143 protein-coding genes and 7 pseudogenes are annotated in these 165391 nt (G+C 62.2%); 97 read left to right on the forward strand and 53 right to left on the reverse strand.

Going from position 1 to position 165391, the window contains the following annotated elements:
* Positions 1-74: 74 nt before the first annotated feature.
* The 4 genes from AC0SZ7_RS04615 to AC0SZ7_RS04630 form a co-directional block, all read right to left on the reverse strand.
* Positions 75-1256, reverse strand: coding sequence for an acetyl-CoA C-acetyltransferase (locus AC0SZ7_RS04615; protein WP_475503247.1), 1182 nt, complete (start codon positions 1254-1256; stop codon positions 75-77).
* Between the two features lie 103 nt (positions 1257-1359).
* Positions 1360-2958 carry a GMC family oxidoreductase gene (locus AC0SZ7_RS04620; protein WP_475503248.1) on the reverse strand — a complete coding sequence of 533 codons (1599 nt, stop codon included), beginning with the start codon at positions 2956-2958 and terminating at the stop codon, positions 1360-1362.
* A complete protein-coding gene (locus tag AC0SZ7_RS04625) occupies positions 2951-3442 on the reverse strand; it encodes a sugar dehydrogenase complex small subunit (RefSeq protein WP_475503249.1) in 492 nt (163 codons plus the stop codon). The genes AC0SZ7_RS04620 and AC0SZ7_RS04625 overlap by 8 nt, the downstream gene beginning before the upstream one ends.
* 195 nt (positions 3443-3637) lie before the next feature.
* Positions 3638-5962: an FdhF/YdeP family oxidoreductase gene (locus AC0SZ7_RS04630; RefSeq protein ID WP_475503250.1), complete on the reverse strand. Its 2325-nt coding sequence runs from the start codon at positions 5960-5962 to the stop codon at positions 3638-3640.
* A 208-nt stretch (positions 5963-6170) separates the two neighbouring features.
* Here AC0SZ7_RS04630 and moaA point away from each other — a divergent pair, with 208 nt between their 5' ends.
* The 15 genes from moaA (at position 6171) to AC0SZ7_RS04705 (ending at position 24837) form a co-directional block, all read left to right on the forward strand.
* On the forward strand, positions 6171-7169 hold the full coding sequence (gene moaA / locus AC0SZ7_RS04635; RefSeq protein ID WP_475503251.1) for a GTP 3',8-cyclase MoaA: 999 nt from the start codon (positions 6171-6173) through the stop codon (positions 7167-7169).
* A gap of 64 nt (positions 7170-7233) precedes the next feature.
* Positions 7234-8118, forward strand: coding sequence for a LysR family transcriptional regulator (locus tag AC0SZ7_RS04640; protein WP_475503252.1), 885 nt, complete (start codon positions 7234-7236; stop codon positions 8116-8118).
* A 413-nt stretch (positions 8119-8531) separates the two neighbouring features.
* On the forward strand, positions 8532-9551 hold the full coding sequence (locus AC0SZ7_RS04645; protein WP_475503253.1) for a FecCD family ABC transporter permease: 1020 nt from the start codon (positions 8532-8534) through the stop codon (positions 9549-9551).
* Positions 9548-10333 carry an ABC transporter ATP-binding protein gene (locus tag AC0SZ7_RS04650; protein WP_475503254.1) on the forward strand — a complete coding sequence of 262 codons (786 nt, stop codon included), beginning with the start codon at positions 9548-9550 and terminating at the stop codon, positions 10331-10333. Before AC0SZ7_RS04645 ends, AC0SZ7_RS04650 begins: the two co-directional genes overlap by 4 nt.
* Before the next feature lie 26 nt (positions 10334-10359).
* Complete coding sequence (locus AC0SZ7_RS04655; protein WP_475503255.1) at positions 10360-12483, forward strand: TonB-dependent receptor; 2124 nt, start codon at positions 10360-10362, stop codon at positions 12481-12483.
* Complete coding sequence (locus AC0SZ7_RS04660; protein ID WP_475503256.1) at positions 12480-13460, forward strand: ABC transporter substrate-binding protein; 981 nt, start codon at positions 12480-12482, stop codon at positions 13458-13460. Before AC0SZ7_RS04655 ends, AC0SZ7_RS04660 begins: the two co-directional genes overlap by 4 nt.
* A 204-nt stretch (positions 13461-13664) precedes the next feature.
* On the forward strand, positions 13665-14519 hold the full coding sequence (gene thiM / locus AC0SZ7_RS04665) for a hydroxyethylthiazole kinase (protein WP_475503257.1): 855 nt from the start codon (positions 13665-13667) through the stop codon (positions 14517-14519).
* Between the two features lie 50 nt (positions 14520-14569).
* On the forward strand, positions 14570-15154 hold the full coding sequence (locus AC0SZ7_RS04670; protein ID WP_475503258.1) for an RNA polymerase sigma factor: 585 nt from the start codon (positions 14570-14572) through the stop codon (positions 15152-15154).
* Positions 15151-16158 (forward strand): FecR family protein, encoded by a 1008-nt coding sequence (locus tag AC0SZ7_RS04675; protein ID WP_475503259.1) that lies wholly within the window; start codon positions 15151-15153, stop codon positions 16156-16158. Before AC0SZ7_RS04670 ends, AC0SZ7_RS04675 begins: the two co-directional genes overlap by 4 nt.
* A gap of 67 nt (positions 16159-16225) precedes the next feature.
* On the forward strand, positions 16226-18634 hold the full coding sequence (locus tag AC0SZ7_RS04680; protein WP_475503260.1) for a TonB-dependent siderophore receptor: 2409 nt from the start codon (positions 16226-16228) through the stop codon (positions 18632-18634).
* Positions 18635-18889: 255 nt separating this feature from the next.
* A complete protein-coding gene (locus tag AC0SZ7_RS04685; protein ID WP_475503390.1) occupies positions 18890-20980 on the forward strand; it encodes a TonB-dependent siderophore receptor in 2091 nt (696 codons plus the stop codon).
* Positions 20981-20995: 15 nt separating this feature from the next.
* On the forward strand, positions 20996-22027 hold the full coding sequence (locus AC0SZ7_RS04690; RefSeq protein ID WP_475503261.1) for a PstS family phosphate ABC transporter substrate-binding protein: 1032 nt from the start codon (positions 20996-20998) through the stop codon (positions 22025-22027).
* Positions 22024-23022 (forward strand): PstS family phosphate ABC transporter substrate-binding protein, encoded by a 999-nt coding sequence (locus AC0SZ7_RS04695; protein ID WP_475503262.1) that lies wholly within the window; start codon positions 22024-22026, stop codon positions 23020-23022. The genes AC0SZ7_RS04690 and AC0SZ7_RS04695 overlap by 4 nt, the downstream gene beginning before the upstream one ends.
* 73 nt (positions 23023-23095) lie before the next feature.
* Complete coding sequence (locus AC0SZ7_RS04700; protein WP_475503263.1) at positions 23096-24091, forward strand: nucleoside hydrolase; 996 nt, start codon at positions 23096-23098, stop codon at positions 24089-24091.
* A gap of 176 nt (positions 24092-24267) precedes the next feature.
* Positions 24268-24837: a hypothetical protein gene (locus tag AC0SZ7_RS04705; RefSeq protein WP_475503264.1), complete on the forward strand. Its 570-nt coding sequence runs from the start codon at positions 24268-24270 to the stop codon at positions 24835-24837.
* Between the two features lie 21 nt (positions 24838-24858).
* On the opposite strand, the gene AC0SZ7_RS04710 is transcribed toward AC0SZ7_RS04705, so the two are convergent.
* Positions 24859-25590 (reverse strand): hypothetical protein, encoded by a 732-nt coding sequence (locus tag AC0SZ7_RS04710; RefSeq protein ID WP_475503265.1) that lies wholly within the window; start codon positions 25588-25590, stop codon positions 24859-24861.
* A 213-nt stretch (positions 25591-25803) separates the two neighbouring features.
* Between AC0SZ7_RS04710 and AC0SZ7_RS04715 the strand changes: the two genes are divergently transcribed.
* Positions 25804-26085 (forward strand): YkgJ family cysteine cluster protein, encoded by a 282-nt coding sequence (locus AC0SZ7_RS04715; RefSeq protein WP_475503391.1) that lies wholly within the window; start codon positions 25804-25806, stop codon positions 26083-26085.
* A gap of 14 nt (positions 26086-26099) precedes the next feature.
* On the opposite strand, the gene AC0SZ7_RS04720 is transcribed toward AC0SZ7_RS04715, so the two are convergent.
* The 4 genes from AC0SZ7_RS04720 to AC0SZ7_RS04735 all read right to left on the reverse strand — a co-directional run bounded on the left by AC0SZ7_RS04720 (position 26100) and on the right by AC0SZ7_RS04735 (position 31335).
* The gene (locus tag AC0SZ7_RS04720; RefSeq protein ID WP_475503266.1) at positions 26100-26846 is read right to left on the reverse strand and encodes a hypothetical protein; all 747 of its coding nucleotides are present in this window, start codon (positions 26844-26846) and stop codon (positions 26100-26102) included.
* 552 nt (positions 26847-27398) lie between these two features.
* Positions 27399-28202 (reverse strand): class I SAM-dependent methyltransferase, encoded by an 804-nt coding sequence (locus AC0SZ7_RS04725; protein ID WP_475503267.1) that lies wholly within the window; start codon positions 28200-28202, stop codon positions 27399-27401.
* A gap of 256 nt (positions 28203-28458) precedes the next feature.
* Entirely contained in the window at positions 28459-29640 is a 1182-nt protein-coding gene (locus tag AC0SZ7_RS04730; protein ID WP_475503268.1) for a pyridoxal phosphate-dependent aminotransferase, read from the reverse strand.
* A 69-nt stretch (positions 29641-29709) separates the two neighbouring features.
* Positions 29710-31335 carry a methyl-accepting chemotaxis protein gene (locus tag AC0SZ7_RS04735; protein ID WP_475503269.1) on the reverse strand — a complete coding sequence of 542 codons (1626 nt, stop codon included), beginning with the start codon at positions 31333-31335 and terminating at the stop codon, positions 29710-29712.
* A gap of 390 nt (positions 31336-31725) precedes the next feature.
* Between AC0SZ7_RS04735 and AC0SZ7_RS04740 the strand changes: the two genes are divergently transcribed.
* The gene (locus tag AC0SZ7_RS04740) at positions 31726-31986 is read left to right on the forward strand and encodes a DUF1652 domain-containing protein (RefSeq protein ID WP_455921109.1); all 261 of its coding nucleotides are present in this window, start codon (positions 31726-31728) and stop codon (positions 31984-31986) included.
* Between the two features lie 215 nt (positions 31987-32201).
* Here the strand turns inward: AC0SZ7_RS04740 and AC0SZ7_RS04745 are convergent, their stop codons facing one another.
* Positions 32202-34664, reverse strand: coding sequence for a UvrD-helicase domain-containing protein (locus tag AC0SZ7_RS04745; protein WP_475503270.1), 2463 nt, complete (start codon positions 34662-34664; stop codon positions 32202-32204).
* A 264-nt stretch (positions 34665-34928) separates the two neighbouring features.
* On the opposite strand from AC0SZ7_RS04745, the gene AC0SZ7_RS04750 reads away from it, so the two are divergent.
* Positions 34929-35627 (forward strand): pirin family protein, encoded by a 699-nt coding sequence (locus tag AC0SZ7_RS04750; RefSeq protein ID WP_475503271.1) that lies wholly within the window; start codon positions 34929-34931, stop codon positions 35625-35627.
* Positions 35628-35680: 53 nt separating this feature from the next.
* Here the strand turns inward: AC0SZ7_RS04750 and pgm are convergent, their stop codons facing one another.
* The 6 genes from pgm to AC0SZ7_RS04780 form a co-directional block, all read right to left on the reverse strand.
* A complete protein-coding gene (gene pgm / locus AC0SZ7_RS04755) occupies positions 35681-37321 on the reverse strand; it encodes a phosphoglucomutase (alpha-D-glucose-1,6-bisphosphate-dependent) (RefSeq protein WP_475503272.1) in 1641 nt (546 codons plus the stop codon).
* A gap of 122 nt (positions 37322-37443) precedes the next feature.
* Positions 37444-39699, reverse strand: a complete 2256-nt coding sequence (locus AC0SZ7_RS04760; RefSeq protein ID WP_475503392.1) for an ATP-dependent DNA helicase — start codon at positions 39697-39699, stop codon at positions 37444-37446.
* Positions 39696-41339: a VRR-NUC domain-containing protein gene (locus tag AC0SZ7_RS04765; protein ID WP_475503273.1), complete on the reverse strand. Its 1644-nt coding sequence runs from the start codon at positions 41337-41339 to the stop codon at positions 39696-39698. The genes AC0SZ7_RS04760 and AC0SZ7_RS04765 overlap by 4 nt, the downstream gene beginning before the upstream one ends.
* An 87-nt stretch (positions 41340-41426) precedes the next feature.
* Positions 41427-42821, reverse strand: coding sequence for a GntR family transcriptional regulator (locus AC0SZ7_RS04770; protein WP_475503274.1), 1395 nt, complete (start codon positions 42819-42821; stop codon positions 41427-41429).
* Positions 42821-44326, reverse strand: a complete 1506-nt coding sequence (locus AC0SZ7_RS04775) for a hypothetical protein (RefSeq protein ID WP_475503275.1) — start codon at positions 44324-44326, stop codon at positions 42821-42823. The genes AC0SZ7_RS04770 and AC0SZ7_RS04775 overlap by 1 nt, the downstream gene beginning before the upstream one ends.
* A 551-nt stretch (positions 44327-44877) precedes the next feature.
* Positions 44878-45894: a zinc-dependent alcohol dehydrogenase family protein gene (locus tag AC0SZ7_RS04780; protein WP_475503276.1), complete on the reverse strand. Its 1017-nt coding sequence runs from the start codon at positions 45892-45894 to the stop codon at positions 44878-44880.
* A gap of 214 nt (positions 45895-46108) precedes the next feature.
* On the opposite strand from AC0SZ7_RS04780, the gene AC0SZ7_RS04785 reads away from it, so the two are divergent.
* The 3 genes from AC0SZ7_RS04785 to AC0SZ7_RS04795 all read left to right on the forward strand — a co-directional run bounded on the left by AC0SZ7_RS04785 (position 46109) and on the right by AC0SZ7_RS04795 (position 49765).
* On the forward strand, positions 46109-47023 hold the full coding sequence (locus AC0SZ7_RS04785) for a LysR family transcriptional regulator (protein WP_475503277.1): 915 nt from the start codon (positions 46109-46111) through the stop codon (positions 47021-47023).
* A 153-nt stretch (positions 47024-47176) separates the two neighbouring features.
* The gene (locus tag AC0SZ7_RS04790) at positions 47177-48445 is read left to right on the forward strand and encodes a tyrosine-type recombinase/integrase (RefSeq protein WP_475503278.1); all 1269 of its coding nucleotides are present in this window, start codon (positions 47177-47179) and stop codon (positions 48443-48445) included.
* 1128 nt (positions 48446-49573) lie between these two features.
* A complete protein-coding gene (locus AC0SZ7_RS04795; RefSeq protein WP_475503279.1) occupies positions 49574-49765 on the forward strand; it encodes a hypothetical protein in 192 nt (63 codons plus the stop codon).
* A 118-nt stretch (positions 49766-49883) separates the two neighbouring features.
* Here AC0SZ7_RS04795 and AC0SZ7_RS04800 read toward each other — a convergent pair whose 3' ends face one another.
* A complete protein-coding gene (locus tag AC0SZ7_RS04800) occupies positions 49884-50276 on the reverse strand; it encodes a response regulator (RefSeq protein ID WP_475503280.1) in 393 nt (130 codons plus the stop codon).
* A 28-nt stretch (positions 50277-50304) separates the two neighbouring features.
* Positions 50305-51738 carry an ATPase domain-containing protein gene (locus AC0SZ7_RS04805; RefSeq protein WP_475503281.1) on the reverse strand — a complete coding sequence of 478 codons (1434 nt, stop codon included), beginning with the start codon at positions 51736-51738 and terminating at the stop codon, positions 50305-50307.
* Positions 51739-52094: 356 nt separating this feature from the next.
* Here AC0SZ7_RS04805 and AC0SZ7_RS04810 point away from each other — a divergent pair, with 356 nt between their 5' ends.
* The gene (locus tag AC0SZ7_RS04810) at positions 52095-54305 is read left to right on the forward strand and encodes a putative bifunctional diguanylate cyclase/phosphodiesterase (RefSeq protein ID WP_475503282.1); all 2211 of its coding nucleotides are present in this window, start codon (positions 52095-52097) and stop codon (positions 54303-54305) included.
* A 16-nt stretch (positions 54306-54321) separates the two neighbouring features.
* Here the strand turns inward: AC0SZ7_RS04810 and AC0SZ7_RS04815 are convergent, their stop codons facing one another.
* From AC0SZ7_RS04815 to AC0SZ7_RS04835, 5 genes are all read right to left on the reverse strand, one after another.
* Positions 54322-58452, reverse strand: a complete 4131-nt coding sequence (locus tag AC0SZ7_RS04815) for a CheR family methyltransferase (protein ID WP_475503283.1) — start codon at positions 58450-58452, stop codon at positions 54322-54324.
* 209 nt (positions 58453-58661) lie between these two features.
* A complete protein-coding gene (locus AC0SZ7_RS04820; RefSeq protein ID WP_475503284.1) occupies positions 58662-58832 on the reverse strand; it encodes a DUF6021 family protein in 171 nt (56 codons plus the stop codon).
* Between the two features lie 80 nt (positions 58833-58912).
* Complete coding sequence (locus AC0SZ7_RS04825) at positions 58913-61441, reverse strand: ATP-binding protein (RefSeq protein ID WP_475503285.1); 2529 nt, start codon at positions 61439-61441, stop codon at positions 58913-58915.
* A gap of 130 nt (positions 61442-61571) precedes the next feature.
* A complete protein-coding gene (locus AC0SZ7_RS04830) occupies positions 61572-62711 on the reverse strand; it encodes a glutathione-independent formaldehyde dehydrogenase (RefSeq protein ID WP_475503393.1) in 1140 nt (379 codons plus the stop codon).
* A 142-nt stretch (positions 62712-62853) separates the two neighbouring features.
* Positions 62854-64440: a sensor domain-containing diguanylate cyclase gene (locus AC0SZ7_RS04835; RefSeq protein ID WP_475503394.1), complete on the reverse strand. Its 1587-nt coding sequence runs from the start codon at positions 64438-64440 to the stop codon at positions 62854-62856.
* A 204-nt stretch (positions 64441-64644) separates the two neighbouring features.
* Here AC0SZ7_RS04835 and AC0SZ7_RS04840 point away from each other — a divergent pair, with 204 nt between their 5' ends.
* The 12 genes from AC0SZ7_RS04840 (at position 64645) to AC0SZ7_RS04895 (ending at position 74881) form a co-directional block, all read left to right on the forward strand.
* The gene (locus AC0SZ7_RS04840; RefSeq protein ID WP_475503286.1) at positions 64645-65544 is read left to right on the forward strand and encodes an SDR family oxidoreductase; all 900 of its coding nucleotides are present in this window, start codon (positions 64645-64647) and stop codon (positions 65542-65544) included.
* A 63-nt stretch (positions 65545-65607) separates the two neighbouring features.
* Positions 65608-66405 (forward strand): SDR family NAD(P)-dependent oxidoreductase, encoded by a 798-nt coding sequence (locus tag AC0SZ7_RS04845; protein WP_475503287.1) that lies wholly within the window; start codon positions 65608-65610, stop codon positions 66403-66405.
* 45 nt (positions 66406-66450) lie between these two features.
* The gene (locus AC0SZ7_RS04850; protein ID WP_475503288.1) at positions 66451-66990 is read left to right on the forward strand and encodes a GAF domain-containing protein; all 540 of its coding nucleotides are present in this window, start codon (positions 66451-66453) and stop codon (positions 66988-66990) included.
* Positions 66991-67523: 533 nt separating this feature from the next.
* Positions 67524-68339: a hypothetical protein gene (locus AC0SZ7_RS04855; RefSeq protein ID WP_475503289.1), complete on the forward strand. Its 816-nt coding sequence runs from the start codon at positions 67524-67526 to the stop codon at positions 68337-68339.
* Positions 68340-68458: 119 nt separating this feature from the next.
* The gene (locus AC0SZ7_RS04860; RefSeq protein ID WP_475503290.1) at positions 68459-68671 is read left to right on the forward strand and encodes an AlpA family phage regulatory protein; all 213 of its coding nucleotides are present in this window, start codon (positions 68459-68461) and stop codon (positions 68669-68671) included.
* Positions 68672-68675: 4 nt separating this feature from the next.
* Complete coding sequence (locus AC0SZ7_RS04865) at positions 68676-69530, forward strand: ParA family protein (RefSeq protein ID WP_475503291.1); 855 nt, start codon at positions 68676-68678, stop codon at positions 69528-69530.
* 60 nt (positions 69531-69590) lie between these two features.
* A complete protein-coding gene (locus AC0SZ7_RS04870; protein ID WP_475503292.1) occupies positions 69591-71156 on the forward strand; it encodes a ParB family protein in 1566 nt (521 codons plus the stop codon).
* Between the two features lie 16 nt (positions 71157-71172).
* The gene (locus tag AC0SZ7_RS04875) at positions 71173-71724 is read left to right on the forward strand and encodes a DUF2857 domain-containing protein (RefSeq protein ID WP_268150713.1); all 552 of its coding nucleotides are present in this window, start codon (positions 71173-71175) and stop codon (positions 71722-71724) included.
* Entirely contained in the window at positions 71718-72926 is a 1209-nt protein-coding gene (locus AC0SZ7_RS04880) for an STY4528 family pathogenicity island replication protein (RefSeq protein ID WP_475503293.1), read from the forward strand. The genes AC0SZ7_RS04875 and AC0SZ7_RS04880 overlap by 7 nt, the downstream gene beginning before the upstream one ends.
* Positions 72927-73179: 253 nt before the next feature.
* The gene (locus AC0SZ7_RS04885; RefSeq protein WP_475503294.1) at positions 73180-73941 is read left to right on the forward strand and encodes a PFL_4669 family integrating conjugative element protein; all 762 of its coding nucleotides are present in this window, start codon (positions 73180-73182) and stop codon (positions 73939-73941) included.
* The gene (locus tag AC0SZ7_RS04890; RefSeq protein WP_475503295.1) at positions 73938-74447 is read left to right on the forward strand and encodes a DUF3158 family protein; all 510 of its coding nucleotides are present in this window, start codon (positions 73938-73940) and stop codon (positions 74445-74447) included. Before AC0SZ7_RS04885 ends, AC0SZ7_RS04890 begins: the two co-directional genes overlap by 4 nt.
* Entirely contained in the window at positions 74444-74881 is a 438-nt protein-coding gene (locus AC0SZ7_RS04895; RefSeq protein WP_475503296.1) for a single-stranded DNA-binding protein, read from the forward strand. The genes AC0SZ7_RS04890 and AC0SZ7_RS04895 overlap by 4 nt, the downstream gene beginning before the upstream one ends.
* Before the next feature lie 98 nt (positions 74882-74979).
* Here the strand turns inward: AC0SZ7_RS04895 and AC0SZ7_RS04900 are convergent, their stop codons facing one another.
* Positions 74980-75207 carry a hypothetical protein gene (locus AC0SZ7_RS04900; protein ID WP_475503297.1) on the reverse strand — a complete coding sequence of 76 codons (228 nt, stop codon included), beginning with the start codon at positions 75205-75207 and terminating at the stop codon, positions 74980-74982.
* A gap of 137 nt (positions 75208-75344) precedes the next feature.
* Between AC0SZ7_RS04900 and AC0SZ7_RS04905 the strand changes: the two genes are divergently transcribed.
* Together AC0SZ7_RS04905 and AC0SZ7_RS04910 are read left to right on the forward strand one after the other, a co-directional pair.
* On the forward strand, positions 75345-75686 hold the full coding sequence (locus tag AC0SZ7_RS04905) for a helix-turn-helix domain-containing protein (protein WP_475503298.1): 342 nt from the start codon (positions 75345-75347) through the stop codon (positions 75684-75686).
* 80 nt (positions 75687-75766) lie between these two features.
* Complete coding sequence (locus AC0SZ7_RS04910) at positions 75767-77749, forward strand: DNA topoisomerase III (RefSeq protein WP_475503299.1); 1983 nt, start codon at positions 75767-75769, stop codon at positions 77747-77749.
* A gap of 157 nt (positions 77750-77906) precedes the next feature.
* Here AC0SZ7_RS04910 and AC0SZ7_RS04915 read toward each other — a convergent pair whose 3' ends face one another.
* Positions 77907-78134 carry a hypothetical protein gene (locus AC0SZ7_RS04915; protein ID WP_475503300.1) on the reverse strand — a complete coding sequence of 76 codons (228 nt, stop codon included), beginning with the start codon at positions 78132-78134 and terminating at the stop codon, positions 77907-77909.
* A gap of 372 nt (positions 78135-78506) precedes the next feature.
* On the opposite strand from AC0SZ7_RS04915, the gene AC0SZ7_RS04920 reads away from it, so the two are divergent.
* The 19 genes and pseudogenes from AC0SZ7_RS04920 to AC0SZ7_RS05010 all read left to right on the forward strand — a co-directional run bounded on the left by AC0SZ7_RS04920 (position 78507) and on the right by AC0SZ7_RS05010 (position 96807).
* Positions 78507-79070, forward strand: coding sequence for an STY4534 family ICE replication protein (locus tag AC0SZ7_RS04920; protein ID WP_475503301.1), 564 nt, complete (start codon positions 78507-78509; stop codon positions 79068-79070).
* 68 nt (positions 79071-79138) lie between these two features.
* Positions 79139-79396, forward strand: a complete 258-nt coding sequence (locus tag AC0SZ7_RS04925) for a hypothetical protein (RefSeq protein ID WP_475503302.1) — start codon at positions 79139-79141, stop codon at positions 79394-79396.
* Between the two features lie 66 nt (positions 79397-79462).
* Positions 79463-79957 (forward strand): JAB domain-containing protein, encoded by a 495-nt coding sequence (locus AC0SZ7_RS04930; protein ID WP_475503303.1) that lies wholly within the window; start codon positions 79463-79465, stop codon positions 79955-79957.
* Between the two features lie 60 nt (positions 79958-80017).
* Positions 80018-80734, forward strand: a complete 717-nt coding sequence (locus AC0SZ7_RS04935) for a DUF5983 family protein (protein WP_475503304.1) — start codon at positions 80018-80020, stop codon at positions 80732-80734.
* Positions 80735-80858: 124 nt separating this feature from the next.
* The gene (gene pilL2, locus AC0SZ7_RS04940) at positions 80859-81380 is read left to right on the forward strand and encodes a PFGI-1 class ICE element type IV pilus protein PilL2 (RefSeq protein WP_475503305.1); all 522 of its coding nucleotides are present in this window, start codon (positions 80859-80861) and stop codon (positions 81378-81380) included.
* Positions 81377-82060, forward strand: coding sequence for a hypothetical protein (locus tag AC0SZ7_RS04945; protein ID WP_475503306.1), 684 nt, complete (start codon positions 81377-81379; stop codon positions 82058-82060). The genes pilL2 and AC0SZ7_RS04945 overlap by 4 nt, the downstream gene beginning before the upstream one ends.
* 10 nt (positions 82061-82070) lie before the next feature.
* Complete coding sequence (locus AC0SZ7_RS04950) at positions 82071-82787, forward strand: TIGR03759 family integrating conjugative element protein (protein ID WP_475503307.1); 717 nt, start codon at positions 82071-82073, stop codon at positions 82785-82787.
* Positions 82769-83323 carry a lysozyme family protein gene (locus tag AC0SZ7_RS04955; RefSeq protein ID WP_475503308.1) on the forward strand — a complete coding sequence of 185 codons (555 nt, stop codon included), beginning with the start codon at positions 82769-82771 and terminating at the stop codon, positions 83321-83323. Before AC0SZ7_RS04950 ends, AC0SZ7_RS04955 begins: the two co-directional genes overlap by 19 nt.
* Positions 83320-83751, forward strand: coding sequence for an integrating conjugative element protein (locus tag AC0SZ7_RS04960; RefSeq protein ID WP_475503309.1), 432 nt, complete (start codon positions 83320-83322; stop codon positions 83749-83751). Before AC0SZ7_RS04955 ends, AC0SZ7_RS04960 begins: the two co-directional genes overlap by 4 nt.
* Positions 83752-83760: 9 nt before the next feature.
* The gene (gene traD, locus AC0SZ7_RS04965; protein ID WP_475503310.1) at positions 83761-85887 is read left to right on the forward strand and encodes a type IV conjugative transfer system coupling protein TraD; all 2127 of its coding nucleotides are present in this window, start codon (positions 83761-83763) and stop codon (positions 85885-85887) included.
* 36 nt (positions 85888-85923) lie between these two features.
* The gene (locus AC0SZ7_RS04970) at positions 85924-86652 is read left to right on the forward strand and encodes a TIGR03747 family integrating conjugative element membrane protein (RefSeq protein ID WP_475503311.1); all 729 of its coding nucleotides are present in this window, start codon (positions 85924-85926) and stop codon (positions 86650-86652) included.
* Positions 86653-86785: 133 nt separating this feature from the next.
* A complete protein-coding gene (locus AC0SZ7_RS04975; RefSeq protein WP_475503312.1) occupies positions 86786-88009 on the forward strand; it encodes a zinc-dependent alcohol dehydrogenase in 1224 nt (407 codons plus the stop codon).
* 143 nt (positions 88010-88152) lie between these two features.
* Positions 88153-90430 (forward strand): annotated as a pseudogene (locus AC0SZ7_RS04980) (FdhF/YdeP family oxidoreductase).
* Positions 90423-91808: a cytochrome ubiquinol oxidase subunit I gene (locus tag AC0SZ7_RS04985; protein WP_475503313.1), complete on the forward strand. Its 1386-nt coding sequence runs from the start codon at positions 90423-90425 to the stop codon at positions 91806-91808. Before AC0SZ7_RS04980 ends, AC0SZ7_RS04985 begins: the two are co-directional and overlap by 8 nt.
* Complete coding sequence (cydB, locus tag AC0SZ7_RS04990) at positions 91801-92796, forward strand: cytochrome d ubiquinol oxidase subunit II (RefSeq protein ID WP_475503314.1); 996 nt, start codon at positions 91801-91803, stop codon at positions 92794-92796. The genes AC0SZ7_RS04985 and cydB overlap by 8 nt, the downstream gene beginning before the upstream one ends.
* A gap of 178 nt (positions 92797-92974) precedes the next feature.
* Positions 92975-93862: a manganese catalase family protein gene (locus tag AC0SZ7_RS04995; RefSeq protein ID WP_475503315.1), complete on the forward strand. Its 888-nt coding sequence runs from the start codon at positions 92975-92977 to the stop codon at positions 93860-93862.
* Between the two features lie 115 nt (positions 93863-93977).
* A complete protein-coding gene (locus tag AC0SZ7_RS05000) occupies positions 93978-95336 on the forward strand; it encodes an iron-containing redox enzyme family protein (protein WP_475503316.1) in 1359 nt (452 codons plus the stop codon).
* Positions 95336-96346: a methyltransferase gene (locus AC0SZ7_RS05005; RefSeq protein ID WP_475503317.1), complete on the forward strand. Its 1011-nt coding sequence runs from the start codon at positions 95336-95338 to the stop codon at positions 96344-96346. The genes AC0SZ7_RS05000 and AC0SZ7_RS05005 overlap by 1 nt, the downstream gene beginning before the upstream one ends.
* On the forward strand, positions 96343-96807 hold the full coding sequence (locus AC0SZ7_RS05010) for a short chain dehydrogenase (protein ID WP_475503318.1): 465 nt from the start codon (positions 96343-96345) through the stop codon (positions 96805-96807). The genes AC0SZ7_RS05005 and AC0SZ7_RS05010 overlap by 4 nt, the downstream gene beginning before the upstream one ends.
* 458 nt (positions 96808-97265) lie before the next feature.
* Here the strand turns inward: AC0SZ7_RS05010 and AC0SZ7_RS05015 are convergent, their stop codons facing one another.
* The 4 genes from AC0SZ7_RS05015 to AC0SZ7_RS05030 form a co-directional block, all read right to left on the reverse strand.
* Entirely contained in the window at positions 97266-97874 is a 609-nt protein-coding gene (locus AC0SZ7_RS05015; protein ID WP_475503319.1) for an HhH-GDP family DNA glycosylase, read from the reverse strand.
* The gene (locus AC0SZ7_RS05020) at positions 97871-98929 is read right to left on the reverse strand and encodes a zinc-binding metallopeptidase family protein (RefSeq protein WP_475503320.1); all 1059 of its coding nucleotides are present in this window, start codon (positions 98927-98929) and stop codon (positions 97871-97873) included. Before AC0SZ7_RS05020 ends, AC0SZ7_RS05015 begins: the two co-directional genes overlap by 4 nt.
* 68 nt (positions 98930-98997) lie before the next feature.
* Positions 98998-99990: an SDR family oxidoreductase gene (locus AC0SZ7_RS05025; RefSeq protein ID WP_475503321.1), complete on the reverse strand. Its 993-nt coding sequence runs from the start codon at positions 99988-99990 to the stop codon at positions 98998-99000.
* Between the two features lie 24 nt (positions 99991-100014).
* Positions 100015-100197, reverse strand: a complete 183-nt coding sequence (locus AC0SZ7_RS05030; protein WP_475503322.1) for a hypothetical protein — start codon at positions 100195-100197, stop codon at positions 100015-100017.
* 203 nt (positions 100198-100400) lie between these two features.
* Between AC0SZ7_RS05030 and AC0SZ7_RS05035 the strand changes: the two genes are divergently transcribed.
* Both AC0SZ7_RS05035 and AC0SZ7_RS05040 read left to right on the forward strand, forming a co-directional pair.
* On the forward strand, positions 100401-101258 hold the full coding sequence (locus AC0SZ7_RS05035; RefSeq protein WP_475503323.1) for an SDR family oxidoreductase: 858 nt from the start codon (positions 100401-100403) through the stop codon (positions 101256-101258).
* Positions 101255-101500, forward strand: coding sequence for a hypothetical protein (locus AC0SZ7_RS05040; RefSeq protein WP_475503324.1), 246 nt, complete (start codon positions 101255-101257; stop codon positions 101498-101500). Before AC0SZ7_RS05035 ends, AC0SZ7_RS05040 begins: the two co-directional genes overlap by 4 nt.
* A gap of 249 nt (positions 101501-101749) precedes the next feature.
* Here AC0SZ7_RS05040 and AC0SZ7_RS05045 read toward each other — a convergent pair whose 3' ends face one another.
* A complete protein-coding gene (locus AC0SZ7_RS05045; protein ID WP_475503325.1) occupies positions 101750-102232 on the reverse strand; it encodes an NUDIX domain-containing protein in 483 nt (160 codons plus the stop codon).
* A gap of 607 nt (positions 102233-102839) precedes the next feature.
* Between AC0SZ7_RS05045 and AC0SZ7_RS05050 the strand changes: the two genes are divergently transcribed.
* From AC0SZ7_RS05050 to AC0SZ7_RS05125, 16 genes and pseudogenes are all read left to right on the forward strand, one after another.
* Positions 102840-103172, forward strand: coding sequence for an integrative conjugative element protein, RAQPRD family (locus tag AC0SZ7_RS05050; RefSeq protein ID WP_475503326.1), 333 nt, complete (start codon positions 102840-102842; stop codon positions 103170-103172).
* Positions 103169-103408 (forward strand): TIGR03758 family integrating conjugative element protein, encoded by a 240-nt coding sequence (locus AC0SZ7_RS05055; protein ID WP_475503327.1) that lies wholly within the window; start codon positions 103169-103171, stop codon positions 103406-103408. The genes AC0SZ7_RS05050 and AC0SZ7_RS05055 overlap by 4 nt, the downstream gene beginning before the upstream one ends.
* A gap of 18 nt (positions 103409-103426) precedes the next feature.
* Positions 103427-103804: a TIGR03745 family integrating conjugative element membrane protein gene (locus AC0SZ7_RS05060; RefSeq protein ID WP_475503328.1), complete on the forward strand. Its 378-nt coding sequence runs from the start codon at positions 103427-103429 to the stop codon at positions 103802-103804.
* Positions 103805-103811: 7 nt separating this feature from the next.
* Positions 103812-104213: a TIGR03750 family conjugal transfer protein gene (locus tag AC0SZ7_RS05065; RefSeq protein WP_475503329.1), complete on the forward strand. Its 402-nt coding sequence runs from the start codon at positions 103812-103814 to the stop codon at positions 104211-104213.
* Positions 104210-104851, forward strand: coding sequence for a PFL_4703 family integrating conjugative element protein (locus AC0SZ7_RS05070; RefSeq protein WP_475503330.1), 642 nt, complete (start codon positions 104210-104212; stop codon positions 104849-104851). The genes AC0SZ7_RS05065 and AC0SZ7_RS05070 overlap by 4 nt, the downstream gene beginning before the upstream one ends.
* A complete protein-coding gene (locus tag AC0SZ7_RS05075; RefSeq protein WP_475503331.1) occupies positions 104848-105663 on the forward strand; it encodes a TIGR03749 family integrating conjugative element protein in 816 nt (271 codons plus the stop codon). The genes AC0SZ7_RS05070 and AC0SZ7_RS05075 overlap by 4 nt, the downstream gene beginning before the upstream one ends.
* Positions 105653-107161 (forward strand): TIGR03752 family integrating conjugative element protein, encoded by a 1509-nt coding sequence (locus tag AC0SZ7_RS05080; protein WP_475503332.1) that lies wholly within the window; start codon positions 105653-105655, stop codon positions 107159-107161. The genes AC0SZ7_RS05075 and AC0SZ7_RS05080 overlap by 11 nt, the downstream gene beginning before the upstream one ends.
* A complete protein-coding gene (locus AC0SZ7_RS05085) occupies positions 107124-107540 on the forward strand; it encodes a TIGR03751 family conjugal transfer lipoprotein (protein ID WP_475503333.1) in 417 nt (138 codons plus the stop codon). The genes AC0SZ7_RS05080 and AC0SZ7_RS05085 overlap by 38 nt, the downstream gene beginning before the upstream one ends.
* Positions 107540-110281: a conjugative transfer ATPase gene (locus tag AC0SZ7_RS05090; RefSeq protein ID WP_475503334.1), complete on the forward strand. Its 2742-nt coding sequence runs from the start codon at positions 107540-107542 to the stop codon at positions 110279-110281. The genes AC0SZ7_RS05085 and AC0SZ7_RS05090 overlap by 1 nt, the downstream gene beginning before the upstream one ends.
* Before the next feature lie 784 nt (positions 110282-111065).
* Positions 111066-112190 (forward strand): sensor histidine kinase, encoded by a 1125-nt coding sequence (locus AC0SZ7_RS05095; RefSeq protein ID WP_475503335.1) that lies wholly within the window; start codon positions 111066-111068, stop codon positions 112188-112190.
* A 222-nt stretch (positions 112191-112412) separates the two neighbouring features.
* Positions 112413-113225, forward strand: coding sequence for an alpha/beta fold hydrolase (locus tag AC0SZ7_RS05100; protein ID WP_475503336.1), 813 nt, complete (start codon positions 112413-112415; stop codon positions 113223-113225).
* Complete coding sequence (locus tag AC0SZ7_RS05105) at positions 113218-114411, forward strand: PAS domain-containing sensor histidine kinase (RefSeq protein WP_475503337.1); 1194 nt, start codon at positions 113218-113220, stop codon at positions 114409-114411. The genes AC0SZ7_RS05100 and AC0SZ7_RS05105 overlap by 8 nt, the downstream gene beginning before the upstream one ends.
* A gap of 874 nt (positions 114412-115285) precedes the next feature.
* Positions 115286-115465, forward strand: a pseudogene (locus AC0SZ7_RS05110) (con-10 family general stress protein); the annotation flags it as partial.
* A gap of 76 nt (positions 115466-115541) precedes the next feature.
* Positions 115542-116417, forward strand: a complete 876-nt coding sequence (locus tag AC0SZ7_RS05115; protein WP_475503338.1) for a manganese catalase family protein — start codon at positions 115542-115544, stop codon at positions 116415-116417.
* Positions 116418-116713: 296 nt separating this feature from the next.
* Complete coding sequence (locus AC0SZ7_RS05120) at positions 116714-117211, forward strand: YciE/YciF ferroxidase family protein (protein ID WP_475503339.1); 498 nt, start codon at positions 116714-116716, stop codon at positions 117209-117211.
* Between the two features lie 223 nt (positions 117212-117434).
* Positions 117435-117743, forward strand: coding sequence for a hypothetical protein (locus tag AC0SZ7_RS05125; RefSeq protein WP_475503340.1), 309 nt, complete (start codon positions 117435-117437; stop codon positions 117741-117743).
* Positions 117744-117809: 66 nt separating this feature from the next.
* On the opposite strand, the gene AC0SZ7_RS05130 is transcribed toward AC0SZ7_RS05125, so the two are convergent.
* Entirely contained in the window at positions 117810-118307 is a 498-nt protein-coding gene (locus AC0SZ7_RS05130; protein WP_475503341.1) for a CinA family protein, read from the reverse strand.
* 61 nt (positions 118308-118368) lie between these two features.
* A complete protein-coding gene (locus AC0SZ7_RS05135) occupies positions 118369-119061 on the reverse strand; it encodes a glycosyltransferase family 2 protein (RefSeq protein WP_475503342.1) in 693 nt (230 codons plus the stop codon).
* A 192-nt stretch (positions 119062-119253) separates the two neighbouring features.
* Here AC0SZ7_RS05135 and AC0SZ7_RS05140 point away from each other — a divergent pair, with 192 nt between their 5' ends.
* The 3 genes from AC0SZ7_RS05140 to AC0SZ7_RS05150 all read left to right on the forward strand — a co-directional run bounded on the left by AC0SZ7_RS05140 (position 119254) and on the right by AC0SZ7_RS05150 (position 121693).
* Positions 119254-120477: a zinc-dependent alcohol dehydrogenase gene (locus AC0SZ7_RS05140; RefSeq protein ID WP_475503343.1), complete on the forward strand. Its 1224-nt coding sequence runs from the start codon at positions 119254-119256 to the stop codon at positions 120475-120477.
* A gap of 253 nt (positions 120478-120730) precedes the next feature.
* Positions 120731-121237 carry a hypothetical protein gene (locus AC0SZ7_RS05145; RefSeq protein ID WP_475503344.1) on the forward strand — a complete coding sequence of 169 codons (507 nt, stop codon included), beginning with the start codon at positions 120731-120733 and terminating at the stop codon, positions 121235-121237.
* 12 nt (positions 121238-121249) lie between these two features.
* On the forward strand, positions 121250-121693 hold the full coding sequence (locus tag AC0SZ7_RS05150) for a DUF421 domain-containing protein (protein WP_475503345.1): 444 nt from the start codon (positions 121250-121252) through the stop codon (positions 121691-121693).
* Positions 121694-121762: 69 nt separating this feature from the next.
* Here AC0SZ7_RS05150 and umuC read toward each other — a convergent pair.
* Positions 121763-122929 (reverse strand): annotated as a pseudogene (umuC, locus tag AC0SZ7_RS05155) (translesion error-prone DNA polymerase V subunit UmuC); the annotation flags it as partial.
* A 229-nt stretch (positions 122930-123158) separates the two neighbouring features.
* Between umuC and AC0SZ7_RS05160 the strand changes: the two are divergent.
* From AC0SZ7_RS05160 to AC0SZ7_RS05185, 6 genes are all read left to right on the forward strand, one after another.
* Positions 123159-124103, forward strand: coding sequence for a chromate resistance protein ChrB domain-containing protein (locus AC0SZ7_RS05160; protein WP_475503346.1), 945 nt, complete (start codon positions 123159-123161; stop codon positions 124101-124103).
* On the forward strand, positions 124096-125454 hold the full coding sequence (gene chrA, locus AC0SZ7_RS05165; RefSeq protein WP_475503347.1) for a chromate efflux transporter: 1359 nt from the start codon (positions 124096-124098) through the stop codon (positions 125452-125454). The genes AC0SZ7_RS05160 and chrA overlap by 8 nt, the downstream gene beginning before the upstream one ends.
* A gap of 717 nt (positions 125455-126171) precedes the next feature.
* Entirely contained in the window at positions 126172-127167 is a 996-nt protein-coding gene (locus AC0SZ7_RS05170) for a TIGR03756 family integrating conjugative element protein (RefSeq protein WP_475503348.1), read from the forward strand.
* A 32-nt stretch (positions 127168-127199) separates the two neighbouring features.
* Positions 127200-128546 (forward strand): integrating conjugative element protein, encoded by a 1347-nt coding sequence (locus AC0SZ7_RS05175; RefSeq protein ID WP_475503395.1) that lies wholly within the window; start codon positions 127200-127202, stop codon positions 128544-128546.
* Positions 128543-128848 carry a hypothetical protein gene (locus AC0SZ7_RS05180; protein ID WP_475503349.1) on the forward strand — a complete coding sequence of 102 codons (306 nt, stop codon included), beginning with the start codon at positions 128543-128545 and terminating at the stop codon, positions 128846-128848. Before AC0SZ7_RS05175 ends, AC0SZ7_RS05180 begins: the two co-directional genes overlap by 4 nt.
* An 8-nt stretch (positions 128849-128856) precedes the next feature.
* Entirely contained in the window at positions 128857-130398 is a 1542-nt protein-coding gene (locus tag AC0SZ7_RS05185; protein WP_475503350.1) for a conjugal transfer protein TraG N-terminal domain-containing protein, read from the forward strand.
* Here the strand turns inward: AC0SZ7_RS05185 and AC0SZ7_RS05190 are convergent.
* Positions 130387-130764 carry a DUF3742 family protein gene (locus AC0SZ7_RS05190; RefSeq protein WP_475503351.1) on the reverse strand — a complete coding sequence of 126 codons (378 nt, stop codon included), beginning with the start codon at positions 130762-130764 and terminating at the stop codon, positions 130387-130389. The genes AC0SZ7_RS05185 and AC0SZ7_RS05190 overlap by 12 nt on opposite strands.
* A 427-nt stretch (positions 130765-131191) precedes the next feature.
* On the opposite strand from AC0SZ7_RS05190, the gene AC0SZ7_RS05195 reads away from it, so the two are divergent.
* From AC0SZ7_RS05195 to AC0SZ7_RS05205, 3 genes are all read left to right on the forward strand, one after another.
* Entirely contained in the window at positions 131192-131554 is a 363-nt protein-coding gene (locus tag AC0SZ7_RS05195; RefSeq protein WP_475503352.1) for a DUF3085 domain-containing protein, read from the forward strand.
* 344 nt (positions 131555-131898) lie between these two features.
* Positions 131899-132138 (forward strand): hypothetical protein, encoded by a 240-nt coding sequence (locus AC0SZ7_RS05200; RefSeq protein WP_475503353.1) that lies wholly within the window; start codon positions 131899-131901, stop codon positions 132136-132138.
* 250 nt (positions 132139-132388) lie between these two features.
* Positions 132389-132589 (forward strand): hypothetical protein, encoded by a 201-nt coding sequence (locus AC0SZ7_RS05205; RefSeq protein WP_475503354.1) that lies wholly within the window; start codon positions 132389-132391, stop codon positions 132587-132589.
* Between the two features lie 442 nt (positions 132590-133031).
* On the opposite strand, the gene AC0SZ7_RS05210 is transcribed toward AC0SZ7_RS05205, so the two are convergent.
* Both AC0SZ7_RS05210 and AC0SZ7_RS05215 read right to left on the reverse strand, forming a co-directional pair.
* Entirely contained in the window at positions 133032-134789 is a 1758-nt protein-coding gene (locus AC0SZ7_RS05210; protein WP_475503355.1) for an EAL domain-containing protein, read from the reverse strand.
* A gap of 334 nt (positions 134790-135123) precedes the next feature.
* Entirely contained in the window at positions 135124-135321 is a 198-nt protein-coding gene (locus tag AC0SZ7_RS05215) for a hypothetical protein (protein ID WP_475503356.1), read from the reverse strand.
* Positions 135322-135456: 135 nt separating this feature from the next.
* On the opposite strand from AC0SZ7_RS05215, the gene AC0SZ7_RS05220 reads away from it, so the two are divergent.
* Positions 135457-135669 (forward strand): hypothetical protein, encoded by a 213-nt coding sequence (locus AC0SZ7_RS05220; RefSeq protein WP_475503357.1) that lies wholly within the window; start codon positions 135457-135459, stop codon positions 135667-135669.
* A gap of 393 nt (positions 135670-136062) precedes the next feature.
* On the opposite strand, the pseudogene AC0SZ7_RS05225 reads toward AC0SZ7_RS05220, so the two are convergent.
* From AC0SZ7_RS05225 to AC0SZ7_RS05235, 3 genes and pseudogenes are all read right to left on the reverse strand, one after another.
* A pseudogene (locus AC0SZ7_RS05225) lies at positions 136063-136251 on the reverse strand (hypothetical protein); the annotation flags it as partial.
* Complete coding sequence (locus AC0SZ7_RS05230) at positions 136248-136457, reverse strand: hypothetical protein (protein WP_475503358.1); 210 nt, start codon at positions 136455-136457, stop codon at positions 136248-136250. The gene AC0SZ7_RS05230 and the pseudogene AC0SZ7_RS05225, both read right to left, overlap by 4 nt.
* A gap of 145 nt (positions 136458-136602) precedes the next feature.
* On the reverse strand, positions 136603-137259 hold the full coding sequence (locus AC0SZ7_RS05235) for a DUF2786 domain-containing protein (protein ID WP_475503359.1): 657 nt from the start codon (positions 137257-137259) through the stop codon (positions 136603-136605).
* An 828-nt stretch (positions 137260-138087) separates the two neighbouring features.
* Here AC0SZ7_RS05235 and AC0SZ7_RS05240 point away from each other — a divergent pair.
* Both AC0SZ7_RS05240 and AC0SZ7_RS05245 read left to right on the forward strand, forming a co-directional pair.
* A pseudogene (locus AC0SZ7_RS05240) lies at positions 138088-138860 on the forward strand (DNA cytosine methyltransferase).
* 67 nt (positions 138861-138927) lie between these two features.
* The gene (locus AC0SZ7_RS05245; RefSeq protein WP_475503360.1) at positions 138928-139083 is read left to right on the forward strand and encodes a hypothetical protein; all 156 of its coding nucleotides are present in this window, start codon (positions 138928-138930) and stop codon (positions 139081-139083) included.
* Between the two features lie 2274 nt (positions 139084-141357).
* Here the strand turns inward: AC0SZ7_RS05245 and AC0SZ7_RS05250 are convergent.
* Both AC0SZ7_RS05250 and AC0SZ7_RS05255 read right to left on the reverse strand, forming a co-directional pair.
* The gene (locus tag AC0SZ7_RS05250) at positions 141358-141723 is read right to left on the reverse strand and encodes a histone-like nucleoid-structuring protein, MvaT/MvaU family (protein ID WP_475503361.1); all 366 of its coding nucleotides are present in this window, start codon (positions 141721-141723) and stop codon (positions 141358-141360) included.
* A 165-nt stretch (positions 141724-141888) separates the two neighbouring features.
* Positions 141889-142224, reverse strand: coding sequence for a hypothetical protein (locus AC0SZ7_RS05255; protein ID WP_475503362.1), 336 nt, complete (start codon positions 142222-142224; stop codon positions 141889-141891).
* An 842-nt stretch (positions 142225-143066) separates the two neighbouring features.
* On the opposite strand from AC0SZ7_RS05255, the gene mobH reads away from it, so the two are divergent.
* Positions 143067-144815 (forward strand): MobH family relaxase, encoded by a 1749-nt coding sequence (gene mobH / locus AC0SZ7_RS05260; protein WP_475503363.1) that lies wholly within the window; start codon positions 143067-143069, stop codon positions 144813-144815.
* A 1311-nt stretch (positions 144816-146126) separates the two neighbouring features.
* Positions 146127-146453, forward strand: a pseudogene (locus tag AC0SZ7_RS05265) (LysR substrate-binding domain-containing protein); the annotation flags it as partial.
* A gap of 283 nt (positions 146454-146736) precedes the next feature.
* Here AC0SZ7_RS05265 and AC0SZ7_RS05270 read toward each other — a convergent pair.
* The 6 genes from AC0SZ7_RS05270 to AC0SZ7_RS05295 form a co-directional block, all read right to left on the reverse strand.
* Complete coding sequence (locus AC0SZ7_RS05270; RefSeq protein WP_475503364.1) at positions 146737-149070, reverse strand: TonB-dependent receptor; 2334 nt, start codon at positions 149068-149070, stop codon at positions 146737-146739.
* Positions 149071-149206: 136 nt separating this feature from the next.
* The gene (locus AC0SZ7_RS05275; RefSeq protein ID WP_475503365.1) at positions 149207-150532 is read right to left on the reverse strand and encodes an LLM class flavin-dependent oxidoreductase; all 1326 of its coding nucleotides are present in this window, start codon (positions 150530-150532) and stop codon (positions 149207-149209) included.
* A complete protein-coding gene (locus AC0SZ7_RS05280) occupies positions 150529-151266 on the reverse strand; it encodes an ABC transporter ATP-binding protein (protein WP_475503366.1) in 738 nt (245 codons plus the stop codon). Before AC0SZ7_RS05280 ends, AC0SZ7_RS05275 begins: the two co-directional genes overlap by 4 nt.
* Positions 151263-152072, reverse strand: coding sequence for an ABC transporter permease (locus AC0SZ7_RS05285; protein ID WP_475503367.1), 810 nt, complete (start codon positions 152070-152072; stop codon positions 151263-151265). The genes AC0SZ7_RS05280 and AC0SZ7_RS05285 overlap by 4 nt, the downstream gene beginning before the upstream one ends.
* The gene (locus tag AC0SZ7_RS05290; RefSeq protein WP_475503368.1) at positions 152062-153051 is read right to left on the reverse strand and encodes an ABC transporter substrate-binding protein; all 990 of its coding nucleotides are present in this window, start codon (positions 153049-153051) and stop codon (positions 152062-152064) included. Before AC0SZ7_RS05290 ends, AC0SZ7_RS05285 begins: the two co-directional genes overlap by 11 nt.
* Positions 153052-153247: 196 nt before the next feature.
* Positions 153248-154183 (reverse strand): LysR family transcriptional regulator, encoded by a 936-nt coding sequence (locus AC0SZ7_RS05295; protein ID WP_475503369.1) that lies wholly within the window; start codon positions 154181-154183, stop codon positions 153248-153250.
* A 586-nt stretch (positions 154184-154769) separates the two neighbouring features.
* Between AC0SZ7_RS05295 and AC0SZ7_RS05300 the strand changes: the two are divergent.
* The 3 genes and pseudogenes from AC0SZ7_RS05300 to AC0SZ7_RS05310 form a co-directional block, all read left to right on the forward strand.
* Positions 154770-155723 (forward strand): annotated as a pseudogene (locus AC0SZ7_RS05300) (conjugative transfer ATPase); the annotation flags it as partial.
* Between the two features lie 20 nt (positions 155724-155743).
* A complete protein-coding gene (locus AC0SZ7_RS05305; protein ID WP_475503370.1) occupies positions 155744-156298 on the forward strand; it encodes a LysR family transcriptional regulator in 555 nt (184 codons plus the stop codon).
* Between the two features lie 14 nt (positions 156299-156312).
* Entirely contained in the window at positions 156313-156708 is a 396-nt protein-coding gene (locus AC0SZ7_RS05310; RefSeq protein WP_475503371.1) for a LysR substrate-binding domain-containing protein, read from the forward strand.
* A gap of 157 nt (positions 156709-156865) precedes the next feature.
* On the opposite strand, the gene AC0SZ7_RS05315 is transcribed toward AC0SZ7_RS05310, so the two are convergent.
* The 6 genes from AC0SZ7_RS05315 to AC0SZ7_RS05340 form a co-directional block, all read right to left on the reverse strand.
* Entirely contained in the window at positions 156866-157741 is an 876-nt protein-coding gene (locus AC0SZ7_RS05315) for an ABC transporter permease (RefSeq protein ID WP_475503372.1), read from the reverse strand.
* A 153-nt stretch (positions 157742-157894) separates the two neighbouring features.
* The gene (locus tag AC0SZ7_RS05320; RefSeq protein ID WP_475503373.1) at positions 157895-158200 is read right to left on the reverse strand and encodes an ATP-binding cassette domain-containing protein; all 306 of its coding nucleotides are present in this window, start codon (positions 158198-158200) and stop codon (positions 157895-157897) included.
* Positions 158201-158223: 23 nt separating this feature from the next.
* Positions 158224-159408 carry an ATP-binding cassette domain-containing protein gene (locus AC0SZ7_RS05325; protein WP_475503374.1) on the reverse strand — a complete coding sequence of 395 codons (1185 nt, stop codon included), beginning with the start codon at positions 159406-159408 and terminating at the stop codon, positions 158224-158226.
* A gap of 74 nt (positions 159409-159482) precedes the next feature.
* The gene (locus AC0SZ7_RS05330; RefSeq protein WP_475503375.1) at positions 159483-160571 is read right to left on the reverse strand and encodes a sugar ABC transporter substrate-binding protein; all 1089 of its coding nucleotides are present in this window, start codon (positions 160569-160571) and stop codon (positions 159483-159485) included.
* A 178-nt stretch (positions 160572-160749) separates the two neighbouring features.
* On the reverse strand, positions 160750-161460 hold the full coding sequence (rpiA, locus tag AC0SZ7_RS05335; protein ID WP_475503376.1) for a ribose 5-phosphate isomerase A: 711 nt from the start codon (positions 161458-161460) through the stop codon (positions 160750-160752).
* Between the two features lie 45 nt (positions 161461-161505).
* Positions 161506-162018: a MurR/RpiR family transcriptional regulator gene (locus AC0SZ7_RS05340; RefSeq protein ID WP_475503377.1), complete on the reverse strand. Its 513-nt coding sequence runs from the start codon at positions 162016-162018 to the stop codon at positions 161506-161508.
* A gap of 226 nt (positions 162019-162244) precedes the next feature.
* Here AC0SZ7_RS05340 and AC0SZ7_RS05345 point away from each other — a divergent pair, with 226 nt between their 5' ends.
* The 4 genes from AC0SZ7_RS05345 to AC0SZ7_RS05360 form a co-directional block, all read left to right on the forward strand.
* Positions 162245-162949: a GntR family transcriptional regulator gene (locus AC0SZ7_RS05345; RefSeq protein WP_475503378.1), complete on the forward strand. Its 705-nt coding sequence runs from the start codon at positions 162245-162247 to the stop codon at positions 162947-162949.
* 3 nt (positions 162950-162952) lie between these two features.
* Positions 162953-163843: a methylisocitrate lyase gene (gene prpB / locus AC0SZ7_RS05350; RefSeq protein ID WP_475503379.1), complete on the forward strand. Its 891-nt coding sequence runs from the start codon at positions 162953-162955 to the stop codon at positions 163841-163843.
* 171 nt (positions 163844-164014) lie between these two features.
* Positions 164015-165142 carry a bifunctional 2-methylcitrate synthase/citrate synthase gene (gene prpC / locus AC0SZ7_RS05355; RefSeq protein ID WP_475503380.1) on the forward strand — a complete coding sequence of 376 codons (1128 nt, stop codon included), beginning with the start codon at positions 164015-164017 and terminating at the stop codon, positions 165140-165142.
* A 100-nt stretch (positions 165143-165242) separates the two neighbouring features.
* A partial coding sequence (locus AC0SZ7_RS05360) for a hypothetical protein (protein WP_475503396.1) occupies positions 165243-165391 on the forward strand: 149 nt, incomplete at its 3' end.

Genomic DNA, 165391 nt, shown 5'->3' on the forward strand with positions numbered 1-165391 from the left:
GGGGGGGTGGGGGGGGGGGGGGGCCCCGGTTCTTCCATTCTGTGCCCCCCGCCCCCCCCCCCCGCGTCCGGGCGTTACACCCGCTCCAACGCCAACGCCACCCCCTGCCCGCCGCCAATGCACAAGGTCGCCAGGCCCTTGCGCGCATCGCGCTTGATCATTTCGTGCAGCAAGGTCACCAGCACGCGGCAGCCCGACGCGCCGATCGGGTGGCCCAGGGCGATGGCGCCGCCGTTGACGTTGACCTTGTCGGCGTTCCAACCCAACTCCTGCCCCACCGACAGCGCTTGCGCGGCGAAGGCTTCGTTGGCTTCGATCAGGTCCAGCTGGTCGAGGGTCCAGCCGGCTTTCTGCAGGCAGCGACGGGTGGCGCTGACCGGGCCGATGCCCATGATGGCCGGGTCGACTCCAGCGTTGGCGTAGGCGGCGACGCGGGCCAGCACCGGCAGATGCAGTTCCTGGGCCTTGGCCGCGCTCATCAGCAGCACCGCAGCGGCGCCGTCGTTCAGCGACGAAGCGTTGCCGGCCGTGACGCTGCCGTCTTTCTTGAACGCCGGCTTGAGCTTTGCCAGGCTGTCGGCCGTGGTGCCGGCGCGTGGCTGCTCGTCGGTGGCGAAGGCGATGGGGTCGCCCTTGCGCTGAGGAATCAGGATGGGGGTGATTTCCGCCACGAAGCGCCCGCTCTCGATGGCGGCCGCAGCCTTGGCCTGGGATTGCGCGGCAAAGGCGTCCTGGGCTTCGCGGCTGATGCCGTATTTTTCCACCAGGTTTTCCGCAGTGATGCCCATGTGGTAGTCGTTGAACGCGTCCCACAAGCCGTCGCTGATCATGGTGTCGACCATGCTTGCGTGGCCCATGCGCAGGCCGGTGCGGGCGCCGGGCAGCACGTAGTTGGCGAGGCTCATGTTCTCCTGGCCGCCGGCGATGATTACATCGGCATCGCCGCAGCGGATGGCCTGGGCAGCCAGGTGCAGGGCCTTGAGGCCCGAGCCGCAGACCTTGTTCAGGGTCATGGCCGGCACGGCCACTGGCAGGCCGGCCTTGATGGCAGCCTGGCGGGCCGGGTTCTGGCCGGCGCCGGCGGTGAGCACCTGGCCGAGGATGACTTCGTCCACCAGGCTGCCGTCGAGGCCGGTCTGGGCCAGCAGTTGGCGGATCACCGCAGCGCCCAGGTCGACGGCTGGGATGGTGGCCAGCGAACCCTGGAAACTGCCGACCGCGGTGCGGGTGGCGGCGACGATGACGACGTCTTGCATGGTGTGAACCTCGTTGTTATTGGATGATTCGATACGATACGGGCATCGGTGGATTGTCACGCCATTAGATTATTTTGATAATTTTGTTTTTCAAAGCAGTTCATCAGCTTTGCTTATCAATCAGGTGCTGCGCGCTGCGCAGCGCCAAGGCCACTGCGGTCAGCGTCGAGTTGACCGTGGCCGACGTCGGCATCACCCCGGTTCCGCACAGGTAGAGGTTATCGTGCTGATGGCAACGGCCGAACGCGTCGCACACCGAGGTGCGTGGGTCGTGCCCCATGCCCAGGGTGCCGGTGATGTGCTGGTTGTTGGAGAACGTGCCGTCGGCGCTGTGGCGCAGGTTGGTGCCGCCCATGAGTTTTGCGATGCGCAGGAAATCCCGGCGCGAGGCTTCGGCGCCGCGCCGGGTGTAATCGTCGATGGCGTAGTGCAGGCGTGGCGTGGGCAGGCCCAGTTTGTCACGGCGGTCGCTGAGGGTGACGCGGTTGTCGGGGTGCGGCAGCAGCTCCAGCACGTCTTTTACGCTCATCTCGAACGCGGCGCGGTGGCGCAACTGGGTCTTGAACGCCGCGCCGTAGACCCCGGCCTTGAGCAGTGCCTCGGTGGCGGTGTCGACCCGCGAGACGTTGGTGAAATCCAGCCGGTAGGCGGCGCGATGGCGGCGGAAATCACCGTCGCGCAGGGTGTTGATCGAGCTGGGGCTTTGCGGGCCGCGGCCCAGCCACAGTTCCTCGTCGGCGTCGAAACTCAACGAGGTGCTGGGGTGATCCATGAGGTTGCGGCCCACCTGCCCCGAGCCGTTGGCCAGGCCGTGGGGATAGCGGTCGCTGGCCGACATCAGTAGCAGTTTGGGGCTTTCGATGCCGTTGGCGGCGACGATGAAGGTCTGCCCGGTGACCCGATGGCTCTGCTTGTCCGGGTCATAGTAATGGGCGGCGACGATGCGCCCCTGGGCGTCGTGCTCCAGGCGGTAGACCACCGCCTTGATCTGCAGGCGCACGCCCGCCGCCAGGGCCTGCTGGATGGCAATGCCACCGTGGTACTGGGCGTTGATCGGGCAAATGGGCTGGCAGCTGTTGCTGGCGCAGCACGGCGGGCGGCCATCGTAGACCTGGCTGTTGCGCGCGGCGGTGTTGCCCACCACGCTGTAGGCCGGCGCCAGGCGCTCGCGAATCCGTGCCATGGCGTAGGGCTCGGCCACCGGCGCCATGGGCAGCGGCTGGCTGCGGGGCGAGCCGGTATTGGCGGCGCCGGACACGCCCATCAGCACCTCGGCCTGCTGGTAGAACGGCTCCAGGTCGGCATAGCCCAGCGGCCAGTCGACGCCCACGTCGTACAGGCTCTTCAGGCGAAAATCGTTCGGCAGCAGGCGCCAGGCCTGGGCCGCCCAGTGCCAACTGGTACCGCCCACGCCACGAATGTACTGGGTGTCGTAGGGGTACGGGCCGGCCTGGTCGAGGTAGCCGTTGGGCTCGGGCTGGTAGATGGGGTGCGGCGCCCAGTCGTGGTACGGGTACGGCGCCAGCCAGTCGTGCTTGCGCGGCGCGGCGCGAAAGGCCGCCACCACCTGCGCGTGGTCGATGGCGCCGCCCGCCTCCAGGATCAGCACCGACAGGCCGCGCTCCGCCAGGCGCCTGGCCGCGGTTGAACCGACGATGCCGCTGCCGATGACCACGACATCGGCGCTCAAGGCTTCAGGCATGGGTCGCCACCGGTTTTTGCGCCCAGCTGCCATACGCACCCAAGGCATAACTGGGCGGCTGCAGTACGTCGCTGACCATTTGTGCGTTCAGCGCCTGCTCATAAGCCACGCAGCGCGCCTGGGCGCCGCTGCCGACAATGCCCATGAACCAGCCGCGGGCGATGGCCCGGGGGATTTTTGCCAGCGGCGACTGTTCGCTGTCGAGGGTGTGCTGGAGGGTCTCGGGACCGATGCGCCGGGCCTCGATCAGGCTGAGCAGTTGGCGGGCCTGTTCGGCAAAGCCGGGGTGCAGGTCGCACAGTGCCTGGTACAGTACGGCGGCAAGCCCGGCATCCAGGGCCTGCTGGCCGGCGATCAGCGCCGACAGGGCGAGGAAATCGGCCTGGGCCGGGCTGTCGACCGGTTCAGCCAAGGCAAAGCCGATGTGCGAGGCCGTCCAGGCGCCCAGCATGGCCGTCAACAGGGTTCGGCGGGTGGGGTTCATGGCATCCATTCTCCGGGGCATCGCTGTTGGAACGCGGCGAGCCGGAGAAATTCACGGGATGCGCAATAAACGCCATCGCTGATTTTTGTGGGAGCTGGCTTGCCCGCGAGCTTTTCAGCAGCCAAAAAACTCTGGCAAGGCCGCTCCCCCACGGTGGGCCTCAAAAACTCGCTGGCAAGCCAGCTCCCACAGGGTTTACGCGACCGCGGCGGCGATCAGGGTGCTGGCAGCGGCTTTTTCGACCTTGATGGCAATGAACTTCGAGGTCGGGGTGAAGGTGCGGTCGCCGTAGCTTTCCAGCGGCACCAACGGGTTGGTCTCCGGGTAGTAGGCAGCGGCCTGGCCTTCGGGAATATCGTAGGCGATCAACGTAAAGCCCTTCACCCGGCGCTCGCGGTTGTCGTCCCACAGCGCCACCAGGTCGACCTTCTGCCCCGGCTCCATGCCCAGCTTGCGAATGTCCGCCTCGTTGACGAACACCACGTCGCGCATGCCATACACACCACGGTAACGGTCGTCGAGGCCGTACAGGGTGGTGTTGTACTGGTCGTGGGAGCGCATGGTCTGCAGGATCAGGTCCGGCGCGACGTTCATTTTGCGCACGCCGGCGTTGACCAGGTCTTCAGGCAGCAGCGTGGCGGTGAACTGCGCCTTGCCGCTGGCGGTTTTCCACACGCGCTGGGCGGCGGTGTTGCCCAGGTGGAAGCCGCCCGGGTGCTCCAGGCGCTTGTTGAAGTCGGTGAAGCCCGGCAGCGTGTCGGCGATCAGGTCGCGGATGCGGCTGTAGTCGCCCACCAGCCAGTGCCAGTCAACCGGGTGGTTGCCCAGGGTGGCGGCGGCGATGCCGGCGATGATCGCAGGCTCCGAGCGCAGCGCCGGCGAGCGCGGCTTCAGCTGGCCGTGGGAAATGTGCACCATGCTGAAGGTGTCTTCCACGGTGATGCCCTGCGGGCCGTTGACCTGCACGTCGATCTCGGTGCGGCCCAGGCATGGCAGAATCAGCGCGTCACGGCCGGTGACCAGGTGGCTGCGGTTGAGCTTGGTGGCAATATGGACCGTCAGGTCGCATTTGCGCAGCGCTTCGTGGGTACGCGGGGTGTCCGGCGTGGCTTGGGCGAAGTTGCCGCCCAGGCCGATGAACACCTTGGCCTCGCCGCGCTCCATGGCGCCGATGGCCTGCACGGCGTTGTGCCCCACTTCGCGCGGCACGGTGAAGTTGAAGCGTTTTTCGATGGCGTCCAGCAGGGCTTTCGACGGCTTTTCGTCGATGCCCATGGTGCGGTCGCCCTGCACGTTGCTGTGGCCACGCACCGGCGACAGGCCGGCGCCCGGGCGGCCGACGTTGCCGCGCAGCAGTTGCACGTTGATGACTTCCTGGATGGTCGGCACCGAGTGCTTGTGCTGGGTGAGGCCCATGGCCCAGCACATGATCACCCGCTCGGCCTTGCGGTACATGCTGGCAGCCAGTTCGATGTCGGCCAGGCTCAGGCCCGACTGCTCGACAATGTGGGCCCAGGTGGTGGCGTCCACTTCAGCCAGGTAGGCGTCCATGCCGGTGGTGTGCTCGGCGATGAAGGCGTGGTCGAACACTGCGGGTTCGCCGCTGGCCTGCGCCTCGCGCTCCCACTGCAAGAGGAACTTGGCCATGCCGCGGAACAGCGCCATGTCGCCGCCCAGCGCCGGACGCAGGTACGCCGAGCTGGTCGGCTTGGAGCCGTTGCCCAGCATTTCAAGCGGGTGCTGCGGGTGCTGGAAGCGTTCCAGGCCGCGCTCTTTCAGCGGGTTGATGCAGATTACCTGGGCGCCGCGCTCCACCGCTTCACGCAGCGGTTCGAGCATGCGCGGGTGGTTGGTGCCGGGGTTCTGGCCGATGACGAAAATCGCGTCGGCGTGCTCCAGGTCGTGGAACACCACGGTGCCCTTGCCCACGCCCAGTGTCTCTTTCATGCTTACGCCGCTGGCTTCGTGGCACATGTTCGAGCAGTCGGGGAAGTTGTTGGTGCCGTAGGCCCGCACGAACAGTTGGTACAGGAAGGCGGCCTCGTTGCTGGCGCGGCCCGAAGTGTAGAACTCGGCCATGTCCGGCGACGGCAGCGCCTGCAGGTGCCGGGCGATCAACGCGTAGGCGTCTTCCCAGCTAATTTCCACGTATTTGTCGCTGGCGGCGTCGTAGCGCACCGGGTGGGTCAGGCGGCCCTGGTATTCAAGCCAGTAGTCGCTTTGCGACGCCAGCGCCGACACCGTGTACTTGTTGAAGAACGCCGGGTTCACCAGGCGCCCGGTGGCCTCCCAGTTGACCGCCTTGGCGCCGTTCTCGCAGAACTTGACCATGCCGTTTTCCGGCGACTCGCCCCAGGCGCAACCCGGGCAGTCGAAGCCGCCGTTCTGGTTGGTCTTGAGCATGGCGCGGATGTTGGTGAGCGCCTTCTTGCTGCCCAGCCAACTGCGCGTCACCGCCACTAAAGCGCCCCAACCAGCTGCGGCACCTTTATAGGGTTTATAGCGTTCGTGCGTGGACATGGGGCGCTCCGTTTTCGGCAGTGAATTCAGAATCTCAGGCTATTCCCGGCCCTGCCAGCTGTCCAATTGCTATTAGTGAACGGGTGATCGACGCCATCTATCACACCTTGATAGACGCCATTGATCATGTCTTCACTCGAAGTAATTAGACCTGCCCCCACCACACCCTTATTCTGGACGCACGAATGACCTGTTCAACGAGGTATGCATGTCTGATCGGACCCTGGTAGACGGCTTCGCCCGGCGCGTGGACTACGTGCGCCTGTCGGTGACCGACCGCTGCGATTTCCGCTGCGTGTACTGCATGGCCGAGGACATGACCTTCCTGCCGCGCCAGCGCATTCTCAGCCTGGAAGAGATTGGCGAACTGGCCGAGCGTTTCGTCGCGCTGGGCACCCGCAAAATCCGCCTCACCGGCGGCGAACCGCTGGTGCGCAAGGGTATTGTCGAGCTGTGCCAGCGCATCGGTGCCCTGCCCGGCCTGCGTGAACTGTGCCTGACCACCAACGGTTCGCAGCTTGCGCGCCTGGCCCAGCCGCTCAAGGCCGCAGGCGTCAAGCGCCTGAACATCAGCCTCGACAGCCTGGACCCGGCGCGCTTCAAGGAATTGACCCGCACCGGCGACCTGCAGACGGTGATAGACGGCGTCGATGCTGCCAACGCCTCTGGTTTCACCCACACCAAGCTCAACTGCGTGGTGATGAAGGGCCGCAACGACCACGAAATCAACGACCTGGTGGCGTTCGCCATCGACCGTGGCCTCGATATTTCCTTTATCGAAGAGATGCCGTTGGGCACCATCAGCGAACACAGCCGCGCCGAGGCGTTTTTCTCCAGCGCCCAGGTGCGCGAGGTGATCGCCCAGCGCTACACCCTGCTCGATTCTGCCGAATCCACCCAGGGCCCATCGCGCTACTGGCGGCTGGCCGAGGCGCCACACATCCGCATCGGCTTCATCTCGCCTCACAGCCATAACTTCTGCGCTACCTGCAACCGCGTGCGTGTCACTGTCGAAGGGCGGCTGCTGCTGTGCCTGGGCAACGAGCACGGCATGGACCTCAAGGCCGTGCTGCGCGCCAACCCGGGCCAGCCGCACAAGGTCGAGCAGGCCATTATCGAGGCCATGAAACTCAAACCGTGGCGGCATGATTTCCAGCTCAATGACGATGTGCAGGTGGTGCGGTTCATGAACATGACCGGCGGTTAACGCCCACTGCTTGCCCGTAACCGCTATCATCGAACCTGCTTCCTGCCCAGAACCCGGTGTTGCCTTGGATATCAAACAGCTCAAGTTCCTCATTGCCCTGGACCAGACCCGGCACTTTGGCCAGGCGGCCGCGCGCTGCAACATCACCCAGCCGACCCTGTCCATGCGCCTGCGCAACCTGGAAGATGAACTGAACATCGTGCTGGTCAACCGTGGCCAGCGCTTCGAGGGCTTCACCCCCGCTGGCGAGCGCGTGCTGGCCTGGGCGCGCACGCTGATCGCTGCCCACGACGGCTTGTACGCGGAAGCCGCTGCCTGCCGCGGGCAGTTGATCGGCGACCTGCGCCTGGGCGTAGTGCCACTGAGCAGCTTCAACACCACACAGTTCATCCAGGCCCTGGCCAAGGAGTTCCCCGAGCTGGGGTTCAGCGTTTCCACGCTGACCAGCGACGACATCGTCGCCGGCCTTGCCAACAATCACATCGACCTGGGCATCTGCTACCTGGACCAGGTCAATGCCAGCCATTTCGAGTACTTCGAACTGTCGTCCACGCGCATCGGCGTGCTTTACGACAAGCGCTATTTCAGCTTCGCCGGCGCCAACATCAGCTGGGAAGAAGCCGCCGAACTGCCGCTGGGCATGATTCTCAACGGCATGCACTTCCGCAAATCCGTGGACCTCAGTTTCCGCAGCCGCGGCCTCAGCCCGCGCCCGGTGCTGGAAAGCGACTCCACCTTCCAGCTGATCCAGGCCTTGCAGGCCGGTTTCTGCTGCGCGGTGATGCCGCTGGACGGCGGCTTCGAAGGCTTGAGCGAGCACATTGGCGTGCTGGAGCTGCCCGACGCCGAAGTACTGGCGCCGCTGGGCCTGATCATGCGCCGCACCGAGCCGCGCTCGGCCATCGCCGAGAAGTGCTTCGCACAGGCGCGGCAGTTGCTTACCTCGTAACCCATACGCGGGACGGGGTGGGTGCCCTGTAGCAGCGGCCGAAGGCCGCGTCCGAACGCACCGCGTATCCCAGGCATACCGCGTCGTGGCCGGACGCCGCCTGCGGCAGCTGCTACGCGGGACGGGGGGGGCGGCGCATTGTTGCGCGAACAGGAATACACCCTTTCTTTTTGATAGGTAGCTAACAAACAGACCCGCTGATACATTGCTCGCCGTCGAGAACGCCAACTGCTCGACGCCCCTATTGGGCCATTATCCCTGCTCCCCCCTGGTGGTAATGGCCCTTTTTTCCTTCCCCTTTTCGCCCGGCGCTTCATGAAACTTTGTTCATGAAGGCAACTGTGTACGTTCTGGTTCATTACCGTCTGTCGCTATATACTTTTAGATATACCGACAGCAATCGAACCCCGCCGATGTCACGCGCCGTCCCGCTCTACCCCGCAGCTTTCAGCCTGGTCGCCGTGACCCTCGCAAGCCTGGTGGCCCTGACCATTGGCCGTTACCCGCTGCCCCTGTCACAACTACTGCATTTCATCGCGGCCTGGCTGGGACTGACCACCCTGCCCGCCGACCAATACGCCCTGTTGCACAGCCTGGTGATCGACAGCCGCCTGCCGCGCATCATCGCCGCCGTGCTGGTGGGCGCCGGGCTGTCGGTGTCGGGGGCGGCCTACCAGGCGGTGTTTCGCAACCCGCTCGTATCGCCCGGGCTGCTGGGGGTGTTGAGCGGCTGCGCGTTCGGCGCCGCCATGGGCATCGTCGCCAATTTGCATGGCCTGTGGATTCCGCTGCTGGCGTGCCTCACCGGGCTTGCCGCGGTGGCACTGGGCGTGACCATCGCCAATCTGTTCGGCATGACCTCGATCCTGATGCTAGTGCTCGGCGGCATCGTCGCCAATGCGCTATTCACCTCGCTGCTGTCGATTACCCAGTACCTGGCCGACCCGCTCAACCAGCTGCCCACCATCGTCTACTGGCTGCTGGGCAGCCTCAGCGCCGTCGACCAGCAGGCGCTGAAGCTGACCGCGCCGCTGTTGCTGCTGGCCATCGGCGTGTTGTGCCTGCTGGGGCGCGCCATCGATGCGCTGTCGCTCAGCGATGATGAAGCGCTAAGCCTGGGGGTGCCGGTAAAACGCATACGCTACGGGGTGATTATCCTGGCCACGCTGATCAGCGCGCTTACTGTCAGCATTGCCGGCATGGTCGGTTGGGTGGGCCTGCTGGTGCCGCACCTGGCGCGCCTGCTGGTGGGGCCGGCCAATGCGCGGCTGCTGCCGGTCAGCGCCGGCCTGGGCGCCTGCTTCCTGCTGGCCGCCGATGCCCTGGCGCGCAGCCTGGGCGCCGGCGAGATCCCGCTGGGCATCATTACCGAACTGCTCGGCGCCGTGGCCTTCGTGCTGGTGCTGCACCGCGTGCGCCGGGGCTGGCTATGAGCGCGCCACTGCTGCAGGCCGAAGGGCTGGGCTACCGCATCGGCGAGCGCTGGCTGTTTGAAGAAGTCAACCTGTGCGTGCACGCCGGCGACTGCATCGCCCTGCTGGGGGCCAACGGCGCGGGCAAGAGCACGCTGCTGAAACTGTTGCTGGGGCTCCTCAAGCCCAGCGCCGGCCGCGTGCTGCTCAACGGCCAGCCACTGACGGCGCTGGACCGCCGCAGCATCGCCCGGTTGCTGGCCTACGTGCCGCAGACCCACGTGCCGAGCTTTCCCTATAACGTGCGCCAGATCGTCACCCAAGGGCGCCTGCCGATCACCGGCCTGGGGCGCGCGCCAAGCAGCGCCGATCACGATGCCGTGGCCCGCGCCCTGCACGACGTGGGCATCGACTGCCTGGCCGAGCGCACCTACACCGAGCTGTCCGGCGGCGAGCGCCAGTTGGTGCTGATCGCCCGCGCGCTGGTGCAACAAGCGCGAATGATTTTGCTGGATGAGCCAGTCACCGGCCTGGATTTCGGCCACCAATTGCGCCTGCTTGAACGCCTGCAACAGTTGGCCGCCAGCGGCCTGGCCATCCTCACCACCAGCCACCGCCCCGAACAGGCACTGGCCGGCGCCAACCGCGCCTGGGTGCTGCACCAGCAGCGCCTGATCGCCGACGGCGCGCCCCATGACGTCATCGACGCCGCCTTGATGGAACGCCTGTACGGCGTGCCCGTGCGCCAGATCGACAGCGACCGCCATCGTTTCTTTGCCCCGGTGCAACCCGCCCCCTTGTAAGCCGCCCCTTTCAGAGAGAGTCCTGCATGAAGCACCTCCCCTATGCCCCGCTGCTGCTGGCCGCAGCCGTCAACCTGGCCCACGCCGCCGATAGCGCCCCCGTGCAGCTGGGCGCAGTCACGGTCAACGGTGTCCAGGACACCCAGGCCGAGCAGGACGCACGCGCCGCCCGGGAGAAAAGCGCCAACCTCGGCCCGCTGGGCGAGCGCCGGTTGCTGGACACGCCCTACTCGCTGAACGTGGTGCCACACGACCTGATCCAGGACCAGCAGCTGAAAAGCGTCAAGGACATACTGCGCTACCTGCCCTCGGTGCAAGGCGACGGCGCCCGCCCGCAAAGCCGTGGCCTGCAGGGCAGCGTGGTGCAGAACACGCGCCTCGACGGCCTCAACGTGGTGTCGACCACCGACTACCCCGCCGAGCAGTTCGACAACGTGCAAGTGCTCAACGGCCTGGCCGGCTCGCTGTACGGCCCGGCCAACCCTGCCGGCACCTTCAACTTCATTTCCAAGCGCCCCACCGACGAGCGCCTGAACCGCGTCACCGTGGGCGTGGGCACCGGCCTCAGCTGGTTGAAAGCGGCAGACCTCAGCGGCCCGTTCGACCCTGAAGGCAAGATCAAGTACCGCCTTAACCTGCTCGACGAACAGGGCCACAGCTACGCCCCCGGCAGCACCTTGCGCCGCCAGTTGGTGAGCCTGGCGCTGGACTTCCAGCTGAACGACGACAGCGTCATCGAGACCAATTTCAGCCACTACAACTACCTGGCCAAGGGCCTGCCCGGCAAGTTCGCGCTGGCCTCGGGCGCCAGCTTCCCGCATGCCATGGACCCGACCAAAAGCAACCTGGGCCAGAACTACGCCGGCGACAACGACACCACCGACACCGCCAGCGTGCACTTCAAGCACGACTTCAACGGCAACTGGAAGCTGGACGTGGGCCTGCTGCGGCAGATCGCCGACCGCGAATCCACCGCCGTCACCAACACCCTGGCCGCCACCGGCAGCACCTATACCTCCACCGTCGCCACCGCCACGGCCAGCCGCTTCACCATCAACAGCTACCTGGCCAACCTCAACGGCAGCGAATGGACCGGCTCGGTGCGCCACGACCTGACCTTCGGCCTGAGCGGCTTCGACTGGAAGAACTTCAACCCGCTAAGCGGCGCCACCACCACCCTGGGCACCGCCAGCCTCAGCGACCCGCAGAACTTTGCCGAGCCCAACTACCCGGACTTCACCGACCGCTACCATTCGGCCACGGCCACCCAGCAGTCGCTGATATTCGGCGATACCCTGACCTTCACGCCGCAGTGGAGCCTGATGCTTACCGGCAGCCAGAGCCAGATGTCGGTGCACAACTACAGCCTGGCCGGGGCCACCACCAGCGGTTCCAACGACCACGGCCTGAGTGGCGCCAGCAGCCTGATGTACAAGCCGGTCGACAACCTGACCCTGTACGTCACCTACGCCGACAGCCTGCAGCAGGGCGACACCGCGCCAAGCGGCACCACCAACGCCAACACCATCCTGGCGCCGTACCGCAGCAAGCAGTGGGAAATCGGCGGCAAGCTGGCCGTGGGCGGCGTCAACCTGTCGCTGGCAGCGTTCCAGATCAAGCGGCCGTACGCCTTCACCCAGAGCAACGGCACCTACGCGGTGGCCGGCGAGCAGCGCAACCGCGGCCTGGAGTTCATGGCCGACGGCAAGGTCAGCAGCAACGTGCGGATGTTCGGCGGCATCACCTGGCTGGACCCCAAATTGCTGGACACCGGCAGCGCCAGCACCGACGACACGCGCATCGTCGGCCTGTCGCGCTACACCGCCAGCCTGTTGACCGAATACCAGGTGCCGCAGGTCAACGGCCTGGCGCTGAACCTCAACGCCCGCTATGTCGGCGCGCGCCCCACCGACAACACCGACACCCACTGGGTCAGCAGCTACGAGACGTTCGACCTCGGCGCCAGCTTCACCACCCGCCTGATGCAGCGCAACACCGTGTACCGCCTGGAAGTCACCAACCTGACCAACGAACGCTACTGGACCAACATCGTCCCCGGCGGCCTCAATGGCTACAGTGCGGCCGGCAACGCCAGCGCCAGCCTGGGCGCGCCGCGCATGCTGCAGGCGTCGATCCAGGTGGACCTGTGAGGCGCCTGGCAGCCCTGGCGCTGGCCTTGCTGAGCGGCGCCGCCGTGGCCGGCACGGTGATCGACGACAGTGGCCAGCACGTCGAGGTGCCTGCCCAGCCCCGGCGCATCGCCGATGGCTGGTTCGCCCACCACGCGCTGATGCTGACCCTGGGCGCGGGCGACCGCATCGTCGCCACGGTCAACCACGCCGACCGCCAGCCTTGGATGTTCAAGGTGCAGCCGGCGCTGAACCAGGCGCAGGCGGTCACCGGCACGGCGTTCAATGTCGAAAGCCTGCTGGCCGACAAGGTCGACCTGGTGTTCACCAGCACCGGCGACCGCCAGGCCCTGGCTTACCAGCAGGCCGGCATCCCGGTGGTGCACATGGGTTTCAATGACCTGCCAGGGCTTGAGCACAGCCTCGACATCACCGCCCAGGCGCTGGGCACCGACACCGCGCGCCAGCGGGCCCGTGACTACAACGGCTGGCTCGAGCAGCAGGTGGCGCTGCTGCGCCAGCGCAACGCCGGTCTCAGCGACGCGCAGCGCCCGCGGGTGCTGCACATCGCGTCGCTGGCGCCTCTCAAGGTTGATGGCGATGGCACCCTGATCGACACCTGGATCAACCTGGCGGGCGGCCGCAACGCCGCCACCGGGCTGCACGGCAACCTGCAGGTGGTGAACGCCGAGCAGGTGCTGGCCTGGCACCCCGACGTGATCGTATTGGCGGCGGACGCCGGCGACATCAGCCAGGTGCCGTTGCTGGCACAGCTGCGTGGGGCGAAGGTGCTGCGCAACCCGGCCGGGGTGTTCCCGTGGGACCGCTACGGCACCGAAGTGGGCCTGCAATTGTTGTGGGCGGCGCAGCAGCTGCACCCCGAGCGGTTCCAGGACATCGACCTGCAGCAGCAGACCATGGCCTTCTACCGGCGTTTCTTCGATTACCCCCTGACCGCGGCCGAAGCCACCCGCATCCTCACCGCGCAACGCCCCTAATCTCGGATCCGCGCCGTACGCCTCTGTAGCAGCGGCCGCAGGCCGCGTCCCGGTGCACCTCGGACACGCGTCGTATGCGGACGCAGCCTTCGGCAGCTGCTACGGGGGACACGCCGCGTCCCGGCGTACCTCGGACACGCTGCGCGACAGGATGGCTGCAAACAGGTATTTTGGCGTTTTCCCGCCTTACCGGAACTGCCCACCATGCTGCCCATCGCCCGCCAGGCCCCCACCGTCGAAACCATCATCAGCGCCCACGCCGCCCTGCGCGCCCAGGGGCCGCTGGTGCAGTGCCTGACCAACGTGGTGTCGGCCAACTTCATGGCCAACGTGCTGCTGGCGGCCGGGGCATCGCCTGCGATGGTCGACAACCCCGAGGAAGCCGCCGGTTTCGCCAGCATCGCCGGCGCGGTATTGGTCAACCTGGGCACGCCCACCGCTGCCCAGGTCGAAGGCATGCGCCTGGCCGTGCAGGCCGCCTATGACATCGGCAAGCCCTGGGTGCTCGACCCCATCGGCGCCGGCGCCTTGCCGTGGCGCGGCGGCGTGGCCGCCGAACTGCTGGCTTTCCACCCCACGGTAATCCGCGGCAACGCTTCGGAGATCATCGGCCTGGCCGGCCTGGGCGCCAGCCACGCCAAGGGCTTCGACAGCTCCAGCGACCCGGCTGACGCGGTGGCCGCCGCCACCAGCCTGCTGCAGCACGCCAGCTGCGTGTCTGCCTCCGGGCCTATAGACCATGTGGTCGGAAAGGTGCAGGACGACAAGGGCGACATCAGCCACTACCTGCTGCGCATCGCCGGCGGCAGCGCCCTGCTGCCCCGGGTCACGGCGTCCGGTTGCGCGCTGGGGGCCTTGGTGGCCGCCTATGCCGCCGCCACCCAGGATGGCTTCTGCGCGGTGGCCGCCGCCCACGTGCACTTCGCCCTGGCCGCCGAGTACGCCGAACGCCAGGCGCGCGGGCCGGGCTCCTTCGTGCCGGCATTCCTCGACGGCCTGGACCTGGTGGACGCCCGGCTGATCCGCGCCAAGGCGCAGGTCGAGGGCGTTCGGCTCTAGAAAAGCCTCGTCATCGCGTGCCATGGCCTTTGCCAGCGCAAGCGCTTATCATGCGCGTTTCCCCGGCCACCCCCATTCCCATGCGCAAACCCACGCCCCCCGAGCCCAGCGCCGACGACACGTCGGGCGCGCAGGACATGCTGCAGGTTTTCCTGCAGCAACAGGGTCGCATGGAAAAACAGCTGAGCCGCTGGGTGGCCTGCCGCGCCACGGCCGCAGACCTGTGCCAGGAGCTGTTCATCCGCCTGTGGCGGCGCAAGGACGTGCAGGTGCAGGACATGAGCCAGTACATGATGCGCAGCGCGCGCAACCTGGCCATCGACCACATCCGCAGCCAACGCAGCCGCCAGCGCAGCGAGACCGCGCTGCTGCCCGAACAACTGGTCGGCGCGCCCACGCCCCTGGAGGATGGCCACCAGGCCAACCACGAGTTGCAGCAGGTGGACGCCGCCCTGCGCGCGCTGCCCGAGCGCACCCGCCATGTGTTCCTGCTCAACCGCATTCATGGCCAGAGCTACAGCGAAATAGCCCGCGCGCTGGACATCTCCGCCAGCGCCGTGGAAAAACATATGATGCGCGCCTTGCAGGCCTGCAAGAGTAGCGTCGACGCCCCTACCGTGAAGGCCAGACAATGAACGTGGTCAGCCCCCCACCCCGCCATGGCGGCGAGGACGTGGCCCTGCTGTGGGTCACCCGCCTGGCGGCCGAACCCGACAACCCGGGCCTGGACGAAACCCGCCTGCCGCTCCTGGACCAGCAGGAACTGCAACGCTGGCTGGGCCACGACCCGGCCAACGCCGAGGCCTACCGCGAGGCGCGTCGCCTGTGGCGCCTGACGGGCCCTGGCGCGGCGCAACTGGCCCGTGAGGAAGCCGCGGCGCTGCAGGCTCTGCTGCGCCGCGCCAAGGCACCGCGCCGCCGTGGCCGTGTTGCGTCGCTGGCCATGGCTGCCAGCGTCGTGCTGGCCGGCGTGCTGGCCATGGCCTGGCAGCCAGAACGCTGGCTCGACGACCTGCAGGCCGATTACCACAGCGCTCCCGGGCAGCTGCGCCAGTTCACCCTGGCCGACGGCAGCGACGTGCAACTGGACGGCAACAGCGCCATCGACGTGAAACTCACCGAACAGGGCCGCGACGTGACCCTGCGCCGTGGCGCGGCGTTCTTTCACGTCAGCCACAACGGCCAGCCGTTCGTGGTGCACACCGCCGACGGCGAGGTGCGCGTGGTGGGCACCCGCTTCGAGGTGCGCCGCGAGGCCGCCGCCACCCAGGTCACCGTGGAAGAAGGCAAGGTGGCGGTGCAGCCGCAGCACGATGCCGCCCCGGTCATGCTCACCGCCGCCCAGCGCGTGGACTATCAGCAGGGCCACGCCGGCGCGCTGCAAAGCATCAACCCGCAGCAGGCGTTCGGCTGGCGTGACGGCCACATCAGCTTCCGCCGCCAACCCCTGGCCGACGCGCTGGCCGTGGTGCAGCGTTATTACCCGGGGCGCATCGTGCTGCTCGACGCCGAACTGGGCGCGCGCCCGGTCAGCGGTGATTTCGCCAGCAACGACCCGCAGGTCATGCTCGCCGCCTTCCAGGGCTTGCTGGGTTACCGCCAGCAGCAACTGCCGGGCGGTACGCTGATCATTCGCTGAGGGGTGCAATATTAAAGATAATGAGATATATTCGCATCTTTAACCCCTAAGCCCGAGCCTTGATCCGATGCGCTGCCGGTTGCGACTTTCCTTGCTGGCAGCAGCGCTGACAACGCCCTTGGGCCTGCCCCTGGCTGCTTGCGCCGCAGGCAGCGCCACACAGGCCAGCGAGGCGCCGCGTTACAGCTTCGCCCTGAAGGCGCAGCCACTGCCCGACGCCCTGGCGGCGCTGAGCCGCCTGACCGGGCAGAACATCGTCTATGCCGATGATGCCCCCTACCAGCTGCAAGCTCCGGCGCTGAATGGCCAACTGACCGTGGAACAGGCCCTGGCCCGCTTGCTGGCCAGCAGCGGCCTGGGCTACCAGCGCACCGACGCGCACACGCTTGCGCTCAGCGCCCTGCCCGGCAACGACCCGCAAATACTGTTGCAACCGCTGAACATCGACAGCCAGCGCCTGGGCCGCTACCAGCCTGCTGCCGTAGTGCGCGGCACCCGCAGCGGCGCGCCGTGGCTGGAGCAGGCGCAGGCCATCAGCCGGGTGAACAACGACGTGCTGCGCGACCAGCAACCGCGCAACCTCGATGATGCGCTGCGCAATGTCAGCGGCCTGACCCAGGGCAACACCCTGGGCAGCACCCAGGACACGCTGATCAAGCGCGGCTTCGGCGACAACCGCGACGGTTCGATTTTGCGCGACGGCATGCCCGTGGTGCAGGGCCGCAACTTCAACGCCACCACCGACAGCGTCGAGGTGCTCAAGGGCCCCGCCGCCTTGCTGTACGGCATCCAGGACCCGGGCGGGGTGATCAACGTGGTCAGCAAGACCCCGCAGCTCACCGCCCACAACGAACTGCAGGCCAAGGCCTCAGGCTTTGCCCACGGCCGCGACGGCAGCGCCGTGACCCTCGACAGCACCGGCCCGCTGGGCGACAACGGCCTGGCCTACCGCCTGATCATCGACCACCAGGACGAGGACTACTGGCGCAACTACGGCGTGCACCGCGAAACCCTGGTGGCGCCGTCGCTGGCCTGGTACGGCGAGCAGGACGAGGTGATCCTGGCGTACGAGCAGCGCAGCTTTGTCACGCCATTCGACCGCGGCACCGCCATCGACCCCAGCACCGGCCATGTGCTGAACATCCCCTACACCCGGCGGCTGGACGAGCCGTTCAACGACATGACCGGCCGCTCGCAACTGGCGCGGCTGAGCTACAAGCACTCGTTGAGCGACGGTTGGGAACTGCGCGGCGCCTACAGCTACAACGAGGAAACCTACGACGCCTACCAGGTGCGCATCACGGCGGTGAACCCCAGCGCCGGCACCCTCACCCGCAGCATGGACGGCACCCTGGATTCGGTCAGCCGTGCCCAGCAGGGCGAGCTGGAGCTGGCGGGCAACCCGACCTGGCTGGGGCTTGAACATGAGCTGCTGGCAGGCCTGAGCGAGGAACACCGGCTGTACTTCCGCGGCGACCTGCTGCGCCAGGCCAGCCAGACGACCTTTAGCTATACCCAGCCGGTGTACGGCCAGGAAGTGGCGCCCACCAGCGTCTCGGCCAGCGCCAGCGACCAGCTGGACCGCCTGCGTACCACGGCGCTGTACCTGCGCGACTCGATTCACCTCAACGACCAGTGGATAGCGATTCTGGGCGCGCGCCTGCTGGCCTACGACCAGTACGCCGGGCGCGGCCGGCCGTTCCACGCCAACACCGACATCAACGGCACCGCCTGGGTGCCCAGCGCCGGCCTGGTGTACCGTTTCGCGCCGAACTGGTCGTGGTACGCCAGCTACAGCGAGTCGTTCAAGCCCAACTCCAGCATTGCCCCGCTGAATGCCGCCAGCGAGCAGATCATTGATTCCAGCATCAAGCCCGAGCAGGCCAGGGCCTGGGAAACCGGGCTGAAATTCGAGCAGGCCGATGGCCTGTCGGCCAGCGTCGCGCTGTACGACATCCGCAAGCGCAACGTGCTGGTGAGCGAGACCGTCGGCGAGCTGCCGGTGAGCCGCAATGCCGGCGCGGTGCGCTCGCGCGGCATTGAGCTGGAGGCCAGCGGCACGCTGGTGCCCGGCTGGGAGCTGATGGGCGCCTACGCCTACACCGACGCCTGGGTTACCCGCGACCCCGAGCTGCAAGGCCTGCCGCTGCAGAACGTGCCGCGCCAGAGCGCCTCGCTGTACCTGAGCCACGACCTGGGCGCCCTGCTGGGCGGCGACCGTTTGCACATCGGTGGCGGCCCGCGCTATGTGGGCGAACGCGCCGGTGACCCGCAGGACAGCTTCAAGCTGCCGGCCTACACCGTCGCCGACGCCTTCGCCCGCTACGACACGCGCCTGGGCGAACACACGGTGCGCGTGCAGCTCAACGTCAACAACCTGTTCGACCGCCACTACTACCCTTCGGCCGTCAGCCAGTACGTGGTCGCCGTGGGCGACCCGCGGCAGGTGGTGCTGAGCACCAGCTTGTCGTTTTAGTTTTTGTGGGAGCTGGCTTGCCAGCGAGCTTCAAGGCCTCAACAGCTCGCTGGCAAGCCAGCTCCCACAGGGATTTGAAAAAATATTCAAATTTTCACTGAGGTGTTTCCCGTCGAGCTCCGTGTTGTAAATGAAAGGCAATCCCATTTTCATTCACACCACTTCACGCAGAGCATCAGCATGACCGCCTCCTTTACCCCCAGCGGCTCCATCCCTACCCTTCGTTACCGCAGCGCCTGCGCCAGCGGCGTGCTGATGCTGAGCCTGGCGCAGCCCCTGTGGGCCGCCGACACCCTGCAGTTGGGCGCCACCAATATCGACAGCACCGCCGTGGCCCCCACCACCACCGAGAAAAGCCAGGTCAGCTACCAGGCCGTGGCCGCAACCGTGGCCACCCGCACCGAAACCCCGCTGATCGAGGTGCCTGCCTCGGTCAACGTGGTGACCCACCGCGTCATCGAAGACCGTGCCCCGCAAAGCCTCGACGAAGCCATCAATGCCGTCAGCGGCGTCAAGCAGGGCAACACCCTGGGCGGCACCCAGGACGCCATCATCAAGCGCGGCTTCGGCACCAACCGCGACAACTCGATCATGCGCGACGGCATGCAATCGGTGCAGGCACGCAACTTCACCCCCACCACCGAGCGCGTCGAAGTGCTCAAGGGCCCGGCGTCCATGCTCTACGGCGTGCAGGACCCGGGCGGGGTGATCAACGTGGTCACCAAGAAGCCGCAGCTTACCCAGGCCACCAGCGTATCCGGCTGGGGCACCAGCTTCGGCGGCGGTGGCGGCCAGCTCGATACCACCGGCCCCGTGGGCGACACCGGCCTGGCCTACCGCTTGATCTACGACAAGCAGCAGACCGACTACTGGCGCAACTTCGGCAGCACCGACCAGGAAGTGATCGCGCCGTCGCTGTCCTGGTTCGGCGACGACACCACCATCACCGCTGCCTACGAGCACATGGAGTACAGCGTGCCGTTCGACCGCGGCACGCAGATCAACACCACCACCGGCAAGGTCCTCGACATTCCGCGCAGCCGCCGCCTCGATGAGCACTTCAACATCACCACCGGCCGCTCCGACGCGTTCAACCTGACCGCCGAGCACCGCCTCAACGACGACTGGACCCTGAAGGCCGGCTACGGCTACAGCCGCAACTACTACAACGACCACCAGTCGCGCTACATCTCGGCCAACTTCACCACCGGCCAGGTCACCCGCCGCGGCGACGCCACCCGTGACGCCCTGCAAGTGGCCCACACCGCCACCGTCAGCGCCCTGGGCGATTTGCAGTTCGCTGGCATGCGCCACGAGCTGCTGGTAGGCGTGGACTACATGCACAACGACCGCACCCTGGGCGACTTGATCCGCAACGTCAACGACACCGGCTTCAACTACAACGACCCGGTCTACGGCCAGGTGCCGGTGCCCAGCCGCGTCAGCGCCGCCAACAGCGACCAGACCGACCTGCTGCACACCCACGCGCTGTTCGTGCAGGACGCCATTCACCTGACCGACAAGTGGATTCTGCAGGCCGGCCTGCGCTATGAGTCGTTCACCGAGCTGACCGGCAAGGGCCGCCCGTTCGTGGTGGGCGCCGACGTCGACCGCAGCAAGGCCGTGCCGCGCCTGGGCCTGGTGTACATGATTCAGCCGGACTGGTCGGTGTACGGCAGCTACACCGAGTCGTTCCGCCCCAACACCTCCATCGCCACCGTCATCGGTGACCTGGCGCCGGAGGAAGCCAAGGCCTACGAGATCGGTACCAAGTTCCAGAACGATTACCTCACCGCCAGCCTGGCGGCCTTCACCATCACCAAGAAGAACGTGCAGACCAGCGCCACCTGCGGCACCGAGACCTGCACCCGGCTGGGCGGTGAAGCCCGTTCGCGCGGTGTGGAACTGGACGTCAGCGGCCAGCTCAACGAGTTCTGGAGCGTGACCGGCAGCTACGCCTACACCGACACCGAATGGACCAAGGACCCGATCCTGCAGGGCACGCCCCTGGACGGCGTGTCGAAGAACACCGCCGCGCTGTACCTGACCCGCGACTTCGGCCACGTCGGCATCGGCGACCTGCGTGCAGGCTTTGGTGGCCGCTACATGAGCAAGTGGGGCGCCAACGACGGTACCGGCACCGAATACTGGCTGCCCTCGGCCAAGGTTGCCGACGCGTTCGTGGCCTACAAGATGAAGCTCGACCACAAGGACCTGACCCTGCAGCTGAACGTCAAGAACCTGTTCGACGAGACCTACTACGTCTCCAGCAGCGGCCTGGGCTCGCCGGCCATCGTCATCGGCGAACCGCGCCAGGTCATCGCCAAGGCCACCCTGGCCTTCTAACCCAAAGGACTGACCATGAACCTGATCACCCGCGCGCTGGCCCTCGCCAGCGCCGCGTGGCTGGCGCTGCCCGCCCACGCCGCCGTCGACCCGCAACTGCCGCCCTATACCGCCCAGCCGGTGCAACCGCCCGCCCACGCCTCTTACCTGGCCGCCGACGGTGCCATCCGCATCGGCGGCGCCGAGCACGTGCGCTATATCGTCGAACGCTTCAACGCAGCCCTGGTGCAGCAGCACCCCGGCTGGCGCTTCCAGGACGAGTCCAAGGGCACCACCAGCGCCGTGCCGCTGCTGACCCATGGCGTCACCCTGTTCGGCGCCATGGGCCGGGAAATCAACCCGCTGGAGATCAAGGCGTACCGCAAGATCGTCGGCACCGCGCCGCTGGAGATCCGTATCGCCCTGGCTGCCAACGACACCGCGCAGCACCTGGCCACCTCGCTGGCGGTGTACGTCAACCGCGCCAACCCCCTGGCCCAGGTCAGCGCCGGTGACGTCGACCGCGCCCTGAGCATCGGCAACCCTGCGGGCGACCTGTCCACGTGGGGGCAACTGGGGCTCAAGGGCGAGTGGCGCGAACGGCGCATCCACCCCTACGGCACCCCGGAGTTCACCGGTTTCGGCACCTACATGCAGAGCAACCACCTGCAGGGCCGCGCGCTTGCGCCCAGCTATGAAGCCTACGGCAACACCGAAGCCATCCTCGCCCGCCTGGCCGCTGACCCGGCCGGCCTGGCAGTGGCTGCCATTGGCCTGGACAACGCGCAAATCAAGGCGCTGCCGATTCGCGACGCCGCAGGCCAGTTGACCACCGGCACCGAGGCCCAGGTGCGCGACGGCCGCTACCCGTACGGCCGCTTCCTGTACCTGTACCTGCGCCGCGAGCCCGGCAAGGCGTTGGACCCGGTGGTGCGCGAGTACCTGCGCTTCGTGCTATCGCGCCAGGGCCAGCAGATCATCGCCGACCAGCCCAAGGGCTACTTCCCCTTGAGCGCCGCCCAAGCCCAGGCCGAACTGGCCAAACTCGACGAGGTTGCCCCGCTATGATCGCCCTACTGAAACGCGCGGCCTGCCTGGGCCTGGGCCTGCACCTGGGCTGGGCCCAGGCCGACACCCTGCAACCGCCCGCCAGCGCCAGCTACCTGACCACCGACGGCGCCATCGCCATTATCGGTAACGACGGCATGCAGCCGCTGATCGAGCAGTTGAACGCGCTGTTCATTCGCCAGCACCCCGGCTTTCGTTTCGCCGTCACCGCCAAGGGCTCCTCGGTGGGCCTGCCCGCGCTGACGGCTGGCGCCACCGCCATTGCGCCGCTGTCCCGCGAGCCGTGGCTGGGCGACCTGCACGGCTATGAACAGGTGTTTGGCCAGGCGCCGTTGGACATTCGCATCGGCTATTCGGGCCATGGCCCGCGCACCAACGGCAAGACTCCGCCGGCGGTGTACGTGCACCCCGACAACCCGCTCAAGCAGCTGACCCTGCAGCAACTGGCGCAGCTGGCCACCGCCGGCCAGCCCGGTGGCGACATCAACACCTGGGGGCAGCTGGGCCTGACCGGCGATTGGGCGCTGCGGCGCATCCACGTGTACGGGCTGCGTGACGACGGCGGCTTCGCCACCAACCAGCGCATGGACCGCTTCGGCGGGCGGCCTTTCAGCCCCCATTACGAGGCGCTGGACAGCGTCGCTGCGGTGCTCAGGGCAGTGGCCACGGACAGCCACGGTATCGGCCTGACCGGTTGGGCCAACGGCGCCAAACTCGCCCCCGGCCTGCGCATCATGCCGCTGGCGGCCAAGGCCGGCGAAGCAGCCCATGGCCCGGCGCTGGCGGACGTGGCGGCAGGGGCGTACCCGCTGTCATCCTACCTGCACCTGTTCGTCGGCAACGCCCCGGCGCCGTTCATCAAGGCCTACCTGCAAATGGCCCTGAGTGACGAAGGCCAGGCCCTGGTGCGCGCGCAAACGGCCAGCGCCGAAGGCTACGTGCCGCTGAGCGCCGCGGACCTTGCGCATGAACGCGCGAAGCTGCGGGCGCTGTAACCGCAGCCTCCGCCGTGGGGGTGGTATGGGTATACACTGGAAAACCTGCCCCCCACCATCAAGGAAGAACAGCATGAAAAAAGTCATCATCGATTCGGACATGGGCTGGGACGACGTGCTGTCGATCGCCTACCTGATGAAAGACCCCGGCATCGAGATCATCGGCCTCACGGTCACCGGCTGCGGCGAAACCGACCTGGGCTGGGGCACTATCATTGCCCAGCACCTGCTGGGTATCGGCAACCACAGCCACGTGCCGGTGGCCCGGGGCACCGACGTGCCGCTGGCACTGAACAACGTGTTCCCGCAGCTGTTCAAGAACGACATGAACGACATCATGGGGCTGCTGGGCACCCTGAACCCCAAGGAGCTGCCGACCCTTTCGCCCAAGCCGGCCTGGGAGTTCCTGCATGACACGCTGAAGACCGCCACGGGCAAGGTCACCATCCTGTCCCTGGGCGGTTTCACCAATTTCGCCAAGCTGCTGGAGCTCAAGCCCGCCGCCAGCGACCTGGCAAAAATAGAACGCATCTACGCCATGGCCGGCGCCGTGTACGTGGACGGCAACGTCGCCGCCTTGAATGGCGCCCTGCCCAGCTGGGACCAGGGCAGCCGCTACAGCAGCAACACCTACGCAGAGTGGAACGTGTTCGTCGACCCGTTGGCCACCGAGCGTATTCTCAAGTCCGACCTGCCGCTGACCCTGGTGCCGCTGGATGCCTGCAACCAGGTGATCCTCGACGCCAGCTATGAAGCGAAAATCACCGCCACCGACCCGGTCGCCAACCTGGTGCGCGGGGTGTTCGACAAGAAGACCCACGAAAACGCCGAGGGCAACCTGCCGGTGCCGATCTTCGACCCGCTGGCCACTCTGCTGATGACCGGTGGCGTGCCGGCCAACAAGGTCGACAGCCAGTTCCTGGCGGTGGAACTGGGCGAGCACGAACATGACAACCACTGCGGGCAGCTGCGGGTTGAAACCACTGGCTCGCGCAAGGTCGACATCGTGCTGGGCGTGTCGCAAACGCAGTTCGCGCGGCAGTTCGCGCAAGTCATCAATGGCGCTTGAGGTGGCTGGGGTGCTGCCGATGGGGTCAATCTCATCGGCTTGGGCACTTTGTCGAGCCGCCATTCGCCTCCATTGGGGCGCGCAACTGGCATTTCTATCAGGTTACGGCCAATCGGTTTTGGCTGAAGATGGCCCTCTCGGGCATTCAAGCCCAAACCATATGGGACGACCAGCTAATGACCGTAAATCTCGCATCACCTTTCGTGGCCTATGTAAACCAAACGTTCAACGAATCTTCGCTCGGTACATTCGCCGACTGTCAGGTGCTGGCGGGCGGCCTGGCCTTCGGCGATACGGTCGAGGTCCTCAACGGGGCCCAGCCAACTCATGCGCAGTGTACCGGCATCAGCGTCTTGCAAGTGCCTAGGCTATGGCCAGTACCTAAATGCGAGCGTTCTCAAAGCGTCTTACTTGGGTTCAAGGATCTGCCGCGGCAAGACATCGAAAACGCATTCTATATTACGTCGCCCGGCGCCGAGGTGTTGCGAACCACCTTCCAGGGATCGGTTTCCAACACCTCTGCGCTGCCCCTGACGAACGGCTTTACCCCGCAATGCACTTTGCACGGCAATTCCGTAACGGCTCGACTTGTGTTTCCTGCAGGAACGGGGCCGATCTTGCCTGGCGAAACCTTGCCTGGCGTTACGCTGCAGCTGACACGTCCCGCCTATGTCGAGCTCGACGAGACAATTCATCTGACTAACGCCGGCCGGGTCGTAGGGACCGTCACCGTCACAGAGTTGTAGAATCTCCATCCGCCCGGTGGGCTACTGCACCGGCAGGAAATTCAGGAACAACAGGCTCTGCGCGTAATTAAGACCTATCCGTCTATATCGCTCATCCAGCATCTGCGTCACCAGGTCCAGGCGGGCAACGATCTTGCCGAACTCGGTGGCGAAGCTCAGGTTGCTGCCCTCCTCGGATATCGCATTGGAGAACAGCAAAGGCTCACCCTGGGCGTCCTGGCGCTGGCTGAGCAGCCAGGTGGCCTTTTCGATGTTGCGCGCGGCGTTGTTGATGAACGTCGGGTTGAGGCTGTCGGTCATGTAGAACGTCAGGCGGTTGCCGTGGGCGGTCACCAGCATGCTGCCGATGGCGTAGATGAAGGCACCCACGCGGTCGCCCAGGAACTCCGGGCTCATGGCGTAGCTCAACGCGGCCAGGTCCTTGCGGCCACCCAGTTGCGGCAACGGCTGCTGGTGCTCGATGGCCTGGCGCACCTGCTGTTCGGCGGTGGCGGCATCGAGGAAGCCGGAACGCTTCCACTGCGCCGGGTTGCGCAGGTACAGCTTGCTCATCAGCAGGTACAGGCTCTGCAGGTTGTCGTGCATGGCCAGGGTGGCCATGCGGTCGACGCTGGTCTGGAAAAATTCGTCGGGCTTGCCGTTGCCGATCTGGGTGGCAATGTCCTGGCCGGTCTGGCGGCTGCAGCCTTGCACGGCAAGCAGGCAGGCCAGCAGCGCCAGCAGGCGCGGCAACGCGGGAAACGTCGAAATCATTGGGCTGGCTGGGGTGTCCTGGCAACGGCAGTGGCAGGTATAGAGGGCAAAATCGGCAAAAAGTGCGATCCCCCGGCAAAACCCGACAAGAGGCCGACAACGGCCAGCAATTGGTCGGGATTCACAGCACGGTCATCCACGGCGCTTTGTGAATGGCCCGCGACCCGGTACCCTCTGCGTTCACACCCCCCAGGATGATGCCCCTTGATACCGCTGCAGACGCTGCCGGCCCTCGACCCAACTGCCACGTGCGACACCTGCGCCGCCAAGTGCTGCCGCCTGGAAGTGATGCTGATCACCGACACCGGCGTGCCCGAGCGCTTCATCGAGACCGATGACTGGGGCTCGCAGACCATGGCGCGCCTGGACGACGGCTGGTGCGCGGCCCTGGACCGGCGCACCATGAGCTGCAGCATCTACCGGGTACGCCCGCTGATCTGCCGGGAATTCGAAATGGGCGGCAGTGACTGCCTGGAAGAACGCCAGGTACCCTGACCGCCCCTACCGCCTCATACCATCGCCCGCGGCCGTGGCCGCACATGGCCCAGGGACGAACGAATGCGCCCTACCAACGAACTGGCGCCGTGCAGGTTGTCGTAATGGAACACTGCCGTGGCGCGGATGCCGTTGGGGTCTGCCGGCAAATTGGTGTGAAGTGAACGATAGCCCCAGAACAGGTACATGTTGCCCGGTTCCATGGTGACCTGGGTAAAGCGCTTGCTGCCCTTCTGGTAAGACTTGATCAGATGGCGCTGGCTCCAGCGGTTGTCGATTTTCAACTTGTCCAGCAGGTTCATGGCATAGGTGTCGCGCAATGGCCGCTTGCTGGGCAGCATCAGCAGGTCGCCCTTGGCGCCTTCGGGCAGGCACACCGGCATGATGGTGGTGAGCACGAACGAGTCGTAGTGGAAAATCATCGATTCGCGCCGGCCGCTGTCGCCCACCAGGCAGCGCAGCACCTGGTGCAGCCCATCGTCATTGGCTGCGCGGCCGGTGGCCTCGGTGACCACGCGCTTGCACAGGTCGAGCATCACCGGTGAACGCCCCCAGTCATACAGCGTCGAGCCTGCCACTGCCTGGTGCCCTGTCAGCGCCACGTAACTGTTGCCCGCAGCCTCGACCGAACGCTTTACCAGCGCCTGGATTTCCGCGAGTTCCTCTGGGCTTGCCCAGTTGGGCAGCACCGCATAACCTTGTTGATCAATCGTTTGCGTTAGCGTCTTGATCTGTTCATCACTGAAATGTGTGTATTGCATGTCCATCTCCCCAACTCTGTTTTGACCCAAGTTGTCAGAAGCCGCCAGTCGCCCACCCAGTCGCGCGCCGTCCCGGGGGCAGCGCGGCAAGGCAGATTCATCCAGCGGGCATGTGCAGGACAGTGCATCGAAGTGGGTGCTCCCACCTACGGCTGAGGCAGTGTCGGTCGATCCCTGAGCTCAAGCCTCTATGGCAGGTGAGGCGTATTGGCAGACAAGTGAAACCCGGCTCGTTGTGCTGTAACGGCTGCTCTGATGGCATGGCACGAGTGGGCTCATCCCTGACCTGGCTGTTGCATCGACCGCGCCCAGGTAGCGCTGAAGTACCACGCGGTGAACAGGCACGCCAGGGAGCTCCCGCCCGGCTTGCCGGCTAACCGCCGCTTCACAGTGTTCATCACATGGGCCTCGAACATGCTGGCGCACATTTCGGGGCTGAGATGACATTAGCAGCCATTATCATTTGAACCAAACGCTGCTGAAGAAATTGTCATGCCAGTCGTCGACTTGGGGTGGCTGATGGGCAAAAACCAGCTAGCTGCCAAATAACCGTCAGCCCACTGCTACGCAGGTGAAACACATCGGCAGCTGCGCGGTGCGATGCTCGTACGGAGCATAGGCTTCCTCGCGGTTGGAATGGGCGTACTCCTGGAAATGCCGGATCTGCAGCCCAGCGCCGATCAACGCCGTGAAGAGGTCGCCCAGCGTGTGGATGTGCCAATAGGACGGGGCCGCTGCAGCCGGGGCATCGCCTTCATAGACGATGGCCTCCTCCAGCACCACGGGCGCTTCGCGGAAATACGAGTCGCTGGGGGTGAAAGGATCGGCGCCGGCCGGGTCGAACATCTCCAGGAATGGGTGGGTTTCGTAGATCACCAGTTGCCCGCCTGGTTTCAGGGTGCTGGCGACGTAGGCCATGAACGTTGGCAGGTCCGGCATCCAGTTGAGCACGCCGATGGTGATCAGCGCGACGTCGAAAGCCCCTTGCAAGCTGGCCGGCAGGTGGTGGATGTCGGCTTCGACAAACTCCGCAGCATGCGGCGAACATTCGGCCAGCTCGTGCGCCTGTTGCAGGAATGCGACCGATTGGTCTACACCCACGGCCCGCCGTGCGCCCATGGCCAGCAGCGACAGGGTCTCGCGGCCATTGTTGCAACCCAGTTGGATCACGTCCCTGCCCTGCACGCCCACCTCAAGCAGGCGCTGGGTGAGCGTGGCGTCCAGGCAGGAAAAGTCGGGGTGTTTGAAACTGGCCAGCAGGCGCTGCCAACCGGGGCCCTGGCGATGCAGGTCGGCGGAGGCGTCCCAGGCGTGTTTGTTGCTGGTGATCATGTGTTCAGGGGTTGGGGTCGTCATGACAGCGGTTCCTTGTGGGGTGGCGAGGGGGCCGGACGCAGCCTGCGGCAGCTGCTACAGAGACTGCCCCTGCTGGCTTTTGTGGGAGCTGGCTTTCCAGCGAGCGTTTGGGGGCCGAAAGCACCCGGGCAAGCCACCAACCACAAGGCCCCGGGGGGGTTTGGGGGGGGGGGGGGTCCCCCGCCTCATGGGGGCCCCCCCCCCCGCGCGGCCACCCCAGCTCCCACAAGGCAGTTGCTGATACGGGGCCGTTTGGTCAACGCGCTTCCAGCACCTGCACCGCGCAACGCGCGATGCGGCGGCAGGCTTCTTCCAGGCGGGCGCTGTCCTGCACCAGGCCCAGGCGTACATGGCCGGCGGCGCTGGGGCCGAAGGCCTCGCCGGCCAGCACCGAGACGAAGTGATCGTCGAGCAGGCGATCGGCGAAGGCCTGGGCACTGAGGCCGGTTTCGCGGATGTCGACCATCACGAACATGCCGCCGTCAGGCTTTACCGCCCGCACTCCGGGGCAGCCTTCCAGTGCCGCGCACACGCGGTCGCGGCGCTCGCGGTAGGTAGCCTTCATGGCGGCCAGTTCCGGCAGCGGTGCCTCGATGGCCACCTGGGCGGCGTGCTGGACGAAATCCGGCAGGCCGTACAGCATGCACAGCGCCAGGTGGCTGAGGTGGCTGGCCAGTTCCGGCGGCGCCACCACCCAGCCCACCCGCCAACCGCTCATGGCGTGGGATTTCGACAGGCTGTTGATGGTGGCGGTACGCTCGGCCATGCCTGGCAGGCTGGCCGGGCTTATGTGCACGCCGTCGTACAGCAGCTCGCTGTACACCTCGTCGCTGATCAGCCACAGGTCGTGCTCGATGCACAGCTGCGCCACCGCCTGCCAGGTGGCACGCGGCAGGCTGGCGCCCGTGGGGTTGTGCGGGCTGTTGAGCAGCACCGCGCGGGTGCGCGGGCCGATGCGCGCGGCCAGGTCTGCCGCCTGCAGGGCGAAGCCGTGTTCGGGGCGCAGCGGCACCGGTATGACCCGGGCGCCACAGGCACCGAACACGGCTTCATAGGTGACGTACATGGGTTCGGCCACCAGCACCTCGTCACCGGCCTCCAGCAGGCACTGGGCCACGCTGAACACCGCGCACTGGGCGCCGGGCAGCACCACCACCTCGTCGGCGTCGACGATGCGGCCGCTGCACTGGCCATGGTGGCGGGCAATGGCCTGGCGCAGCGCCAGGTTGCCGCGCACTTCGGAATAGTGGGTGTGGCCGGCGCGCAGGCTGGCGACCGCCGCCTCCACCACCGGCGCCGGCGTGTCGAAATCCGGGTCGCCTACCGACAGCAGGATCACGTCCTGCCCCTGTTCCAGCAGGTGCAGGGCGCGGTAGTGGATGTTCCAGGCGGCGGCGCCGTCACCGGCAATACGTTGGGTCAGGGCGGAATAACGCATGCACATTTCCTTTATGCAGGCTTGCGGCCCCTGACCCTACCACCACCGCTGGCGCAGTGAAATCCCGCGTTAGATGACGAAGCGCGCAACCATGCCGCTCAGGCCCACGGCAAGGCGCGACAGTTCATGGCTGGCAGCGCTGGTCTGGTGCGCGCCGGCGGCGGACTGGTTGGCCAGGTCGCGGATATTCACCAGGTTGCGGTCCACTTCACGGGCCACCTGGGCCTGTTCTTCCGAGGCGCTGGCGATCACCAGGTTGCGCTCGTTGATCAGCGAGATCGATTCGGTGATCTGCTGCAACGCGCTGCCCGCCTGGCGGGCCATGTCCAGGGTCGACTGGCTGCGCTGGCTGCTCTGCTGCATGGACTGCACGGCCTCGCCAGTGCCGGTCTGGATGCCGCTGACCATCTGTTCGATCTCGCGGGTGGACTGCTGGGTGCGATGGGCCAGTGCCCGCACTTCATCGGCCACCACGGCAAAACCGCGCCCCGCTTCACCGGCACGCGCAGCCTCGATGGCGGCGTTCAGGGCCAGCAGGTTGGTCTGCTCGGCAATGGCGCGGATCACGTCCAGCACCTGGCCGATGTCACGGCCCTGCGCCGCCAGGCCTTCGATGAGTACCGAGGTCTGCTGCACGTCCTGGGTCATGTGCTGGATGGCGCCGACGGTCTCGCCCACGCGGTCGCGGCCTTGCAGCGCCACCTGGTTCGATTCCTGCGAGGCCTGGGAGGTGGACACGGCGTTGCGCGCCACCTCTTCCACCGCCGCGGTCATTTCGTTGACTGCGGTGGCCGCCTGCTCGATCTCCTGGTTCTGCGCCAGCAGCCCCTTGGAGGCTTCCTCGGTCACTGCGCTCAGCTCTTCGGCGGCCGACGCCAGTTGCGTGGCTGAGCCGGCGATCTGCTCGATGGTCTGGCGCAGGTTGCCCTGCATCTGGCTCAACGCCTTGAGCAACTGCGCCGGCTCGTCGCTGCCTTCGATATGGATAGGTTGGGTGAGGTTGCCGTCGGCGATGGTCTGCGCCGCCTTCACCGCGACGTTCAGCGGGTTGACGATACTGCGGGTCAGCAGCCAGGCCAGCAGCACCGTCATCAGGCAAGCGATGACCGAAACGATGATCACCCAGGTGTTGGCCAGGCTGTACTGCGCAGCCGCTTCTTCACCGGCGGCCTTGGCGCCCGCCTGGTTGATGGCCACCAGGCGGTTGAGCTGGTCGCCCATCTTGTCGGAACCGTCCTTGATGCCGGTATTGAGCAGGGTGCGCATGTCTTCCAGTTTATTCTGGTGCGACAGGTCCTGCAGGCGGGTTTGCAATTGCAGGTAAGTGTTCAAGGAGTTCTCGAACTCCCGATACAATGCCTGTTCTTCCGGCCCAGCCGGCAGCACCGCGTAGTTGTGCTGGGCTTCTTTGAGTTTATTCACCAATACGCCAATACGGGTGTCGGTGTCAGCAATCATTTCCGGCTCGCGGTTGACCAACAAGCGGAATGACGTGACGCGCAAACGTACAACACCCTCGACCATGTTGCCCAAGTAACTAACGCTGGGCAGTTGCACCGTCTGCATGTCGATGGAAGCCTGGCGAATGATGCCCATGCGGTTCGAGGCGAAAATGCCCAAGGCCACCACCAGCACGGCGATAAAGGCAAAACCGAGGAAGGCGCGGGGTGCGATATTCAAGTTTCGTAGGGACATGGGAATAGCTCTCGAGAAGAAAGTGGCACGGCATCCCTGCGATCTAATGACGCAAAAAGGCACGCGCGCCGGTAAAGTCGCGTGGCTTGCCAGAGCTATCGGCAGAACTTTAGAAAAATGAGGCGCTTATTGGAAATAAATCGAACTTTCATTAACTGAACGCAGGTGAAACGTTTGCGCTCAAGTACGTGGCACATTAATACCACTGCCACCGGTCGGCGATTTTATGACCTGCATCAAAAAACGCGACTTGCGGATGATATTTAATTAAAAAACTCCCCTGTAGTGGCCCCGGCAATGCTACTTTTACAGCTCGAAAGGGTCGGGGACAGCACGCCGCTCGAAGAATTCCGGCGCACCGGCCAGGCTGCACGATGCAGAGGTGGCACTATGAACAAGATGACCTTTCCCAACGCCTGCCAGGTCATGCGTTGGCACTTCCACCCCATGGGGTTCGAAGGCAGCATGGACGCGCCCAGCAGCATGGTGGCGCGGCTGTTCGACCGGGCCAGTGGCGAAACCTTGATCGCCATTGCCGGTATTCCCTGCGCTACGGTGATGAACGCCGCCGATGTAGAGCGCATCATCGAGGCAGTGGAAGCGGAACTGGAGGCGTTCGTGCCGCCGCATTCGTTGTCGGCGTTTGGCTGAAGGTCCCCTGCCCCACAAAAAAACCGATGCAATGGCATCGGTTTTTTTATGCCCGCTCCTGTAGCAGCGGCCGCCAGGCCGCGTCCTGAAGCAACGCAGGACCGCCGCGGGACGCAGCCTTCGGCAGCTGCTACATCCTGTGGGAGCTGGCTTGCCAGCGAGCTGTTGGGCCATAAAAGCTCGCTGGCAAGTCAGCTCCCACAAGAGAGTTGCTGCTACGTGGGAGTGCGCAGGTCTTCGAAGAACGGTTTGTCGCCGGCCACATTGTCGGAAGCCCGAGGCAGCGCCGCGCTGTCCTTGGCGGCCGGCTCCACATACCAATAACAGTGGCTCACCGCCCGCGTCACAGCCACGTAGGCCAGGCGCAGGGTTTCGTCCTGTTGGGCCTTGTCATAGGCCTCCACGTCGCCCGCCTTGCCCAGCCCGGCCGCGCGGTACACCTGGTTCTTGTAGGGCGAGCGGGTGACGTGCTGGCAATCCCCCAGCAGAAACACCGCATCGGCCTGCAGGCCCTTGGCGCTGTGGTAGGTCAGCTGCTTGATCTGCCGCTCGCCCACAGGCCTTGCCTGATCGCGTTGCAGCAGCGGCAGCAGGTGCTCGGCCGCGGCCGCGCGGTCGCTGCCCTTGCGGAACAGCAGCAGAATCGAGTCGCCACGCTGGTAGTGCTCGGCCACGGTCAGGGCCATGGTTTCGTCGTCGCGGTCCAGCACCCGCACCGGCGTCAAAGTCTCGGGCTGCTGGCCGGCGGCGCGGGCCTTCTTGCCGGCGATGGCCGGGGCGTTGCGCACCAGGTGCTCGGCGGCGTCGATGATGTGCTGGTGGCTGCGGAAGTTGTCGGCGAGCATCACGCGCGTGGTGGCCGGTGACGGGAACTGCTTGGCAAACTCCATGAAGTACTTGGGCGAGCTGCCGCGCCAACCGTAGATCGACTGCCAGTCATCGCCCACGCACAGCAGCGACGAATGCTGGGCGACGCGGCCCACCGACAGTTGCGGCCCGCGGCTGCGGATCTCCCGCAAGGTGGCGCGCAGCCATGAGACGATCTGCGGCGACACGTCCTGGAATTCGTCGATCATCAGGTGCGACAGTGGCCGCAGCATTTCGTCGCCCAGCTGCCGCAGGTTCTCCGGGTTGTTCTCGCCGAACAGGGCGAACATGCGGTTGTAGGTCATCACCGGCGGTGACTGCTTGAGCAGGTGCGCCTCGAACGCCTTCCAGTACAGGCTCAGGGCCTCGAAGAACAGCCGGTCGGTGTCATCGCTGGGGAAGCTCATCTGGTTGACCGCGGCCGTCACGTCCAGCCCCAGGTTCTCGATGAAGCCGGCGGCGCCAACGAAGCAGTCCAGCAGCGGCGCGGCCACCAGTTCGCCCTTTACTTTATAGTCGAAGCCAGGCCCCGCCACCGCGTCGGCGGCCAGCGAGCCCAGCAGGCGGCGCGCCTGGGCGTAGTTTTCCAGCCAGATCACCGGTTTCGGGCAGAACGCCTGGAACAGCGTGCGCTTGATCACCCACTCCGCCCACACCGGCAGCTTGGCGCCGGGGCGCTTCATTTGCTGGTCCTGGGACGGGTCGAAGCCCAGCACCACCCAGGCGTCCATCTCGGGAATATAGCCGTGGAAGTGGAAGCGGCTGCCGTTGATGTCCACGGTCTCGCGGCTGGGCTCGATGCCCTTGATTGGCCAGGCGCCGGCGTTGAACCACAGGTCTTCGACCAGGTCGCAGAGTTCTTCGTCGCGGCGCGACGACAGCTCGGTCACCGCCACGCGTTTCTGCACGTCGGGGTGGTCGCGGTCCAGTTCCTTGAGCTGCAGGGCCTGGCGGCGCAGCTGGCCGATCAGCTCGGCGAAGCGCTCGTTGCCCTGCATCAGGTCGCGGTAGGCCAGGTTCATCTGCTGGCGCTGGGCGTCGTTGAGGCGCAGGTCGAAGGGGTTGCTGTCGGCGTCTTCCTCGGCACCCGGCAGCGGCGCCTGGTTGCTGAGGTTCTCGAACGCACGCAGCTGGCCGAAGCCCGGCAGGCTGCGCACCAGCGGCAGGATGCGCGAGTGGAAGGTGCGCACCACCTCGCGCACCTGCTTGCCCGTGAGCTGATAGCCCCACAGGCCAAACACCTGCAGCACTTTATTGATGAAGTCCTTGCGCGACTCGCGGGTGAAGGTCACCACGGTCAGGGCATCCAGCTCCATGCCCAGGTAGTGGTGCAGCACCAGCATGCGCAGCACAAGCGAGGTCGACTTGCCGGCCCCGGCACCGGCGATCACGCAGGTGGACGGGGTGTCGCTGAAGATCAGCTTCCATTGCGCAGCGCTGGGCTGCGCGGCAGCGGGCAGGCGCTCGGCAACGTCGGCCTTGATGCGCTTCTTCAGCTCTGTGGTCAGGCCCAGCTTCCAGGCATCGAACAGGTAGTCATCCACCCCCGGCACGCCATGCTCGTCCGGGCGCGTGTCGCGAATCACCAGCACTTGCTGGCCTTCCTCGAAGCCCTCTACCCGCCCGCGCTCGTAGCCTTCGCGCAGGCCTTCGCCGTGGCCGCTGCGCTGGCCGGCCACATGGCCGTGGAACCAGGAGTCGCGGTGCTGCGCGCTGAGGCGGCTGAGGCCGCGACCCAGCAGGCGCGCCACCAGGCGCTTGAGCAGGGGCAGTTGGGCGGGAGGGACAAGTTCTGCGGGGAGTTCGGACACGCGGGCACCAGCATGGATTCTGTAGCCTCAGACACTGCCAGCCAAACCTTGATGAATCAAGCGTTTACCACACAAACCTACAAACGGCCGCAGGCCGCGTTCCAGACGCCGGAGACGTATAGCGGCTGGACGCAGCCGTCGGCAGCTGCTACGGGGATGCATCTATTAAATCGATTGGTTTGGCGAATTTTTTACGCTTTTTTTCGATCTATGAAAGAGGGACACTAGCTCCGTGATTCAAATCTTCCACTTAAGGAGTGCACCATGATCCAGCTCAGACCTTTCGCGTCCTTGGGTGGCGCCAACCACGGATGGCTCGACGCCCATCACCATTTCTCGTTTGCCGAATACCATGACCCCAAACGCATGAACTGGGGCAACCTGCGGGTGTGGAACGATGACGTGATCGCCCCCGGCACCGGTTTTCCGCAACACCCGCACCGCGACATGGAAATCATCACTTACGTGCGTGAAGGTGCCATTACCCACCAGGACAGCCTGGGCAACAAAGGCCGCACCGAAGCCGGTGACGTGCAAGTGATGAGCGCCGGCAGCGGCATCGTCCACAGCGAGTACAACCTGGAAAAAGGCGCGACCCGTATCTTCCAGATCTGGATCATTCCGGATAAACGCGGCGAAGCACCTTCCTGGGGCGCCCGGCCGTTCCCCAAAGGCGAACGCGGCGAAGGCTTCGTGACCCTGGCCAGCGGCCGCGCCGCTGACGACGTCAGCCTGCGCATCCGTGCCGATGGCCGCCTGGTGGCCGCGACGCTGAAAGCCGGCGAGACCGCCGAGTACGTGGTGGATGAAGGCCGCAAGGCCTACCTGGTACCCGCCACGGGCGTGATCGAAGTCAACGGCGTGCGCGCCGTGGCCCGCGATGGCGTGGCGGTGGAAGACGAGCGTGTGCTGCGGGTAACCGCAGTGGAAGACGCCGAAATCGTCCTGGTGGACGTGGCGTAAACGAAAAAGGGCCTGCATTGCAGGCCCTTTTTTTATGCGGCAAATGCGGCGTATCAGCTGATGGCAGCGTCTACCAGCACCTGCGCCTCGCCAACCAGGCGCTGCAGGTGCGCCTCGTCGACAAAGCTTTCGGCGTAGATCTTGTAGATGTCCTCGGTGCCCGAAGGCCGCGCGGCGAACCAGCCGTTGGCGGTCATCACTTTCAGGCCGCCGATGGCCTGGTCGTTGCCCGGCGCATGGCTGAGGATTTGCTCGATCTTCTCGCCGGCAAGCTCGGTGGACTTGACCTGCGCAGGCGACAGCTTGCCCAGCGCGGCTTTCTGCGCAGGGCTGGCCTTGGCTTCGACGCGGGTGGCGAATGGTTCGCCCAGGTCGCGGGTCAGTTCCTGGTACGCAAGGCCCGGGTTGCGACCGGTGCGCGCGGTGATTTCCGCGGCCAGCAGCGCCGGGATCAGGCCGTCCTTGTCGGTGGCCCAGACGCTGCCATCGCGACGCAGGAACGAGGCACCAGCGCTCTCTTCACCCCCGAAGCCCAGCGAACCATCGAACAGGCCGTCGGCGAAGTATTTGAAGCCTACCGGCACTTCGTACAGGCGGCGACCCAGGCGCGCGGTGACGCGGTCGATCAGGCCACTGCTGACCACGGTCTTGCCCACGGCGGCATCGGCGCGCCACTGTGGACGGTTCTGGAACAGGTAGTCGATGGCCACCGCCAGGTAGTTGTTCGGCGCCAGCAGGCCGCCGTTCGGGGTGACGATGCCGTGGCGGTCGTGGTCCGGGTCGCAGGCGAAGGCCACGTCGAAGCGGTCCTTGAGCCCGATCAGGCCCTGCATGGCATACGGCGAGGACGGGTCCATGCGGATCTGGCCGTCCCAGTCCACGCACATGAAGCGAAACGTGGGGTCGACGTGGGTGTTGACCACGTCGAGGTTGAGCTTGTAGTGCTCGGCGATGGCCGACCAGTAGTTGACCCCGGCGCCGCCCAGCGGGTCGACGCCCAGGCGCAGGCCGGCGCTGCGAATGGCGTCCAGGTCGATGACATTACCCAGGTCCGCCACGTAGGTGTTGAGGTAGTCGTGACGGTGGGTGGTACCGGCCTTCAGGGCCTGCTCGTGGCTGATGCGCTTGACGCCCTTGAGGCCGTCGGCCAGCAGTTCGTTGGCCTTGGCCTCGATCCACTTGGTCACGTGGCTGTCAGCCGGGCCGCCGTTGGGCGGGTTGTACTTGAAGCCACCACTTTGCGGCGGGTTGTGCGACGGGGTAATGACGATACCGTCGGCCAGGCCTTGGGTGCGGCCCTTGTTGTAGCACAGGATGGCGTGGGACACGGCAGGCGTGGGGGTGTACTCGTCGTTCTGCGAGATCATCACCTGCACGCCGTTGGCGGCCAGCACTTCCAGGGCGCTGGCGGCGGCCGGAGTGGACAGCGCGTGGGTGTCGGCGCCCAGGTACAGCGGGCCATCGATACCCTGGGCCTGGCGGTACAGGCAGATGGCCTGGCTGATGGCCAGCACGTGCCATTCGTTGAAGCTTGCATCAAAGGAACTGCCACGGTGGCCGGACGTACCGAACGCCACGCGCTGGGTGGATTCGGCGGCGTCGGGCTGGACCGTGTAGTAGGCGGTTACCAGTCGCGGAATATCGACCAGCACGCTGGCTGGAGCTGGCTTACCCGCCAATGGACTGAGCTTCATGCATAACCTCGGAAAAGGGAAATCGGGGACACGTGGGTCAGTTTACTGGCAGTTTGACCTTGAAGCGAAGGGTTCGATCCCCAGCCTGCATGAAAATTGACACATTGCCAGCTCCCACAGGTTCAGCCGACCTGCCACCACCGGGGCAACAACGCCTTCACCCGCCCCTCGCTGAACCGGTCATCGATCAACATCACCACCCCGCGGTCATCCTGCCCGCGAATCACCCTGCCTGCCGCCTGCACCACTTTATGCAGGCCAGGGTACAGGTAGGTGTAGTCATACCCGGCACCGAAAATCTCACCCATGCGCGCCTTCAGCTGTTCATTCACCGGGTTGAGCTGGGCCAGCCCCAGGGTCGCGATGAAGGCGCCAATCAGGCGCTTGCCCGGCAGGTCGATGCCCTCACCGAAGGCGCCGCCCAGCACGGCAAAGCCTACGCCCTGGCTGTGGTCGCTGAACTGCGCGAGAAAATCGCGCCGCTGCGCTTCGTCCATCTTGCGCCCCTGCAACCACAACGGCACCTGCGGGTGCCGCTCGGCCAGCACCTCGGCCACCTGCTGCAGGTAGTCGAAGCTGCTGAAGAACGCCAGGTAGTTGCCCGGCTGGCGGCCGAACTGCTCGGCGATCAGGTCGGCGATGGGCGCCAGCGAGGCCTTGCGGTGGTTGAAGCGCGTGGAGATGCTGTCGACGATGCGCACCTGCAATTGCGCGGCGCTGAACGGCGACTGCACGTCTATCCACGCACAGTCCGCCGGCAACCCCAACAGGTCGGCGAAGTAGCGCCGCGGGCTCAAGGTGGCGGAAAACAGCACGGCACTGCGCGCCGCCGCCAGACGCGGCCCGCTGAGCGGTGCCGGCACTACATTGCGCAGGTTCAACTGCGCCTGGCGCCGCCGTCCTGCCCCTTCGCGCTGCTGGATGTCGAACACGTAGTGCTCGCCGTACAGCTCGGCCACGCGGGTGAACTGCAACGCATCGAAGTAGAAATCCAGCCAGGCGCGGTCCAGGCCCTCCGGCTGCTCGTTGAACAGGTCACCGATGGCGCTGACGCAACGCAGCAGCGCCATGACGAACTTGTCCGGCAGGTGCGCATAGGCCTGATACGGCCCAAGCTGGTCCTTGTACAGCGCGTTCCATTCGCGGTTGAGGCGCTGCAGCGGGTTTTTCAACGCCGCCGGCGGGTCGCGGCGCAAGGCGCCCAGGTGGTACTGGTCGAGGCTGGCGCTGTACATGCCGCGCGTGCGGTCCACCAGGTTGTGCGCCTCGTCGGCCAGCAGCGCCAGGCGCCATTGGTTGGCCTGGGCCAGGCCGAACAGCAAGGCGTTGAGGTCGAAGTAATAGTTGTAGTCGCCGATCACCACGTCGGCCCAGCGCGCCAGTTCCTGGCTGAGGTAATACGGGCACACCTGGTGGGCCAGGGCTACTTCGCGCACGGCCTGCTGGTCTTGCAGGCGCACCTTGACAGCAGCGGCGCGGGCGGCGGGCAATCGGTCGTAGAAACCCTTGGCCAACGGGCAGGAGTCGCCGTGGCAGGCCTTGTCCAGATGCTCGCAGGCCTTGTCCCGGGCCACCAGCTCCAGGCTGCGCAGCGGCAGGTTGGGGGCGCTGTCGCCAATCTGCCGCAACGCCTCCAGCGCCAACTGCCGGCCCGGGGTTTTCGCGGTCAGGAAGAAGATCTTGTCCAGCTGCTGCGGCACCAGCCCCTTGAGCAAGGGGAACAGCGTGCCCAAAGTCTTGCCAATGCCGGTGGTGGCCTGGGCCATCAGGCAGCGGCCGGTGCTCACGGCCTTGTACACGGTTTCGGCGAGGTCGCGCTGGCCCAGGCGGAAGTCGCCATGGGGAAACTTCAGCTCGCGCAGCGCCTGGTCACGCTCGGCTGCGCGCAGCATTTCCGCGCGCGCCCAATTGAGGAACAGCGCGCACTGTTGGTGGAAGAACGCCTCCAGGTCCGCAGCCTGCCAGCATTCCTCGATGAGGGTCTGGCGGTCGCTGTCGACGTCCAGGTACACCAGCGCCAGGTTAAGCTGCGCCAGCCCGTCGCGCTGGCACAGCAGCCAGCCGTACACCCGCGCCTGGGCCCAGTGCAGATGGCGGTGGTTGGCGGGCTGGCGTTCCAGGTCGCCGCGGTGGGTCTTGATCTCTTCGAGGCGGTTGCGCGCCGGGTCGTAGCCATCGGCGCGGCCGCGCACGCGCAGCTCTTCGTATTCGCCCTCAAGCGCCACTTCACTCTGGTAGCCCGCGCCGCGCCCGGCCGTGACCCGGCGGTGGCCGGCCATGCCTTCCTGGGCGGTGGGCGACGGCGTGAAGCGCAGGTCCAGGTCGCCCAGCTTGGCGGTGAACTCGCACAGGGCGCGCACGGCAATGCGGTAGATCACGGCTGCGCCCACTGCACGTAGCAAACCTGCACCGGCATCTGGTGGCGGGCGCAGAAGTCCAGCCAGCGCAGCTGGTTGTCCTGCAGGCGGTCGCCGGGCCCCTTGACCTCGATCATCTGGTAGCGGCCCTCCTCGGGCCAGAACTGGATCAGGTCCGGCATGCCGGCGCGGTTGGCGGCGATGTCCTGCAGCAGCCGCTCGAAACAGTGCTGCAGGTGCATGGCGGGCAGGCAGCGCAGGGCCAGCTCCAGCAGCTCTTCGGTGAGCGCATGCCAATACACGAAGGGCGACGCCAGCCCCCACTTGTCGCGGTAGCAGGCGCGGATGCTGTCCTGGTAACGGCCGTCGTGCAGCTGCGCCAGGCACGCCTCGAACAACGCTGCGCGGCGCTGGCGGAAGTCGGGCTGGTGCAGGTCGGTAGGCCCGCTCTGGAACGGGTGAAAGAACGCCCCGGGCAACGCGGCGAAAATGGCCGGCCAGCACAGCAGGCCGAACAGCGAGTTGATCAGGCTGTTCTCCACGTAATGCACCGGTGCCTGGGGCTGGTGCAAGTGCAGCGCCACCCGCTGTTCCACGCTGAGATCAGGCTGGTGCGGCAACGCCAGTTGCCATTCATTCACCGCCGCCTTGCGTGCCCTGGGCAGTGCCGGCAGCCCCAGCTTGCGCCGCAGGCGTGGCAGCACGCGGGGAATCTGCTGGGCCTCGGCGGCGCTTTCCGGCGCCGCCAGGGCACTTTCGGCCAACGCCAGGGCCTGTTCGTACTGCTCACACAATTCCAGCACCCGCACCCGCCTGGCCCGCGCGCCGGGGTAGGCGCACTGGGTATAGATCGCCAGGGCATGCTCCATCAGGCCCTGGCGCTCGCACTGCTGGCCCACCGCAAACAGCAAGCGGTCGCGGCGGCCCTGCAGCCAGGGGTTGTCGCTGGCCAGCGCGGTAATGCGCTGCAACAGCGGTTCCAGCAACCCACCCTCCTCCAACGCCTGGCGGCACGCTTGCAGCTCGACGCAGAATCCGATGTCGGCGCGGCTCTGCAGCCCCCGCGACGCGGGGTCCAGCTGCACCTGTTCATAGCGGTAGATGCCCAGGTCGGCGAGCACGAACTCCGACCAGTCCTGGCGCAGGTTGCCGAAGAACAGCAAACGCAAGCGGTCGCATAAAGGCCGCACCGGCAGGGAATAGACCTGGTCGTCCAAATCCGGGCACCAGGCGGCGAACGGCTGGGGCTCCGGCGCCGCGCCCAGCAGCTCAGCGAGCATCTGCTCCTTGCGCAGGGACGCGCGGCTGACCTGCCCCTTGAACAGCGCCAACAGCTCGGTCTTCTGCAACACCTCGAACAGCTGCGCCAGCGACAGTGGCGCGCCGCTGTCCACCCAGCCGGCCTGCAGCAGCGGCTGCACCGCCTCCCGGGTCGGACCGATCTCGCCGTACACCAGCTTGCTGGCCCGGTACAGCGGGCCCTTGCGCATCACCATGCGCACCAGCAAGGCCTGGGCGCTGCGCGGCAACTGGGCGAAGCCGTCGAGGAAACGCTGCTCCTCGTCGTCCAGCAGGTCGGCGTAGCGAAGCGCCAGCCAGTCCAGCACGCGCTGGAAGTTGAGCAGGTAGTAGAACGGGTCGTCGAGGTTGCCGGGGGTCACGATCTGTACAAGTGCCGAGAAGAAAGGCACTGGTTATACATACAGACCCACCCTTTTGGCAAAGCCTTTTGGACCGGTGGCCCCACTTCAGCCGCTGGCCACCTCCAGCAGCTTGCGCTCCTCGCCGAACGCTTCCGCCAGCGCCTTCATCAGCGCCTGCAGGCCCTCGTTATCGATGCCCACGGCGTTAATGCGCAGGTAGCGGTCGTGCAGCCCGTGGGCGCTGAACAACGGCCCCGGCTCCACCACATGCCCCTGGGCCAGCAACCGCTCGAACACTTTGCGCATGTCCAGCGGGAACCGGCTGCGCAGCCACAGCCCAGTGCCGCCGGCCGCCTGCACGGCCATCAGGTAGCGGCCCAGGCGGTTGCGCACCTGGCGGTCCATGCGCCACAGCTGTTGTTGCAGGTGCATGCGCAGGGCCGGCAGCTGCTCGTCCAGCACGCCCTGGTCGAGCAGCCGCGCCACGGCCTTCTGGCGCAACGGCGGCAGGCGCATGGCGCGCCGCTGGAACGCTGCCAGCAATGCCCGCGAGGCACCGGCCGCCAGCAGGTAGGCAAACGGTGCCTCGGCGCCCAGCCAGGGTTCCAGCGAACCGACCACCAGCACCCGCTGCGCCGCCATTGACTCGCGCAGGCTGCGCCCCGGCTCGAAACCCAATGCGCCCTGCACGTCGTTTTCCAGCAGCCACACATCGTAGCGGGTCAGCAGCAGCGCCAGCATGTCCAGGTCAGCGGCAGGCATGCGCGAGCCCTGCACGCTGCTGAAACCGGCATCCAGTACCAGCAAGCGTATCGGCAAGGCGTCGAGGTGCTCACGCAGGCAGGCCATGTCCAGCCGGCCATCGTCGCTCAACGGCAGCTCGATGATCCGCGCCCCGGCCAGGCGCAGCGCCTGCAGGATCAGCGGGCAACAGGGCGAGGCCACCAGCACCGGCTCGTCGGCCAGGGCCAGCGCTTCGAAGAGGATATCCAGCAGCCCGCGCAGGTCGCTGCCCAGGTAAACGTGGTCGGCGTGCCAGCAATGCCGCGGCCCCTGGGTGTAGCGCGCGGCCAGGGCGCGGCGCAGTTCGGGGTCGCCGCAGGGGTGCCAGGCCGGGGCCGGCAAATTGGCGTATTGGCGCTGCACTTGGCGCTCCAGGCGCAGCAGCGGCACATCCAGGGCCAGCAACGGCTGGCTACCCGCCTGCAGGCGGTGCCCGGCCTGGATACGCTGCAGCAGGTCGCTGCCGTCCTTGGCCGGAACGGCCCGGGCCGGTGGCCGCGCGTAGTAGCCGGACTTTGCGAGCGCGTACACCCGCCCCTCGTTCTCCAACAGCGTGTAGGCATATTGGATGGTCGACACCGATACTTCCAGGCGCACGGCCAGCGAACGCAGCGACGGCAGCTTGAACGGCACGTCCGGCTCGCCGGCGTCCACCAGCGCGGACAGGTAGCGATACACCGCCTGGTAGGCGAAACCCTGTAGAGATTTGATCGACATCAGCGGCCACATACCCTTTGCATTGAAATTGTCCCGGTTGCCGGGTCCAGGGTCGGCACCCGGGCGCCGTCCGGATCGCTGGCCCGCAGCCGCGCGATCAACGTCTGGGGCCCGGGGCCATAGGCGCCCCGCTGGCCATACAGCCGGCGCAGCGCCGGCATCGGCAGCCCACTGACCTCGGTCAGCCAGCGCGCCAGGCCCTCGTCGTTGCGCGTGCCCTGCAGCACCTGGTGCAACAGCGCCAGGCTGTCGACCCGCTGCGGATGGCAATGCTGCAGGTAGCTGGGCAACTGCCGGCCGCTATCGACGAAGGGTGCGTACAGCAGGCACACCAGCTGGTCGTCGTCGACCTGGTAAGCGGCGCGCGCATGCTCTTGCGCCAGCGCCCGGCGCTCCTGCAACTTGTGCGGGTCGTCGTAGGCCGACAGCATCAGCTCCACCAGGTGCCCGGGCGTGCCCTTGCGCAGCATCAACTGGCGCGCGGCCGCCAGGTACTCGGCCACGCCGTCGGCGTAGCTGCGCCGCTGCACCTGTTCGGCACACAAGCCCCGCAGGTGCGCCATCAGCAGCGGGTTGGCGCAGGCGGTCTCGCTGAACCCCATGGCCTGCGCGGAAAAACGGAAACCCAGGAACTCCACCAGCAACCGCCAGTGTTCCTGCGGCGCCGCGGCCAGCAGGTCGTGCATGTCCACCCGCACCACACAGGGTTTGCGACGCGGGCGCGGCAGGCGCCGCAGGCTCAGTTTCTCGCCATACAGCTGGCGGTAGTAGGCTTCGCCCACCTGGCTCACCACCTCCAGCAGCGTGTCGCCCCCTTCACCCTCGCTGCTGCCCAAGCTCAGCCCGGCATGCCGCGCCGCCCGCCGCCCCCAGGCCAGGTAGCGGCGCAGGCGATTGGGCGGCTGGCCGCTGACCAGCGCGTGCACGCCGCCGTTCCAGGCAGTGACGCGCTGGTAGAAGTCCGCGCGCCCCAGGTAACAACCATGGCACAGGCTGCCGCGGCCATCGCCGCCACCCAGGTGGCCGGCCACCAGCAGGTCGGTACGGTTGCGCAGGCGGGTGGCCGCCGACAGCGGCGCCAGCGGGTCGTAGGCATGCACTTGCTGGTCATCCACTACCAAAAGCTCCACCCGCGGGTCGTCGTGCAACGACAGCGCCGCGTAACCGCGCTCGATGTTGGCCATGACCTCGCAGCCCATGCCCGAATGCCGGTAGGTGGCCACGCGCAGCATGAACGTCGCCGGGTAACGCACCGCCAGGCTCAGCTGCGCTGCACGCACCATGGCCAGGCATTGGCCGCTGGTGCTGCCGCCGCCATGGGCCACCAGCACCTTGAACTGCGACAGCCGATCCAGCCCGCCCGCCGCCACGCCAATGCGCTGCACCAGCAGTTGCAACGCCGCCCGCTGGGCGTGAGTGAAGTGCGCCAACAGCTTCTCCAGCACCTGCTGGTAGATGCCGTTCATGGCTTCGCGGTGAATGACGCTGACGTGTTGAGTGAGCACTCGCTGACACCGATTAGGGGAGTTGTGGTTGACCCTCAGGATGGTAGGTGGCGCGGATGGGCGAAAACAGTGACAGTAAAAGCGCAAAAACCAGTGCAGATGCCAAGCGCAGCAGAGGGAGAACGACAGAAGCGCCAGCCTAGAGGGCCCGCGCTTGGCGCAAGGGGAAATTTGTAGGAAGTTTCACAGCAAGTTACAGAAGGATCCGGCAGTTATTTGGGAAGAATTTTGATCCCAAACCCGCATCCCCAGACAAACAAACAAGGCTGGCAACGCCTATCGGTCAGGCCATGGCACGATGCAACAAATGTAGATGCTGCCGCCAGGCTGCGTCGCGCCGTGCGGACGGCGCTCGATCTCGAGCGCGCCCGAAAAACCCCAGACCGAGCACCGGGGCGCCCCTGACGCGGCCTTGCGGCCGCTACATCCTGTGGGAGCTGGCTTGCCAGCGAGTTGTTGGGGCCATAAAAGCTCGCTGGCAAGCCCGCTCCCACAAGACAGTTGCTGGTACAGGGATATCGGATTAGAGGGTTACGGGGTTACCCAGTCATTCATACCAGGCTCAGCGCAATCCGCCCGCCGCATGGGCATTCATCCATCAACTTGTGCGCCTCCACGAACTGCTCGAAGGCGAACACCCGGGTAATCTGCGGCACCAGCACGCGGTCGGCGGTCAACTGGTTGATCTCGCGCAGGGCACGCTGCAACGCGGCCTGGTCCTGGCTGATGCCCAGTTCCGGCTTGCCGGTGAAGTTGCCCAGGCAGTGCACGTAGAACTGAATATTCTTCTGGAACGCAGCGCAGGCCGGGAACGGGGTCTGGTTGCCGCCCTGCAGGCCGTACAGGATCAGGCTGCCGCGTGGCGCCAGCACGTCGCCCAAAATCGACATCTGCGGGCCGCCCAGGCCGTCCAGCACCATGTCCACGCCACGGTTGTCGGTGTACTTGTTGATGGTCATCAACAGGTCCTGCTCTTCGGTGACGATGACCTTGCTGGCGCCCAGCGACAGCAGGTAATCGCGCTCGTCGGCGGACTTGGTGGCAGCAATCACCTTCAGCCCCAGGGCGTTGCCCAGTTGCACGAAAGACGGGCCGGCGCAGTGGCTGGCGTCAGTGACCAGCGCAGTCTGCCCAGGCTTGGCACGGGCAAGCTCGGTATAGGCAAACGAGGCAATCAGGAACGGCGTGTAGTGCACCGCCGCCTCGACGGGGGTCAGCACATCGGGGTAACGGGTCAGGGCCAGTGCCGGCAGCACGATGACCTCGCCGTACACCGGGTATTGGTTGGGGCTTTCGGCCGGGAAGCTGGCGACCTTGTCGCCCACCGCAAAACCTTCGACGCCGTCACCGACCGCTGTCACCACCCCGGCCATTTCATGCCCAAGGCCTGCCGGCAGACGAGCCTGCGACGGGGCCAGGTTCTGGCGCCAGAGCACGTCATACCAGCTGATGCCGATGGCTTCGACGCGCACCTGCACTTCGCCCGGGCCGGGCAAGGCGGCCGCATGCTCTTCGCACTTGAGCACTTCGGCCGGGCCAAACTTGTGAAAACGGATCGTGCGGGACATCGCAAACCTCGCCTTTTTAACCTCTAATGCCATGAACTCTATCCGGGCTTTACCGGTTAGACCACCCGTGGCCATTAATAGTCGACATGCCTGGCATTGATTGCGCGATGGCTTGCGCGCCAGGCAAAACTGAATTTACCCGTGCAGATTAACAGCCTTTGCCCGTAAGATTCATGCATGAACCATTTGTCACCCTTGCATTGAAGCGAGCCCGATGAATCGAAACGACCTGCGCCGCGTCGACCTCAACCTGCTGATCGTCTTCGAAACGCTGATGCACGAACGCAGCGTGACCCGCGCCGCCGAAAAACTGTTCCTCGGCCAACCCGCCATCAGCGCCGCGCTGTCGCGCCTGCGCGGGTTGTTCGACGACCCGCTGTTCGTGCGCACCGGGCGCAGCATGGAGCCCTCGGCCCGCGCCGTGGAAATATTCGCCCTGCTGTCGCCGGCGTTGGACTCCATCTCCACCGCCGTCAGCCGCGCCTCCGAATTCGACCCGGCCACCAGCACCGCAGTGTTCCGCATCGGCCTGTCCGACGACGTCGAATTCGCCCTGCTGCCGCCGCTGCTCAAGCGCCTGCGCGCCGAAGCCCCGGGCATCGTCCTGGTGATCCGCCGCGTCAACTACATCCTCGCCCCGCCGCTGCTGGCCTCGGGCGAAATCTCCATCGCCGTCAGCTACACCAACGACCTGCCGGCCAACGCCAAGCGCAAAGTGCTGCGCCGCAGCCGCCCCAGGCTGCTGCGCGCCGACACCATGCCCGGCCCCATCAGCCTCGACGACTTCTGCGCCCGCCCCCACGCGCTGGTGTCGTTCGCCGGCGACCTCAGCGGCTTCATCGACACCGAGCTGGAAAAACTCGACCGCAAGCGCCACGTGGTACTGGCAGTGCCGCAGTTCAACGGCTTGAGCACCCTGCTGGCCGGGACGGACATTGTCGCGACAGTGCCGGACTACACCGCCGAGGCACTGACGGCTGCCGGTGGCGTGCGTGCCGAGGACATGCCGTTGGAGATGCCGGGGTTCGAGCTGCACATGGCGTGGCGTGGGGCGCAGGATAACGACCCGGGGGAGCGGTGGTTGCGGTCGCGGATTCAGATGTTCTTTGGGGACCCCGATAGCTTGTGACCGAGTTCCACTGACTTCCATTAATTACTTATAAAACAACAATTTAGCGCTAAAACCTGTCCACTGCCGTCCGTCCAAATCCACTGATTTCCAAGACCTCTGGGGGTATATTTAGGGTAACTGTTCATTTTACGAAAACGGTACCCCCAGCAAATGCCCCCTGACAGCCCCCCCGCTTTTCGGCGCAAACTCAGCGACGCCTTCGTCCGCTCGGTGGACCAATCGGGCAAATACGCCGATGGCGAAGTCCCCGGCCTGTTCCTCCAGGTGAGGACCTCGCTGAAAGCTGGCAAGCCGGCGTCCAAGTACTGGCGGCTCAAGTACCGCCTGCACGGCAAGGAAAACCTGTTTGCCGTCGGCCGCTATCCGGACATTGGCCTCAAGGAAGCACGCGACATCGCCCGCGCGGCGCGGCGCGACGTGGCCAATCATATTGCCCCGCTCAAGGCTAAGACGGCCAAGCTCGAGGCCCAGTTGCTCAACGAGGCGCGCACCTTCCGCTACGTCGCCGAGCAGTGGCTGAACTTCAAGTCCGCGGAACTGGTGACCAAGTCCGTCTCCGGGTTCACCGGTGCGCTCAATAATCACGTCCTGCCGCGCATCGGCGACAAGCCGGTCAGCGAGATCAAGCTGGAGCACATCACCGCCATCCTCACCGAGCTGCGCCGCCAGCGCATCATGGCCATGGCACGCCGAGTTCGCACCATCATCCGCGCGGTGCTGGGATTTGCCGAAGGGCGCGGCTGGGTCGAGCGCAACGTGGCGCTGAGCAACATCGAGGAACTGAAGATTCGCCATGTGGTGAGCAGCAACCCGGCGATCGAGCGGCCGGCGGACCTTGGCCGCTTTTTGCTGCGCCTCGACGACCGTAGCACCGGCGCCGTGGCAGCGGCCATGCGCCTGCTGGTGATGCTGCCGGTGCGTCCCGGTGAGCTGGTCAGGATGCGCTGGGAGGACGTCGACCTGGTCGGCGCCGACTGGCGCTATGTGGTCAGCAAAACCAAGCACCTGGACCGTAGCAAGCACATCGTCCCCTTGCCCGAGCAGGCCCTGGTGCTGCTGCGCGAGCTGCGCAAGACGCGTGTGGTGGATGATCAGGGCAACGGTTGGGTCTTCGACTCGCCAGTCTATCCCGGCCGGCCGATCAACCCGACCTCCATGCTCAAATCGTTTCAGAAGATCTGGCCGGAGTACGACATCACCGCCCATGGATTCAGGGCCACCTACCGCACCATCGCCCATGAACACCTGGGCATCGATCCTATCGTGCTGGAGCTGTCGCTGTCGCACCGCATGCCGGGCGCGCTGGGCGCGGTGTATGCGCGTGCGCAACTGCTGGTGCAGCGCCGGGAAGCCGCCCAGCAGTGGGCTGACTATCTGGACCGGTTGCGCAAAAACGCCGGGGCGGATGTGTCGGCTTGACGTCTTAAAGCTGCTTTTAGACCGATTAGTCGAGACGGGCATGTCGCTACCGCCATTCACGATGGACAGGCGGCGTGGGGTGATCGGTGAGTGATGGAATGTTTGCTGTCCGGAACCGACACGATCCTCCCTCATTGCGCTGTCACCAGGCTGCGCGGTCTCGCTAGCGCCTGCCGGTGTCGTTGTCCGTCGATGTACTTGCTGCGACTACACAGGTGAGGGTGAGTGCATGCGGATGGCGTCCAGGGCCAGTGTCCAGCAACCTGCGCTGGCTCAGTCACCGCGAGTTGAACGTGTTGCGCATCATCACCCAGATCAATGCCTCACCCGTCCCGCCCCTCACCTCCAGCTAGGCCCCTCCAATTCCCGGGCGCTAGCAGGCATGCCCCGGCTCCGTTGATTGCCTTCCCGTCGGCAATGCGCGAAGAAAGCAGTCATGAGCACAAGCTAGTGTGGTCTTATGACACAGGCGTGCCGTTGACGCTTGGCCAGGCGACACACAATGAGAACGCCAGAGGCGTTTAGGCAGACACTTCAGCTGGCAAGCGCAGAGCTTCGAGACTTCATCCGGGAAAATGCTCGGCTGGCCTTGGCCGGCGAGACCCGCACGGCCTCAGGGATTACAGCCCAGCATCGGGAGGTCGAGGCCTTGCGCCGTCGCCTGCCCTTAGTCAGGACGGTGAAATGCGGAAGCGGCCGCCTCACAAATTAGAACGGCATGACACCGTCAGCTTTTCGAAAGCGCCACCCTCCTGCTGCTCTGCTACAACCAAGCTGAGACAATTGATGAGGCCCAACGACTTTTTATGATTTGCTCTGCTTTTGAGGTTTTTACCGCAACAACCTTTCCGTCAACGATGGTCACGTTCACGTAGCCGCTTATTAGGCCCCGTCGGCTAACTCGCAAGGCCTCCTCCGGGGGTAGAGCTGAACAAGCCAAACACATAGGGCAATCGCCACTCGTCGTTCCAGTTTTCGCACCTCAGCGTCGCTCAACTAAACTCAAACGCTGTCTGCAATGCCAATTCGGTATCACCGCCTCGCACGTCCCCAAGCAGTGGCGGGCTCTTTTTGGCTGCGCGCTTAGCTCGGAACTTCAACTCGGTTTGCAACACGAAGGCTTTTGCCATGGACGACTCACTCATCAACTACCGAAGCCTGCTTATCGCTGAGGACCCCGACCTGCGCCATGCCTTGGAGATCATCTCAGATGAGGAACTGAGCGCCCTGAGGGACTGTGGCGACTATGCCCAAAGAGTTGAAAAAAGCGATAGACACCGCGTCAACAACGCGGACGATGTTGACGCGTTGTTCGGGTAGCTGTTTTTAATGGGCACCATCATCGTGCATAGCTGGGACTATCGAGCTGATCCTCTAGTTCGCCCATCGCAAAACCAACGCACGCGATGAAAGCCAGGTGACTGAGCCGGCTGTGGATCTACTCACCCTCAGGCGCGCTCATTGGCCGATCGGAAGCTGGCACTAACGATCTAACCATGGCCACGACATCATCCACTGCAAACGGCTTCTCGAAAATGGCGTGGAAGAACTGTGGATGCGCTGTCCCCTCCTGCACATGCCCGCCACTCATCAGCAGCACCGGAATGCCTGCAAATTCCGCAGAGGCCTTGATGGCCTGAGCGAGCTCTAGGCCATTCATTTGCGGCATCATGAAATCAGTAATGACTAAATCGGGCTGATGGAGCCAAAGGGCTTCGAGCCCTTTCCTACCATTGCTCGCCGTGGCCGTTAAATAGCCCGCCTCCTCCAAAGCAAACCTAAGGATGTCGGCGATCAGATACTCGTCATCGACGATCAAAATGGTCGTCATGTCTAGGGGTCCCGATAGCTCAGAATTGCTAAGTCATTGTGGGAGAGCCCGACAACACCGCAACCGCGCGCTTGAATGTTTTGACCAAATCGATACCACGCTCGCCAATGACCATTTCGGTCATGGAAGCATCGTAGTCGCTGTCCCTCACCTTGAGAATCGTGAGCATCCTTTTTAGTTCAGCTTCATACTCAACGAAGCGCATGACCACAATGTTGTCGACGACGCTGGACAGATCAGGTGCCGGTGACGCTAGCTCCGGCCCGAAAATACCTTGCACTTCCCAAGTGGTGAACACCGTCACGCCGCGGCTGCGCAATTCGCCCATCAAAGCACTGAAGAAATCAGCGAGCCGCGGCGTGTTGGTGGCCGAACGCGCGAGCCCGCCCAGACTATCAATCACCACGCGTTTAATATGGTGCTCGTCCACTTGACGCAACAGATCAGCGCCAAGGGCATCGACCAGCCCCTGGGAGGTGGGATACCAGGCAAGGTGCAATGCACCGGATGAACGCATCGAAGCAAAATCAAAACCCAGTGCTTGAGCTTTCAACGTCAAACGCTGCGGGCTTTCATAGAAACCGACATGAAGGCCTGGCGCTTCTGGACTCGACGCCGCTATAAAGTGGATGCCCAGAGAGGTCTTGCCCGCGCCCGAAGGCCCCATCGCCATGGTAACGGAGGCCCCAGCGAGCCCTGTCCCCATCATCACATCAAGTGCTGGCACCCCGCTGGTGACACGCCTTAGTTCAGCAGCCTCGTCAGGTAGAAACCGGCTGTACAAGGCTTCAAGCCGAGGATAAACGACCAGGCCCTCATCGACGATTTCGCACTCATGCAGCCCTGACAATGCGCCGCTACCTCGGGTTTTGCGCATCTGAATTCGACGCACTGAGCGCGTACCGACCAATTCCTCGCCAATCTCGATCACGCCGTCGACCATCGTGTGTTCTGGACTTCCGTCGTCCAAGCGCGAGCTCGTCAGGAACAGCACCGTGCAGCCGGAAAATGCCGCGTGGCCCTGCAGTTCCGAGATGAACTTCTTGGTGTCGATCTGCGAGCCTGCCTTCGACCGAGCGTTGAGCAATCCGTCAACCACCAATACCGTGGCTTTCTGACGGCTGATTTCTCGGCGCAACAGCTTGACGACTTCCGGCAACCCCTCGTTTTCCAGGGTATCGAATGCACTGACGAACTGAATTTCCTCGCCAACCTTTGAGGCATCAAAAAAACTGAGCGTGGACAAGTACTGGAACAGCCTTTCATGCGACTCCGCGAGCAGCGTGGCGATCAGCGCTCGTCCCCCCTGCTGGGTGTGATTGAACGCCAGCTGGTTCGCCAGGATGGTCTTTCCAGATCCCGGCCGCCCTTGCACGATGTAGGATGAACCGGCAACCAGCCCACCCTTGAGAAGGGCGTCCAGGCCCTTGATACCGCTTTGCAGGCGGGGTAGCTGTTCCATAAGTATTCGCCTTGTCTAATTCGCGACAAATCATTAACGCGCGTTTCTGCGGCCAGCGCGAGCGTTATCTGCTTGGGCGAACGCGTCGTCCACGGATTCAACGCCTTCGAGGAGGCGAAATCGCACCCCCATTTGAGGCGGGGTGAACTACGCCTGGTTCGGAGTAGGGGACGGCGGCAACTACCGTGCAAATACGCTCTTTCTCCGAACCGTCCGTAGGGATTGCGTTGCAAGCGGCTTGCGCATGACGCTAGGCTCTCCACTTAGGCGCGGCCATTGGCCAGCTTGTTCTAGCATGCGTAGATCGTGGTCAACACCGCTATTCCCCACACAGCGCTAGCAGAGGCCCGTACACCATGGAATCGCCCCACAGAAATCGTGCTTGCGATATGCCCGCCGCGCTCTCAGGCGCCGACAGTGAGCGGCTGGTCCAGGCGTTACAGCTTCACCAGCTTGAACTGCAAATGCAGAACGATGAGTTGCGCACGGCGCACCTGGCTTTGGAAGTCTCACGCGACCTTTATCAAGACCTTTACGAGCAGGCGCCGGTCGGTTTTTTGACCCTGAGCGTGAATGGCACAATTGAGGCCGTCAACCAAACCGGAGAACGCTTGTTCGGCGCACCGCGCGAGCACTTGCTGCACAGACGCTTCAGCGATTTTGTGGCCGTCGAAGATCGGGACAAATGGCACATCACCATGGTCAATGGAGGCGCTACCTCCGAGCCCCAGGAACACGAACTCTCGCTGCTGCGAGTAGGTTGCAGTTCCTGGTTGGCACGTCTCAATTGCGCCGCCCACGGCACAGCGCCCGCGACGATGCGTATCGTATTGACCGACCTATCGGCCCGGCATGCTGTCGAACGGCGCCTGAGCCTGGCCGACCGAGTTTTTAGTCACGCCCGTGAAGCCATCATGGTCACAGCTCCAGACGGGACGATCGTCGAAGTTAACGCCGCCTTTAGCGCCATCACCGGCTACTCCCACAATGATGCCCTGGGCATGAACCTGCAGGCCCTGGCAGCCGAGACCGGCGCCAACAGCGCCTACCAGCACCTGTGGCATCGGCTGGAACAGGAGCAACACTGGAAAGGCACGCTGCTGAGCCGTCACCGCGATGGCCATACCTACGTCACCCGCCAAACCATCAGCGCAATCATCGACTCACGCGGTGAGGTACGCAACTTCGTCGCCCTGTTCAGCGACGACACCCAGTTACACGAATACCAGCGACAGCTGGAGTACATTGCTCACTACGATCCCCTGACCCGCCTGCCCAACCGTACGCTGCTTGCCCTGCGACTCCAACAAGCCATGACCGATGCGCTGGCGCACGGGCGCAAACTGGCCGTGGCCTACCTGGACCTGGATGGTTTCAAGGCGATCAACGACCTGCACGGCCACGAAATCGGCGACAAGGTACTGAGCATCGTCGCCCGACGGATGAGCAAGACCCTCCGTGAAGCCTGCACTCTGGCGCGCTTGGGCGGCGATGAATTTGTGGCGCTGATTGTCGACCTCGACCATTTCAGTGACAGCGGCGCCATGCTCGATCGCCTGCTGGCGGCCGCCAGCACGGTCATCCACACCGAGCAGTTACAGCTGCGTCTGTCGGCCAGCATTGGCGTCAGCTATTTCCCACAGGAGAGCGAAGTCAGCGCCGACCAATTGCTGCGTCAGACCGACCAGGCGATGTATCAAGCCAAGTTGGCCGGCAAGAACCGCCTGCACGTGTTCGATGCGCAAAACGATCTGGACGTGCGCGGCAATGATGCTTTCCTGGACAGAATCGAGCGCGCCGTTCGCAACCATGAGCTGCGCGTGTTCTACCAACCCAAGGTCAATCTGCGTACCGGCTCGGTCGTCGGTGCCGAAGCCCTGGTGCGCTGGCTGCACCCGGAGCGTGGCTTGCTGATGCCCGAAAGCTTCCTACCGTTGGTGGAAAGCAATGCCCTGGCGCACGCCGTGGGCCTGTGGGTACTGGATCATGTGCTACAGCAACTGCGCAGTTGGAAGGGCATGGGGCTGGACCTGCCGGTCAGCATCAACGTCAGTGCGCGGCAACTGCAGCATCCGGATTTTGTGACAACCCTTGCCCAGCGCTTGGCGGCGTTCCCAGACCTTGAGCGCGATCGCTTGATGATGGAAATATTGGAAACCAGTGCGCTGGAGGACCTGGAAGAAGTCTCGCGTACACTGCGCGCGTGCATGAGCATGGGCATTCGGTTTGCGCTGGATGACTTCGGTACAGGTTACTCGTCGCTCAATTATCTCAAGCGCCTGCCGGTGGCCCAGGTCAAGATCGACCAGACGTTCATCAAGGACATGCTCGATTCCAGCCGGGACATTCCCATCCTGCGCGCTATCCTCGACCTGGCGGCAGCCTTTGGCCATGAGATCATCGCCGAAGGCGTCGACAGCGCCGCCCAGGGCGCGCGCTTGCTGGAACTGGGGTGCGAACTGGCGCAAGGCTTCGGGATTGCCGAGCCCATGCCGCCCGAGGCGTTTGCTCAATGGGTCATGGCGTGGGAGCGATCGCCCTGCTGGCGTTCTCCCTCAGCCTCCTGAGTGAGGTGCCGAGACCTCAAACGCGCGGTGGACAGACCTCGACGATCACTTCGATGAACTGATCGAAGTTTACGGGTTTGCCCACGTGACGGGTAAAGCCTGATGCCTCGCTGCGCGTCAGGTCGGTGGAGGCCCCGTAACCCGTCAGGGCGATACTTGGGGTGTGCGCCATTGCCGGCAGTCCGCGCAACGCCTGCATCAACTCATGGCCATTCATCCCAGGCATGCCGATGTCGGAGATGATCAGGTCGTAGCTATCTTGTGTGGCGGCCTCCAGGGCTTTGTGCGGATCAGCAAAAGCGTGAACATTGGCGGCCTCCATCTCCAACAGCAGGGTCAGCGCGTCCAAGACCTCGGGCGAGTCATCCACCAGCAGTATCTTGAGCCCCACCAGCTGGCCACCGGTGACGCCGTCGTCCGCTGGATCGACAGGCTCCGGCGCCTGGAAACTCAGCGGTAACAGCACGGTGAAGTGGCTGCCCTGGCCCAACCCAGCCGAATGCACCCGGACGCTGCCACCGTGGGCTTCCACCAGCTGGCGCACCAGTGACAGGCCGATCCCCAGGCCTTCGCGATGCCGTCGGGAATGGGCGGTATCGGCCTGGGTGAACAAGTCGAAGATGGTGTCCAGTTGCTCTGGCGCGATACCCGGGCCGGTGTCGACAATGTCCACCTTGACCTCATCACCGAAGCGGCAGGCGCTGAGGCGAACCTGTCCCTCGGCCGGGGTGAACTTCTGCGCATTGCTGAGCAGGTTCCACAGCACCTGTTCGATGCGCGTGGGATCGGCGTCCACCATCAGGGGCTCCTCGGCCGGATCGGGCAAGTCGATCAACAACTGCGGGCCACGACGGTCGGCCAAAGCGCGACTCACTTCCCGGATCAGCGCGCTGAGGCTGACCGTGACACGCTGCAATTGCAGCTTGCCGGTGCGCACCCGAGCCACGTCCAGTAGGTCGTCGATGATCCGAACCTGGCTGGTCACCGCATCGCGAATGGTGTCCACTGCCTTGGCCGCAGTGCTGTTGCGGCTCATCATCGGCAGGCGCCGAAGCATTTCGGCGTTGAGCTGAATCAGGTTCAACGGGTGCTTGAGCTCATGGGACATGACCGCGAAAAATTCATCTTTCAGTTGGCTGGTGCTCTGGGTTTCGGCCAGGCGCAGGGACTGTTCGCGCTGCAGTTCGACATGGCTGGTCAGATCGCGGGCGATCTTGACGAACCCCTTGAAGTTGTCGCCCCGCAGGAAGCTCAGCTCGCTGGCGCAATAGAACCGGCTGCCATCGCGTCGCAGGTGCCAACGCTCGGCCTCGGTGCGCCCCTGGTGCCGCGCAGCCTCCAATTCCGCCTCTGGCACGCCGGCGGCTCGGTCGTCAGGGCAGTAGATGAAATCGAAATAGCGGCCTTCGGCCTCCGCCTTGGTGTGACCGAATATCAGCTCGGCGCCGGTGTTCCAGCTGGTCACCAGTCCCTGCTCGTCCTGGACGATGATCGCGTAATCACGGGTGTTCTCGGCCACCAGGCGCATGCGTTCCTCGCCCAGGCGCAGTTCTTCCTCGGCTTCACGGCGCATGGTGATGTCGATGAAGGTCAATACCATGCCGTCGATGTAGTTCTCGGACGAGCGATAGGGCAGCAGCCTGGCGATATACCAACGCCCATCCGTGCTGCACACTTCGCGCTCGATGGTACTGAGCGTGTCGAACACCGTCCTGGCGTCACTGACCATTTCCTCGTAGGACAGCCGGTGCGTGATGTCCAGCAGGGAGCGCCCGGTATCCATCGGTAGCATGCTGAAGAGATCCGTGGCACGCGGGGTGAACCATTTGATGCGCATTGTACGGTCGAGGAACACCGTGGCAATGTCGGTGGAGGCGATCAGGTTGGTCAGGTAATCATTGACCTTGTCGGTCTCCTCCACCTTGGACTTCAGTTCGGTGTTGACCGTCAGCAGTTCTTCGTTGATGGACTGCAGCTCCTCCTTGCTGGTTTCCAGCTCTTCGGTAGCCGAGCGCAGTTCTTCGTTGACCGCCTGCATCTCCTCGTTGGACGCCTTGAGCTCTTCGCTGGAAATTTCCGATTGCTCGATGGTGTCCTGCAGCTGCAGTTTGGTGCGCTGTAGATCGCGCTCCAGGTTGGCCAACACCTGATTCTCGGCCAGCGCGGTGAGCCCGGCGTCCAAATCGGTGTCCTCGACCTTGCGCTCGTCAAAAATCAGTAGTACGCACTCATTCTCGGTTTCCTTGTCCGCGTAGGGGTGAGCGGTTATCTCTACCTGCACTTGAACGTCGTCTCGGTGCAGCTCCACCGGGCGCGCCCGGACCGCCTCGCCAGTTTGCTGCACCTGGAACAAGGTCGTACGCAGCTCCAGGCGCAACGGCGGGATGATCAGGTTGAGCAGGTTACGCGTGACCTCGCCGCTGCCATGGCGCAAAAATCGGCCTGCGCCGTCACTCAGGTGCATGATGTCGGCATTGTGATCGACGATCATGCTGGGGGGCGTCATGCGGTCCAGTGCGCGGGCATGAATGTCGGCAAACGAGAGTTTGCGTTGGGGGGCGGCCGAAGGGGGTGTCAGCTCCCCGAATGGACGCGAGTAACCGCCGCGCGGCATGCTCAGCAGGCGCCGCTCGGTCGGCGCACCGGTCTTGGCGCGGAAGATGCGATTTTTCTTGTCCAGGGCAATGAACAACTCCGGGCACAGGTCCACCGACTCCGAGGAACCCAAGAACAGGTAGCCACCCGGGTTCAGGGCAAAATGGAACATCTGCAGGATCTCACGTTGTACATCGCGTTCCAGGTAGATCAGCAGGTTGCGACAAACAATCAGGTCAATCTGAGAAAAAGGTGGGTCTACCAGCAAGCTATGCCGGGCGAAGAGCACCTTCTCACAAATCTCCTTGCGCACCTTATAGCAGGATTCTTCGCGGATGAAATATTTGCGTAGGCGTGCCGGCGGGACATCGGCAGCAATGGCCAACGGATAAGTACCGGTGCGGCCAGAGGCCACGGCACGCTCATCGATATCGGTGGCAAATACTTGCAGCTTGGCCATGGAACCACTGGCCATCTGCTGATCACTGAGCATCATCGCCAGCGTGTAGGCCTCCTCGCCGGTCGATGCACCCGCCGACCAGGCACGCACCTCTGCCTGCGGCCGGCCGCGCGCATCCAGGCTGCTGAACAGCTGTGGCAGCACATCTTGTTCCAGGGCCTCAAAGGCCTCGGGATCACGGAAGAAATTTGTAACCCCGATCAGCATGTCCCCCAGCAACGCCTTGGTCTCCGAGGGATGTTCAACCAGGTACTGGTAGTAGCCGCGCAGGTCTGACTGCGCGGTCACCTGCATGCGCCGCTCGATGCGACGCAGCACCGTGGCGCGCTTGTAGTGCTTGAAGTCATGGCCGGTGCCGAGGCGAAGCTGAATCAGAATCTCCTGCACGGATTGCTCGGCAAGCGCCGCCTCGTGCTCGCTACGGGGGGCGTGGGCCACGCCCGCATCGGCAGGCAACACGATCTGCTGGGCGTTGTGCCAGAGTTCGATGAGCTTGGCCGGCATCTGCGCCACCGGCAGCACAAAATCCACCATCTGCGTGGCAATTGCCGACTGCGGCATACCGTCGAATTCCGCGTCCTCGGGCGTCTGCACCAAGGTCACACCACCTTGTTCTTTGATCCGCGACAGCCCCACAGCGCCGTCCGCCCCGGTACCCGACAGTACTAGGCAAAACGCCCGCTCGCGGTGGGTTTCGGCCAGGTCGCGAAAGAACAAGTCGATAGCCACATGAGTGGCCCGCCGCGTGATCTGCGGAGTCACACCCAAATGGCCATCAACCATGGACAAGTCATGAGACGGGGATATCACGTAGACATGATCGGGTTCGATGCGCACGCGGCCGCTGACCTGTATTACCGGCATGGCAGTGACACCTTGCAGCAGCTGGTCGGCGAAGCTCTGATGATCGGGCGACAAATGGAAAATCACCACGAACGCCATTCCGCTATCGGCCGGCATGTGCTCCAGAAAGCGCTTTACTGCTTGCAGCCCACCCGCTGATGCCCCGATACCCACGATCGCAAAAGGCAAATCACTGCGGCGGTCTGCTTCATCGGAAGAGAACGTTGTGCGCTCGCGGGGGCTGCTCATGAATATCCTTAAGGACAATGGCTGACGGGTAAGGAAAATGCTCCTGTGACAGACCATCATAAAGCCACGCAGGTTAACGTGGCGACCAATTTTGGGCCGAGGGGCCCTGGTCTCTACAACCGCTGCCGATGCACCGCAAGCGCCCCTGATGGCACGCCAAGCGGCAGCAGCCCGCTCCGGGCTTATGTAGCCTCGACGGCGCAAAGATTCTATTTGCGCCGTGGTGAGTCCTTGGGCGCTATCGCCGGGCCTTGCGGATCCACTTCAGGATCTTCCAGATCGGGGGAGTCGGGATCGAACCCCAGATCCGGCTTGGGTTTGGCCTGATCTGAAGAGTGCGGGCCCTGCGGGGTATTTGGCTGTTGGTCTGGCTTGGTCATGACAGGATCTCCAAAGGTGTCTACAGCAGAAAGCCCCCAGCCCTGTAAGTTTGATTTTTCTGCCTGCTGTTTGCCTGAGTTCAGCACGCATCCATCAGGCTTTTGATCCGCACGGCCAGCGCCTCCACCGAAAACGGCTTGGTCATGATGTGCATATTTGCGTCCAGATCGCCGCTACCAATCACGGCTTGCTCGGCGTATCCAGTAATGAACAGCACCTTGAGCTGCGGCCGGATCACTCGGCCAGCGTCCGCCATTTGCCGGCCGTTCATGTTACCCGGCAAGCCGACATCAGACACCAGCAGATCGATCCGGGCACTGGACTCAAGCACCCGCAGCCCGGAGGGCCCGTCGGCAGCCTCAATCGCGTGATATCCCAGTTCCTCCAGTATTTCCATCACCAACACGCGGACACTGGGTTCATCATCGACCACCAGCACCGTCTCGCCCTCCCCGGCCTTGGGCATCGCGGGAACTCGTGAAGGTTCGACGGCAGCGTCCTCTCCCCTATGCCGCGGCAGGTACAAGCTTACGGTCGAGCCCTGACCTACCTGCGAATCGATTTTCGCCTGGCCACCCGATTGACGAATAAAGCCATAAATCATCGACAGGCCAAGGCCGGTGCCCATGCCGATAGGCTTTGTGGTGTAGAACGGCTCGAATGCCTTGGCGACCACGTCTGGCGGCATGCCGGTGCCCGTGTCGCACACCGACAACGACACGTAATCGCCCTGAGGCAGGTCCAAGGCCGCTGCGCAGCGGGCGTCTAGCGTGCACGTACCCGCATCAACGGTCAGCCTGCCGCCATCGGGCATGGCATCCCGGGCGTTGATGCACAGGTTCAACAGAGCGTTTTCAAGCTGGTTGGCGTCCACGTATACCGGCCAGACATCATTGCCCGTCCGCATCCGGGTTTCGATGGACGGCCCGACCGTTCTGGCGATGAGTTCCTTCATGCCGTCCACCAAACGCCCCACATGGGTCGCCTTGGGGTCAAGCGTCTGGCGGCGCGAAAAAGCCAGGAGCCGATGGGTCAGGGACGCAGCCCTACGCGCAGCGCCCTGGGCGGCCGACAGATACTTGTCCAGCTCGGTGATGCGACCCTGGGCGATACGTTTCTGCATCATCTCCAGGCTGCCGGATATGCCTGTGAGCAGGTTGTTGAAGTCGTGAGCGATGCCGCCCGTCAACTGGCCGACCGCCTCCATTTTTTGCGCCTGGCGCAACTGCGCTTCTGAATGCAGCAGCGCCTCTGTTCGATGCAAGACAGTCTGCTCAAGCGAAGCATTGAGATTGCGCAACTCCTCCTCGGCCCGTTTACGCGCGACCGCGCTGTTGGTGCGTTCCAAAATATCGCGGGCAAACCGCGATTCCGACTCGCTCCACGTATGCTCTGCGCGCGTGAAAATCAGCAGCGAGGCAATCGCGCGGCCTTTCTCCAGAATCGGGATATTCATCACCGCCAAGGGCGCATCGCCCTTCCAGGCTCGGGTCCTGGGGTCTCGTCCAAGGTCGTCAACGGCGAACCATTGCGTGCAAGGCAGCATCGCGATGAGCGCGGGCTCGAGCAGTTCGGTGCCCGACGCCGCGACCCGCGAAGCGCTACCGCGGTCATCCAACGCCAGGTAATACGCCCCCTCGACATTCAGCGCCCTGACCACTGCGGTGGTGGCGGCGTTCGCCATGGCCGCGTCGGTACTGAGCTCGCGCAGATGATCCCCTAACTCCAGCAGCGCACTGCGGCGCGCCGTCGAGATGTAGAACTCGGTGACGTCCTGCAGAATGATCGTGAACCTGTCACCACTCAGCGGGTGGATCCGACCCTCGTACCAGCGACGGGCATTGCCCACCTGGTGGTTGAACGCGATAGACTCACCGAGCGCGACGGCCTCTGCCGGCCCACTGATCCAGAAGGTCTCCACGGATGGAAATACCTGCCGGACTGTTTTTCCCTTGGTGCTCGCAGGATCGATGCCCACCTTGTCGCCCCAGGCGCGATTGACATCGAGGTAGCGCCAGTCCACGGCCCGGCCTTCAGCGTCGCGGATCAACTCGCCCAGCACCAAGCCATCATTGAGGTTCTCGAATATGCCTCGCCAGTATGCCTCGCTTTTCCGCAAAGCCTCTTGGGCCTGACGCTGGGCGCTGATGTCACTGAACAGCAGGGCAACCAGTTCGCCATCGTTGCCCACGGCCGAGGCCCGCACGTCGTACCAGCGATTCAGGGCTTCGGCACGCTGTTCGAAACGGGCGGCCTTGCCGCTTTTGGCAATCTCGCCGTAGATATCGAACCAGTGCTGCTCATGATCAGGCGCCAGTTCACGCATCCACTTGCCGCAGGCGTCTTGCAGGCCCGTATGCGATTGGAAAGCGCGATTGGTCTCGATGAATTGGTAATCTGCAGGCGTTCCGTTTTCGTCGAAGCGCATACGGATGATACAGAACCCTTCATCAATGGAGTCCAGCAGGCGCTGATAGCGACGCTGGCTGGCCTTTAGCGCCTGCGCGCCGGGTTGCTGATCGGTAGCAAGCCGATGCTCAGCTTCAGCCAATTGCTGCGTGAGCCTGGCAATCTCGGCTTGAAGACGGTGGATCTCGCTGGTACTCATGAAGCGCCCCGGACTGCAATGCTGAAAGGCACCACGATGGTGGCACCTTGGCATAGGAACGCAGGCTAGTGGGCAAGTTCGACTCTCCAGGACCTCATTCACATGACTGCAACCGGTCAGCCCGGGATCGTTACGCCCCAGGTTTGAGCACCACCTTAGTCCAGCCTTCGTCACGCGCATCAAAATGCTGGTAAGCATCAGGGCCATCGGTAAGCTTTAGCCGATGAGAGATGATCTGCGAAGGGGTGGCCCGTCCGTGGTGGATAAGGGCCGCGAGTCGGCGGTTGTAGGCTTTGACGTTGGCCTGCCCGGTACGAATCTGCTGCCCTTTGAACCAGAAGGCGCCAAAGTCAAAGGCCATCTTGCCTTCTTTAGCCAACTCGTTTTTCGCCCCCGGGTCCTGTGGCACGAATACCCCGACCACACCGATACCGCCCGTGGCCTTGGTCGATGCCACCAGGTTGTTCATGGTCAGGTGGTTGGCCTCGTGGCCGTGCCGATCGCAACACTGGTAACCCACACACTCGCACCCGCGATCCGTGCCTTTGCCATCGGTCAGGTGGAGAATCTGGTCCACGGCCTCTTGTTCGAGGGAATGAATGGGCGTGGCACCCAATTGTGCCGCAAGCCGCAAGCGGTCCGGGTGATTGTCGACCACAAACACTTGGGACGCGCCTTTGATCATTGCCGAATGAGCCGCCATCAAGCCCACCGGCCCGGCGCCGTAAATGGCGATGCTTTCACCAGGTTGCAAGCCGGCCAGTTCGGTAGCATGCCAACCGGTGGGGAAGATGTCCGACAGCATCACGTAATCGTCTTCACGCTCCTGGGCGTCCTCCGGCAGTACCAGGCAATTGAAGTCTGCGAAGGGCACACGGAGCAATTCCGCCTGCCCGCCCTGGTAGGGTCCCATCTCGGCGAAGCCATAAGCGGCGCCTGCGCTGCCCGGGTTGGCGGTCAAACAGAAGCCGGTCAGGCCCTTCTCGCAATTTTCACAGAATCCACAGCCGATGTTGAAGGGCAGACAGACCCTGTCACCCACCTTGATTCGCTCTACCGCAGCACCGACTTCGATGACCTCCCCCAGGTTCTCATGCCCAAATACTCGCCCGGATTCGAACGAGGTACGCCCTTCGTACATATGCAAGTCGGAACCACAAATATTGGTAGTGGTCACGCGAACCAGCACGTCGGTGGCCTTCTCAATCCTGGCGTCGGGCACGGTTTGAATGCTCACATCGCGCGGTCCGTTATAGACGATTGCTTTCATGGTGATCTCCGGTGCTTGGCTGGCGAGTTCGCTGACCATGCAGTATCAGTCCCGGCACACCTCACCATCGTTCAAGTAATCAGCACCAGCGCAGACGAGTGGTGCCAACCCCGCACATCCCCGGACTCCCTGAGGTGATCACCTACACCTTTGAAGGCGTCAGTGCCTCATGGCCGACTTCGCAGCACCATTGATCCCTGCCTTGACGCTTGGCCATGTACAGGCAGGCATCAGCGGCAGCGATCATACTGGCGGGGCTCGCGAACTCAAGCGCCGGCCTGCGGCAGCAAACACCGGCGCTGGCAGTGACCTGTTGTTGCGGGTGATCCAAGTGTTCTATCCCCAGCGTGCGGATGGCCTGAAGGATCTGCTCGGCGATCGCGCAGGCGCCTGCCAGGTCGGTGTCAGGCAGTAACACCGTGAACTCTTCACCGCCAAAACGAGCAGCCATATCGACCGGTCGTTTCAGTGTCGCCTGGATGGTTGCCGCCACCTGCCGCAAGCACGCGTCTCCGGCAGGATGACCATAGCGGTCATTGAATCGCTTGAAGTAATCGACATCCAACATCACCAGGGCGATAGGGGTCTGCTCACGCCTGGCACGCTCGACTTCGCGGGTCAGCGTCAAGTCCAGCTTGCCTCGATTGCCCAGGCCGGTCAGGCTATCGGTCAACGCCATGTCGCGAACCGCCTGATGGGCCAGCCTGATTTCTTTCTCCAAGGCCATGCGGCCGCGTAGCTGATTCAGAACGATGACGCCGAAACCACTTAACCCGGCCAGCAGGATCAACAGCACTGCCGCTGATTTGAACAAATCGTGGCGCCAAGGCCCCACGATGGACTCCAACGACAAACCTGCTTCCACCACCAACGGGTAGGAGGCGAGCGCTCTGTAGGCGTATAGCCGCGGCGTGTTGTCGATTACGGCCATCACCTCGGCAACGCCTTTGTTAGATATGGGCAGGTAACGCTTGAAAATCTCACTTTCCGCCAGACTCAGGTCTGCCGCCGGGGACATGAACGGACGGCGCACCAACACCTCGCCACTGCGCAGTGCCAGCACCAAAGCGCCTTTGTCGTCCAATTGGAAATCACCGTAGTAATCCAGAAAATAGCTGAGCTTGAGCGTACCCAGCAGCACGCCCCCGAACGAGCCATCGGGGTTGTCCAGGCGACGAGATACCGGTATGACCAGCTCGCGAGAGGTCCGGCTTTTCACCAGCTTGCCAATCAAAATATCGCGGCTGGCGTGGGTGCGATGGTAATTGAAGTAATCACGATCCGCGTTGTTAGCGGTTTCGGGGGTAATGTACTGGCTGGTGGCAATCCAATTGCCGGACGGGCCGTAGATGAACAACCCTTGCAGTTGGGGCATCAGCAGCGTTTGCTCCCTTAGCAGGCCTTGGATACGTGGCGTATCGATGCTGCCCAGTCCATCGCCTTCCAAACGCTCACGCAGTCCCGCCGTCACCACATCGACTTCGCGGACGGCGTCCTCGGCATGCTGGGCGGTAGCGCGCGCAAGGTTGCTGACCGAGTCCTGCGCCACAGCATACGCACGGTGATAGTCACGTTCCGCGCGCCAGCCCTCGACACCGATGAAGGTCACGACCACCAGCGCCATGAACGCCATGGTCAAACGAAAGACTTTCGAGTTGCTAGGTCCGCGTGGCAATGCGCCGTCGCCGAGCAGACTTTGCGAAGACTCCATCAGTTTGCGTCCAAGCATGGTCTGTTTTCCTGCCGCAGTTCGACGTTTATCCGACAAAAGCATGGGGTGGTCGTTCAGCGCACCTTTCGCCCGCAGACCTCCTGTGCCCACAGCATTGCCGGCCAGAAAAAATGAACGATCCCCTCTCCAGCGCTCTCCACCCTCATGACACGCCCACTGTCACAGGCTAGCAGCCTTGACCATCCACTTGAGGGAAACTCCGTGACCACTGAAAACCAGTACCGCATGCAGGATCCGCTGACCCAGTACCCGGCCCCGCCGTTTCCACAACAACCCCAACCGGCACCGGGCAGTGTGCACGCTCTGCAGCCCAAGGCCGATCATGGTGAAACCAGCTACAAGGGGTTTGGCCGGCTGGCCGGTCGCAAGGCGTTGATTACCGGCGCCGATTCGGGCATCGGACGCGCCACAGCCATTGCCTTTGCGCGTGAGGGCGCCGACATCGTGCTCAGCTACCTGCCGGAAGAGGAGTCAGATGCGCAGGAGGTGGTGGAGCTGATCCAGGCGGAGGGGCGCAAGGCGGTAACGCTGCCCGGCGACCTCAAGGATGAGGCTTTTTGCACCACGCTGATCAGCCAGGCAGTCCAAGCCTTGGGCGGGCTTGATATCTTGGTGAATGTCGCTGGCAAGCAAACCGCCCAAAAAGACATTGCCCAGCTCACCACCGAGCAGTTCGACGCCACCTTCAAGACCAACGTCTACGCATTGTTCTGGCTATGCAAGGCGGCATTGCCTCACTTGCCAGCCGGCGCAACCATCATCAACACCGCGTCGATCCAAGCCTACCAGCCTTCGGAAACGTTGCTAGATTACGCGCCCACCAAATCGTCCATCGTGGCCTTCACCACAGCCTTGGCCAAGCAGGTCATCAGCAAAGGCATTCGTGTAAACGCCGTAGCCCCCGGGCCGTTCTGGACCCCATTGCAACCCTCCGGCGGCCAACCTCAGGAAAAAATCCGCGAGTTCGGCACGGAAACACCGATGGGGCGACCTGGCCAACCTGCTGAGTGCGCGCCCCTCTATGTGCTGCTGGCGAGCCAAGAGTCAAGCTACATCACCGGCGAGGTGTTCGGCGTCACAGGCGGCAATCCACTGCCCTAACCTGACGCGGCAGGCGTTGCGCCGCGACGCGCTGCCGTCTTTCGAGACAACAGAGAGGTGACTATGGATCTTGGAATCAAGGGGCGCGTCGCGCTGGTCACCGGCGCCGGCGGTGGCATTGGCCGAGCCACTGCCCGACTGCTGAGCGAGGAAGGTGCGCTGCTGGTGCTCACCGATCGCGATAAGCAGGCAGTGCAGTTGCTCTCTGCCGACTTACCAGGAGAAAACCTCGTGGTACCTGCCGATATCACCGACCAGCGAGCCATCGAGCGCGTGGTGGCCCTGGGGGAAGAGCGTTTTGGCAAGATTGATATCGTCGTGCATACCGCAGGCGTCACCGGCGCCAAGGGCGATCCACTGGAGCTCAGCGATGCTGATTACGAGGAAGCCTGGCAGACCGACTTTTTCTCCTCGGTGCGCGTCGCCCGCGCCACTATTCCACGCATGCGCCCGCGCGGATGGGGAAGATTTGTGTGCATCACTTCGGAGAACGCCGCACAACCGTACCATGAGGAGGCGGTGTACAACGTCGCCAAGGCCGCCCTCGCCGCCTTCGTGAAAAACCTGTCCTACCAGGAAGCTAAACACGGTGTATTGTGCAATACGGTAGCCCCGGCTTTCATCGAGACGGGCATGACCAATGCCGTGATGCGCCAGCGTGCGCAGGAGCTGGGTGTCTCATTCGAACAGGCCATCGAGAGTTTCCTGCGTCAAGAGCGCCCCGGCATCGTGCAGCAGCGCAGAGGACAGCCCGAAGAGGTGGCGGCCGTCATCGCCTTGCTGGTATCGCAGCGGGCTTCCTTCATCAATGGCAGCAACGTGCGTGTCGATGGCGGTTCGGTACAAGCCGTGCAGCAATGACAACGCCTCTTAAACAGGGGGCCTCTCCAGGGACAGGAACCAGCCATGAGCAATACCCCGTTATCTGTGAGCAACCTGCTGACTGCAGCAGAACGCGCTGCCATTGCGGAAATTGAGGCGACCACCAACATCCTGCGGCTGGTGACCCGCCTGACGACGCTGCGTTTCGCCGGCATCGCCAAGTTCACCGACCGCGAATGGGTGGTGTGTTCGGTCTATGACCCCACCCAGTTCGGCATCGAAGCAGGGGATGCGGTGGATATCGAGACCACTGTGTGCAGCGAGTTCAGAAATAACCCGCATGCGCTGTTCTTGCCGAAGGTGAGTGATGACGAACAGCTCCGCGAACGGCCCATCGTCAAACGCTACGCCATCGAGAGCTACGCGGGAGTGCCGATCATGCTTCCAGACGGCACGCTATTCGGCGCACTGTGCGCCCTGGACACGCGCGCGGCGTTGTTTGACGACCCGGACCTGGTCGAGACGTTGACGCTTTTCGCTCGTCTGGTGGGCTGCATTTTCTACGCCAGCATAGAAAATTTTCAAGAGAGCACTCCAGCGCAGAGAGCTAAGAAGAACGCGTGAATATCCGTTATGGCGATGTTGGTGTCATTCCACCATCCCCTGCCCAGGCACTTCCTATCGTTCAGCAGGTGAAAGCATGCTGGGCACTTCTCATTCCTCCTCCGCGGTTACGTCACTTAGGTGGCGATGGAGGGTGCTGATCGAAGCTTTCATTGACTCAGTCACACACGATCTGTAGCCATCGCGCTGATCAAAATGGACATTTTTCATCAGCGTGCCTGATTGGCGATGTACCGAGTTAACAGTAGGAAGGCGCCACCTCACTCAGTCAATACAAACGGCCATTTTGTAACGGGATGTTACAAAGCACGATGACAAGCATGCTCACCAGAAGCAAACCAAGCCATTGATAATCCGAAGATTTGGCTGTCTGTCAGCGGTTAGCGTACGAAATCCCCAACCGTAAACCCCTGCATGTATCCACACGGTTACAAAGCGCGCAGAACGAGGATCCAATTTTTTAGTCCAGTGAAGTGAACTCAATGCCAGGGCCCCTTGGATCGCTCGGGCGAGCTCTCAAGAACCACCCTCATATGCAGTATGCGCGCGAGCCAGGAATGGCGCTTTTTTTCGTTCGCATCAGGGATGACAGCAACAACAATTTGAGGGACGTAACCATGCCCTTTGCCAGAAACTATTACACTCCGGTAGACGTTGCAATCCGGTGGGGCCACTTCACCGTATACGAAAAAGAAATTCTCCATACTGCTTTCGAGCATCCGGAGAAACTACTGTATTACTCGGAGCATTGGCCCACCTTACATGTTTACCTAGAACGTTTATGCGATGCGATCGACTGTCACGAACTTCCCGCCTGGTATCTAGGCCACCCGATTACGTTTCCAGCACGGAGTGGCGCATGTACCGTGCAATTAAGGCACTCCGATCTCCGATTTTGGGCTTTGCGATTCTCACCCGAGGACAAACCCGACTTTCTGTTCGATGCAAGCAATGACCACAGCCAATGCATCAGTCTTGGTACCTATTTGGCCCAACAGGCAGCGTTCGATACCTTGAAGCGCGAATTCGACCAGCTCCATGCTGAACACTCAACGCTGCTCGCCGAACTGAAGGCCCAAGGTATAGAGCGCGACATGCTGTCCACCCAGATGGAAACCTTCAAGATGCCCTCCGAATCGACCCTCTATGTGCTGCAAGTGATCATTGGTTCGATGCTTGAGTTGATCGTGGGAAAATCGCCTTCTGGCCAATCGCTGTCGGTGTACAAAACCCAAACGGCATTCGTAGACGCCATAGTCGAACATTACTCGCACCTTCCAGGCATAAGCAAACGTACCCTTGATCGGAAATTTGCGGCTGCCCGACAGCGCTTGGCCCAGGCAGGTTGAGGCTTTCACGTTATTGCCAGGCAATAGGCTCCATTGCCTGGCAATGACATCCATCCGTTCTGGTTATTGACTGAGTGTCACATCCCACCACGCGCCAAACGACGCTAAGGAGTGACATCATGCAATCTACCGTCATCATCGCCTCCGCCGATCGCCACATCATGCGCCGTGACGAGGTCGAACAAAAAACTGGCTTCAAGCGCTCGCACATCTACAACCTGATGAAAGCGGGGATGTTTCCGCAGTGCCGGCGCATTGGCACGCGCGCTGTTGGTTGGGACTCGCTGGAAATCGAGCACTGGGTGCAAGAACGCCTGTCGATCCGGGACTGAAGCCATGGACGTTCTCTCGCTGATTTCAACCAAGGGCGGCGCCGGCAAGACGACCGTGGCCGCCAACCTGGGTGGTTTGCTGGCCGACGCCGGTTTGCGCGTTCTGCTGTTGGACCTGGACAGCCAGCCGACACTGTCCAGCTACTATGCCCTGCCCCATCCCCGGGCCGCCGGCAGCTACGAGTTGATCGCACAGAACCTGACGGCGGCCGATCAGGTCATCAGCGCCACCGGAATTCCCGGCCTTGATCTGATCGTCTCCAATGATCGGGCCGGTCACCTCAACACCCTGCTGCTGCATGCGCCCGACGGGCGCCTGCGGCTGCGCAACCACCTGCCAGCCTTTGCCGATAATTACGACGTGCTAGTCGTGGATACCCAAGGCGCTCGCAGCGTCGTCGTCGAAATGGCCATCCTCGCCTCGGGCTGCGCGTTGTGCCCCTTGCCACCCGAAATGCTCGCGGCGCGAGAGCTGCGCCGCGGCACCCTGGGGCTATTCGAGGAGTTGGAGCCCTACCGGCACCTGGGGGTGTCGCTGCCGCCGGTTAAACTGCTGCTTAACCAGGTCAATTTCAACCGCCGAGATACGCGCCTTATAATGCAGAGTCTGCAGATGACCTTCGCGGACGATGCGCACGTCAGTCTCTGCGACACGGTTATTCCGGACCGCGTGGCCTATCTGAATGCCGCCACCCTCGGGATGCCCGTACACCGTGTCGAGCCGCATCCCGTGCGGGGCAGCCAAGGCCGTCCAGCCGCCCAGGTGATGCGCGACCTGGCCTTGGAACTGTTTCCGCAATGGCGCGGCCAACTGATCAAGGCAGCGCCCGGCTCGGACAGGCGCAAGACAGCTTCCTGAGTATTCTCCAACCACCGTGCCGCGTCCGTCCACGGTCGTGGCTTGACCCGGGCTGCCCTCATGAAGACACCGACCTCCGAGGAAATCACCCGCAAGCTGCAGCACTCCCACTTTCCTAGCACGCCTGGTCTGGAGCAACCGGCAGATCCTGCCTGTGATACACCGATGGTGGTGACCCTGGAGCAACTGCGCCCGTATGATCACAACCCGCGGTTCATTCGCAACCCGCTGTACGAGGAGCTTAAAGCGTCCATCAGCGAACGCGGGTTGGACCAGCCGCCGTCAATTACCCGCCGGCCGCACGAACGCCACTTCATCATCAGCAATGGCGGCAACACGCGCTTGAGCATTCTCGGCGAACTGTGGCAGGAGACCCGGGACGAGCGTTTCTTCCGCATTTCCTGCCTGTTCCGGCCGTGGCGATCAGAGACCCATGCCTTGCTGGGCCACCTGGCGGAAAGCGATCTGCATGGGCCTCTGACCTTCATTGAACGAGCGCTGGCCGTGGCCAAGGCCAGGGATTTGCTGCAGGAGGATGGAAAAACACTGAGCCAGCGCGAGCTGGCAAGCCGCTTGAGCAAGGACGGCTACCCGATCTCACAGCCGCATATCAGTCGCATGTTCGACACTCTGATCCACCTGCTCCCCGCCATTCCCCAGCGGCTTTATGCAGGCCTCGGCAAACACGCCATCGAACGCGTCATTTCCTTGAGGAGTCGTGCCCAGGCGACCTGGAATCGTTTGGCGGCGGACGTGAGTGGCTTTGGCCCGTTGTGGTTTGACGTCCTGTCCGTATTTGACGAAGCGATTGGGGAACTGGAAATTAGTGAAGTTCAAGACGCCCTTCTCGACAAAATGGCGGCCGCTCTGGAGCGCTCACCTCGTCTGTTGGCGCTGGAACTGTTGCAGGACCCGCCGTATGGGGTGAGCGTTCCACAGTTGTCAACATCGCTGCTATCGCCAGAGCCTCTCCCTCAATCGCTGTCATCATCGGGGTGTCCCGACCTGGAACCTGATCACTCGGCGCAGCACGCTGAACGCAAGGTTGTCACGACACTGGACGGCAATGAAACAGCCTTTACCTCGGCAGCTGCCAGGGGGCAACCTGACGTCGATTCGGGAGAGGCCCTTCCCTCTACTACCGCATCCGCGCTACCAGCTCCCCAACACCTTCCGGCCAACAGGCTGGGCTCAGTGAACGCCTTGGCAGAGTTGCCCAACGAACTCACTGACGTCGATCAATTGCGCAACAACTCCTTCGCGCTGGCGGCAGAGCTCGCCGGTTACGCCGACGCTAGGCATTTGGTCGAAGCCTCGGAGACCGGGCTGGGCTTTATTCTCTGTGCTCAACCAGCAGCGTCGCTAAACACCCGGGGCATCGGTATCCAACTGATTTTGGCGGCCTTGCTGCGCCTGCACGATGACGTCAACCAGGAGCAACGCCAGCAGTTACCCGCGGCGCTGTTTGGCCAACTACTGACGGGCGTGTATGACCTGCCCCTTCAGGGGCTCCCGGCTTTGACACAGAAGCTTGAGCGTCTGCCCGATATCCAGTTCGAACAAGCCCTCTCGCTGGTTCGCACGTCCCGACGCTTGATAGAACTACTGCTGTCGCCCGCTCGCTGATAACCGGAGGTGCCCCATGGGTACGACCTTCAATCTGTTGAACCACGCCATGCTCAACCAGGTCCTGCATGAGCTGCACCATGGCCGCTTGCAACGCTGCAAGGCATTGGGCCTGGACGACGAGGACATCAAGGTATTGCAATCCCTGCCGCCCACCACGCTTTCGCACCTGGCGCATTCGAGCATCTCCTGGGTGGAGATCAAGGTCGACCTCACGGTGCTGCGTCGGCTGATCATCCAGGCTGAACGCGATGAGCAGAACGAGCGCCTGATCAACCGCGCCCTCAAGCTGGGTGCCAGTTCCAGCATCATGTACCGCTGTTTTGGCCTGGACCATTCGGAAACCGCATTGCGTCGCCGGGTGCTGCAGATCGAGACGCACCGAGGCCGGCCGATTCAGCTTAGCGAAGCTCAGGAGCATGCCGTCTGGAACCGCTGGAGCCAGTTGCGGGCGGACGACCCGGACAATGACCCACTCGACGCCATGATGATGCTGGCTGAAGAGCAGCACATCAGCCTGACGCTGGTGTGGCAGCAGATCGAGCTGTACGGAGGTGCGCCATGCTGAAGTTCTACAGTGTCGATTGGCGTGACGTCGTGCGCCAGTCCAATGAGGTTCTGGAGCGGTTGCAGCAAGAGCAGGCGCGACAGGCCGGCGAGCAGGCGTCCATGGCGACGGCTGAAACTGGCGAGCCGGGTTTTGTTTACCGCGGCAATGACGCGATGCCACGGGCCTTGTTGCTGGATCGTCGCCTGACCCCGCTGGAGCGCAATACCTGGCAGGTGCTGCGCTGGCTGGTCGGCGAAAAAAACCTACGAGCCCCGCGCTACGAGGACCTGCAGCCCTATCTGGCCACCAGCCCCTGCGGCGCCCAAGCTTCGCGTGAGACCATCGCCCGGGCTTTGAACGTATTGCGGGTCACGCGCTGGCTCACCCTGGTCGAGCGCGCACGAGACGAGCATGGTTGCCTGCGGGGTTGCGTCTACGAGCTGCACGATGCCCCGCTGACTCCCGCAGAAGCGATCGCTCGAGACACCGAGTATATGGCGCTCATTAAGCAAGCCCTTAGCCACGCTACCAAAGGGGTGCGCGACGTGGCCCGCCATGTGCTCGAGGAACTGCGCGCAGACCCTGCCGTGCCTGGGGACGCGTTGCAGGATTTTGATGTGGCGCGGCCCACCTCACCGCAACAGGTCCTGGCGCTAGAACCCGGCGCGCCAAAAGATTCCGAACGGACCAGTCTGGACCCCGTTCGGGCCGCGGCGGTCGTGGCTGAGCATCCCGAACCCAGTGGCATCACCCAGGATTCTTTAGTCGTTCGGAATCCAGGCGCGGTGCGTACAGTACAAAAAGAACAAAGCAAAAAAAGTACGGTACTGCCCCCAAGCACCGGATCGTCGCAATGGCCGGACGGCCTGCAATTGAGCCTGGGGGAGCAGCGCATGGCGGCACAGGCGTTGCACCAGCTCGATCCCGAACAGCGCCAAGCGGTCATCAATGAGGCGTCGGTGCGCTGCGCCCGTGGTGAGATCCGAAAACCCATCGCCTACCTGATGGGATTGATCAAACGCGCCTGTCGGGGTGAGTTCACCCTGTGGGCAGCCCGAGGCGAAGTCACTGGGCCAACGCCGGCCGTGGCGCCTGTTCGAGCTTCGGTGCCTGCGACCGACGCAGCAAAGGCAATTAGCAATCGCAATGCCTCCCCCCTGGCGCTGGCATGCCTGGAAGAGCTGAAGCTGCGTTGTCGGCTCACCAGTGGTACACCTTAGATTCGATGCACATCAAATCGCGTCCAGCCTGTGCTACTGCGGGTGAAGTCGATCTTTGAATTCAGGGCCATGGAAATAGCGGCTCGATGCCCACGACCAACTGCCTGGTACTCACTGGACACCATGCTCACGAAATCGATTCCAGGTAGTTCCGTAGGCTCTCCCAATGTGAGCCCAGCACCTTCGCATTGATGGCTGTCGACCGTTGCCAGACCAACCAAGGTAGGGCCATCTCCACGGCGAGGAACCGGCGATGGTCGACCACTACCAACTCAACCTGGGCTCATTGCGCAGCAGCATCACCCTCACGCTGCACACCCATCACGCCGCCCGCCTGTGGCAGGGGCGTCTGGCCCGCGAAGGTGTGCATGCGATCATGGGCATGGCCGGCTACATCAGCGTCACCAACCTGCTCAAGCAGGCCAGCGGCCAGGATGACCCCTTCGCTGACTGGTTCATGCTGCAGTTGGAAGAAAAACTGCTGCTGGCCAAGACCGACATGCTCGCCCTGAGCGAACAGGTGGAGCGCCTGGAGCGTGACCTGCCGAGCCAAGTCGACATCGGCGATAACCTCAACATCCACCCGGTGACCTTGCCGCTGTTTATCGGCAGCCAGCTTGGGTTTCTTGCGGTCTACCTGCTCACTGATTACGACACCCTGGTGCGGCGGGTGCTCTTGGCCCATCACACGGCACTGATCGGCCGCAGCGACATGGAAATCTGGATCGACCGCGGTGCGCACCTGCTGCGCAGCCTGTTTGGCCTGGCGCAGCGCTACCGTCTGGCCGGCGTCAGCCGCGATGACATGGCGGCGAACAATGCCCGCGCCCGCGATGCCGTGGATAAATTTGGCCTGCCGCCGCAGGACATCCTCGAAGGCCTGCGGCGTTCGCAGTTCGCCCCGCCGACCGTGCGTCATCCCGCTGTCCGTCAGGAGGAGGATCTCGGGGATGAGCCGGCAAGCGAGCCGTTGGTGCCTGAACCAACCGTCCAATCTGAAGGCGGTGCGGCATGACCCTGGCCGAGGCAATCGCCCGTCGCCTGTCAACGGATGCCTATCGGCAGTTCGAACAGGCTGCCTCCCTAAAAGGCCTTTTAAAGCCTTTTAAGGGTAAGGGGGAGCTGCAGAAACTGGCCGATACTGCGCTGCGCCTGGAAACCCAGGTCGCCGAGCTGATGGGCGTGTTGCTGGCGATCGTGGCGCAGCCACCCTTCTCGCTGCTGGACCTGCGGCTGGTGGTGCAGCGCAGCGCGGCCGGCACGAACTTCCTACGCTGGCGCAGCCGTGATTTCAATCGCATGGGCGCGCTGGTGTGGGAGCGGGCGATGGCACAGCCGCACCTGGCGCAGTCGGTGCGCGAGGCGCTGCTGCAGCTTGAGGTCAACCGCATCACCCTGAACCTGCAAATGAGCAGCCTGCATTCGCTGCACCGGCACGCCACGGCGAGCGCGATCAAGCTGGAGGCTGCCGAGACCCTCTTCGATCACTCCCCTCCCCCCACCGTGGAGCAGCAACCATGAGCACTCTGTTTGTCGGCGAAGGCAACATCGGCAGCGCCCCCGAATTCCAAGAGTTCAACACCAACCCCAATGAGCCGCGGCGCCTGCTGCGGCTGAACGTGTATTTCGACAACCCGGTGCCGCGCGAAGGCGGCTACGAGGATCGCGGCGGCTACTGGGCGCCGGTTGAACTCTGGCACCGTGATGCCGAGCACTGGAGCACGCTGTTTCAGAAGGGTATGCGCATCCTGGTCGAGGGCCGCACGGCCAAGGACGAGTGGGAGGACAGCGAGGACAACGCGCGGGTGACGTTCAAGGTGGAAGCGCGGCGCATCGGTATCCTGCCACACCGCCTGGCGTCGGTGACTATGCGCGAGAAAGCCAGCGAGCCGGCCAAGGGCGACGGCTCGGCGCGCAAGACTGGCGGCAAGAAAGGCGCGCGGAAAACCGATTGAAGGTGGACGTCGGTGGAGTCGCGCCGGCTCAACGTGAGGCTCACGCTGGGCCGGCCACCTGTCCGGCGTGCAACCACTGCGGCTCCTCCACACCTTGATTACTGCTGGCGGGCGAGCTCGTGCTGGGCGTGCGCCAGCAGCAGGGCTACCTCGTACAGGTGCTGGTCCAGGGCACGGAACGCCTGCCAATGCGCCGGGCTCTGCTTGACCCAACTGGCCAACGCCTCCCTTGCCTGCAGGTTGTCCGGCTCCACGTGAGTCGCCAGGAACAGCTCGTAGGCCTTGATCTCCAGCGCCGTCATGTCGGCGTCATTGGAACGGTCCATGTTGCCTCCTTGTGCTGACAGGTCGTACCGCACTTTCTCAGCTAAATACGCCCCAGCAGGTTGTTAGTCAACCTCATAGGGCGTTCATATGCGCGAGTTGATGGTCAACCATATGGGTCGAATTGGAGATCGTCCCGTTGCCCGCCAAACAGCCTAGCCTACGTTACATCGGTCGCCAGTTGGCCCAGCTGCGCCGCGCCCGCCAACTGACCCAGGAAGACCTCGGCGAGCGCCTGGAGATCGGCGCCGAAGCGGTCTCGCGCCTGGAGCGCGGCCTGGTCGATCTGTCGGTGACCAAGCTGTTGCAGCTGGCGGACATTTTCCAGTGCTCGGCCGGCGAGCTGCTGGTGGCCATCAGCCCCCGTGCGCAGGACCAGGCCCAGACGTTTGCGACGTTGCTCGACAAGCTCAGCGCCGAGGACCGGCAATTCGCCCTCGACTCCGTCGAGCGCCTGGCCGCGCACATGGCGCGCAAATAAGGGCACACCGTTTCAGCTTTGCGCTGGATCTTTCCCACCCCACCCGCACCCTGTTGCTATCTGATCAGGGGAGCCCAGCCATGCGCCTGTACATCTGCGAAAAACCCTCCCAGGCCCGCGATATCGCCCGCGTGCTGCAGGCCAACCGCCGCGGTGACGGCTGCCTGCAAGGCAATGCGGTGACCGTGACCTGGTGCGTGGGCCATCTACTGGAGACGGCGCCACCGGAGACCTACGGTGCGCAGTACAAGCGCTGGGCCCTGGAGGATCTGCCGATCATCCCAAGCCGTTGGCAAGTGGTCGCCAAGCCCAAGGTCGCGGCGCAGTTGAAGGTCATCGAGCAACTGCTGCGCACCTGCAACGAGGTGGTGGTGGCCACCGACGCTGATCGCGAGGGCGAGATGATCGCCCGCGAGATCCTTGAGCGCTGCCGCTACCAGGGGCCGGTTTTGCGCCTGTGGCTCTCGGCCCTGGACGAGGCGTCGATCCGCAAGGCACTGGCCGCCCTGCGCCCCGGCGAGCAGACGCTGTCGCTGTATCACTGTGCGCTGGCGCGCTCCCGCGCCGATTGGCTGGTGGGCATCAACCTCAGCCGGCTGTTCACCCTGCTCGGCCGCCGCGCCGGCTTCGATGGCGTACTGCCGGTGGGCCGCGTGCAGACGCCGACCTTGCGCCTGGTGGTGGAGCGCGATCGAGCCATCGCCAGCTTCGTGCCCCGCCCGTTCTGGACGGTCGATGCGCAGCTGCAGGCCGAGGGCATGCTGTTTTTGGCGCGCTGGCAGCCGCCTGCGGGCAGTTGCGACGACAGCGGGCGCTGCATCGATGAGGGCGTCGGGCAACGGGCGGCGCGGCGGCTGGTGCAACGCGCCCAGGTGCGGGTGTCGAGCGTCGACGTGGAGCGAGTGTGTGAAGGACCGCCGCTGCCCTTCGACCTGGGGACCTTGCAGGAGATCTGCTCGGCCAAGCTTAGCCTCGGCGCCCAGGACACCTTAAACACGGCGCAGGCGCTGTACGAGACCCACAAGGCCACGACCTACCCGCGCACTGACTGTGGTTTCCTGCCCGAGAGCATGCTCGATGAGGTGCCGCGCGTCCTCCACGCCCTGGCAGCCAGCGCGCCGTCGCTGGGGCAATGGCTGAAGGAAGCCGACCCGAGCCGACGCTCACGGGCCTGGAACAGCAGTAAGGTCACCGCCCACCACGGCATCATCCCCACGGCCGTGGCCCTCGACCTGAGCCGACTGTCGGAGCGCGAGCAGGCGGTCTACGCGCTGATTCGCGCGCGTTACCTGGCGCAGTTCCTGCCCGACCACGAATACCTGAAAACCCAGGTGCTGCTCGTAAGCGACGAAGACCAACTGCAGGCACGCGGCAAGCAGATCCAGGTGCGCGGCTGGAGGGCGGTGATCGATGAGGCCGACGGCAGCGAACCGGGCGAGCCGAGCCAGCGCCTGCCGACGCTGCGCGAGGGTGCGTCGCTGCCCGTGCTCGATGCCGTGGTCAACGCGCACCGCACCCAGCCGCCCAAAGCTTACACGGAAGGTACCCTGGTCAAGGCGATGAAGACCATTGCCAACCAGGTCGCCGACCCGCGCCTGAAGCAGAAGCTCAAGGACAGCATCGGCATCGGCACCGAGGCCACCCGCGCGGCGATCATCCAGGGACTGATCGATCATGGCTACCTGGCGAAGAAAAAGCGCAGCCTGGCGGCCTCGGCCGCCGCACACACGTTGATCGAGGCGGTGCCGCCGGAGGTGGCCGACCCGGTGTTGACTGCCCTGTGGGAACAGGCGCTGGATCGCATCGAATCGGGCCACCTGGACGTCGAGACCTTCCTGGCCAAACAGGCCGCCTGGCTCACGCCACTGGTGCAGAGCCACGCCTCGCTGACCCTACGCGTGCCAGCCGCCGCCAAAGGCCCCGCGTGCCCGGTGTGCCGCAGCGCCATGCGCCAGCGCAAAGGTCGCACCGGTGCCTTCTGGTCGTGCTCGCGTTATCCGGACTGCAAGGGCACCAAGCCGGTGGCCGCGCCCAAGCGTACCCGCAAGCCCCGCTCCTCCTGAGCAGCGCCCGGCACCTTGACGCTTCCCGCCGAGGCTGTTGTAGTGAAGGCGCCCCATCGCCAATTGGCGAACCAAGACCGATACGCTCCGGGCAGCTCGGTCGAACCGTCGTGTTCGGAGCCATGCCACACCTCTCCCCCGTGATTGCTTTTCGGCGTCATAGATCCTCCAGGCGGATGACCCGTGTGGCTTGCTGCAGGCTCCAGGGGTCATTCGCCTCGGCGATGATGCTCAGCACCGGTGCCCGCCGGCGAAAGACTGGGCGCCTTTTGTGCGCGGATGCGTGCCAGCAGTTTCCGATCCAGGCCACGACAAGGATCGGTTGAACCAAGTGAATGACCGGCGACAGTTTTGCGATGGACTTCGCGGTCAGGGACTGGGTCAAAGGTGGTCCTCCTCATCCTAGCCTGATGACCGTCGGGCTATTTTTTCGTCGGCAACTTTCCACTGAAGACCATCGGTTTCCGGCCGCCGAAGACGAGCTCAAGCCCCTGTTGACGCGGGATTCGCCTCGATCTATAGATGAACTGCACCTCACTGTCGATGACAGCACCTAGGTAGCCAGAACCTTGAAGGCTACGCCCGTTACGGGTGGTTCCTCCCCAGTGCGATCAGCGCTCGGCAGCTCGCACGGTCACCGATCCCTCGGTGATGAGCGCTCCTCGACCGGTCCTGTGACCACTTGCCTCCCCTTGCGGAACTCACCTCCCGCCAGGGCTGGTGGATATCCGCGTTTCTTGCAAACAGGAGATTCACCATGGCTACCGCACACAACGCTGCACCCACCAGCTACTTCAACCTGCACACCCAAGGCATTGGCTACCTGAACCGCATTCGCGAAGTCCCGGTACGTCGTGGGCAACCGTTCATGGCCTGCGACATTGCCGCGTTGCACGGTGCCTCGGATGACGTCGAGTACACCCGCTTCGACTGCAAGGTCGCCGGCGGTGAAGCGGAACGTCTGATCCGCGAGCACCTGGAAGACGTCAAGGCCGATCGCAAGGTGCTGCTGGCCTTTCGCATTGGCGATCTGTGGGTCGACGCCTTCACCTATGAAAAAGGTGAGCGCAAAGGCCTGCCGGGTGCCAGCCTCAAGGGTCGGTTGATCTTCATCGAGTGGATCAAGGTCGATGGCCAACTGACCTACAAGGCCGCACCCCGTGCTGAAGCCCCTGCTCCAGCTGAACCGGAGCAGCAGGCTGATGAGGCCGATGGTGAAGAGGAAGCGCCAGACGACACTTCCCGCGCCAGCACCGGCCGTCGTCAAGCCCCGGCTGGCAACAGCCGTCGCACCGCCACACAGGCGCGTCAGTCTGCCTAAGGCGATTGACCCACCCCACCAGGCGCTCGCACGAGCGCCTTTTTTTTCCACCTGTGTCGGAGGTTGCCATGGAGAGCTACTGGCTCTGCGAGGACTGCCTGCAGGCAGTGGCCTATGACGACTTCAGCGCGCTGTCGCTGTATTACAGCGAGGCTGAGGTCGACCAGCGCATCACCCGGATGCGCGCCGGCCTGCAAGCCCTGCTGCCCTTGAGTGCCGACTTCGATCCTGAGACCGGCATCGGCATCCAGGACTTTTCGCCCCTGCCCTGCGAAGTCTGCTGCAGCCGCTTGCACGGTACGCGGCATCGCTTCACCCGGCTTTGAACTGCTGATACCTACCCAATGGGGGCTCTCCCCCTAGGGGCGCTCCTGCTTTACGAGGATTGTCCCATGAACACCACCCTGAACCTGGTCGACTCCGTCGATCCCGCTGTGATCCAGCGCGTCAACGAAGATGCGCTGATTCAGCAGGCCCTGCAGTTGCTCGACCGCCGTTATTTCCAACGCGGCGAGTTGCTTATCCAGCCTGCCGATGCCGCGGCCTACCTGAAGCTGCGTCTGGCGCCCTACCGGCAGGAGATCTTCGCCCTGCTCTGCCTGGACTCGCGTAACCGCGTGCTCGCCTTCGACGAGCTGTTCTTCGGCAGCATTGATGGCGCCAGCGTCTACCCACGCCAAGTAGTCATCAAGGCCTTGGAGCATAACGCCGCCAGCGTGATCTTCAGCCACAACCACCCTTCCGGCTGCCCGGAACCCAGCAACGCCGACCGCGTGCTGACCCAACGCCTGACCGAGGCCCTGGCCCTGGTGGAGGTCCGCGTCCTGGACCACATCATCATCGGCGAAGGCCGTCCGTTGTCCCTGGCCGAATTTGGCTGGATCTGAACCGTCGTCCCGACGCCACCGCCTGCATGGGGTGGCCTCAACTTCCGCTGGAGAGCAGTCATGCATCCTCTTACGTCCACCCCCTTCGTTCGCGGCTACCAATCCTTTCGCTGTGAACGCCTTATCCAAATTATCTACGAAGAGTACTGCGAGCCTTGCTACCGGCCCCTGCATGACTCGCAGGCGCAGCTGCCGGACCATGACATCAACCGCCAGCCTTGCATATTCAACGATGACTTCGTGCTGATCACCCGGGGGCAAACCCTGGTCAGGGAAGCCGTCGCGCACTGCACTGACGACGGCACGGTGGTGGCGGTGGTCTACACGGTCGTCGCCGACCATTTCGGCCAGTCCGCCCACTTGGGTGACTATCCCAGCGAAGAGGCAGCGCAAGCGGTGATCACGCAGTTGACCTTTGCCACAGGGCACTACAGCCGTAGCTGGGAAATCAGCTCGGCGCACCTGCCCCCTGTGGAGCTCAAACTGCTGGAGGAGCGCACCTGGCGCGGCATCGCGTCCGGCTTCTTCGAGTGTTTCGAGCTGTTCGACAGCCATGCCATCGGCTGCAAGCTGTATTCGACGCCTTGGCAGGATGGCGGCAACGCTTCTGAGTGTGTCGCCAGCCGCGCAGAGGTCCTGGCGCGCCTGCGTGACGAGCAGGTACCAGCGGTGCTGACCGAACTGTTGCTGCTGGCCGGGCAAGCCGACGTGCGTTTCCTGGTGTTTGATCCAGACGCCCGACGGCTGCCCGAGCTACCCGTTTTTCCCGATAATTGATGCAAGGCGCCTACGGGCGCCTTTTTTATTGGGCGCGAATTGCCGTGGGCGGGAATCGCTTTATCGGTGGGGCGACAGCCGCCCTTTTCGCCATGGTAGCGGCAACCTTCCCTGAGGCATCGCCATGCATCGTCCACTCATGCTCACGCTGGTCATTGCCGCCCAGCTGGCGGGCTGCAGCCATGCTGCGCCCCCTCCCGGCCCAATACCATCCCCGGACAAGCCCGCGACACCCGCCAAGCCGCTGGTGCCGGAAACGCTCCAAGCACCTGACTGGGTGCGGCAAGGTCGCTACACCCTGGTCAGCGCCCGGCCGACGCTGGAACAACGCCAACCGCTGCTGCAGATGGTCGAGGTCAGTATCCCGCCGGCGCTGCGCAGTGATGTCGGCGAGGCATTGCGCCATGTGCTGCAGCGCTCGGGCTTTTCGCTGTGCCCGGATGTCCCGCCGCAGGCGCTGCTGTTCAGCCGGCCGCTACCGGCGGTGCACTACCAGATCGGCCCGATGGCCCTGATCGATGCGCTGACCATCCTCGGTGGACCGGCCTGGGAACTCAGCGTCGACCCACTCAATCGCTCGGTCTGCTATGCACTGCGGTCGCCATCACCTGCTGCACCGGTCGGCACGCTGGGGCTCGTCCCATGAAAATACAGACCTTCCATGACCTGTTGATCGGCGCCCTGTGCATCGGCGCGACCTTGCTGGCGGCGGTGACCTACAACCATCATCAGCAACTCGCGGCCATGGTCGCAGTAGCTGCACAGGCCCAGCCCGATCCTACCCCAGCTCTGCGGCGGGATCTGGATCTGCTCCGCGATGGTCAGGCAAAGCTGCAGGCACAGCTGCGCGACCTGAGCAGCCAGCAGGAGGCCGTCACAGCCACCCAGGCGGCGAACCGGCAGCAACTCGACCAACTCGACGCTGCCATCGCCGAGCAGTCGAAATCAACAGCCAATGCCCCCAGCAGCGAGGTATTCACGGCTTGGCAGCAACGACTCGACAAAGCCGAGGGGGACCTTGCCCACGTGCAGGCCCTGCTCGCGGCACAGGCTCAACCCCGGCCCCGCACTGAACCCGCCCCGATGCCAAAGCCCAGGGTGAAATCACCGCGCCCTGCCGAGCCGCCGCTGTCGGTGCTTGGCATCGAGACGCGTGGCAGCGCCCGATTCGTGTCGGTTCTGCCGACCGGTGCACGTTCGCTGTCCGCCGTGCAATTGCTGCAGCCGGGCGAGAGCCTGGATGGCTGGCAGTTGCGTGAGACCCAGCCCGACCAGGCCGTCTTCCAGGTCGCGGGGCATGCCGACCGCAGCTTACCCCTACCCTGAGGACGCTGCCATGCGCCTGTTCGCTCTCATCAACCTGCTCCTGTTGCCCATCAGCCTGCACGCTGCCGTTGTTGCCGCGGCGGACCAGGAAGTCTCCGAACCCAGCCAACGCAACAGCGACGTAAAGCAGCTGCAGCAACGCCAGGCCACTGCCGCGCAGGCATGGGGACTGACTGACGATGAATGGGTCAAGTTTGAACACCTGCAAAACGGCCCCCGGCGCTATTGGTCGCCGCAGTTGGACCCGCTGACCACCCTGGGAGTGGAGGCGGAGTCCGATCAGGAGCGGCAGCGCTATGCCGAGCTGCAAGTGCGCCTGGAAGCCAAGCGGGCCGAGCGCGAACTGGCCTACCAGCAGGCGTACACCGCCGCGTGGGCGCGGCTGTTCCCCGGGCTGCAGCCCGTACAGGGCATGAGCAGCGTGGACAATACGTCAACCAGCACCCGCTACGCGCTCTTCGTCGAAGAGCAGTGCCCAGCCTGCCAAGCCCGGGCCTTGCAACTGACGAAACAGGGCGCGCAGCTGGATGTGTACCTGGTCGGCAGCCAGGGCAAGGATGAAGCGATCCGGCACTGGGCGCGCCAAGCGGGCATCACCGCCGCGCAGGTCAGCAGCGGGCAGATCACCCTCAACCATGACCGCGGGCGCTGGTTCAGCCTCGGCGCCAGCCGCCCCCTGCCGGCACGCTATCAACAGGTGGACGGACAATGGCAGCGCGTCGACTGATATGCGCCCTGGCGCTGGGGCTTGGCACCCACGCAGGCGCCGAGGTGATACCCCCGCCGGCCTACCAAGTGATTGCCGCCCAGGCCGGCATTCCCTCCTCGGTGTTGTTCGCGGTTGCCTTGCAGGAAAGTGGTACTCGGCTGCGCGGCCAGACCATCCCCTGGCCCTGGACGTTGAATGTCGCCGGCAACCCGCAGCGCTTCGCCAATCGTCAGCAGGCGTGCACCGCGCTCATGCTCGAACTCACCCGCCAGGATCCTCGGCGCATCGATGTTGGCCTGGGCCAAACCAACCTCGGCTACCACCCCGAGCGCTATGCCAGCGCCTGTGACGCCCTTGATCCGCGGACCAACCTCACGGTCACTGCCGCCCTGCTCAAGGAACACTTCGAGGCGGCCGGCGACTGGGTGCGAGCCGCCGGTCGTTATCACCGGCCAGCCGGAGGCGAGCCTGCGGCCCGCTATCGCGCGCAGTTCATCCGCCATTGGCAGCGGGTCGACGCATCGGCTGCCCTCAATTTGGAGAACCAACCATGACGCCTGTACGGATCATTGCCCTGATTACGTTGTGCTGGCTGTGGTACGGCGTGGCGGCCCAGGCCGACGAACCAACGTCCGCAGCCCCCGTCCCACGCCTATTGAGCTGGGTCCTGCCTATCCACAGCAGTCAGCTGAGCCCAGGCCCGGTCACGCGCAGAATGCTGGATATGCCGAGAATGACACCCCTGTTTCTGGTCGGGCAGGACCCGCTTTCCCTGCAATGGCTGGCTGAACATGCCCAAGCCCTACAGGCGCTGGGCGCCAGCGGTCTGGCCGTGGAAGTTACGGATAGCGGGACGCTGCAGCGCATCCAGGCAATAGCGCCGGAGCTACCGATCTGGCCGGTCAGCGGTGATGACATCGCCGCGCGCCTGCAACTGGAGCATTACCCCGTGCTGATTACGCCAACCGCCTTGGAACAGTGAGGGCAACCCATGACCGATCACGCGATGGAGTCCCTGCTGCGGCCCGCCGTGGAGCTGTACACCGTCGGCGTGTGCGCGGGCGCTGCGGCACTGTGCCTGCACTCGCCCTGGGCGGTGGCGCTCTCGTCTGAAATTGGCGCTGGCATGGCGGTGGCCTACACCGCCTTTGGCCTCAAGCGCCTGAATGAAGCCCGCGTCGTGCTGTGCTATCGGCGCAACATCCGCTGCCTGCCGCGCTACTTACTCACCAGCCGGCAGATCCCGGTCAGCAACAAGCGCCTGTTTATGGGCCGCGGTTTCCGCTGGACACGCCTGCATACCCAACGCTTGGTCGAAGCCCAGGACCCTGCCCTTGCTCCCTATGTGAATCAGTCCGCGGCCTACCAGTGCGCGCGCCGGTTGGAGCGGGCGTTGGAAAAAGCCCCCTTTGCTCTTTCCCGCCTGGCCCAGCTCACCGCCTGGGACAGTCCCTTCAACCCGGTACGGCCATTGCCACCGGTGGGCGGCTCCCCGCTGCTGCACGGCGTCGAGCCCCATGAATGCGAGGCCAGCCTGCCGCTGGGTGAGCGTGTCGGCCATACCCTGGTGCTGGGCACCACGCGAGTGGGCAAGACTCGCCTGGCCGAGGTGTACATCACCCAGGACATCCATCGGCAAAAGCCGGAAGTGGTGGTGGTCTTCGACCCCAAGGGCGATGCCGATCTGCTCAAGCGCATGTATGTCGAGGCGCGCCGCGCCGGGCGCGAGAAAGAGTTCTACGTGTTTCACCTGGGCTGGCCGGAGATTTCCGCGCGCTACAACGCCATCGGCCGCTTCGGTCGCATCTCCGAAGTCGCCACCCGTATCGCCGGACAATTGAGCGGCGAAGGCAACTCAGCGGCATTCCGCGAATTCGCCTGGCGCTTCGTCAACATCATTGCCCGCGCGCTGATCGAGCTGGGCCGGCGCCCAGACTATCTGCAGATCCAGCGCCACGTGGTTAACATCGACGCCCTGTTCATCGAGTACGCGCAGCAGTTTTTCGCCCGCCATGATCCCCAGGCGTGGGACACTATCGTGCAGATCGAGGGACGGCTCAATGAAAAGAACATCCCCCGGCACATGATCGGCCGGGAAAAGCGGGTGGTCGCCATCGAGCAGTACCTGGCCGCCAAGCGCATCTTCGATCCGGTGATGGATGGCCTGCGCTCGGCGGTGCGCTACGACCGCACCTATTTCGACAAGATCGTCGCCTCGCTGCTGCCGCTGCTGGAGAAGCTAACCAGCGGCAAGACCGCGCAATTGCTGGCCCCGAACTACACCGACCTGGACGATCCACGGCCCATCTTCGACTGGCTGCAGGTGATCCGCAAACGCGGCATCGTCTACGTCGGTCTCGATGCACTGACCGATGCCGAGGTGGCCGCGGCCGTGGGCAACTCGATGTTCGCCGATCTGGTCTCGGTCGCGGGGCACATCTACAAGCATGGCGTGGACCATGGCCTGCCCGGTGTCTACAGCTCGACGGAGAAGCTGCCGATCAACCTGCATGCTGACGAGTTCAACGAGTTGATGGGCGACGAGTTCATCCCACTGATCAACAAGGGCGGCGGCGCGGGTATTCAGGTCACCGCCTACACCCAGACGCTGAGCGATATCGAGGCGCGCATCGGCAACCGCGCCAAGGCCGGCCAGGTGATCGGCAACTTCAACACCCTGCAGATGCTGCGGGTGCGGGAGACTGCGACAGCGGAGCTTTTGACCAACCAGTTGCCCAAGGTCAACGTGCAGACGCGCACGCTGGTCTCCGGGGCCACCGACACGGCTGACCCGGACGCCCATACGGACTTCACCTCATCCTCCCAGGACCGCGTCAGCAGCACCGCCGTGCCGCTGATTGAGCCCGCGCATATCGTCAGCCTGCCCAAGGGGCAGATGTTTTCCTTCCAGGAAGGCGGACAGCTGTGGAAGGTACGCATGCCACTGCCCCTACCCTCCAACGATGACGCCATGCCCAAGGATCTGCAGGAGCTGGCCAATCACATGCGCGAGTCGTACAACGCCAACGCGGGCAACTGGTGGACCAGCGCCGGCGGCGCACCCACGGTTGATTTCAACCCCGAAACGCCACCGCCAACGCGCAAGCGCCCATCCTGAATCACCGGATGAAATGCCACGTGCGCCGAGGTATCCATGCCGACCACGCCGGTCAACCAAGCACCTGTACCGCGAAAACCCGGGCTTATCCTCGCCACCGTCGAACTGTGCCTGAGGCTGCTGGGCGTGCTGTTTGGCTCGATGCTATTTTCAATCATGCTGGAGTTTGCCGGCATGGTGTGGTTTTGGCCCGATCAAGGCTGGCACCACAGTCAGGTCATGTGGCAGAGCGAGTTGGGCTGGCTGAGTGCGAACTTCAAACAGTCCTTGATCGTTGCGCAACCTGCCGCAGCCGTTGGCCGAATCCTCGAGGCGATCAATGAGTGGTTGTTCGTCAGCATCGGCTGGGGCGAACTCCAGCTGCATATGACGAAGCTAAGCCAGGAGGACAGCATTCCGGGGGCAGCGGCGCAACTGTACGTCGGGTTGCAAGACTACCTGGTCGCGGCCCTATTTACCCTCCTCACGTTCGTGGTCCGCGTTGCCGTGCTGGTACTGTCGATGCCATTGTTCCTGATGGCGGCGGTGACTGGGGGTGTGGATGGGTTGATGCGCCGTGACCTGCGGAGATTCAGTGCCGGCCGTGAAAGCAGCTTTGTCTATCATCGAGCCAAACGACTGCTCATTCCCCTACTGCTCACGCCCTGGATCATCTACCTGTCCATGCCTTGGTCAATCAATCCCACCTGGGTGTTGGTACCCTGCGCCTGGGTATTGGGCTGGATGGTCGCGATCACTGGGTCGACGTTCAAGAAATACCTCTGACTGCCGCGCCTCTATATCCGCTATCGGCCAGAAACGGACGGTCGGATAGGCAGGCGCCGTCCGGAATCTAAGTTGAACTAACCGATGCCCGGCTCTCTCGATTGTCTGACAACCATCCGAGGCTGAAGACATCATGCGAGCACTTACCTACCACGGCGCCCACGACGTGAAAGTCGATACGGTTCCGGACCCGACCCTTAACGCCCCCGACGACATCATCCTGCGGGTTACCGCGACGGCAATCTGTGGCTCCGACCTGCACTTGTACCGCGGGAAGATTCCACAAACCGAGCACGGCGACATCTTCGGCCATGAATTTATGGGCATTGTCGAAGAGGTGGGCAGTGACGTGACGGCGGTGCAACGCGGCGACCGCGTGGTTATCCCGTTCGTGATTGCTTGTGGCAGCTGTTTCTTCTGCCAGCATGACCTGTTCGCCGCCTGTGAAACCACCAACACCGGGCGCGGCGCTATCCTCAACAAGAAGGCGATCCCGCCGGGTGCGGCGCTGTTTGGCTTCAGCCACCTGTATGGCGGCATACCCGGCGGCCAGGCCGAGTATGTGCGAGTGCCCCAGGCCAACACCGGCCCCTTCAAGGTGCCTGGCACCCTGGCCGACGAAAAAGTGTTGTTCTTGTCTGACATACTCCCCACTGCCTTCCAGGCGGTGAAAAACACCGAGATCGGCGCCGGCGCCAGCATTGCCATATATGGTGCGGGGCCGGTCGGGCTGCTGTGTGCGGCCGTGGCACGGATGCTCGGCGCTGAGCGTATTTTCATGGTCGATCATCACCCCTACCGCCTCGCCTATGCGCAGCGCACCTACGGGGTCATCCCGATCAACTTCGATGAAGACGACGACCCGGCCGACACCATCATTCGCCAGACACCCGGCTCGCGAGGCGTGGACGGCGTGGTCGATGCGGTAGGGTTCGAGGCCAAGGGCAGTACCACCGAGACCATTCTGGCTACCCTTAAGCTTGAAGGCAGCAGCGGCAAGGCGTTGCGCCAATGCATCGCAGCGGTCCGCCGCGGCGGGGTGGTCAGCGTGCCCGGGGTCTACTCGGGCTTTATCCATGGCTTCCTGTTCGGCGACGCCTTCGACAAGGGGCTGACTTTCCGCATGGGGCAAACCCATGTCCAACGCTACCTGCCCGAATTGCTGGGGCACATCGAGACCGGGGCGCTGGTGCCCGACGCCATCATCAGCCACCGTCTGCCGCTGGAGCAGGCGGCGGAGGGCTACAAGATTTTCGACAAGAAAGAAGAGGAATGCCGGAAGGTTATTCTCACGCCGGGCAACCGCACCATCGAACTGCCCGTGGTTGATGGTCCGGGGCAGCCTGCCGTGGTCTGACGCTCGTAGAGCAGCAAGCTGCGTTGTGCAGCGATTGATGTCCAGGCACCTTGTGAGGCACTTTAATGCACCTACTCCATCCGCACGCCCGTTATCGCCCCTACACTCACGCATCGGGTGGGTGGGGGTCGGCGCACTCGGTGATGTCCATCCTGTGGCGCGAGCAAGCCGTGCAGCGCGCGCCCTCGGCGCTGATGCGGCAAAACAAGCCCAACGGCTTTGCCTGCGTCAGTTGCGCCTGGGCCAAACCCGGCAACCCGCATGCCCTGGAGTTTTGCGAGAACGGCGCGAAGGCGACGGCCTGGGAGTTGACCGCTTACCGCACTGGCCCCGAGTTTTTCCAACGCCACACCTTGAGCGAGCTGCGCGGCTGGACGGACTACGCACTGGAGCAGCATGGCCGCCTGACTCATCCCCTGCGCCATGATCCCGCGACTGACCGCTACCTGCCTACCACGTGGGAGCAGGCGTATCGGGAAATAGGCGCGCAACTGCAACAGCTGGAGCCCGATGCGGTGGTGTTCTACGCCTCCGGTCGGGCGTCGTTGGAAGCCTCGTTCATGTACCAACTGCTGGCACGCGCCTATGGCACCAATAACCTGCCCGACAGCTCGAACATGTGTCATGAAAGCACCTCGGTGGGTTTGCAGGAAAGCATCGGCGTGCCAGTGGGGACCGTCACCCTGGCCGACTTCGAACAGACCGACTGCCTGTTCTTTTTCGGCCAGAACGTGGGCAGCAACAGCCCGCGGATGCTCCATCCGCTGCAAGCCGCACGCAAGCGCCAGGTCCCCATCATCACCTTCAACCCCATCCGCGAGCGCGGCCTGGAGCGCTTCGTCAACCCGCAGTCACCCAGTGAAATGCTCGGCCCGAACTCCACCGCGATCAGTACGCAGTACCATCAGGTGGCGATTGGTGGTGATACCGCAGCGGTCATCGGCATAGCCAAACACCTGCTGGAAATGGATCGGCTGGCGCTTGCCGAAGGGCAACCCGCGGTGCTCGACCATGGTTTTATCGCCGACCATACGCAAGGGTTCGACAGCTTCGTGGCCGAGGTGCACCGCCATGCCTGGGGGGGAAATCGAGCAGCGCTCGGGGCTGAGCCGCAGCGCACTTGAGGCGGCCGCCACCGTGTATGCGCGCAGCCAGCGAGTGATGGTGGTATACGGCATGGGCATGACCCAGCACCGGCATGGCGTGGAGAACGTGCAAATGCTGGTCAACCTGTTGCTGCTGCGCGGCAATATCAGCAAGCCGGGCGCCGGCATATGCCCGGTGCGTGGCCACTCCAACGTGCAAGGCCAGCGAACCGTGGGCATCACCGAGGACCCGGCCAAGGTACCCGGCGACATCATCGAGCAGCTGTTTGGTTTTAAACTGCCGCCGCGCAAAGGCACCAGCACCGTCGACGCTTGCACCGGGGTGCTGGACGGCAGTATCAAGGGATTCATTGGCCTGGGCGGCAATTTCCTGCGCGCCGTGCCTGACACCCATCGCATGGAACCGGCATGGTCCGGCCTTGAGTTGCACGTGGAAGTGGCCACCAAGCTCAACCGCACCCACCTGATACCCGGCAAGCACACGTGGCTGTTGCCCTGCCTGGGGCGTATCGAGCGCGACCGCCAGGACGGCGTGGAGCAAGTCTATAGCACCGAGGACAGCACCGGCTGCGTGCACGGCTGGAAGGGCACAAGCGAGCCGGCCGGCGAGCATTTGCGCTCGGAGGTGGCAATCATCGCCGGGCTCGCCGAGGCCACCCTCGGCGAGCGCGTGCGTATCCCGTGGGCCGCCTGGCGTCGGGACTACGCGCTGATTCGCGCGGCGATCGGCCAGGTCTATCCCGCCATCTTCCATGACATGGAAAGCCGTATGTGGGAGCCTGGCGGCTTTCATCGCCCGCTGCCCGCCAGCCATCGCCAGTGGCAAACCGACTCGGGCAAGGCCCTGTTTGTTACCCCGCGCAGCCTCGACGAGGACAGCGATGTCGCCATCGACGCAACGCGGCGCGACGTACTGCAACTGATGACGATCCGCAGCAACGACCAGTTCAACACCACGGTTTATGGCTATGACGATCGTTTTCGCGGGGTAAAGGGGACGCGCAGCGTCATCTTCCTCAACCAAAGCGACGTCATTCGCCTGGGACTGGCGCCGGGTGGCTGGGTGACCCTGCGCACCGCCATCGAACCGCAGGTGCGGCGCGAGGTAGGTCCGTTCCAGATCATCGCCTACGACATACCTGCCGGCTGTGCGGCTGCCTACTACCCTGAATGCAATGCCTTGGTGCCGCTATGGCACTACGCTGAGCGCAGCAAGGTGCCCGCCGCCAAATCGGTGCCCATCACCCTGCACGTTGCCCTGCCATCGGCAGCCGAGCGCGCCAACCAACTGCCGCAGGGTGACCAGGTTGTTTGAACTGGCTGACGCGGCCCCGGCGCTGCTGGCCGCTCGGGTTCAGTTTGCCACCACCATCAGCTTTCATATCGTGCTGGCCGCTTTCAGCCTGGGCCTGGCCCAGTGGCTGCTGGTGCTGGAGGCTATGTGGCTGTGGCGCGGCAATGCCCACGCGATGAACCTGTACCGCCGCTGGCTGAAGGTATTTGCCTTGACCGTGGCGGTGGGCACGGCCTCGGGTTTGGTGATGGAATACCAGTTTGGCCTCAACTGGGCGCCACTGGCCAATCAGGCGGGCGCGATCATCGGGCCGCTGATGTTCTATGAGGTGTTGGTAGCGTTCTTTCTGGAGGCCGGATTTCTGGGGGTCATGTTGTTTGGCCTGCAACGGGTCGGGCCCCGGCTGCACTTTTTTGCCACCTGCGCCGTGGCGGCGGGATCATTGGCCAGCGCCTTCTGGATTCTGGCCGCCAACTCGTGGATGCAGACCCCGGCAGGCTATTCCATCGACGCGGCGGGGCACTTTGTGGCCGAGGATTGGCGGGCAATCGTGTTCAACCCCTCGTTCCCGTATCGCCTGGCGCACATGATTATCGCCGCGCTGCTGGGCACCGCCAGCCTGGTGGCCGGCGCCGGCGGCTGGCAACTGCTTCACGCCCCCGACAATCCGCGTGCGCGGTTGCAATACTCCATGGCCTTGTGGGTGCTGGCCGTTGCCATGCCGCTACAAATCGTGGTGGGCGACCTGCATGGCGAGCATAGCCTGGCCGTGCAGCCGCAGAAAGTGGCGGCCATCGAGGGTACGTGGAACCGGCCGCCTCACGGTGCCGGCGAAGCGCTGCGGCTGTTCGCACTGCCGGACATGGCCGCACGGCGTAATGACTACGAGTGGGCCATACCCCGCGTCGCGTCGCTTTACCTGACCCACGACCTGCACGGCACCATCGCCGGGCTGAACCAGTTCCCCGAGCAGGACAACCCGCCGATGCTGCCCGTATTCCTGGCCTTCCGCGTGATGGTGGGGCTAGGGGTGTTGATGCTATTGCAAGGCCTGGCGGGGCTGTGGCTGCGGCGTCGACGCCGCCTTGCCACCACCCGCTGGCTGCAGCGTGTCAGCGTGGCGATGGCGCCCGCCGGCTTCCTGGCAATGCTCAGTGGCTGGGTGGTCACCGAGGTGGGCAGGCAACCGTTTACGGTATATGGGCTGCTGCGCACGGCAGACAGCCTGTCGCCGGTTTCTGCCGCCCAGGTATCAACGGCGACAGCGGCCATCCTGGTGTTCTATACGCTGGTATTCGCCGTGGGGCTGTGGTTGCTGTTGCGCCTTCTCGCGCAGCCGCCGGATGCGCAGGAAGCCGGGCCGCAGCCGGGGCTGCCTGGGGCACGCGACCATGGCTGAGCCAAGCTGGCTAACCCTGCTCAGTGCTGGCGCCCTCGGCTTCTCGGTGCTGGCGTACGTGCTGCTGGACGGCACCGACCTGGGCGTCGGCATGCTGGTGGCGCTGGAGCGCCGTGAGGCACACCGGCAGGTCATGGTGCTGTCGATCCTGCCGGTGTGGGACGCTAATGAAACCTGGCTGGTGCTGGGCGGCGGGGGCCTGCTGGCGCTGTTCCCCCAAGCCTACGCCTTGCTGTTGCCGGCCCTTTATGTTCCCTTCCTGGTGATGTTCGCCGCGCTGGTGTTGCGCGCCATGGCCCTGGAGTTTCGCGAACACGTCAGCCGGAAGCGCTTGCCAGACGCGGTGCTGGTGCTGGGTTCGCTGATTGCCACGCTGGCCCAGGGGCTGATCATGGGCACCCTGCTCCAGGGCATCACCTGGGCGCCGGGTGCTACCGGCGGCCAGTTCAACGGCAGCGGCTGGGAATGGCTGCGGCCCTTCCCGCTGTTTTGCGCCGTGGCCCACGTCAGCGGTTATCTATGGTTGGGCAGTTGCTGGCTGTACTGGCGCACCCAGGGGCCACTGCAAGGGCGCAGCAAACGCCAGGCTGCATGGCTGGCCCCCATTGCGGTGGTGCTGGTGGCGAGCGTTGTGGCCTGGGCCTCGCTGCTCAATGAGCACTACGCCGAACGACTGTCGCAGGGCAGCCTGCTGCCCCCTGCCACGGGACTGGTGGCCGCGCTAATGGTGCTGTTTGCCCTTGGCCTGCGTGGGCGAAGGGATGCCTTGCCATTGGTGGCGGCACTGGGAATGGTGGTGCTGGGTTTCGGCCTCCTGGCCTTTGCGGTGTTCCCGCTCATCGTGCCGCCTGCCCTTACCCTCGCCCAGGCCGCCGCCGGGCCGCGCACACAGATATTCGTATTGGTGGGTTTCGCGGTATGGGTGCCGATTACGCTGGCGTACAACACGTTTGGCTTCAGTTTGTTCGCTGGCAAAATTCGTGGGTGAAGGGTGTACCGGCTGTCAGCCTGAAGGGAGGAATTAGGCAGCGCCACGGTCGATCCCTTCGGTCACCTGCCTACTAAACAAATGTAACGATGACGAGTCACGCCTACTCGGACAATTAGAGGGGGTTGCACGGTCGTCCTGACGCGTGCGTGCCCACCTCGCCTGAGAGGTACTCACCATGTTCCTGCATAATAAACGTCTGCAATACACCGTGCGCGTCGCGCAGCCCAATCCGGGGCTGGCCAATCTGCTGCTTGAACAATTCGGCGGCGCCCAGGGTGAACTGGCCGCTGCGTCGCGCTATTTCACCCAGGCCTTGGCCGAGGACGATCCAGGTCGCAAGGACCTGTTGATGGATATCGCCACCGAAGAGCTCAGCCACCTGGAAATCGTCGGTTCCATCATCGTCATGCTCAACAAGGGCGCCAAGGGTCGCCTGGCCGAGGGCGTCGACGAGGAAGGCGAGCTGTACCGCGCCATCAACGGCGCTGGCAATGACTCGCACATCACCGCGCTGCTGTATGGCTGTGGCGCCCCATTGACCAACTCCGCCGGCGTGCCCTGGACCTCCGCCTACGTGGACACCATTGGCGAGCCCACCGCCGACCTGCGTTCGAACATTGCCGCCGAGTCGCGGGCCAAAATCGTCTACGAACGCCTGATGAACGTCACGGATGATCCCGGCGTGAAAGAAGCACTGGGCTTTCTGATGACCCGCGAGATCGCTCACCAACTGTCCTTCGAGAAAGCGCTGCATGCGATCCAGCCGAATTTCCCCCAAGGCAAGCTACCGGGCATGCCGGAGTTCACCAACGTGTATTTCAACATGTCCCAAGGGGACGGCGAAGTACGCGGGCCTTGGAACAGCGGCGAGGAATGGGAGTTTGTCGCCAGCCCTGAACCGGCCGTGGATGGCGGTGACGGCAGCGCCAGCGTTGAGCTGGATGAAGAGGACCAGGCACTGTTGCTGCAACTCAGTACCCGTACCGAGTCCGACCCCGCCAGCGACCCGGTAACCGGTGCCGACCTGGGTTCAGGTGGTCAGCCGGGCCCTGAGGAAGCATAGGAACGTCGGCGGCGGGAAGCGGCTGGTTCCCGCCAGTGCCACCGTCTGCGAATCAGGTTGAATTTTCGTCGCCCCGCCGGTTTCACATGGGTACACAACGACAAAGTATCCCGCCATGACCGTTCTCAAGCCCCTTGCTGCCATTGCCTCCCTGCCCTGCGCCGAGTCCCGTGATGCAGTGAACGTCTACCACGACTTGCTGCAAGGTGGGGGGCGAGTCGGCGAGCACGGCCTGCGCTCGTTCCTCAACCAGCACTTGGCGGCCGCTGCCGCCCTGCCCTGCGAACTGCCGGATGACCCTGCCGCGTTCGCCGGCTGGATGACCGCGAAAGTGAAGCAGGTCGCGCAGGACTACGCCCACTACCTGGAGAAGCGCCACGAGGGCGCCCCGCGCCGCTATTTCAGCTGCAAGGCCCACGCGCTGTATTTCCTGCAGCATGTGGCGCCCACCAAGTTGGTGGATGGCGCCTGGCTGTACGGCACGCTGCAACACGTCGACGACTGGCGTTACCAGGGCCTGATTCGCACCTATCTTGAGGAGCTGGGCGACGGTGAAGCCGCCCTCAACCATGTGGCGCTGTACCGCAAACTGCTCGCCGACCACGACTGCGCCGCCACCCAGCCCCTGGATGCCGGCCTGTACGTGCAGGGTGCACTGCAACTGGCGCTGGGCACGGTAGGCGATGACTACCTGCCGGAGCTGATTGGCTACAACCTGGGCTACGAACAGCTGCCGCTGCATTTGCTGGTTACCTCGTTCGAACTCAACGAGTTGGGTATCGACCCTTACTATTTCACCCTGCACGTCACTATCGACAACGCCAGCTGCGGGCACGCGCGCAAGGCCATCGAGGCCGTGTTCGCGTTCCTGGCCGAGAGCCCCGCGCCCGCCCAATTCCTGCAACGCATGCGCGCCGGCTATAACCTGAATGAATTGGGCGTGGGTTCAACCCACGTGATTCAAGGCTTCGACCTTGCGCACGAAGTGGTGGCCATGCTCGAGCGCAAATGCGAGTTTGGCCAGCACATGCATTCGGACTACTGCCAATTGGACGGCAAGACGGTCAACCAGTGGCTGCAGAAGCCCGGGCAAATTCCGGCATTTCTCGACGCTCTCCAGGCCACGGGCTGGATCAAGCGCCACCAGGACCCAGCCTTGAGCCGGTTCTGGCAGTTGATAGACGGCCCTGGCGCCGCCATGTTTGGCGTGTTCAACGGCTATGAGCAACAACTGCTGCACGACTGGATTGCCGGCAGCTGGCAGGCCAGCCAGGAAGGTCGCCCCTTCCGCGCCCGCTTTCGCCGCCGCAGTGCGGCCCAGCCCGAGGGCGATGCTGCCGAGCCGCTGGCCACGGCACCTGACGCCTTGCGCTGCCTGCTCCCGCAGTTAAGTCCTGCCCACCATGCAACGCCCGATGGCCTGCGCGCTACTCGCGCATTCAGCCGGCTGCTCAGCAGCGCAGGAGCTCAATAATGCTTTCACAGCCCCTGCATTCAACGCCCCCGGCCGCAGACGCTGACGATCTGGGCTGCGACCTGGCTATCCTGCAACTGGGCCGTCGCCTGCAAGCGTCTGGCTACCGTTTTACCACCGTTACCCCGCTGAGCCACCAGCGCAACAACGCACGCGCCGAAAACCGGGTGGCCCGGCAGGTGCGCGATGTATTCGGCTGGAGCCGGCCGTTCGCCCGTGAGTTGCTGCCCGCGGCCGACTTCGATGCACTGGCCAGCGGCGGCGTGCTGCGCGAGCATGCGGGCCTGTGGGCCAGCGATATCCGCTGGTCCAGCCTGAACGACTTGCTACTGGTGCATTCCGCATACCCCACAGTGGCCCATGATGCCGTGTTCTTTGGCCCGGATACTTACCGCTTCGCCCAAGCCATAGAGGCGCACCTGCTTAGCCGTACCCAGCCTATCGAACGCGCCGTGGACATTGGCTGCGGCAGCGGCGTTGGCGCGCTGCTGATAGGCCGGGCGCGCCCCGCCGCCCAGGTGCTGGCTGTCGACATCAACCCCACGGCGCTGCGTTACACCGCCGTCAACGCGGCACTGGCCGGCGTGAACAACGTCACTGCCTGGCACAGCGACATCCTGGCCGGCACGGAAGGTGACTTTGATTTGATCGTCGCCAACCCGCCGTACATGCATGACACCCAAGGGCGCGCTTACCGCGACGGCGGTGAAGGCCTCGGTTCGGCGCTGTCGGTACGCATAGCCGCCCAGGCGCTGGGGCGCCTGAGACCGGGCGGCACGCTGCTGCTGTATACCGGTGCGCCTTCGGTCGAGGGCCAGGATCTGTTTCTGCAGCAGGTCCAGCCATTGCTGGAGGCCTCGGGGTCTCAATGGGACTACCGGGAATTGGACCCCGACGTGTTCGGTGAAGAACTGGACACTCCCAGCTACCAGACTGCAGAGCGTATAGCCGCAGTGCTGATGACGGTCACGCGACTACCCCGAACATTACCCGGAGATCTGCCAGCATGAATTCATTAAGTGGTATGAAACCAGGCGAACGGTACAACATCGAGCACCCAGGCGATGGTCCCCATTTTCCCGGATTTTTCCTGGACGAAAAGTATTACCTGAGCCCTGACCTGTTGACCGCGGTGGGCTGGCTCGAAGACCAGCAATTCTTGTACGACGCGCTGGACGGTAACGGTGAACCGTTATTTCCCGAACGCAGAGTGGGCTTTATCGAAGACTTGATGCTGACCTTGCAGGACGGCTCGCAGCTGCGCCTCGCGGTACTCCCCGTCCACCTCGACGCTGATGAGGCGCACGAACCTTGGGCCGCGTCAATGCCTGCGAACGCAATGCCCACGCCATCGGGAACATCAGTCCAAGGTGGATCAAATCCCGGACGCCTAAGCCGTGCCCTATGCACCCTGGTGGCGGTGGGCGTTGGCGCATACCTGATGGCCCGCCTTTATCGCCGGCGCCATTAAGAGGCTGGTCCAATCACCATTATCGAAAGTTTCTTTACCCCGTAGTAGTGGTGGTCACGCGCAGAAATGCGTCAGTCGATTTCTCGGTAGCGTGCATCGTCACAGTTTTGGAAGCTATGACAAGCGTCGCCGAGATCGGCAAAATATTTTGGCAGTGGCGTTCAGGTTTATGCTTCGTCGCGCAACCTTTGCGAGATTCGATACCAGCTTGGCCGCCAGGTGACGCCCGACCGTGGGTTCATTGTCCTTCTGGATATTGAGCGGGACGACATGCCCGCGTAATTCCTACCTTGGAATGACCTTATTGTGCAAGCGTTAGAGGCGGTTCGCTGCCCGCCACCGGGCGTTGCTTCCGAGAGGGTCAGGGAGTTCTCTCGCGAAGACTTTCCTATCAAGCCCGTATTTCTAGAACTAAATTCGTTTTGAATTCGGGGGTTCTCGCATGCCTATCCCGCGCCTCACTCGTCCTCGGGCTCATCATCAGTCTCTTCGTCGGGAGGCTCAGCGCGTTCTTTCCGATGCTTGGCGGGGTCGTTGACGAAAGGTACGCGATCGGGACCTTGCTCTTCCAAACCTTCTGTTTGTGGTTGCATAGTTGTTGCTCCTGCTCCATTCGGCTTGAGGAGATCAGCCAAAGCATCGTTTAGCGTTCCCGCTGCTTCACGCATGAATATCTCCACGGTTTTGGGCCCCACCCCTTCAAAGCTTAGTAGCCAGCGCTCGAAGTCGGCGACCCGGTGAACCCCAGTGCACAACGCACGCAGTTGTGGTTGCAGTTCCTCGCTAAAGCGTTGACCCAATACCCGCAAACGCCTCGCGGTGGATTCGTCATATCGCGCATAGCCGGCGTCGCCCAACCACCTGACGACCTGGGTATGACTGCACCTGGCTAATTGTTCTGGCGTGCCCACCTGCTCCTGGTCGACAAGCCGATGAAAAGCCTCAACCGCCACAGACGTGCGAATCCGCTTGCCGATCAGAAAACTGGCCAGCAGCCATTTAAACAGGCCGTTGCCACCGGGCTCGTTGATATCAATACCCAAGTCCGCAGCGGTGACGGCGATCATGTTTGCCCCTGGATAAGAAAGCCGGTCAAACTCTTTGCACAGGCCTCTATACCTGCCGGCAACACTACCTCGAAGCCATGGGTGTTCTCGGTGGGGATGGCGATACAACCCGCCCGGCCAAGGGCCCCTACTGCCAATATCGCACTGGCGTCAGAGGCAAAATCCACCAGCAACGCCGGTTGCGGTGTGTAGCCAGCCCGTTGCGTAGCGGCAATCAATGCATCGGTGACCGAACGGGTGTAATGGCCTTTTTCGTCGCCAACGACGACAATGGGGTTTGCCGATAGCTCGGTGCCATACTCCGTTGCAATCGGGCCGACTTCCACCGCAACGGCGGTACGACATGGCAGATGGTGTGCTGCGAACAGTGCCCCTGCGTTGGTTTCCTCCTCCATGGTGGTGAAGGCGAAGTACGTGTCCTGGGCTAAGCGGCTTGGCGTTAGGGCAACCATGGCAGCCGCTTGCAGGACTGCTACCACAGGTGCGCGGTCATCCATAAAGTGCGCGCCAATAGCATCCTGAAGGTAAAACGGCTTGCGCCAGTGCTGGCTGAGCACTACTCGGGTGCCAGCTCGAATGCCGTGTTCCTCCAAATGCCTGCGGCTCTGCCGGGTGACCACGTGCACGTCCCGCCACTGCACATCGCCATCCTGAACGTCGGCGCCCTGAGGCAATTGCCGAGTCACATGCATGCTGCCAAACGACAGCACGCCAGGCAGCACGGCAGCATCGCCCAGAATATCGACCGGGCACATGCCGAAATTGACCGGGTTGGCGCCGCCCAATGCGGTGACCCGCAATGAACCATCGTCGTTGATGGTGCGGACTGACATGGCGATTTCGTCCAGATGCGCCATGATCAGCATGCCGGATCGCGCGGCTTGGGCATGGTCGGTGGGAGCGTTGAGCGCGCGAATCAGCCCGATCAGGTTTCCTGCATCATCGATCCACGTTTCATCACAATGCTTGCGCAGTTCGCGCTCGCATATCACCCGCACCTCTTCCTCTTCGCCCCCGGGGCCTCTGGCGTAGAGCAGTTCTTCAAGCAGTTGCATAGGATGCATCATGACTCCTTGAGTTGCCTTTACTTTCCGGGAAGCGAGCCCGCCACCGGCAATTGCGCTCAGGGCTGCCCGGCTCCCCCTGAGGCGCCGAACACCTGACCGGTCACATACGTGGATTTCGCCGACGCCAGTTGCACGTACAGCGAGGCGATTTCCGCTGGCTGGCCTGGACGTTTGAGCGGCGTGTCACTGCCAAACGCCTTGAGTTTTTCCATGGTTTGACCACCACTGACCTGCAACGGGGTCCAAAACGGTCCAGGCGCGACTGCGTTGACGCGTATACCTCGATCCGCCAATTGCTTGGCCAGGCACTTGCTAAAGTTGGCGATGCCAGCCTTGGTCATGGAGTAGTCGAGCAGATTCTTCGACGGGTCGTAGGCATTGACCGACGCGGTGTAGACAATGGCGGCTCCCTCCGGCATCAGCGCAACTGCGGCCTTGGTGACCCAGAACATGGCGTAAAGGTTGGTCTTGACCGTCCAGTCGAATTGATCGTCGGGGATATCCAAGATCGAATCGAAGCTGTGCTGGCGGCCGGCATTGCTGACCAGCACATCCAGCCCACCCAAGGCCTGATGGGCCTGCTGCACCAGGCTTCGACAGAATTCCGGGTCACGCAGATCACCGGGCAACGCCACTGCCTTGCGGCCAGCGTCCCGGATCAACTTCACCACTTCCCTGGCGTCCGGCTCTTCGGCAGGCAAGTAGTTAATGGCGACATCGGCGCCTTCCCGAGCGAAGGCAATCGCCACCGCACGGCCAATGCCGGAATCACCGCCGGTGATCAATGCCTTGCGACCTACCATTTGCCCGCTGCCTTGATAGCTATGCTCGCCATGGTCTGGGCGCGGGCTCATGCTTCCTGCCAGTCCCGGCCAAGGCTGTGACTGCTCGGTAAACGGCGGTTTGGGGAAACCACCCTGCGGATTACGTAACGGCGCAGTGGCAGTCCCCGTCGCCGCTTGCGCCATTGATGGTGCGGCGAAACCGACGGCGGCGGTTATGGCAGCACCTTGAAGCAGGTAACGGCGCGAGGGCTTGAAGTCTTCCATGAAAGTGCTCCTGACATTTAAAAGTTACTGGTTGGCTTTGCCAGGCTCGCCGGCCGGGGTGGCCTCGCCAGTAGGCGCGTCCGGTTTTTGCATTTGCACGGAAGCCTTACTGCGGTCAGCGCCCTCGGCAGGGTGATCGGTTTCATTGAAGCAACCGTGCAGCATGAACACGCAGCAGGCCAGACCGATCAGTTGAGTAGTTTTCATGATGGGGGTCTCCTTGGTAAGCCGTTTCAAAAGGGAGAGCCGCACGGGCTTGAAAGTTCAGCTCAATTTCAGTGCGTGGTTGGCCCTGAGCCCTGCGCGCCCGACGGCCCGCTGGTCGAGGTAGACCGCAATCCGACTCAACTTTTACCTCGCCTCAGGGTTCTCAAGCGCATACCCGCTGCAAGTTCCAGGAGGCCTCAATCATGCGTAACTATCCCAAACCGCCTTTCCCCAGCCAGCCTCAAGCAGTGCCGGGGTCGCAACGCAAAATGGACCCAGTGCCCGACTGCGGTGAGCAAAGCTACCAAGGCAGCGGCAGGCTGGCCGGCAAGATTGCACTTATCACCGGCGCCGACAGCGGCATTGGCCGTGCCGTGGCGATCGCTTTTGCTCGTGAGGGCGCAGACGTTGCCGTCGCCTACCTGGACGAGCACGAAGACGCCCGAGAGACCGCGCGCTGGGTGGAAGCCGCTGGCCGCCAGTGCTTGCTGCTGCCAGGCGATGTGGCGAAGAAACAGGTTTGCCAGCTACTGGTCGACGATACCGTCGCCCGCTTTGGGCGTATTGACGTGCTGGTCAACAACGCTGCCTTTCAAATGACTCACGAACGCTTCGAGGACATCACGGATGAAGAATGGGTCAAGACTTTTGATATCAACATTACCGCCATGTTCCGCCTCTGCCAGGCTGCCGTGCCCTTCATGTCGGCGGGCGCCTCAATCATCAACACCAGCTCGGTCAATTCCGACACCCCAAAGCCGACCCTGCTTGCCTATGCCACAACGAAAGGCGCCATCGCCAACTTCAGCGCCGGCCTGGCGCAGTTACTTGGAGAACGAGGCATACGAGTCAACAGCGTTGCTCCGGGCCCCATCTGGACGCCACTGATCGTGGCCACCATGCCTGATGAAGAGGTGACTCAGTTCGGTTCGCAGACACCGCTCGGACGCCCTGGGCAACCCGTGGAAGTCGCGCCGATTTATGTGCTGCTGGCCTCGAATGAAGGTAGCTATATCTCCGGCACCCGCTACGGCGTTACTGGCGGTAAGCCTATCTTATGATCGATTGGGTGCAATGGCCGGCGATGGCGGTCACTATCTTCGCCGCCTGGTTCACCGGTTCTACTCAGGCGAGGCGGCGGATCATCGGTTTTTGGTGTTTCATACTGAGCAATGCACTCTGGGTGATTTGGGGCTGGCATGATCATGCCTACGCATTGATCACATTGGAGGTCGCGCTGGGCGCAATGAATTTACGAGGATTCAAGAAAAATCTGGGCATGCGCCAAGATGGGCGGAAATAGCCAAGCCGACGCTGAATATGCCGTTGAAACAACGGTGTATTTGACGCTGGCAGAGTCGGGAGGTCAGGTTGGGAGCAGGATTGCCAACATTCCCTTTTCCGAGCCTGGGTACATCATATTTGCACCGATTGATACCCGTCACTGATGGCCGCTATCGGCCGGAGGCTGCCCTCCGCCCAAATGCCACGGCTCAGCCATACGCCGTAGCCGCCAGGCTGGGCTGACCTCTGAATACCCTGAACATCCCAATCAGACCGACCTGATGTCCCTGCGGAATGTACGGAGGATCAATTTTGAATGCGTCGTTAAACTGAGGGTCTCTAGATGATGGTTGCACCATCGACACTCTGTAATCTCGTTCAAAGGCATTGGCGCAAAGTAGTCTTTCTCGAAGTCTGCGATGAAAATAAAATGCTCAACGGAAAGGGTCTCAAATCTTGCGATAAGCACCATCCCGATGGGCTTCAAACCTGTCTCCTCCTCCAGTTCTCGAAATGCTGCGCTCTTCGGTGATTCGGACCGCATGGGACGTCCTCCCGGGAGATTCCATTTTGATCCTGCCCTACGGACAAAAAGCACCTGGGCTCCTCGACGACAAATGACAGTAGCTCGCTGCTTCACTGAGTTTCCTAACCGACCATGTTCTGCTAAGCATACTCCGACCGTAATGAAAGGATCGGGGTTTCGCAATAACAAATGACAAATGTGTGCGCGGTCATAACTAAGCCTCATTTGAGATGACTATCGCTGATGCCAGCTTTCAGCCATAAGCCGCCCCCAGCCGGACGGCTAAGGCTCGGCCATGCGCTGTAGACGCTGCCGCCAGGCAGCGCTGGCCGCTGGGTACGCTGGAGATCTCCAGTGTGGGTAATGGTCAGCGCAGCCTGCGGCAGCGGCTACAGTGCTGGGGCTGGCCGTCAGCAATGGGTCGTTAGCGGTCAGCCGCCGTCGGGGTTTCTCACCTCTTTGCGTCCGGTGCGAATGAGTAGAATGAAGGCGGTTGGCCCAAGACTCATCGGAACATAGTGGCAAACGCCCCTGGGCTGTCATATCCCATCTCCAGGGCAATAGTCGTCACGCTGCGGCCAATTGCAGCCATTGCGGTTAAGCACATTCGATGGAAAAAGTCCAGAGTTGGCACTGTTCCTCACTGATTTGAGGCTTTACCGCTTTTTGTAATAGCGACCAAGCTGCCTGCTGTTGGAGATTCAGCTTACCTGCTCGGGGCCCCGGCCGCTGAACTTGGACATGAAAGTGACCAGGCTCTGATCAATATCCGTCAAGCGAAAAACTCACAAGTTAGTCACGGTAGTACCAGACATGCCGGGGATAAATTGTGATGACATTTCCTTTGATACCGAGACTCTGTTTTCTAGCTATCCTGCTCCCGCTTCCCGCCTTGGCGCAAGAGGGGGTAGAGGCACGCGATCTGGGGTTGATCGTCAAGCAACTAGATGCCATCTCTCGTCTGGTTGACCGATCACAGCTTGCCGCGCCTCCCGCTGGTGAGCCTCGCTATCGCTTTGACTACGGGCAACTCTCCCAAGACCTTCAACGCATACGCCTGGGGGTTAACGACTACCTGAGCCCCTCGCGCGCCCAACCCAACGAGCTCATCCAGTTATATGGATCTTACTGCGCCAACGAGCCAAACGGCGGACACAAGCCATGAGCATGACTGACACCCAAATCAGCGCGTTCACTGCGGCTGCCGGCTTTGCGCCTCAATTGAGTTCGGTGCTGTGGCGTTCGACAGTCCTGGTGCTGGCATTGCTGTGGTGCGCCTGGGCGCTGTGGACGGGCTACCGCGGTTGGGCGGCCGGCAACCTCAGCTTCGGCGCCCTCGGCGGGAGCACGGCGCGCCTCGCGCAAGCCCTAATCGTGCTGATGTTTTTCATGCTGTCCTGACTACAGGAGACCCTAGCCATGCCCCTTCGCCTACTTCGTCCCGTCCTCTGCATCCACCTACGCCAACACCTGCAGCAAGGCTTGCTGGGTAGCCTGTTGATTTTGATGTCGAGCCTGGCCTTCGCCGATCTGCCAACCATGGAGGCACCTTCCCGCGGCGAGGGCACCGGCCTGATCGAGACCATCAAGAACTACGCCTATGACGGTGGCATCCTGCTCGGTTTGTTGATCGCCCTCCTCGCCTTCCTGGGCGTCGCCTGGCACTCGCTGACGGTTTATGCCGACGTACAGAACCAGCGCAAAACCTGGAAGGATCTGGGCGCGGTCGTCGGTGTCGGTGCGCTGCTGGTGGTGGTCATCATCTGGTTTTTGACCAAAGCCGCCGCCATCCTGTGAGGTCGCCATGCCCGATCCCATTGCGCCCCTGCCTGACGGCACCCTGACTTTCCTGCCCGAACGGCTCAATCGTGACCCGGCCGTGCTGCGTGGCCTGACCAACGATGAGATGTGGGTCGCCCTTGCAATCGGTGCCAGCATTGGCCTCATTGTCGGCGCGCCCCTGGCGCTGGCCACCGCCTCCATCGCCATGCTGCCCACCTGCATGATCGCCAGCATGGCGCTGGTGCTGTTTGCCGGCGGCAAGCTGCTGCGCCGCGCCAAACGCGCCCGGCCCGAGACCTGGTTGTACCGCAGGTTGCAATGGGATCTGGCCCTGCACTGGGGCGTCGGCGCCCAGCAGCTGATCCTGCACTCAGGCCCCTGGACAGTCAGGCGCACCCGTCGTCATCGGGAGGGCAACCCATGAGCCGCTTCCGCAACAAGGTCGATGCCCAACAGGCGCATATTTTCAGCCTGCGCCTGGCCGTCGGGACACTGGCGCTGCTCAGCGCAGGGCTCTGGTATGGCTGGCAGACCGCCCCTAGCCAGTTGACCATTCATGTCCCGCCGGACCTGCGCTCGGGCAGCACCCGCAAATGGTGGGATGTGCCGCCGGAAAACATCTATTCCTTCGCTCTGTACATCTTCGGCCAGCTCAATCGCTGGCCGACCGATGGCGAGGCCGATTATCCCCGGGCGATCTATGCCCTGCAGCCGTACCTCACGCCGGCCTGCAAGACCTTCCTCGACGGTGACTTCGAGTACCGCAAGGTCGCCGGGGAGCTGCGCGGGCGAGTCCGGGGCGTGTATGAGGTACTCGGCCGCGGATACAGCGATGACCCCGACCTGCGGGTGAAGCAGCTGGATACGCACAGCTGGCTGGTCCAGCTCGATCTCAACGCCGATGAGTACTACGCGGCCGAACCAGTCAAGCGCGTGGTCGTGCGGTACCCGCTACGCGTGGTGCGCTTCGATGTCGACCCCGAGCACAACAGGTGGGGCCTGGCCCTGGACTGCTACGAAGGTACGCCGCAGAAGCTGTCCCTACCGGGAGGTCCGTCATGAACAGACACATACTGATCTTGGCCTTCGTATGGTCAGCTACCTGGTGCGCGACCGCGAGCGCCGTTGAGATCAAGCATTGGGATCGCCTGCCTTTGGCCGTGCCACTGGTGGTTGGCCAGGAACGCATTCTGATGCTCGACGAGGACGTTCGCGTGGGCGTACCCAATGCGATCAGTGCCAAGCTGCGGGTGCAATCGGTGGGCAGCACCGTGTATTTGCTGGCGTCCAAGGCCATCCCGCCGACGCGCCTGCAGCTGCAGTCGGTGAAATCCGGCGACATGGTGCTGATCGACATTGAAGCGTTAGCCGGCACGGCCGCGCTGGAGCCGATCAAGATCGTCGCGGACGCCAAGGCACCTGAAGCGGAAGGTGACTCAAGCACCACGCCTGCGGTACCCGCTACGCCAGTCCCAGTGGTGCTCACCCGCTATGCCGCGCAGAACCTCTATGCGCCGTTGCGTACGGTTGCGCCGCTGCCAGGTGTCCGCCGCGTGCCGGTTGGTGTGTCCCTCGCCCTCAGCACCCTGCTACCCACCGAGCACATTACCGCCAAGGCCCTGGCCGCCTGGCGCCTGGGCGACTACTGGGTCACCGCAGTAAAGCTGGTCAACCAGGGGCCAGGCGAGGTCTTGCTCGACCCGCGTCATCTGCAGGCGACCCTGTTCGCGGCCACCTTCCAGCACAACTCGCTGGGACGCTCCGGCACACCCGAAGACACCACGGTGGCCTATCTGGTCACGCGTGGTGGTGGCCTGAAACAGGCATTGCTGCTGCCCCCGCCCAAGCCGGAGGATGCCGACCATGAAAGCTAACGTGCTGCTGAAGTGGCTGGTGCCCGGTCTGCTGGTCACCGTCGTGCTGATCATATTCAGGTCCTGGATCACGCCGCATGGGGAGCAGCACCCTCAACCTCAGGACAACGCCACCCTTACCGCCGAGCAGGCCAAGTCCCTCGGCATCGCAGGCGATACGCCACGCGACACCGTGGCCACCCTGGTCGGCCAGGTCAAAGCCATGCGCAGCGACATGCTGACGCTGAAGAAAAGCAACGAATCGCTGCAGACCGAGAACAATCGGCTGCGCACTCGCGAGGGCAGTATCGACAACCGCATTCAGAGCACTCTGGGCAGCGTCACCCAGCAGGTGACCGAGCAGCGCCAGCAAGCCAATGATGCTCGACAGAAAGCCGAACAACAGCACCGGGAAACCCAAGGGCTGCTGTCGAAGCTCAAGGATCAGATTGCCGGGATGTCAGGACCAAAATCCGACCTTCCCGTGGGTTTTGGCCTGGAGCCCGGTGATGAGCAGGCCATCAAGGGCGTGCAGCCACCGGCGGATACGCTGCAATGGATCGAGCCGGCGTCGGGACGCACGGCGAACGACGGCGCCGCGAAAGCTGACAGCCCGCTGTCCAAGCTGTCCTCGAAGTTCAACGGCTTGGAAGGACTGCAGGACAACGCCATCGACCGAGGCCAGAAACAGCTGCGTGCCGTGGCCAAGGGCGAGCGCGATCTCGCGGCTCAGCATGATCGCAACGAAGGCGCCAAGCCCGTCTACACCATCCCGGAGAACGCCACATTGATGGGCTCCGTGGCCATGACCGCGCTGATCGGCCGAGTACCCGTAGATGGCACGGTCAACGACCCCTACCCCTTCAAGGTCCTGGTGGGGCCGGATAACCTCACGGCCAATGGCATTGACCTGCCCGAGGTGGTGGGCGCGGTCATGAGTGGTACCGCCTCCGGCGACTGGACACTTTCCTGCGTGCGGGGCCAGGTCGAGTCGATCACCTTCGTGTTCGCCGACGGCGCCGTGCGCACCGTGCCGCAGCCGCAGGCCGCGGTCAGCCGCAACAGCGCCACCAGCCAATCTTCGAACACCGAGAAGATCCGCGGCGGCCTGGGTTATATCTCCGACCCCTACGGCATTCCGTGCATTTCCGGCGAGCGTCGCTCCAACGCCAAGCAGTACCTGGGCAGCCAGAGCCTGATCACCGCCGCCGGCGCCGGTTTTGCCGCAGCTTTGGGCAGCGAGCAGAACAGCGCCTCCTTCATCAGCTCAAGCAGCAGCTCGCTGGGCGTCACCCAGAGCAGCGGCAACAGCGCGCTGAACTCGGTCATCAGCGGTGGCATCGGTGATATCCGTGACTGGATCAACAAGCTGTATGGCGAAGCCTTCGCCGCCATCTACGTGCCCCCCTCCGCCAAGGTCGCGCTGCACCTGGACCACGAAATCACCATCGACTACGAGCCCAAAGGCCGGAGAGTCCACCATGAAAACTCATCCGTTTCGACCCTGGAGCTGGATTAGCCTGCTCTGCCTGGCGCTGCTCGGCTGCAGCACCGACAAGGACACGCTGCTGCCCCATGGCGACCAAACAATGCTCGACATCTGGAACGGCGCCGGCTCCGTGGGCACCCTGGCACAATTGCAGGAGGCCCGCAGCGAACTGCGCCGGCCGGTCCTCGAACCCGAGCGGCTGATCAGTGACCAAGCCTCCTACACCCGCACCGCGGCCAACGAGATCCGCGCGCAGTTTCCGCGTCTGCCCAACCCCGATCTGGTGATGTACGTCTACCCGCACCTGAGCGGCACCCAGCAGGCGCCCGTCCCGGGCTACTCGACCGTGTTTCCCCTGTACGAGAAGGTCCAGTACGCGCTGCCGGGCGAGCGCCTGGATGATCTCTGATGACCGAAGAGCGCGATCAGGGACAACGACACTGGAAACCATGGCGCGCCGCCCAGCGCCGACGTGCAACGCAAGCCGATGAAGCCGCGCAGTACGCTCACAACCCCAGCTTCACCGACCACCTGCCGTGGGTGGAGTACCTGGAGACCGAGCGCTGCTTCCTGCTCGACGACAACCGCTCGGTCGGTGCTGCATTCGAGCTGCAGCCGATCGGCACCGAAGGCCGCGAGCCCGAATGGCTGCTGGCCGCACGCGATGCACTGGAGGATGCCCTGCAGGACAGTTTCGACGAGCTCGACCAGGCGCCATGGGTAGTGCAGTTCTACTGCCAGGACGACAGCGACTTCTCACCTTATCTGGAGCGCTTGGAGCGCTATATCGCTCCCCGGGCGGCGGGCACGCCATTCACCGAGGCTTTTCTCGGTTTGATGCGCCGGCACCTGGCCGCCGTGGCCAAGCCTGGGGGTTTGTTTGACGACCAGGTGGTGTCGCACTTGCCGTGGCGCGGTAGCAATCGACGGATTCGTCTGGTGATCTATCGTTGGCTGGATACCCTACCCGACAGCCAGGAACAGGCGCCCACCCACCTGCTGGCCAGGGCCTGCGACCGCATCACTGCCTCCCTGCAAGCTTGCGGCGTCAGCCCTCGGCGGTTAACCGGACGCGACTTCTACGCCTGGCTTCTGCCCTGGTTCAATCCTGCCCCGGCCCTGACCGACGAATCACCCGCTGAGTTCTACCAGCGAGTGCCCTATCCCGAAGACGGCGAGACAGGCTCTCTGCAACTGCCTTTCGATCACGATTTTGCCGAGCGCCTGTTCTATCAGGAGCCACGCTCCGACGTTGGGCAGGGACTGTGGTACTTCGACCAGCAGCCTCATCGGGTGATGGTGGTCGACAAGCTACGCAAGCCGCCCCACATCGGCCAACTCACCGGAGAGACACGCAAGGGCGAAGCGCTCAATGCGCTGTTCGACCAAATGCCGGAAGCCACGGTCATGAGCTTGACTCTGGTGGTGACGCCACAGGACGTGCTGGAGGAACAGCTTAACCGGCTCGCCCGCAAGGCCATCGGCGAAAACCTGGCTTCCACCCAGACCCGTCAGGATGTCGAGGAGGCGCGCTCACTGCTCGGCCGCCAGCACAAGCTGTACCGCGGCACCTTGGCGTTCTACTTGTGCGGCGAGAACGAGCAAGTGCTGCGCCAGCGTTCCATTCAGGCAGCCAACGTCCTGCTCGGTGCCGGCCTGCAGCCCGTGCGCGACGGTGATGAAGTCGCCGCCTGCAACAGCTACTTGCGTTGGTTGCCCATGGTGTACAACCCCAACCGCGACCAACGAAACTGGTACACCCGCCTGCTGTTCGTGCAGCACGCTGCCAACCTCTTGCCACTGTGGGGGCGCAGCGTCGGTACCGGCAATCCCGGCATCACGTTCTTCAACCGCGGCGGCGCTCCGCTGTCCTTCGACCCGCTGTCGCGGTTTGACCGGTCCATGAACGGCCACCTGTTGCTGTTTGGGCCTACTGGCGCGGGTAAGTCGGCGACCCTGGTCTCGATTTTGATGCAGGTGATGGCCATCTACCGGCCGAGGCTGTTCATCGTCGAAGCCGGCAACTCGTTTGGCCTGCAAGGTGACTATTTCGCCACCCTGGGGCTGTCGGTCAACAAGGTTCAACTCAAGCCGGGCAGCGGCTTGAGTCTGTCGCCCTTCGCCGACGCCGGGCGGCTGGTCGAGCGCCCCGACCAGGTCGCCAGCCTGGCCACCGACGAGCTTGACGACAGCAACACGGACAACGATGAGCAACGCGACGTCCTGGGCGAACTGGAAATTACCGCACGATTGATGATCACCGGTGGCGAAGCCAAGGAGGAAGCGCGCCTGACCCGCGCGGACCGCAGCCTGATCCGAGAATGCATCCTCGATGCCGCCAAGGCCTGCGCGAATGCCCAGCAGCAGGTTATGACCCATGACGTTCGGGACGCGCTGCTAAGGGTAGCGCGCGATGCCCAACTGCCCGACAAGCGCCGCGAACGCGCGCAGGAGATGGCCGAGTCCATCGACCTATTCTGCCAGGGCTTCGAGGGCACTTTGTTCGACCGGACCGGCACGCCATGGCCTGAGAGTGACGTCACCATCGTGGATCTGGCGACCTACGCCCGCGAGGGATACGAGGCGCAGATGTCGATCAGCTACATCAGCCTGATGAACACCGTGAACAACCTGGCCGAACGCGATCAGTACCTGGGCCGGCCATTGATCATGGTGACGGACGAGGGCCACATCATCACCAAGAATCCCTTGTTGGCGCCGTTCGTGGTCAAGGGCACGAAGATGTGGCGCAAGCTGGGGGCCTGGTTCTGGCTGGCCACGCAGAACCTCGCCGACTTCCCGAGCGCCGCGCAGACCATGCTGAACATGATCGAATGGTGGATCTGCCTGAACATGCCGCCGGCGGAGATCGAGGAGATCGCCCGCTTCAAGAAGCTGACGCCGGCGCAGAAGGCGTTGCTGCTGTCGGCGAGCAAGGCATCGGGCAAGTACACCGAGGGCGTGGTGCTGGCCAAACACATGGAAACGCTATTCCGCGCGGTACCGCCGAGCCTTTACCTCGCTTTGGCCATGACTGAACCAGAAGAAAAAGCGCGGCGCTGGGATCTTATGCACACGCACAGGCTGTCGGAACTCGAGGCCGCTCACTTGGTGGCGGATGCTTTGAATCGATTACGCGGCATCCTGTAGTCTGAGGACCTCATCTAACCCTTAGCCCCAGATCGAAGCCGACCTGTTGATGCAACGATCCAGCAAGCGCGCTCATGCCTAGCTGATAGGCATTGGACGCTGTGAACGACCCAACATTTTCGATTGCTACCAAAAACGGAGCGTCACGTGCTTTTGCCCTTCTTAGGCATGTTTCAACAACCGACTGCATCAGAAACACATCCTATAATTGTACAAAACTCCTTTCTGTACAATTTTTGTCCAACTATTATTGTTTTTCATTGAAATATATAGCCAAATAATTTGGCACATGGCCCTTTGCCCTCAAAATTAAGCGCATAAAATCATGTTCTAGTTCACCTGGCTTATGGTATTGGCTCGAGAACGTGATCATTTAGCGCTCACCTCAAGCAGATCCACCATCAAAGCCAACGCCTAACCTTGGATATCTCAGGGGGTGTGGCGCCGCGTCCTGTAGAGCGTCGAAAGCCCGTGGACAAGATTGAAGCCAGGTGTCTACTGTTTTTTCGGCAATAGCACCGAGTTTCAGGGAGTGGGGGTCATTGCCGCGGCGACCACGGGGTCATCTTGCTTTGCGAGCGATATACAGCGATATACAGCGATATACACTGTGCTAGGAGTTGGGCATCGTCGTTACGTTGTTATTGACCTAGTTTAGCACGCGTTTGGCCGGCAAGATCCGACGCACCGCCCACTTACATTCGACGCACTGCCGGTGGAGTGCTTCACTGAGAGCACACTGCCTGGTCCTAATACTGCTGTTTTGTTACGCGAGAAACTCGCCATGCGACTGTCGAATTTCATTCTGGAAAGCCTTGAACTCATTTTACGCGCCTGGGCAGATTTTGCCCGCACCGTGGATACCGCTCACCATCCACTTGCGGACGTGAGCCTAAGGAACCATGCCGAGCACATCCTCAGGTCGGTCGCCCAGGACATGCGCACTCATCAGACCGAACAGCAACAGATAGACAAATCTCATGGCCTTGCGCCAGCGAGTATTCATGAGACAGCAGCTCAAACTCACGCGGTGCTTCGCTTGATGGATGGGTTCACCCTTGATCAAATGGTGTCTGAATTTCGGGCGTTGCGATCCAGTGTACTGAGGCTGTGGCTCGCGGGTGAGTTTGGCGATGATGAGCACCACGTCCAGGACATGATTCGCTTCAATGAGGCGATCGACCAAGCCTTAGGTGAATCCATTGCTTCTTATGGCAAAGCCGTTGAGGTAACCCGGAAAACTGTTTTGGGCGTTCTTGGGCATGACCTGCGCTCGCCTTTGAGCGCCGTGCTGATGGGGGCGGACTTGCTGCGCAAGGCACAGCATTTGGCGGACCGGGAGAAGCACATCGCCGCTCAAATCGCGACCAGTGTGGGCAGAGCCAACCAAATGGTTAACGATCTGCTTGATCTGGCCAGATGCAACCTGGGAACCGGCATTCCGGTCAAGCTTGAGACGACGGAGCTGAGCGGAATTTGCAAGTCCGTGATTGATGAGTTGAGAGCAGGCCATCCCTCCGCCCAGATTCGGTTCACAACCGTCGACAAAATCGTCGGTCAATTTGACCCCGCCCGCATGTCGCAGGTCTTCTCAAACTTGGTAGGGAACGCAGTGCGTCATGGTGATACGCTGCAGCCAATCCAGGTTGCGTTGAACAGGGAGGCTCAGACTGCCATCCTCAGCGTGAAAAACTTCGGTGAGCCCATTCCAGAAAGTGCTTTGCCTTTTTTGTTCAGTCCCGAAGGACGGTACTCGAGGTACTCGAATGACAAAGCCGGCGTCGCCGCCGGTCTGGGGTTAGGGCTTTTTATCGCGGCAGAAATCGTTTCCGGGCATGGTGGACAAATTGAGGTGGAATCTACCCAACAATCAGGAACAACCTTTAGGGTTATCCTCCCATGCCCTTGAGCGAGCAAGGGACCGCGGGGCGGACATCTTATCGTATGTCTGGACTATAGCTCCGTCGTGGATGAACGCTTTCATCTTCCCGGGTTCTATGAGGAGGCACCTCTTTCCGCCGAGCCCCTTCAACCGTTACCCGCAGGATGAATACTTGGTGCCATCATTGTTCATGGTCACCCTTTGGGCCGAACAGCCGCATTTTCCAGGAATAGGAAGGACTTCAGCCTTATGGATCTCCAGCTACGAAATAACGTGAAGGTCTTCGGCTCCGGCCCTTCAACTCTTGTTTTTTCGCATGGATTCGGCTGTGACCAGTCCATGTGGAATTACCTCCTTCCCCATTTTTCAAATCGTTTCCGTATCGTGGTTTACGATCATGTCGGCGCAGGCGGATCGGACTTCAGTGCTTACAACATCGAGAGATACAATACATTAAGTGGTTATGCCCGGGATTTGATTGAGATCGCTAGGCGATTTTCGGCCGGGCCGGTCATACTGGTGGGCCACTCGGTGAGCGCGATGATCGGGACCTTAGCCGATCGCCTTTCTCCCGGACTGGTTTCGGCGCATGTCATGGTCGGGCCTTCACCCCGCTACATTGACGCAGAGGGGTACCGAGGAGGCTTCAAGGAAGCGGATATTTTGGCGCTTCTAGACACCCTGGACAGCAACTATCTAGGTTGGTCCAGAACCATGGCACCGGTCATCATGGGTGCGCCCGGCCAGCCGCATTTGAGTGAAGAACTTAATAACAGTTTCTGCCGGACTGATCCGGAAATTGCCAAGCATTTCGCACGCGTTACCTTTCTGTCAGACAACCGCAGCGACGTGGAAGGGCTTCTTACCCCGACGTTGATCCTGCAGTCGACTGAAGACCTCATCGCTCCAGTCGAAGTTGGTGAATATCTTCACAAAGTGATGGGCAACAGCGTATTTTGCCTCGTCCCGAATATAGGCCATTGCCCGCATATGAGCGCGCCGAGCGCTTGCTCAGAAGCGATGGATATCTTTCTGAGCCCTTGGATTCATGCACATGAGTGATGAGGTGTGGGGGTTAAGCGGTGCTAACGCTCTACTTGAACGCGCGCCCTGCGGACTGGTGGTGACAGCCGAGGATGGCACTATTACAAACGCCAATGCAACTTTCTCAGGTTGGCTGGGCCGCACGCCCTCGGACTTGATCGGGCAGCGGTTTCAAGAGCTGTTGACCATGGGCGGCCGAATATTTCATCAGACCCACTGGGCGCCCTTGATGAAACTGCAAGGCTCGGTAGCAGAAGTCAAACTGGATCTGCAGCATATTGACGGGCGTGTCATTACCATGTTGCTCAACGGGGTTAGGCGTGAGTACGAAGGGGGCGTCCAAAATGAGCTAGCGTTTTTCGGCACGGTTGAAAGAGATCGTTATGAACGAGAGATCCTCGCCGCTCGACAACGAGCCGAGCAGCTACTATCAGAGAAAGCAGCCGCAGAGACCGCGCTGCAAACTGCTCAAGCAGAGTTGGCATTGGCTTATCAACATGCGCAACGCCGAGCAACGTTTGCCGAGCAAATGATTGCTATTGCAAGCCATGACCTCAAAACGCCACTGACCGCGATCAAAATGGCCTCCGAGCTTCTGAACCGAGCAGAGCGCCCTCCGAGAGAATCACAACTGCTTGGCCATATCGTGACAGCGTCTGAACGTGCCCAGCGAATGATCTCTGATCTGCTGGACCTGGCGTCGGTGAGAATCGGCCAAGGAATGAGCATACGCCCAGCCCCTGTGGATTTAATTAGGCTGGTGGACGCTTGCGTGGGCGAACTGCGTGTCGCATACAGTCAATCCCGAATTCATCACTTGTCAAAAGGCCGAGGAATATTGGAGGTGGATTCAGATCGGACACAGCAGATGATTGGTAATTTGGTAGCCAACAGCGTCGCGTACGGCGACCAACGATACCCGATCACCATCACAACTGGGTTTTCCGGCAGTTTCGCTGAAATTGCCGTTCACAACCACGGCCATGTCATCCCACGGCTGCTCATCCCACAACTTTTTGAACCAATGACCCGCGCCAGTGACCGCGAGGATGCCGTCAGGTCGGTCGGGCTTGGCTTGTTTATAGTCCGAGAAATCGTTAAAGCACATCGGGGCACCATCGCTGTCAGCTCTACTCCTTGGCTGGGGACGACTTTCCTGATCCGGCTGCCGTCGCTGCCTACATCCGATTGTCCGGAGCAGTAAAGTCTGGCCGGTCTAAACGAGGTTCGTCCGGTTCATCCAGACGTCCCTCCAGGGGCCAACGTGAGGAAGGCATCCATCCTTCGAGACCTTTGCCAGCTTTTTAGCTAAGATATAGCCTTCCCACTGCGCGGAGCCAGGTACCTGGAGCACATGGAAGCAACAATGACCACGGCACAACTTACTGAGTATCGGGCGAAGCTCATCGAGCAAAACCCTTTGTTACGCGAAGAATTCGAACGGCTTTCCGAGGATGAGCTTTTCATGCTACGAAAGCTAATTGGCGACCGAAAGCCGGACGATTCGACGCGACTCAATAATTAGCTCCGTCTGACGTAGCAATCCCCCCGGATGTTTAATCGACTCAGCAGGAAAACTTCAACTTCAGGCTACCGCATTACTCCTGCAATGTAAGCTCCGCCTCCCTTCAAACAATTTGATAACCAGTGAAGGCTGACCGCCTTACCAGTTACCGTCAGCTCGACGAAGATCAACACATCACCTAGTTCGCAAATTTCACACCAGAGCAAAACTGTTACTTAACCACAAAATCCTTTTATTGCGCTGCCACATTACTGCCTAACGACAGAAATAATTCCAGCCAACCTCTTCCCCCTGCTTTGTACAACTAGCAGCAAGAGCACTGAACCGTACAACTCTTGTATAACTTTTGCCATCGCACTATTAAGACACAAGCTTCTTTTGCGAGTTTCTCTTGCGCCACTTGTCCTTTCGCTAGGAAATAAATCGAATTTCGCCAACTGAAAGCGGCTCGTACGTAATGCATGGACATTCCCATGCGAAAATATGGAAGGCGAAAATCATGGCTAATAATCAAGATGGTCGCAGCAACCAAGGCGGCAGCAAGGAAACTAACCCCGGCAATTTTTCCAATGATCGCGAAAAGGCGTCCGAGGCCGGCAAGAAAGGCGGCCAAGCGTCCAGCGGTAACTTTGCAAACGATCGCGAAAAAGCCTCAGAAGCTGGGCGAACCGGCGGTCAACACAGTCACGGTGGCGGTCGCGGCGGCAACGATGAAAACGGCGGCAAGCAATAAGTGATGCTGCCAGGGCAGGCTTCCCTGCCCTGGCCGTTTTTATAAGGACGATGACCGTGGTTTGAGGAATTCAGCTATGTTTCTACATAACAAACGACTGCAATACACCGTACGCGTTGCTCAGCCTAACCCGGGGCTTGCGAATCTGCTCCTTGAGCAATTTGGCGGCGCCCAAGGTGAGCTCGCCGCTGCTGGCCGATATTTTACCCAAGCACTGGCTGAAGACGATCCGGGTCGCAAGGATCTGCTGATGGACATCGCGACCGAGGAACTCAGCCACCTGGAAATCGTCGGCTCGATTATCGTCATGCTCAACAAGGGAGCCAAAGGTCGGCTCGCTGAAGGGGTTGAGGAAGAAGGCGAGTTGTACAGAACCATCAACGGCGCTGGCAACGATTCGCATATCACCAGCCTGCTCTATGGTGCGGGTGCACCGCTGGTGAACTCGGCAGGTGTTCCATGGACAGCTGCCTACATTGACACGATCGGCGAGCCCACTGCCGACTTCCGCTCCAATATCGCCGCAGAAGCTCGCGCCAAGATCGTGTACGAACGCCTCATGAATGTCACCGACGATCCTGGGGTGAAAGAGGCCCTGGGCTTTCTCATGACCCGTGAGATCGCCCATCAGTTGTCATTCGAAAAAGCGCTCCACGCCATCCAACCGAACTTCCCACAAGGCAAGCTCCCAGGCATGCCGGAGTTCACCCATAAATACTTCAACATGTCAGGTGAGCCCAATACTCGGGGTCCGTGGAACGAGGGCGGAGAGTGGGAGTACGTGGAATCTCCGCAGCCTGCCGTCGATGGCGGCGACGGCAGCGCCTCGGTGAGCCTCTCACCTACCGACGCCGCCGCGCTTGAAGCGCTGAAAGCCCGCACGACCTCAGACCCTATGAGCAACCCGGTGACGGGAGCCGATCTGGGTTCAGGGTTCGTACAAGGCGACTGAGATCGCTAAGCGCCATCTCAGGACGACAGCAGAGGTACTCCATGAAAAATCCCACAATCTCTTCATCTGCTCCACAGCAGCCGCCGCGATGGATCGTCCATGCAGTGGCCGCATTCGAGATGGAGTCGACGCAAATCTGCAGGGGGTTCAGGGCATCTGTAGCCGTCAACGTTTTCGGCGTTGGCACCCTGCTACCCAATGAGTTATCCGACCGTCCCGCGCGTTCGCCCACGCTCTCATGACAGAACGAAAGCGGAAGCGAACCTTTTGCACCTACGTATTTTCGAGGTAACGACATGGCCCGTACGACCGTAGAAGACCTATTTATCCACGAGCTTTCTGACGTCTACAGCGCTGAGAAGCAAATTACCAAGGCATTGCCGCGTTTGGCACGGGCGGCTACCAACCCCAAGCTTGCCGACGCGTTTTCGTCTCATCTGATCGAGACTCAAGGCCAGATCGAGCGCATTGATCAGCTTGTAGAGATCGCTGGGCTGAAACTCAAACGCATGAAGTGCATAGCCATGGAGGGCCTAATCGAGGAAAGTAAGGAGCTCCTGGATGAGATTGAGAAAGGCGCCGTTCTCGATGCGGCACTGATCGGTGCGTCACAAAAAGTCGAGCACTACGAAATCGCCAGCTATGGCACGTTGATCGCTATGGCCAAGCATTTGGGCATGAAGGAAGCGGTGTCATTGCTGGGCGATACATTGGTTGAAGAAAAAGGCGCGGATGAAAAGCTCTCGGCTATCTCCGAAGAGGGGGGAAACCAAGCTGCGACGCTCGAGAAGTAACTCCTTGCAGGCGACGGCGCGTGTCGCCGTCGTCTGAGCCACCCCATGACCGGATGCCGTGTGTGCAGGTTCTGCTCGATTTTGCATGTCACGGTTCCCCTTATCTCAATAGGAAGGTTGCGTCAGGTCGAGACAGATGATCGGTCAACCAGGCTGCGTGACTTCTCACCTCCTGCCAGGGCGGGCTATGCGTTGCGACCCGTAACCTACTGTAGGAGTTGTTATGAAGCATCCATCAAACTCTGCCTGGTCAGACTGCTCCAGACAAAGCGTCCACGCCGAGGAGCTCGATAACGGCACCGCATTTCGAGTCGAAGTCCGGTTAACCTCAGTCGGCTCCACGCAAATGCAAATTACCATCCGTTACGGCGATAACACGCCGTTAGAGGAATACTACATCGACATGCCCAGTAGTTCCCCAACAGAGGCGCTTAATCTAGGCGTTGATCGGGCACGGGCGTTGGCAACGGGAATCGGTCTTGCCGGGCAGCCCACGCTTGAAGGCATGCAGACCGCCAGCAGGCGGTTATGACGAACCAAGGATTAAACCCCTACCACCCTCGAGGACCAAGCCACTTCAGCGCTGGAGGGAAGACGCCTAACAGGTTTCTCCCGCCAGCATTCTTCGGTGGAAACCGGCCAGGTGCTGGAGCCCGAAAGATGCCGCTTGTAACTGCATGTGTTCTCTGCCCCCGAAGAACCTGTATCGGCGGGTAAATACGCCGAGCTTGCCACTGAGCGAGAAGCCCCAGGCAAAGCACACCGTTCCCGCTGGAATGCCCTCGACGTCCTGGTCTCCACAGAGGCCCGTCGTGGCGATGACTGCATTAGTCGGGCTATTGCGTAGCGCGCCTAGCGCCATTTCTCGCGCCACCTCGTTGCTCGTCAGGTTGAACCACCTGATGGTGTCTGCGCTCACGCCCAACAGGCGTTGTTTAGCTTCGGAGGAGTACACCACATAGCCTGATTCAACTACCTCGCCACATCCGGGAACCTGGGCAAGCAACGAAATGATCCGCCCCGCCGTACAGGACTCAGCCGTCGTCAGGTACAGGGAATGCCGTTTGAGGTAGGCGACAACTTGCTCCGCGTTCATGATCCCATCTCTGACTGACTCCGCATTTGCCGACCATAGTGCTCTGAGGTTCTCGCGTTGCCTAACAGGGAGGATTGGTGGCACCGGGGCTGTTGGAGGGTGCACCGGGCGCCAAGGACCTCAGGTACGCGCCAAAGCCTTCCTCGCAACGACTTCCTGGGCGGGCGCTGGTAGTCACGCAGTTAACTGTCGTCCAGCTGATGGAAGCGCCCGCAGCAGTCAGATCCGCGATCAAATGAACATCTTCATGAACCCGGAGCGGTTTGAACCCCCCGACTTTTCTGTACGCCACCACGCTTACCCCCAGATTTGCACCATGAATGTGGCGGTGCCCCTCTTTCATCGAGTAAAGCGACTCATACCGTTCCTTGGTAGTTGGTGGATGAGCCGACCAGTCCGCCACACGAACGGTTCCACATACGGCATCACACCCAAAGCGCAGTTGATCCATCAGCCAGGTTTCGGGTACCTCGGTATCAGCGTCAGTAAAGGCGAGCCATCGCGCTCCCTGATGGATCAGATGATCGGCTCCCGCATTACTCGCCATACCCACGTTCTTGTACCTTTCGATCAGTAGCTGTACCGGGTAGCAGCGAGCAACCGCTTCGGTACTGTCGGAGCACGCATCACAGACCACGACAATTTGGACCTTTTCGCCATTCAAGCCTGGGTATCGAGCGGCTGCTACCAGCGAGGCGAGGCAGCCAGCGATGGCATCTCGCTCGTTATGAGCTGGGACAATAATTCCGATCATAGACGGTTACCGGTCAAGACGGTGGGCTGCGAATGCAGACGATTTAAGCTTGACCTCTACTTCTGCCTCTTCGTTGCATAAAGTTGCTTGAGGCCACGCAGAAAATCCCGGGGAGAGTGCCGTCGGTAGACTGGCTGGAACTAAAGCGACTCGCGCCGTCTCGGTTGTTAAATACTACGGAAGGATTCCACCATGCGAGCACTCACCTATCACGGCGCCCACGACGTCCGGGTCGACACAGTTCCAGACCCGGTGCTGATCGACTCCGAAGACGTCATCCTCCGGGTCACCGCCACTGCCATCTGCGGTTCGGATCTGCACCTATATCGCGGCAAAATCCCCCAGACCGAGCACGGCGATATTTTTGGTCACGAGTTCATGGGCATCGTTGAGGACGTGGGCAGTTCAGTGACTGCGGTGCAACGCGGGGATAGGGTGGTCATTCCTTTTGTAATCGCCTGCGGGGGATGCTTCTTTTGCCAGAACGCTCTATTTGCGGCCTGCGAGACGACTAATACAGGTCGTGGCGCCATCTTGAACAAGAAGAGCATTCCCCCCGGCGCAGCCTTATTTGGCTTCAGCCACCTGTACGGCGGCATCCCTGGCGGCCAAGCTGAATACGTCCGGGTACCCAAGGGCAACACCGGGCCATTCAAGGTGCCTGGAACCTTGGCGGACGAGAAGGTGTTGTTCCTCTCCGACATCCTTCCTACCGCGTACCAGGCAGTGAAAAACACAGAGATAAGTGCGGGAGCCAGCATCGCCATCTATGGCGCCGGCCCGGTCGGTTTGTTGTGCGCGGCCGTGGCCAAGATGCTAGGTGCCGAGCGCATCTTCATGGTGGATCACCATCCCTACCGCTTGGCCTACGCCCAACGCGCCTATGGCGTCATCGCCATCAACTTTGACGAAGACGACGATCCTGCTGACACCATGATCCGCCAAACGCCGGGTTTTCGAGGTGTGGACGGTGTCGTTGACGCCGTGGGATTTGAAGCCAAGGGCAGTACCACCGAAACCGTGCTGGCCACACTGAAGCTTGAGGGCAGCAGGGGCAAGGCGTTGCGTCAATGCATTGCGGCTGTCCGTCGTGGCGGTGTCGTCAGCGTTCCAGGAGTGTACGCCGGGTTCATTCACGGCTTCATGTTTGGCGATGCCTTCGACAAAGGCCTGACTTTCCGCATGGGCCAGACCCACGTGCAGCGCTACTTACCCGAACTGCTGGGACACATCGAAACCGGTGCGTTGTCGCCTGACACCATCATTACCCATCGCCTCTCCCTGGAACAGGCTGCCGAAGGCTACAAGATCTTTGACAAAAAGCAGGAGGAGTGTCGCAAGGTGATCCTGACCCCGAGCAGAGCGACGTCTATACCCGTTGCGATCGATGACGGCCCGGACGTTGTCCCTGTGTAATCACTGAATTAAGGCGAGGGTTTTATGGACTTCTCAATTTTTTGGATAGTGGCCGCCGTGGTGGTCGTGTTCCTAGACGCGTTGGCGCTGGCGAGCGTCTGGCGCACCACTAAAAGTGGCTCTACAAAGGTAGGATGGACCGTTCTGATAGTAATAGCGCCCTTAATGGGCGTCGGTATATGGGGGATTGCCGGCCCTAGGGGTGTGGCTGTCCCGCCCACTTCAAAAAACCACAGCAAAGGCTGAGCAACCCATGAACCCGCATGAGTTCGACAGCAGAGCCTATCCAGTCGCAGAAGACATGCGAATGCAGCGACGCGTGTGGCGTTTCGAACGGGTAGGTTGGACAGGGCTGATATTGTTGATATTGCTGACCCTCGCAGGCTTGTTTTCTAAGGGACCATTGAGCTCAGTCGAACCGCAAACCAGTGACGGCACTCTGCGGGTGAAATACCAGCGTTTCAGCCGCAATGGGGCCCTGGATGATCTGGCCGTCACTTCGTTGGGCTCCCCCCATGAAATGCGTTACCTGATTTTGGGAGGTGAATTGCTTCAGGGCGTCTCCATTGAAGGTTTGACACCACAACCTGCACCGCTGCGCAGCGACGGGAAAGACTTGGTGGTTCCCATGCAAGCCGACCGGATGGGGGTGGCCACCTTGTACCTCACTGTACGAAGCAACGGAGTGGGGCTGTATCGCGGTCACGTCGGTATCATCGGCGGCGAGCGCCTTCCCGTACCCAAGTTCATCTATCCCTGAGGGAGACACGCCATGGACGCCGTACTTCGTGCCGCCGCCATGTATTTCGTGCTGATGATTCTGTTTCGAATCGCAGGACGTCGATCGCTCAACGAACTAACCACCTTCGACTTCATCTTGCTCCTCATTATCGGTGAGGCGACCCAACAAGCGTTGCTGGGGGATGATTTCTCAGTGACCAACTCGGTTTTGATCATTGCAACCTTGATCGCCATCGACGTGGGATTCTCACAGGTCAAGCAGCGATCCCCACGACTCGCAAAGATAATCGATGGTGGCCCAACCATCGTTGTGGAGAACGGTCAACCGTTGACCCAGCGCATGAAAGAAGCTCGCATCACGGAAGCGGACATCATGGAAGCGGCCCGTTCAAGCCAAGGCTTGATCGAGATGACAGACATCAGGTACGCGATCATTGAAAGGAATGGTTCAATTTCCGTCATTCCCGTTAAATGATCGAGCAGACTCCTCTATTGGTATCTATCCGCACAGCGCAAAAAATCCAACGTGCATTGAGCCCCTCCACTACCGTGAATTCACCGTCCACAATTGATCGAGGCGCGTAGTAAAGCTTTGGCTCATCATCTCCGGACGCATGCCCCAATCAGGATTGGTTGGCACGCTGGCCAGGCGCATGGTGCCCCTGCCCCACCGACCGTTGATGGCATCCATCAGCCCCATGACCTTCTCCGTGGTCGCCGGCTGCGAAATCGAGAACAGATCCTCGGTGTACTCACCTTTCTGGCAGAGGTTCAGCAAGAGGACTTCGGCCTTGCTGTACTTGAAACCAGGTCGGTAGATACGGTCCACCGCCTCAACGGCAAGCTTGGTCATCAGCCGGGTATCGTGCGTGGGAAAGGGTAATTCGACGATGACACCGTTAGCGTACTTGGCCTCATCGGGGTTGAAGAACCCGGTACGAATGCTCGCCCGGATCTTCTTGCACAGCGACTGCTGCACCCGCAACTTTTCGGTGGCGCGCGCCATGTAGGTCGCCACCGCCTCCTTGATGGGCACCACATCCGTCAGGCGCTGGCCAAACATCCGGCTACAACAGATCTCCTGTTTGGGGGGATCCAGCTCGTCCAGTTCCAGGCAGGGTGTGCCGGCCAGCTCGCGCGCGGTCTTCTCGATCACCACACTGAAGCGCTTACGCAGCATCCAGGGATCTGCCTTGGAGAGCTCCCAGGCACTCTTGATGCCTAGCCCCTCCAAGTGTGCCGTCATCCGCCGGCCGACGCCCCAGACATCCGAGGCAGGGCATTTCTTCAGCACCCAGTCGCGTTTGACCTGGTCGCGCAAATCCACCACCCCACCGCTTTGCGCCTGCCACTTTTTTGCCGCGTGATTGGCCAGTTTGCTCAAGGTCTTGGTGCCGGCGATCCCCACGCCGACGGGTATGCCGGTGCTCCGGTAAACCTGTGCGCGAATCTGACGGCCAAGCTGCTCCAGGTCACCGGGTACGCCGGACAAATCGGCGAACGCTTCATCGATGCTATAAATCTCGACCTGCGGTACCAGCGACTCAATGACCGTCATGACCCGCTCGCTCATGTCGCCGTACAGCGCGTAGTTCGAGGAGAAGGCGACTATGCCGTGCTGCTTGAGCTTTTGCTTGATCAGGAAGTATGGCTCGCCCATTTTCACGAACGGCTTGGCGTCGGCGCTTCGGGCAATGACGCAGCCATCTGAATATCTGAATGATACTAACTGTTAGAAGATATTAACGCATTGATTTATATAGATTTCTTTTTACTAATATGTTTCTCGCTAAATTAGCCATTTCGAGCTGAAACCAGGAATGGCTTCCCGGCCTTAGCCCGGTAGAAATTCGTAAAACTCATGATTTTAAAACCAGCTTTACAGCTGAAGAGAACAGGATCAGAGTAGCGAAACCTACAAAATAAATAGTAGCATCTACATGAAAGCTTGGCTTGCTCTGATTCTTGGCCTTCCCACGGCCAATGCCACTGAACGAATGCGTGCGTGGCGTGCCTTGAAAGCATCAGGTGCGGCGGTTTTGCGCGATGGTGCCTATCTGTTGCCGGACACCGACGCCTGTCGTGAAACGCTCGCCGCTGTCGAGCGTGACATCCTGGCGATCAATGGAACTGCTTACATCCTGCCCGTGGTCGATCCTAATGGTGAGCGCTTTATCGAGCTGTTCGACCGTAGCGAGGACTACAGAAAACTGCGCACCGAGATCGAAGAATGCCGGGGTCAACTCACGACTGAGAATGCACTTACCACCACCAAGCAGATTCGCAAGCTGCGTAAAGCCTACGATCAGCTGATCGGCATCGATTACTTTCCAGGCAGGCCGAAACAGCAGCTTGATTCGGCTTTGCAGGAGCTAGAGACGGCGGTCAGCAGAGCCCTGTCTCCAGATGAGCCACATAGCCGCAATCAACCAATCACGCCACTTAATCTTGATGATTATCAGAGTCGTGTTTGGGCAACACGCAAGCGTCCCTGGGTCGACCGGCTGGCCTGTGCATGGCTGATTCGCCGCTTCATTGACCCGCAGGCTCAGATCCTCTGGCTGAACGCGCCACAAGATTGTCCGGTGGACGCACTGGGCTTTGACTTCGATGAGGCAACCTTCAGCCATGTGGGCAATCGCGTGAGTTTCGAAACTTTACAAGCCAGCTTTGAACTTCAGGAGCCCGGCCTCAACCGTATCGCGGCCTTGGTGCATTACCTCGATGTTGGAGGCATTCAGCCAGTGGAGGCTGCCGGTGTCGAGCGCGTGCTGGCCGGTCTACGCGAAACCATTACCCACGACGACCATCTGCTGGCTGCCGCGAGCGCGATCTTCGACGGCCTGCTCGCCGGGTTTGTCAAAGAGGAACAACCCCATGAATAAGGTTTTCGCACCCATGGTTGAAGAAGAATTGTCGAGACCTGATCCGATCAGTTTGCGTGAGGCGTTCTGGTTCTGGTTGAAGCTCGGATTCATCAGCTTCGGCGGGCCTGCGGGACAGATCTCGATCATGCACCAGGAATTGGTAGAGCGGCGGCGCTGGATATCCGAGCGCAGATTCCTGCATGCCCTCAACTACTGCATGTTGCTCCCTGGGCCAGAGGCTCAGCAGTTGGCAACCTATATCGGCTGGCTGATGCATCGAACTTGGGGTGGAGTGATTGCTGGCGTACTGTTTGTGCTGCCTTCGTTGCTCATCCTGATCGCTTTGTCGTGGATGTACATCGCCGTCGGCGAAGTGCCTGTGGTGGCTGGGCTCTTCTATGGCATCAAGCCTGCCGTGACCGCCATCGTCGTGCAGGCGGCCCATCGAATCGGCTCTCGGGCATTGAAGAACAATTGGCTGTGGGCGATAGCAGCAGCTTCATTCACCGCCATCTTCGCATTCAATGTTCCGTTCCCGTTAATCGTTCTGGGTGCCGCATTGATCGGCTATGTCGGCGGACGCCTAGCACCCGAGGAGTTCAGAGCCGGGGGCCATAGCGCCGCCAAAAAGTCCTTCGGCCCGGCCTTGATCGATGACGACACTCCATCCCCTGAACATGCCCGCTTCAGCTGGCCGAAGCTGGTGTTGCTGGCCTTCGTCGGCGCAATTTTGTGGGCCTTGCCCATGGGCGTCCTGACCGCACTTTTTGGCTGGGACGGCACCTTGACCCAGATGGGCTGGTTCTTCACCAAAGCCGCATTACTGACCTTCGGTGGGGCTTATGCGGTGCTCCCTTATGTCTACCAGGGCGCAGTCGGTCACTACGGCTGGCTGAACCCGACACAGATGATAGACGGGCTGGCCCTGGGGGAAACCACGCCAGGGCCGCTGATCATGGTGGTGGCCTTCGTCGGCTTTGTCGGGGCCTATGTCTTGCAGGTGTTCGGTGCCGATCAGGTGTTTATGGCTGGAGCCGTCGCAGCTTCCCTGGTGACATGGTTCACCTTCCTGCCTTCGTTCCTGTTCATCCTCGCCGGAGGCCCGCTGGTGGAGTCGACCCACAACGAACTCAAGTTCACTGCACCGCTAACTGCTATTACCGCCGCCGTGGTTGGAGTGATCCTCAATCTGGCGTGTTTCTTCGGCTATCACGTGCTGTGGCCGAAGGGCTTCAGCGGTAATCTGGACTGGCCCTCTGCACTGATCGCCATTGCGGCGGCAGTTGCCTTGTTTCGATTCAAACGGGGCGTAATCCAGGTGCTTATGGCGTGCGCACTCATCGGTTTGGCAGTGCATCTGTTGCGGTAAGGCACGAGTTATATAACAGTCTTTGGCGAGCACCGCGCCCGCCTGATCACCCAGCCTAGAGAGCTAGGTAGGAGGTGTTCCATGAGGTGGATTACCCGTGAACGACCCGAGATCGACCGTATCGCCTTCACAAGGTGACGCGGAGTGTACAGGATTTACTAACGATCCCCCCCTCAGATCGTTGTGGAGGAGCTAGCGTTATGGGCTGAAAACAACGGAGGCAGTGAGGCCGCGGTTAATGCGCGGAGCGCCCTGAACGGCCTGGACGAGTCATCGGCTCTGATTGGGGCCTGCCTGGAAGCGCTTGGCAAAGAAGCCATCAACTAGCCCTGAAAATCGGGCGTTTCCGCGTGTACTCCCGTCACCCAGACGCCGACCGCGTTGTTGTAGCAACCTGCGGCCTTCGTAGCGGGCGACACACCGTGGGTTGAGCCAAACGATTGCACCCTGCCCGCCAACTACGCAGCGGTGCCTGCCAAAACTCGCCCTGCTGCTTCCCAGCAACCTCGCTTACAGGTCGCCGATGACGACCAGGAGTACACTTGTACCCTTTCTTGAAATTCCCAGCTCTTCGACTCGCCCACTACCACTGCCTTCAGCCCACCCGCAAATACGATCACCCGCACCTCAATTTGCAAGGCGCTTACGGGGTTGCAATCCACGATGCTGAAGGTCGGCGCAATGGATGCAAAACGGTTGAGCTGCTGAGCGCTACCCATGAACTTGAATATCTTCAAATGCATCCCCAGGCCTTCAAGGTCGATAGCCTTCTGCCAGCGACTCGGTTGCAGACTACGTCAGCAGGTACTTGCCCTCGCCTTCATCGTTTCCACACCGTGCTTCGCGTTGACGACGCCGGCCATCGTTGCCTCGGTCAGCTCACTGCAATGCCTGGAGTACCGGGTCGTCGGCATCTGCTATTGGCTGTTGTGCAGCCCCTTCGGTTGCACGGTCCGCACCTCGCCCAAAATCCGCCACTTCATTCCCGAACTGGTGGTATCGAGCTACACCGACACTGGGGCCAACCCTTGGCTCGAAATGTCGGCCCTGTCGATGCCCGTTCCCGGTTCGGAAGGAGGGGGTAACCTCATTACCTCCTCCCCGCGACGCGACAACCTACCCCGCTTCAAGAATGTCGACGCCATCGGCCATCCCGGAGGGCTGGCGCTGACAGCCCTCGCCCAGCGCTTTGGCTATAGCTGCCCGACCGGCGCAACCCCGCTTACTCCCTATTACCTCAGCACCCTCGATCCACTTGGCTGGCGTCACGGTATTCCCGAGTCAGTCTACCCCCAGGCGCTGGTGCCCGGCGTACGTGAAATCGGCAGCCAGGCGCTGGGCGAGATGTGGGGGAATATCTATCCCCGAGAGGGTTTCCTGATCCAGCCAGACGACTTCAAAGCCGCCGCCGTCATGGCCCAACGCGCCAGCGATTTCATCACCCGGATGGGGCAACCTCGCGTCTACCTGCCACTGCAGTCCATGCCCTATGACGGCTACTGGCCGCCGCTGCCGGTAATGGAAAACGACGTCAGCAACCATCGCTGGCAGCTGCTCTACCCGCAACAGCAAAGCACGTGTGCGGTGTTTCCAAGCCCAGCGACTCAAAGCGACGACGGTGCCTACGCCTGGTCGCTATGGCGGCCCTACCGCTGTTGCCAGCGCATGGGCCAGACCTTCCTGTTCAGCATCGACTTCGACGGAGGCCACTAATGAGTGCGCGCAAATGGCACTGCCCAATTGCCATGCTGTTCGGCCTGATGGGTGCACTGTTCTGCGCATCCAGCGCTGCGGCGGATGGTGACTACAACCTTGGAGATCAAGGTCAGGTACTGGATGACCGGGTGATGTACACCATCGGTGGTGGCTCGGCCGCAGGAGCCCCCTCCTCGTTGTACCGCCCCAGTGGCCTGGGCGTGGGGCTGTCATGGCGCGCCAACATGATGTGCGGAAACATGAACCTCGCCAACACACTGCAGAACCAGTTGAACGGCGCCACCCAGGGCTTCCAGCAGATCATGGGTAACGTCATCCAGAATGCCACGCAGGCGGTGATGTCACTGCCGGCGATGATCATCCAGCGTGCCAATCCTGGCCTCTACGAGTTGCTCAGCAACGGGGTGCTGCAGGGTCGGCTCGATTTCGACCGTTCCAAGCTCACCTGCCAGGCCATGGCCGCCAAGATGGCCGACAAGGTCGATCAAGCCGGCTGGGGCGACATGGCGAAGAACCAGGAGATGCAGGCCAACCTTGAACAGTCCGGCGGCGACGCGGTAACTGCGGTGAAAAACACCGAGACCAACAACGGCAACAATGGTGTCAGCTGGGTCGGGGGCCAGAAAGCCGGTGGACGAGCCCAAGCGCCCATCCGGGTGACCGCCGACGTCGTCAAGGCAGGCTACAACCTGCTGCACAACCGCTCGCTGGACGACAGCTCTGCTGTGGGCGCTGCCTGCCAGAACGGTGCCATCTGCCAAGCCTGGTCGAGCCCAAGCGAAGCCTCCGACTGGGCGACCCGGGTGCTGGGCGAGGCCGAGGTGGAGACCTGTGACGACTGTGAGACCCTGCGTACGACGGCAGGTACCGGTCTTTCGCCTCTGATCCAGGAAGCCTACACCGAGCAGTTGACCGGCCTGCAGCGGCTGGTGGCGGGCACAGATCATCCTACGCCCGAGAATCTGAACAAGGTATCCAGCCCGCTGCTGCCGGTATCGCGCGGCGTGATCGAGGGCTTGCGCGATGACCCAGACCAGGACTTGCTCGCCCGGCGTCTCGCCAGCGAAACCGCGCTGTCGAGCGTCATCTACAAGGCCATGTTGCTGCAGCGCACCCTACTGGCAGGCAGTCATGAGCCCAACGTGGCATCGGCGCAGCCCGCAACCAACGCGCTGAACAACAACGTCGAAACCCTGGACCGGGAAATTCGCCTGCTGCGAACCGAACTGCAGGTGCGGCAATCCCTGGCCACCAACACCGCCAGCCTGGTGCTGGACCGCCATGCCGGCGGTGCAGATGCCTCACGCATCATCGACCAGCGCGACCCGGAACCTGGCAGGCTCCAGCGCGCCGATCAAGGCAGGAGCACGCCATGACGATGGCCACCCTCAAGGCAGGTCTGATAGGCGTGCTGCTCGGTAGTGGCACATGCGTGGCCCTGCTGTTGATCGCCTGGTTGGCCATTCACTCCCTGAATATGTGGCCTGAATGGCCAACGATCCCGCGCGCCCTAAGCGGCTACCTCGCGGGCTGCCGCGTTTTGCTCTACAGCCTGATCAGCGCCGGCTGGTGGCGTGCATTCCGAATGCAGCGCTCTACAGAAGGCCGGCGCCGCTTGCGGTGCCTGGCGCTGATCGGTTTCAGTGCCATTGCGTTGGTTGAACTGACACGTACGTGAGGTGAACCATGACCCTGAGCACCAACAGTTACTTGGAGTTCTACCTCTCATTGCTGGCCTGGATCATCAACAACGGCATCTGGAACACGCTGGTCGACACGGGGCTGTTCGCAGCCCCGTTTGGGGCCATCATCCTTCAAGAATGGCTGTCTGCACGACAACAAGGCGCTGATGAGGGTAACAAGGGGCTGCTGTCGATCCCTCGCGTCGAAAACCGTTTATGGATGGCCTACGTGGTGATCCTGTTCGCCTGCATCCCGTTTTTCCCGCTGAACCTGTCGTCGATTACCTTCGATGACGCGGCCAGCCAGCGCTGCGGCGTCTCACTGGCCAAGCCGGCTGATACGTCTTGGGGCACAACGTTTAACACGATCGGCGACAAGTCGGCGAACGTACCGGTGTGGTGGTTTCTCGTGCATGCGTTGAGCAAGGGCATCACTGCGGCGGCCACGGCGGGCATCCCCTGCGCGCCCGATATCCGTGAATTGCGCATGGAAATCGACAGCTCCCGCATCAGTAACCAGGTGTTGCTGCAGGAGGTCGCGGATTTCACGCGGGATTGCTATGGCTACTCACGGTCGCGGCTGTTTACCAATCGGCCAGAGCTCGACAAGGCGCAAAGCTACGACGCCTCCTGGATTGGTTCGAGCTACTTCCTCAATACGTCGGGCTACTACGATATCGACCGCTCACGGACGCCGAGGGTCGCATGGCCCTACGACGAGGCTCGCGACACGTCGTTACCGCAGTTGGCCAACGGCGCGGGCTATCCCAACTGCAAGCAATGGTGGAGCGATGCCGATGCTGGCCTGCGCGCGCGCCTGCTGGCCGACGTCGATTCCTCGCTGATCTCTCGCCTGGAGGGCTGGTTGACGGGCAGTACCAACACCGAGGTCGAAGATGCCACGCTACGCGAACTGGTCAGCCCGCGGCAGCAGTCCATCAGCATGTCCCCAGGCCAAGTGTTCCAGGACTATGGCAGCAGCGCCCGAGGCGGATCGATCACGCAGGGCTTGAACAACCTTGCCACCAACACCGGACTGGCGCTTGGGTCATTCAGCAATTTCCCGGCGATGACTGCGCTGCGGGCCGCACTGCCGATGGTGCAGGCGTTCCTGATCCTGGGCTCAGTCATCAGCCTGCCGCTGGTGCTGCTGATCAGCACTTATCAGTTGAAAGCCTTGATGACCGTGACCTTCGCACTGTTCACGTTGCACATGCTGACCTTCTGGTGGGAACTGGCTCGGTGGGTGGACTCGAGCGTATTGGACGCTTTGTACAACCAGGTCTCAGGGGCCGACCAGACGCTGTTGTCGCTTCCCACCTCCGGCTTCATGGATGGGACTGTGACAGCGCAGGTTATCGAATACGTGATGGGCGCGATGTTCGTTGTTCTGCCGATGCTGTTCCTAGGTACGATGAGCTGGGCTGGCTATGCAGTGGGATCAGGCATCCAAAGCATGCTTTCGAATGGAGGCAAGACAGCCAGTGATGCCGCTAGCAAAGGTACTGACCAACTAACCAGCGCCGCTAGTAAATCAATCCGGTGATTTGAAGTCGCCGATGTAATGGCCGTGGCTGTCATAGTCGCCAATGTAGAGATCAGCACCCAAGTAATCCGGTCCAGGATCCTGATCCAGGGGACGCGGGTTCGCAACTGAGCGTATTGCGATCAGCAACGCGATCGCGAAGCCCATAACTACCAACAGACCCAACACTACAGCCAAAAACAAGGCACTGATAATCAAACAGGCTTTAGCGGCTTGTGCCAGCGCAAAGTAACCAACGTTGACTTGTGCTTTGAGGCTTCTCGACTCGTAGGCCGAAAAAAGTTTTGTGATAAGTCGCCGTAGAGTCCGCCCAGCGCGGTAACTCCTGAGCTCGATACTGGAGACGGTCTGGATAGAAGCAGCCATATCAATCCCTCCGCTGGTAGTCTACTGCGTGGATCCAAGACTTTACTTTAATCCTGCTGTTCATCTGTGGCAGACCGTCTATCTGAAGGGGAAGCCGCCAAGCGTTCCGTACACGTTCATGGAAATGATGCCTGAAAAACCAGCGCAGCTAAGTGTTGACGGTTACTTTGATGCATTGTTAATTAAGAATGCAACCGCTGGTTCTCCAGCACCCAGCTAGCCAGAACCTTGAAGGCTACGTCGCTTCGACGATGGTTCTCCCAAGTGTGATTCGCGTTCGGCAGCTCACACGATCGCCGACCCCACGGCGATGAACGCTCTCCCGACAGGCCCTGCTGACCTCGGCCTTCATACCAACCGCTCCACTGCTGGGAATTCCTCCCAGCTGGGCGGTATTCCTCAGCGCTATTGCTCGAGGAAATTCATCATGCTTCGATTCACGGGAACTGAACTGCAAGCAGTGCTGGCTGAGGCCGGCATCAACGGCTGCCGAGTCATCCTGGTCAAGGATCAAGGCGTTTACCTAATGTCCGAAATTGGCGAGTCCAAACCAGAAGGTGGGCGCAAGCGGATCGCATACGCGACCGGCTGCAATCCTGACATTGACGACTTTGGGTCGTGGTGGCACCGCGCTCGGGATGAGTTTGGTGGTGACGACTTTGTCGAATACTTCAACGTCGACGATCCCGTGCTGGCCGCGCTTCGCGGCACTTCGGGTTCGTTGCTGCTTGAGGCCACTCCTACACACCTGTGCCTGGCAGCGGAAGTTACCGTTCCTGGCAAGCTGTGAGCCAATCAACCACTGCCTGTGCCGACAGCACCTCATTACGGGGGGCGTCGGCAACAACGACCGAGGCAACATCAACCGTTCATCTGGTTTATGCGCTGCATTGTCTTCCCTGGAATTCGCTGGACCCCGCATGCCATTTGGCTGCACGAGCCCGGATTGACCCTTCGCCCAACTGGGTTTAAACCACAGTCACCAGCAGTGTTTCTCGATTCAAACCTGCGGCGAGCAGCCACCTGTTTATCTGCCAGGTGCCGTGCTCAACCGTGAATTGGGAGGTAGCGATGCTTAACTCCACTCCCTTGTCCACTGCGATCGTACTGAGTCCCGGCGTATGGCAATACGTCATGGAAGCCGACGGTGGAAGTCCACTATCTGGGCTTTCGAGTCAGCGGCTTTCACGCCTGTTGAGCACCACTCTGTCGTTGGCCAGTACCGGCTTGCACGGCGGTGCAGTCAACCTTGAGCTCGATGCCGACCTCCCAGTGGGCTCGCTGAAGCAGTTGCAAGTCAACGAGATGAATCCTGCTGGAGAACCTGCGTTTCTGTTGATTCACCTACCCAGCGAGGCAACAGTCGGCCCCTGAAAGCAGTCGGCCAACGCGACCTTGCAATCCTAATGGGTTGCCTGGGTTTGCTGGTGAGCAGTGTAGGGGGCCAAAACACTCGTACGCGCGCGAACATAACCACCGAAATGCGCCCGTGGGTATCAAGTTCGGTATCAGCGGGCATAGCTTGATACCATGCCGAATACGCATAACTTCCTCCCCGGCGTCCTGCCGAACGAAATCCCATTCCCTGTATAGGCTACCCTCCACCTTCAATCGGAGGATTCCCTTGATCGACGAAAATCAACTGGCCGACTTGCTGCGCCGACAGCACCACAATCAACTAGCCTTGGGCGCCGCGATAGAAGAAATCACGCTATGGTTGGAGACGAACGGCGGCTCAATAACCGCGAAGAATGCCCGAGATGCGCTGAAGACGCTCGACGATACCGAAGACCAGGTCTCTCAGGCTTTTGCTGGGATGCCATGATCTATGGGCAGATGACGTAACTGCTCAGGAATTGGCACGATTATCACCTATGAACGACGCCTACCAGGGCGCATGATGCCAACATGCCACCCACTAGGCGGACGTCATGCCAGATCGGCCAATGAAGCTCAGAAGATGGAACGAATCCTGGAGGCTTGTGGGAGACTGCGTGCAATGCTCCCGATGCGGCAGGTCGCAAGATAAACGCAACCGCGGGAAGCCCTTCGTCCATGCAAAAGACTGCCCGGCAGGGACTGCTGCCGATCAGGTGCCTTGGCGAGATCTTCACGACATCATCCACTCAATATTTGGCGTGGAATAATGCTCTATTACAGCCGTTTTTTTCGGCTTCGTCACGACGCCTCCCGGTCCACCGACCTAGGAGTACGTCACCCCGTGGTGACCTCCAACGTCTTCCAACTCTTCAGCTATAAAAAACTTACTAACTCGCGTCACTGGCTTTGCCATGAACAGACGAGGGAGTGGAAGCATCTTTTGGGCAAAACGCTTGGGCGGAATCGCCGCAGTGACGCAGGAAATGCTCAACGTCTAAGGGTCGGCTCATGAAAAAACCCTGAGCCTCGTCACACCCGTATTCACGAACCAAATGCAGGCACCGAAAACTCTCGATACCTTCAGCGACGGTACGGTAGTCCAATTGCCGGGCCAACTGAAAAACCGATTGGGCGATAATTCTATTTCTAGGTGAATGTTCGATGTTAGTGATCAGCGATCTGTCAACCTTCAATACGTTCGCTGGGATTTCCTGCAAATAAGCAAAGTTGCTGTAGCCCGTGCCGAAGTCGTCAATCGCTACGTCCACACCTAGGTTACGAACCGCATGCAACTGGCTAATCACCTGCGGTTCACCGAGTAACCATTCACCTTCGGTTATCTCAACCTCAAGCCGGGTAGGCGCGATGCCGTGACGAAGGCATGCGCCGTGGAGAGTTCGGGCGATGTCCATACCGTGGAAATCGAGCGGTGACAAGTTAACCGCGAGCCGCACCCCTTGATCTATGCATCTCGCCAGGTCGCGAAGGGCGTGTTGTATCACCCATCGGGTAACGTCACTGATTCTGCCGCCGCGCTCGATCAATGGAATGAACTCAGCTGGTGAGAGCTTGCCTAGGACAGGGTGGCGCCAGCCAATCAGCGCCTCCGCACCAAGCATACGACCACTCTCCAAGCTAAACCGTGGCTGGTACTCCAGGTAAACATCACCATTGGCCAAAGCAGTGCTGAAATCATTGATAAGCCCCAGAGCACGCCGATGAGCAAAGTCTTGAATTTCGTCATAAAGCGCCCATCCGCTAAGTCGGGCCGCTGCTCCGCCTGCTGCGTGCGCAGCCTTATGCAACAATGACTCTACAGTCAGGGTACCATCCTCACAGACTGCCAGGCCAATGCGTGGTCTATGCTCGGATAGGCAGTCGTAGATAATTGTCACCAGCCCCCGAAACAGCTCTTGATGGTGAACCGTGTCATAAGTCAACTGCACACAAAAATCGCGGTCACTGACTTGGTACAGCGCTCCGACGCTCTGTAGGCAAAGGCGCAAACTCCGAGCAGTCTCTTCAGACACCGGTCCAGAATGCTCCCCGAACTGAATCACCACCACTAACCGCACCTGCCCACTTGGCAACGAGATTCCCTTGGTGTCGATCAAAAGCTGTTGAAGATTCGGCAGACCGGTTAGCGGGTTTCGATATCTTAGTAAGTGCTGTTGATTAATTTGTACCATGACCATTTCGGCGAAATCCTGCAGCGCAGTAACCTCCTTCGCTGTCAGTTCTCGCGATTTCTTGTCGATTAAGCATAGACTCCCAAGGGCGCGACCGTAGCTGTCACGTAGGGGGGACCCGGCATAGAAGCGGACGCCCTCGGACGCCAGCACATAATCATTGGAGCTAAAGCGTGGATCTAGCCGCGCGTCCGGCACCTGCATTACCTCGAACCCGGCGATGGTATACCGGCAGAACGACTGATGGATTGGCGTTTCGCCAAGTTCAAAGCCCACCCGCGCTAGGAACCATTGGCGCTCCTGCTCGACGAAAGAAATCAGCACAGTCGGCACCTGAAAGTAGCTGGCAGCAAGCCGACAGATTCGGTCGAAGTTTTCTGTGGCGGCCGTTTCAAGCCACTGCAGCGCGTGAACGGCGGCAAGGCGATCCTGTTCTAGGCGAGACGGCTCGGGCATAGTTTGGCTCTCGCAAAGTAAACGTGGCTAAGAAAATATAGCTAAGCAGTATCCCGGAACAACCTGCCATTCGGCAGAATCGGTGGAGTGGGTGCTCATCGGTTGCATCTGAACTGAGGCCAGATGGCAATATTTCACCCTTGAGCTACGATCACAAGGGGCGCCACCATGGACGACAGGCACTCCCCGCCAGGCGCGTCCTTCGCTTGGCGGTTTTTTGACGCATGTCGTGGTTGCGACCTTTAAGGAATAGACGCAGCGGTCTGGCTCACCGCGGAGAATGGGCTGCCCTGATCCTACCCCTCAACCTGAGAGCGCGAGTCTGCGCACTCCTTCAATCCCCGACATCGTTTTTGAACGTATCCCGTCCTTCATACGACATCCTCGCCGCTGCAATAGCCGCCTCCTCATCCGACTCAAAATAGGTGACCGAACCATCAAGGCTGGTCACAGCAAATACTACTTCGTGTCCTGCGAGTCGATACCTCTCCGGCATATCGTCACCGCACAGGGTCTTTACCTTGACTGACATAGCGCCTCCAAAAAAAAACTGACAATCCCGATCGGGTAATACTCTAGCCTTTGGTCAGGCAGAAAGCGGCAATACCCGTGGAACTCGCTTTGGAGGGCGAGGTCCGACTTTCAAATCCGTAATGAGGTCGTCACGATGAGCAGCACCAAGGAAAACCGCGCTCAGTTAATGGCTAACCACCCCGAGCTAAAGGACGCGCTGGAACAACTTTCTGCATCAGAATTTCAGGCGCTAATGGCCGCGTTTAATCGCTTAGCAGGCGGTATTGAGGCTGCGAGGGATCAGTTGCGGAATACGCAGAACTCGTTAATTCAGACAAAAAAGCCCGATGCAGAAACTGTGCATTAATCAGAAAAGGCTTGCAGCTGGGAACTACACTGGGATGGCGCTCAAGGGCGGTGGTGGATTAACATATGAAAATGCGTACCAAGCACCCTTGGCACGCCCTTCCTGTACCTCACGACAGAGTGTGCATGCTGTGAAGAAAGCAGAACTACTGATCCAGTGGAACAACCGCTGGCGCTTATCCAACAACACCGTTGAATGCAGGAGATGCAAAGCGAGGCAGAGCGAAGACAATAGGCAATCTCCCTTCGTACACGTCGCTGGTTGTATCACGCCTGAGAATACCTCCCCCTGGATCGATTTAGACTCCGCTACCAGATAAATTGCCCTTACCCCATCGCTGCGAGAGTACGGGTTTAACCTGCCATTCTAGAGCTCCGCGTCGATGGCGCCCGAGGCCCGGACCTTCGTTTCCACCGGGTCGCTCTTCTTCAGGCGCACCGTGGCGAAGGCCGGCACCTCTACGGCCGCCACCGTGCACGGCACCGGCACGGCCACCTCCACCCTGACTGTCCGCACCTCCGGCTCTTGGCGCGCGCAGCCCGCCAGCAACGTCCCCAATCCCAAGGCTAGCAATCGCCTCATAACCCCAGCTCCTTGTCGATTACCGTGGTGGCAGCCGCACAGCTGTCGCCCCCGATGTGCTCACGCTGAATCCGGTTCGCCTCGCTGTAATCGCCTTGGGCCTGTTCCTGGGCGGTGGCCACGGCCTTAGCGGCTTCGGCTGCTCGGTCGTTGGCCTGCTGCACCAGGTCGCCCAACTGCTGGCCCTGCTCCTGGGTGAGCTGCACTAGGTTGTCCCGCGCAGCCACGGAGGTGGTGGTCTGGCCGTTGGCCGCGTCCAGCAGGGGACGGTAGTACCCGGCGGCCAGCCACACCCGGCCCCGGCGCCCAGCGCCAGCAGTAACAGCGCGGCCAGGCCGACGCCCAGCACCTTCAACTGCGCGGGCGCCATGCCAGCGCCCTGCGCACGCCGTCTTCAATCACCGCCTGGGCGTACGGGATGCCCCCGCTTTCGTGATTGATGATGCCCATCACCAGCCCCAGCAGGGTCTTGAAGTCGCCCAGCACCAGCGGCACGCCGGGCAGCACCACCATCCGCTTGGCCACGGCCGCGATATAGGCAGCGGTGTTGTTCTCATTGCCCCGACAGACGAGCACCAACTTGCCGATCGCGCGGATGCGGTTCTCGGCGCAGTCAAACAAGGCGAAGCGCGGGTTCGGCACGCCGGCGGTCTTGGGCTCCAGGCCCAGCTGGCCCACCCAGGCGTTGCGCGGGTTGTAGTCGATGTTGCCGGGGTTGTTGTTGCGGACGCCGCGGGGAGTGGCTGGCATGTACTTTTTCTGAGCAACAACGCGGCCGGCGTACAGCCGCTGATCGGCGCTGCACCGGGCGAGGAGTGCTACTTCTCGGCGGACGTGTTTGTCGAGAGCACCCGGCAGGTGGGTTTGTGGATTGCGCATCAACGCTTGGGCCTGGCGCATGGCCGTAGCCGCTTCGTGTTCGTTCGCGCTTTGCGACAGCGCCAGGCAACGCTTGATCTTGCGGATCACCCGCTCGAGTTTGCTTTCATCGGGTTGGTGTTCGGTCATGGGGTGCTCCAGGCAGCCGCCCGCCTACCGATGGCTGGCTGAGGTGGCGGTTAATGATTGATTGCGGATGTGTTTTTTCAGCGCAGCCTGCGGAACTACCCCCTAAAAGAGCGTTCAATGAGAACTTCAGAGGAATTCAAGGAAGAGCTAAGGAAGGCGACTGCCGAGGTCCGATCGACCATCATGGAGTCTTCCAAATTTGTGCTGCGGGGGAAATCCCAGACGCCTGCGGATATCTGCAAATAGGCGTCAGGCCGAGGCCTTGCAGGTTTGGCCTGGATTGCTTGCTAGCGTCGCCGTGCCAAATTAATTACCCCCCATTTCCAGTCGAGCAGCGGCTAATCTTGGGTCAGGGTGGCGTATACCGATTGACTGAAAATTGGAGCTGCGCATGCAAGTCCAGACGACCAAACAGAACGGTGTGGTGGTTTCCGTATCATCTACAGGTGACTCGGGAGCCTGGGGGATCGACTGTGTAGTGATTGATGGCGTGCACCTTCCCCCTTGCCGGGCGACACTATATCCGAGCGCTGCTGAAGCTAAGGCCGCAGGTATCGCCTGGGGTGAAGCAATTCGTGCTGCCCAACAGCGGAACGAGGGCAGAGGGCTGAGCCATATGGTGGCGATATAGGGGTAGGTGTGGTTAGGCGCTGGCGGGCAGCGCCGGATGGTCAGTCGTCGTTGCCGTAGTAGAAGTCGTGGACGTCGACTCCTTGATACTGGACTTCCACACCGCCCGTGTAAAGGTTGAGAAGAAGCGCTTCGAGACCATACTTGGAGCCAAGGACGAGGGTCTTCGATGGGTCGTAATACCCCGCCACCGACCACGTGTGCCAGGACCTGCACCAAGCGCGCCGGGAGCACGTGGCCGGCCACGACCTGCTGCTAGCCTCGCCATGCTGCCAAGGGCACTCGAAGGCGCGCGGGAAGGCCTCGGGCAACCCGCAGCACGATTCGTCCCGCTCCACCGCCTGGGCCGTCGTGTCGGTCCTCGAGTATCACCGGCCGCCGGGCGCCGTGGTAGAAACGTGCCAGAGTTCGTGGGGTGGGCGCTCTATCCGGCCTGGCTGCAGGCGGTGCAGGCGCTCGGTTACTGGTCGCACCCCACATCGTCGATTGCGCGGACCTGGCGTGCCACAGCACCGGGTGCGTCTGTTCTTGGTGCTGACCCGCAGCCACCGCTGATGCTGGAGCTGCACCAGCGCCAGCACGTGCCCGCCGCCAGCTTCCTCGAGTTCACGGCGGGCAAGTGGTCGCCCATCGAGAAGCCAGGCCGGGCCGCCGCCACCCTGGCGCGCGTGGCCAACGGCCGAGCTGGGTTCGGCGACGAGTTCATCATGCCCTACTACGGCAAGGGCTCAGGTCTCACCGAACGGTGCACCAGCCGCCCCATCGGAACCATCACCACGCTCGACCGCTGGGCTCTGGTGCGCGGTGACGTAATGCGGATGCTTAGCGCCAGTGAAGCCCTGACCGCCCAGAGCTTCCCGGCCAGCACCCTGCGGCCTGACAACCACCGACTGACCATGCACATAGCGGGCAACGCGGTGCCGCCGCTGGCAGGCCAGCGCATCCTGGAAGCGATGATGGCTGCCGCGTAGCGACACGAGCACATTTGTACTCTACCCCCCATCATAGCCTGCTGCGGCGGGCGCAGAGGACAGATAGATGAACTACCCAGAAGACGATCAGAACGAGATCAACCGTCTGCACAACGAATTTGTGCACCACTCGCCCCGAAGCAATGACGACCTGATCGCCCTTCAGGATGCGAGCTACGCGCTTGGCCTGAAGCGAGGCCAGGCCCATGAAGCAGCCCTGTAGCAGCGCCTGACAGAGACGGATCAGCAACTGGACGAGCTGATCAGCGCGGTTCGCTCGCTCAATCGCGGCAAGGCCCACGAAATTCACCTGGGCACTGATGACCAACCCGGATACTGGTAGCGGAAGGAATGGATCGACGGGGTGCTGAAAAAAAGCTCTAAAGGCAGCGACCGCAAACCTGACAAAGAAAGATCGTGGAAATCTAGCTGCAAGGTTTCTAAGGTCACTCCGCACGCACCGAAGTCACCTTCAACGCGGCCACCTTAGCCGTATAAACGCCCCAGTTAAGAGCTTCTCGAATGTCACGATGGAGCGTCCCATAGCATTCCTCAAAAATACACCGTCCGCTCCTCAGGTAAACGCCCACAAACACGAAGCTCAACCTATTAGCAGATATTTGCACCTGCACGTCAATTTGGGTTCCTCCCGGAAGGATACCGCTATGCGTCATAGGCCTTACTGCAGAGCTTGTCCATTGGAGGTATACCGCTCCTCTAAGTCGCATCACATTTACCCGGCACGGCGCCACATGGGTTTATGGACTGAAAAGTACTGCCAGCGGCCTCGTACCTTGCCCCTAGATCGTTAGGAAACTCTAGGTCTCTCGCTCCCGCCTTCGATGTTAACCAGCCTGGGGCGCACGGGATGAGGCTTTGCGAGGAGTGGGTGCAACCACGATGTTGGCCGAGGTTGCAAAAAAGCGAGCCCTTTCAGCCCCACGCAACAAGGCGTGACTGATGGTCTCGTTCTGTAGGCATGGATAATACTCTTCTGCGAGAAGGGCACCGTCCGGTCCGTATACACCGATGAACATCTGAGTGTGGCCATCGCGTGAGAGTCTGGCCTGGACATCAATAGTCGTTCCATCGCATAGTTTTTCATCATGACTTCGATGATGGAGCGCGCAATCTGCCCATTCCCAAAACTTACAGCCGCGATTTGGCATTAGTATTTGTCCTCCCTGGGGGCCTCAAATTCTATAAGACGACCCCTTGAAATATACCACTTTCAACCTCCTGTCAAAGCGCTCCCACAAATGGTTGATGACGCATCTATCCAGCCAAGCATCCCTTGAGCTTTTAAGGGTGATCCAGCTCACCATGGTCTCAAACCAACCATGAGACCAGAGCTTGTGCAGCCGATTCTGAGAGACGCTCTAGGTTGGCTAGTGACCTACCGCCAATATCACATTCGCCAATGTGATCTCTGGAGTAGGACATTCGGCTCTCGTTTGCCACAGCCAGAGGCGAGTTTTCTCAATATCGAAAATCTGCCCCTCCTCGATCAAATGCTCAACGAGATCCACAGCGACCTTGTAGTGACCGCACCTCGGACACACGCGTTCCTCCCAATACTCATCACTTTGAAACCGCTCTGCTGGCACCGCGCAAATCGCATAATTCATATAGCTTTCCCTGCTTTACACGCACTAACTGAGTATCACTTTTTATATAGACCAAATTTTTTGAATCTGCGCAGGCTCATGCTCTGCCTGCTGAGATTCCCTACGCCCTTCCGTGCATCTGGCCTGCTCCGGCCGTATCGCCTCGATCTAGATTCAATGTGCCCAAGGTTGCGATTGAGCTGCGCGTAAAAGCTTTCCAGCAGGTCTCAGGGCCGGTCGGGGGATCGTGCGCCAATCGCTGGATCATCCAGCGTCCTCCCCCCTAGGTTATCTGTCACTGCCCGTTGAAAACCTCGACTAATCCAGCTTTGTTGGATCCTTAGTCAATTGACCTGGAGAAACTGCCGGGATGCGCGATATTCGTTCTTGCTCAAGCGCCTAATGCCCGATAAACGGAGGGATACCGCCTAGCTATTGGCCACTAAAGCGTGGAAGCTTATGCGTCACTTGAAGGCGGTAGCGATATGCCAGACCGGAAGCGCAGGTTGCAGCATTGGAACGCCGCTTGGCGGCTCTCTGAAACAACGATTCAATGTTGCCACTGCGGCAACACTCAGCCATCGCAGCAGGCCTACCGCGTGTTTCCCCATACCGCGCGATGCAGCGCTCAATCAGAAGGCAGCCAGCACCCGTGGCTGGACCTGGAAAAGCTCTTGCTGTCAGTCTTCGATCAAACGGCGCCGGCTGGAGACTGACATTTGGGCCAACGTCAGCGGAAGGTGTGCGTGTCGCCTGGTTCCCATCAACAGCAGGCCGAAGGAAGCCACTGTAATACAAACAGGTTCCGTATGCGCCTGCCGAGTGCTGCAGCTGCGGTGGTAAAACAAGCAGGCCGGAGAGGCCCTCGGTCGATGCCCCACCGCCTCAGACTACTGCAGCCAGCTTTCCACCGTGCCCGCCCCATGCTCCTGCTTCCAGTGTTTGAGGATCTTGTGGTTGCCACCCTTGGTTTCCACCACTTCACCACTATGCGGGTGCTTGTAGCGCTTGAGCTCACGTGGCTTGCGCTGCGGCGTGGCTGAGAACTTCGCGGCCGAGCGCCCGCCAGCGTTGACGGGGTCAAGGATAGCGACGATGTGCTTCAGGCTTACCCCGTACTCTTCCAGCAACGCCTTGAGCTTGCTCTCGAACTCGATCTCACGCTTCAACTCGGCGTCGTTCTTCAACGCATCCAACTGCTGAATTTTCGCGGCGAGTTGCGCCTCAAGGGCTTTGAATTCGGCAAGCTTTGACATGGGAAATCCCTTTGCAAGATGAAATTATTTAGATGCGACTGCACTTCAGAAGCAAAGGATAGCCGAAAGGTTCAAAACTAGTTGATACCAGCCGCCGGAATATCAAGCGGGGATGCACTCAACAACTGCCGCCAGGCGGTGTCCGCCGATGCCCCCTGATTGAGGTCATACCCGCGTGATTGAAACAACTTCGATGTACTTGTACTTCTTTTTCTTGGCTAGCTCGCGGGCTTCTTGCTCCGCCAACAGCGTGCTCAACGTCCGAGCATCATGAACCAGGCTTTCAACCTCACCCTCAAAGGTTTTGCCGACCTGCAAGGTGACACGTAGTTTCGGAAACAACGAAGTCGACGTCGCCTGCTTCGTAGTGGACTTCGACACCGTGCGTTTGCTCGGCACGAACTGCAGTTCAGAGGCATCGTCCGTTTCGGTCGGTGTGGCTAGGCTGGAGGGGCCAAACAATGCTTCACGCATTTGTTGTTCTGTCAGTGAATCATTCATCGTCAAATACTCAAGGGCGCTTTCGCCCGCAATGGCGGCCCGCCGAAGAGAGGACTTGGTAAATGTAGTTAGGGCAATTGAAAACAGCCTAATCGACTGCCTGAACCTACATCAATCCAGGCCATGACGAAACCCAGGCCCGCCAATGCTCGCCGAGCTATCCGGACGATGTCCGCGTTGTCGTCCTGTGCCGACACGCCATCTCCGCTGTCTGCTCCTACCCTTGGGGCACGCCATGTCATCCAGGCGGGTAGGCAGGCGCGACACAGAAGTAGGCCGTCATGCGTCAACAAGGCTCATGCTTCACCGCGTGGGATGACCGCGGGATCCACGCCGTGGTACACCGGGAATCGCTGGACGATGGCACCGAGATCGATGTCAGGGCCAGAATCGCGCGCAGTGGCGCTACCGAAATGTTCTTGAGTGTCTATGAAGCTAGCGGACGGATGCTCGCCGAGGAGAGCTATGCAGACCTGCCAGCTGCCTCTGTCGGCAAAGCCCTGGCCATGGGCGCTCAACGCGTCCGGGAGATTGCCATCAGCGCCATCCCCAGACGCGCATTGGCGATAATGATTGACCCACCCCTGCGGTGCTCAAGCCCAGGTGTCGATCGCTCCCGTCGCCTGGAATGGGCACTGTGCTTGCGGCGCCAGCCAGAGCACGTCGGCCCACCCGCCATCACCAGCCTGCCCATATTCGACGCTTGCACGTTCAGATTTGCGCCCCTTGGCAAAAGGGAAACGGGGTAAAGGGTAAGGGCGGCAAAGGAAGGGCTGGCAAGGGTAAGAGGCTTATCCGAAAAGGCAAAAGGACCTCATGGGTATTCAACCGAGGTGGCGACGATGCCGAGTTGGTTCACGCATGAAAAGGCCAAAGTCCCCACGCCCTCATCTACCCCCATTGCCGAGGGCTATTATGCACCGATGACGGCCAAAGCGCTGCTCGCCGCGGAGCACCGACAGAAGCTGCTCGAGCGCATCTGGCAATACACGGCGCTGTCCCAGCCGCAGTTCGAGCAGCTCTACCTGAGACCGATCCGCCGCTACGCCGACTATGTCCAGCAGCTGCCGGCGAGTGAAAGCCACCACCATGCCTACCCCGGCGGCATGCTCGACCATGGCCTGGAGCTGGTAGCCTGCAGCCTCAAGCTGCGCCAGTCCCACCTGCTGCCCAGCGGCGCCGCTCCGGAGGACCAGGCGGCCCAGGCCGATGCCTGGAGCGCCGGCATTGCCTACGGCGCCCTGCTCCACGACATCGGCAAGATCGCCGTCGACCTGCAGGTGGAATACCAGGACGGTCAACCTTGGCACCCTTGGCACGGCCCCCTGGATCAACCCTATCGCTTTCGCTACCTGAAAGGCCGCGATTACCAGTTGCACGGCGCCGCTGCCGGCCTGCTGTACACCCAGGTGCTGCACCGCCCTATCCTCGACTGGCTCAGCGGCTACCCCGCGCTGTGGGGCAAGCTGCTGTACCTGCTGGCCAACCACTACGAGCACGCCGGCATCCTCGGCGAGCTGGTCCTGCAGGCCGACCGCGTCTCGACGGCGCAGAACATCGGCGCCAACCCCGGCAAAGCCTTGCAGGCGCCCACGCACTCCCTGCAGCACCACCTGCTCAGCGGCCTGCGCCACCTGGTGAAGAACGAGTTCAAGCTCAATCAGCCCGGCGCCGCCGGCTGGCTCACCGAAGAACACCTGTGGTTGGTCAGCAAGACCGCCACCGACAAGCTGCGTGCCTACCTATTGGCACAGTCCGTAGACGGCATCCCCTCCTCCAACATCGCCCTATTCGATGAGCTGCAGTCGCACGGGTTGGTCGAGCCCACGCCTGACGGCAAGGCGATCTGGATCGCTGCGGTGACCGATGAAGGCTGGCAGCAACAGTTCACCTTCCTGCGCCTGCAGCCCTCATTGATTTGGGCGGATGAAACCCGACCGCCCACTTTCACCGGCACCCTCAAGACCGTCCTTGAGGGCACCTCCGACCCCGCAGAACAGCCAACCTCGCCCGGTACCGGTAACACCACACCGACAGCGGCCGACCCTGTATCAGCCAATGCGAACCGGCCCAACCCTACTAAGCCCTGCCCTTCCGAAATGGAGGACAGCGACTACCCAGGGCCCCTTCTGGAGCTATTTGAAACACCCGAGTTCGAGCCTAGTGCCCCCCCTTCCAGCGAGCCGGAGTTGACTCCAGAGAGCAACAACGATCTCGGTCAGCAGTTCGTGGAGTGGCTGCGCGCTGGATTGAAAGACCACTCCCTGATCATCAACGACAGCCAAGCGAAGGTGCATACCGTCAGCGGTACATACTTCTTGGTGACCCCGGGGATCTTCCAACGTTACACCTCGGAGCGCCAACCGAAAGGCAGCCATATTGAAGGCTCGCAAGCCTGGTTAAACGTCCAGAAACGCTTTGAAAAACTGAACCTTCACCTGCGCAGGCCGGACGGCCAGAACATCTGGTCGTGCCAAGTTCAAGGTCCTCGAAAACGCGGAAAACTGAACGGATACCTGTTGAAAGATCCCCTCGAACTCAGCGAAAAAAAGCTGCAGGACAATCCCTTTCTCAGGTTGACTGGAGACTAAATTATCCACGTTTACGGCACGGCTAACCAACCTCCTCCGCATTACTCCGATGAAATGAGAAAACAGCAGATCCAAAAACTATTAACCTAGTTGCCCTGCCTATTGAGGACCGACGCACAATGATAACTTTCATGCCCCACAGGAGGTTAGCGCACTCATTGCGCCCATGGCTACCTCGATGGAAGGAAAGTGGCCGGGCATGATCCGCATTGAAATGGCGCCAGACGTAAAAAGCTTAACTGTTATCCACGATAATCTCCACGGCAGAGCTTCCCCTGAACGTACGGCACCCCTTCTGTGAATATTTCAAACTCTGGGCCGATGGGCGACCGTCAGGCCCATGCGGGTATCGAAATGTAAAGCCCGTTGCAACACATGACTTGGATGACGGCAGCACAATTTTTTTGGTCCTCAATGCTATATTCGTTCGACTGCGCTATCATTTGATTATGACTGGCGAGCAATTTCGATAACATTTGAGAGGTTTTTGCGCAATCGCACCAAGCGGCTGCCTTGGGCTAGATATGACCTAATCAGAAAAAAATTTCAACAGTAAAACAAGATCCAGTCCGTGAATGAATTGGGCTTGCCCAGGGAATTTTATCGCCGGACAGCTCGATCATCCGACACATTGAAGTTTAGACTAGCGATTTGTATTTCCCTTCTAACTGCATTTAATCGAATTGACTTCAGATATTGGGACGGAGATTTGCCTGTAACAGCCACGAAACTATTATTAAGTGCACGCCGGCTAACATGTAGCTCTTTGCATATATCCCCTGCAGCGACTGGACTGCCCTCACTACCCAATATTATATTTTGGGATTTTTTCACTATGTCACTATAGGTGGCATACGTAATACTATGCGCCTGTCGCTCGGCCGCATTATTTATCAGATTTAGTAGCCGAACTAAAAAATCATCTCCAACTATTTTTAAATTTTGAAACATGCCAATAGAGGTCTTGCTTGACGCAGATAAGATCTGCATCAATAGCCGCCGCAACATAGACAAGTTTTGTGCGGGCAATCTACGCACCTCCACATAGCTCCTAGAAACAAGGCTTTCTTCGCCCAATACCCAGCATTTAGGGATAACTATAACGAAATAGTCCGTACTGGACGGAGTATGAAACAGAAATTCAGTTCCTCCAGTTAGTATCAGTATAGAATCTTGGCAAAGCGGAAAACCATGGACGCTACAGGCACCATTCAGGTGCATGGGCACCGCAATACTCAGTTTATCGAAAGGGGTATGACCGACCTGCACCAAGCGCTGATTGAATTGTTACCTGCTGATGCTGACTCGGTTGACCGAGCGTCATTCGGCGGCCGGCAAGTTGACCGGTTCCTGCGCAAGATGCATTTCATACCGCGCGAGGTATCAGAGCTGGATGAGCTAGGCGCAATTGCGGAGCTGGTTGCCAACGGTGTCGGGGTGGCATTGGTACCCGAGACATTTGGGCACGCGGTTTGGCCGGCGGGAGTACGAGCGCTGGATTTGGGAGAACATACGTTCTACCGGGAGATCGGCTTAGTCCACCATTCCAAGCGAAACTTGAATGAGCCGGCGATGGTCCTCGCGGGCTTGATCGAACATGGCGCCAACACTTCCACAAGCCTGCACTCTTCCAGCTAGGCACGCACATCCCATAGACTTCCTGAACAGGCGATGCCCCTCTCAGCGCCCACTGTTTCAACAGGAGGCCTGCTGTAGGCGGCACGCGCCCCGCAGGGCGACGTCTGGCACGCGTGCCACGTATGATCATGGAGCGTTTGGGCACCAGCACGGGAACGCTCAGCGACGCATGGCCCATCGGGCAATCGCGGCGCAATCACCCCTATCCCGAAAGCCCCAAGACGGCACGATGAGGGTAACGTCAGCTCATCCTTCCCGGAAAAAACCGCAAACGGTAATCAACTCAGAAGTCGTACCGCACTGTCAGCCCTGCCGTCCTCGGGCTGCCGATCGACCCGCTGTAGGCTCCATTGGACACGGCCGATGCCGTCAGGTAGTAAATTTTGTCGGTCAAGTTGCGGACCCACAGCGACACGTCGGCCTGGCCGTCGCCCACATTGAAGCGTACTCCAGTGGACGCGTTGACCAGGCCGTAGGCGTCGATCTTCGACAGCGCCGAATTGTCCAGGGTGCCTTCTGCCGCAGAGCGGTAGCTGTACGACAGGTTGGCGTAAGGCTGCAGGCCGTTCGCTAGGTTCCACTGATAATGCCCGCTGGCATTGGCGATCCATTTCGATGCCCCAACCACGGCTTGCCCCGACAGGTCGCAGGTGGCTGCTGCGTTGACGGTACTGACCTCGCCGGGGCATGGCGCGTTTTTGAACGACAGGTAGGTGGTGTCGTTGTAAGAGCCGTTGAGGTTCAGGGTCAGGCCGCGCACCGGCAGCCAGGTCAGGTCCAGTTCGGCGCCGCGCGAACGCACGGTACCGGCGTTGGCCAGCACGGTGACGGGCGTCGCCGAAGTGGCGGTGATGACCCGGGTAGAGGCCTGGTAGCCGTTGACGCCCATCCAGAACAGGTTGGCGTTTACCAGCAGGCTGCGGTCGAACCAGGTGCTCTTGAAGCCCACTTCCGCGTCGTTGAGGCGCTCGGGGCCGATCACCAGGCTGTCGGTACCCATACCGCTGGACGGCACCGCCAGGTTAATGCCCCCGGACTTCTCGCCATGGGCCAGCGAGGCATACGTCATCAGGTTGGCGGTGAGGTGATAACTCAGGCTCAGCAAGCCGGAGGGCGACGCGCTGTGCAGGCCGAATTCGCCGGACTGATACGCGCCCATCTGCGCTAGGCGACTGGCTTGCAGCGCGGTGCTGAGCGTTGCACCGCCGGTAGGGTCAAAGCGATGCACGTCGGCGTTTTTTTCCTCATAAGTGCCGCGGATGCCCGCTGTCAGATCCAGGCGATCGGTGAGGTGCCAGTTGCCCTGAGCGAAAAGTGCATAGCTGTCGGTGGTGACTTTGCCATTGGTCTGGGTGCTGACATTGTTATAGATGTCGCGGTTGACGCCGGTCAAAAACACATCGGCGTCGGGGCCATAATCGGCAAAGTTGCGATTGCCGGTGTCTTGCCGGTACAGGTAGGCGCCCAGCACGTAGTCAAAGGTTTCGCCCACGGGCGAGGCCAAGCGGATTTCCTGGGAATACTGGCGAGTGGTGACTTCGGTGCCGCTGTCCAGAATCGCCGGCTGATCAGTTAGGTCAGCGTCGTTGTGCGGCAGGAAGTGCCAATAGCGGTAGGCGGTTATGGAGGTCAGGCGATAACCGCCGTCCAGATTCCAGTTGGCCTCCAGCGAGCTGCCGCCCTGGAACACCGCCAGCGACTGCGGCGAGTCGATGCTCACTTTGCCGTCGCGAGCGTAGTCGGGGTTGGCGCCGATAAGGGTGGCGCGCTGGCGGAAGCGGTCGGAGGCGCCGTACAGGGTCAGGACGCCGTTGGTGGACTTTTCCTGGTTGTAGTCGGTGATCCAGCGCAGACTGAAATCATCATTGGGCTGGAACAACAGTTGCCCGCGCAGGCCTTCGCGCTCACCGCCATTGAAGCTGCGGCCATCGTGTTCGTTGTCCACGTAACCGTCGTCGCGGGTGCGGTAAAACGACAGCCGCCCGGCCAGGGTGTCGGTCAGCGGGCCCGACATCGTGCCCTTGGTTTGCGCGTAGCCGTATTCGCCGCCGCTCACCTCCAGGCTGCGCTCTGGGGTAAAGGTGGGTGCGCGGGTGCTGATGTTAAGCACCCCGGCGGTGGTGTTCTTGCCGAACAGCGTGCCTTGCGGGCCGCGCAACAGCTCAATCTGGTCCAGGTCGAGCAGGTCGAAGCTGGCCATGCCGGGGCGCGACAGGTAGACGTTGTCGATGTACAGCCCAGTGCTGCCCTCCAGCCCCTCACCCACCTGGTTGTTGCCGATGCCGCGCACGGCGATGTTGGACACCCGGGACTGGCTGTAGGCAATGTTGACGCTGGGCAGCGCCTGTTGCAGGTCCTGCAGGCGATACAGACGCTGGTTCTCCAGGGCCTGGCCGCTGAGGGTGGTCATGGGTGTGGGAATGTCTTGGGCGTTTTCTTCGCGGCGGCGGGCGCTGACCGTGACGGTTTCCAGGTGGGCATCGGCCTGGGCCGTGGCATCGCTTGTGGCCTGGGTGTCGGCCCATGCCGGCAGTTGAACCAGGGCCAGCAGCAAGGCAGCACTGGGGCGACGCGCAAATGGTGCGGCAAAACGTGGATTGACCTTCAAACGAAACATCCTTTGCGCCCAACGGCGCTATCGGGAATGGACAGGGGCTGGCCGAATGCCGGGCAGCCGAAATCACTTTCCCTGGGCGAGGGTCAAGCGCGGTGGAAGCGCCCGTGAAGCAGGCCACGGGCAGCCTGTGCGGTGGCTAGCCGAAGAACCGACTGGCCGGCCTGGCCAGGCCGTAGCGCTGGCGCAGGGTGTGTTGCTGGTAAGCGGTGCGGAACAATCCGCGCTGTTGCAGCAACGGAATGACTTCGTCGATGAAGGTTGCCAGCATCGCCGGCATGATCGGCGGCATCAGATTGAAGCCATCGGCAGCGCCGTTCTGGAACCATGTCTGCATGGCGTCGGCGATCTGTTCGGGGGTACCGGCCAGGGTGTAGTGGCCGCGGGCACCGGCCAGTTGCGTCAACAACTGGCGCAGGGTGGGCCGCTGGCTGCGCACCAGCTCCACCACGACCCGCGCGCGGCTTTGCGCGGCCTGCACGCCGTCGGGGTTGGGCAGGTCGTCGACGCTCATTGGCAGGTCCAGGGGCAGGCGTGAAAAGTCATGGCCGCCGAAGCGCGCCGACAAGCGCGCCAGGCCGGTCTCCAGCGCAGTCAGGGCGTTGAGCTCTTCCAGCAATTGCTCGGCCTGCCGGTCGCTTTCGGCGACAACCGCGCTTAGGCCTGGCAGCACCAGCAGTTCGCTGGACTGACGCCCGGCCTCGAGCACCTGCTGCTTGAGCGAGCGGTAGAAGGCCTGGGCCGCCGGCAAATCGGGCTGGGCGGTGAACACTGCTTCGGCATGCTGAGCAGCAAAGCGTTGACCGTCCGCCGATGAGCCCGCCTGGAGCAGCACCGGATGACGCTGCGGCGAGGCCGGAATGTTCAGGGGCCCGCGTACCTGGAAATGTGCACCGCGATGATTCAGCGCGGCAATCCGCTCAGGCTGCAGATACTGCCCTGTGCTGCGGTCATCCAGCACGGCGTCGTCGGCCCAGGTGTCCCACAGCCCTTTCACCACCTCCATGAACTCGAAGGCGCGGGCATAGCGTTCGGCGTGCGCTGGCTGACGGTCGTGGCCGAAATTGGCCTCCACGCCGTTGATCCACGAGGTCACAATGTTCCAGCCGATGCGGCCTCGGGACAGGTGGTCCAGCGCGGCGAACTGCCTGGCCAGGTTGAATGGCTCCATGTAGGTGGTCGACGCCGTGCCGATCAGGCCGATATGGCGGGTGGTCGCACTGAGCGCCGCCAGCAGGGTGATCGGCTCCAGGGGCGTGATGGGTGAATGGCCCTGGGTATCGCCCATCGCCAGCACGTCGGCGAGAAACAGCGAATCGAGCAAACCCTTCTCCGCCAGAGCCGCCAGGGCCTGGTAGTGTTCAATGTCGGTGAGCGCCGTGGACGGCGCCAACGGGTGCCGCCAGGCACCCTCGTGATGGCCGCGGCCGAAGACAAACAGGTTCAAATGCAGTTGACGGTTCATGGTTGGACTACTTGAAGGGAAGCTTCATCGACGCCCAGGCTTTGCAGCAGCGCGTCACGGCACAGAGCAAGCTGGGGGTGGGCGGTACTGCGGGGGTGGGCCAGCGTCACTGGGATGTCCTGGACGATGCGCCCGCCATCGAGCACCACCACGCGATCGGCCAGCAGTAACGCCTCATCGATGTCGTGGGTGACCATCAGCACGGTCAGTTGCTGGCGCTGTACCACTTGGCGCAGCAGGACCTGCATCTTCAGGCGGGTCAGCGCATCCAGCGCGCCAAAGGGCTCATCGGCCAGCAACAGGCGGGGCCTGCGCACCAATGACCTGGCCAGCGCCACACGCTGTTGCTCGCCGCCGGACAACTCGCCCGGCCAGGCGCCTTCGCGGCCTGCCAGGCCGACCGTGGCCAGTGCCTGGCGCCCTGCCAGGGCGGCATCCTTGCCCGGCAAACCCAGGGTGACGTTGGCCAAAACACTCTCCCAGGGCAGCAAACGCGAATCCTGGAACAGCACGGCCCTAGGCGTGGGCGCGGCGATGCTGCCCTGCCCTTGCACGTCGGCGTCCAGACCGGCAAGGGCGCGCAGCAAGGTGCTTTTGCCCGAGCCGCTGCGGCCCAGGATGGCGACGAACTGGCCGGCCGGAATCTGCAGGTTCAACTGGTCCAGCACCCGGCGTGTACCGAAGGCACGGGTCAAGCGGTCGATGCTGACCGGCAATGGCGTGAATGCGGTCATGAGCCGATCACCTTGCGGTAGCGCAACACACGGTGCTCCACCGCTCGCACCAGCCGGTCAGACACCAGACCCAGCACCATGTACGTCACCAGCCCGACGACGATCACATCGGTCTGGCCGTAGTCGCGGGCACGGTTCATCAAATAGCCGATACCTTGGGTGGTGTTGATCTGCTCCAGCACCACCAGGGCGCCCCAGCAAATCGTCACGGCAAAGCGCAGGCCGACGAAAAATCCCGGCAGCGCGCCGGGTACCGCCACCTTGCGGATGAAGGTCCAGCGGTCCAGGTCCAGGGTGTGCGCCAGCTCAACGTAGCGCAGGTCGATACCCTTGAGCGCCGCATGGGTGCCCAGGTAAACCGGCAGGCAGACGCCGCCGGCGATCAGGGTGATTTTCATGCCGTCGCCAATGCCCAGCCACAGAATGGCCAAGGGGATCAGCGACAGCGTGGGGATAGCGCGCTTGATCTGTACCACGCCATCGATCAACGCATCGCCGAGGCGCGTCAGGCCTGCTACCAGCGCCAGTACCAGGCCCAAGGCGACGCCAATGGCCAGCCCGGACAGCGCACGCCGGGCCGAGGCCAGCAACTGGGGCCACAGCACGCCATCGGCCAGCAGGCGGAAGCCGGTACTCAGGGCCGTGGACGGGGGCGCCAGCACCTTGGGCGACAGCCAGCCCAGCTGGGCGGCCAGCTCCCAGGCCACCAGTAGCAGGCAGGGGCCCAACAGCGAGGCGCTTTTGCCAAGGGGTGCCGGCACCAGCCGACGTGGCCGGTGAATGGCCTGTGCGCGGTCAACGGCCATGCACTGCCTCCTGCTGTTCAGCTTCGCGGGCAAACTCCAGATCAAATTCGTCGCCAGCCTGCAGGTGCATCGGCAAATCGCCTGCTGCCTCAATCAGGTCGATCACCGCCTGCTGCGTGGGGATCAACTCGGCCAGCGTCGGCACGGTAAGGTTGCCTTGGGACTCGACGATGCGCTGGGCATCTGCAGGGTCCAATTGCTGGCGCTTGACGTAGTACGCCTGGGCCCAGGCCTGGGGGTGATCCTGGGCCCATTGGTTGGCCGCGATCCACCCGCGCCGCAGTTGCAGCAAGGCCTGGCGCTTGGCCTGATCCTTGAGTGCCGCGTCGCTGGCGTACAGGTAGTTGATGTCGCTGGGTAGCCCTTTAAGCTGCTGCTCCGGGACAAATCGCGCCAGGTGGTCGGCACCCGTGCCCACATAACGGCTGAAGTGCGGTTCGATCAGTGGCGCTACATCCACCTGGCCACTGCGCAAGGCATCGGGAAAGTCACTGACGCGCAGTGGCACCAGTTGCACATCCTGGGGCTTGAGCCCAGCTTTGCGCAGCGCAGCCAGTACGAAAGTCTGTCGTGCAGTGCCTTCGGCGTAGGCGATTTTCAGGCCTTTGAGGGCCTCCAGGCGCGGTACTTCAAGCCCTTCGCGAACCGCCAGCTCATAGGCCGGACGATCGTGACTGACTGCGGCAATGATGCGCACCGCCTCGCCCGCGGCCTGAGCTTGGACAGGGGGGGTGCTACCCGCAATACCGACATCGATTACACCGGCGCGGAAGGCTTCGAGTATCGCCGGGCCACCGGCGAAATTGGCGTAGCTGAGCGGTAGCGGCTGTGGCTGGGTTGCACCCCAGGTTTCGAGCAAGGCCTGGGTAGCCTCGTTCTGGTCGGCCAGGGTCAGCAATGGCGCTGCCTGGGCGGCGGGACACGCAAGCGCCAGCAGCAGCGCGACGGTGGCCGGCCATAAGGGAAGTCGAAGGTACATCGGTGCGCTCCTGCTCCAGACCGCCCACGGCAGGGCGGTCGAAGAAAACATCAGGGGCAAATCCAGCGTAGGATATTGTCCGCAGCCCTGCCGGGTAGCAGGTAGGTGCACTCTAGCGATCAGCACCGCTTATGTGAAATTCGAATAACTACTAAACCAATAACCATAAAAAATTATATAGGGGATAACCAAATCGTTATGCCATCCCGTACGCCGCCTCCCGCGCGCACTCCACCACTACGCGCACCGCCGAGGTGGCCTCGGTGCGCGTATGGAACATCCACACCGAGGGCAGAAAGCGCGCACCGGGCAACGCCAGCACGGCAAACTCTGCGGTAATTTCCGGTGCCAACGCTGCGCCCAGGCTCATCATGCCCAGCCGCGTGCCCCCCGCCAGCATTGAACGGTACACCTCCCTGGACGTGGTACGCACGCTGCCGGGCCCTTGGGTCAGGCGATTTTCCTGCATCCAGGTGTTCAAGGCCTCAAAGGCCGGCGACTCGGTGGGCGGCAGTACCCAGGGCTGATGATCGAGGTCTTGGGGGACAAGGTGTTCTTTTAGGGCCAAGGGATGGCTGCGGCTGCAGATAATCACCAGTGGGTCTTCATACAGCAATTCCCCCGCCACGGTTGGGTCAGCGAACTGCGGTGGCACGGCACGGCTGAACAATACATGCAAGGTGCGGTTGACCAGTGAGGTGTACAGCTTGTCGCTGGTCTCGCTGAGCAGGTTGATCGACACCCCTGGCGCGCGCTCCTGCAGCAGCGTCAGCAGCGGCGTAGCCAGGCTCTGCATTACGCTAGGCACCGCGCCGATGGTGATCTCGCCGCGCAGACCGGCCGACATGCTGCCCAGCTCTTGCCGGGCTTGTTCCAGCTGGAACATGATTTCCCGCGCCCGGGCCAGCAGAATCTGGCCGGCCTCGGTGAGCACCAGTCCGTTGCTGACCCGGCGTACCACGTCTAGACCCAGCCCTTCCTCAAGCTCTGCCAACTGGCGGGACACTGCCGGTTGGGTGACGCCCAGCTTCTGTGCTACCAGGCGCACCTGCCCCCACTGGCCTAGCATGACCAGCACGCGCAGGTGATGAAGTTTGAGGCCACGGCTGAAAAAACGGTCGAGTAAATCCATGCTCATTTCCAAATTACCGCATCTACGACAGGACGCTTCGCTGCGATTGCCCAGGTGTGCTTGCCGCACATCCAGCGATGCAGGCGCCGATCCCGGGTCCAGCCAGTAGGATCAACGTTTTTCGCTTGGAGAGCTACTGTAGAAATCCGCCAATGGACCAGCGCCTGGACCAAGCTGCTGCTGGATTCTAGCCAGCATCCTACCAGTACTGCCCCGCCTGCCTCTGGGGGCAGCTTTGCCGCATCGACCCTGCCATCATCGGCACCACTGACCTGATCGCCAGCCTGCTCCCCATATAGGTGAAATCCTGGCCAACTGGACAGCGGCAACCGCTGGCTGTGTAACCTTATGGTTGAATTGTTCAAGACTCATCGGTGAATACCCCCAATGCGTCGCAGGTGTTGCACGCATACAGGGGAGCTGAGGAAGCGTGCTACGTAGCGCGGGATAGGCAAAGCGAAGACTTTGGTTTTGCTAAAGAGTGTTCAGACACACCTAAAGTGAGATGACGGTCGTGGACCCGGATAGCCTGTGATCAAGTTCCACTGACATCCATAAATTCGTTATAAAACAATAATTTAGTGGGGGGCGCAGCGTCGGCACCAGCAATCCAGGCATCACATCCTTCAACCGCGACGGGGCTCCGCTGTCCTTCGACCCGCTGTCGCGCTTTGACCGGTCCATGAACGGCCATCTGTTGTTGTTTGGGCCCACCGGTGCGGGTAAGTCGGCCACTTTGGTCTCGATTTTGATGCAGGTCATGGCCATCTACCGGCCGAGGCTTTTCATCGTCGAAGCCGGCAACTCGTTTGGCCTGCAAGGCGACTGTTTCGCCACCCTAGGACTGTCGGTCAACAAGGTCCAACTCAAGCCAGGCAGCGGGTTGAGCCTGGCGCCATTCGCCGACGCACGGCGGCTGGTCGAACGCCCCGACTAGGTGGCGACCCTGGCCACCGATGACCTCGACGACAGCAGCCCGGACAACGAAGAGCAACGTGATGTCCTGGGCGAGCTGGAGATTACTGCACGATTGATGATCACCGGCGGCGAAGCCAAGGAAGAAGCGCGACTGACTCGCGCGGACCGCAGCCTGATCCGGGAATGCATCCTCGATGCCGCCAAGGCGTGCGCGGATGCCCAGCTGCAGGTTATGACCCAGGACGTGCGGGATGCGCTACTGCGGGTGGCCAGTGATGCGCATCTGCCCGACAAGCGCCGCGAACGCGCCCAGGAGATGGCCGAGTCCATCGACCTGTTCTGCCAGGGCTTCGAGGGCACGCTGTTTGACCGGACCGGCACGCCATGGCCCGAGAGTAACGTCACCATCGTAGATCTTGCGACCTATGCCCGCGAGGGGTATGAGGCGCAGATGTCGATCAGCTACATCAGCCTGATGAACACCGTGAACAACCTGGCCGAACGCGATCAATACCTGGAGCGGCCAGTGATCATGGTGACGGACGAAGGACACATCATCACTAAGAACCCCTTGTGGGCGCCGTTCGTGGTCAAGGGCACGAAGATGTGGCGCAAGCTGGGGCTCCCTGAACAAGGCCTCCCATGGCCCTCACCGAGGTCCCCGTGCGCGACCTGCACCTGTTCTGCCTGGTGGTGCGAAACAGCGGTTTCCAGGCCGCTGCCCAGGCCTGCGGCACCACCCAGACCTCCATCAGCAAACGCATCATGCAGCTGGAAACCGCCTTGGGCGTTAAGCTGCTGCACTGCACCACGGGCACGGTACGGGTGTCGGAGGCCGGTATTGCGGTGTACCAATGGGCCCAGCACATGCCTGACCAAGCACAGGCCTTGCAGGACGACCTGGCCGGTGCCCGCGCGCTGCCCAGCGGGCCGCTGCGCGTCAGTTCCAGCCAGCGTCTGGGGCGACGGCACATCGCCCCGATCATCAGTGCCTTGCAACAGGCCAACCCAGCGTTGTCAGTGTGGCTGGAACTGATGGACCGGCGGGTGGACCTGGTCGCCGAAGGCTTCGACATCGACATACGCGTGGGTGAAGTGGAAGAAGCCGGCCTGATCCCCCACCATATCGCCAGCACCCCGCGCATCCTGTGCGCCACCTGGACACCCACGGCACCCCGCGCACGCCTCAAGACCTGACGTAGCATGACTGCATGGTATTCCGTGACCGCGACGCGCCGTTTGGCACCTGGAAACTCAAAGGCCCGCAGCGCTGGGAGACAGTGACCGTCACCGGCAGCCTGGCGTCCAACGACAGCGACGTGGCGCTGCGCTGGTGCCTGGAGGGCCGCGGGATCGTGATGATGGCGGACTGGAACGTGGATCAGGAACTGGCCGATGGCCGCCCGGTGCGGGTATTGCCCAAGTGGAGCCAGCCGGCTGATGTGTGGGCGGTGACGGTGGCGCGCAGCGATCAGTCGGCGAAGGTGCGGGTGTGTATCGAGTATTTGAAGCGCGAGTTGGCGGTAGGAGAGTATGCGTTGATACCCCCTGACGATCTAAAGCATGGCTTAGGGTCAGCGCGGTCTGGCGGCAGCGGGCAAATGTAATCCGCCTGCTGCCGCGCAATCCGTCAATCCCCATGTCATCGACGACCGCCCTCTACCCCTGCGCGCCGCTGGCGTGGTACTGAAACGCACTATGCCATCGGGAGGGGTAGCGAGGCCAACCCCTCACGTCAAACCGTAAAGCTGAAAAAATAGCTTCTCAACCTATATAACGAACCCGGAAAGCGTCGATGGCCACGGCGATGAATATCATTACTCCACCCACCATACCGACGTAGAAAGACGGCACGTTGACTACGGCCAGGCCGATCTGGATCACCGTGAGCAACAGCACGCCACCCAGCACGCCCCGGGTATTCCCGCGACCACCAAACACGCTGACGCCACCAATGATCGGTGCGGCGATGGCGTACAACAGGTAACTGGAACCCTGGTTTGAGGTTATCGCTCCCTGCCACGAAGCCAGCAGGAAGCCAGCCAGCGCTGCCAGGAAACCGGAAAGGGTGTAAGTAATGACCTTGACCCTTGCCACTCGAATGCCCGCGCAGACCGACGCCGCTGGGTTGCCGCCAACGGCGTACACCGAGCGGCCCAGGACAGTACGCCTCAACACAACGCCAACGGCAGCCAGCGCGACCACGAAGACCAGTGGCATCAACGGCCAGCCCTCAACGCCAGCTTGGCCGATCCACAGGTAGCCATCGGCAAAATCAGTCAACGTCTTGCCTTGGGTCAGGGCCAGCAGGGTGCCCTGCAGAATGATCATCATGGCCAGTGTCTCGATCAACGACACCATTTTCAGGCGGGTGATGCATAGCCCGTTGAAGAAACCGATCAACGTGCCCACGGCCAAGCCGGCGGCCACTGCAATTGGCCAGGCCAGGCCCAGTTCCGAATAGGCAAGCGCGCCTACGGCCGCGCTGAAGCCCGCGTTGGCGGGGATCGACAGATCTACTTCGGCCACCAGCAACGGCAACGCCACCGCCAGGCCAAGCGTGCCCAACACAGTGGCCTGCACCATCACGTTCTGCAGGTTCAACAGGCTGAAAAAAAACGGGTTGAACAAGCCAAACATAGCCACAAGCGCTATCAGCCAGATCCACACCACGTTGTGCAATACCCATCGCGTGACTGCCTGACGATTGACTTTGCCTACGACTGGCATAAGCACCTGACCAGCCTGGGTCGTATTTTCCATTGAGATATCCTCGTTTGTTATTGTCGGGTATCAGCCCATCACCGCCGCGCGCAGACGCTCGACACTGATGGCCTCGCCAGTGAGGCTCTGCTTGATGCTGCCATTGTCGAATACGCATATACGGTCCACCGCGCGTACCAACTCATCTGTGTCAGTGGACACTATGATCACCGCCACGCCGGTGTCGCTGAGCGCCTCGATGAGGCGCAGCACTTCCTGTTTTACGCCAATGTCGATACCTCGGGTCGGCTCGTCGACAATCAGCAGGCGCGGCGCGGTAGCAAGGATTCGCCCCAGGCAGACCTTCTGCTGGTTTCCGCCACTGAGCGTATCCACGGGATAATCGGGATTGGGCGCCTTCACCCCATCTTCTCGAAATAATGCGCGACCACAGCGCGCTCCGCCGCTTGGTTGATGCAACCGTAACGGGTGCGGGCGTTCATCGAGGACAGGGCGATATTAGCGGCAATGGACAAGTGTCCGACTGCACCGTCACGCCGGCGGTCGTCGGACAGGTACGCGATGCCGGCATCGAAGGCAGCGCGCGGCGTACGCGGCAGACGTTGCAGGCGCTGCCCCGCGAGTGCGATCTGCCCGCTGGCTGGCAGCAAGCCAAAAATGGCGCGTGCAGCTTCCTTGGCGCCAGCGCCGGGCAAGCCGGTGAACCCCACCACTTCGCCCGGCGCGATGTCCAGGCTCTCCAAGGCCAGGCAGTGGCCGCGCAAATCACGCAGCCTGACGCCGGGTTGAGCAGTATCGAAGGTTCGCCGGCTGCGCTGGAACAGGTCGACGCCGCGCCCCATCACCAATTGTGTCAATTGCTGGGAGGTCAGCGCCGAGACATCGTCGCAGGCGCCCGCCAGCCGCCCATCGCGCAGAACCGTCACGCTGTCGCATATCTCGAGGATTTCGTCGTTGTAGTGGGAGATGAACACGAACGTGACCTGGTCGCGCTGCAAGGTGCGCATGAAGTCGAACAGCTGGCGACGGTCGCCGACGGTGAGCGCCGCCGTCGGCTCATCGAGAATGATAACCTTGCCGCCCGAGAACATTGCCCGCAAAATATTGAGCTTACGCTTGGCCACTGCGTCCAGTCGCCCGGCCAACATGCCCGGCTCGATACCCGACCCTGCGAGCATGCGCGTGGAATCCGCCGTAAGCTGCCGGTTGTCGATGAAGCCATGCCTGCTCGGCCAGATACCCAGCATGAGGTTCTCGGCGGCGGTCATGGTGTCAATGATCATGGGCTCCTGGGTGACCAGGAACACCCCAGCCTGCTCCATACCCCTGACGTCGACGCCCGTCATTTCCACCCCATCAAGCACCACCCGCCCGGACGAGGCCCGCACCTGCCCGGGAATGATGCCGACCAAGGTGGACTTGCCGGCGCCATTCTCGCCAAGCAGCCCATGGATAGAGCCGCGCCGTATCAGCGTGGTAACGCCTCGCAGGGCATGGACCGCACCATAATGCCTGGCGACGTTCTCCACGCGCAGAATCATGTCATCGACCATTGGTGGTTGCTGCTGTTGCTGTACGTTCATCCGCCCACTCCCCTTCACATTATCGAAGCCGCAGGTCCAGGCGCGCCTGCGCCAAGTACGGTACAGGCGTGCCGTCAGCTGTAGGCGATGCCCCATTGCTGCTCTGCCACGGCGCCCCACTGCCTGGGATCACGGGCGTTGGCGGCATCGATGACGAACGCGGGTATGACCAGGGTCGGCCCGGCCTTGCCGGAAGTGATGTTGGCTGACTCCCACACATACTTGGTGTTGCGGTAGGCACCTAGCGGAACGGCTTCGCCGACCAGTGAGTGGCGGGTAATCAGTTCGACCGCGATTTCACCGTAGGCCACCGGGTCCTGCGAGACACAGGCGTCCAGGTAGCCGTCCTGAATCCACTTCAGCGCAATCGGTTCAGCGTCAATGGTGACAAAGATTACATGGCCGTCTTCACCCACCTTTTTCCAGCGACCTTTCTGCTGCAAGGCCGTGACGATTCCTCGCGCCGGCGAGTCGGAGGGTGCATGCACTGCATCCAGTTCCGGGAATTCGGACAGGGTCGACAAGGTCACGGCCAGCATGTTTTGCAACTGGCCTTCGGTGGGGCGCGCCAGGTACTTGATGTCGGGGAAGCGGGAGAACACCGACTCCATGCCTTCCTTGCGCAACCGCCAAGCCACTGAAGCCAGCGAACCGTAGCAATTGAGCACAGTACCCCGCGGGCTGCCGTACTTGGCAACCAGGCGATTGACGATCTGCTCGGCGGCCATCACTCCACCTTGGAAATTGTCGAAGCTGACGGTAATCGCGACCTCGCCACCATCGGCGGGCGTGTCGATGATGCCCACGGGGATCTTCTGCCGATTGTAGCGACGGATAGCCGAGACGATCGCCTGGCTGTCGATGGGGTCGCAAATCACCGCCGAGGGGCCGGACAACATCAGGCTTTGCCACTGTTCCAGTTGGCGGGTGTTGTCGAAATTGGCATTGGTAGCCTGGAAAATACCGGCTTGGGCCTGCACGGCGCGCTTGACTGCCTCTTCCTGAATCACGAAAAAGTAGTAGTCCAGGCTTTTGTTGGAATACGGTATCGCCAGGCGGCTTTGCGCCAGCACCGAATTGCCGAACATGGCGCCCAGCCCTACTACCACACTCCCCGCCAGGAACCTGCGACGGGTAACGCCATCAATCGTTATTTTTGTCATGGCATTCACTCCAACTTGCTGTTTCAAATCAAATAATTACTGTCCTGTTAGCACGGATGGCACACGCCGGCGGGCAACCTGAAGGCAAGCTTCCTCACTACAGGCAAAAGGCTTCCCCCGTCTTTGCACGATTCATTGATCAGTACTGCCCACCCGATGCGTCGCGGGAGTGGTGGTTTCAACGCAGGCGCACGAACGAAGTACCGTCGAAGCAACCCACTACCATGCCTGCGGCCTCACGGGTGAACAGGCCGTTTTCGACAACGCCCGGAATGCGGTTGAGCTCGATCTCAAGCGGCACCGGCTGATCGATGACCGGCCCGCAATGGCAGTCAAGGATAAAATGGCCGCTATCGGTCACCACGGGCTGGCCGGCCCGTAGCCGCCGTACAATCGTCACCGCGGCAATGCCCTGTTCCCGCAGCACCTTGGCCACCTGGCGCTGGGTCTGCTGCCAGCCGAACTGCAGTACCTCGACCGGGAGCGGGAACCGCCCCAGGCAGTCGACGATCTTGCTTTCATCGCAAACGCAGATCATGCGGCGGGATGCATGGGCAATGATTTTCTCCCACAACAGGCAGGCACCGCCGCCCTTTATCATGTTGTAGTGCCGGTCGATCTCGTCCGGCCCATCCACTGTCAGGTCGATCTCATCCAGTTCGTTGGGGTCGCACACCGCGATGCCCATCTCTCGCGCCACCTCCATGGTGGCGCGAGAGGTGGCCGTGCAGGTCAGGCGCAGCCCCTGCGCCACGTGCCTGCCCAATTCACGGACAAAAAAGTGTGAAGTGGTGCCCGACCCCAGTCCGAGAGTCATGCCGTCCTGCACGAAATCCTCGATGACCCGGCGCGCCGCCGTCTTCTTTGCTTCGTTCTGCTGATTGTCCATCAACCGCTCCTGTGTGCGCGCAACCCTGGCGCGCGTTGTTGGTGTTCAGATCTTCTCGGTCTGCCATGAGTCCAGCGCCGTCAACTGGTCTGGAAATTGGCTGCCGCTGGCAACTGCAATGGCTGCCACCAGCATGTTGGTCACCAGGTGGTGGTTGAGCCGAGAGGACAAGGGCGTCATCAACTCCGTGTGCTCATAAGGCCGCACCGCAATCAGCAGGTCGCAGGCGAGCGCCAGCGGGCTATCATCCGCGGTCACGGCAACCACCCGCGCCCCCCCCCCCGCCTTCGCCGCGTTGGCTACTTCGACCAACTGCCGGGTATGGCCGGACTGGGAAAAAACCAGTGCCACTTCGCCGTCCCTGGCACCCTTGGCGTGCATGTCCTGACGCTTGGCTCCCACCAAGGCCTGGCAGCGCAGGCCCAGGCGCTGAAACTTGTGCTCGGTGTCCAGTGCGTTAACCTCGGACATCCCGGCGACATAGATGCCCACCCAGCTCGCTGCCTGCAGGCATGCCGCCGCCAGCGCAACCTGGCTGGGCACCAGGTCCTCGGCCAACCGAGCGGGCTTGCCAGCTCCCTCACCAAAAACTGTCGTCTCTACCGGCATCCAACGTGCACCGCAGGGTTTGAGGCCGTCATCGAGTTGATGCGCGAGCCAATCGATTCATGACCGCGAGCTTGATACATCCCCAATACTGTCGACAATCTGATTTAATAACTTGACAAAAACGAGTTATCTACGCTAAAAAAACATCTATACGATTACCAATGTGTAGACAGTCATGGCAGCTTCTCCTCATATTGATGTACCTGCTGAGCTCTCCGAGACCCTGTCCGAAAACGTCTTCCGGCGCATCCAGGCCGCCATCGTCAAGGGCGACATCGCCCCCGGCAGCAAGATCTCCGAGCCGGAGCTGGCGCGCACCTACGGCATCAGCCGCGGGCCGCTGCGCGAGGCCATCCACCGCCTGGAAGGCCAGCGCCTGCTGGTGCGCATTCCCCACGTGGGTGCACGGGTGGTGTCGCTCAGCCATGCCGAGCTGATCGAGCTGTACGAAATTCGCGAATCGCTGGAAGGCATGGCCTGCCGCCTGGCCGCCGAGCGCATGACCGAGGCCGAAATCGAAGAGCTGCGCCAGGTGCTGCACACCCACGAGCGCGACGCCGCGTTCCAGGCCGGCGTGGGCTACTACCAGCAGGAAGGCGACTTCGACTTCCACTACCGCATCATCCAGGGCAGTGGCAACCGCACCCTGGTGCAAATGCTCTGTGGCGAGCTGTACCAGTTGGTGCGCATGTACCGCATCCAGTTCTCGGCCACGCCCAACCGCCCGCGCCAGGCGTTTGCCGAGCACCACCGCATTCTTGATGCCATCGCCGACCGCGATGGCGAATTGGCCGAATTGCTGATGCGCCGGCACATCGGCGCATCGCGGCGCAATATCGTGCGTCACTACGCGGACGCATCCACCCAGCCTGAGAGGTGAGTCATGAACAATAAGAACAGTCCCGGCCAACGCTTCCGCGACGCCGTAGCCAGCGAACATCCGCTGCAAGTGGCGGGCGCCATCAACGCCAACCATGCGCTGCTGGCCAAGCGTGCCGGCTTCAAGGCTATTTACCTGTCCGGCGGCGGCGTTGCAGCGGGCTCCCTGGGCTTGCCGGACCTGGGCATCAGCGGCCTGGACGACGTGCTCACCGACGTGCGCCGCATCACCGACGTCTGCGACCTGCCGCTGCTGGTGGACGTCGACACCGGCTTCGGTTCCTCGGCGTTCAACGTGGCGCGCACGGTCAAGTCGATGATCAAGTTCGGCGCCGCCGCCATCCACATCGAAGACCAGGTGGGCGCCAAGCGCTGCGGCCACCGGCCGAACAAGGAAATCGTTAGCCAGCAGGAGATGGTCGACCGCATCAAGGCGGCCGTGGATGCGCGCACCGACGACAGCTTCGTGATCATGGCGCGCACCGACGCCCTGGCCGTGGAAGGCCTGGACGCGGCCCTGGAACGTGCCGAAGCCTGCATCGAGGCCGGCGCCGACATGATCTTCCCCGAGGCCATCACCGAACTGGCCATGTACAAGCAATTCGCCGACCGCGTGCGCGCGCCGATCCTGGCCAACATCACCGAATTCGGCGCCACGCCGCTGTACACCACCGAGCAGCTGGCGTCGGTGGACGTGTCGCTGGTGTTGTACCCGCTGTCGGCGTTCCGCGCCATGAACAAGGCCGCCGAGCACGTCTACGGCGCCATTCGCCGCGACGGCACGCAGCAAAATGTCATCGACACCATGCAGACTCGCATGGAGCTGTACGACGCCATCGACTACCACGTGTTCGAGCAGAAGCTGGACGCCCTGTTCGCCCAAAAGAAAGGTTGACCAAGCGCCTCTAACCCTGTGGGAGCGGGCTCTGCCCGCGAATGATCCACCGCGCAATACCTGCAGAATCGCGGTGTGCTTTTCGCGGGTAGAGCTCGCTCCCACAGTTGAACTGTGTTGAATCAGCAACACCGTGTAATCCAAAGAATAAATTCAAGAATGGAGACAACCATGGCCGAAGCAAAAGTATTGAGTGGTGCCGGCCTGCGTGGCCAGGTGGCCGGACAGACTACCCTGTCCACCGTCGGCCAGGCCGGCGCCGGCCTGACCTACCGTGGCTACGACGTGCGCGAACTGGCCGAGCACGCCACCTTCGAGGAAGTGGCCTACCTGCTGCTGTATGGCGAGCTGCCCAACCACCAGGACCTGGACCACTACCAGCACAAGCTCAGCACCCTGCGCGACCTGCCCAAGGCGCTGAAGGAAGTGCTGGAACGCATCCCCGCCAACGCTCACCCCATGGACGTGATGCGCACCGGCTGCTCGTTCCTGGGCAACCTGGAACCGGAGAAAACCTTCGACCAGCAGCACGATGCCACCGACCGCCTGCTGGCGGCCTTCCCGGCGATCATGTGCTACTGGTACCGCTTCAGCCACCACGGCGTGCGTATCAATTGCACCAGCGACGAGCCGGACGTGGCCGGGCACTTCCTGCACCTGCTGCACGGCAAGGCGCCCAGCGAGCTGCACCGCAAGGTGATGAACGTGTCGCTGATCCTCTACGCCGAGCATGAATTCAACGCCTCGACCTTCACCGCGCGGGTGTGTGCCTCGACCCTCTCGGATCTGCATTCCTGCGTGACCGCCGCCATCGGCAGCCTGCGCGGCCCGCTGCACGGCGGCGCCAACGAGGCGGCCATGGCCATGATCGAGAAGTTCAAGAACCCCGAGGAAGCCGTGCGCGGCACCCTGGGCATGCTGGAGCGCAAGGACAAGATCATGGGCTTCGGCCATGCCATCTACAAGGACAGCGACCCGCGCAATGAGGTGATCAAGGGATGGTCGAAAAAGCTGGCGGCCGAGGTGGGCGACACGGTGATCTACCCGGTGTCCGAAGCCATCGACAAGACCATGTGGGAACAGAAGAAGCTGTTCCCCAACGCCGACTTCTACCACGCCTCGGCGTACCACTTCATGGGCATTCCCACCGAACTGTTCACGCCGATTTTCGTCTGTTCGCGGCTGACCGGCTGGGCGGCGCATGTGTTCGAGCAGCGTGCCAATAACCGCATTATCCGGCCCAGCGCCGAGTATGTGGGCGTGGAACAGCGCGCGTACGTGCCAATAGAGCACCGATAACGCAAAACCAGGGTGCAAACACCGACCGTAGGAGCCGGGGGGGGGGGGCGGGGGGGGGGCCCCCCCGCCCCCCCCCCGCCGCCCCCCCCCCACCGCGGACATGAACACTCAATACCGCAAGAACCTGCCAGGCACCGCCCTGGACTATTTCGACACCCGCGCCGCCATCGACGCGATCAAGCCCGGCGCCTACGCCACCCTGCCCTACGTGTCCCGCGTGCTGGCCGAAAACCTGGTGCGCCGCTGCGA

The sequence above is a fragment of the Pseudomonas sp. JC1203 genome (genome assembly GCF_056175065.1).

Excerpts from the sequence above, each read along its gene's own strand:
- AC0SZ7_RS05125 (WP_475503340.1), top strand. The coding sequence starts at position 117,435 with ATGAAGCATCCATCAAACTCTGCCTGGTCAGACTGCTCCAGACAAAGC.
- AC0SZ7_RS04780 (WP_475503276.1), bottom strand. The coding sequence starts at position 45,894 with ATGTCCCGCACGATCCGTTTTCACAAGTTTGGCCCGGCCGAAGTGCTC.
- AC0SZ7_RS05135 (WP_475503342.1), bottom strand. The coding sequence starts at position 119,061 with ATGATCGGAATTATTGTCCCAGCTCATAACGAGCGAGATGCCATCGCT.
- AC0SZ7_RS05145 (WP_475503344.1), top strand. The coding sequence starts at position 120,731 with ATGAACCCGCATGAGTTCGACAGCAGAGCCTATCCAGTCGCAGAAGAC.
- AC0SZ7_RS04920 (WP_475503301.1), top strand. The coding sequence starts at position 78,507 with ATGGCTACCGCACACAACGCTGCACCCACCAGCTACTTCAACCTGCAC.
- AC0SZ7_RS04855 (WP_475503289.1), top strand. The coding sequence starts at position 67,524 with ATGCAGTATGCGCGCGAGCCAGGAATGGCGCTTTTTTTCGTTCGCATC.
- AC0SZ7_RS04680 (WP_475503260.1), top strand. The coding sequence starts at position 16,226 with ATGCGCTGCCGGTTGCGACTTTCCTTGCTGGCAGCAGCGCTGACAACG.
- AC0SZ7_RS05285 (WP_475503367.1), bottom strand. The coding sequence starts at position 152,072 with ATGGCCGTTGACCGCGCACAGGCCATTCACCGGCCACGTCGGCTGGTG.
- AC0SZ7_RS04725 (WP_475503267.1), bottom strand. The coding sequence starts at position 28,202 with ATGACGACCCCAACCCCTGAACACATGATCACCAGCAACAAACACGCC.
- AC0SZ7_RS04710 (WP_475503265.1), bottom strand. The coding sequence starts at position 25,590 with ATGATTTCGACGTTTCCCGCGTTGCCGCGCCTGCTGGCGCTGCTGGCC.
- AC0SZ7_RS05290 (WP_475503368.1), bottom strand. The coding sequence starts at position 153,051 with ATGTACCTTCGACTTCCCTTATGGCCGGCCACCGTCGCGCTGCTGCTG.
- mobH (WP_475503363.1), top strand. The coding sequence starts at position 143,067 with ATGCCGAGTTGGTTCACGCATGAAAAGGCCAAAGTCCCCACGCCCTCA.
- AC0SZ7_RS05345 (WP_475503378.1), top strand. The coding sequence starts at position 162,245 with ATGGCAGCTTCTCCTCATATTGATGTACCTGCTGAGCTCTCCGAGACC.
- AC0SZ7_RS05120 (WP_475503339.1), top strand. The coding sequence starts at position 116,714 with ATGGCCCGTACGACCGTAGAAGACCTATTTATCCACGAGCTTTCTGAC.
- AC0SZ7_RS05180 (WP_475503349.1), top strand. The coding sequence starts at position 128,543 with ATGACGATGGCCACCCTCAAGGCAGGTCTGATAGGCGTGCTGCTCGGT.
- AC0SZ7_RS04785 (WP_475503277.1), top strand. The coding sequence starts at position 46,109 with ATGAATCGAAACGACCTGCGCCGCGTCGACCTCAACCTGCTGATCGTC.
- AC0SZ7_RS04890 (WP_475503295.1), top strand. The coding sequence starts at position 73,938 with ATGACCCTGGCCGAGGCAATCGCCCGTCGCCTGTCAACGGATGCCTAT.
- AC0SZ7_RS05310 (WP_475503371.1), top strand. The coding sequence starts at position 156,313 with ATGGTATTCCGTGACCGCGACGCGCCGTTTGGCACCTGGAAACTCAAA.
- AC0SZ7_RS04950 (WP_475503307.1), top strand. The coding sequence starts at position 82,071 with ATGCGCCTGTTCGCTCTCATCAACCTGCTCCTGTTGCCCATCAGCCTG.
- AC0SZ7_RS05170 (WP_475503348.1), top strand. The coding sequence starts at position 126,172 with ATGAACTTGAATATCTTCAAATGCATCCCCAGGCCTTCAAGGTCGATA.
- AC0SZ7_RS04970 (WP_475503311.1), top strand. The coding sequence starts at position 85,924 with ATGCCGACCACGCCGGTCAACCAAGCACCTGTACCGCGAAAACCCGGG.
- AC0SZ7_RS04825 (WP_475503285.1), bottom strand. The coding sequence starts at position 61,441 with ATGAGTACCAGCGAGATCCACCGTCTTCAAGCCGAGATTGCCAGGCTC.
- AC0SZ7_RS05030 (WP_475503322.1), bottom strand. The coding sequence starts at position 100,197 with ATGAAAACTACTCAACTGATCGGTCTGGCCTGCTGCGTGTTCATGCTG.
- prpC (WP_475503380.1), top strand. The coding sequence starts at position 164,015 with ATGGCCGAAGCAAAAGTATTGAGTGGTGCCGGCCTGCGTGGCCAGGTG.
- AC0SZ7_RS05015 (WP_475503319.1), bottom strand. The coding sequence starts at position 97,874 with ATGATCGCCGTCACCGCTGCGGACTTGGGTATTGATATCAACGAGCCC.
- AC0SZ7_RS04615 (WP_475503247.1), bottom strand. The coding sequence starts at position 1,256 with ATGCAAGACGTCGTCATCGTCGCCGCCACCCGCACCGCGGTCGGCAGT.
- moaA (WP_475503251.1), top strand. The coding sequence starts at position 6,171 with ATGTCTGATCGGACCCTGGTAGACGGCTTCGCCCGGCGCGTGGACTAC.
- AC0SZ7_RS04895 (WP_475503296.1), top strand. The coding sequence starts at position 74,444 with ATGAGCACTCTGTTTGTCGGCGAAGGCAACATCGGCAGCGCCCCCGAA.
- AC0SZ7_RS05245 (WP_475503360.1), top strand. The coding sequence starts at position 138,928 with ATGAACTACCCAGAAGACGATCAGAACGAGATCAACCGTCTGCACAAC.
- AC0SZ7_RS04880 (WP_475503293.1), top strand. The coding sequence starts at position 71,718 with ATGCTGAAGTTCTACAGTGTCGATTGGCGTGACGTCGTGCGCCAGTCC.
- AC0SZ7_RS05105 (WP_475503337.1), top strand. The coding sequence starts at position 113,218 with ATGAGTGATGAGGTGTGGGGGTTAAGCGGTGCTAACGCTCTACTTGAA.
- AC0SZ7_RS05065 (WP_475503329.1), top strand. The coding sequence starts at position 103,812 with ATGCCCGATCCCATTGCGCCCCTGCCTGACGGCACCCTGACTTTCCTG.
- AC0SZ7_RS04655 (WP_475503255.1), top strand. The coding sequence starts at position 10,360 with ATGAAGCACCTCCCCTATGCCCCGCTGCTGCTGGCCGCAGCCGTCAAC.
- AC0SZ7_RS05115 (WP_475503338.1), top strand. The coding sequence starts at position 115,542 with ATGTTTCTACATAACAAACGACTGCAATACACCGTACGCGTTGCTCAG.
- rpiA (WP_475503376.1), bottom strand. The coding sequence starts at position 161,460 with ATGGACAATCAGCAGAACGAAGCAAAGAAGACGGCGGCGCGCCGGGTC.
- AC0SZ7_RS05005 (WP_475503317.1), top strand. The coding sequence starts at position 95,336 with ATGCTTTCACAGCCCCTGCATTCAACGCCCCCGGCCGCAGACGCTGAC.
- AC0SZ7_RS04960 (WP_475503309.1), top strand. The coding sequence starts at position 83,320 with ATGACGCCTGTACGGATCATTGCCCTGATTACGTTGTGCTGGCTGTGG.
- AC0SZ7_RS04870 (WP_475503292.1), top strand. The coding sequence starts at position 69,591 with ATGAAGACACCGACCTCCGAGGAAATCACCCGCAAGCTGCAGCACTCC.
- AC0SZ7_RS05305 (WP_475503370.1), top strand. The coding sequence starts at position 155,744 with ATGGCCCTCACCGAGGTCCCCGTGCGCGACCTGCACCTGTTCTGCCTG.
- AC0SZ7_RS05100 (WP_475503336.1), top strand. The coding sequence starts at position 112,413 with ATGGATCTCCAGCTACGAAATAACGTGAAGGTCTTCGGCTCCGGCCCT.
- AC0SZ7_RS04740 (WP_455921109.1), top strand. The coding sequence starts at position 31,726 with ATGAACAAGATGACCTTTCCCAACGCCTGCCAGGTCATGCGTTGGCAC.
- AC0SZ7_RS05130 (WP_475503341.1), bottom strand. The coding sequence starts at position 118,307 with ATGAACGCGGAGCAAGTTGTCGCCTACCTCAAACGGCATTCCCTGTAC.
- AC0SZ7_RS04735 (WP_475503269.1), bottom strand. The coding sequence starts at position 31,335 with ATGTCCCTACGAAACTTGAATATCGCACCCCGCGCCTTCCTCGGTTTT.
- AC0SZ7_RS04620 (WP_475503248.1), bottom strand. The coding sequence starts at position 2,958 with ATGCCTGAAGCCTTGAGCGCCGATGTCGTGGTCATCGGCAGCGGCATC.
- AC0SZ7_RS04930 (WP_475503303.1), top strand. The coding sequence starts at position 79,463 with ATGAACACCACCCTGAACCTGGTCGACTCCGTCGATCCCGCTGTGATC.
- AC0SZ7_RS04810 (WP_475503282.1), top strand. The coding sequence starts at position 52,095 with ATGGAATCGCCCCACAGAAATCGTGCTTGCGATATGCCCGCCGCGCTC.
- AC0SZ7_RS05210 (WP_475503355.1), bottom strand. The coding sequence starts at position 134,789 with ATGCCCGAGCCGTCTCGCCTAGAACAGGATCGCCTTGCCGCCGTTCAC.
- AC0SZ7_RS04860 (WP_475503290.1), top strand. The coding sequence starts at position 68,459 with ATGCAATCTACCGTCATCATCGCCTCCGCCGATCGCCACATCATGCGC.
- AC0SZ7_RS05275 (WP_475503365.1), bottom strand. The coding sequence starts at position 150,532 with ATGAACCGTCAACTGCATTTGAACCTGTTTGTCTTCGGCCGCGGCCAT.
- AC0SZ7_RS04845 (WP_475503287.1), top strand. The coding sequence starts at position 65,608 with ATGGATCTTGGAATCAAGGGGCGCGTCGCGCTGGTCACCGGCGCCGGC.
- AC0SZ7_RS04690 (WP_475503261.1), top strand. The coding sequence starts at position 20,996 with ATGAACCTGATCACCCGCGCGCTGGCCCTCGCCAGCGCCGCGTGGCTG.
- AC0SZ7_RS05295 (WP_475503369.1), bottom strand. The coding sequence starts at position 154,183 with ATGGATTTACTCGACCGTTTTTTCAGCCGTGGCCTCAAACTTCATCAC.
- AC0SZ7_RS05055 (WP_475503327.1), top strand. The coding sequence starts at position 103,169 with ATGAGCATGACTGACACCCAAATCAGCGCGTTCACTGCGGCTGCCGGC.
- AC0SZ7_RS05175 (WP_475503395.1), top strand. The coding sequence starts at position 127,200 with ATGCTGTTCGGCCTGATGGGTGCACTGTTCTGCGCATCCAGCGCTGCG.
- AC0SZ7_RS04975 (WP_475503312.1), top strand. The coding sequence starts at position 86,786 with ATGCGAGCACTTACCTACCACGGCGCCCACGACGTGAAAGTCGATACG.
- AC0SZ7_RS05250 (WP_475503361.1), bottom strand. The coding sequence starts at position 141,723 with ATGTCAAAGCTTGCCGAATTCAAAGCCCTTGAGGCGCAACTCGCCGCG.
- AC0SZ7_RS05235 (WP_475503359.1), bottom strand. The coding sequence starts at position 137,259 with ATGACCGAACACCAACCCGATGAAAGCAAACTCGAGCGGGTGATCCGC.
- AC0SZ7_RS04800 (WP_475503280.1), bottom strand. The coding sequence starts at position 50,276 with ATGACGACCATTTTGATCGTCGATGACGAGTATCTGATCGCCGACATC.
- pilL2 (WP_475503305.1), top strand. The coding sequence starts at position 80,859 with ATGCATCGTCCACTCATGCTCACGCTGGTCATTGCCGCCCAGCTGGCG.
- AC0SZ7_RS04835 (WP_475503394.1), bottom strand. The coding sequence starts at position 64,440 with ATGCTTGGACGCAAACTGATGGAGTCTTCGCAAAGTCTGCTCGGCGAC.
- AC0SZ7_RS04815 (WP_475503283.1), bottom strand. The coding sequence starts at position 58,452 with ATGAGCAGCCCCCGCGAGCGCACAACGTTCTCTTCCGATGAAGCAGAC.
- AC0SZ7_RS04925 (WP_475503302.1), top strand. The coding sequence starts at position 79,139 with ATGGAGAGCTACTGGCTCTGCGAGGACTGCCTGCAGGCAGTGGCCTAT.
- AC0SZ7_RS04945 (WP_475503306.1), top strand. The coding sequence starts at position 81,377 with ATGAAAATACAGACCTTCCATGACCTGTTGATCGGCGCCCTGTGCATC.
- pgm (WP_475503272.1), bottom strand. The coding sequence starts at position 37,321 with ATGAAGCTCAGTCCATTGGCGGGTAAGCCAGCTCCAGCCAGCGTGCTG.
- AC0SZ7_RS05000 (WP_475503316.1), top strand. The coding sequence starts at position 93,978 with ATGACCGTTCTCAAGCCCCTTGCTGCCATTGCCTCCCTGCCCTGCGCC.
- AC0SZ7_RS04790 (WP_475503278.1), top strand. The coding sequence starts at position 47,177 with ATGCCCCCTGACAGCCCCCCCGCTTTTCGGCGCAAACTCAGCGACGCC.
- AC0SZ7_RS04670 (WP_475503258.1), top strand. The coding sequence starts at position 14,570 with ATGCGCGTTTCCCCGGCCACCCCCATTCCCATGCGCAAACCCACGCCC.
- AC0SZ7_RS04875 (WP_268150713.1), top strand. The coding sequence starts at position 71,173 with ATGGGTACGACCTTCAATCTGTTGAACCACGCCATGCTCAACCAGGTC.
- thiM (WP_475503257.1), top strand. The coding sequence starts at position 13,665 with ATGCTGCCCATCGCCCGCCAGGCCCCCACCGTCGAAACCATCATCAGC.
- AC0SZ7_RS05200 (WP_475503353.1), top strand. The coding sequence starts at position 131,899 with ATGGAAGCCGACGGTGGAAGTCCACTATCTGGGCTTTCGAGTCAGCGG.
- AC0SZ7_RS04885 (WP_475503294.1), top strand. The coding sequence starts at position 73,180 with ATGGTCGACCACTACCAACTCAACCTGGGCTCATTGCGCAGCAGCATC.
- AC0SZ7_RS05185 (WP_475503350.1), top strand. The coding sequence starts at position 128,857 with ATGACCCTGAGCACCAACAGTTACTTGGAGTTCTACCTCTCATTGCTG.
- AC0SZ7_RS04645 (WP_475503253.1), top strand. The coding sequence starts at position 8,532 with ATGTCACGCGCCGTCCCGCTCTACCCCGCAGCTTTCAGCCTGGTCGCC.
- AC0SZ7_RS05215 (WP_475503356.1), bottom strand. The coding sequence starts at position 135,321 with ATGTCAGTCAAGGTAAAGACCCTGTGCGGTGACGATATGCCGGAGAGG.
- AC0SZ7_RS05040 (WP_475503324.1), top strand. The coding sequence starts at position 101,255 with ATGATCGATTGGGTGCAATGGCCGGCGATGGCGGTCACTATCTTCGCC.
- AC0SZ7_RS04935 (WP_475503304.1), top strand. The coding sequence starts at position 80,018 with ATGCATCCTCTTACGTCCACCCCCTTCGTTCGCGGCTACCAATCCTTT.
- AC0SZ7_RS04910 (WP_475503299.1), top strand. The coding sequence starts at position 75,767 with ATGCGCCTGTACATCTGCGAAAAACCCTCCCAGGCCCGCGATATCGCC.
- AC0SZ7_RS05070 (WP_475503330.1), top strand. The coding sequence starts at position 104,210 with ATGAGCCGCTTCCGCAACAAGGTCGATGCCCAACAGGCGCATATTTTC.
- AC0SZ7_RS04795 (WP_475503279.1), top strand. The coding sequence starts at position 49,574 with ATGGACGACTCACTCATCAACTACCGAAGCCTGCTTATCGCTGAGGAC.
- AC0SZ7_RS04850 (WP_475503288.1), top strand. The coding sequence starts at position 66,451 with ATGAGCAATACCCCGTTATCTGTGAGCAACCTGCTGACTGCAGCAGAA.
- AC0SZ7_RS05010 (WP_475503318.1), top strand. The coding sequence starts at position 96,343 with ATGAATTCATTAAGTGGTATGAAACCAGGCGAACGGTACAACATCGAG.
- AC0SZ7_RS04955 (WP_475503308.1), top strand. The coding sequence starts at position 82,769 with ATGGCAGCGCGTCGACTGATATGCGCCCTGGCGCTGGGGCTTGGCACC.
- AC0SZ7_RS04900 (WP_475503297.1), bottom strand. The coding sequence starts at position 75,207 with ATGGACCGTTCCAATGACGCCGACATGACGGCGCTGGAGATCAAGGCC.
- AC0SZ7_RS04685 (WP_475503390.1), top strand. The coding sequence starts at position 18,890 with ATGCTGAGCCTGGCGCAGCCCCTGTGGGCCGCCGACACCCTGCAGTTG.
- AC0SZ7_RS05090 (WP_475503334.1), top strand. The coding sequence starts at position 107,540 with ATGACCGAAGAGCGCGATCAGGGACAACGACACTGGAAACCATGGCGC.
- AC0SZ7_RS05190 (WP_475503351.1), bottom strand. The coding sequence starts at position 130,764 with ATGGCTGCTTCTATCCAGACCGTCTCCAGTATCGAGCTCAGGAGTTAC.
- AC0SZ7_RS04750 (WP_475503271.1), top strand. The coding sequence starts at position 34,929 with ATGATCCAGCTCAGACCTTTCGCGTCCTTGGGTGGCGCCAACCACGGA.
- traD (WP_475503310.1), top strand. The coding sequence starts at position 83,761 with ATGACCGATCACGCGATGGAGTCCCTGCTGCGGCCCGCCGTGGAGCTG.
- AC0SZ7_RS05060 (WP_475503328.1), top strand. The coding sequence starts at position 103,427 with ATGCCCCTTCGCCTACTTCGTCCCGTCCTCTGCATCCACCTACGCCAA.
- AC0SZ7_RS04720 (WP_475503266.1), bottom strand. The coding sequence starts at position 26,846 with ATGCAATACACACATTTCAGTGATGAACAGATCAAGACGCTAACGCAA.
- AC0SZ7_RS05140 (WP_475503343.1), top strand. The coding sequence starts at position 119,254 with ATGCGAGCACTCACCTATCACGGCGCCCACGACGTCCGGGTCGACACA.
- AC0SZ7_RS05255 (WP_475503362.1), bottom strand. The coding sequence starts at position 142,224 with ATGAATGATTCACTGACAGAACAACAAATGCGTGAAGCATTGTTTGGC.
- AC0SZ7_RS05195 (WP_475503352.1), top strand. The coding sequence starts at position 131,192 with ATGCTTCGATTCACGGGAACTGAACTGCAAGCAGTGCTGGCTGAGGCC.
- AC0SZ7_RS05220 (WP_475503357.1), top strand. The coding sequence starts at position 135,457 with ATGAGCAGCACCAAGGAAAACCGCGCTCAGTTAATGGCTAACCACCCC.
- chrA (WP_475503347.1), top strand. The coding sequence starts at position 124,096 with ATGAATAAGGTTTTCGCACCCATGGTTGAAGAAGAATTGTCGAGACCT.
- cydB (WP_475503314.1), top strand. The coding sequence starts at position 91,801 with ATGGCTGAGCCAAGCTGGCTAACCCTGCTCAGTGCTGGCGCCCTCGGC.
- AC0SZ7_RS04695 (WP_475503262.1), top strand. The coding sequence starts at position 22,024 with ATGATCGCCCTACTGAAACGCGCGGCCTGCCTGGGCCTGGGCCTGCAC.
- AC0SZ7_RS05020 (WP_475503320.1), bottom strand. The coding sequence starts at position 98,929 with ATGCAACTGCTTGAAGAACTGCTCTACGCCAGAGGCCCCGGGGGCGAA.
- AC0SZ7_RS04830 (WP_475503393.1), bottom strand. The coding sequence starts at position 62,711 with ATGAAAGCAATCGTCTATAACGGACCGCGCGATGTGAGCATTCAAACC.
- AC0SZ7_RS05270 (WP_475503364.1), bottom strand. The coding sequence starts at position 149,070 with ATGTTTCGTTTGAAGGTCAATCCACGTTTTGCCGCACCATTTGCGCGT.
- AC0SZ7_RS05080 (WP_475503332.1), top strand. The coding sequence starts at position 105,653 with ATGAAAGCTAACGTGCTGCTGAAGTGGCTGGTGCCCGGTCTGCTGGTC.
- AC0SZ7_RS05035 (WP_475503323.1), top strand. The coding sequence starts at position 100,401 with ATGCGTAACTATCCCAAACCGCCTTTCCCCAGCCAGCCTCAAGCAGTG.
- AC0SZ7_RS05075 (WP_475503331.1), top strand. The coding sequence starts at position 104,848 with ATGAACAGACACATACTGATCTTGGCCTTCGTATGGTCAGCTACCTGG.
- AC0SZ7_RS04730 (WP_475503268.1), bottom strand. The coding sequence starts at position 29,640 with ATGCGTTATTCCGCCCTGACCCAACGTATTGCCGGTGACGGCGCCGCC.
- AC0SZ7_RS05315 (WP_475503372.1), bottom strand. The coding sequence starts at position 157,741 with ATGTTTGGCTTGTTCAACCCGTTTTTTTTCAGCCTGTTGAACCTGCAG.
- AC0SZ7_RS05045 (WP_475503325.1), bottom strand. The coding sequence starts at position 102,232 with ATGAGGCTTAGTTATGACCGCGCACACATTTGTCATTTGTTATTGCGA.
- AC0SZ7_RS04705 (WP_475503264.1), top strand. The coding sequence starts at position 24,268 with ATGACCGTAAATCTCGCATCACCTTTCGTGGCCTATGTAAACCAAACG.
- AC0SZ7_RS04770 (WP_475503274.1), bottom strand. The coding sequence starts at position 42,821 with ATGTCGATCAAATCTCTACAGGGTTTCGCCTACCAGGCGGTGTATCGC.
- AC0SZ7_RS04625 (WP_475503249.1), bottom strand. The coding sequence starts at position 3,442 with ATGAACCCCACCCGCCGAACCCTGTTGACGGCCATGCTGGGCGCCTGG.
- AC0SZ7_RS04700 (WP_475503263.1), top strand. The coding sequence starts at position 23,096 with ATGAAAAAAGTCATCATCGATTCGGACATGGGCTGGGACGACGTGCTG.
- AC0SZ7_RS04675 (WP_475503259.1), top strand. The coding sequence starts at position 15,151 with ATGAACGTGGTCAGCCCCCCACCCCGCCATGGCGGCGAGGACGTGGCC.
- prpB (WP_475503379.1), top strand. The coding sequence starts at position 162,953 with ATGAACAATAAGAACAGTCCCGGCCAACGCTTCCGCGACGCCGTAGCC.
- AC0SZ7_RS05050 (WP_475503326.1), top strand. The coding sequence starts at position 102,840 with ATGACATTTCCTTTGATACCGAGACTCTGTTTTCTAGCTATCCTGCTC.
- AC0SZ7_RS05085 (WP_475503333.1), top strand. The coding sequence starts at position 107,124 with ATGAAAACTCATCCGTTTCGACCCTGGAGCTGGATTAGCCTGCTCTGC.
- AC0SZ7_RS04650 (WP_475503254.1), top strand. The coding sequence starts at position 9,548 with ATGAGCGCGCCACTGCTGCAGGCCGAAGGGCTGGGCTACCGCATCGGC.
- AC0SZ7_RS04995 (WP_475503315.1), top strand. The coding sequence starts at position 92,975 with ATGTTCCTGCATAATAAACGTCTGCAATACACCGTGCGCGTCGCGCAG.
- AC0SZ7_RS05280 (WP_475503366.1), bottom strand. The coding sequence starts at position 151,266 with ATGACCGCATTCACGCCATTGCCGGTCAGCATCGACCGCTTGACCCGT.
- AC0SZ7_RS05160 (WP_475503346.1), top strand. The coding sequence starts at position 123,159 with ATGAAAGCTTGGCTTGCTCTGATTCTTGGCCTTCCCACGGCCAATGCC.
- AC0SZ7_RS05325 (WP_475503374.1), bottom strand. The coding sequence starts at position 159,408 with ATGAACGTACAGCAACAGCAGCAACCACCAATGGTCGATGACATGATT.
- AC0SZ7_RS05095 (WP_475503335.1), top strand. The coding sequence starts at position 111,066 with ATGCGACTGTCGAATTTCATTCTGGAAAGCCTTGAACTCATTTTACGC.
- AC0SZ7_RS04865 (WP_475503291.1), top strand. The coding sequence starts at position 68,676 with ATGGACGTTCTCTCGCTGATTTCAACCAAGGGCGGCGCCGGCAAGACG.
- AC0SZ7_RS04630 (WP_475503250.1), bottom strand. The coding sequence starts at position 5,962 with ATGTCCACGCACGAACGCTATAAACCCTATAAAGGTGCCGCAGCTGGT.
- AC0SZ7_RS04805 (WP_475503281.1), bottom strand. The coding sequence starts at position 51,738 with ATGGAACAGCTACCCCGCCTGCAAAGCGGTATCAAGGGCCTGGACGCC.
- AC0SZ7_RS05150 (WP_475503345.1), top strand. The coding sequence starts at position 121,250 with ATGGACGCCGTACTTCGTGCCGCCGCCATGTATTTCGTGCTGATGATT.
- AC0SZ7_RS05330 (WP_475503375.1), bottom strand. The coding sequence starts at position 160,571 with ATGACAAAAATAACGATTGATGGCGTTACCCGTCGCAGGTTCCTGGCG.
- AC0SZ7_RS04820 (WP_475503284.1), bottom strand. The coding sequence starts at position 58,832 with ATGACCAAGCCAGACCAACAGCCAAATACCCCGCAGGGCCCGCACTCT.
- AC0SZ7_RS05025 (WP_475503321.1), bottom strand. The coding sequence starts at position 99,990 with ATGGAAGACTTCAAGCCCTCGCGCCGTTACCTGCTTCAAGGTGCTGCC.